210 protein-coding genes, 2 tRNA genes and 1 riboswitch (2 of these 213 running past the window's edge) are annotated in these 230,686 nt (G+C 43.1%); of the genes, 193 read left to right on the plus strand and 19 right to left on the minus strand.

Annotated features, from left to right (window positions below; translation table 11 throughout):
* A protein-coding gene (gene ylbJ, locus MAHAU_RS04980; protein WP_013780629.1) for a sporulation integral membrane protein YlbJ crosses the window boundary here: on the minus strand, positions 1-576 show its 5' portion. The gene continues 585 nt to the left of window position 1, outside the view; the window shows 576 of its 1,161 coding nt (coding positions 1-576); the start codon lies at positions 574-576; the stop codon falls past the left edge of the window.
* Between the two features lie 194 nt (positions 577-770).
* Positions 771-1,997, minus strand: a complete 1,227-nt coding sequence (locus MAHAU_RS04985) for a nucleotidyltransferase (protein WP_013780630.1) — start codon at positions 1,995-1,997, stop codon at positions 771-773.
* Between the two features lie 61 nt (positions 1,998-2,058).
* On the opposite strand from MAHAU_RS04985, the gene MAHAU_RS04990 reads away from it, so the two are divergent.
* The 3 genes from MAHAU_RS04990 to MAHAU_RS05000 are packed head-to-tail and all read left to right on the plus strand — an operon-like array spanning position 2,059 to position 5,518.
* Positions 2,059-3,054 (plus strand): AAA family ATPase, encoded by a 996-nt coding sequence (locus MAHAU_RS04990; protein WP_171804963.1) that lies wholly within the window; start codon positions 2,059-2,061, stop codon positions 3,052-3,054.
* Between the two features lie 14 nt (positions 3,055-3,068).
* The gene (locus MAHAU_RS04995; RefSeq protein WP_013780632.1) at positions 3,069-4,196 is read left to right on the plus strand and encodes a DUF58 domain-containing protein; all 1,128 of its coding nucleotides are present in this window, start codon (positions 3,069-3,071) and stop codon (positions 4,194-4,196) included.
* Complete coding sequence (locus MAHAU_RS05000) at positions 4,193-5,518, plus strand: DUF4129 domain-containing protein (RefSeq protein ID WP_013780633.1); 1,326 nt, start codon at positions 4,193-4,195, stop codon at positions 5,516-5,518. The genes MAHAU_RS04995 and MAHAU_RS05000 overlap by 4 nt, the downstream gene beginning before the upstream one ends.
* Here the strand turns inward: MAHAU_RS05000 and murC are convergent, their stop codons facing one another.
* Positions 5,519-6,928, minus strand: a complete 1,410-nt coding sequence (gene murC, locus MAHAU_RS05005) for a UDP-N-acetylmuramate--L-alanine ligase (RefSeq protein WP_013780634.1) — start codon at positions 6,926-6,928, stop codon at positions 5,519-5,521. It lies immediately after the preceding gene.
* A 243-nt stretch (positions 6,929-7,171) separates the two neighbouring features.
* Between murC and MAHAU_RS05010 the strand changes: the two genes are divergently transcribed.
* The 6 genes from MAHAU_RS05010 to MAHAU_RS05035 all read left to right on the plus strand — a co-directional run bounded on the left by MAHAU_RS05010 (position 7,172) and on the right by MAHAU_RS05035 (position 12,297).
* Positions 7,172-7,600: a C40 family peptidase gene (locus MAHAU_RS05010; RefSeq protein WP_013780635.1), complete on the plus strand. Its 429-nt coding sequence runs from the start codon at positions 7,172-7,174 to the stop codon at positions 7,598-7,600.
* Positions 7,601-7,980: 380 nt separating this feature from the next.
* On the plus strand, positions 7,981-8,790 hold the full coding sequence (purR, locus tag MAHAU_RS05015; protein ID WP_013780636.1) for a pur operon repressor: 810 nt from the start codon (positions 7,981-7,983) through the stop codon (positions 8,788-8,790).
* Positions 8,791-8,877: 87 nt separating this feature from the next.
* The gene (gene spoVG / locus MAHAU_RS05020; RefSeq protein WP_013780637.1) at positions 8,878-9,138 is read left to right on the plus strand and encodes a septation regulator SpoVG; all 261 of its coding nucleotides are present in this window, start codon (positions 8,878-8,880) and stop codon (positions 9,136-9,138) included.
* 139 nt (positions 9,139-9,277) lie between these two features.
* On the plus strand, positions 9,278-10,663 hold the full coding sequence (gene glmU, locus MAHAU_RS05025) for a bifunctional UDP-N-acetylglucosamine diphosphorylase/glucosamine-1-phosphate N-acetyltransferase GlmU (RefSeq protein ID WP_013780638.1): 1,386 nt from the start codon (positions 9,278-9,280) through the stop codon (positions 10,661-10,663).
* Entirely contained in the window at positions 10,663-11,613 is a 951-nt protein-coding gene (locus MAHAU_RS05030) for a ribose-phosphate pyrophosphokinase (RefSeq protein WP_148258467.1), read from the plus strand. Before glmU ends, MAHAU_RS05030 begins: the two co-directional genes overlap by 1 nt.
* Before the next feature lie 18 nt (positions 11,614-11,631).
* Positions 11,632-12,297 carry an MBL fold metallo-hydrolase gene (locus MAHAU_RS05035; protein WP_013780640.1) on the plus strand — a complete coding sequence of 222 codons (666 nt, stop codon included), beginning with the start codon at positions 11,632-11,634 and terminating at the stop codon, positions 12,295-12,297.
* 53 nt (positions 12,298-12,350) lie between these two features.
* Here the strand turns inward: MAHAU_RS05035 and MAHAU_RS05040 are convergent, their stop codons facing one another.
* Positions 12,351-12,683 carry a carbohydrate-binding protein gene (locus MAHAU_RS05040; RefSeq protein WP_013780641.1) on the minus strand — a complete coding sequence of 111 codons (333 nt, stop codon included), beginning with the start codon at positions 12,681-12,683 and terminating at the stop codon, positions 12,351-12,353.
* Positions 12,684-12,826: 143 nt separating this feature from the next.
* On the opposite strand from MAHAU_RS05040, the gene MAHAU_RS05045 reads away from it, so the two are divergent.
* From MAHAU_RS05045 to MAHAU_RS05085, 9 genes are all read left to right on the plus strand, one after another.
* Positions 12,827-12,914: transfer RNA gene (locus MAHAU_RS05045), tRNA-Leu, on the plus strand.
* Positions 12,915-12,984: 70 nt separating this feature from the next.
* Entirely contained in the window at positions 12,985-14,088 is a 1,104-nt protein-coding gene (gene rodA / locus MAHAU_RS05050; RefSeq protein ID WP_013780642.1) for a rod shape-determining protein RodA, read from the plus strand.
* 23 nt (positions 14,089-14,111) lie between these two features.
* Complete coding sequence (gene mgsA, locus MAHAU_RS05055) at positions 14,112-14,543, plus strand: methylglyoxal synthase (protein WP_013780643.1); 432 nt, start codon at positions 14,112-14,114, stop codon at positions 14,541-14,543.
* 58 nt (positions 14,544-14,601) lie between these two features.
* Positions 14,602-15,432: a M23 family metallopeptidase gene (locus MAHAU_RS14955; protein WP_013780644.1), complete on the plus strand. Its 831-nt coding sequence runs from the start codon at positions 14,602-14,604 to the stop codon at positions 15,430-15,432.
* Positions 15,433-15,449: 17 nt separating this feature from the next.
* The gene (locus MAHAU_RS05065; protein WP_013780645.1) at positions 15,450-16,319 is read left to right on the plus strand and encodes a site-2 protease family protein; all 870 of its coding nucleotides are present in this window, start codon (positions 15,450-15,452) and stop codon (positions 16,317-16,319) included.
* A gap of 14 nt (positions 16,320-16,333) precedes the next feature.
* Entirely contained in the window at positions 16,334-18,193 is a 1,860-nt protein-coding gene (locus MAHAU_RS05070; RefSeq protein ID WP_013780646.1) for a TIGR03960 family B12-binding radical SAM protein, read from the plus strand.
* Positions 18,171-18,860 (plus strand): TIGR03936 family radical SAM-associated protein, encoded by a 690-nt coding sequence (locus MAHAU_RS05075; protein ID WP_013780647.1) that lies wholly within the window; start codon positions 18,171-18,173, stop codon positions 18,858-18,860. The genes MAHAU_RS05070 and MAHAU_RS05075 overlap by 23 nt, the downstream gene beginning before the upstream one ends.
* Positions 18,861-18,995: 135 nt before the next feature.
* Positions 18,996-19,484 (plus strand): CarD family transcriptional regulator, encoded by a 489-nt coding sequence (locus MAHAU_RS05080; RefSeq protein WP_013780648.1) that lies wholly within the window; start codon positions 18,996-18,998, stop codon positions 19,482-19,484.
* Between the two features lie 100 nt (positions 19,485-19,584).
* Positions 19,585-20,679: a PIN/TRAM domain-containing protein gene (locus tag MAHAU_RS05085; RefSeq protein WP_013780649.1), complete on the plus strand. Its 1,095-nt coding sequence runs from the start codon at positions 19,585-19,587 to the stop codon at positions 20,677-20,679.
* On the opposite strand, the gene MAHAU_RS05090 is transcribed toward MAHAU_RS05085, so the two are convergent.
* The gene (locus tag MAHAU_RS05090; protein WP_083809842.1) at positions 20,680-22,002 is read right to left on the minus strand and encodes a D-alanyl-D-alanine carboxypeptidase family protein; all 1,323 of its coding nucleotides are present in this window, start codon (positions 22,000-22,002) and stop codon (positions 20,680-20,682) included. It abuts the gene before it with no gap.
* Between the two features lie 551 nt (positions 22,003-22,553).
* Between MAHAU_RS05090 and MAHAU_RS05095 the strand changes: the two genes are divergently transcribed.
* Genes MAHAU_RS05095 through MAHAU_RS05100 form a run of 3 tightly spaced genes read left to right on the plus strand, consistent with a single transcriptional unit; the run spans position 22,554 to position 24,170 of the window.
* Positions 22,554-22,793, plus strand: a complete 240-nt coding sequence (locus MAHAU_RS05095) for a hypothetical protein (protein WP_013780651.1) — start codon at positions 22,554-22,556, stop codon at positions 22,791-22,793.
* A complete protein-coding gene (locus tag MAHAU_RS15720) occupies positions 22,774-22,950 on the plus strand; it encodes a hypothetical protein (protein WP_171804964.1) in 177 nt (58 codons plus the stop codon). The genes MAHAU_RS05095 and MAHAU_RS15720 overlap by 20 nt, the downstream gene beginning before the upstream one ends.
* Complete coding sequence (locus MAHAU_RS05100; protein ID WP_013780653.1) at positions 22,947-24,170, plus strand: glycosyltransferase family 4 protein; 1,224 nt, start codon at positions 22,947-22,949, stop codon at positions 24,168-24,170. The genes MAHAU_RS15720 and MAHAU_RS05100 overlap by 4 nt, the downstream gene beginning before the upstream one ends.
* On the opposite strand, the gene nadE is transcribed toward MAHAU_RS05100, so the two are convergent.
* On the minus strand, positions 24,160-25,098 hold the full coding sequence (nadE, locus tag MAHAU_RS05105) for an NAD(+) synthase (RefSeq protein ID WP_013780654.1): 939 nt from the start codon (positions 25,096-25,098) through the stop codon (positions 24,160-24,162). The genes MAHAU_RS05100 and nadE overlap by 11 nt on opposite strands.
* A gap of 200 nt (positions 25,099-25,298) precedes the next feature.
* On the opposite strand from nadE, the gene MAHAU_RS05110 reads away from it, so the two are divergent.
* The 53 genes from MAHAU_RS05110 to MAHAU_RS05370 all read left to right on the plus strand — a co-directional run bounded on the left by MAHAU_RS05110 (position 25,299) and on the right by MAHAU_RS05370 (position 77,679).
* On the plus strand, positions 25,299-26,300 hold the full coding sequence (locus MAHAU_RS05110) for an LCP family protein (protein ID WP_013780655.1): 1,002 nt from the start codon (positions 25,299-25,301) through the stop codon (positions 26,298-26,300).
* A gap of 84 nt (positions 26,301-26,384) precedes the next feature.
* A complete protein-coding gene (locus tag MAHAU_RS05115) occupies positions 26,385-26,690 on the plus strand; it encodes a DUF5665 domain-containing protein (protein WP_013780656.1) in 306 nt (101 codons plus the stop codon).
* Between the two features lies 1 nt (position 26,691).
* Positions 26,692-27,348, plus strand: a complete 657-nt coding sequence (locus MAHAU_RS05120; protein WP_013780657.1) for a TraR/DksA C4-type zinc finger protein — start codon at positions 26,692-26,694, stop codon at positions 27,346-27,348.
* Positions 27,349-27,392: 44 nt separating this feature from the next.
* The gene (gene lspA / locus MAHAU_RS05125; RefSeq protein WP_013780658.1) at positions 27,393-27,857 is read left to right on the plus strand and encodes a signal peptidase II; all 465 of its coding nucleotides are present in this window, start codon (positions 27,393-27,395) and stop codon (positions 27,855-27,857) included.
* 7 nt (positions 27,858-27,864) lie between these two features.
* Positions 27,865-28,779 (plus strand): RluA family pseudouridine synthase, encoded by a 915-nt coding sequence (locus MAHAU_RS05130; protein ID WP_013780659.1) that lies wholly within the window; start codon positions 27,865-27,867, stop codon positions 28,777-28,779.
* 278 nt (positions 28,780-29,057) lie between these two features.
* Positions 29,058-29,480 (plus strand): ribosome maturation factor RimP, encoded by a 423-nt coding sequence (locus tag MAHAU_RS05135; RefSeq protein WP_049783388.1) that lies wholly within the window; start codon positions 29,058-29,060, stop codon positions 29,478-29,480.
* 25 nt (positions 29,481-29,505) lie between these two features.
* Entirely contained in the window at positions 29,506-30,555 is a 1,050-nt protein-coding gene (gene nusA, locus MAHAU_RS05140) for a transcription termination factor NusA (RefSeq protein ID WP_013780661.1), read from the plus strand.
* Positions 30,552-30,836: an RNase P modulator RnpM gene (gene rnpM, locus MAHAU_RS05145; protein WP_013780662.1), complete on the plus strand. Its 285-nt coding sequence runs from the start codon at positions 30,552-30,554 to the stop codon at positions 30,834-30,836. The genes nusA and rnpM overlap by 4 nt, the downstream gene beginning before the upstream one ends.
* Complete coding sequence (infB, locus tag MAHAU_RS05150; protein WP_013780663.1) at positions 30,823-33,186, plus strand: translation initiation factor IF-2; 2,364 nt, start codon at positions 30,823-30,825, stop codon at positions 33,184-33,186. The genes rnpM and infB overlap by 14 nt, the downstream gene beginning before the upstream one ends.
* Before the next feature lie 20 nt (positions 33,187-33,206).
* Complete coding sequence (gene rbfA / locus MAHAU_RS05155) at positions 33,207-33,575, plus strand: 30S ribosome-binding factor RbfA (protein WP_013780664.1); 369 nt, start codon at positions 33,207-33,209, stop codon at positions 33,573-33,575.
* Between the two features lie 2 nt (positions 33,576-33,577).
* The gene (locus MAHAU_RS05160; RefSeq protein WP_013780665.1) at positions 33,578-34,549 is read left to right on the plus strand and encodes a DHH family phosphoesterase; all 972 of its coding nucleotides are present in this window, start codon (positions 33,578-33,580) and stop codon (positions 34,547-34,549) included.
* A gap of 7 nt (positions 34,550-34,556) precedes the next feature.
* Entirely contained in the window at positions 34,557-35,459 is a 903-nt protein-coding gene (gene truB / locus MAHAU_RS05165) for a tRNA pseudouridine(55) synthase TruB (RefSeq protein ID WP_013780666.1), read from the plus strand.
* A 10-nt stretch (positions 35,460-35,469) separates the two neighbouring features.
* Positions 35,470-36,441: a bifunctional riboflavin kinase/FAD synthetase gene (locus MAHAU_RS05170; RefSeq protein WP_013780667.1), complete on the plus strand. Its 972-nt coding sequence runs from the start codon at positions 35,470-35,472 to the stop codon at positions 36,439-36,441.
* Between the two features lie 199 nt (positions 36,442-36,640).
* Complete coding sequence (rpsO, locus tag MAHAU_RS05175) at positions 36,641-36,904, plus strand: 30S ribosomal protein S15 (RefSeq protein ID WP_013780668.1); 264 nt, start codon at positions 36,641-36,643, stop codon at positions 36,902-36,904.
* Positions 36,905-36,997: 93 nt separating this feature from the next.
* Positions 36,998-39,106: a polyribonucleotide nucleotidyltransferase gene (locus MAHAU_RS05180; RefSeq protein ID WP_041643868.1), complete on the plus strand. Its 2,109-nt coding sequence runs from the start codon at positions 36,998-37,000 to the stop codon at positions 39,104-39,106.
* A gap of 95 nt (positions 39,107-39,201) precedes the next feature.
* Positions 39,202-39,918 (plus strand): polysaccharide deacetylase family protein, encoded by a 717-nt coding sequence (locus MAHAU_RS05185; protein WP_013780670.1) that lies wholly within the window; start codon positions 39,202-39,204, stop codon positions 39,916-39,918.
* Between the two features lie 94 nt (positions 39,919-40,012).
* A complete protein-coding gene (gene fapR / locus MAHAU_RS05190) occupies positions 40,013-40,576 on the plus strand; it encodes a transcription factor FapR (RefSeq protein ID WP_013780671.1) in 564 nt (187 codons plus the stop codon).
* Positions 40,577-40,589: 13 nt separating this feature from the next.
* Positions 40,590-41,609, plus strand: a complete 1,020-nt coding sequence (gene plsX, locus MAHAU_RS05195) for a phosphate acyltransferase PlsX (protein ID WP_013780672.1) — start codon at positions 40,590-40,592, stop codon at positions 41,607-41,609.
* A complete protein-coding gene (locus MAHAU_RS05200) occupies positions 41,599-42,594 on the plus strand; it encodes a beta-ketoacyl-ACP synthase III (protein ID WP_013780673.1) in 996 nt (331 codons plus the stop codon). The genes plsX and MAHAU_RS05200 overlap by 11 nt, the downstream gene beginning before the upstream one ends.
* An 18-nt stretch (positions 42,595-42,612) precedes the next feature.
* Complete coding sequence (fabK, locus tag MAHAU_RS05205; protein WP_013780674.1) at positions 42,613-43,560, plus strand: enoyl-[acyl-carrier-protein] reductase FabK; 948 nt, start codon at positions 42,613-42,615, stop codon at positions 43,558-43,560.
* Between the two features lie 26 nt (positions 43,561-43,586).
* Complete coding sequence (fabD, locus tag MAHAU_RS05210) at positions 43,587-44,522, plus strand: ACP S-malonyltransferase (RefSeq protein WP_013780675.1); 936 nt, start codon at positions 43,587-43,589, stop codon at positions 44,520-44,522.
* An 8-nt stretch (positions 44,523-44,530) separates the two neighbouring features.
* Positions 44,531-45,271 (plus strand): 3-oxoacyl-[acyl-carrier-protein] reductase, encoded by a 741-nt coding sequence (fabG, locus tag MAHAU_RS05215; protein WP_041644366.1) that lies wholly within the window; start codon positions 44,531-44,533, stop codon positions 45,269-45,271.
* Positions 45,272-45,323: 52 nt separating this feature from the next.
* Positions 45,324-45,554, plus strand: a complete 231-nt coding sequence (gene acpP / locus MAHAU_RS05220) for an acyl carrier protein (RefSeq protein WP_041643871.1) — start codon at positions 45,324-45,326, stop codon at positions 45,552-45,554.
* Between the two features lie 120 nt (positions 45,555-45,674).
* Complete coding sequence (fabF, locus tag MAHAU_RS05225; RefSeq protein ID WP_013780678.1) at positions 45,675-46,919, plus strand: beta-ketoacyl-ACP synthase II; 1,245 nt, start codon at positions 45,675-45,677, stop codon at positions 46,917-46,919.
* A gap of 73 nt (positions 46,920-46,992) precedes the next feature.
* Complete coding sequence (gene rnc, locus MAHAU_RS05230; RefSeq protein WP_216086257.1) at positions 46,993-47,658, plus strand: ribonuclease III; 666 nt, start codon at positions 46,993-46,995, stop codon at positions 47,656-47,658.
* A gap of 14 nt (positions 47,659-47,672) precedes the next feature.
* Positions 47,673-48,755 (plus strand): elongator complex protein 3, encoded by a 1,083-nt coding sequence (locus tag MAHAU_RS05235; protein ID WP_013780680.1) that lies wholly within the window; start codon positions 47,673-47,675, stop codon positions 48,753-48,755.
* A 5-nt stretch (positions 48,756-48,760) separates the two neighbouring features.
* Entirely contained in the window at positions 48,761-52,327 is a 3,567-nt protein-coding gene (gene smc / locus MAHAU_RS05240) for a chromosome segregation protein SMC (RefSeq protein WP_013780681.1), read from the plus strand.
* A 25-nt stretch (positions 52,328-52,352) separates the two neighbouring features.
* Complete coding sequence (ftsY, locus tag MAHAU_RS05245; protein ID WP_013780682.1) at positions 52,353-53,267, plus strand: signal recognition particle-docking protein FtsY; 915 nt, start codon at positions 52,353-52,355, stop codon at positions 53,265-53,267.
* Between the two features lie 69 nt (positions 53,268-53,336).
* The gene (gene ylxM / locus MAHAU_RS05250; protein WP_013780683.1) at positions 53,337-53,669 is read left to right on the plus strand and encodes a YlxM family DNA-binding protein; all 333 of its coding nucleotides are present in this window, start codon (positions 53,337-53,339) and stop codon (positions 53,667-53,669) included.
* Positions 53,670-53,688: 19 nt separating this feature from the next.
* The gene (gene ffh / locus MAHAU_RS05255; RefSeq protein WP_013780684.1) at positions 53,689-55,005 is read left to right on the plus strand and encodes a signal recognition particle protein; all 1,317 of its coding nucleotides are present in this window, start codon (positions 53,689-53,691) and stop codon (positions 55,003-55,005) included.
* Positions 55,006-55,029: 24 nt separating this feature from the next.
* Entirely contained in the window at positions 55,030-55,275 is a 246-nt protein-coding gene (gene rpsP, locus MAHAU_RS05260) for a 30S ribosomal protein S16 (RefSeq protein ID WP_013780685.1), read from the plus strand.
* A gap of 20 nt (positions 55,276-55,295) precedes the next feature.
* Complete coding sequence (locus MAHAU_RS05265) at positions 55,296-55,523, plus strand: KH domain-containing protein (RefSeq protein WP_013780686.1); 228 nt, start codon at positions 55,296-55,298, stop codon at positions 55,521-55,523.
* A 4-nt stretch (positions 55,524-55,527) separates the two neighbouring features.
* Positions 55,528-56,034: a ribosome maturation factor RimM gene (gene rimM, locus MAHAU_RS05270; RefSeq protein WP_013780687.1), complete on the plus strand. Its 507-nt coding sequence runs from the start codon at positions 55,528-55,530 to the stop codon at positions 56,032-56,034.
* 5 nt (positions 56,035-56,039) lie between these two features.
* Positions 56,040-56,741, plus strand: a complete 702-nt coding sequence (trmD, locus tag MAHAU_RS05275; RefSeq protein WP_013780688.1) for a tRNA (guanosine(37)-N1)-methyltransferase TrmD — start codon at positions 56,040-56,042, stop codon at positions 56,739-56,741.
* Positions 56,725-57,093, plus strand: a complete 369-nt coding sequence (rplS, locus tag MAHAU_RS05280; protein ID WP_171804965.1) for a 50S ribosomal protein L19 — start codon at positions 56,725-56,727, stop codon at positions 57,091-57,093. The genes trmD and rplS overlap by 17 nt, the downstream gene beginning before the upstream one ends.
* Positions 57,094-57,141: 48 nt before the next feature.
* On the plus strand, positions 57,142-57,726 hold the full coding sequence (lepB, locus tag MAHAU_RS05285) for a signal peptidase I (RefSeq protein WP_013780690.1): 585 nt from the start codon (positions 57,142-57,144) through the stop codon (positions 57,724-57,726).
* Positions 57,727-57,729: 3 nt separating this feature from the next.
* Complete coding sequence (gene ylqF / locus MAHAU_RS05290; RefSeq protein ID WP_013780691.1) at positions 57,730-58,563, plus strand: ribosome biogenesis GTPase YlqF; 834 nt, start codon at positions 57,730-57,732, stop codon at positions 58,561-58,563.
* Between the two features lie 4 nt (positions 58,564-58,567).
* Positions 58,568-59,143 carry a ribonuclease HII gene (locus MAHAU_RS05295; RefSeq protein ID WP_013780692.1) on the plus strand — a complete coding sequence of 192 codons (576 nt, stop codon included), beginning with the start codon at positions 58,568-58,570 and terminating at the stop codon, positions 59,141-59,143.
* On the plus strand, positions 59,140-59,523 hold the full coding sequence (locus MAHAU_RS05300; RefSeq protein WP_013780693.1) for a YraN family protein: 384 nt from the start codon (positions 59,140-59,142) through the stop codon (positions 59,521-59,523). Before MAHAU_RS05295 ends, MAHAU_RS05300 begins: the two co-directional genes overlap by 4 nt.
* 25 nt (positions 59,524-59,548) lie before the next feature.
* Complete coding sequence (locus MAHAU_RS05305) at positions 59,549-61,081, plus strand: YifB family Mg chelatase-like AAA ATPase (protein WP_013780694.1); 1,533 nt, start codon at positions 59,549-59,551, stop codon at positions 61,079-61,081.
* A 608-nt stretch (positions 61,082-61,689) separates the two neighbouring features.
* Positions 61,690-63,033: a sugar ABC transporter substrate-binding protein gene (locus MAHAU_RS05310; protein WP_013780695.1), complete on the plus strand. Its 1,344-nt coding sequence runs from the start codon at positions 61,690-61,692 to the stop codon at positions 63,031-63,033.
* A 91-nt stretch (positions 63,034-63,124) separates the two neighbouring features.
* Positions 63,125-64,009 (plus strand): carbohydrate ABC transporter permease, encoded by an 885-nt coding sequence (locus MAHAU_RS05315; RefSeq protein WP_013780696.1) that lies wholly within the window; start codon positions 63,125-63,127, stop codon positions 64,007-64,009.
* A gap of 35 nt (positions 64,010-64,044) precedes the next feature.
* Complete coding sequence (locus MAHAU_RS05320; RefSeq protein WP_148258469.1) at positions 64,045-64,887, plus strand: carbohydrate ABC transporter permease; 843 nt, start codon at positions 64,045-64,047, stop codon at positions 64,885-64,887.
* Positions 64,888-64,914: 27 nt separating this feature from the next.
* Positions 64,915-66,381 carry a glycoside hydrolase family 5 protein gene (locus MAHAU_RS05325; protein ID WP_013780698.1) on the plus strand — a complete coding sequence of 489 codons (1,467 nt, stop codon included), beginning with the start codon at positions 64,915-64,917 and terminating at the stop codon, positions 66,379-66,381.
* A 114-nt stretch (positions 66,382-66,495) separates the two neighbouring features.
* On the plus strand, positions 66,496-68,253 hold the full coding sequence (locus MAHAU_RS05330; RefSeq protein WP_013780699.1) for a sensor histidine kinase: 1,758 nt from the start codon (positions 66,496-66,498) through the stop codon (positions 68,251-68,253).
* Complete coding sequence (locus MAHAU_RS05335) at positions 68,246-69,850, plus strand: response regulator (protein WP_013780700.1); 1,605 nt, start codon at positions 68,246-68,248, stop codon at positions 69,848-69,850. Before MAHAU_RS05330 ends, MAHAU_RS05335 begins: the two co-directional genes overlap by 8 nt.
* Before the next feature lie 605 nt (positions 69,851-70,455).
* Positions 70,456-71,145: a ThuA domain-containing protein gene (locus MAHAU_RS05340; protein WP_013780701.1), complete on the plus strand. Its 690-nt coding sequence runs from the start codon at positions 70,456-70,458 to the stop codon at positions 71,143-71,145.
* Positions 71,145-72,230 carry a Gfo/Idh/MocA family protein gene (locus tag MAHAU_RS05345; RefSeq protein ID WP_013780702.1) on the plus strand — a complete coding sequence of 362 codons (1,086 nt, stop codon included), beginning with the start codon at positions 71,145-71,147 and terminating at the stop codon, positions 72,228-72,230. Before MAHAU_RS05340 ends, MAHAU_RS05345 begins: the two co-directional genes overlap by 1 nt.
* Positions 72,231-72,253: 23 nt before the next feature.
* Positions 72,254-73,387, plus strand: a complete 1,134-nt coding sequence (locus MAHAU_RS05350; protein WP_013780703.1) for a glycoside hydrolase family 27 protein — start codon at positions 72,254-72,256, stop codon at positions 73,385-73,387.
* A gap of 31 nt (positions 73,388-73,418) precedes the next feature.
* Positions 73,419-74,252 (plus strand): sugar phosphate isomerase/epimerase family protein, encoded by an 834-nt coding sequence (locus MAHAU_RS05355; protein WP_013780704.1) that lies wholly within the window; start codon positions 73,419-73,421, stop codon positions 74,250-74,252.
* A 250-nt stretch (positions 74,253-74,502) separates the two neighbouring features.
* A complete protein-coding gene (locus MAHAU_RS05360) occupies positions 74,503-74,802 on the plus strand; it encodes a TMEM165/GDT1 family protein (RefSeq protein WP_013780705.1) in 300 nt (99 codons plus the stop codon).
* A gap of 118 nt (positions 74,803-74,920) precedes the next feature.
* A complete protein-coding gene (locus tag MAHAU_RS05365; protein WP_041644368.1) occupies positions 74,921-76,996 on the plus strand; it encodes a ribonucleoside triphosphate reductase in 2,076 nt (691 codons plus the stop codon).
* Entirely contained in the window at positions 76,993-77,679 is a 687-nt protein-coding gene (locus tag MAHAU_RS05370) for an anaerobic ribonucleoside-triphosphate reductase activating protein (protein WP_013780707.1), read from the plus strand. The genes MAHAU_RS05365 and MAHAU_RS05370 overlap by 4 nt, the downstream gene beginning before the upstream one ends.
* A gap of 28 nt (positions 77,680-77,707) precedes the next feature.
* On the opposite strand, the gene cobT is transcribed toward MAHAU_RS05370, so the two are convergent.
* Positions 77,708-78,760, minus strand: a complete 1,053-nt coding sequence (gene cobT, locus MAHAU_RS05375; RefSeq protein WP_013780708.1) for a nicotinate-nucleotide--dimethylbenzimidazole phosphoribosyltransferase — start codon at positions 78,758-78,760, stop codon at positions 77,708-77,710.
* An 89-nt stretch (positions 78,761-78,849) separates the two neighbouring features.
* A riboswitch (cobalamin riboswitch) is annotated at positions 78,850-79,029 on the minus strand.
* Positions 79,030-79,859: 830 nt separating this feature from the next.
* Between cobT and MAHAU_RS05380 the strand changes: the two genes are divergently transcribed.
* From MAHAU_RS05380 to MAHAU_RS05480, 21 genes are all read left to right on the plus strand, one after another.
* Entirely contained in the window at positions 79,860-80,735 is an 876-nt protein-coding gene (locus tag MAHAU_RS05380) for a formate/nitrite transporter family protein (protein ID WP_013780709.1), read from the plus strand.
* A 19-nt stretch (positions 80,736-80,754) separates the two neighbouring features.
* Positions 80,755-82,059 carry a PocR ligand-binding domain-containing protein gene (locus MAHAU_RS05385; RefSeq protein ID WP_013780710.1) on the plus strand — a complete coding sequence of 435 codons (1,305 nt, stop codon included), beginning with the start codon at positions 80,755-80,757 and terminating at the stop codon, positions 82,057-82,059.
* A 125-nt stretch (positions 82,060-82,184) separates the two neighbouring features.
* On the plus strand, positions 82,185-82,985 hold the full coding sequence (locus MAHAU_RS05390; RefSeq protein WP_013780711.1) for a methyltetrahydrofolate cobalamin methyltransferase: 801 nt from the start codon (positions 82,185-82,187) through the stop codon (positions 82,983-82,985).
* Positions 82,986-83,023: 38 nt separating this feature from the next.
* A complete protein-coding gene (locus MAHAU_RS05395; RefSeq protein WP_013780712.1) occupies positions 83,024-83,659 on the plus strand; it encodes a corrinoid protein in 636 nt (211 codons plus the stop codon).
* Between the two features lie 67 nt (positions 83,660-83,726).
* A complete protein-coding gene (locus tag MAHAU_RS14960) occupies positions 83,727-84,410 on the plus strand; it encodes a vitamin B12 dependent-methionine synthase activation domain-containing protein (RefSeq protein ID WP_013780713.1) in 684 nt (227 codons plus the stop codon).
* 12 nt (positions 84,411-84,422) lie between these two features.
* The gene (locus tag MAHAU_RS05405; protein WP_245543960.1) at positions 84,423-86,231 is read left to right on the plus strand and encodes an ASKHA domain-containing protein; all 1,809 of its coding nucleotides are present in this window, start codon (positions 84,423-84,425) and stop codon (positions 86,229-86,231) included.
* Positions 86,232-86,316: 85 nt separating this feature from the next.
* The gene (locus tag MAHAU_RS14965) at positions 86,317-87,180 is read left to right on the plus strand and encodes an endonuclease/exonuclease/phosphatase family protein (protein ID WP_013780715.1); all 864 of its coding nucleotides are present in this window, start codon (positions 86,317-86,319) and stop codon (positions 87,178-87,180) included.
* 10 nt (positions 87,181-87,190) lie between these two features.
* Positions 87,191-88,489: an NfeD family protein gene (locus tag MAHAU_RS05415; protein WP_013780716.1), complete on the plus strand. Its 1,299-nt coding sequence runs from the start codon at positions 87,191-87,193 to the stop codon at positions 88,487-88,489.
* 26 nt (positions 88,490-88,515) lie between these two features.
* Positions 88,516-89,493, plus strand: a complete 978-nt coding sequence (gene floA, locus MAHAU_RS05420; protein ID WP_013780717.1) for a flotillin-like protein FloA — start codon at positions 88,516-88,518, stop codon at positions 89,491-89,493.
* 5 nt (positions 89,494-89,498) lie between these two features.
* Entirely contained in the window at positions 89,499-89,855 is a 357-nt protein-coding gene (locus MAHAU_RS05425; RefSeq protein WP_013780718.1) for a hypothetical protein, read from the plus strand.
* 82 nt (positions 89,856-89,937) lie between these two features.
* Entirely contained in the window at positions 89,938-90,216 is a 279-nt protein-coding gene (gene yqfC, locus MAHAU_RS05430) for a sporulation protein YqfC (protein WP_013780719.1), read from the plus strand.
* 24 nt (positions 90,217-90,240) lie between these two features.
* Complete coding sequence (gene yqfD, locus MAHAU_RS05435) at positions 90,241-91,467, plus strand: sporulation protein YqfD (protein WP_013780720.1); 1,227 nt, start codon at positions 90,241-90,243, stop codon at positions 91,465-91,467.
* A gap of 4 nt (positions 91,468-91,471) precedes the next feature.
* Positions 91,472-92,416 carry a PhoH family protein gene (locus MAHAU_RS05440; protein ID WP_041644371.1) on the plus strand — a complete coding sequence of 315 codons (945 nt, stop codon included), beginning with the start codon at positions 91,472-91,474 and terminating at the stop codon, positions 92,414-92,416.
* Between the two features lie 209 nt (positions 92,417-92,625).
* On the plus strand, positions 92,626-93,111 hold the full coding sequence (ybeY, locus tag MAHAU_RS05445) for an rRNA maturation RNase YbeY (protein WP_013780722.1): 486 nt from the start codon (positions 92,626-92,628) through the stop codon (positions 93,109-93,111).
* A 4-nt stretch (positions 93,112-93,115) separates the two neighbouring features.
* Positions 93,116-93,499, plus strand: a complete 384-nt coding sequence (cdd, locus tag MAHAU_RS05450; protein WP_013780723.1) for a cytidine deaminase — start codon at positions 93,116-93,118, stop codon at positions 93,497-93,499.
* Positions 93,500-93,568: 69 nt separating this feature from the next.
* Positions 93,569-94,792 carry an MFS transporter gene (locus tag MAHAU_RS05455; protein WP_013780724.1) on the plus strand — a complete coding sequence of 408 codons (1,224 nt, stop codon included), beginning with the start codon at positions 93,569-93,571 and terminating at the stop codon, positions 94,790-94,792.
* An 11-nt stretch (positions 94,793-94,803) separates the two neighbouring features.
* Positions 94,804-95,991 carry an MFS transporter gene (locus MAHAU_RS05460; protein ID WP_013780725.1) on the plus strand — a complete coding sequence of 396 codons (1,188 nt, stop codon included), beginning with the start codon at positions 94,804-94,806 and terminating at the stop codon, positions 95,989-95,991.
* A gap of 46 nt (positions 95,992-96,037) precedes the next feature.
* A complete protein-coding gene (locus MAHAU_RS05465; protein WP_013780726.1) occupies positions 96,038-96,265 on the plus strand; it encodes an FmdB family zinc ribbon protein in 228 nt (75 codons plus the stop codon).
* Between the two features lie 6 nt (positions 96,266-96,271).
* A complete protein-coding gene (gene cobU, locus MAHAU_RS05470) occupies positions 96,272-96,844 on the plus strand; it encodes a bifunctional adenosylcobinamide kinase/adenosylcobinamide-phosphate guanylyltransferase (protein ID WP_013780727.1) in 573 nt (190 codons plus the stop codon).
* Position 96,845: 1 nt separating this feature from the next.
* Positions 96,846-97,601 carry an adenosylcobinamide-GDP ribazoletransferase gene (gene cobS / locus MAHAU_RS05475; protein ID WP_013780728.1) on the plus strand — a complete coding sequence of 252 codons (756 nt, stop codon included), beginning with the start codon at positions 96,846-96,848 and terminating at the stop codon, positions 97,599-97,601.
* Between the two features lie 129 nt (positions 97,602-97,730).
* Positions 97,731-98,456 carry a ThuA domain-containing protein gene (locus tag MAHAU_RS05480; RefSeq protein ID WP_013780729.1) on the plus strand — a complete coding sequence of 242 codons (726 nt, stop codon included), beginning with the start codon at positions 97,731-97,733 and terminating at the stop codon, positions 98,454-98,456.
* Positions 98,457-98,505: 49 nt separating this feature from the next.
* Here MAHAU_RS05480 and MAHAU_RS05485 read toward each other — a convergent pair whose 3' ends face one another.
* On the minus strand, positions 98,506-99,168 hold the full coding sequence (locus MAHAU_RS05485; protein WP_013780730.1) for a hypothetical protein: 663 nt from the start codon (positions 99,166-99,168) through the stop codon (positions 98,506-98,508).
* Between the two features lie 151 nt (positions 99,169-99,319).
* On the opposite strand from MAHAU_RS05485, the gene MAHAU_RS05490 reads away from it, so the two are divergent.
* The 38 genes from MAHAU_RS05490 (at position 99,320) to MAHAU_RS05675 (ending at position 145,695) form a co-directional block, all read left to right on the plus strand.
* Positions 99,320-100,654, plus strand: coding sequence for a coiled-coil domain-containing protein (locus tag MAHAU_RS05490; protein WP_013780731.1), 1,335 nt, complete (start codon positions 99,320-99,322; stop codon positions 100,652-100,654).
* Between the two features lie 64 nt (positions 100,655-100,718).
* On the plus strand, positions 100,719-101,873 hold the full coding sequence (gene mltG, locus MAHAU_RS05495; protein ID WP_013780732.1) for an endolytic transglycosylase MltG: 1,155 nt from the start codon (positions 100,719-100,721) through the stop codon (positions 101,871-101,873).
* Positions 101,874-101,935: 62 nt separating this feature from the next.
* Complete coding sequence (locus MAHAU_RS05500) at positions 101,936-103,504, plus strand: peptidoglycan D,D-transpeptidase FtsI family protein (RefSeq protein ID WP_013780733.1); 1,569 nt, start codon at positions 101,936-101,938, stop codon at positions 103,502-103,504.
* A gap of 76 nt (positions 103,505-103,580) precedes the next feature.
* Positions 103,581-104,291, plus strand: coding sequence for an RNA polymerase sporulation sigma factor SigK (gene sigK / locus MAHAU_RS05505; RefSeq protein ID WP_013780734.1), 711 nt, complete (start codon positions 103,581-103,583; stop codon positions 104,289-104,291).
* 517 nt (positions 104,292-104,808) lie between these two features.
* The gene (locus MAHAU_RS05510) at positions 104,809-105,843 is read left to right on the plus strand and encodes a LacI family DNA-binding transcriptional regulator (protein ID WP_013780735.1); all 1,035 of its coding nucleotides are present in this window, start codon (positions 104,809-104,811) and stop codon (positions 105,841-105,843) included.
* 81 nt (positions 105,844-105,924) lie between these two features.
* Positions 105,925-106,155 carry a response regulator transcription factor gene (locus tag MAHAU_RS05515; protein ID WP_041643880.1) on the plus strand — a complete coding sequence of 77 codons (231 nt, stop codon included), beginning with the start codon at positions 105,925-105,927 and terminating at the stop codon, positions 106,153-106,155.
* Positions 106,156-106,302: 147 nt separating this feature from the next.
* A complete protein-coding gene (locus tag MAHAU_RS05520; protein WP_041643882.1) occupies positions 106,303-108,714 on the plus strand; it encodes a GH36-type glycosyl hydrolase domain-containing protein in 2,412 nt (803 codons plus the stop codon).
* Between the two features lie 675 nt (positions 108,715-109,389).
* On the plus strand, positions 109,390-111,930 hold the full coding sequence (locus tag MAHAU_RS05525; protein WP_013780737.1) for a glycoside hydrolase family 9 protein: 2,541 nt from the start codon (positions 109,390-109,392) through the stop codon (positions 111,928-111,930).
* Between the two features lie 138 nt (positions 111,931-112,068).
* Entirely contained in the window at positions 112,069-114,672 is a 2,604-nt protein-coding gene (locus MAHAU_RS05530; protein ID WP_013780738.1) for a glycoside hydrolase family 48 protein, read from the plus strand.
* A 237-nt stretch (positions 114,673-114,909) separates the two neighbouring features.
* Positions 114,910-116,448: a cellulase family glycosylhydrolase gene (locus MAHAU_RS15935; protein WP_013780739.1), complete on the plus strand. Its 1,539-nt coding sequence runs from the start codon at positions 114,910-114,912 to the stop codon at positions 116,446-116,448.
* A gap of 252 nt (positions 116,449-116,700) precedes the next feature.
* Positions 116,701-117,981 carry a cellulase family glycosylhydrolase gene (locus MAHAU_RS05540; protein ID WP_013780740.1) on the plus strand — a complete coding sequence of 427 codons (1,281 nt, stop codon included), beginning with the start codon at positions 116,701-116,703 and terminating at the stop codon, positions 117,979-117,981.
* A 124-nt stretch (positions 117,982-118,105) separates the two neighbouring features.
* On the plus strand, positions 118,106-120,403 hold the full coding sequence (locus MAHAU_RS05545) for a cellulase family glycosylhydrolase (protein ID WP_013780741.1): 2,298 nt from the start codon (positions 118,106-118,108) through the stop codon (positions 120,401-120,403).
* Positions 120,404-120,553: 150 nt separating this feature from the next.
* The gene (locus tag MAHAU_RS15350) at positions 120,554-122,110 is read left to right on the plus strand and encodes an endo-1,4-beta-xylanase (protein ID WP_013780742.1); all 1,557 of its coding nucleotides are present in this window, start codon (positions 120,554-120,556) and stop codon (positions 122,108-122,110) included.
* A gap of 238 nt (positions 122,111-122,348) precedes the next feature.
* Positions 122,349-124,109, plus strand: a complete 1,761-nt coding sequence (locus MAHAU_RS15840) for a cellulase family glycosylhydrolase (protein ID WP_013780743.1) — start codon at positions 122,349-122,351, stop codon at positions 124,107-124,109.
* A gap of 314 nt (positions 124,110-124,423) precedes the next feature.
* Positions 124,424-126,979, plus strand: a complete 2,556-nt coding sequence (locus MAHAU_RS05560) for a glycoside hydrolase family 9 protein (protein ID WP_013780744.1) — start codon at positions 124,424-124,426, stop codon at positions 126,977-126,979.
* A 337-nt stretch (positions 126,980-127,316) separates the two neighbouring features.
* Positions 127,317-128,708, plus strand: coding sequence for an ABC transporter substrate-binding protein (locus MAHAU_RS05565; RefSeq protein ID WP_013780745.1), 1,392 nt, complete (start codon positions 127,317-127,319; stop codon positions 128,706-128,708).
* A gap of 120 nt (positions 128,709-128,828) precedes the next feature.
* Positions 128,829-129,818, plus strand: coding sequence for a carbohydrate ABC transporter permease (locus MAHAU_RS05570; RefSeq protein WP_013780746.1), 990 nt, complete (start codon positions 128,829-128,831; stop codon positions 129,816-129,818).
* Between the two features lie 24 nt (positions 129,819-129,842).
* Positions 129,843-130,694 (plus strand): carbohydrate ABC transporter permease, encoded by an 852-nt coding sequence (locus tag MAHAU_RS05575; RefSeq protein ID WP_013780747.1) that lies wholly within the window; start codon positions 129,843-129,845, stop codon positions 130,692-130,694.
* 213 nt (positions 130,695-130,907) lie between these two features.
* A complete protein-coding gene (locus tag MAHAU_RS05580; RefSeq protein WP_013780748.1) occupies positions 130,908-131,417 on the plus strand; it encodes a YqeG family HAD IIIA-type phosphatase in 510 nt (169 codons plus the stop codon).
* The gene (aroE, locus tag MAHAU_RS05585) at positions 131,414-132,268 is read left to right on the plus strand and encodes a shikimate dehydrogenase (protein ID WP_013780749.1); all 855 of its coding nucleotides are present in this window, start codon (positions 131,414-131,416) and stop codon (positions 132,266-132,268) included. Before MAHAU_RS05580 ends, aroE begins: the two co-directional genes overlap by 4 nt.
* Positions 132,269-132,468: 200 nt before the next feature.
* Positions 132,469-132,861, plus strand: coding sequence for a type II secretion system protein (locus tag MAHAU_RS16030; RefSeq protein WP_041643885.1), 393 nt, complete (start codon positions 132,469-132,471; stop codon positions 132,859-132,861).
* Between the two features lie 108 nt (positions 132,862-132,969).
* A complete protein-coding gene (locus MAHAU_RS05595) occupies positions 132,970-134,520 on the plus strand; it encodes a DUF7305 domain-containing protein (protein WP_013780751.1) in 1,551 nt (516 codons plus the stop codon).
* Positions 134,517-134,852 carry a PulJ/GspJ family protein gene (locus tag MAHAU_RS05600; protein WP_013780752.1) on the plus strand — a complete coding sequence of 112 codons (336 nt, stop codon included), beginning with the start codon at positions 134,517-134,519 and terminating at the stop codon, positions 134,850-134,852. Before MAHAU_RS05595 ends, MAHAU_RS05600 begins: the two co-directional genes overlap by 4 nt.
* Positions 134,853-134,861: 9 nt before the next feature.
* Complete coding sequence (locus tag MAHAU_RS05605; RefSeq protein WP_013780753.1) at positions 134,862-135,356, plus strand: PulJ/GspJ family protein; 495 nt, start codon at positions 134,862-134,864, stop codon at positions 135,354-135,356.
* Positions 135,357-135,380: 24 nt separating this feature from the next.
* Positions 135,381-136,424 carry a type IV pilus assembly protein PilM gene (gene pilM / locus MAHAU_RS05610; RefSeq protein WP_013780754.1) on the plus strand — a complete coding sequence of 348 codons (1,044 nt, stop codon included), beginning with the start codon at positions 135,381-135,383 and terminating at the stop codon, positions 136,422-136,424.
* 3 nt (positions 136,425-136,427) lie between these two features.
* On the plus strand, positions 136,428-136,949 hold the full coding sequence (locus MAHAU_RS05615) for a PilN domain-containing protein (RefSeq protein WP_013780755.1): 522 nt from the start codon (positions 136,428-136,430) through the stop codon (positions 136,947-136,949).
* Between the two features lie 13 nt (positions 136,950-136,962).
* Complete coding sequence (locus MAHAU_RS05620) at positions 136,963-137,508, plus strand: hypothetical protein (protein ID WP_013780756.1); 546 nt, start codon at positions 136,963-136,965, stop codon at positions 137,506-137,508.
* Complete coding sequence (locus tag MAHAU_RS05625; protein ID WP_013780757.1) at positions 137,498-138,019, plus strand: shikimate kinase; 522 nt, start codon at positions 137,498-137,500, stop codon at positions 138,017-138,019. The genes MAHAU_RS05620 and MAHAU_RS05625 overlap by 11 nt, the downstream gene beginning before the upstream one ends.
* On the plus strand, positions 138,019-139,056 hold the full coding sequence (locus MAHAU_RS05630) for a type IV pilus twitching motility protein PilT (protein ID WP_148258470.1): 1,038 nt from the start codon (positions 138,019-138,021) through the stop codon (positions 139,054-139,056). The genes MAHAU_RS05625 and MAHAU_RS05630 overlap by 1 nt, the downstream gene beginning before the upstream one ends.
* Before the next feature lie 20 nt (positions 139,057-139,076).
* Positions 139,077-140,759, plus strand: coding sequence for a GspE/PulE family protein (locus MAHAU_RS05635; protein WP_013780759.1), 1,683 nt, complete (start codon positions 139,077-139,079; stop codon positions 140,757-140,759).
* Between the two features lie 17 nt (positions 140,760-140,776).
* Positions 140,777-141,994, plus strand: coding sequence for a type II secretion system F family protein (locus MAHAU_RS05640; protein ID WP_013780760.1), 1,218 nt, complete (start codon positions 140,777-140,779; stop codon positions 141,992-141,994).
* 4 nt (positions 141,995-141,998) lie between these two features.
* Positions 141,999-142,766 (plus strand): prepilin peptidase, encoded by a 768-nt coding sequence (locus MAHAU_RS05645; protein ID WP_013780761.1) that lies wholly within the window; start codon positions 141,999-142,001, stop codon positions 142,764-142,766.
* A gap of 17 nt (positions 142,767-142,783) precedes the next feature.
* A complete protein-coding gene (locus MAHAU_RS05650; RefSeq protein WP_013780762.1) occupies positions 142,784-143,236 on the plus strand; it encodes a GspH/FimT family pseudopilin in 453 nt (150 codons plus the stop codon).
* On the plus strand, positions 143,233-143,601 hold the full coding sequence (locus MAHAU_RS05655; RefSeq protein WP_013780763.1) for a prepilin-type N-terminal cleavage/methylation domain-containing protein: 369 nt from the start codon (positions 143,233-143,235) through the stop codon (positions 143,599-143,601). The genes MAHAU_RS05650 and MAHAU_RS05655 overlap by 4 nt, the downstream gene beginning before the upstream one ends.
* A 5-nt stretch (positions 143,602-143,606) precedes the next feature.
* Positions 143,607-144,044: a PilW family protein gene (locus MAHAU_RS05660; protein ID WP_281004402.1), complete on the plus strand. Its 438-nt coding sequence runs from the start codon at positions 143,607-143,609 to the stop codon at positions 144,042-144,044.
* A 5-nt stretch (positions 144,045-144,049) separates the two neighbouring features.
* Positions 144,050-144,550 (plus strand): hypothetical protein, encoded by a 501-nt coding sequence (locus MAHAU_RS05665; protein WP_013780765.1) that lies wholly within the window; start codon positions 144,050-144,052, stop codon positions 144,548-144,550.
* A 1-nt stretch (position 144,551) separates the two neighbouring features.
* Positions 144,552-144,833 carry a late competence development ComFB family protein gene (locus MAHAU_RS05670; RefSeq protein WP_013780766.1) on the plus strand — a complete coding sequence of 94 codons (282 nt, stop codon included), beginning with the start codon at positions 144,552-144,554 and terminating at the stop codon, positions 144,831-144,833.
* A gap of 4 nt (positions 144,834-144,837) precedes the next feature.
* Positions 144,838-145,695, plus strand: coding sequence for a TIM barrel protein (locus tag MAHAU_RS05675; RefSeq protein ID WP_013780767.1), 858 nt, complete (start codon positions 144,838-144,840; stop codon positions 145,693-145,695).
* A 53-nt stretch (positions 145,696-145,748) separates the two neighbouring features.
* On the opposite strand, the gene nadC is transcribed toward MAHAU_RS05675, so the two are convergent.
* Genes nadC through nadA form a run of 3 tightly spaced genes read right to left on the minus strand, consistent with a single transcriptional unit; the run spans position 145,749 to position 149,081 of the window.
* Complete coding sequence (gene nadC, locus MAHAU_RS05680) at positions 145,749-146,591, minus strand: carboxylating nicotinate-nucleotide diphosphorylase (RefSeq protein WP_013780768.1); 843 nt, start codon at positions 146,589-146,591, stop codon at positions 145,749-145,751.
* Positions 146,560-148,179: an L-aspartate oxidase gene (gene nadB / locus MAHAU_RS05685; RefSeq protein WP_013780769.1), complete on the minus strand. Its 1,620-nt coding sequence runs from the start codon at positions 148,177-148,179 to the stop codon at positions 146,560-146,562. The genes nadC and nadB overlap by 32 nt, the downstream gene beginning before the upstream one ends.
* Entirely contained in the window at positions 148,176-149,081 is a 906-nt protein-coding gene (gene nadA, locus MAHAU_RS05690; RefSeq protein WP_013780770.1) for a quinolinate synthase NadA, read from the minus strand. The genes nadB and nadA overlap by 4 nt, the downstream gene beginning before the upstream one ends.
* Before the next feature lie 298 nt (positions 149,082-149,379).
* Between nadA and MAHAU_RS05695 the strand changes: the two genes are divergently transcribed.
* From MAHAU_RS05695 to MAHAU_RS05705, 3 genes are read left to right on the plus strand one after another with little or no spacing between them, the layout of a single operon-like run.
* A complete protein-coding gene (locus MAHAU_RS05695; protein WP_013780771.1) occupies positions 149,380-150,144 on the plus strand; it encodes a hypothetical protein in 765 nt (254 codons plus the stop codon).
* 15 nt (positions 150,145-150,159) lie between these two features.
* Positions 150,160-150,804, plus strand: coding sequence for a bifunctional 2-keto-4-hydroxyglutarate aldolase/2-keto-3-deoxy-6-phosphogluconate aldolase (locus MAHAU_RS05700; protein ID WP_013780772.1), 645 nt, complete (start codon positions 150,160-150,162; stop codon positions 150,802-150,804).
* A 4-nt stretch (positions 150,805-150,808) separates the two neighbouring features.
* Positions 150,809-151,738, plus strand: a complete 930-nt coding sequence (locus MAHAU_RS05705; RefSeq protein ID WP_013780773.1) for an AEC family transporter — start codon at positions 150,809-150,811, stop codon at positions 151,736-151,738.
* Between the two features lie 6 nt (positions 151,739-151,744).
* On the opposite strand, the gene cphA is transcribed toward MAHAU_RS05705, so the two are convergent.
* The gene (gene cphA / locus MAHAU_RS05710) at positions 151,745-154,384 is read right to left on the minus strand and encodes a cyanophycin synthetase (RefSeq protein ID WP_013780774.1); all 2,640 of its coding nucleotides are present in this window, start codon (positions 154,382-154,384) and stop codon (positions 151,745-151,747) included.
* Positions 154,371-155,216: a cyanophycinase gene (locus MAHAU_RS05715; RefSeq protein ID WP_013780775.1), complete on the minus strand. Its 846-nt coding sequence runs from the start codon at positions 155,214-155,216 to the stop codon at positions 154,371-154,373. Before MAHAU_RS05715 ends, cphA begins: the two co-directional genes overlap by 14 nt.
* A gap of 139 nt (positions 155,217-155,355) precedes the next feature.
* Here MAHAU_RS05715 and MAHAU_RS05720 point away from each other — a divergent pair, with 139 nt between their 5' ends.
* The 16 genes from MAHAU_RS05720 to MAHAU_RS05795 all read left to right on the plus strand — a co-directional run bounded on the left by MAHAU_RS05720 (position 155,356) and on the right by MAHAU_RS05795 (position 168,375).
* Positions 155,356-156,366 carry a LacI family DNA-binding transcriptional regulator gene (locus MAHAU_RS05720; protein ID WP_013780776.1) on the plus strand — a complete coding sequence of 337 codons (1,011 nt, stop codon included), beginning with the start codon at positions 155,356-155,358 and terminating at the stop codon, positions 156,364-156,366.
* Positions 156,367-156,646: 280 nt separating this feature from the next.
* Positions 156,647-158,002, plus strand: a complete 1,356-nt coding sequence (locus tag MAHAU_RS05725) for an ABC transporter substrate-binding protein (protein ID WP_013780777.1) — start codon at positions 156,647-156,649, stop codon at positions 158,000-158,002.
* 86 nt (positions 158,003-158,088) lie between these two features.
* Positions 158,089-158,976, plus strand: coding sequence for a carbohydrate ABC transporter permease (locus MAHAU_RS05730; RefSeq protein ID WP_013780778.1), 888 nt, complete (start codon positions 158,089-158,091; stop codon positions 158,974-158,976).
* 14 nt (positions 158,977-158,990) lie between these two features.
* On the plus strand, positions 158,991-159,869 hold the full coding sequence (locus MAHAU_RS05735; RefSeq protein WP_013780779.1) for a carbohydrate ABC transporter permease: 879 nt from the start codon (positions 158,991-158,993) through the stop codon (positions 159,867-159,869).
* 177 nt (positions 159,870-160,046) lie between these two features.
* Positions 160,047-161,381, plus strand: a complete 1,335-nt coding sequence (rsxC, locus tag MAHAU_RS05740) for an electron transport complex subunit RsxC (RefSeq protein WP_041644386.1) — start codon at positions 160,047-160,049, stop codon at positions 161,379-161,381.
* Between the two features lie 15 nt (positions 161,382-161,396).
* The gene (locus tag MAHAU_RS05745) at positions 161,397-162,353 is read left to right on the plus strand and encodes an RnfABCDGE type electron transport complex subunit D (protein WP_013780781.1); all 957 of its coding nucleotides are present in this window, start codon (positions 161,397-161,399) and stop codon (positions 162,351-162,353) included.
* Positions 162,346-162,966 (plus strand): RnfABCDGE type electron transport complex subunit G, encoded by a 621-nt coding sequence (locus tag MAHAU_RS05750; RefSeq protein WP_013780782.1) that lies wholly within the window; start codon positions 162,346-162,348, stop codon positions 162,964-162,966. The genes MAHAU_RS05745 and MAHAU_RS05750 overlap by 8 nt, the downstream gene beginning before the upstream one ends.
* On the plus strand, positions 162,963-163,589 hold the full coding sequence (rsxE, locus tag MAHAU_RS05755; RefSeq protein WP_013780783.1) for an electron transport complex subunit RsxE: 627 nt from the start codon (positions 162,963-162,965) through the stop codon (positions 163,587-163,589). The genes MAHAU_RS05750 and rsxE overlap by 4 nt, the downstream gene beginning before the upstream one ends.
* Complete coding sequence (rsxA, locus tag MAHAU_RS05760; protein WP_013780784.1) at positions 163,589-164,173, plus strand: electron transport complex subunit RsxA; 585 nt, start codon at positions 163,589-163,591, stop codon at positions 164,171-164,173. Before rsxE ends, rsxA begins: the two co-directional genes overlap by 1 nt.
* Before the next feature lie 15 nt (positions 164,174-164,188).
* Entirely contained in the window at positions 164,189-165,019 is an 831-nt protein-coding gene (rnfB, locus tag MAHAU_RS05765; protein ID WP_013780785.1) for an RnfABCDGE type electron transport complex subunit B, read from the plus strand.
* A 162-nt stretch (positions 165,020-165,181) separates the two neighbouring features.
* Positions 165,182-165,742, plus strand: coding sequence for a GTP cyclohydrolase I FolE (folE, locus tag MAHAU_RS05770; protein WP_013780786.1), 561 nt, complete (start codon positions 165,182-165,184; stop codon positions 165,740-165,742).
* A 15-nt stretch (positions 165,743-165,757) separates the two neighbouring features.
* Entirely contained in the window at positions 165,758-166,237 is a 480-nt protein-coding gene (locus tag MAHAU_RS05775) for an HD domain-containing protein (RefSeq protein WP_013780787.1), read from the plus strand.
* Between the two features lie 12 nt (positions 166,238-166,249).
* The gene (gene folP, locus MAHAU_RS05780) at positions 166,250-167,065 is read left to right on the plus strand and encodes a dihydropteroate synthase (RefSeq protein WP_013780788.1); all 816 of its coding nucleotides are present in this window, start codon (positions 166,250-166,252) and stop codon (positions 167,063-167,065) included.
* The gene (gene folB, locus MAHAU_RS15845) at positions 167,066-167,446 is read left to right on the plus strand and encodes a dihydroneopterin aldolase (RefSeq protein WP_013780789.1); all 381 of its coding nucleotides are present in this window, start codon (positions 167,066-167,068) and stop codon (positions 167,444-167,446) included.
* Positions 167,430-167,927, plus strand: coding sequence for a 2-amino-4-hydroxy-6-hydroxymethyldihydropteridine diphosphokinase (gene folK, locus MAHAU_RS15850; RefSeq protein WP_013780790.1), 498 nt, complete (start codon positions 167,430-167,432; stop codon positions 167,925-167,927). The genes folB and folK overlap by 17 nt, the downstream gene beginning before the upstream one ends.
* Positions 167,920-168,375, plus strand: a complete 456-nt coding sequence (locus MAHAU_RS05795) for a hypothetical protein (protein ID WP_013780791.1) — start codon at positions 167,920-167,922, stop codon at positions 168,373-168,375. Before folK ends, MAHAU_RS05795 begins: the two co-directional genes overlap by 8 nt.
* 3 nt (positions 168,376-168,378) lie before the next feature.
* On the opposite strand, the gene yunB is transcribed toward MAHAU_RS05795, so the two are convergent.
* Both yunB and tyrS read right to left on the minus strand, forming a co-directional pair.
* Complete coding sequence (yunB, locus tag MAHAU_RS05800) at positions 168,379-169,068, minus strand: sporulation protein YunB (protein WP_013780792.1); 690 nt, start codon at positions 169,066-169,068, stop codon at positions 168,379-168,381.
* Positions 169,069-169,117: 49 nt separating this feature from the next.
* Positions 169,118-170,332, minus strand: a complete 1,215-nt coding sequence (gene tyrS / locus MAHAU_RS05805; protein WP_013780793.1) for a tyrosine--tRNA ligase — start codon at positions 170,330-170,332, stop codon at positions 169,118-169,120.
* A 475-nt stretch (positions 170,333-170,807) separates the two neighbouring features.
* On the opposite strand from tyrS, the gene MAHAU_RS05815 reads away from it, so the two are divergent.
* From MAHAU_RS05815 to spoVAE, 6 genes are all read left to right on the plus strand, one after another.
* The gene (locus MAHAU_RS05815) at positions 170,808-171,233 is read left to right on the plus strand and encodes an NUDIX hydrolase (protein WP_013780794.1); all 426 of its coding nucleotides are present in this window, start codon (positions 170,808-170,810) and stop codon (positions 171,231-171,233) included.
* Positions 171,234-171,236: 3 nt separating this feature from the next.
* Positions 171,237-171,866 (plus strand): YigZ family protein, encoded by a 630-nt coding sequence (locus MAHAU_RS05820; RefSeq protein ID WP_013780795.1) that lies wholly within the window; start codon positions 171,237-171,239, stop codon positions 171,864-171,866.
* A gap of 111 nt (positions 171,867-171,977) precedes the next feature.
* Positions 171,978-172,139 carry a hypothetical protein gene (locus MAHAU_RS15735; RefSeq protein ID WP_013780796.1) on the plus strand — a complete coding sequence of 54 codons (162 nt, stop codon included), beginning with the start codon at positions 171,978-171,980 and terminating at the stop codon, positions 172,137-172,139.
* Positions 172,140-172,264: 125 nt separating this feature from the next.
* Entirely contained in the window at positions 172,265-172,720 is a 456-nt protein-coding gene (spoVAC, locus tag MAHAU_RS05825; protein WP_013780798.1) for a stage V sporulation protein AC, read from the plus strand.
* Between the two features lie 12 nt (positions 172,721-172,732).
* Positions 172,733-173,746, plus strand: coding sequence for a stage V sporulation protein AD (gene spoVAD, locus MAHAU_RS05830; protein WP_041643890.1), 1,014 nt, complete (start codon positions 172,733-172,735; stop codon positions 173,744-173,746).
* A 12-nt stretch (positions 173,747-173,758) separates the two neighbouring features.
* Complete coding sequence (gene spoVAE / locus MAHAU_RS05835) at positions 173,759-174,115, plus strand: stage V sporulation protein AE (protein ID WP_013780800.1); 357 nt, start codon at positions 173,759-173,761, stop codon at positions 174,113-174,115.
* 32 nt (positions 174,116-174,147) lie between these two features.
* On the opposite strand, the gene MAHAU_RS05840 is transcribed toward spoVAE, so the two are convergent.
* Both MAHAU_RS05840 and MAHAU_RS05845 read right to left on the minus strand, forming a co-directional pair.
* Positions 174,148-176,874, minus strand: coding sequence for a transglycosylase domain-containing protein (locus MAHAU_RS05840; RefSeq protein WP_013780801.1), 2,727 nt, complete (start codon positions 176,872-176,874; stop codon positions 174,148-174,150).
* Positions 176,875-177,106: 232 nt separating this feature from the next.
* A tRNA-Leu gene (locus MAHAU_RS05845) sits at positions 177,107-177,195 on the minus strand.
* Between the two features lie 171 nt (positions 177,196-177,366).
* On the opposite strand from MAHAU_RS05845, the gene MAHAU_RS05850 reads away from it, so the two are divergent.
* The 13 genes from MAHAU_RS05850 to MAHAU_RS05910 all read left to right on the plus strand — a co-directional run bounded on the left by MAHAU_RS05850 (position 177,367) and on the right by MAHAU_RS05910 (position 192,695).
* Entirely contained in the window at positions 177,367-177,897 is a 531-nt protein-coding gene (locus tag MAHAU_RS05850; RefSeq protein ID WP_013780802.1) for an RNA polymerase sigma factor, read from the plus strand.
* A 23-nt stretch (positions 177,898-177,920) separates the two neighbouring features.
* Positions 177,921-179,195, plus strand: a complete 1,275-nt coding sequence (locus MAHAU_RS05855; RefSeq protein WP_013780803.1) for a DUF4349 domain-containing protein — start codon at positions 177,921-177,923, stop codon at positions 179,193-179,195.
* A 20-nt stretch (positions 179,196-179,215) separates the two neighbouring features.
* On the plus strand, positions 179,216-179,992 hold the full coding sequence (locus MAHAU_RS05860; RefSeq protein ID WP_013780804.1) for an SIMPL domain-containing protein: 777 nt from the start codon (positions 179,216-179,218) through the stop codon (positions 179,990-179,992).
* Between the two features lie 108 nt (positions 179,993-180,100).
* On the plus strand, positions 180,101-181,318 hold the full coding sequence (locus MAHAU_RS05865; protein ID WP_013780805.1) for an MFS transporter: 1,218 nt from the start codon (positions 180,101-180,103) through the stop codon (positions 181,316-181,318).
* Between the two features lie 12 nt (positions 181,319-181,330).
* Positions 181,331-183,883 carry a DNA polymerase I gene (gene polA, locus MAHAU_RS05870; RefSeq protein WP_013780806.1) on the plus strand — a complete coding sequence of 851 codons (2,553 nt, stop codon included), beginning with the start codon at positions 181,331-181,333 and terminating at the stop codon, positions 183,881-183,883.
* The gene (gene coaE, locus MAHAU_RS05875; RefSeq protein ID WP_049783342.1) at positions 183,873-184,481 is read left to right on the plus strand and encodes a dephospho-CoA kinase; all 609 of its coding nucleotides are present in this window, start codon (positions 183,873-183,875) and stop codon (positions 184,479-184,481) included. The genes polA and coaE overlap by 11 nt, the downstream gene beginning before the upstream one ends.
* Positions 184,478-185,029: a lytic transglycosylase domain-containing protein gene (locus MAHAU_RS05880; RefSeq protein ID WP_013780808.1), complete on the plus strand. Its 552-nt coding sequence runs from the start codon at positions 184,478-184,480 to the stop codon at positions 185,027-185,029. Before coaE ends, MAHAU_RS05880 begins: the two co-directional genes overlap by 4 nt.
* A 15-nt stretch (positions 185,030-185,044) precedes the next feature.
* Complete coding sequence (locus MAHAU_RS05885; protein WP_013780809.1) at positions 185,045-186,088, plus strand: NAD(P)-dependent alcohol dehydrogenase; 1,044 nt, start codon at positions 185,045-185,047, stop codon at positions 186,086-186,088.
* A 5-nt stretch (positions 186,089-186,093) separates the two neighbouring features.
* Entirely contained in the window at positions 186,094-187,857 is a 1,764-nt protein-coding gene (locus MAHAU_RS05890) for a sensor histidine kinase (RefSeq protein ID WP_013780810.1), read from the plus strand.
* Between the two features lies 1 nt (position 187,858).
* Positions 187,859-189,448: a response regulator gene (locus MAHAU_RS05895; RefSeq protein ID WP_013780811.1), complete on the plus strand. Its 1,590-nt coding sequence runs from the start codon at positions 187,859-187,861 to the stop codon at positions 189,446-189,448.
* Between the two features lie 112 nt (positions 189,449-189,560).
* Positions 189,561-190,877 carry an ABC transporter substrate-binding protein gene (locus MAHAU_RS05900; protein WP_013780812.1) on the plus strand — a complete coding sequence of 439 codons (1,317 nt, stop codon included), beginning with the start codon at positions 189,561-189,563 and terminating at the stop codon, positions 190,875-190,877.
* 68 nt (positions 190,878-190,945) lie between these two features.
* Positions 190,946-191,848: a carbohydrate ABC transporter permease gene (locus MAHAU_RS05905; protein WP_013780813.1), complete on the plus strand. Its 903-nt coding sequence runs from the start codon at positions 190,946-190,948 to the stop codon at positions 191,846-191,848.
* A 16-nt stretch (positions 191,849-191,864) separates the two neighbouring features.
* The gene (locus MAHAU_RS05910) at positions 191,865-192,695 is read left to right on the plus strand and encodes a carbohydrate ABC transporter permease (protein ID WP_013780814.1); all 831 of its coding nucleotides are present in this window, start codon (positions 191,865-191,867) and stop codon (positions 192,693-192,695) included.
* Positions 192,696-192,747: 52 nt separating this feature from the next.
* On the opposite strand, the gene rhaI is transcribed toward MAHAU_RS05910, so the two are convergent.
* Positions 192,748-193,962, minus strand: coding sequence for an L-rhamnose isomerase (gene rhaI, locus MAHAU_RS05915; RefSeq protein WP_013780815.1), 1,215 nt, complete (start codon positions 193,960-193,962; stop codon positions 192,748-192,750).
* 187 nt (positions 193,963-194,149) lie between these two features.
* On the opposite strand from rhaI, the gene MAHAU_RS05920 reads away from it, so the two are divergent.
* From MAHAU_RS05920 to MAHAU_RS06010, 19 genes are all read left to right on the plus strand, one after another.
* Positions 194,150-196,825 (plus strand): glycoside hydrolase family 78 protein, encoded by a 2,676-nt coding sequence (locus MAHAU_RS05920; RefSeq protein WP_013780816.1) that lies wholly within the window; start codon positions 194,150-194,152, stop codon positions 196,823-196,825.
* Positions 196,826-197,070: 245 nt separating this feature from the next.
* Positions 197,071-197,946: a sugar phosphate isomerase/epimerase family protein gene (locus MAHAU_RS05925; RefSeq protein ID WP_013780817.1), complete on the plus strand. Its 876-nt coding sequence runs from the start codon at positions 197,071-197,073 to the stop codon at positions 197,944-197,946.
* A gap of 79 nt (positions 197,947-198,025) precedes the next feature.
* Positions 198,026-198,682 carry a hypothetical protein gene (locus MAHAU_RS05930; RefSeq protein ID WP_148258391.1) on the plus strand — a complete coding sequence of 219 codons (657 nt, stop codon included), beginning with the start codon at positions 198,026-198,028 and terminating at the stop codon, positions 198,680-198,682.
* A 14-nt stretch (positions 198,683-198,696) separates the two neighbouring features.
* Positions 198,697-200,787, plus strand: coding sequence for a DUF6259 domain-containing protein (locus tag MAHAU_RS05935; RefSeq protein ID WP_013780818.1), 2,091 nt, complete (start codon positions 198,697-198,699; stop codon positions 200,785-200,787).
* A gap of 31 nt (positions 200,788-200,818) precedes the next feature.
* Positions 200,819-201,871, plus strand: a complete 1,053-nt coding sequence (locus MAHAU_RS05940; RefSeq protein ID WP_013780819.1) for a LacI family DNA-binding transcriptional regulator — start codon at positions 200,819-200,821, stop codon at positions 201,869-201,871.
* Between the two features lie 128 nt (positions 201,872-201,999).
* Positions 202,000-204,318: an alpha-L-rhamnosidase-related protein gene (locus tag MAHAU_RS05945; RefSeq protein WP_013780820.1), complete on the plus strand. Its 2,319-nt coding sequence runs from the start codon at positions 202,000-202,002 to the stop codon at positions 204,316-204,318.
* A 17-nt stretch (positions 204,319-204,335) separates the two neighbouring features.
* Positions 204,336-205,475 carry a glycoside hydrolase family 78 protein gene (locus tag MAHAU_RS05950; protein WP_013780821.1) on the plus strand — a complete coding sequence of 380 codons (1,140 nt, stop codon included), beginning with the start codon at positions 204,336-204,338 and terminating at the stop codon, positions 205,473-205,475.
* 98 nt (positions 205,476-205,573) lie between these two features.
* Entirely contained in the window at positions 205,574-207,469 is a 1,896-nt protein-coding gene (locus MAHAU_RS14975; RefSeq protein ID WP_083809849.1) for an ADP-ribosylglycohydrolase family protein, read from the plus strand.
* Positions 207,470-207,546: 77 nt separating this feature from the next.
* Positions 207,547-209,571, plus strand: a complete 2,025-nt coding sequence (locus tag MAHAU_RS14980) for an ABC transporter substrate-binding protein (RefSeq protein ID WP_013780823.1) — start codon at positions 207,547-207,549, stop codon at positions 209,569-209,571.
* A gap of 493 nt (positions 209,572-210,064) precedes the next feature.
* Positions 210,065-212,074, plus strand: coding sequence for an ABC transporter substrate-binding protein (locus MAHAU_RS05965; RefSeq protein ID WP_013780824.1), 2,010 nt, complete (start codon positions 210,065-210,067; stop codon positions 212,072-212,074).
* Positions 212,075-212,173: 99 nt separating this feature from the next.
* Positions 212,174-213,178, plus strand: a complete 1,005-nt coding sequence (locus tag MAHAU_RS05970; protein WP_013780825.1) for an ABC transporter permease — start codon at positions 212,174-212,176, stop codon at positions 213,176-213,178.
* Positions 213,179-213,212: 34 nt separating this feature from the next.
* On the plus strand, positions 213,213-214,364 hold the full coding sequence (locus MAHAU_RS05975) for an ABC transporter permease (protein WP_013780826.1): 1,152 nt from the start codon (positions 213,213-213,215) through the stop codon (positions 214,362-214,364).
* 16 nt (positions 214,365-214,380) lie between these two features.
* Positions 214,381-215,376 (plus strand): ABC transporter ATP-binding protein, encoded by a 996-nt coding sequence (locus MAHAU_RS05980; RefSeq protein WP_013780827.1) that lies wholly within the window; start codon positions 214,381-214,383, stop codon positions 215,374-215,376.
* A gap of 45 nt (positions 215,377-215,421) precedes the next feature.
* The gene (locus MAHAU_RS05985; RefSeq protein WP_013780828.1) at positions 215,422-216,432 is read left to right on the plus strand and encodes an ABC transporter ATP-binding protein; all 1,011 of its coding nucleotides are present in this window, start codon (positions 215,422-215,424) and stop codon (positions 216,430-216,432) included.
* Positions 216,432-216,836, plus strand: a complete 405-nt coding sequence (locus MAHAU_RS05990) for a hypothetical protein (protein WP_013780829.1) — start codon at positions 216,432-216,434, stop codon at positions 216,834-216,836. Before MAHAU_RS05985 ends, MAHAU_RS05990 begins: the two co-directional genes overlap by 1 nt.
* On the plus strand, positions 216,808-217,251 hold the full coding sequence (locus MAHAU_RS05995) for a hypothetical protein (protein WP_013780830.1): 444 nt from the start codon (positions 216,808-216,810) through the stop codon (positions 217,249-217,251). Before MAHAU_RS05990 ends, MAHAU_RS05995 begins: the two co-directional genes overlap by 29 nt.
* A 145-nt stretch (positions 217,252-217,396) precedes the next feature.
* Entirely contained in the window at positions 217,397-220,288 is a 2,892-nt protein-coding gene (locus tag MAHAU_RS06000) for an ABC transporter permease (RefSeq protein WP_013780831.1), read from the plus strand.
* An 18-nt stretch (positions 220,289-220,306) separates the two neighbouring features.
* Positions 220,307-223,162, plus strand: a complete 2,856-nt coding sequence (locus MAHAU_RS06005; protein WP_013780832.1) for a family 78 glycoside hydrolase catalytic domain — start codon at positions 220,307-220,309, stop codon at positions 223,160-223,162.
* Positions 223,163-223,228: 66 nt separating this feature from the next.
* Entirely contained in the window at positions 223,229-224,833 is a 1,605-nt protein-coding gene (locus tag MAHAU_RS06010; RefSeq protein WP_013780833.1) for an apiosidase-like domain-containing protein, read from the plus strand.
* 143 nt (positions 224,834-224,976) lie between these two features.
* Here MAHAU_RS06010 and MAHAU_RS06015 read toward each other — a convergent pair whose 3' ends face one another.
* Positions 224,977-226,116, minus strand: coding sequence for a uroporphyrinogen decarboxylase family protein (locus MAHAU_RS06015; RefSeq protein ID WP_013780834.1), 1,140 nt, complete (start codon positions 226,114-226,116; stop codon positions 224,977-224,979).
* Positions 226,117-226,416: 300 nt separating this feature from the next.
* Here MAHAU_RS06015 and MAHAU_RS06020 point away from each other — a divergent pair, with 300 nt between their 5' ends.
* The 3 genes from MAHAU_RS06020 to MAHAU_RS06030 form a co-directional block, all read left to right on the plus strand.
* Positions 226,417-227,508, plus strand: a complete 1,092-nt coding sequence (locus MAHAU_RS06020; protein ID WP_013780835.1) for a uroporphyrinogen decarboxylase family protein — start codon at positions 226,417-226,419, stop codon at positions 227,506-227,508.
* Between the two features lie 181 nt (positions 227,509-227,689).
* The gene (locus tag MAHAU_RS06025; RefSeq protein WP_013780836.1) at positions 227,690-229,669 is read left to right on the plus strand and encodes an ABC transporter substrate-binding protein; all 1,980 of its coding nucleotides are present in this window, start codon (positions 227,690-227,692) and stop codon (positions 229,667-229,669) included.
* 182 nt (positions 229,670-229,851) lie between these two features.
* On the plus strand, positions 229,852-230,686 hold the 5' portion of the coding sequence (locus MAHAU_RS06030; protein ID WP_171804968.1) for an alkaline phosphatase family protein. 722 nt of this gene lie beyond the right edge of the window; the window shows 835 of its 1,557 coding nt (coding positions 1-835); its start codon is at positions 229,852-229,854; its stop codon lies off the right edge, out of view.

The raw sequence follows: 230,686 nt of genomic DNA on the forward strand, positions 1-230,686 counted from the left end.
TAATTCGGATATTGCTCTTGACAATAGGTGCGATGGTTTATCATTTGTATTTATATATATTTCTTTGTGCTTATAAAAGCGGAATATAAGGCCGGCCGTTATGCTGGACAGATAATGCGATGACAATAGTATCCATCCGGCCGACGGGTAGCCCAACATTCCCACGGCTACGGCGCCGGATATGAAGAGTGGACCTGATGTGCTGCAAAATGCTAGCATTCTCTCGCCTTCTGTTTTGCTTACCATGCCTTGTTGCCTTAGCCTTGCAGTGATGCGCGCTCCGGTAGGATAACCGGACGTTATGCTCATAATATATGCAAAAGAACTGCATCCGGGTGTGTTAAAAAGGGGCCTCATAACGGGCTCCAAAATGACACCCACAAAATTGACGACGCCTATAGATATGAGTATTTCAGTGCCTATAAAAAAGGGCAGTAAGGATGGAAATACTATTTCAAACCATATGTGTACACCCTGCAGCGATGCTTCAAAGGATTGCTGTGGGAAAAGCAATATCATGAATATCAACGATGAGGCCGATATGGCCAGTATATATGCGCCAGCCGCTTTTTTCATACTTAACCTCACATCGTATAGATTATATAGCTTTGATTCGCAAGATAGCTAGACTTGGCAATTGTTAGTCTCCAGCTCATATGTTTCGGATGTAGTGTTTTGATATTTTGAGACTGATCATTGCCTTTGCCTGTATGTTGATCGCGTACACCTTGCGAATTTGCAATTATATAAATAATATATTGCGGTATTTACTAAATATGATATATATCCTGTACGAATTCATTACCGGCGCGGCGCAATGCTGGTTTCATATAAGCGAGCGAATAAAGATCGGTGGCCTCGATCTCCACTTCGAAAAGTTTGCGACCTAGAGGTGATAAAATGCTCTTATAATCGGCGGCTTTGGACAATAGCGGCAGCGAAGACTTGGAGTTTATAATCGGCAGCAGTTGTTTTCCTTTCTCTGAGAAACCGAGTATGCGTATATACTGAGGCCCCTCGTTAGAAGTCAACTCATCCATGAGATTATTGCTCATATCGAGCATGGCGTGGATAATGGTACGTTGTATACGCGTTTGCGTGTAGCGCTTGGTTTTTATAGAATTTATAAGGGTTTGTAGGTTGCCGGCCAACATAGCGGCTTTCTTTATTCGGTGTTCCAGCCCTTCAGATATGTCAATCATGTTTTCGAGGCACTGTTTTGGCATATTTCTTAAAGCATAAAGTATTATTAGCTCGATCGAGTCCAGCGATATAGGCCCATAACCTTTTGCAAAAGCGTCGGACAGTATAAAATACGCGAAATCTGGCATGGCGTTGCGTATACCATCATACTCTAGATCGTTTTCAAATATAGCACGGCGTATGGAAGTGGCGCTGGATATTCTGCCCTCCAGGGCGGCGCTGTTGTAGGCTGAGTGTAAACGCTGTATGGTAATGGGCTTTATTGAGCTGCCTAGCGCTTTTAAAGCCTTGAGATATTCTATGGCCAAAGTGTTGTTTGGTGTGAGTTCTATGCTTAAATGCGCGTATGACGATAACGCCTCCGATACGGCATGGGGATAGGATAGGCCATTAGCCAAATGCTGCTTTATGGCATGTTTTAGGGTGTCTGGCTCATCATACAACACATCCGCAGCGGCTGTCAGCGCCGATATGTCGCCCGATTCGCTGCCAAAACACAGGTAATCGACGACGCCGATGCTGTCCAGTAGTTTTATTGCGCCGAAAGCGAACTGTTCTGCGCTTTGAACGGCATATACCGTAGGCAGTTCTATTACAAGGTCTATGCCGGCTGCCAGTGCCATACGGCTGCGAAACCATTTGTTTGTAATGGCAGGCTCTCCGCGTTGGACAAAATTACCGCTCATTACGCATATAACATAATCGGCGCCAGACAATTGTCGCGTCATATTTATATGATAGAGATGGCCATTATGCAATGGGTTGTATTCGGCTACTATTCCGGCTACAGTCATATCAATCCTATCCTTTATTATTTTTTATAATTCTACCACATATCTGCGCAAATGTGTTAAAATGAATAAAACAAAAAAGATTTTGGAGGTCCTTTGTATGCAGCTAGAGGAGATAAAATCATTGGCGGACAGGATAAAAGCCAACATTTCCCGGGTTATAGTGGGTAAAAGCGATGTAATGGATTTAGTGCTGACAGCATTGATAGCAGGCGGGCATGTTCTGTTGGAAGACGTGCCTGGTATGGGTAAGACGATGTTGGCTAAAAGTCTGGCGCGGTCCATAGACGCGGAATTCAGACGGATACAATTTACGCCGGATTTACTGCCTTCGGACCTAACGGGCATAAATTTTTATAATCAAAAGCTTGGAGAATTCGTGTTTCGACCGGGTCCGATATTTTCTCAAATATTGCTAGCCGATGAGATAAACAGAGCCACGCCGAGAACGCAATCCAGCCTGCTGGAATGCATGGAGGAGAGACAAGTTACCATAGATGGAGAAACCCATCTTTTGAAGCAGCCGTTCTTCGTTATAGCGACGCAGAACCCCGTTGAAATACAAGGCACATTTCCGTTACCGGAAGCGCAATTGGATCGGTTTTTGATGAAGATAAAGCTAGGCTACCCGACGTTGGAAGAGGGTAAAGAGATATTAAGCCGTTTTAATGGCGATAATCCGCTGGATTATATGGAAGCTGTGGGCAATGCTTTGCAGATAGCCGATGCGCAGGCGAGTTTTAGCGCTGTATTTGTGAGCGATGTTATAAGGGAATATATATTGAGGATAGCTGAGGCCACGCGCCAACACCAAGGGGTGGCATTGGGTGTCAGTCCGAGAGGGTGCCTGGCTGTGATGAAATCGGCTCAAGTATGGGCTATATTAAAAGGCAGGGATTACGTGCTGCCCGATGATGTGCAGGACACCGCTGTTCCGGTACTGAGCCACCGTATCATTTTAAAGGGTAATGCCAGAGTAAGAGGAACGGCGGCCGAAGAGATAATACAGGGAATACTTGAGGAAGTACCAGCGCCTACAGAGGATCTTCAGGAAGTATAAGGGACGTGAATTATATGGAGTTTGTTTGGCTCATAATAGCATTGATTATTGTGGTTTATGCCGGCGATCGATTATTTTCATATTTTGCATTGAAACGCGTGGCTTACGTATGCCGATTTGAACGCGATGCTGCTTTCGAGGGTGAGAGCGTGAGGCTTATAGAACAACTTATAAACGACAAACCGCTGCCCATATTATGGTTAAAAGTTAGGCTGCAGATGCCGTTGGCTTTAAAATTTGAAAATACCGCTTTTGTGGATATAAGCGATAAACAGTATTATCAAAGGCTGTTCTCTATGCTTGGCTATCAACAAGTAACGTGCAGGCATGTATTGAATTGCGTTAAGCGAGGCTACTACGTCATAGACGATGTGGATATGATATCGGGGGATATATTGAGTGGACGGCGCTGCTATGAAAGAATACCGATGAATATGCATTTTTCAGTCTATCCGCGCTTTATAGATGTGGAGGACGTGCTCATACCGGCGAGACTTATAAATGGTGATATGATAGTTAAACGCTGGATAATAGAGGATCCGTTTCAGATAATCGGATTCAGGGATTATATGCCGACAGATAGCTTGAATAAGATCAATTGGCTGGCTACCGCTCGCCAGCAAAGGCTCCAGGTCATAAAACACGATTTTACGGCTTCTTCAAGTATGATTATAATGTTGAACGTAACCTATAAATCATCTTGGGTAAATTATAATGTGCTTGAGCAAAGCATAAGGTTGTGCGCTTCGCTGGCTCAGAAAGCGGTAGATAACGGTATACCTGTAGCGGTTATGAGCAATGGCCTGCTCAAGGGCTATGACGATACCATTCACATGGAAACACCTCTGGGGTGTAGCAATGAACATATGACAGGTATATTAGAAGATCTAGCCAGGTTGACCTTTGAATATGAGGATGATTTTTCCGTTTTTTTGAACGGCGAAATAGAACAAATACCATATAACGCAGATATTCTCATATTGACATCGTACATCGACGATGACCTGGCAGCTGCCATAGTTGATATCGACAAAAGTCGTATATCGGTGCGTGTGGGTTTTATGGAGGATGTCGATTGGGAACGCTATGAGTTGAACGATGTGGATGTATATACTATAACCGAGGAAGGGGCGATCAAATGACGGCGCTTTTAAAACGCAATGGATTCAAAATGCTAGAAGCAACAGCGGAATTTCTCATATATATGCCGTGGATGTTTTGCCTGTATTATGTTTTATTTGGCGATACTCGATTTTTTGATTTCCTTCCCCTTGAGATTTTATTCTTGATGATGGGTTTGTTTATAACCGATTACCTTATAGCAAAGCACAAAGCCATATACAAGATATGGGCCTATATGATAGGCGCAATACCGGTTGCCATAGCAGTGTTCTTGCTGAGTATATATGTTGATCCGTTTTTTGCTGCGATATACGCTCTGTATCTTATAATATGCTATATGCGCGGTCTAGCTTTTGCCACGCATGATATGAGGATTTCGTATAGCCAGAGCAAGTTCATGTTTGGCATAGGCGTACTTATGGCGGCCTTTGCTTTATCTATGTATCTTGGATATTTGAGATGGTTTAGCGGGTATATAATATGGTGTGCGGTGGTTTTCATTGCCATGTCCATTATAATACTAAATCAATTGCAGTTGCTTCGCATGCTGGACATGATGAATGTTGAAGCATACACCACACATCGGGATGTGAGATTTAGGAATTTTATATTTTCACTGATAATAATAGGGCTTATAGTATTCATATTCGAAATCAAAGCTATAGTACAATTTTTATCGTTATTGGTCACATATATAGGCGATGGCTTAAGGCATATGCTGCTCGTAGTGATACAGTGGCTTATAACATGGCTGAATGGTTTATTTGGACCTTCGGAAGAGCAGGGGGCCGCGCCTCCTGTAGATCTCAGCCAATTTGCCGACAGTACGACTTCTCCTATTGCGAACATTATAAGGGCCATTATGGAAGTAGTATTTTATGCTGTAGCTATAGCTATAACAGTTTTTTTGGTTTATCAATTGGTCAAGGCGCTGGCGAGATGGATTTCATCGATGATGGAAAGATATACGGCTGGGGATGAAGAAAGGAGCTTCATATTATCGTTGGACGATATAGTGGATCGGAGTTCATCGCTAGGGCAAGATATAAGACGACGTATGAGGCGCGTGCTGAGGCATTTTGAAACGCCTCAACAGCGCATACGTTTTTTATACGCCCAAACTATAAAACGCTTTACCGATAAAGGTTATGAAATAAAACCGCAGCAAACACCTGATGATATTCATTCAGCGATAAGCGGTCTACAGCCTGGCGCAGACCCTGAGCTTAAAGAGCTGACCGAGCTATACGATAAAGCCCGCTACAGCCATCACAATGTGAGCGATGAAGAAGCGGCGCATGCCAAACGATACAGGGATAGGCTATTCAGGATGAAACTGTAACTATATGACCTTGCCAATTATCATCGAATGCTCCAAAAGATCATCGCCTATTTTATATACATCGCCGGCGCCCATGGTTATTATTATATCTCCCGGTTGGCAGTTCTCAAGTATATAACGCTCGATAGAGCTGAAATCCTCCATATAGATCGCATTTTGACCGGCTTGATTTATCCTTAGGGCCAAATCTTTTGAATTTATAGATCCATCATCGACCTCTCTCGCAGCGTATATGTCTGTGATGATAAGATGGTCTATTCCGTAGAATGCCGACGCGAATTCGTCCAGTAAAAGTCTGGTACGTGTGTAGGTATGAGGTTGAAATACGCACCATATATGGTTATGAGGGTAATTCAATGCCGCTTGTATAGTGGCCTTTATTTCTGTAGGATGATGCGCATAATCGTCTATGACAGTGACGCCTTCCTCTAAACGTCCTTTCACTTCGAAACGCCTGTGTGCGCCCTTGTAAAGGCGTAAAGATTCTTTTATCATTTCAATATCTATACCGCATAAATCGGCTACCGCCACTGATGCCAAGGCGTTATAGATGTTATGCCGTCCGGGTATGCTGAGCGAAAAACGTCCCATATTTAGCCCGTCGCAGTATATATTAAACGACGGAAAGCCTTTTTTATCAAAAGCTATGTCATCGGCGGTCCAGTGTGCCGGTTTATCTATGCCATAGGATATTGCCTTGTCAGGCATATCGCTTAATAGTTGCTCTACAAGGGGGTCATCTATGCATCCTACCACATAGCCATCATCGGGCGTTAATTTGGCAAATGATAAGAATGCATTATATATATCATCCAAATCCTTAAAATAGTCCAAGTGGTCCCTCTCTATGTTTAAGATTACCGCTATATATGGATAAAACTTTAAAAAACTTTCTACATATTCGCATGCCTCGGTTACAAAATACTGACTTTCCCCTACGCGTACATTACCGCCTATAGCGTCCAGCTCACCGCCTACCAGTACAGTAGGGTCCAGACCGGCATTCTGTAAGATAATGGATATTATAGAGGTAGTAGTGGTTTTACCGTGTGTGCCGGCAACAGCTATGCCTTTGCCATAATTTTTCATAATTTGTCCTAAGAATGTGGCTCTGTCCACTGTTGGAATACCAAGCCCATTGGCCTCATTGAGCTCTGGATTATCGTTATGTATAGCCGCTGTGTAAACTACGAGATCAGCACCCTTTACATTATCTGCTTTATGTCCTATATATACAGTAGCGCCGGAATCAGACAGTTTCCGGGTTAAAGTCGAGGCCTTTACATCAGAACCCGTAACTATGCAACCCTGTCGAAGGAGTATTTGGGCCAGGCCGCTCATGCTTATTCCACCTATGCCAATGAAATGAATATGTTTGCCTTTTAGCTCTTCAATATTTATATAATTCATAATACAAAGGTTAAAAAACCTTCAGCACGTCCCTTCATGATGATTTTTTATATTATATTATTACCCATTTAATATAGTCAATACCGTGTTTTTCAGTCTACGAACATTATATGTATCACGTGCTTATTATACCACAAGACTGGATAATAAAACAGATACTATTGCTTAACATTTCACAGATTGGTATTTGGCGAATAAGATATTATTAAAAGATTAAAAATATATTGAATTGAGGTATTTCCAATGAACCAAAGCGTGTCGCGGGAGAATTTACTACAGGTTATAGAGAAATATAAACGTGTACCTTTTGTCCATAACGGGCGTTCCATGGATGGATTGGATTGCCTTGGGTTCGTGGTGCTGTTTTACAAAGAATTTGGCATATATATACCAGACGGCGACGGCACTCCTATAGGAGAGCAGTGGTTCCGCGACGATCCCGAACGGTATATACGCGGTATAAAGGCATTGGACGGTGAAGATTTGGGTATGGAGCAATTACAACCTTTAGACCTGGTGTACTTTACATTGCGCCGGCATATAATAAATCACACCGGTATTATGATAAGTAAGAGCGAGTTCGTACACATGTTTCCTAAAAAGGGGCTTATGATAAGCCAATTCGATCTCTTCTGGAAGATGCGCTTTAGAGGCGGCAAAAGGCTTATATAGGGCAACGAGCGGCCAAAGCTTTGTTCATAAGTATGCATAACAGATAGGTGTATATATAAGTGACTGTTCAGGTACCTCACAGGCTTGATAACTGATTAGCCTCCGGCCTCCATGCCTTCGGCCACGTCTGTTCAACGTTGCGCTTGCAGAGCGTACAGCGAAACGTTCTAAGGCCTGCTCCAGACATATACCAATACTTCTGCTATCTTTGCACGGAGCTAATCGTTACCGTCGCCTATACATAATAGTACCTGAACAGTCACCGTATAAGAAGTAAATGTATTAATAGAAATAAAATACCTCTGGAAAAAATACCGATTATGAATTAAAATATAAAATATACGAATAATGTTCGGAAAATGATTCTGGAGGTTTGAATTTTGCAAGAATTTAAAAGGAATGAGCGCATCAGTATTATAACAAAAATATTGATGGAGCATCCTAATCGCATATACGGTTTGGATTTTTTCGTGGATATGTTTAAAACCGCTAAATCCACTATAAGCGAGGATATAGCTATTATAAAAGATGCCATGATAAAATCTGGTATGGGCGATATACATGCGGTGTTGGGAGCGGGTGGCGGCATTCGATACGTTCCGGATATACCATATGAAGATAAACTCGTTTTTGCAAATAGGTTAGCCGAAATGATGTCTCAACCTGACCGCATAATACCAGGCGGATACATTTATATGAACGATATCATGTACAGGCCGGATTTAGCCGATACTATGGGGTTGATATTGGCGGGTTATTTTATGAAAGAGGATTTGGATTATGTAGTGACGGTGGAAACCAAGGGTATACCGCTCGCTATGGCAGTCGCACGCCAATTGGATAAGCCTTTGCTTATTGTAAGGAGAGAGAATCGTGTTACTGAAGGATCAGCTATAAGTATAAATTATGTATCGGGATCTTCGAGGCGTATACAAACTATGTCACTTTCAAGGCGTTCCTTATCTTCGGGTTCCCGAGTGGTATTCATAGATGACTTTATGAAGGCTGGAGGTACCGCCAAGGGCATATTAGATTTGATGAAAGAATTTGGGGCTGAAGTGGTGAATAATGGAGTATTGGTAGCTACATCTATACCTGTTGATAAATTAGTAGATAAATATATAGCATTATTTACATTATATGGCATTGATGAATTCACTGGGGAAATAGATATCCGCTCAAATTTATGAAAATTTTAAAATCATGCAGGAAAATATAAAGATATGGCGAATATGATAAAGAGAAGTATAAGCATCGATGTAGAGGAGTGAATTGATGTGAAGATAACGGATATACGTCTGCGGAAGATCGATAGCGATAGCAAGATGAAGGCTGTGGCGTCGGTAACCTTTGACGATGAATTCGTAGTCCACGATATAAAGGTCATCGAGGGGCAGAATGGCCTATTTATCGCTATGCCGAGCCGTAAGCTGTCGGACGGGGAATTCAGGGATATCGCTCATCCAATAAACTCACAGGCGCGCGAAGTGATTCAAGCTGCTATAATAGAGAAATATAAGCAGGTCATGGAGGCATAAAGGTTCTGAACTATTAGAGGGTCTATAATGTAGGCTCTCTTTTTATGTGAGTTGCTTGAATTCTCTGTAAACTTGCTCCTAAGACATATTAAATGTATAATAATAGAGGTTTTTATAATATCGAAAGGAGCGATTAGATTTGGATGACTGCATGGCACTGATATTGGCAGCAGGCCAGGGCGTGAGGATGCGTTCTGCCATACCTAAAGTACTTCATTCTTTATGCGGTAAACCTATTATAAGCTATATTATTTCAGCTGTAAAAGATGCTGGTGTAAAAAAATGCGTTGTTGTAACTGGGCCAGGCGGTGAAAGCATAAAAGATGTCTTGGGGGACGGTTTAGACTATGTATATCAAGCTGAGCGGTTAGGAACCGGGCATGCCGTTATGATGGCAAGGCATTATCTAACTAGCGATCACAAATACGCTTTGGTGTTGCCAGGCGATGTGCCTTTGATAAAAAATACCACATTGAGATGCTTATATGATACAACACGAGAAGGCGGATATGCGGCAGTGGTACTGACAGCCATAATGAATGATCCGAAAGGTTACGGCCGAATAATACGAGATAGCCAAGGCAATGTGACTGCTATAGTGGAGGATAAGGATGCCGACGAATCTCAAAAAGCCATAAAAGAGGTAAATTCTGCTATATATTGTTTTGATGCCAATGTCTTAAATGGCGCATTGGATATGATAGATAATAACAATGCTCAACATGAATATTACCTTACCGATGTTTTAGCAGCAATCGCTAACCAGGGGCTAAAGGTTGGAGCTGTAACAGTAGAGCAGCCTGAGGAAGTTATCGGTATTAACGATAGAGTGCAACTGGCACGGGCTGAAATGCTTTTGAGGAGGGAAATAGCTGTACGCTGGATGACTGAGGGGGTTACTATAATAGATCCAACATCGGTATACATCGATACCGATGTTGAGATAGGCCAGGATACAGTTATCTATCCAGGGAATGTATTGGAACATGGTACCAGAATAGGACGGCAATGTATTCTATATCCTAATAGCCGTTTATCTAATGCCATAATAGGTGATAGAGTTACGATCCAATCCTCTGTTATAATAGATAGTGAAGTAGGCGATGATACTACGGTAGGCCCATTTGCATATTTGCGGCCGGGAACGCGCATAGGTAAAGGCACGCGTATAGGTGATTTTGTAGAGATAAAAAATTCTATTATAGGCGATGGTACCAAAGTACCGCATTTATGCTATGTCGGCGATGCGGATGTGGGTAAGAAAGTGAATTTTGGTTGTGGGTCTGTAGTGGTAAACTATGATGGTGTGCGCAAATACAGGACAATTGTAAAAGATAATGCCTTTATAGGTTGTAACGCTAATCTGGTATCCCCTGTGGAAGTAGAAGAAAATGCATACATAGCGGCAGGATCTACTATCACTGATAAAGTACCGGCTGGAGCATTGGCTATAGCACGAGCAAAACAAGTGGTTAAAGAAGGTTGGGTGGCAAAAAAATTTAAGAAGGGAACGGAAGAAGAATGATGTCCAGGTCAACAAATATTAAGATTTTTACAGGTAATGCTAATCCTATATTGGCCAAAGAAATAGCGGATCATATAGGTGTACCCATGGGCGATTGTCTGGTCACCACGTTCAGCGATGGAGAGATATCAGTTAATTTTTTTGAAACGGTAAGAGGGTTTGATGTATTTATAATTCAGCCCACATGCGCACCGGTAAATAACAATTTGATGGAATTGCTCATAATGATCGATGCCTGTAAAAGGGCTTCAGCTGGTATGATAACCGCGGTAGTGCCGTATTATGGGTATGCCAGACAGGATAGAAAGGCTAAGGCCAGAGATCCCATCACGGCTAAACTTGTAGCCGATCTATTGAGTAAAGCTGGGGCCGATCGTGTGCTGACAATGGACTTGCATGCGGCTCAAATACAAGGGTTCTTTGACATACCAGTGGATCATTTGCTCGGCGTGCCTATTCTAGCTCAATATTTCTTGGAACGCGACTTTGCTGGAGATGATCTAGTGGTAGTATCACCCGACCTGGGCAGCGTAACACGTGCCAGAGGATTTGCGCATAAATTGGATGCCCCTTTGGCCATCATAGATAAGCGCCGACCTAAGGCCAACGTAGCTGAGGTAATGAATATAATAGGCGATGTCAAAGGTAAACGGACTATACTGATCGATGACCTCGTTGATACCGCTGGCACATTGGTGGAAGGTGCAGCAGCTTTGGTCAACAATGGTGCTAAGGAGGTTTATGCGTGCGCCACACATGGTGTGCTGTCAGGTCCTGCTATAGAGCGATTGCAAAATTCTGCCATAAAAGAGTTGGTTATCACCAATACTATTCCTTTGCTGCCCGAAAAACAATTGGATAAGATAAAGGTTTTATCTGTAGCGCCTTTATTTTCTGAGGCAATAGAGCGTATATATGAGCATTTGCCGGTAAGCGTGCTGTTCGATTAAGGAGGTATAAATGCTATTATGAAAATACGATATTTAGGGCACTCTTGTTTTCAGATAGAATCATCTGATGGTATAAAAATTGTTACCGATCCATACAGTCCTATGGGCATCAAAATGCCTAAAGTAGAGGCTGATATAGTTACATCCAGCCACAGCCATTATGATCATAACTATTTCGAGGGTGTAAGCGGGGATTTTGTAGTTGTGAACACTGCGGCTCCTATCCGGGTGAAAGGTATAAATATACGGGGATTTGAGGCCTTTCACGATGATGAGAATGGCAACAAGAGGGGTAGGAATATAATCTTCGTAATAGAAGTAGACGGCGTGAATGTATGCCATATGGGGGATTTGGGGCATAAATTAGCAAAAGAGCAGATCAATTCCTTAGGCAGCGTGGATGTACTACTTATACCGGTGGGAGGATTCTTTACTATAGGACCTGAAGATGCTGCAGATATTGTAAAAGCTATAGCGCCTAAAATAGCTATACCTATGCATTTTAAGCCTGATATACCTCAAAATGTAAAGTTTGAACTTCCAATAGTGGGAGCAGATGCCTTTCTATCGCTGCTAAATGGCACTAAATATGGCAGCGATACATTGAGTATAGATAAAGAACATCTGCCACCATCAACGCAGATTATACAGCTTGCTTCAGCCGCTGAATTACAAAAGATATAGAAGTTTAGGTATAAAACAGAGGGCAGCTTATTGTTCGCCCTCTGTCCGACAGTTTATCGACGGCTGCCATTGTGGATTTCATAACTCCAATTATGGCCGTAGTTGTTGTCCCAGCGGGAGTTATTATCCTTAAAGCATATATTGAATCGGCCGCCGTGCTTTATATCTACCGTTCCCTGCCAACCATTAAACGAGTTTTGTAATTTTACGTCTTGAACATCCTGCCAATTGTCGTTGGGGCCGTATCCTACATGTGCGTAGATATCCTGTGCTTGCTCATCGGATAAAAAGCCTTTATAACGTATGATTACACGCTCACCCGGTGTTATAGGCACAGGTTCCACAGCTATAGCGTCGGAAGTGCTTATATCATTATTCAATACCATGATTTAGCCTCCTCTATAAAAATTTTTGTAAGCATAAGTCTAAGCTACATATATAGTATTGCTTAACGAGGAGCATTTTAAAACATAGCGAAATTTTGCATATTGACAGCAAACGCCTGCTATCGTATAATATTTATTGTGAAGCCGAAGTGGTGGAATTGGCAGACACGCTACTTTGAGGGGGTAGTGAAGGATTTCTTCATGCGGGTTCGAGTCCCGCCTTCGGCACCACTTTAATGACATCGTTAAGAGAAATGAGCTGCTCTGTCAGCTCTTTTTTAATATTACGGGAGAAAATTTTATGGTAAACAAAAGGTTTATTAAATATATAGATTACAGCTTAATACTAGCTGTTACGGCTATAGTATTCGTAGGACTATTTGCTATAAGCAGCGCTACAGGGGCTTATTATAGCGGGGATTACAGCACGGCTCGTATGCAGCTCATGTGGTTTATAGCCGGCTTTATAGCTATGATAATAGTCATTAGCGTAGATTATAAAACCATAGGTAATATGGCTGTTTATATATATCTCTTTTGTTTACTGATGCTGGTGATCGTATTGCTTTTTGGCAAAGAAGTAAACGGTTCCAAAAGCTGGCTGGGCGTAGGAGGGTTAGGTGGTCAGCCGTCTGAATTTGCCAAATTAGGCGTTGTAATAATGGTGGCTAAAGTGATGTCATCGTATGAGGACGGTATAAAGAACTTGAAGCAGTTTATAACCGTACTTATATATATAGGGATTCCTTTGGTATTGATACTCAAACAGCCGGACCTCGGAACAGCTCTAGTATTTATTGCTATAGCTTTGGGTATGTTCATCATAGGTGGTATAGATTATAAATTCATGCTGACATTAATAGGAGCCGGAGCTGCTGCCGTACCGCTGGCATGGAAATATGTTTTGGAGGATTATCAAAAGGATCGTTTGCTGATATTTTTGGATCCATACAGCGATCCCATGGGAAACGGCTTCAATGTCATACAATCTATGATAGCCATAGGGTCCGGACAGATTACAGGTAGAGGACTGTATCACGGCAGTCAAAGCCAATTTAATTTCGTTCCTGAGCAGTATACCGATTTTATTTTCTCGGTGGTTGGCGAGGAATTGGGATTTATAGTGTGCGCCTCGCTGATAGCATTGTATGCGTATATTATATTTAAGAGCATAAGGATTTCTTTGCGTTCCAAAGATAAATTTGGGATGCTCATGGTTATAGGTATAATATCTATGCTGGGTTTCCAAATATTCGAAAATATAGGTATGACTATGGGTATAATGCCTATAACGGGCATACCGCTGCCGTTTATGAGCTATGGTGGCAGTTCATTGTTTACTAATATGATAGCTCTCGGGTTGATATTAAACGTTGGAATGAGGCAGCATAAAATAAAGTTTTAATGAGAGGGGCATCGTGAGCTTTTATGAACATCGCTTTGATAGCGCATGATAAGAAAAAAGACGATATGGTAAATTTTTGTATAGCATATAAGGATATATTGAAACATCATAATCTCTGTGCCACGGGCACTACCGGTGGGCTGGTTATACAGGCTACAGGGCTTAATGTTCATCGCTTTTTATCTGGACCGTTAGGTGGAGATCAGCAGATAGGTGCTAGGGTGGCATATAATAAGATCGACCTTGTTATATTCTTAAGAGATCCGCTTACGGCGCAACCGCATGAGCCTGACGTAAGCGCTTTGCTCAGACTATGTGATGTGCATAATATACCTCTGGCCACCAATATGGCCACGGCTGAAGCCTTGATAAAAGCCTTAGACAGGGGGGATCTTGACTGGCGTTTGGTAGTCAATCCACCCAGTAGAGATGATATATATTCCGAAGACATATAAGCGTTGTTATATTCCTTCCCCGCTGTAAATATAAATAGAATAGCGAGGAGGAATATATATGGATGGACAAAGCAATACAGCGCCGAGAAGCATAGAGGACATACTGGCCGATATGAATTCCGATCGGCACCGTTGGCATAACGATATTGCCAAGCCAGTTTCAACCTATGAAGACAAGGATGGACATTCTGATAAATGGCGTAAACTGCTTACTAAAATAGGCATATGCATAGTAATAGTGGCATCCATACTGTTGCTTAAAAGTATAAATGCCCCTTTTGCGAAGCAGGTTACCAGTTGGGTGACTGCGGCTTTCACTACTAACGTCGATATAAAAGATACGGTGGGACAGCTCAAGTTTGTTCAGAATATATTGCCGGAATTCCAACGACAGGTGGAGAGGGTTTTCAGCGATATAAGCGATGAAACGCCGGCTCAGCAAACCGATGCTGTAGTACCGCCGGTTATAGACGGCGAACAGCGCATAGATATGATAGCGCCTGTCAATGGGCAGGTGACGTCAAAATTCGGCAAGAGGGTCAATCCAATATTTCAGAAGGAGGAAATACATACCGGTATAGATATAGATAGTCAGGCCGACCAACCTGTGGTGGCAGTAGCCGACGGTACGGTGATCGAGGTAGGGGAAAATAGTACCGAAGGCCGTTATGTCCGCATAAAACATTCGGAGCAAGTGGAAACGCTTTACGCCCATGCTGCCGAAATTTTAGTAAAACAAGGCCAGCAGGTGTGCAAAGGCGATGTCATAGCTAAAATTGGAAACAGTGGCTTAGCCACAGGCACACATCTGCATTTTGAGGTGTGGTATAAAGGCCAGCCGGTAGATCCCTTGGAGTGGATAAATATCAAAAATCAGTCATCCATTTAAAGGGGGCCGTTATTCAGTTGAAAATAGGCAGTTTCTTAGGTATAGACTTAATATTGAATCGATGGCTGATATTACTGATGATTATAACGGCGCTTATGGGCTATGTATATCATGTAGCCGTATTGTTAGCCGTTATATTTATACATGAAATGAGCCACGCTGTCACAGCAAGGGCTTTTGGCTTATACGTTAGCGATGTTGAGCTTATGCCCTTTGGCGGTGTGGCACATGTGGAGGCGTTATTTGAAGGTGATGCTAAAACCGAGTTGGCGGTGGCTTTAGCCGGACCGGTGGCTAACCTTATAATAATCTCAATTATAACAGCGCTGAATTCGTACGGTATGCTGAATTCAGATAAATGGGCTTATTTTATAAGCTGCAACGTCATATTGGCTGTATTTAATCTTCTGCCAGGCCTTCCGTTAGATGGCGGCCGTATTTTAAGAGCGCTGTTGTCAATACCCTGGGGTATAAAAAAAGCTACGGCAGCGGCTGTAAATACCGGAAGGATCATAGCCGCGATTTTATGCGCGATAGGGGTTTATATATTGATTTCAGGCACCTTCAATCCTACCTTTTTGGTAATGGGTATTTTTATGTTTATATCCCTGCATCACGAGAAGCAAAAGGGGACATATATAGCATTGCGAGATATAACGCGCAAGAAAGAAACCATGATGCGCAGCGGTACCTTGCCCGTTGTGGAAATAGCATCTGTGCCTTCGGCGACAATAAAAGATGTGATGCGCCATTTTATATCCAATAAATATAATGTGGTGGTAGTGATAGATAAGGACGGCAGGATAAAAGGATACGTGGGAGAAATACAGATTGTAAATGCCCTTATGGATTATGGGCCTAATGTGATTATGAATAAACTGATATAAAAGAGGTAAAGATTTTGAGGAACAGAAGCATAGATAAGATACTATTATCGGTAGAAAAGCCTGCGAGATATATAGGAAATGAGTATAATGCGGTACACAAAAATCTGGCTTCAGTAGAGGTGAGATTTGCCTTTGCATTCCCTGATGTATACGATATAGGCATGTCCCATCTGGGTATACGCATACTTTACGACATATTGAATAAAAGAGATGATACGTTTTGCGAGCGAGTTTTTGCCCCATGGGTCGATATGGAACAGCAGATGCGTCAGCATGAAATACCTCTGTTCGCTCTGGAAAGTGGCGATAGCATAGCTGATTTCGATATGCTCGGTTTTACGTTGCAGTATGAGATGAGTTATACCAATGTATTGAATATGTTGGATTTAGCAGGTATACCGATATGGAGCAAAGAACGCACCAATCGCCATCCTTTTGTGCTGGCTGGCGGACCATGCGCCTATAATCCCGAACCTTTGGCCGACATAATAGATTTCTTTCTTATCGGAGACGGCGAGGAAGCCATAGATGAAATAGTGAATTGCTATAAGACGTGGAAGCATAGCGGCGATACCGATAGGCAAAACTTTTTGAAGCACGTAGCATCTATAGATGGAGTGTATGTGCCATCGCTCTACGAGATTTCATATAATGATGATGGGACTATAAATGCCATAGCACCCAAGATAGATAGCCTCCCCCATACCATAAGGAAGCGCGTAGTAACGAACTTGAACAGCGCCGCTTATCCCGAACGCCCTATAGTGCCCTATATAGATATAGTACATGATCGTGCGGTGCTGGAGATATTCAGGGGTTGCACAAGGGGATGCCGCTTTTGCCAGGCTGGCATGGTCTATAGGCCTATACGTGAGCGCTCGGCTGATAGGTTGGTTGAATTGGCGGACAAGCTCGTTAGAGCAACCGGATATAGCGAGATGTCGCTTTCTTCTCTAAGTACAGGGGATTACAGCCAGTTGGAACAGCTTGTAAAGATTTTACTAGAAAAATTTCAAGAGGATAAAGTGGCATTATCATTGCCATCATTACGGTTGGACAGCATAGATAAAAGCCTCCTGGAACGCATCCAAAGCGTAAAAAAGACCGGTTTAACCTTTGCGCCGGAGGCCGGTACCCAGCGCTTACGGGACGTGATAAATAAGGGTATCACCGATGACGATATATTGCGTACCGTGGAATATGCCTTTCAACAAGGGTGGCAGTCGGTCAAACTATATTTTATGATAGGATTGCCTACTGAAACTGATGACGATTTATATGGTATAGCCGAAATGGCTCGTCGCATATTAGACGTCTATTATTCCATACCTAAAGATCAGCGCGGCAGGCATATAGATATTACAGTTAGTACGTCGTCTTTTGTGCCTAAACCGTTTACGCCGTTTCAATGGGACCCACAGGATAAAATAGACCGCTTATCATATAAGCAGCACTTGCTACAACAGCAATTACGCATGAAACATGTAACGTATCATTGGAGCGATAACCGTTTGAGCTTCATAGAGGCAGTATTTGCACGCGGCGATCGCCGCTTGGGAAGGGTATTGGCCGCTGCGTTGGCCAATGGTTGCCGATTCGATGCCTGGACCGATTATTTTAATTATGACGGTTGGCTTAAAGCTTTTGAACAATGCAGTATAAATCCTGAATTTTATGCCAGTCGGGTCCGTTCTTATGATGAAGTGCTTCCATGGGATCATATAGACGCCGGTGTGTCAAAGGATTTTCTTATACGAGAGCGTGAGAGAGCGTTGAAAGGCAAGACCACTTTCGACTGCCGACGTGCGTGTATAAAATGCGGTATAGAGCGATGGGAGGGTGTATGTGACAATGCGAATGCTAGTACACTTTAGCAAGGAGAACGATTTAAGGTTTATATCGCATCTTGATATGGTACACGCTATGGAAAGAGCGTTGCGCAGGGCCGATATACCGATGGCTTACAGCAAAGGGTTCAGTCCCCATGCGAAGATAAGTTTCTCAGCGCCCACGCCGTTGGGTATACCTAGCTCAGCCGAGTATATGGACGTGCATTTGGTTAAACCATTATCCGCAAAAATCTTTGTTCAAAGGCTAAATGATGTTTTACCGAGTGATATGCATGTGCTCGAAGCTATGGAAATAGATGATGATGTGCCCGGTGTTCTTGGCAAAGCAGCCATAGGTTGCTATACTATACGACCATATGAAAGCGTTCAATGGATATCGCAGTCGCATATCAATGTGCTCATGAGCATGAATGATATTATTATGGAAAAGCGAACTAAAAAAGGTTTAAAAGAAATCAATATAAGGCCATGTATAAAAGAATTGATTTTGATGCGAGAAGGGCAATATATAACTACAAAGCTGTTATTGCCCAGCGTGGGCGGTATAAACCCTGATATTTTGCTAGAAGCGTTTAATATTTATACCGATGTCAGGACAGATGTTGGCGATATGGCGATTCATAAGGACGATATATTGTTAGAGGATGGACGTGTGCTCCTTACTGAACAATCATCATGGGTAAATTTGTAAATAATATTTTTTGCAAAAGCTATTGACTAAGGTTATATGTCGTGTTACAATATAAAGTTTATTTGACAATGGGATATTATGTGTGTTATAATTAAAAATAATGAATTATTTAATTATGACAAGAGGTGTATTGTTGTGCTTCAAATAGGCGATAAAGTCGTATATCCAATGCATGGTGCCGGTGTAGTAGAAGCTATAGAGGAAAAAGAAATATTAGGGGTTACACAAAAATACTATATATTGAAGTTGCCAGTATGTGATGTAAAGATAATGATACCACTATCCAGTGCGGATGATATTGGCATAAGGCATATAATAGATGAAGATGAGAGCAAAAGGGTTTTGGCTGCTTTGTCGCAGAACAATCAAGATGGTGATAACACCAATTGGAATCGGCGCTATAGGATTAATATGGATAAGATAAAGAGCGGGGATATATATGAAGTAGCGGACGTAGTTAGAAGCCTTATGATACGGGAAAAGCAAAAGGGCTTATCAGCCGGCGAACGCAAGATGCTCAACAGCGCCAAACAGATATTAGTAAGTGAGTTGGCATTAGCCAATAGCACTGGCACAGATGAAATAGAGAGGCTTATAGAAGAAAGAATATGGCAAGGCGTCTAATTAAGGACGCTTATTTTTTATCCAAAAATCTTCAAATTTTCTTATCTTTATGATAAAAATATGGTATAATGGGAATACTATAGGAGGAGGTGAATATTAAATGCTCATAACAGTGCTGAGAATAGTTTTTGGAATTATAGGTGCTATAATAGGAGCAGGTATATCATTATTGATATCTGATTCTTTGACGTTTAGTTTATCACTTTGGCAAAGCATCGCCCTATATGCTGTTTGTTCTATTGCAGGTGGCATCATATCGTTTTTATTATCCAACAAGTTTATACATTGGATGTCATCGCTTACCAATTGGATGGAACGAGAACTCCAGAAAGTGCCCTTGGTCGATGTTTTGCTGGGTGTAGTAGGTCTCATAATAAGCAGTGTAGTGGCTGGATTGCTGATCAAACCAATTATGCTTATTCCTGTTAAATGGTTTGCTACAGCTTTAGTTATATTAATCTATGTATTATTGTGCTATATAGGTGTGACTTTAGCTGTGAAGCGTAAAGACGACATAATTGGTCTCGCCAATATGTTTAAGAAAAATACTTCAAAAGATAAACAAGGCGCAAGCAATGCGGGCAATGTTATGCCAAAAATATTGGATACCAGTGTTATAATAGACGGCAGAATATTCGATATATGCCGTACCGGCTTTGTAGAGGGACCTCTTATAATACCTACTTTTGTACTTAAGGAACTGCGCCATATAGCCGATTCATCCGATGCGCTGAAACGCAATAGAGGCCGGCGTGGCCTGGATATATTGAACAGGATACAAAAAGAATTGGACATTGATGTACAGATAGTGGATGTAGATTTTGAAGATGCCGATGAAGTGGATATAAAGCTGCTCAGATTGTGCAAATTATATAATGGCAAGGTTATTACAAATGATTATAACCTCAACAAAGTGGCTGATTTTCAGGGCATTCAGGTATTGAACATAAATGAACTGGCAAATGCCGTAAAGCCCATGGTACTGCCCGGAGAAGAGATGCTGGTTCAAGTGGTTAAAGATGGCAAAGAGTCTGGGCAGGGCGTTGCTTATCTGGATGATGGTACTATGATAGTGGTAGATGGTGGTAAAAAGCACGTAGGCCATACCATAGGCGTTATGGTGACAAGTGTGCTTCAAACAGCGGCAGGGCGTATGATATTCGCTAAACCAAAGCAAATGGATAAGGCCGGATGATTAAAAGCGATAGGTGTCATTATCATGGGACTTTTTTAGCGAATACAGCATCCATAATGCGGCCACTATTATAAGTACAAGACTTATCTGCCACCATGCCGATGATGTGGTACTGTTACTGTTTGCTGTGACAAGCGGAGGAATTGCCTCCGCTTGTTTTATAGTTATGCTTTGTGGAGCTATCAAATTGGCCGAAGCTACCTTCTGTTTACCTATCATATAATCTACGCTACCCACTACATCGCCTTCTTTTATCGGTGCCGTTATGGAAGATGGAAGATGTACGGACGGTTGAATGATTTCACTGACCTTAGGTACCATAACATCTATATCTCGATCTAATACGGCTTCTATGCTTTCAGATGTTGATCCATTGGTGATATTTACTGTACCGAGCGGTGTCCCTTTAGTGGCTATTATCTTTCGAGCAAATGCATTAAAGCCATAGTCCATGAGCGCTGCAGCATCTTTCCAAGCAACTGGTTTGCTTGGTTCACCCATCAATACGGCTATGAGCTCCGTACCGTTGTGTTGCGCTGATGCTACCAACGTATGATGTGCCTGGTTGGTATATCCGGTTTTTATGCCGGTAGCCCCTTTGTAATAATATTTGCTGTTTGGCTGTACGAAAAAGTTTATATTATCCCAGCGACGCTGATCCCCTCTTAAGGTTTTCGGTATATCAAGGTACAATGTGGTTGATACTATATCGCGAAATTTAGGTATGGTCATGGCATGGCGTGCTATCATGGCCATATCGTAAGCAGTGGTATAGTGATTATCGTTGTGGAAACCGTGAGGATTAGCGAAATGGCTGTTTTTTGCTCCCCATTCTTTAGCCTTTTGATTCATCAAGTTTACAAATTCGTCTGTAGTACCCGATATATGTTTGGCTATAGCTACCGCGGCATCATTGCCGGATATAAGCATAAGGCCGTATAGAAGCTGTTCTAAAGTGAATTGCTCACCTTTGTCCATGACGATAGCGCTGCTACCGGCTGGTATACCCAAAGAAGCCTCTTCATCTATAGTTACCACGTCTTTGAGATTTCCTTGTTCCAACGCAATGGCGGCGGTCAATATCTTGGTTATGCTGGCAGGATAAGCCTTTTGATCCGGATTTATGCTGTATAGCGCATTGCCAGTCTTAGCGTCTATGAGAATGAGATTTTTAGCCGATACAGCAGGTGGCGACAAGACCGTGGCATCGTCAGCTAGTGTATCGTTCGACGTTGGCTCGGCATATGCGACCGGGATATATGCCGCAAGTGCGAGTATGTATAATATAAGCATGGGTATGACAAGCAGCTTTTTCTTCATCATGCTCCTCCGTTATTGCTATTATGGTGACTGTTCAGGTATCTCACAGGCTTGGTAACTAATTAGCCTCTGTCTCATGTATTCCGGATATCGGTGAAACTAGAGCATTGCATTGGTATATGTCTTTCGCAGTCTGAAGAATGTTTCGTGTATGCTTAACTGCTTGCTTCGTTCCGGCAGGCTAACGCCAGCAATTCGCGTCCATGCTCAGTGCTGGCTGGCCGGGCGTCCATGCCCGGCCTACGCCTGCCGTTCACTACGCTCGCAGAGCATACAGCGAAACGTTCTAAGGCCTGCTCCATACATATACCAATACGTCTGCTATCTTTGTATGAGGCTAATTGTTACCGTCGCCTACGTGCAACGGTACCTGAATAGTCATATTATACATAATAGTATAACAGAAATCGCATGATTTTTGGAGAGAAATTTTTACCTATCAATATTTTTTGTTATAAATGAACGTTAATGAAACAGTCGTATGGTCAGGATAAAATGCGTCGAAAGAAAGTATAATAAATATATGATATTTTGCGCACGCAGGGAGGAATAATATGGCAACAGTGCATCAATTATACGATAAACGCCTCTATAAGCTAAAAAAGGCCGAGAAAGTGGCCGCGCATATGATAGGCAAAAAGATAACCGATGTACGTTCTATAGGCAAAGAGGAATTCGCTATAGAATTGGATGATAGTAGCAACGTTATATTCGAAAGGGATGGTAAAGGCGATATAGAATGCCGTTGGCAACGCATTTTTAGAGAGGAAAACGATGATGGGTACAATGGATAATCAGAAACAATTGGAGGGGAAAACCATCGTAGGCGTGAAAATATTAAGTAAAGATGGAATCGTGCTTTTTTTCGATGATGAAAGCCGAGCACATATAGATATGGGAAACGGCGAGATCAAGTACATGTGCAAAGGCAGGGAGGAAGCGCGTCGATGAAGGTTCTTATGCTTGCCTGGGAATACCCGCCGCGCAGCGTGGGCGGTATATCAAGTCATGTTTATGATTTGTCCCACCATATGGCTAAGATGGGACATACGGTCTATGTGATAACTTGTAACGACAATACCCTTAAAGAGTTTGAAGAGGATAAGGGTGTATATGTATATCGCGTTTGCCCATATAATATAACCACCAACAACTTTATAGATTGGGTGTTTCATTTGAATATGGCAGCACTAGAGCGTGCTACGCAGCTTTTAAACGATGGGCTGGATATCGATATAATACATGTGCATGACTGGCTTATGGCATTCTGTGGTAGAGCGCTTAAACATGTATATGGCAAACCGCTGATAGTTACCATTCATGCCAGCGAATATGGGCGCAATAACGGCTTGCACAATGATATGCAACGCTATATAAGCAACGTGGAGTGGTGGTTGACTTATGAGGCGTGGCGTGTCATATGCTGCAGCAATTATATGAAAGATGAACTCAGGTTTGTGTTCCAACTGCCAGAGGATAAAATACGTATATTGCCCAATGGCGTAGACATAGAACAATTGTCTGTAGACGGCGATATAAGCGATTTTCGCTTGAGATACGCGGCACCCGACCAGCGCATAATATGCTTTGTGGGGCGATTGGTACGCGAGAAGGGCGTAGATACGCTCATAACAGCGGCTCCAGCAGTGCTGTCCAGGCATCCTGAGGTAAAGTTTGTTATAGCCGGAAATGGGCCTTATGAAGATGCGCTGAGGAGAATGACGTGGGACAGGGGCCTGTATGAGAAGGTCCAGTTTACCGGTTACGTGGACAAGCAGACGCGCAATAAATTATATAAGTCGTCTGATATAGCGGTTTTTCCGAGCCTCTATGAGCCTTTTGGTATAGTGGCGCTGGAGGCCATGGCTGCCCGCGTGCCAGTAGTGGTATCCGATGTCGGAGGATTATCCGAGATAGTAGTGGACGGAGTAGACGGTTATAAAGTGCCACCAGGCAATGCCGGAGCTTTGGCAGATAGCATATTGAGCCTGCTGGATAACCCGTCTATGGCATCGAGAATGTGCCAAAAGGCTTTTTATAAAGTTCAGGAGGCATATAATTGGGATATGATAGCTTCTGCTACCATAAAAGTGTATAAAGAGGTATTGCACGAGAATAAACGTACTTCGAAGAAAGCGCCTGTTTCTTCTTTACCGTATATTAGTATTTGATATCATCGGGCAGAGATGATATAAATGGCTGCGGTGGAAGATTGCGCATATGCTCCGATAGTTGCACAAGGCGCTTTATATAAGCTATAGTCGCAGGATCGACTTCAGCCTCTTGTGCTATATCCTGTTCATCCATGGATAATGCAATGCCCATAAGCACAATATCGAGTTTGTCATAGCTTATGCGCATAGCCTGTTCATCAGTGAGTCCGGGCATGAGATCCGGGGTGGGAGCTTTATCGATAATTCTATCAGGTATCAATAAGTATCGCGCCAATTGCTTCACTTGTGTCTTATATAGATCGGCTATAGGATCGATATCCGATGCGCTGTCGCCATATTTTACAAAGAAACCGGTCATCTTTTCGCTTTTGTTACAGGTGCCAAGTATGAGGAGGTTGTCCATCTCGCCATAAAAATAAAGCAGTACCATGCGTACTCTATGTTTTATGCGATAATAGGCTATGTGCTTTTGGAGCTCGGATTGGCCTACCCCGCCTTTTAGCGTCTTAAGAAATGTGGGTTCTTCTTCAGTGGAATATTGATGGTATTTTTGAGTAACGTAGTGTTCCTGTATAGGACGCGGTATAAACATCGGAGAGGGTTCCAGGCCGTATACTCCTATTTTTTTAAGCAGTGGCGTAAGGTTTATTTCCTTCATCGATAAGCCGAGTATCTCGGCTATGAGGCAGGCGTCATCGTAGCTTTGCTTGGAACTGTCTCTTTCGGGCATAAACAACGCTTGCACGTTTGCTTTGCCGATAGCCCTTACGGCAAGGTATGCCACCAGCGCTGAGTCCAATCCACCGCTTAGGCCTAATATGCAACCTTCTCTTTGCCAATCGGTCATAATATTTTTAATGAAGTCCTCTATTTGACAGCACACTTTTTCCTTATCGGCTATTTCTAATCTTTCTTTTATACCCATGGCAGCGTCATCCTTTCCAAGCCAATATCTGTTACAATAATATATCTATTTTCATTTTTTTGCAATTATAAAATATTAAGCGTGGCTATTCAGCTCGAAAAATGTAAATTTTTTATTTCTTCCATACAATATTCCACTGTTTCTATGTTATAATTTGAGTGAGTTATACAGTTTCATTTTGTGCGAAAGAGGGAGAGGATATGTCTAAGGATAAACAAAAGAAGAGAGGCTGCCTTAGTAAAGCGCTGCTTATATTGGGGATTGTAGTGCTGTTTATCGTCGGCGGGATTATAGGGTATAGCTATATGATGTTAAACAGTGTTGAACAGACAAAACTTGATGATAAAGATCTCGGCATTACAGAATATAAGCCGCCTGAGTCTTCTGATAATAATGTGGTTCAGCCAGCACCTGAATACAATGTAATCAATATAGCATTGTTTGGTATAGACAGCAGAGACCCAGATCAGACGGGTCGGTCGGATACCATGATGATAGCTTCTGTCGATAAGAAAAATAAAAAGGTAAAGTTGACGTCGCTTATGCGCGATATGTACGTAGATATACCAGGTCACGGAGGCGACAGGATGAATCATGCTTACGCTTATGGAGGTCCGGCGTTGGCCATAAAAACTATAAACACTAATTTTAAGATGGATATAAGCGATTATGTGACTGTGGATTTTTTTAATCTCCCCAAGATAATCGATGAACTCGGTGGGGTGGATATAGATGTTAAATCCAGTGAGATTAAGCTTTTAAACTCATATTTGGATGGAATAAATAAATTAAGTGGGGGCAAGCCGTCGCCCAATTTAACAAAACCCGGAATGCAGAGGCTGGATGGGCGCCAGGCCCTTGCGTATTCGCGCATACGCTATGTCGGTAACGGTGATTATGAGCGTACTGAAAGGCAAAGGCGTGTCATGGAGGCTTTATTCCAGAGGGTAAAGAAAGCAGGCCCGATTCAATTGCCGGGTATGGTAGCCAGTATATTACAGTATTGCGAAACCAGTTTATCAAAAGGCGAGATTTTGGAACTAGGCCTAGCCGTGCTAAGCTTTGGCGATGTATCCATGCAACAATATCGATTGCCGGTCGACGGCACATTTAAGAGCCAAAATATCCGAGGCATGGCCGTATTAGTGCCGGATATAGAGAAGAATACGCAACTCTTGCATGAGTTCATATACGAAAAATGACAAAAAGCGGAATCAATGATGTTCAGTTCTTTTGATTATAAAGTTAATGCTAAATGGGTAAATTAACTGAGCGGAGTTGATGTTATGGCCGATGAGGATAAAGATGCTATAAAAAAATTGGATGAGCGATTGACAGAGTTTATAAAACAGATGGAGTCTATGAAAGTGGCGGAATATATGGAATATCTAAATGACCGGCGGAAGATCTTTTGGTCAAATTTTATGGCTGGTCTCTGGCGCGGCTTGGGTATGGCCATAGGTTTTACCATTTTGGCAGCTGTAATATTATATATACTGCAAAAATTGGTTGTATTAAATCTGCCCTATATAGGCCAATTTATATCCGATATAGTTAGAATAGTACAACAGAACATGGAGGGACCGCGGTGATATGAGGAACAGAGGGTTACAGCATTTTAAGAGCCTATTGCTTAAGGAGCGCAGCAAGGCTATGGATACACTAGAACTTATGGATAAGAATAACTTTAATACTTCTTTGCGCGATAGCATAGAGGAATTGTCCACATACGATAATCATCCAGCCGATATAGCCACCGAAACCTTTCAAATGGAGGAGGCTATGGCATTAAAGCAGAACCAGCGTCTTGTGATACAGCGTATAGATGATGCGTTAAAACGCATAAACGACGGCACTTACGGAGTGTGTCAGCGATGTGGCAAAGCTATAGACAGTTCCAGGCTTGAGGTTTTGCCGTACGCCGAATTATGCATAAGTTGCCAGCAAAATGATCGTCCGGATATAGATGAACTGCATCATGATCGACCGGTGGAAGAGCAACTGCTAGGTTCATACTACGGTTATGGTGTGGCCGACAGAGATGACCGCATAGGCTTTGACGGCGAGGACTCATGGCAGGCGGTGGCCAGATATAATCAAGTACCCAATGATCCCAGTTATAGCACAGGTGACCAGCAAGGTGTATTTGATGAAAACGATAGAGGAATAGTACAGCGGGTAGATAAAACAATAAATGGGGATTATGAGGAACAATTGTCCGAGGAAGGCAACGATATTCCAGATAGATGAGCCATGTGGTATAATTATTAAAATGCTGTAGAGGGGGTATACCTTTGTTTCAATTGTTGATAGCTGCCGTTGTAGTGGTAGCCGATCAAATAACTAAGTACTTGATGACGTCTATATTGCTTCAGCGGCCGGGACATACCATTCCGTTAGTGGACGGTGTCCTTCATTTCACATATGCTGAAAATAAAGGTGCTGCTTTCAGTATACTGCAGAATCAGCGTTGGTTGTTTATATCGCTGACTGTCTTGGTATGCGCTGTTATCGTATATGCTGTACTTGCTCGTCCGAACATGCCTTTAATGCTTAAGATAAGTCTTGGGCTTATACTGGGCGGAGCGGTGGGCAATCTCATAGACCGTATACGGTTGGGTTATGTCGTAGATTTCATAGATTTTCGTATTATAAATTATCCGATATTCAATGTGGCTGATTCTGCAGTAGTAATAGGCACTATATTATTTGGATATTATGTAATTTTCGTAAGCGATGCTAAAAAGTCGATGGTGTAAAACGATTATGGATGAATATACGCTTTGCGTGACTTCAGATAAGGCTGACCAACGCTTAGATACATTCCTGGCTGAAAGTTTCGAACAATGGACACGATCGCATATACAAAACCTTATAAAAAACGGCAATATAACAGTAAACGGCCAGCATATAAAGAGCGGTTATAAACTAAAGGATGGCGATATCATAAAAGTAGAGGTTCCCGAGTTGCGGCCGATCGATATACAGCCTGAAGATATACCTTTGAATATATTATATGAGGATGAAGATATAATAGTCATAAATAAGCCTCAGGGTATGGTGGTCCATCCGGCTGCCGGAAATTACAGCGCTACACTGGTAAATGCGCTGCTTGCCCATTGTAAGGACCTTTCAGGCATAAACGGTGAAATACGTCCTGGTATAGTACATCGTATAGATAAGGATACATCAGGGGTGCTGGTCGTAGCCAAAAATGATATGGCTCATGTCGCTCTAGCTCAGCAGATAAAGGAAAAGACAGCGATAAGGAAATATGTAGCATTGCTCGAAGGAGATATAAAGGAAGACACGGGCGTTATAAATGCCCCTATAGCCCGCCATCCAACCGATAGGAAGAAGATGGCTGTTGTGAGTGGAGGGCGCAGTGCCGTAACGCATTTTAAGGTTTTAGAAAGATTCGGTCGTTATACGCTCATAGAGGCTCGCCTGGAGACCGGACGAACTCATCAGATACGCGTTCATATGGCCTATATAGGCCATCCTGTAGTAGGGGATCCAGTATACGGCTATAGAAAACAAGCCTTTGCGTTGAAGGGGCAGCTCTTGCATGCACAATACCTGGGCTTTGTTCATCCGAGAACGGGACGATATATGGAGTTTTGCGCGCCTCTGCCTGATTATTTTGTCGATATAATCGACAAATTGAGGCAAATGCAATAAATTTATGGAGGGTGAATCTTTTTATTGGGTCGGTGACATTAGAATCTATGGATGATTTGGAGGAGCAAATAAATGCTGTTATAGCTTCGGATGGCATATATAAAATTGTGTTTTGAACGGGCTTGCAAATAGTGCTAACTCGTGATATACTGATTTAAGAAAAACGTAAATAGATGGCTTGACTAGAAGAGTGGGGAAACCCACTCTTTAATATTGGCGATTTGGAGGTCGGTAAATTGGCTAAAGCTAAAGTTGCGGATACGGTCAGGCAGTTGGTTATGCCTATATTAGAGGATAATGGCTTTGAACTGGTGGATATAGAGTTTAAAAAAGAAGGCGCAGAACAATATCTGCGCATTTTTATAGATAAGCCAGACGGTATAACCATAGATGATTGCGAGCTTGTAAGCCGGCATCTCAGCGATAAATTAGACGAGATAGATCCAATACCGCAAGCATATATACTGGAGGTATCATCTCCAGGTATAGATAGGCCCCTTAAGACTCAACGCGATTTTGAGCGCAGTATGGGCAAACAGGTAGAGATAAAGCTCTATAAGCAGTCTATGGGGCATAAGACTTATAAAGGTACTTTGGTTGGTTTTGACGATGAAAGAGTAGAGATAGAAACCGTGGACAACCAACATTTATCGTTTGGCATTAAAGATATAGCCTTGATAAAGCCTATAATAGAATTCTGATCGAATTGGAGGGTTTAAGACTGTTATGAACGATGAATTTATGCAGGCGTTATATAAAATAGAAAAAGAAAAACATTTGCCTAAGGATGTGTTATTGCAGGCTATACAGTCGGCGCTTTTATCGGCTTATAAAAAGGATTACGGTACAGCTAATAATGTAAGCGTCGATATAAATGCCAATAGCGGGGATATAAAGGTCTATGCGGCTAAAAAAGTAGTGGAGGATGTAAAAAATTCTGCTGTTGAGATAGATTTGTATAAGGCCAGAGATATACGGCCTGATGTACAATTGGGTGATATAATAAATATTGAGGTTACGCCTAAGGATTTCAGGCGTATAGCAGCGAAAGCCGCTAGAGATATAGTATTACAAAAAATACACGAAGTGGAAAAAGACATAATATTGGATGAGTATTCCGAAAAAGAAGGCGAGATTTTGACGGCTACGGTGGCGCGCCTCGATAGAAAGAATGTATATTTGGATTTAGGTAAAATAGAAGGTATTATGCCCATGAATGAGACGGTGCCGAGTGAAATATATAAGGTAAACGACCGTTTGAAAGTATATATACTGGAAGCTAAAAAAGGTGGTAAATCTCCCAATGTGATAGTATCCCGCAGCCATCCAGGCTTAGTAAAGCGCTTGTTTGAATTGGAGATACCTGAGATTCATGATGGTATAGTGGATATACGCGCTATAGCGAGGGAGGCCGGACATAGGTCAAAGGTAGCAGTTTATTCCAAGTACGATAAAATAGATCCAATAGGTTCTTGCATAGGTCCAAAGGGCACTAGAATCCAGACTATAATGAACGAATTGAGAGGCGAACGCATAGATATAGTTGAATGGAGTCTTATGCCTGAGCGATTTATAGCCAACGCATTGAGTCCGGCTAAAGTATTAGAAGTAATATTAAATGAAAAAGAGAAATCTGCGCGGGTTATAGTACCTAAAAATCAGTTATCTTTAGCAATTGGCAAAGAAGGACAGAACGCAAGATTGGCTGCTAAACTGACTGGGTGGAAGATAGATATAAAAACGCCTGATCAACAAGAGGTGAATGAAACGAAATGATGAGAAAAATCCCGGAGAGGACTTGTGTGGTATGCAGGCAAGCTAAACCTAAAAAGGAGCTTATAAGGGTGGTAAGAAATAACGAAGGCAATGTTTGCATAGATCCGACCGGTAAAGCGGCCGGACGAGGCGCCTATATATGCGCCAATATCCAGTGCATATCAAAGGCTCACAAGAGCAGGGCTTTAGACAGAGCATTGAAAGTTAAAGTAGAGGATAGCGTTTATGAAGATTTGGAGAAATATTCTAATACGGAGGTAATTGCCGATGGCAAAAAGTAGCGTATACCAAGATGAAAGACGATTGAAGCACAATGTAGGAGTCTTGATGAAGATGGCGAATTCGCTGGAGAACGAGATAAAAGCATATGAGGCTGTATTAGCTCAAAAGCAGCAGGATATACAGCGTGAGGAACAAAAGCGCCTGGAAACGGCCAAAGCTTCGGAACAAGCCGCTAAATCCGAGCGTCCCAATAGGAATGAAACCCGACCGATACAGCAGGGCAGAATGGAACGCAATAAGCGGCAGCAACAGGCTTCACCTGCCAGGCGCGACAACAACTTGGATAAATCGCTTGAAAAATTGCGTAAAGAAACCCCTGAGTCAGAGGTACTGGAGGAAAAAGAAAAGGCTGCACGACGCAAAACCGCGCAGAAACCAAAACCTGCACCATCCCATAATGCCGGAGAAAAAGTAAAAGAACGGGTTAAAGTGGACGACGACAATATAATAGATGGCCGCAAGATAATTAAGGGTTATCAGGGTATCGAGCATGTTGAGGATGTCATCGATGAACCTATAATAAAGAAAACCAGGAAACCTGCTAAAAAGGGTGCTAAAAATAATGCGATGAAAGGTATGGATATACCTAAAAGCGATAAACCTATAATGATAGGTGCTTCTATAACTGTAAAAGATTTGTCGGAGAAAATTGGCAAACCAGCTGCTGGGATAATAAAGTCGCTTATGAAGTTAGGTATAATGGCTACTATAAACGATGAAATAGATTTTGATACAGCATCTCTCGTAGCTTCGGAATACGGCGTAGTATTGGAGCGCAAAGAGGAAAAGAGTAACGAAGAACTGTTGCTAGAGCTTGAAAAGACCGACGTGTCCGATCCAACAAAGCTTGTGCCAAGGCCACCGATAGTAACCGTTATGGGCCATGTTGATCACGGCAAAACCTCGCTCCTGGATGCTATACGTTCTACACGTGTTACTGAGCAGGAAGCCGGGGGCATAACTCAACATATAGGTGCTTATCAGGTGCAAATAAACAACAGATGGATTACATTTTTGGATACGCCTGGCCACGAGGCGTTTACAGCTATGAGGGCTAGAGGAGCGCAGGTAACCGATATAGCTATATTGGTAGTGGCGGCGGATGACGGTGTTATGCCTCAAACTGTAGAAGCTATAAATCATGCTAAGGCGGCTGGCGTGCCAATTATAGTAGCTATAAACAAGATAGATAAACCAGGAGCCAATCCTGATCGCATAAAACAACAATTAACCGAATATGATCTTATACCTGAGGACTGGGGTGGCGATACCATATGCGTCCCGGTATCAGCCAAGGCGAAAATAGGCATAGATACATTATTGGAAATGATATTGCTGGTGGCCGATATGCAGGAGCTTAGGGCTAATCCAGACCGTCCAGCATATGGAACAATAATAGAGGCGCAGTTGGATAAAGGCATGGGCCCGCTGGCTACGGCACTAATTCAAGACGGTACGCTGCATGTAGGTGATGTTATATTATCGGGTCTTACTTATGGCAAGGTTAAGGCTTTGATAAATGATAAAGGTCAACGGGTAAATCAAGCCGGACCGGCTATGCCTGTGCAGGTATTGGGGTTCTCGGACGTTCCGAGTGCCGGTGATAAATTTTATGTAGTAGAAGAAGCGCTGGCCAAAAAAATAGTGGAGGAACGCAAGAACACTATAAAAGAAGAGCAGGTCAAGCACAATCAACGTTTAACACTCGATGATCTATTCAATCAGATAAAAGAGGGCGAGATAAAAGACCTTAACATAATAGTCAAAGCCGATGTGCAGGGATCTGTAGAAGCTGTTAAACAGGCTTTAGAGCGTTTGAGCAATGATGAAGTGCGTGTCAACGTTATCCACGGTGGCGTAGGGGCTATAACCGAAAGCGATGTATTATTGGCTTCCGCGTCTAATGCCATTATAATAGGTTTTAATGTTAGACCGGAGCCTGGTGCTAAAACAGCTGCTGCTAGGGATAATATAGATATAAGATTGTACAGAATAATATACGATGCCATAGATGATATTAAGGCCGCTATGAAGGGTATGTTAGCAAAACGCTTTGAGGAAGTGGTGCTGGGTCATGCCGAGGTTAGAGAAACGTTCAAGATAAGTAATGTAGGCACTGTAGCAGGATGCTATGTAATCGACGGCAAGATTACCCGCAATGCCGATGCCCGTATAATCAGGGATGGTATAGTAGTATATGAGGGTAAAATATCTTCGCTCAAGCGGTTTAAGGATGATGCCAGAGAGGTTGCTGCCGGCTATGAATGCGGCATTACAATAGAACGGTTCAACGATATAAAAGAAAAAGATATAATAGAAGCATATACTCAACAAGAGGTTGAACCATAAAAACAGGGAGGTTGACTTATATGGAGTTTTCAAGGCTGGCCCGCATATCGGAAGAACTCAAGCGCGAGATCAGCGATATTATAAGAAATGAATTAAAAGATCCTCGTGTTCCTATGATGACAAGCGTCACAAAGGTTGAGATAACCAATGATCTTAAATATGCCAAGGTTTATGTGAGCGTATTAGGGGACGAGGATACCGTAAAAAATGCTTTTGATGGCTTAAATAGCGCGGCTGGTTTTGTACGCAAAGAAGTTGGTTCACGCATAAGGCTTAGGTATACACCGCAGATAATATTCGTTCGCGATACTTCCATTGAATACGGCGCGCATATATCCAAGCTGTTGCATGATATAAATACTAATAAGCCAGAGCATGAGGAGCAATAAATATGATAGCTTCCGATGTAGTAAGGTTACTGAAAACCAGCCATAAGATAGCTTTGATATCGCATATAATGCCGGACGGGGATACGCTGGGTTCATCGCTGGCCTTGGCATTAACATTGCGGCAGAAAGGCAAAGAAGTGGTGTGCCTTTGTTCTGATCCTATACCTAAATCTTACGCCTTCTTGCCGGGCGCTGATGTTATAAGACGTCCGATTCATTCGGACGCCGATATCACGACAGTGCTAGCTATAGATTGCAGTGATAGGGAGCGCCTGGGTGATTGTAATAATATATTTTCAAAAGCCACCTATACGGTCAACATAGACCATCACATAAGCAATACATCTTATGCCCATTATAACATGGTGGACACCACCGCCGCCGCAACTGCAGAGCTCATATATCAGCTTATAAGGCTTACAGGTGCGAACATAGAGAAACAAGTAGCCACATGCCTTTATACGGGCATTGTTACCGATACAGGACGCTTTTCTTATGATAACACAACGTCGGTGACACATGAAATAGCCGGTGATCTTATAAACTGCGGTGTGGATACTAATTGGCTTAATGATGAACTATTTAATAAACGCTCTTTACAGAGGACGCGTCTATTAGCTAAAGCTCTGGACACTATACAGGTTTGTGGAGGTGGCAGCATAGCTTTTATTAAAGTTGACATGGCCATGCTGCGTGCTGTCGGAGCCGACGATGCCGATTGCGATGGTTTGGTGAATTATGCAAGAGATATAGATACTGCAGAAGTAGGCCTGCTTTTTAAGGAGATGGATAATGGTCGCATAAAGGTAAGCCTTCGCTCTAAAAATCATGTCGATGTTAATGCCATAGCGGCAAAATTTAACGGTGGAGGTCATAAGAAGGCGTCGGGCTGTACTATCGCAGCATCTATGGATGAAGCTATTGAAATGGTGTTAAAAGAGCTTGAGTCGATTATGAAGGCTGCGGAGGTTTAAACGGGTCATGGATGGTATCATAAATATGTACAAGCCCGCTGGCATGACCTCTAATGACGTAGTAATGACATTGAGGCGTAGATTAAAACCGCTTAAGGTTGGCCATGCGGGTACTTTAGACCCCGATGCTTCGGGCGTATTGCCTATATGTTTGGGTAAAGCCACAAGGGTTGCGCAATACATAGTCGATGGTGAGAAGGTATATATAGCTGAAATGACGCTTGGCATAGTTACCGATACGCAGGATGCTTCAGGGCAGGTTATAGAACAACGACCCATAAATGTTGATGTCGACGATATATACGATGCTGCGTATTCTTTTAAGGGCAAACAACAGCAGGTGCCGCCAATGTATTCTGCAATAAAGCATGATGGTGTGCCTTTATATAAATTAGCTAGGCGAGGACAAAGCATTGTACGTACTCCGAGAGATATAGAGATATATGATATATCGATTTTAGATATACAATTTCCTGACCGAGTGCTTTTCAAGGTGAGGTGCTCGAAAGGTACCTATATACGCACTTTATGCCATGATATTGGCCAAAAACTGGGTTGTGGAGCGCATATGTCTTATCTTTTGCGTACGCAAGTAGCTAATTTTTACATAAAAGACTCTGTTGATCTTGATATGGTAGAGCAAATGTACCGGCAAGGCACTTTAGGAGATATTATAACACCTATAGATAAAGCACTTGCTGCGTTTGATTCTATATATGTCAACCGCGAAGGATATGAGCGGACATTGAATGGCAGCAGTCTTTATAAAATGCATGTAGAACATGTGCCGCAGGATTTGTCTATAGGAGATATAGTAAAAATATATTATAACGACGAATTTTTAGCATTGGGTCGATTGAGCGAGCAGGATACCGGCAAGTGTGTAAAACCCGTCAGAGTTTTTGTGTAAGAGGATAGAGATGGATATAATAGCATCAGGTAGCAATACCATCGAAGAACCCTTGGTCATGGCTATAGGTACGTTCGATGGTATACATTTGGGACATCAGCAGCTTATTAAAACATTGAAAGATAAAGCATCGTTATATAAATGCGCGTCGGCTATATATACCTTCGATCGACATCCGCTAAATGTATTATGTCCGGATAAAACGCCTGCCTTGCTGATGAATAATAAGCAGAAATTGAGTGTATTACGCCAATATGGCATAGACTATGTAATATTAAATGAATTCAATAAGGCTTTTGCCGATACACCGGCCGATAAATTTGTAAATAACATTTTATTTGGTCTATATGATGTAAAATCGGTGATAGTGGGTTTTGATTTTACGTTCGGCTATAAAGGGCAAGGCAATGCACAATTATTGAAAGACGAGGGACGAAAGCGCGGTATAGACGTCGTAATAGTGCCGCCGGTAAAAGTGAACGGCATAACGGTGAGCAGCAGCCTTATACGGCGTTTGGTCAGCGATGGCTGTGTGGAAGAGGCGGCGTGTTATTTGGGCAGGCCCTTTGCGCTGCTCGGGGAGGTTCATACAGGCCATAAGATAGGCCATAAGCTTGGATTTCCCACTGCTAATTTGACACCCGATCCCGAAGTGGTGGTACCTCGTCGCGGCGTTTATGCCACTGAAGTGGTTATAAGTGGTATGGAGGGCATATGGAAGGCTGTTACCAATATAGGGACAAGGCCTACATTCAATGATACACATATAAGCGTAGAAACCCATATATTGGATTATGGTGGTTGGCTTTATGGAAGAGAGCTGGAGATACGATTTATAAGCCGCTTACGCGATGAGATGTCATTTTCCAGTCCGAAGCAACTCGTCCGGCAAATACGCGAGGATATCGATAGGGCAAGGGAAGTGCTCGAAAATCTTGATAAAGCGTCCTCAGCTTCGCAGTCCTCCTCAGAATCACATTGAGGCTAATCAGTTACCAAGCCAGCTAAATAGTCACAACATATATATTAGTCCTGTATCGGTTCAAAAAAATATATTGTTAATTGATGAAAAATGATATATACTAATGTTAACCATGAGCTGGGGATATCGACTCCTCGACGTTATCCTCTGTTCAATGGAGATTATATGGCATGGGTGCCAAAAAAGAGGAGGTGTACACATGGATAAGGCCAAGAAACAGGAGATAATAAAGGCCTATGGCCTGCATGAGAATGATACTGGTTCACCAGAGGTGCAAATAGCCATCCTGACAGAGCGAATCAATCATTTGACGGAGCATTTGCAGGTTAATAAGCACGACAACCATTCCAGGAGAGGATTGCTCAAAATGGTCGGTCAGAGGCGTAGGTTTTTAAACTATCTCAAAGACAAAGATATTGAGCGTTATCGTTCCATAGTGGACCGTTTGGGACTCAGAAAATAATTATGGGCGGGGATTCCCCGCTCTGTTTATTAAAGACGGTCAAAGGACAGCTCGATATGGAAGGAGGAAATTTTTCTGTATAGACAATTTGAAATGGAACTTGCCGGGAGAAAGTTGAGAATAGAAACCGGCAAACTGGCTGAACAAGCCAACGGAGCTGTATTGGTCAGATACGGCGATACCACCGTATTTGTGGCGGTTACGGCATCTAAAGAACCGCGAGAGGGCATAGACTTTTTTCCGTTGAGCGTAGACTTTGAAGAAAAGTTATATGCTGTCGGTAAGATACCGGGTGGCTATATAAAGAGAGAGGGTAAACCCACAGAGAAAGCCATATTGACATCACGGTTGATAGACAGACCTATACGGCCATTATTTCCAAAGGGTTATAGGAATGACGTGCAGGTGGTTGCCATGCCGTTGTCTGTGGAACCAGATGTGCCGCCGGATGTAGTAGCTATGGTTGGTGCTTCGGCTGCTTTGAGCATATCCGATATACCCTTCGAAGGTCCTATAGGTGCAGTATTAGTAGGACTGGTGGATGGCGAACTGGTCATTAATCCTGACGCTGCGCAACGCGAAAGAAGCAGGCTTCACTTAACTGTAGCGGGAACAAAGGACGCCATAATGATGGTCGAAGCTGGCGCTAATGAAGTACCGGAAGATAAAATATTGGAAGCCATTATGTTCGGGCACGAGCATATAAAACAGTTGGTGGCATTTCAAGAGCAGATCGTGTCTGAAGTGGGTATTCCGAAGAATGTGCCTGAATTACATCATGTGGACCCCGAAATAGAAACAGCAGTGCGTGAATACGCTTTCGATATGATATCCGAGGCTGTGCGTTCCAATAATAAGCAAGGACGCGAGGACCAGATGGATAAAGTTAAAGAGGATATATTCGAGCATTTTGCGGAGGCATTTCCGGAACGTGAGGCTGAGATCGATGAAGCGGTCTACAATATAACAAAAGAGTGTGTTCGCAAGATGGTCCTTACCGAAGGGGCGCGACCTGACGGACGAAAATTAGACGAAATAAGGCCTATATCCTGCGAAGTCGGTCTTATACCAAGGGTCCATGGGTCTGGCTTATTTACCAGAGGCCAGACGCAAGTGTTGACGATAGCTACGTTGGGTGCACCTGGAGACGAACAGATGCTCGAGGATCTGAGCCTGGAAGAGAGCAAGCGCTATATACACCATTATAACATGCCGCCTTATAGCACAGGCGAGGCTAAAATGATGCGCGGACCAGGACGCAGAGAGATAGGTCACGGTGCGCTGGCTGAAAGGGCATTAGAGCCTATGATACCATCTCAGGAAGAATTCCCGTATACCATAAGGTTGGTTTCGGAAGTAATGAGCTCTAACGGTTCCACATCTCAAGCTAGCGTATGCGGCAGCACATTGGCCCTTATGGATGCCGGTGTCCCTATAAAAGCCCCAGTGGCCGGGGTGGCTATGGGTCTAATGAAGGATGAGCAATCCGACAAAGTGGCTATATTGACCGATATACAGGGCTTGGAGGATTTCTTTGGAGATATGGATTTTAAGGTGGCAGGTACGGCTGACGGTGTGACCGCCATACAGATGGATATAAAGGTAAAAGGTATAGACAGGTCCATATTGGAGGCCGCGCTGAAACAAGCATATGAAGGGCGCATGTTCATAATGAATAAGATGCTGGAGGTTATATCCGAGCCGCGCAAAGAGGTATCGCCATATGCGCCCAAAATTATGACCATGACCATAGATCCCGATAAAATACGCTCAGTTATAGGCAGCGGCGGTAAAGTCATAAATAAAATAATAGCCGATACGGGTACAAAAATAGACATAGAGGAAGACGGTACGATATATATAGCCGCGCCGGACAGCGAATCCGGTAAAAAAGCCATGCGCATAATAGAAGGCATCGTTAAAGATGTGGAGGCAGGCGACGTATACCTGGGTAAAGTGACTAGAATAATGCCTTTTGGTGCTTTTGTAGAAATATTGCCTGGGAAAGAGGGGCTGGTTCATATATCCAAACTGTCAAAGGAGCACGTTGCTAAGGTTGAAGATGTGGTCAAGGTCGGTGACGAAATATTAGTCAAAGTTACCGATATAGACAAACAAGGGCGGATAAACCTATCCCATAAAGCAGTGCTTAGTGAGGAAACCAACGATAATCCAAAAGATAGACGGAATAGAAATTCATAAAAACATAAACCTTTAAGGTTTATGTTTTTTGTTATAATCGCTCTGGCTGCTGAATATGGTAATACCATCATATAAATGGGGCAGGGTGATTAGAAGTGAAGGTCTGCAATTTTCACATAAAAGATAGCTTTTGGATAAATATCATAATAGTCGTGTTATTGATAGCTTTGCTGGCGATAGTAGTAAACCGTAAGCCCGAGGCTGTGTTCAATACTTACGTAAATACGCCGGTTTATAAAGGTGATGTATCGAAGCCGCTGATCGCTTTTGCATGCAGTGTGGCAGACGGCGCGGAATACATACCGCCTATGCTAAAAATACTTAAAGACAACGATATTAAAGTCACATTTTTTGTAACCGGTCACTGGGCTAAGCAACATCCGGATCTATTGATGCAGATGGTGTCTGAAGGCCATGAGATAGGTAATCATGGTTTTAATTATGATATGCCGACACAGCTTTCATCGGAGCAAAATAAAAAAGAAATTCTGGATACCGAGAGAATTATAGCAGATATAATCGGTATAAAGACAACGTTATTTTCTCCACCTTACGGCGATTATGACCGGCAAGTACTTAGGGTGGCTGAAAGCTTGGGTTATAAGACCGTGATATGTAGTATAGATACACTCGATTTAAAAGGCGACGGCTATCAGACGATAATAGAACGCGCATTGAAGAATCCAGGCAACGGAGATATAATATCGATATATCCTACCAGAGACACATTGGTTGCATTGCCTATAATGATACGGGAGCTTAAAAGCCGCGGTCTCAATATATGTTGTGTGGGCGATGTAATATCCGATTGACGCTTGCTATGCGTTAAGTATTATGCTATACTATTCTAGTATCAGGTATTAGAAGCAGCATATAAACCAAATATGCCAAAGCGGAGGTGGTAGGGTGAGCCGAGGGATTCCCAAACAAGAAAGGCAGGCAGCATTGCTGATGAAATTAAAACAGGACCCGTTCCTCACCGATGAGGAATTAAGTCGTGCTTTTTGTGTCAGCATACAAACCATACGTTTAGATAGGATGGAAATAGGCATACCGGAGCTTAGACAACGCATACGCGAGCTGGCCGCTGAAAGCTATGGTAAAGTAAAATCGATAAGCGGTAAAGAGATAGTGGGAGAATTGATAGACTTAGAGCTTGGCAAAAGCGGTATATCAGTACTTCAAACCGATAATCAGATGGCTTTTGAAAAAACCAGAGTGGTTAGAGGGCATTTTATATTTGCTCAAGCCGAATCATTGGCTATTGCCGTTATAGATGCTCCTGTAGCATTGACCGGTGTGGCCAATATTAAATATAAAATCCCTGTTCATGCAGGGGAGAAATTGGTAGCAAAAGCGGAGGTGGTAAGGGTAAGGGCTAATAAATACTTTGTATGGGTAAAAACGAAGGTAAGGGACAATGAGGCCTTTAGAGGGAAATTCATATTGGTCTCGTTGCAAAACGGTTGAAGGAGGACTCATCATGCGTATAGCCGTAGATGCTATGGGAGGCGATCATGCACCACATGAGATAGTAAAAGGATGCATAGAGGCCTTGGATGCTTATAAAACCCACGATATAGATATAGTGCTGGTGGGTCAACAACAAGCTATAGAAGATTTGCTGCAAGGACATGCTTATGATAAATCGCGGTTGAGCATAGAGAACGCGTTGCAGGTTATCGGTAATGACGAAAAACCCGTTAACGCTATAAAAAAGAAAAAGGATTCTTCCATGATGATAGGGCTTCAAATGCTTAAAGAAGGGAAGGCCGATGCTTTTATATCAGCCGGCAATACAGGTGCTTTGATGGCAGGTGCTTTATTGAAAGTGGGCCGCATAGAAGGGATAGACAGACCAGCGTTGGCTCCGGTTATCCCTACGGCACAAGGTGGAAGTTTGCTGGTGGATGCAGGAGCTAATATAGAATGCAAGCCTGAAAATCTCATGCAATTTGCAGTAATGGGCTCTGTATACATGGAAAAGGTTTTGAATGTTATATCACCTCGCATCGGTTTGGTGAACGTGGGCGAGGAGGAAACCAAGGGCAACGATGTTATACAGGAAGCTTACGGACTTATAAAATCCACTCATCTTAATTTTATAGGCAATATAGAGGCCAGGGATATCCCTGCCGGCAAGGCTGACGTCATAGTATGCGACGGTTTTGTAGGCAACGTTATATTAAAACTTCTGGAGGGCATAGCATCGTCGCTTTTTAATATACTTAAACAAAATATATTGAAAAGCTGGCGTGCTAAATTAGGCGCACTTTTATTGATGCCGACATTAAAAGGACTTATGAAAGAGTGGGATTATGCAGAATATGGAGGAGCGCTGCTGCTGGGCATAGACGGTTTGGTTATAAAAGCACATGGAAGCTCTGATGCATCCGCAATAAAAAATGCCATCAAACAAGCCGATATATTCGTTTCTAAGGGTGTTTTAACGCAAATCCGAAATGAAATAGTTATGATAGAGGATAGGAGTAATGAACAATAAGATTTCAGCTGGTATATTAGGTTTGGGCAGTTATATGCCTGAAAAGATACTGACCAATTTTGATTTAGAAAAAATGGTAGATACGTCAGACGAATGGATTCGCACTCGGACAGGTATAAGCGAACGCCGCATAGCCGATCCGAATGATGCGACGTCCGACATGGCTACAAGGGCGGCATTGAAGGCGTTGGATGATGCAGGGGTATCGGCTGCCGATATAGATATGATAATGGTGGCCACTATAACACCCGATATGATATTTCCTGCGACAGCATGCATCGTGCAGGATAATATAGGTGCTAAGAATGCAGCTGCTTTTGATTTGGAAGCCGCTTGTTCTGGTTTTATATATGGTTTGAGCATAGCCAAACAATTTATAGAAACGGGGACGTATAGATATGTATTGGTAATAGCTGCGGATGTACTCTCAAGGATTACAGATTGGCAGGACAGAAATACGTGCGTATTGTTCGGCGATGGTGCTGGAGCTGCAGTGGTAGGACCTGTGGAGGAAGGATATGGCATATTGTCTACATATCTTGGTTCGGATGGCTCGGGCGGAAAATATCTGCACATAAAGGCAGGTGGATCGCGTATGCCGGCTTCCCATGAAACTGTGGACAAAAGATTGCATTATATGTATATGGATGGCGGAGAGGTATTTAAGTTTGCGGTTAAAATAATGGATACTGCATCGATGGAAGCCATAGAGAGGGCTGGATTGAAGCCGGATGATATAGACTGGTTTGTGCCGCATCAGGCCAATATACGTATAATTGAATCGGCAAGGAAGCGGTTGGGGATATCGCCGGAAAGGGTGTGCCTTACCATACACAAATACGGCAATATGTCGGCGGCTACCATACCGGTTACTTTGGATGAGGCGGCGCATGAAGATAAATTTAAAAAAGGCGACAATATTGTTTTGGTAGGATTCGGAGGCGGTCTGACATGGGCCTCCTGTGTACTGAAATGGTCGAAATAATGACAGGATGGTGATAGAGTGCTTCATACGACCATATGTGATTTATTGAATATTCGGTACCCTATTATTCAAGGAGGGATGGCATGGGTAGCCACAGCCGAATTAGCTGCGGCTGTTTCCAACGGTGGCGGATTGGGTATCATAGGTGCTGGAAATGCTCCCAGCGAATTCGTCAGGCAACAGATACGCAAAGCCAAGGCATTGACCGACAAGCCCTTCGGCGTTAATATCATGCTTATGTCGCCCTATGCCGATGATGTTGTAAAAGTAATATGTGAGGAGAACGTTCCTGTTGTTACTACGGGAGCGGGCAATCCGGCTAAATATATATCGGATTTAAAAAGTATCGGCTGTAAAGTGATCCCTGTAATACCTTCGGTTGCTTTGGCCAAGCGCATGGAAAAGGTCGGAGCTGATGCGTTGGTGGCTGAAGGTCACGAATCTGGAGGTCATATAGGCGAACTTACCACCATGGTCTTGATACCTCAGGTGGTGGATGCAGTTAATATACCCGTTATAGGAGCCGGTGGCATAGCTGACGGAAGAGGCATGGCGGCGGCGATGGCATTAGGTGCTCAGGGGGTGCAGATGGGTACTCGCTTTGTATGCTCTACCGAATGCATCGCGCATGAACATTATAAAGAAGCCATAGTTAATGCCGGCGATAGGGATGCTGTCGTTACAGGTAGACCTACGGGGCATCCCGTAAGGGTGTTGAAGAACAAATTAACGGCCCAATACGATAAGCTGGAGCAGGAGCATGCTTCCACAGATGAATTGGAAGCATTGGGTACCGGCAGGCTTAAGGCGGCGGTAGTGGATGGGGATGCTGAATACGGTTCGATTATGGCCGGTCAGATAGCCGGTTTGATAAATGATATAAAGCCAGCAGCAGCTATAATACAGGATGTAATATCCCAAGCGGCTGATGTTATAAGTCGTATGCAGGGTTTATTAGATAAATAAAAGGACAGGGGAGGAAGGTATATACTATGGGAAAGATTGCTTTTATATTCCCGGGTCAAGGAGCTCAGTATGCCGGGATGGGACAACAATTGGCTCTTCGGTATGCCGAGGTTAGCGAGATTTTCAAAGCTGCTTCGGAAACGCTTGGTTATGACATGGCCAAACTGTGTTTTGAAGGACCAGATGAAGTGCTCAAACAGACCGAGATAACCCAGCCGTCTATATTCACTGTAAGCATGGCATGCGCCAAAGCATTGGAGATAAACGGTGTGGTGCCAGATATGGCGGCCGGGCTCAGTTTGGGTGAATACGGAGCGTTGACCGTAGCTAATGCTATTGATTTTGCTGATGCCGTTAAGCTTTTAAGGCAGCGTGGCAGATTTATGCAGGAGGCTGTTCCTATAGGGCAAGGAGCAATGGCTGCTATCATAGGGCTTGATAAAGAAACTGTAGAACAGGTTTGCAAAGAAGCATCGAAATATGGCGTAGTAGAACCGGCTAATTACAATTGTCCTGGGCAGATCGTCATATCAGGCCAAACTGTGGCTGTTCAGAAGGCTTCCGAGATGGCCAAAGAAAAAGGCGCCAAAAGGGCTATTATGTTAGAAGTCAGTGCTCCGTTTCATTGCAGCTTGCTGAAATCGGCTGGCGACAGACTCGCTGAAGTATTAGAGAGTGTAAGTATAAACAAACCTGCGATACCTGTCATAGCCAATGTTACGGCTGAAGAGGTATCCAGCCCTGAGGATATACGCCAGCTGCTCATAGAACAGGTAAGCAGTCCGGTGCGCTGGGAAGAGAGCGTGAGAAGGATGATGGCCATGGGGGCTGATACATTTATAGAAGTGGGGCCAGGTAAGGCGCTCAGCGGCTTTGTAAAAAAGATAAGCAAGGATGTAAAGGTGATGAATGTGGAAGATATTCAGTCCCTTGAGTCGGCGATTAGCCAATTGGAGGGATGATGAACGACATGCTTAAAGATAAGGTGGCCTTGATAACTGGTGCCTCACGAGGCATAGGAAGGGCTACAGCTATAAAACTAGGTTCAGAAGGTGCAAAAGTGGCCGTTAATTACTTGAAGAATGCTGATGCTGCGGCGAAAGTAGTGGATATAATAAACAGCAATGGTGGCGATGCCGTGGCTATTCAAGGCGATACCAGCGTGCGAGAGCATGCAGTCGATGTTGTAAATAGGACATTGGAGCACTATGGCACCATCGATATACTAGTGAATAATGCTGGTATAACGAGAGATAATTTGTTGATGAGAATGTCGCAGGATGATTGGCAGAAAGTCATAGATATTAATCTAGGCAGCGTATTTAACTGTACGCAGGCGGTTTGCCGCACCATGATAAAAAAACGCAGCGGGACTATAATAAACATTGCTTCAGTGGTCGGTTTGACGGGTAATGCAGGGCAGGCTAATTACGCTGCCGCCAAAGCAGGTATAATCGGTTTTACCAAAGCAGTGGCCAAAGAGTTGTCCAGCAGGGGTATAACCGTAAATGCAGTGGCACCCGGTTTTATAAAAACCGACATGACGGATACACTGGCTGATAGCGTAAAAGAGCAAGTGTTAAACAATATACCATTACACAGGTTCGGTGAACCGGAAGAAGTAGCTGAATTGATAGCGTTTTTAGCTGGCGAAGGGGCAAAATATATAACCGGTCAAGTAATTAATATTGACGGGGGCTTAGTTATGTAATATTATCTTATGGAGGAGCTTTGCTTTAAAGTTTGAAGGGAGGTGAAAGATGATGTTATTTGAGAAAATAAGAGATGTTATAGTGGACCAGTTGGGCGTTGAGCCCGATGAGGTTAAACTGGAGTCGTCTTTTATAGATGATTTAGGGGCTGATTCATTGGATATAGTGGAATTGATAATGGCATTAGAAGAGGAATTTGATATGGAGATTCCGGATGAAGAAGCTGAGAATTTGACTACAGTGAACGACGTGGTGGAATACATAAAGAGCCATCAAGCGTAATTTGCTGGATAGGTCCCGCAGCAGTTACTTACTGCGGGACTTTAAAAAATACGTATTCAAGCTAGTGCTTTTTATATATATTTTAACTTTTTAATTTTCTAACCAAAAATGGAGGTAGAAATGAGCAACCGAGTAGTGATAACAGGTATGGGAGCTGTCACGCCTTTGGGCATAGGCAAAGATATATTTTGGAACAATATAAAGAATGGCGTGTCTGGCATAGATAAAATACAGCGTTTCGACGCTTCGGCATTTACCACGCAGATAGCAGGCGAAGTGCTGGATTTTAAGCCTGAGGATTATATAGATCGAAAAGAAGCCAAGCACATGGATAGATTTACACAATTTGCCATGGCGTCGGCCGCTATGGCCGTGAATGATGCAAGCATAAACCTAGATGATATGGATAAAAACAGGCTTGGCGTCGTCATGGGCGTAGGCATAGGGGGTATAGCTACCTTTGAGGAGCAGCACACGCTACTCAATACTAAAGGGCCTGGCCGTATAAGCCCATTCTTCGTTCCCATGATCATAACCAATATAGCCGCTGGCCAAATAGCTATAGCATATGGTGCAAAAGGGTACAATACAACTATAGTAACGGCGTGTGCTTCGGCTACAAATGCCATAGGAGAAGCGTTCAGGGCTATAAGGGACGGCTATGCCGATGTTATGTTCACTGGTGGAGCAGAGGCAGCCGTTACACCGTTGGCCTTGGCAGGATTTTGCGCTATGAAAGCCTTATCCACGCGCAATGATGATCCGAAATCGGCTAGCAGCCCATTTGATGCCAAACGCGATGGTTTTGTCATGGGCGAGGGAGCGGGTGTTCTTATACTCGAAAGCCTGGATCATGCAGTTAAACGCGGTGCTCATATATACGCTGAAGTAGTAGGTTATGGAGCTACGTGCGATGCATACCATATCACTGCTCCTGCTCCGGAAGGCGAAGGTGGGGCAAGGGCTATGAGTAATGCGCTTGAGGATGCCGGTGTAAAACCCGACCAAGTGGATTATATAAATGCCCACGGCACATCAACGCCATATAACGATAAATTCGAAACAATGGCAATCAAAAGCGTTTTCGGACAGCATGCGTATGAGCTTGCCGTAAGCTCCACGAAATCTATGACAGGGCATCTTTTAGGTGCCACAGGAGCTATCGAGGCTATTGCCAGCGCCATGGCCATACAAGAAGGTTTTATTCCTCCTACTATAAATTACGAAGATCCCGATCCCGAATGCGATTTGGATTATGTGCCTAATAAAGGGCGCGCGGCCGATATAGAATATGCCATGTCCAATTCGTTCGGTTTTGGAGGACAAAATGCAGTGCTGTTATTTAGAAAATATATGACTGATTAATTAATATGGACATTGTGCGAAAGAGGGGGCGGACATAATAGATAAAAGCCGTTTGGAGCGGTTAAAAGAGCTCATGGATCTTTTGGGTTATAGATTTAATGATATCAATAAGCTGGATGAGGCCTTAACCCATAGCTCATATGCATACGAGCACGGCCTGGATTATTATAATGAGCGTTTGGAATTGTTGGGCGACTCGGTATTAAACATTATCATTACTGATTATCTATTTGTCACCTATCCTGAGCTCTCGGAAGGGAACTTATCTAAGCTGCGCTCCAATATAGTTTCCGAGAAACCCCTTTATAAAGTGGCTGCGGCAATGAATCTTGGCTCATATCTTTTATTGAGCCGTGGAGAGAAGCTGAGCCATGGCGATATGCGCCCATCGACATTAGCCGATACCGTGGAAGCTATAATAGGAGCGGTATACCTGGACGGTGGCTTCGATGCTGCCAAAGTATTTGTCTTATCCCTGCTCGCTCCTATAATAGAAGAAACAGCTGCTATATCGAATTTCAACGATTATAAGAGCGAGCTGCAGGAGCGGTTGCAGATCGATGGTTACTCTGATATAAAATATGAGATAATAAGGGAAGAGGGGCCAGACCACGATAAGATGTTTTTTGCAGAGGTAAAAGTGGACGGCAAGCCAGTTGGACGAGGCAGCGGCAGGAGCAAAAAGGATGCCGAGCAAAAAGCCGCGCAACAGGCTTTGAGTGAATTATTCGGCGCATAGAGGATGAGAACAGGATGAAAAAACGCAAGAGGTATATAATACCTGTTTTTATACCTCAGCAGGGTTGCCCGTTTCAATGTATATATTGCAATCAATATGCCATTACTGGTATGCGCCAGGATATATTAAGTCAAGCCGATAAGATATTGAGACAAGCCATTTTAACTGCTCCCTCAGGCACCGATATAGAAGTAGCCTTTTATGGTGGGACATTTACCGCTATGCCCCAAGATGTTCAGGAAAGCTTGTTAAAGCTTGCAGCTTCATATAGGCAATATATAAATATCACTGATATAAGGCTCTCCACGCGTCCGGACTATATAAACCCGCCTATATTGGATATGCTGTCGCACAACGGTGTTACTGTCATTGAGTTGGGGGCACAATCTATGGACGACGCAGTACTTCATGCCAGCGGTCGCGGGCATTCGTCAAAGGATGTAGAAGATGCGGCGTATTTGATTAAGGAGTATGATATTAAGCTGGGCATACAGCTTATGGTAGGCTTGCCCTCAGATGATGCGGGTAAAGATATGCGCAGTGTAATTAAAGCTATAGATATAGGTGCTGATTTTATAAGGATATACCCGACGTTGGTTATAAAAGATACACCTTTAGAGCGGCTTTACCTGAAAGGCAGGTATAAGCCGCTATCGCTGTATGATGCTGTGACTGTCAGTGCTGGTATGCTATGTGTTTGTATAGCCAACGATATACCTGTTATACGCATAGGGCTTCAGCCCAGTGATGGTATCCAATTGGGCAAAGATGTTGTGACCGGACCGTTTCATCCGGCTTTCGGGGAGCTGGTAAAAAGTCACCTTTATCTGGACGCTATAAAGGATTCGTTAAAAAGTGTCAGATACGGAGAAAGCGATGCTGTCATACTTCGAGCCCATCCATCTGAGCTTTCCATTGTATTAGGCCAAAAACGTTCCAATGTGCGGGGGCTTATGGATCTGGGATTAAAGAAAGTGGATGTAATCCCATCGTCGGATGTAGAAGCCGGTAATATACAATTGGAAATTGCTTCATGTGGGCTGTATAATATGAGTATAAAAGATTACTGTCGTCGGCGATGCGAAGGGAGGATATGAATGTTATGTATCTTAAGAGAATAGAGATTTACGGTTTTAAGTCCTTTGCTGACAAGATAGACATAGATCTCCTTCCGGGTATAACAGCCATAGTAGGGCCTAATGGGAGCGGTAAGAGCAATATAGCCGACGCCATAAGGTGGGTATTGGGTGAGCAGAGTCCTAAGGTTTTGCGAGGTAGCAGGATGGAGGATATCATATTCTCAGGCGCTGACAGCAGGAAACCTGTAGGCATGGCCGAGGTATCCATGATTTTAGATAATAGCGATCGGGCATTGGATATGGATTATTCAGAGATAAAAGTTACGCGCCGTATGTTTAAATCCGGTGAATCGGAATATTATCTAAATAAGACCCTTTGCCGCCTTAAAGATATACAGCAGCTATTTATGGATACGGGAGTGGGCAAAGAGGGTTATTCCATTATAGGGCAAGGGCGCATAGATCAACTGTTAAGCGATCGGCCCCAGGAGCGCAGAGGCATATTTGAAGAAGCTGCGGGCATAGTAAAATATAAATCCCGTAAAATAGATGCCGAAAAAAAACTGGAGCAAACCATACAAAATTTACAGCGTGTAGAGGATATTTTATCTGAACTCGAGTTGCAATTAGGCCCTTTGGAGCAGGAAAGTCGCAAGGCTCGGCATTATATACAGTTATTGGACAAGCTAAAATATATAGATATAAATTTGTTCTTATACAATTATCATCGGTTAAAAGAGCAGATAGCCAGGACAGAACAGGAAAGCGCCGATATTAAAGAAACGCTGCGCCAAAAGGAACAAAGTAAACAAGCTGATGAAGCGGCATTGGCACAACAGAAAGCGTTATTGGGGGTATATAAAGACAAAATAGAAGCGCTGCACGCCGATATTCTGAATAACAGAGAACAATCGGAGCGCTTGAATGGCCTCATAAACAGCGCCCGACAGCGGATAGAATATCTGGACAATGATTTAAGCCGACTGAAGAAGGAAATCAGCGATAAGCAGGATCAGCAGCAGCATTATGCTGAGATTATGGAAGGAGTAAAGGCCGAGCTTAAGAGCCTCGAGGATAAAAGGACCAACGTTTTAAAGGAGTTGGACCAATACAAAGGGCAATTGGCAGACGTAGACGCTACTCTTGATCGATATAAGGCCTTTGTTAAAAGCGGTGAAGATCAAATAATGGATATCATCGATCGGCAGTCTCAACTTAAAAGCAAGCTCAGCGTCCTGACTTCCGAGTTGCAGTCGGTAACAAGGCATATGGTCAGATTGGATGAGGAGCTGGAAAGCTTGTATGCCGATGAAAACCATTTAGTGTCGACCAAACTCAGAATAAAGAAGGATATGGACGACGCAAGGCTGAATCTGGAGCAACATGAATTGTTATTGAAATCCAGAACAGCCGACATATCGGATATCGAGGCTAAAATAAAGGAGATAGCCGAGCGCCGTACGGGCATTGACCGATCTATTCATTCGGATGCATCGCGGCTGAAGTTGCTTCAAGATATGGAGAACAATATGGAAGGATTTAATCGCAGCGTTAAGCTCATAATGGATCAGCGGCTGCGGGATGCTAAGATGAACAAGGGCATTTATGGGCCGGTAGGGCGTTTGATACAAGTAGATGCCGAATATGAGACCGCCTTTGAAGCTGCTTTGGGCAGTAGCATTCAATATCTTGTTACACGCAACGATGACGATGCGCGGTATGCTATAGATTTCTTGAAGGCTCGCCAAGGCGGGAGAGCCACATTTCTTCCTATAAGCGCTATAAAGCCTAGAAGGCTGAGCGAACGCGAGAGGGCTGCTTTGAAGCATGAGGGATGCATAGGTGTGGCTTGTGATATAGCTCAATTTAGTCCTGAATTTTCCGATGTCGTAGGCTATTTGCTGGGTCGCGTGCTTATATGCGACGATCTGGCACATGCGATAGACATAGCTCGAGCTTTCAAGTATTCATTTCAGATAGTGACGTTAGAGGGCGACGTGGTTGGCAGCGGAGGTTACATATCCGGCGGCAGCTTAAAGCGCCGTGAGAGCGATATATTGAGCAGGTCGGGACAGATACAGCGGTTGGAGCAAGCTATTGAGGAACATAGACACAGCTATGCAGCGATGAGCAAGCAAATAGATGTACTCAGCGATGTGCTTAACGAACAACGCAAACAGCGCAGCGATATAGAGGGGAAATTATCTCAGTTGCACATAGAATATGCACGTATGGAAGAGACTATAAAAAATCTCGAACAGCAGCAGGATGCTTTAACGCATAAAAGGGAGGCCGTGGAACAAGAGCGCTTGACGTTATCTGAGAACCAAACATCGCTTGAGCAGGAAATCGAACAATGCAAGGCCGAGATTGCGAAAGTGGAGCAACAGCGTCATTCCTTCGCTCAGGATGCGCAGGAAAACGATAAACGTATTCAAGATTTAACTCAGCAAAGAGAAGATATCATGGGTCGTCTCACTCAAATACAAGTAAGTGCGGCCAAGCTTGAGAGCGAATGCGCTTCATTGCGACACCGACTGGACGAGGCGGAAGCAAATATCGAAAGGGCTAAATCCGATATCGAGAACAAACTGGAACAGATAAAATGCAACGATGAAGAGAAAATAGCTATTCAAGAGGGTTTAGATAAACAATGCATGGAGCTGGAAGAACATCGTTCGCTGGATGATAAACTGCAGCAGGATATTAAACGCCTTGAAAGAGAACAAGAGGCTCTGTATCAGGAAATAGCAAAAAAAGAGGAAGATCTTCACGATTTGAATGAGGTTGTAGCTGATTTGAGCAACAAGCTGTATAAATGCGATGTCCAAAAGCAGCATTTAGAAGAGCAGTTACAATCTTTACAGGAGGAAATATGGGAATCGCATCAGCTTTCATATGCCAACGCACTGAAGTATAAAGATGACGGCTTTGAGTGGGCTAAGGCATCTAAAGACAGAACCGCGATAAAGGAAGAAATAGCTGCTATTGGGCCTGTAAACCCGGGGGCTATAGAAGAATACGAGCGAATGTACCGGCGAGTGGAATTTTTGAGGCAACAGCACGATGATTTGTCCAAGGCAATTCAGACATTGCAAGACCTTATAGCTGATTTGGAGGCTGATATGCGCCGGCAGTTTACCGGACAATTCTCTATTATAAATGATAACTTTCAGCGCATATTTCGAAGGTTATTCGGTGGAGGCAGTGCATCTCTTATACTGGAAGAGGGGGATGTGCTGGAAGCCGGCATAGATATAATAGCGCAACCGCCGGGTAAAAAACTGCAGAATATAATGCTGTTGTCAGGTGGCGAGCGCACTTTGACAGCTATAGCCATATTGTTTGCATTGTTGGAGATACGTCCGTCGCCTTTTTGCGTTTTGGACGAAATAGAGGCGGCTTTGGATGAGGTAAACGCTCAGAGATTTGCAAATTTTATTCAGGATTACAGCCAAAACATCCAATTTATAATCATAACGCACCGCCGGCCTACTATGGAAGTAGCCGGTGCTCTATATGGCGTATCTATGGTGGAGCGTGGCGTTTCCAAGCTAATATCTGTTCAATTGGATGAAAAAACTGGTTAAATCAAAAAAGCGGAGGTTTTAGTGAATGGGTATATTTGATAAACTAAAAAGCGGCCTGGCTAAAACAAGAGATAATTTCAGCAGCAGGGTAGACGGCTTGATAAATTCATCCAAAGTTATAGATGAGGAATTTTATGATCAATTGGAAGAGTTGCTTATATTGGCCGATGTAGGGGCTAAGGCTGCTGAATCGATAATAAATGATATAAAAAAACAGGTCAAGCAGCAGAAATTAAGAGATCCAGAGCAGGTAAGAGCACTGTTAAAAGATGAACTGAAACGAGTGTTGAGCAAAAATGCGGCATCGAAGGATATGGATTTATACCCCCGTATCATATTAGTAGTAGGCGTGAACGGTGTGGGCAAGACTACCACTATAGGTAAACTGGCCTATAAATTTAAACAGGACGGTAGAAAGGTTCTATTAGCGGCTGCCGATACATTCAGGGCTGCGGCTACTGAACAGTTGGAGATATGGAGTCAGCGTGCCGGCGTGGATATAGTGAAACATGAGGAGGGTTCCGATCCGGCGGCTGTAGTATTCGACGCTATACAATCAGCTAAAGCCAAGAAAGCCGATGTTATAATATGCGATACTGCCGGTCGCCTTCATAATAAGAAAAACCTTATGGAGGAATTGAAAAAGGTAAACCGCGTGGTAGAAAGGGAATATCCTGAAGCCTATAAAGAAGTACTGCTGGTACTGGATGCTACGACTGGCCAGAACGCTGTATCTCAGGCACGCGTATTCAAAGAGGCCGTGGATATAAACAGTATAGCACTCACCAAACTAGACGGTACCGCTAAAGGTGGCGTGATCATAGCCATAGCTGACGAACTTTCGGTTCCGGTCAAATATATCGGTGTCGGGGAAGGCATAGATGATTTGCAGGATTTTGAGCCTCAAAATTTTGTATCCGCGCTGCTAGATATTGATTGACAAAACTATGCGCACTATACTATAATAGTTGGTGACAAGCAAAAATACTTTACGGCAAGGTGGAGTGCATTGGATAGGATAGCCGAAGTAGGATTGTTGTTGGATCTGTACGGTTCCATATTGACCGATAAGGAACGCAATATGCTGGATTTGCACTATAATTACGACCTTTCGCTCGCGGAAATAGCCGAGCAAATGGGAGTAACGCGTCAGGCTGTGCACGATAATATAAAGCGCGGAGAGGCACAGCTTTACGAACTGGACAGCAAACTGCACCTGTTGGAGCAGCATATGAAACAGAAAAAATACTTAGACGATATATTAGCGCAGATGGATATCATGCAGTGCCGTTTGGATGATATGCGCGCGCTGATAAAAACTTTGTCTGACGAAAGGGGATGAGCATACGGCCTTTGAAGGATTGACCGAGAAGCTTCAGTCAGCTTTTAAAAAGCTTACCGGCAAGGGTAAATTGTCTGAAAGCGACGTAAAAGAGGCTATGCGCGATGTGCGTATGGCGTTGCTTGAAGCGGACGTCAACTATGCTGTCGTCAAAGAGTTTGTAAACAAGGTAACAGAAAAAGCAATAGGGCAGGGCGTGCTGGAAAGTTTAACGCCTGGCCAGCAGGTTATAAAGATAGTAAACGAGCAATTGATAGAGCTGATGGGCAGCAGCCAAAGCAAGATAAAATGGGCTTCCGCACCGCCTACGGTCATAATGATGGTGGGCCTCCAAGGCTCGGGCAAAACAACCACATCGGCCAAGTTAGCCGGATACTTGGCAAAGCAGGGTAAAAATCCGTTATTGGTTGCCTGCGACATATACCGGCCTGCTGCTGTTAAACAATTACAGATAGTAGGTCAGAAGGTTAATATACCGGTATTCTCATTAGAGGGAGCAAACCCTGTGGCTATAAGTCAGCAGGCATTGGAATATGCCAAAAAGCATTCCAACGATGTCGTGATATTGGATACGGCTGGCAGGTTGCATATAGATGATGAGATGATGCAGGAATTAGAGGATATCAAATCATCTGTACATCCCGATGAGATATTGCTTGTAGTGGATGCCATGACAGGGCAGGACGCTGTGAATGTAGCAAAAAATTTCAATGAACGGTTGGCTATAGACGGCGTGGTATTGACCAAACTCGATGGGGACACAAGGGGCGGTGCGGCGCTGTCGGTTAAAGCGGTAACTGGCAAGCCGATAAAGTTCGTCGGTATGGGTGAAAAGCTCGACGATTTGGAACCGTTTCATCCGGACAGGATTGCATCGCGTATACTCGGTATGGGAGATGTGCTCACTCTCATAGAAAAAGCCCAGGCCGCCGTAGACGAAAAAAAAGCCATGGAGCTGGAAAATAAGCTGCGTAACCAGCAGTTTACGCTGGAGGATTTCCTTGACCAACTCCATGAGATAAAAAAGATGGGGCCATTGAGTCAGATAATGGACATGTTGCCCGGCATTAATGCTAAGAAGATGGGTAAGATACAGGTTGATGACAAGGAATTAGGCCGTATAGAAGCTATAATAAATTCCATGACTAAGCAGGAACGCCGTGAACCGGCTATTATAAACGGCAGCCGGAGAAGGCGTATAGCAAAAGGAAGCGGGACTACCATACAAGAGGTCAATCGCTTATTAAAGCAATTTGAAGAAACCAAACGTTTGATGAGGCAATTTACCAGCATGGAAAAATCCGGTCGTCGAGGCATGCTGAAGCTGCCGTTTTAAAGCACTTGAAAGGAGGTGAAATTTGTGGCTGTACGTATGAGGCTAAAACGCATGGGTGCTAAAAAGGCCCCTTTTTATAGAATAGTTGTGGCGGATTCCAGATCGCCCAGGGATGGGAGATTTATAGAAGAGATAGGTTATTATAATCCAATGGTCCAGCCGGCAGTGGTTCAGATAGATAATGAGAAGGCATTGGAGTGGATCAAAAAGGGAGCTAAACCGTCGGACACCGTCAGGGCCCTGTTGAAACAGAGTGGCACTATTTCATAAAGAAATAGGAGGGATAAACTATGGGTGAATTGGTTAGATTTATAGCTCAGGCGCTGGTAAACCATCCGGATCAGGTTATGGTTACAGAGAAAGAGGATGAGGATTCCGTAATCATTGAATTAAGGGTTGCTCCTGATGATATGGGAAGAATTATCGGTAAGCAAGGACATATAGCCAAAGCCATAAGGACAGTGGTCAGATCAGCAGCCGGCAGGCAAAAAAAGCGCGTGACGGTGGATATAGTTTAACGATATGCAAGAGTACCTTATAATCGGCCGAATACTTAAACCGCACGGCGTCAGCGGTGAAATGAAGATACAACCGCTTACCGATGATATAAGGCGTTTCGATGATTTGAAATGCGCTTATATAAAAGATAAGGATGATATGTTTCCACATCGCGTGGAACGTGTGAAATATGGTAATGATGTCGTTTATATAAAGCTCGAAGGCATAGATGATATGAATGCTGCTCGAGAGCTAGTAAATAAACATCTGTGGGTAGATAGGCAGCATGCCGCACCATTGCCCGAAGGTTCATATTATGTAGGCGATATAATAGGCTGCAGAGTATACACGGTAGATGGTGTGTATCTGGGTGAAGTCAAAGAGGTTTTACCCACCGGCAGCAACGATGTGTATGATGTAGTGGATGGTCAAAAGCAGGTGCTTATACCCGCCATTAAGGATGTCATTAAAACCATAGATATCGAAGGAGAACGTATAGTTATAGAGCCGATGGAAGGTTTGTTGGATTGAGAAAGATGATCATAGATATATTAACGCTATTCCCTCAAATGTTTATGCCGGCGTTTACGCACAGCGTGCTTGGCAGGGCTATAGCAAACGGTATACTGACGGTGAATTTATATGATATAAGAGATTTTTCGCGGGATAAACATGGTAAAGTAGATGATTATCCTTATGGTGGAGGGGCAGGTATGATACTGACTCCGCAGCCCGTATTCGATGCTTTTGATTATATAAAACAGCGTTATCCCGACGATAAATTGCATAGAATATATATGTCGCCGCAGGGTAGGCGCTTTGATCAAGCCACGGCTCATCGATTATCCGGGCATTGTCATTTAGTAATATTATGCGGTCACTATGAAGGCATAGATCAGAGGATAATAGATGCGTTGATAGACGAGGAGATATCTATAGGGGATTATGTTTTGACAGGCGGTGAATTGCCGGCTATGGTAATAGTAGATGCGGTCAGCCGATTGGTACCCGGTGTTCTCCATAAAGATGAATCTTATATGGATGAGAGCTTCTCTTCGGGATTGCTGGAATATCCACAGTATACGCGTCCATACAATTACGAGGGCATGAGCGTTCCTGATGTTCTTTTATCGGGTGATCATGCTGCAGTGAAGGAGTGGCGCAATAAGATGGCATTAAAACGTACGGCTTGTCGCAGGCCGGATTTATTAAACGATATGGATGAAAGGAGGATATAAATTGGATATATTAAGGACATTAGAGGCAGAACAAATGAGAACCGATATACCGGAATTTAAGGTAGGAGATACGGTAAAGGTTTTTGTTAAAGTTATTGAAGGAAGCCGCGAAAGGCTGCAGGCATTTGAAGGCGTGGTTATTAAAAGGCAGCATGGCGGCATAAGGGAAAGCTTTACAGTGCGCCGTGTATCTTATGGTGTGGGTGTGGAAAGGACGTTTCCTTTACATTCTCCCAAAATAGACCATATAGAAGTATTAAGGCGTGGCAAGGTAAGAAGAGCCAAGCTTTATTATCTGCGCGGTTTGACCGGAAAAGCTGCTAAGATCAAAGAAGAAGGGATCAATAAGTAAAGGACTGTCTGGACAGTCCTTTACTTATTGCAAGGAGAATAGACAAATATGGATAGCGAGCGCAAGAGCAAGGGCGGCAATGAGGCTATGGAATGGATAGAGGCCATAGTTATAGCATTTGTGGCCGCATTTTTAATACGTTATTTTATATTCGAGCCAATAACGGTAGAAGGCAGTTCTATGGTTCCGACGCTAAATGACGGCGATATGCTTATCGTCGATAAAATAAGCTACAGATTTAATGAGCCTCAGCGCGGCGATATCGTTATATTTAAGTACCCGGGCGATATGAAGGAGAATTTCGTAAAGCGCATAATTGCGTTAGGCGGCGATGAGATAGAGGTTAAAAACGGCGATGTATATGTCAACGGCCAGCGTTTGTTAGAAGACTATATAGCTGATCAACCACGAGTTGGCTTTGAGGACAGCGTAGTGCCAGAAGGTACTATATTCGTGTTGGGCGATAATAGGAATGGCAGCAAGGACAGCAGAGACCCGCAGGTTGGATTTGTACCCGTAGATAACATAGTAGGCAAAGCAGTGCTGCGTATCTGGCCTGTAAACCGTATCGGGGCACTTGATACCACATACCGCTTTGCCAACGGTGCGGCCAGTGCTTCTGAGGGGGAATAAAGCGTGAATAAGTCATGGTATCCGGGGCATATGGCCAGAGCGCTAGAGGATATGAAGAAATTTATAAGGTTGGTTGATATAGTGATAGAGGTTGTGGACAGCCGGGCACCTATAAGCAGCCGCGATGCGGTGCTGGATAAAATGATAGGGCATAAAGCTAGAATAATAGTGCTTAATAAAGCTGATCTTGCCGATAAACGAGCGGTAGATACGTGGCTTAAATACTTAAAAAGCAAAGATGTAAAAGCTGTGGCCATAAATGCTAAATCAGGTGCAGATATAAGCAAGCTCAAAGATATAATGAGGAGCGTGGAAAACCAGCATAAAGATAGAAGGGTAAAGAATGCGATGATAGTGGGTATTCCCAATGTGGGAAAGTCTACTATATTAAATGCATTGGCTAAAAGTCGGCGGACGCAAGTGGGTGCACGTCCAGGTATAACGCGGCAGGTGGGCTGGTTCAAAGTGGATGAATTTCAGATAATGGATACGCCCGGCATATTAAAACCTAATCTTAAAAATGAAATCGTAAAGTTGCATTTGGCTTGTATAGGAGCAATAGATGATGCTGCCGTCGATATAGAGGAAATAGCCGTTAGCCTTTTGGATATATTGCAGTCGAGATATCTTGACAGACTTTCTCAAAGATATGGTGTCTCAATAACTGATAAGCGAGTGAACTCTTATGAGTTATTAAGTGCCATATGTATGAATAAGGGCTGGCTGAAAAGCGGCGGGGAAGCGGATATCCACCGCGGTGCCGCCGCCTTGATAGATGACTTTCGAAAAGGAGCCATAGGACCTATAACGTTGGAAATGCCACCTGCGGAGGGTTAAGATAATGCAAAAGCTTTATGTAGCAGGAGTAGATGAGGTAGGCAGAGGGCCGCTGGCAGGACCGGTCATGGCTGCAGCGGTCATATTGCCCGCCGGATTGCATATAGATGGGCTGAGAGATTCAAAAAAACTCACACCGAAACAACGCCAATATCTGCACGATATTATATTGGATAAAGCATTGGCGGTAGCGATAGCATCGGTTGATCATGAGCGTATAGATGAAATAAACATACGTATGGCAGCTTTAGAAGTCATGAAACAGGCGGTGTTGTCGCTGAGCATACAACCTGATAGGGTTATGGTGGATGGTAGGGATACGCTGGATATAACAATACCTCAACAAGCCGTGATAGGCGGCGATGACCTTGTAGCTTGTATATCGGCAGCATCTGTGGTAGCTAAAGTAACGCGGGACCGGCTTATGGTTCAATATCACGATAAATATCCCCAATATGATTTTATACATAATAAAGGCTATGGTACTCAAAAACACATAGAAGCCATAAGGGAATACGGCATATGCCCCATACATAGAATAACTTTTACAAAAAAGTTCATATCAGAGGCACGGCCGTGAGCAGCGGGCGTAGTCTAGGCAACGCGGGCGAAAACATGGCCGCAGCGTATCTCTTGGAACATGGCTATAAGATATCGGAACGCAATTACCGCTGCCCTATAGGAGAAATGGACATAGTGGCCTTTGACGGTGAAGAACTGGTATTTGTCGAGGTCAAAACGCGCACATCGTTGCGTTACGGTTATCCTTATCAGGCAGTGGACTATAGAAAGCAACAACGCTATTACAGGATATCAGCTTTTTATAGGGCAAGCCATCCACAATATGCCGATCTTAATTGCAGATTCGATGTCATCGAAGTCTATTTGCCGAATAATGATACACAAAATATAAATCACATAAAAAACGCCTTTGAAGTGGGAGACAACAGATATTATTAGAAGGTAAGAGCAGGAGGCCAAGGAATTGTTTTCTAAAGTGAAGAGCTGCGCGTTGATGGGCATAGACGGTTATGCCGTAGACATTGAAACCGATGTATCCAACGGATTACCCGTATTCGACATAGTCGGCTTACCGGATACGGCTGTCAAAGAATCCAAGGAGAGGGTGCGCACAGCCATAAAAAACAGCGGCATGGAGTTTCCGTTAAAACGCATAACCATAAACATGGCACCGGCTGATACGCGCAAGGAAGGTGCTTCATACGATCTGCCGATAGCTATCGGCATACTGGCTGCCACAGGCGCTATAGTACCGGAACTATTGGAGAATACCGTGTTTCTGGGAGAGATGTCGTTGGAGGGAGCCTTAAAACCTATAAAAGGCATATTGCCGATGATAATAGCCTCTAAGCAATTGGGTTTTGCGTCAGCAGTGGTGCCATATGAAAATGTCCAGGAGGCTGCCGTAGTAGACGGCATCGACATTTACGGTATATCATCCCTGGCCGATGTGGTTGCTTTCTTGAACGGCGAAATGCCTATATCGCCCTTTCGTTGCGATGTAGATGATATTTTCATGCGCCACCGTATAAATTATGATGTTGACTTTGTCGATGTAAAAGGCCAGCACAAAGCTAAACGTGCATTGGAGATCGCAGCAGCCGGCGGCCATAATGTTCTTCTTATAGGTCCGCCAGGGGCAGGCAAGACCATGCTTGCCAGGCGTTTGCCCACAATATTGCCTGACCTTACATTCGATGAAGCTATGGAAATTACCAAATTGCACAGTATAGCTGGTCTTATAGATGCCAAGAGCGGATTGGTCACAAATAGGCCATTCCGTTCCCCGCACCATACAGTATCGAATGCTGCCCTCATCGGGGGCGGTAGGATTCCAAAGCCAGGCGAGGTATCGCTTGCTCACTACGGTGTGCTATTTCTGGACGAACTGCCGGAATTCCGCAGGGATGCACTGGAGGCCCTACGCCAGCCTTTGGAAGATGAGAGGGTTACGGTATCGCGTGTAAGTGCCACCATAAGCTATCCAGCTAAATTTTTATTGATCGCCTCTATGAATCCATGCCCTTGCGGATTTTTCCCAGCTATTTCTAAATGCACGTGTACGCCGCTTCAGATAAAGAATTATCTGGGTAAGGTATCTGGGCCGCTTCTTGATCGCATAGACCTGCATGTGGAGTTACAGCCGGTCAGCTATGACGACCTCGATGATTCCACGCCAACAGAAGGTTCAGCTGATATAAAAAAGAGGGTAGAAGCAGCCAGAGTTGTACAACTGGAACGCTACAAGGGTAGCGGCATATACTTCAACTCGCAATTGTCCGGAGCGCATATCAGCCGGTATTGTCATCTCGGCATTAAAGAAAGAAAACTTATGAATCAGGCCTTTGAGAGGCTAAGCCTAAGCGCCAGGGCTTATAATCGCATATTGAAGGTAGCCAGGACCATAGCCGATCTGGATGGCTCGAGTAATATAACCGAAGCGCATATAGCCGAAGCCGTACAATATAGGAATCTCGACAGACAGTTTTGGGGATAAGGAGAAATAGGTTTTTAATGAGGCATTAAAAACCTATTTCATGCAGCTCTTTTTGATATAATGAGACAGTAAAAATAATTGTACCAGGGAGATATCGTATAAGATAACAAAAAGTAATACTTTTGGTAAATTTTTGTTATCTTATGATCGATTTTCTGATTTCTTTTTGCCTATTTTTCCATCTAAATAGGCTGCAGAATGTGCGATAACTTTCGACCATACTCAAGTATGTGCGGCTGGTTTTCTTATTTGTCGATGACTTTAGGAACATCGTAAATCTTCACATTCAATAATCGTTGCACCTATTATATAATATACCATTACAAAACCTCATAAGAGCTGTATGCGTGAAAACCGCACGTATGGTTCTGTGAAGGGCGGGCGGTGCAACTGCCGCTCCGTCTACTCTACCTATTTCGGACTGTCAAAGAAGTGACCCCCGATTCCTGCTCCAACCGCTTATTTTTACAAGCAAACATTATAAGACACAAAATGCAAGTAGTAAAAATATTCAAGAATATAGTAAAGAAATTATATTTATAGTAATGTTACAATAATCTATTATATATGCATAAGCAAAAATCATTTCAAGAAAGGAAGTATTGGCAATGGGAAGATTTAAAAAGTTATTGGTAATAGGCGTTGCGCTTCTGTTGGTATTGAGCATGGGTGCATGTAGTTCAAGCGGGACAAACCCGTCAAGCTCAAGCAGTTCAAATAACTCAAGTGCATCAAACAGCTCCGACAGCTCCGGTTCTGGTGAGAAAATAACACTCACATATTGGAATATTTATACAAGTGATCCCTTAAAGACAAAAGTTAAAGAGATGTTGGATAAATGGAATCAAGATAACCCGAATATACAAATCGAGCAAAGCATAACAGAAAATGACGCTTATAAAACAAAGATAAAAGCTGCCATAGCTGCTAATGAAGCTCCTGACATTATCCAGAGTTGGTGTGGTGGTTTTTCTAAACCATTCGTTGATGCTGGCAAGATATTGGCTCTTGATGATTATCTAAGCGATGGCACCAAGGATCAAGTATTGCCTGGAGCCTTTGATAATATAACATATAATGGCAAAATATACGGTTTGACCTATTCCGGACAAGCTAGTGTATTGTTTGTAAACAGAGATATATTCAGCAAATACAATGTACAAGTTCCCACTACCTTTAATGACCTTATAAATGTTATAAAGACATTTAAATCTAATGGAGTCACGCCTTTTGCTCTTGGTAATAAAGATGAATGGCCTGGCATGTGGTATTATGACTTACTCGCCGTAAGAGAAGGAGGGGTTCAGCTTTGCAGAGATGCTTTAAATAGCAAGGCATCATTTGAAGACCCTGCTTTTATAAGAGCTGCTCAAAAGCTTCAGGAAATGGTAGATGCTGGTGCCTTTGCCCCTGGTTTTATGGGCCTTAGTAGGGATGAGGCTACTGCACAATTCTGCCAAGGAAATGTTGCCATGTATTTCGGTGGTAACTTTGATGGTGCTGCATTTGAAAAAGAAGGCTCAGGTGTCAAAGGCAAAGTTGATGCTTACAGATTCCCGGTCATTGAAGATGGCAAAGGCGATCCAACCGAATATATAGGCGGCGGAGCTAACGCTTTATTAGTTAATGCAAATACCAAACATAAAGATGAAGCTGTTAAAGCAGCGAAATACCTTGCTAAGCAATTATCCAATGCTCAATATATAACTGCAGGAGGACTCCCTAGCTGGAAATATGATGATGTTGATCCGTCTCAGGTAGATCCTTTAGAGGTCCAGATTATGAAAAATATTGTTGAAGGCGCAAAAGACAGCGTAGCTGCTTGGGACCTTTACTTGGAAGGCAACGATGCACAAACTCACAAGGACTTGGTAGCACAACTATTTGCGAAACAAATAACACCCGAAGAATATGCCAAGCAAATGCAAGAAAAAATAAACGCGAGCAAATAATCTGATTAATCAACTATTACCTAGGGACTTCCTCTTCGATAATTCAAAGGGGAGTCCCTAAAAATACAAATGGAGTTAGGTGGTTTTTAAGATGGAAAAGATATTGAGGGATAAAAAAGCTATATTCCTTTTTGTATTTCCCGCTTTCTTTGTCTTTGTAGTTATTGTATTGCTTCCTATTTTTGTTTCCATTTATTATAGCTTATTGGACTGGGACGGCATAAGCAAAGGAGTATTTATCGGGTTTAAAAACTATAAAGATTTATTTGTACACAATACTGATGGTTTTATGCTGGCTGTAAGAAATTCATTCATATTGGCACTGCTCTCCGTTTTTATACAATTGCCTATTTCACTTTTCCTTGCGCTAGTGCTGTCCAGAGAAGTTAAGGGAGAAAAATTTTATAGAACAGTTTATTTTATCCCTGTTATTTTATCTACGGTAGTAATAGGCCAACTTTGGATGAAAATATATAATCCTGATTATGGCCTTTTAAATTTTCTTTTGACCAAAATCGGCTTACAATCATTAACAAACCAATGGCTAGGAAATCCAGAAACGGCTCTGATGGCAGTCTTTGTACCTATAGTTTGGCAATATATAGGTTATCATATGCTGCTTATGTATACCTCGGCAAAATCAATACCAACAGACATATATGAAGCTGCAAAAATTGATGGCGCCACAGAATCACAAATAGCCTTTAAAATAACTATACCGCTTATGAAACCAATGCTAAAGGTTTGTGTTACTTTCGCTGTTATAGGTTCTTTTAAGACGTTCGATTTGATTTATGTTTTAACAAACGGCGGGCCGCTACATGCAAGCGAAGTGCCATCCACCTTAATGTACAATATGATATTTTTCAGATACAGATACGGATATGGCAGTGCGATGGCCGTATTCATAGTAGTCGAAGCATTGATTGGAACGTTGATAATTCAAAAATTATTTGGCAATGACGACACTAATTAAAGGTGGTATGGAAAGTGAATAATGTAAATATTGAAATGCAAAATAAGAAGAGCTCAAAAGGCATAGGCTACTATATACTGGAATTATTCCTTATTATTTGGGCTGTGATTCAACTGTATCCTCTTTTTTGGTTGTTCTTATTTTCTGTAAAAGATAATAATGAAATTTTTGGCGGTAATATCATAGGCTTCCCTCATATTTGGCGATGGTCTAACTATGCAGTGGCTTTTTCCAGCGGAAATGTGGGAAGATATTTTTTAAACAGCGTTGTTGTAACAGGCTTAACAATAGCGATATCCAGTATATTGATAGCAGCCAGCGCATATGCCATCGTGAGAATGAAGTGGAAATACAGCAAGCTGATATTAACAATATTTTTAATGGGTTTGATGGTACCTATACACGCTACTTTGCTGCCACTGTTCATGATATTGCAGAAGCTGGGTTTACTCAACTCATATGCAGCTTTAATTATACCATATGTAGCATTCGCAATACCTATGGGGATATTCATATTAACCGGCTACTTGAATACAATTCCCATAGAACTTGAGGAGTCTGCATTTTTAGACGGCTGCAGCATATATAAATCTTTTTATTATATAATAATACCATTAATAATGCCGGCCTTGGCAACAATAGCTATATTCACCTACCTTTCAGCGTGGAATGAGCTAATGTTTGCTAACACGTTTGTAAATGATGATGCCATAAAAACGCTGACTGTTGGCATCATGTCATTAGCAGGCGAGTATCAAACCGATTGGGGGCCGATAGGCGCTGGACTTGTTATTGCTACAGTACCAACTGTTATAATATATATAATCTTTAGTGAACAGGTCCAGAAGAGCTTGGTAGTAGGCGCAGTAAAAGGTTAATATTAATATACTAAGGAGAATGATTAAATGAACTTATTGCATGTTAATGGCAAGGATATAGTAAATGAATCGGGCAAAAAGGTAATGTTGCGCGGCACATGCGTTGGCGGCTGGATGAATATGGAAAACTTTATCAATGGCTACCCCGGCACAGAAAGCAACCTGCGCAGCCTCATGAAAGAAAAAATAGGGGAAGAATTAGCCACATTTTTCTTCGATGAAATGGCCGACAACTTTCTGGCCGAAGATGATTTTAAGTTTATCGCGGAGAGTGGTGCAAATTGCGTCCGCCTGGCCATAAACTATCGCCACTTTGAGGACGACGAGAATCCTTTTGTCTACAAGGAATCGGGCTTCAAGCGCCTTGATAAAGCCCTCGATATGTGCAAAAAATATAATCTGTATGCCATAATAGACATGCATGCGGTGCAGGGATGGCAGAACTCGCATTGGCACAGCGACAATATATGGGGATTATCACTGCTTTGGCGCGATAAGCTCTACCAAGACCGCTTCTATGCTCTATGGCAGGAGATAGCACGGCGCTATGAGGATAGAAGCGAAGTAGCAGGCTATGAGCTTATGAACGAGCCCTCGTCTAATACTACAATAGGCGATTTCCCCTATAATTGCGATGAAAACTATAAATCGGACAGCATGCGCTTCAATAAAATAATAAAGACCGCCACAGAAAAAATAAGAGAGGTTGATAAGCGCCACATAATATTTGTTCAAGGCGATTATTACGGCCACATATTCAATATCATGGACGAGCCCTTCGACAGCAATACGGTCTATTCCTGCCATGATTATGTGGTATCCGGCTTCGGCCCCGGCAAGTACCCAGGCTTTTATGAGCAGCTGCGCAATGACAGAGTCGAGGAATCTGGAGAATGGAATTATGATAAACAAATCAGCCATATAATGGACAGCGATGCTTGGAAATTTGCGCAAAAATACAGTGTTCCCTTATGGATGGGCGAATTCGGTTCCCAATACAATACAGGCGAAGATGATATACCCTACCGCCTGGCATCCATGAACGACCAGCTAAAGGCTTTGAATGAGCTAGGCATACATTGGACAACATGGACTTACAAGGACTGCGGCGTAATGGGCTGGGTTACATTAGCGCCGGACAGCAAGTATATGAAGCTCATAGCCCCTGTGCAAAAGATGAAGGCCACATTGGGTGCTGAAAACTTCACGGGATGGAGGGCCGCTTCTACTGCCAAAGGAATGGTCGACGATCTCGCCAAATATATGGAAGAAGTGATCGGAAATCCTTCATTTAAGCATGACAGCAATACGAGATGCTTAAGCAATGCTGTATTGACAGGCTATGCCGCGTGTTTGCTCCAGTCTGAATACGTTAATTTGTTTGCAGGTTATAGCAAAGAAGGACTTAAAGGCATTCTCGATTCTTTCAGCTTCGATAAATGCGTTATAAACGATGGATATATAAAGATACTGAAAGAGAGAATCCGCGATTAACAACTGCGACTGTTAATAGCCCGCGCCGGTATTTGTACTGTAGCGGGCTTTATAGTATAATGATAAATATAAATAAGTTTATCGTTCAAGGAAAGGAATTGAGACCTTTTGGCCATGATAAAAACGGCTTTTGAAAGATTCAGAGATTTAAGCATATCCAAAAAGATCGTGCTATATTATCTTTTTGTATTCATATTATCAACCTCTTTCCTTTCCATTGTTTATAAAGAGGTAAATAACAGCATCACCAATAGCAAGGTTATGCAGATTTCTAACGAGATAACGTTAAACATAAATTCTAACATAACATCGCTGATAAATTTAGTGGACAATCAGTCCAAGATACTTATATCAAGCGAGCTCGTGCAGGATGCATTATCTAGCAGCAATAAAGGCAACAGCGCGGTTTATGTCCAGTCGCTCAGCAAATACCTTGCAAACTTCCTTAATTTCAACGATTTTATATCGTCGATATACATTTTTGATAATAACGGCAACAAATATTTTGTGGACAACGTTTATTTCAACAGCATAGATTTCAACAAAATAAAATCCATGAATTGGTATGAACAGTTGGTAGATTTAAAGGGCGGCTATATATTGAAGCTAGACGCCGGCAAGCTTTTAGAACCTAGCAATGATCAGCCAAACTATGTATCTTTCGTCCGGATAATAAACAATATCGATACGCAAGAGCCTTCGGGCATGATGATAATAAATATATCTAAAGCCTATCTGAGCAATTATGTAAATAGCGCTTTAAACGCATACACATCCAGCGTGCTTATAAAAGATGAAAACGGCGCGGATGTGATAAATTCAGCCAATATAGATGCGAACTTGAGTAAAACTATAACTAACTACATAAAGCCCAACAGCGCATCTATACAAAAGATAAATGGCCAAGTATATATAATATCCGACCTCAAGAACGATTATGGCTGGAATATAATAAGCGTAACGCCTTTTAATGAACTGAACAGCCAATTTTGGGTATACAACATGACGCTGCTTATCGTCATAATAATAAATGCTGTGCTCATAATCCTGGGCTTGCTGTTCATATCGCTTTATATAACGCAGCCTATAACAAAGCTGGCCCATTCCATGAGCAACATAAAAGATGGGCATTTTGAGGAAGTGAACGTCATTACGGGCAATGATGAGATAGGTATGCTAAAGGACGTTTACAACAAAATGATAATAGAGATACAAAATCTTATAGGCGACATCATAAACGAGCAAAAAATGAAAAGAAACCTTGAATTGGAGGTTATGCAAGCCCAGATAAAACCGCATTTTTTGTTCAACTCTTTTGACGCCATAAACTCGCTCATACTTATGGACGATACTGAAAATGCCAGCAAGATAGTAAGGGCTTTGGGGAAGTTTTATAAATCCTTTTTAATGAGCGGCGATGAGGAAATCACTATAAAAGAAGAACTTGATATGATAGACAACTACCTTACCATACAAAACATAAGGTTTGAAGATAAATTCGATGTCATCAAAAATATAGACGAGCAGACGCTCGACTATAAAATACCAAAACTAATCTTGCAACCGCTGGTTGAGAATGCCATTAATCATGGCATAAGGCCAAAGAGAGGCAAGGGCCTGTTGACCATAGAGGCAAAACTAGAGGGTGACCACGTAATTCTCGCTGTGGAGGATAACGGCAAGGGTATGAGCGATGCCAAAATCCGTGATATCGCGGAGGGAAAGTTCAGCGGTGTTGGCCTTAAGTCTACTATAGAGAGGCTAAGGCTTCACTATAATGCCGATAATATAGTAAAAATATATAGCAAACCCGGTAAAGGCACACGAATTGAAATAACCATACATATAATCGAGGAGAATCAAGATGTCTGACTGTAGAATAACGGTGCTCATTGTAGATGACGAGTATTTGGAAAGAAATTTAGTAAAGAGATGCATAGATTGGAACGCATTGAATTTGGAAATAATAGGAGAGGCTTCAAATGCCGATGACGCTTTGAAGCTCATAGAAAGCTTAAAGCCCGATATAATATTTACCGACATACGCATGCCCGGTATGGATGGCATAGAATTTAGCAAAATCGCACTACAAAAATGGCCGGATGCGAAAATCGTTATACTCACAGCATACAACGATTTCGATTATGCCCAAATGGCGCTAAAAATCGGTGTATCCGATTTCCTCCTCAAGCCCATAGACGACGAAGAGGTCTTAAGCACCGCAACCAAACTAAAAGCGCTCATCGAGACCGAGCGAAGCGAAAGGAACGAATTCGACGAACTGAAGAAACAAATACAGGATAACCTTCCTTATTTACGCGAGCGCTTCCTCAATGAGCTCATAAGTGGTTCCATAGAGGATAGCGCTATAGACGAAAAACTCACCTTTTTTGGCATAGCGTTTAACGATAGTGTATATCAAATAGCCGCGCTATCTGCCATAGGGCCAGTTGAAATAAAGGAGGAAAACCGGCTCATTCAAAATCTGCGCATGGTGAATTATGTGAGAAGCTATTTCAAAAAGCTGAATAAGGTTATAGTCTTTGTCGATACGTTTAATAGAATCATCATATTGAGCAACAATGAGAGCTTGGATTTATATAAAATATGTATTCGCTTAAAAAACAAAATAACAAAAGATATAGGTTATAATACAAACATAGGAATAGGCAATATAAAAAGTAGCGCATCTGCCATTAAAACATCTTACAAAGAAGCAATAGACGCCCTCAATTATTGTGCTGCCGCAGGTGTTGACAATATTGTTATGTGCTATAGGGACATACAGGCTACTAGCGAGGAAAGCAAAATCAATAACAGTCGGTTAAGATTTTGTTTAAAATCCGGCTTAGAAAACGAGACCATAGATATCATAAAAAAAGCATTTTCCGGCATAGATGCTGCGAACACTAACGCTATACCATCGGTGCGCATAACCGCTTTAGATATCATATCTATCTGTTGTTCAGTGATGCTAGAAGTCAAAGAGAATTTCGATGATTTATACCTACGCGAAATAGAGTCTTATAGAACAATAATAAATGCCGAATCAGTACAGGTCATAGTCGAACACGTGTTAGCGATAGCCAAAAGCGCTATAAGGGCTATAAGTAAAGAACAGGCCGATAATATGAACAATTTAATAAGCGATATAAAGCGGTTTATTAAGGAGAATATAAGCGACCCTAATTTATCGCTGTCATATGTCGCCAAACACTTTTATCTGAACCCTAGCTATTTAAGCAGAATGTTTAAGAAGGAAACAGGCATAACGTTCATAGAATACCTTATCAATAAGCGCATGGAAAAAGCGATAAGCCTTTTAAAGGAAAAAAATATGAAATCTTTTGAAATCGCAAACGCAGTCGGCATAAATGACCCGAATTATTTCTCCTCGTGCTTTAAGAAATATACCGGCTTGAACGTAAGCGAATACAAAAAATTAGCGCAGCGCGACGAACTTTCATAAGCTGACGTCCGTCTGCCGTATAACTGACGCGATCAGGGCAATATCAAACCTAGCCGTCATGCGAAGTATCGTGCTCTTGCCATCACCGTTGGACCATATAACAGCGGTCATTCCAGGGCCTAAATACGCAGTTACCTCTAAAGAATTATCTGGGGAAATATCAGCTATTTTTGGGCATGTGCGTGGGGTAAAATGTTTTTTATCGTGCCTGCAAACGTGCTATTTATCTATAGTTATGAACATCGCAATTAGCTCTATATACCTCAAAGTCCCGGCCTTGGCATAGAACTAAATCAAGATTTGATCGAAGAATTGGCTGTTCGCTGATAATAATGTTATATAAGCATTTTCTGCTATATTCTAACTACGGTTATCCCAGACCTTTTCTATGAGTATTTTTTAGAACAGGCTAATGAAAAGCATTGTAATGGATACCATTGTGTACCGATTATAAGAAAGGTTTTTCGTTATAAATTTGGTGGTCAATTGCAAAATAAAATACGCAGACATAAATAATTGCCAAATTGTTTGTAACATATAACGCTTGTATTTGTAGTATGCATATAGTAATCTATACGCATAAATTTGTATTTGGAGGTTTTGCTATGCCTAAAAAAGCATTGATTGTACGAGGTGGGTGGGAAGGACATCAACCAATTCAGGTAGCTGACGTATTCCATAAGATACTGGTAGACGAGGATTTTGAGGTGGAAGTATCGGATACTTTAGATGCGTTCCTGGACAAGAAAAAATTGATGGATTTGTCTTTAATAATACCTATATGGACTATGGGCAATATTACTCAGGAACAAGTCAATCCGGTATTAGAAGCTGTAGGAAATGGGGTTGGTCTTGCCGGTTGTCACGGTGGCATGTGTGATGCGTTTAGGGAATGCGTTGAGTGGCAGTTTATGACAGGCGGCAACTGGGTAGCACATCCCGGAAATGATGGTGTGGAATATACCGTTAATATCAAAAGAGGCTCCAGCATTATAGTTGAAGGGATAGACGATTTTGTAGTCAAATCCGAGCAATACTATCTGCATGTAGATCCGGCCGTTGAAGTGCTTGCTACCACTCGCTTTCCGGTAGTAGACGGTTACCATGCGGCTAATGGCCAAGTAGATGCTCCGGTAGTATGGACTAAACGGTGGGGAGCAGGAAGGGTATTTTATTGTTCTTTAGGTCATCACGCCGATATATTTGAAATGAGAGAGCCTCGTGAAATAATGAGGCGAGGTTTTTTATGGGCGGCTGAAGGCAGGGAAGTTGCGAGTCGGGAAGGGTTAAACTAATGAGCAAGGTTAAAGTGGGTATTATTGGTTGCGGAAATATTTCTGATATTTACATAAAAAATTTAACCACTGTATTTGATGTTACCGAGGTAGCAGCTTGTGCGGATATGATGCCTGAACGATCCTGTGGGAAAGCTCAAAAATTCGGCATCCCTAAATACTGTACGGTTGAAGAGCTATTGGCCGATCCTGATATACAGATTATCCTTAATCTTACCACCCCCGGTTCTCATGCTGAAGTAGCAATAAAAGCTTTAGAAGCAGGAAAGCACGTTTACAGTGAAAAGCCACTGGCTATTTCGCGTGAGGATGGTAAGAGGATCATCGATGTGGCAAAAAATAAAGGATTGCTTGTAGGCAATGCGCCCGATACGTTTCTCGGAGGCGGTATACAGACCTGTATCAAGCTCATCGATGATGGTTGGATAGGCAAACCGGTGGCTGCAACTGCTTTTATGCTCTGCCATGGTCATGAGAGCTGGCATCCTGATCCTGAATTCTATTATCAAGTCGGTGGAGGGCCTATGTTCGATATGGGCCCTTATTACCTTACCGCCCTTATAGCTATGCTGGGTCCTGTACGCAGGGTGACTGGCTCAGCTCGGATAACTTTCGTTGAAAGGGTTATCACCAGCCAACCTAAATACGGTAATAAAATAAATGTTGAAGTGCCGACTCATATAGCTGGTATATTGGACTTTGATTGCGGAGCAATAGCTACTATCGTGACAAGTTTTGATGTTTGGGCATCGCAAACGCCTAGAATGGAAATATACGGTAGCGAGGGTACGCTTATAGTGCCTGATCCTAATACCTTTGGAGGGCCTATACTGCTAAAAAGGAATGACACGAATGACTGGAAAGAGATACCGCTAGTTTATGGTTTTTCCGATAATAGCCGCGGTATCGGGGTAGCTGATATGGCTTACGCCATATTGGAGGATCGACCGCATAGGGCTAACGGTGAGATGGCATTTCATGTATTGGATATCATGCAAGGTATCCACGATGCTTCAAAAAATGGGACTCATTATTATCCCATAAGCAAATGTCAGCGCCCTGAACCGTTTGCGCGGGGGTTGTAAATAAATTATATGGAGGAGATAAAATGTTAGCACATACACCGCCTATGGGTTGGAATTCATGGAATACATTTGGAGAGAATATATCCGAGAAATTGATTAAGGAAATAGCAGATGATTGGATAGAACTAGGATTATTAGATGCAGGCTATCAATATCTTGTAATCGACGATTGCTGGGCAGAAAAAAAGAGAGGCAAAGATGGTTTATTGGTACCTGATCACAATAAATTTCCTAATGGTATGAAAGTAGTTAGTGATTATGTCCACTCTAAAGGATTAAAATTCGGTATGTATTCTTGTGTCGGTACCATGACTTGTGCGGGATATCCCGGCAGTTTGGAACATGAGTTTGTGGATGCAGAAACTTTTGCAATGTGGGGCGTGGATTATCTTAAGTATGATTATTGCTATAAACCTCATCATATTCCGGGACATATACTTTATAAAAGGATGGGGATGGCTTTAAAAAACTGTGGTAGGGATATACTTTTCAGTGCTTGTAACTGGGGTGCCGATGATGTATATGCGTGGATTCGCTCGACAGGTGCGCATATGTATCGTTCTACTGGTGATATTGAGGATAAGTGGGAGTCAATCAGAGATATTGCATTAAGTCAAATGGATAAGGATTGTTATAGCGCCTCTCATTGTTATAATGATATGGATATGCTGGTAGTTGGCATGTATGGTAAAGGAAATGTAGGCCGCGGCGGCTGCAGCGATGAGGAATACAGGACTCATTTCTCGCTTTGGTGCATGATGAATTCCCCATTGATGATAGGGTGTGATATACGCGCGATGAATCGAGAAACTGTAAATATTTTAACTAATAAAGAAATAATCGCCTTAAACCAAGATCCCGAAGGCCGTCAAGCTTATCTTATCGAACGTGGCAATATAGGTTATAATAACGTTAAAGTATTGGTTAAGCCTATTTCCGATGGCAGCTTTGGAATTGGTTTCTTCAATATGGGAGATACCGATGCCAGAGGCTCTTTACAATTTTGGGATATTGGTTTACCTTCTCTAACCGGCTATGGCTTTAAAATGAGAGATCTATGGGAACATGAAGATATCGGGGTTTATAAAGAAAATTACACATGTGATTTGAAACCACATCATTGTAAAGTATTTAGAGCAAAGCTGGTAAAAGACTAAAATAAGTATACTATACCGGGAGGAATTTATAATGCGTTTAGGTGGTCCTATATTTGATGATTATTGCGACCCTGAAACTTGGATACAAGCGCTGAAACGTCATGGGTATAGAGCTGCGATTTGGCCTCTTGCCGCCGATGCCGGAGGACATGAGTTGGAGGCTTATGTAGAAGCTGCAGCTAGTGCCGATGTAGTTATAGCCGAAGTAGGAGCATGGAGCAATCCATTGAGCGGAAATGAGACGGAACGTCGTGATGCTATAGCTTTATGCCAGCGACAACTGGATTTAGCCGACAAGGTAGGAGCGCGTTGTTGCGTGAATATTGCTGGTTCACGTGGCGAGCAATGGGATGGTCCTCATCCCGATAATTTGGCGCAAGAAACGTTCGATATGATAGTGGATACGGTCAGAGAAATAATAGATGCTGTAAAACCATCGCGTGCTTTTTATACGCTGGAGCCTATGCCCTGGATATATCCTGATTCGGCTGAAAGTTATTTAGATCTATTGCGTGCTATAGATCGACCTCAGTTTGCTGTGCATTTTGACCCTGTGAACCTTATAAACAGTCCCGCTCGTTATTATAATAATGGCACATTTATATGCGATTTTATAGACAAACTTGGACCGTATATAAAAAGTTGCCATGCCAAAGATACACTGCTTTCGGGTAAGCTTACGGTACATTTGGACGAGGTGCGCGCCGGCTTGGGATACTTGAATTATGCCGTTCTTTTACAACGTCTCGATGCGTTGGATAGCGATATGCCGCTAATCATAGAACATTTGTCATCTGATGATGAATGCGTACAGGCTGCCGATTACATTGGTGCGGTGGCTAAGAATATCGGTGTACGGCTATAAAGACATTAAGGGGCAAGGCAAACCAGCTTTGCTGGCCCTTGATGTCCACTTTGCTATTGCAATTATACGAATAATAATGTAAAATAAAATGCGTTAAGAGGGAGTAGTTGCCCTTAACAGGGCCGATGGAATCAACATGCTGGCTTATGCCTGGTTCCATCGATCGGTGTACCGAGAATGAGACTTTTAGCAGGATGAATAATTCTGCTAAAAGTCTTTTTGTTTACATAAACTTGAAAGGGTGATACATATGAATTGGAAATTGTTTCTTATAGCCTTTGGCATGTTGTTTTTGGCTGAAATGGGTGACAAAACACAATTAGCTGTATTTACGCTGGTGACACAGCATAAACAGCCTCTGCCCATATTTCTCGGCGCCTCTGCAGCGCTAGTAGTGGTGACCCTTATAGGAGCGCTGTTTGGAGACGTTGTGGCAAAATATGTACCTCAAGCCGTTTTGCAACTTATTGCCGGTGGCTTATTTGTAGCTATAGGTATATTCGTGTTATGGGGAGCGGTTCCGGAATTCATAAGAACATATCTGCATTGAAAAATTGTTCTTGCTAACCGCAGTATAAGGTGCTACAATAGAATATATAGTATAGTATATTATATAATATACTATATATAGTATGTATATGCTGGAGGTTGGACTTATGATAACATCTATGATAACATCTATAAAAAAGCGCGATGGCCGTATCGTGGAATTTCAACGCAGTAAGATAGAGGATGCTATATTCAAGGCTGCACAAGCGGTGGGCGGTAGCGATCGCAGTATAGCGGTACGCCTTACCGATAAAGTAGTGGATATGCTGCTTCAAAGATTTGACGGCGGCATGCCTTCGGTGGAAGATGTCCAGGATATAGTAGAAAAAGTCCTTATAGAAGAGGGTTATGCCAGAACGGCCAAAGCCTATATATTGTACCGCAAGCAGCATCAAGATATACGTGAGATAAAGAAAGCGTTGCTTGATGTGGAAGATTTGGTGGACCAATATATAGGCAAAATGGATTGGCGTATCAATGAGAACAGCAATATGGGCTATTCGCTCCAAGGATTAAATAACCATATATCCACTACTGTGACATCGTCCTATTGGCTTAACAAAATCTATCCGGTGGAGGTGCGCAATGCCCATGTCAATGGTGATTTGCACATACATGACCTCGGCTTGCTCTCAGCCTACTGTTGTGGCTGGGATCTTAAAGATTTATTAATAAGCGGTTTTACTGGTGTGGATGGAAAAGTAGCTAGCCGTCCGGCCAAGCATTTCAGGACGGCTTTAGGTCAGATAGTAAACTTTTTCTACACATTGCAGGGAGAGGCAGCCGGTGCTCAGGCATTCTCCAGCTTTGATACGTATTTAGCGCCGTTCGTACGTTATGACGGATTAAGTTATAACGAAGTAAAACAGGCGCTGCAAGAATTTATATTTAATATAAATGTTCCTACGCGTGTCGGATTTCAGACGCCGTTCACCAATATTACGATGGACCTAGTAGTGCCTAGTATATTGGCCGATGAACCCGTTATAATCGGCGGCAAGCTGATGGATAAAACATACAGAGAATTCCAGTGTGAAATGGATATGATAAACGCCGCTTTTGCTGAGGTTATGATGGAAGGCGATGCCAGTGGTCGCATATTTACATTCCCCATACCTACATATAATATTACCAAGGAATTTGACTGGGATAGTCCAGTAGTGGGAAAAATTATGGAAATGACAGCTAAGTATGGCCTTCCGTATTTCAGTAATTTCGTGAACAGCGATATGAAACCCGAGGACGTAAGAAGTATGTGTTGTCGTTTGCGCCTTAATAATCGTGTGTTACAAAAACGCGGCGGTGGTTTGTTCGGCGCTAATCCACTCACCGGTTCCATCGGTGTGGTTACGATAAACATGCCGCGCATAGGCTATATTTCCAAAAACGAAGACGAATTCATGGGCAGATTGGGCCGTATGATGGATATAGCTAAGACTAGTCTTGATATAAAACGCGAAGTGCTCGAAAAGATGACAGAAGAAGGCCTTTATCCATATGCACGTTTCTATTTGAGGGATGTATATGAAAGGTTTGGGTCATATTGGCAGAATCATTTTAATACAATAGGACTGATCGGGATGAATGAGGCGCTTCTCAATTTTATGGGTTGTGACATAACTTCGGAAGATGGCCGTCAATTCGCTTTGAAGGTATTGGATTTCATGAGCGAAAGAATGGAAGAATATCAACAGCAAACCGATATACTATACAATCTGGAAGCTTCGCCTGCTGAGGGTACATCCTATCGTCTGGCTAAAAAGGATAAAGCATTATATCCGGATATAATAACATGCGGCGACAAGGAACCGTACTATACAAATTCAACTCAGTTGCCGGTTGACTTCACCGATGACATATTCACCGCTTTGGATCTCCAGGAAGAATTGCAGTGCAAGTACACGGGCGGTACGGTATTGCACGGTTTTATAGGTGAAAGCATAAGCGATGTGGATTCGTGCAAAGCTCTAGTAAAGAAGATAGCTTATAATTACCGGATACCGTATTATACGATAACGCCGACATTTTCGATATGCCCTGACCATGGATATGTGTCGGGCGAGCACTTCACGTGCCCGCATTGCGGCGGAGAGTGCGAGGTATACAGCCGAGTGGTGGGTTACTACAGGCCGGTGCAATGCTGGAACAAGGGTAAACGCCAGGAATTCTCTGACCGCAAGGAATTTGTGGTATGATATACGACCTCATGCCGGTAACATTAGCCGATTACCCGGGAAAAGTAGCTGCTACTGTATTTGTAAGCGGCTGCAATTTTCGATGCCCATATTGCCATAACAGCTCGCTTATAAAAGTGCAACCACCTCTTAGGGCAGTCAATGATATTTTAGCCTATTTAAGTCATCGCCGTCATTTGCTGGATGGCATATGTATTACTGGGGGTGAGCCGACGCTGTGGGACAGTCTGGAGGGATTTGTAGTTTCTGTTAAAGATGAAGGGCTTGCAGTAAAGCTGGATACAAACGGTTCCAGGCCAGACGTATTGGCTGACTTGTTGAACAAAGGGTTTTTAGACTATATAGCCATGGACATAAAAGCGCCTTTGACCAAATATGGTGACTTTGTGGTGCGACAGGAGGATATATTCAATGTAAAAAGAAGCATCAATATAATTATGGAATCCGGTATAGAATATGAATTCCGCACCACTGTTAATCAAAACCTTATGGGCATGGAGGATTTTGTCGATATAGCAAATTGCATAGCTGGAGCGCATAAGTATGTGCTCCAGCCATACAAGTATAGCGATGGCGTGCTCAACGAACATATCTGCGGTACTAAGCCGTGCGATCCGGGTTTTTTAAAGCGGATTAAAGCTGATATAATCGATCTTTTGCCATCGATTGTTATAAGAGGGTAAATATTACGGAAGTCTTAGCAAAAGACCTTCAGAATGCGGTGGATACCCCGGCCGATTCGAAGGTGGCCATTTCGGCCTGTATGTGCGTGACAGCATCTATAATATGGAAAGCGAGCGCTGCACCTGTGCCTTCGCCCAGCCTCATCCTCATGTGGAGCATGGGATGCAATCCTAGCATATCCAACATTATGCTATGACCCGGTTCTTCGGATACATGGGAAGCTATCATGTATTGTACGGCTTTTGGCTCTAATTTACCGGCTATTAAAGCGGCGGCTGTGGATATGAAACCATCTATGACCACGGGCACTTTATGGGCAGCAGCGGCGAGAATAGTACCTGTTAGCCCGGCTATTTCCAATCCCCCGACTTTGTGTAACACATCTATGGGGTCAGCAGGGTCAGGTTTATTTATATCTATGGCTTTTTGTATCGCGATCTCCTTTGCCGATAGCCCACAAGGGCTTATACCAGTGCCGCGGCCTATAAGTTGGCGTAAAGGTAGATTGGAGAAAGCAGCTAATATGGCGCTGCTAGCGGTAGTATTGCCTATGCCCATCTCTCCTGTAGCCAATAACGTCGAGCCATTAGATATCTGAGCAGTGGCCACAGATATACCACCTTCTATAGCGGCTATGGCCTCATTGCGGCTCATGGCCGGGCCTTTAGCCATATTGTCGGTACCGTATTTTATCTTTTTTACTATAAGATTTGGATGGCTTATATCAGTAGCTATCCCGATATCGCAGCATGCTATATCAGCTCCGGCATGTCGTGCTAGCACATTTATGGCAGCGCCGCCGTTTAAGAAATTCATCACCATTTGTGGTGTGACCTCTTGCGGAAAAGCGCTGACGCCTTCTTCTACAACGCCGTGGTCGGCAGCCATTATGATTACGGTTTTTTTGCCGATTTTGGGTATGGCTTGACCGGTGATACCGGCCAATTGTTTTATTATATCTTCTAATATTCCGAGACTGCCGGGCGGCTTGGTAAGCGAATCCAGCCTTTGCTGGGCATGGGCTACGGCATCCTCGTTTATTGAAGATATAGAGGATAAGGTGTTTTGCAATAGTGTCATAAAAAGGCTCCTTTCATTTCTATAAGTTTATAAAATAAAAAGTTCTTGAACGCAGATCGACTGCATTCAAGAACTTTACCATCATCCCTGTGCTTTATCATAAACAGGCAGGTCTTCTGGCTCGCGGATCATCGCATTTCTCGCCTTCCCAGCACTATAGCCAGTGGCATTGTGAGAAACATTCCCCGCATACAGCGGCGGGACCGCCCGAGAATTACACACGGTTCCCTATTATCTCCTTTCGGAGCACCTGCTTATGCTAGTTATTTTATGTTTCCAGTATACCAATTTGCTTATAATATGTCAATGAATTATTTGTTCTTTTCCACAGCGTGAGGCTCATTTTGTGACTGTTCAGGTATCTCACAGGCTTGGTAACTGATTAGCCTCTGGCTCATGTGTTTCGGATATCGGTGAAACTAAAGCATTGCATTGGTATATGTCCTCTGTAGTCTGAAGAATGTTTCTTGTACGCTTAGCTGCTCGCTCCACTCGAACAGGCTAACGGCCGCAATTCGCATCCGTGCTCAGGCGGCCTGCATCCGGCCTCCGTGCCTTCGGCCACGCCTGTTCTTCGTTCCGCTTGCAGAGCGTACAGCGAAACGTTCTAAGGCCTGCTCCAGACATATACCAATGCTTCTGCTATTTCTGCCCGATTATTCGTAGAGGGCTTAAACATATATGCTGAGCGGGCTTTTGAAGCGTAGGACCACAGCAATCTTTGATTGCGTAGTGGTCCAGCTTCACAGCCGTAGCGAGGCATATATGTTTAAGCCGTGTCCTACACTTCGCTAAGTTTCACCAGATATCCTCCACAAAATCGCCTTGAGGCTAATCGGTACCTTCGCCCACGTGCAACGGTACCTGAATAATCACCTCATTTTTTTGCGTGTATAATAGCTTTTGCAGCGGCCGGGACGATCGCTAAGGATGTTGACCGATATGTTGATTAGAGTTGTTGAAACCATAATTTCACAGCAACCATTCAAAATTTTGCGATTATGAGTGATAAAATGCCGAATTTGTATCTTCCCATTGACGATAGAATTAAAGCTGTTATCATCAATAGTATACAAATATCGTTGAGGGGAGAATTTTTATGGATGATAATAAGATGAATGCGCCTGACGAGATAGCCGCTCATGTATCACAAACATCGGTACAGAAAGCTGAGAGGGATGCTATTAAAACGTTTGTATTAGCTGTACTGGCCGGCGTTTTTATAGCACTCGCGGCTCAGGCGTCTAACATGGCCATTCATACCATAACCAATTATGGCTTGAGCAAAGTTGTAGGCGGAGCGGTATTCTCCGCAGGTCTTATTATGGTGTTGCTGGCAGGGGCAGAGCTCTTTACGGGCAATAACCTTATGATAATTGGTGTACTGGATAAAAGAATTACGATGGGGCAGATGCTGCGCAACTGGATTATAGTATATATTGGCAACTTTGTAGGTGCTGTATTGATTGCTCTCCTTATAAACCACAGCAATCTTTTGAATTCCAGTAACGGTGCACTGGGGGGATTGACGGTTAAAATAGCCGTGTCCAAAGTAAATCTATCATTTGAGCAAGCCTTCATACTTGGAATCCTTTGCAATTGGTTGGTCTGTATAGCGGTATGGATGTCTTACGGGGCAAAAGATGCGATCGGTAAAGTAGCCGTTATATTCTTTCCCATATGGATTTTTGTGTTATCAGGTTTTGAGCACAGTGTGGCCAATATGTATTATATACCTGCCGGCATATTGGCCAAAAGCGATGATGCTTTCGTTCAGGCCAGCCATGTATCTTTGGATATGATAAATAAACTCAACTGGGGTTCGTTTATCATAAACAATTTACTACCAGTGACGTTGGGCAATATTGTTGGTGGAAGTTTGCTTGTAGGTATGATATACTGGTTTATATATAGTTACAAAAGAAATAATGGAGTTGTAAAAAGAGAAAAAGCAAGAAAGGGAATGAGCGCTTAACAAAGGAGGTTAGCTCGCTGTGGATACGTCAAAGGATGTAAGCATATTCGATGTGGTGGAACCGGATATGTTGAAGGACTTGTTGAATTCATTTGTGCTGGCTACTGGATTAGGAGCTATATTCATCGATCCTTCTGGGCAAAATTCCATAGTACCCAATGGGTATGATGAGGTATGCCCGTTTTGTAAGACGGTGCGTTCTTGCCCTATGGGTATAGAACGTTGCAAAGAATCTATGGTAAAAGGCGGAGAATTAGCTTCAAAGCTCGGTGAGCCGTATATATTTCGCTGTCATGCCGGCCTTATAGAGTTTTCGGCACCTATAATGTTCGAGGATATATACTTGGGCAGCATATCATGTGGGCCAGCGCTTATGTGGAATTGGGACGAAATTGCCATAAATGAGATCCAGGAAGCTACTAAGGACCTTCCTGTGAATAAGGAATCATTATTGGTGGCCAGCAGCAAAATAAAAATTCTGACCAGCAAAAGCGTACAAGCGTCGGCCGAGATGCTATTCGTAATGGCCAGCTATATAGCTGAGCGTGGCATAACGGAACTTCAACAGCGTAAAGAATTGAGCGAACAGCAAGCAAAGCTTGCCGAAGCTATTTTTGAGATGAAACGCGCGCAGGAGACGATAAGGTTGTTGGAGTCCAGAACGGAAGAAAACTGCTATCCTGTTGATAAGGAACGCGAATTAATAGGAAAGGTGCGCATAGGGGATAAAACTGGCGCAAAGAAGATTTTAAACGAAATATTGGGAGCCATATTTTTCCAAAATGCTGGGAATCTTGAAATTATGAAAGCGCGGCTGATGGAATTGGTAGTGCTTTTATCCAGAGCAGCGGTAGAAGGTGGAGGCAGTCTGGATAAGCTGTTGGGGTTAAATTACAGCTTTATTTCCGAGCTGTCCGCTATAAATAAATTTGAAGATTTATGCCGGTGGATAGTGAAGGTGCTGGATGCGTTTCTCGATTCGGTATACGAAACCAAAAATATCAAAAATGCCAAAATACTCAGTGAAGCCATGAATTATATACGCCGCAATTATAATAATGATCTATCGCTGGAAAAAGTAGCTCAAAGTATCTATATAAGCCCGTATTATTTAAGCCATTTGTTCAAAGAGGAACTTAATATCACGTTTGTGGAATATCTCACAATGGTAAGGGTGGAAGAAGCAAAAAAACTCTTGTCTAATCCATCGATGTCGATATTAGCCATAGCCTCTGAAGTCGGGTACGAAGATGCCAGCTATTTCAGCAAGGTATTTAAAAAGACTACCGGTCTTTCACCCAATCAATACAGGAATGTATGCTGATAAGCCAGAGCAAGATTATACCCGATTTGGCAAGAATGATAAAGACATAGCGGCATAATGCTGTTATAATATAAGTGAATTATGTCCGATGAAGATGTTTACACACTGGGGAGAGGAGTATATGCATGATAATTATAGGTGAAAAGATAAATACCAGTATCAAGGCTATACGGCCGGCAGTAGAGAATCAAGACGCCGGTGTTATACAGGAGGTGGCTTTGAAACAGGTAGAAGCTGGTGCGCATTATATAGATGTGAATTGCGGCACGTTTCCGACCAAAGAACCAGAATTATTGCAGTGGTTGGTAGAAACAGTGCAGCAGGTAACCGATAAGCCATTATGTATAGACAGTCCGAACCCGAATGCTTTAAAGAAGGCCCTGGCCGCCAATAAAAACGGTAAACCATTGGTTAATTCCATAACCGCCGAAAAGGAGCGCTATGATGCTATATTGCCGTTGATAGTAGAGTATGACACCTCTGTAGTGGCATTATGCATGGACGATAGCGGTATGCCCGAAACGGCTGATGAAAGGCTTGCCATAGCCGAACGCCTGGTTGAAAGCCTCAATAAAGAGGGTATTAAATTGGAGGATATCTATTTCGATCCTATGGTAAGGCCTGTGGGGACAGGTTCACATTATGGCGTAGTAGCATTGGATACCATATCGAGGATTATGAAAGAATTCCCCGGCGTGCACACTACATGTGGCTTGAGCAATATATCGTTCGGTTTGCCCGGACGCAAGCTTATAAATCAGGCTTTTTTAATACTGGCTATAGGAGCAGGATTGGACAGCGCCATACTGGATCCGTTGGATAAAAGGATTATGTCATTTGTATACGCTGCAGAGTTGTTGAAAGATAAGGACCCGTATTGTTTGAATTATATCACCGCTTTCCGCGAGGGGCGGTTGGATATATAAAATTTTAAAAGAAATAATTTATGAGGAGGAATATATCGATGGCAGATTTTCGGGCTATAGCGGATGCGCTTAAAGCTGGCAATGCGCCTAAGGTTAAAGAATTGGTGCAGGCGGCAGTGGATGAAGGCGTGGATCCGGCTGAAATAGTAAATAACGGCCTTATAGTAGGTATGAGTGAGATAGGCGAATTGTTCAAACGCAATGAGGTCTATGTACCCGAGGTGCTTATAGCAGCAAGGGCAATGCATGCCGGTATGGATATTGTAAAACCATTGTTGGCTGAAAAAGGCAACATAACTATAGGCAAGGTTATCATTGGTACTGTCAAAGGAGATCTTCATGATATAGGCAAGAACCTGGTGGCCATGATGTTGGAGGGCGCTGGTTTCGAAGTTATCGATCTTGGCGTCGATGTATCGCCGGAGAAGTTCGTCGAGGCTATAAGGGATCATCAACCTCAGGTAGTGGGTATGTCGGCGTTGCTGACCACAACTATGCCGTCAATGAGGGATACCATAGAGGCGATAAAAGCAGCTGGTCTGAGGGATAGCGTAAAGATAATGATAGGTGGTGCGCCTATAACGCAAAACTTTGCCGATGAAATAGGGGCTGACGGATATGCTCCTGATGCTGCATCCGCAGCCGATCTAGCCAAGGAACTTATAGGTAAATAACATTTATTTTACAAAAAGGCAGCTTTCGGCTGCTTTTTTGCTATTAAGGCTTAAGGAGATAGTGATTGTGGAGATATTGAAGAATTTCAAAATAAAGATTAATAAGGCAAATGTGCTTAAATATCTGGGTTACAAAAATCCTGAGGATGTATCGTCGGCTGTAGAGGCCGATGTCGATGCTCAGATAGAAGTAGCGCAAGGATTACTGGAACCTGCGCTGATATATGAAGAATATCCTATAAAAGTAGATGAGGATCGACAAAAGGTATATATCTCCGAAGATAAAGCGTGGGATAGCCGCTTTGTATCTACCTATATGAAGGGCTGTGATACGATGATAGTGCTAGTATCTACCATAGGGCCCAAGCTGCCGGAAGAGATAAACAAGGCCTTTGCCCAAGGGGATTATTTAAGAGCAATGGCATTGGACGCTATAGCCGATAACGCTATAGACAACATCAATAAGCAATTTTGGGTTAAGTTAGTGAATAGGGTAAAAAAGGAGAGTAAGGGTATAACCGGCATGCTTAGTCCGGGCCACAGCGATTGGAGTCTAGAACAACAGAAGCTGCTGTTTGAACTTTTGGATGCGTCGGCCATAGGCGTATCGTTGACCGATTCATGCCTTATGATGCCCATTAAGTCTACGTCGGGTATATATGGTATAGGCAAGGAAATACCGATATCAAAATCATCGCATAATTGCGATATGTGCCCGATAAAGGGCTGTTTTATGAGAGAGGTGGGCTAAGTTTTGTTTAACGTGGTTGTAAAAATGGATGACGATGACCTGCTATTGCAGGCGCAAGATGGGCAAAATCTGCTCAAATTACTAAGAGATAACGATGTACCTATACCTTCGGCATGTGGTGGACGGCAGTTTTGTGGTAAATGCAAGGTAGAGGTACTCAAAGGCGATAAAACATTAGGTTATTATACTGCAGGTGAAATGGATAGCCTTTCATATTTGGAACGGCAGATGGGTTATCATTTGGCTTGTGCTATAGCTGTATCCGAGGATATGGAGATAGCCATTGTGAATATGGAGGAAGAGGCTCGTATAATGACCGACAGCGCGTCGTCTACGTTTGCATTGGAGCCGGATATATACAAATATCACCTAGTGCTGCCTAAGCCGACTATATCAGATCAACGCAGTGATTTAAAGCGCATAGAGGACGCTGTGAATATAAGAGATGATGTGGACAGAAGCATATTGCGCCGTCTGCCTGATATATTGAGGAGCAATGATTTTAACGTTACAGCCGCTTTTGTAGGCTATGAATTGATCGATGTAGAGGGCGGGGATACAACGGCGCATAAATACGGTATGGCCATAGACATAGGTACTACGACGGTGGTCGGCTTTCTTATGGATATGAATACAGGGCTTCAGCTAGACGTTTATTCATTTTTAAATCCACAGAGGAGCCGTGGAGCAGATGTTATATCGCGTATAGATTATACTATAAACAATGAGCACGGCTTGGAAGAATTAAGCCGTATGATAACGGACGATATAAACGATATGATAGAAGCGTTTACCAATAAAAACAATATATCGCGCAATAATATATACGAGGTCGCTGTAGTGGGCAATACGGTGATGATGCATCTCTTATTTGAGCTACCCGTGAAATATATAGCCACGTCGCCTTTTATACCGGTTATAGCCAAACGTTATTTCGTCAAAGCAAAGGACGCGGGTATCAACATAAATCCCAACGGGTATGTCTATCAAATACCCAATGTAGCCGGTTATGTAGGTTCTGATACCGTTGCTGCCATATTGGCATGCGATATGGCGCAACAGGATTCGATAAGCCTGATGCTGGACATAGGAACTAACGGCGAGATAGCCTTGGGCAATAAGGATATGATCTATGCTTGTTCAACAGCAGCCGGTCCGGCATTTGAAGGAGCGCAGATACGCAATGGCATAGGTGGCGTCAAAGGGGCTATAAACAAGATAACGCTGGATGGCGGCGTGGACTTTACTACTATAGGTGGCGAGCAGCCGATAGGCATATGCGGATCGGGTATAGTGGATGCCATATCGGAGATGCTCAAAGCCGGCATAATAGATGAATACGGCCGCATAAGGACGCGCGACGAGCTCGCGGGTACGCCGTTTGCCGACAGAATAATCGAGATAGATAATAAGCCCGCGTTCCTTTTGACGTATGTGGATAATGGCGAGAGTATAGCCATATGCCAGAAAGATGTGCGCGAGCTGCAACTCGCTAAAGGCGCTATCGCTGCCGGCGTGCGCATACTCATGAAAGAGGCTGGCATAACGATGGATCAAATAGAGCATGTTTATCTGGCTGGCGGTTTCGGCAATTATATAGATTACAACAGTGCATGCAATATAGGCTTGTTGCCTATGGAACTGCGCGATAAGATTACTGGTATAGGCAACGGGGCGGGTGCCGGCGCTAAGATGTGCCTCATGTCGCAGCAGTATATGAAGAAGGCCGAGACTGTCAGGGATAAGATACATTATATAGAGTTATCCACGCGCCCCGACTTTCAGGATATTTTTATTGATTTGATGGGATTTTCAATATAGACAAAAGTTTCTTTATATGTTAAACTGATAGTGTAGATATCAATATTTTGTAAAGTGTAAATTCGATGTATAAGGGGGCGACGGCGTGAGTCTAGCCAAACGATTTGTCTTTATAGTATCGGTTGTATTATTGGCCGCATTTATCACGGCCGATGCCCCTTTCTATGCTCAAAATACGCATCATGCCCAAATTGGCAAACAGATGATGATGGCTTCCGCTTCAGCCACTCAGAATGGCATTACGGTCATGACTTACAATATACATCATGGCCGCGATATGAGCGGCCGTGATAATTTGGATAGTATAGTTCAAGAAATACGCTTATCAGGTGCGCAGATTATAGCGCTGCAGGAAGTGGACAGATATATGCCTCGTTCAGGGTTTAAGGATCAAGTTAAATATATAGCCGATCAATTATCCATGTATTATGCTTATGGAAAAACAATAGATATATTGAGTATAGAATACGGAAATGCCGTAATAAGCGCTTTCCCTATATTAAAACGGGAGAACATAATATTGCCCGGAAGCAGCATAGAGCCCAGGGCGTTGCTGAAGACCGAAATCGCTGTGGGAAATGATATTTATAATGTGTGGGCCACTCATCTGGGATTATTGCGTGAAGATAGATTTAAGCAAATAGATGCTATAAATGCCGCTTTGGCTCAAGAGAGCAAACCTACTATATTATTGGGTGATTTCAACAATATTTGTTCTTCGGATGAGATAAGTGACATATCCGATAGATTAAAAGACGTTGCCGCATTGCTTGGCAAGGGTGATGCAGGTACCTACGCTTATGGAGATAATGCGCCTAACGTGCGCATAGATTATATATGGGTAACCGACGATATATTGCCTGTTGAATATCATGTAAATTTATTGGGCTTATCCGATCATGCCAGTGTAGTGGCGAAGTTACTGTTGAATGGCAAAAAGAATTTTTAGGAGGACTTATATGAAAAAGCTGCTTATAATTACGGCATATATGGTTATTCTAAGTGCTGTGATATCAACGCCGTTATCGGCTTTAGCTGCCGATAATATCGTATATGTGATACCGGCTAAAGGCGAAGTGACGCCAGCTATGGCGGGATTCGTATCATCGTCCATAGAACAAGCAGGTAAGGAAGGTGCGTCTGCGATAATACTCGATATAGATACGCCGGGTGGATATGTCCAGTCGGCTATGGATATTAAGGATGCTATAATGGACTCTCCGGTTCCTGTAATATCATATGTGAATAAACGTGCGCTGTCTGCCGGTGTACTTATAGCCATAGCAGCGGATCATTTGGTCATGGCTCCAGCTAGCCATATGGGTGCTGCTGAGACCATACCCAATACCGAAAAAAATATAGCAGCTTGGTCAGGCGAGCTCATGGCCACCGCCGAGCAGCGCGGCAAGGACCCTCAGGTGGTGGCTGCTATGGTGGATAAAGATATAGAAATACCCGGCCTGGTAGAAAAAGGTAAACTACTGGATTTAACGGCCAATAAGGCATTGGAGATAGATTACGCTGAAGCGGTATTAACTGATATAAATGATGTTTTAGCGGAGTATGACATGAACGGATATGCTGTGAAAAATATAGAGCCAGATTGGCGCATGAGATGGGCGGCTTTTATAAGCAGTAGCGCAATTGCTCCTATATTGCTGGGTATAGGTATAGTGTCCTTGCTTATAGAGATATTCACGGTAGGATTCGGCATATTCGGAACTATAGGCATTATATCCTTGGCGCTGTATTTTGGAGGCAATATGTTGGCAGGCTATAGTGGATGGGAGGCTATATTGCTGTTTATAGCCGGTATAGTGCTGTTGCTTATAGAAGCTGCTGCGCCAGGGTTGGGTGCGGCAGGCATAGGAGGTATAATAGCTGTGATAGCCAGTATATTTTTTGCATCGCCATCGCCCACATCAGCCATTATATCTATAGTAGTGGCTATAGCCATATGTGCAGTGGGATTGCCGTTGGCGTTTAAGTATTTTACTAAAAGCCGTTTATTTGATCGCCTCATATTATCAACGGCTGAAAGGGGGGAGAGCGGGTTTATCGGCACTACTACATCTGCCGATTATATAGGTAAAACCGGTGTAACTGTCACACCGCTGCGCCCGGCCGGTACGGCTTTAATAGATGACAAACGCGTCGATGTAGTATCCGAAGGGGCTTTTATAGATAAAGGAGCAAGGGTGCGCGTAATTAAGGTGGAGGGTCCACGAGTGGTGGTAGAGGAAATAGTTGAGCGATAACCAAATAGAGATGGAGGAAATATTTTATGGAATGGTTGATAATACTCATAATTATAGTTATACTGGCAATAGTGGTTTTGAGTTTTGTGCCGTTGGGCTTATGGATATCGGCTTTGGCCGCGGGGGTACATATAGGCATAGTTACGCTTATAGGCATGCGCTTGAGGAGGGTTGTACCCGCCCGCATAGTGAATCCGCTCATTAAGGCTACTAAGGCGGGTATAGATGTCGATGTAAATAAGCTGGAGGCACATTATCTGGCTGGCGGTAATGTAGATAGAGTGGTCAATGCTTTGATAGCAGCACAAAGAGCGGCTATTCCGTTGCCGTTTGAGCGAGCAGCAGCTATAGACCTGGCAGGCCGGAATGTGTTGGAGGCCGTTCAGATGAGCGTTAATCCCAAAGTAATAGAAACACCTCAGGTATCAGCGGTTGCAAAAGACGGTATAGAGGTCATCGCCAAGGCGCGTGTAACCGTGCGCGCCAATATCGACCGCTTGGTAGGCGGCGCTGGAGAAGAGACCATCATAGCCCGTGTGGGAGAGGGCATAGTTACAACTGTAGGTTCGGCAGCAAATCATAAAGAAGTACTAGAAAATCCGGACTCGATATCTCAAACGGTGTTGGAAAAAGGTCTGGATGCAGGTACGGCTTTTGAGATACTTTCCATAGATATAGCCGATGTCGACGTTGGCAGAAATATAGGTGCGAGATTGCAGATGGATCAGGCTGAGGCCGATAAGAATATAGCGCAGGCCAGGGCCGAGGAGCGCCGTGCTATGGCAGTAGCTCAGGAGCAGGAGATGAGGGCGAGGGTTCAGGAGATGCGCGCTAAAGTCGTCGAAGCTGAGGCCGAGGTACCAAAGGCTATGGCGCAGGCTTTGCGCGAAGGCAAGCTCGGTGTTATGGATTACTACCATATGCAGAATATCCTATCTGATACGCAGATGCGCAATGCCATAGCTGAGGAAAATAAATCCGAAAAACCAGGGGATGAGAGGTAGAGATTATGGACGAATGGATTATACCTATTATCATATTGATAGGTATTATGATGTCCTTAATTGGTGATAGAAATACGAAAAAAAATAATGACAGTAAAAAGAAGCATGTTATGCCACCGCCGCCACCGCCTAAAAGTGCATTTAAGCCTGCGCCGGCATCTGCTGACAAAGCGACTGTTATAGCCGTTTCTGCTACCTCATTGCCTAAACAACCAGAGTCAGTGCCACGGCAAACAACCATATCTAATACCAGGTGCGATGGTGATGATTTCAAATTGCGTGTCAGAGGCGGGGAGTTGAAGCGCGCGATGGTGATGATGGAGGTATTAGGGCCTCCAAAATCGGAGAAGCATAGAAGATGATCCCGTAAGCCTGTCCATATGGATGGGCTTATTCTTTTTTAAAACGACAGCGCATACATTTATGGAGAAGGAGTTGAAGTGTATGCCTAAGCGTTCGTCCGAACAATTAAAATCATTTTTGTCCAGCATGCTGGATTTACCACAGGATGTGGTATTGGACCTACCAAGATTGATAGCACTGGGCAAGACGCAACTTTATATAGAGAATCATAAAGGGATTATAGAATATACGCCGGAGCGGATACGCGTAAATTCCGCTATAGGTGTTATAAGGCTGACCGGCAAGGGCATGTCCATAAAGACCATCGAAACGGAGGAGATACTTGTTAGCGGTCAGTTGACGTCTATAGAGTTTCTATGACAAATATAACCGCGGGGTGTAAATATGTTTGTATCTGCTATATGGCATTATATTTTTGGATATGTTATCATCAGAGTAGAAGGAATGTCGCTGGAGAAGTTTATAAATTTATGCCTTCAGCGTGGCATTCACCTATGGGATGTGAGGCGCCAATCCTATAGCGTACTTAAAGCGCGTATAAGCATAAAAGGGTTAAAACAGCTTATTTCAATATCGTATATAACGCATTGCCGCATAGAGGTATTGTCTAAACGTGGGTTACCTTTTTTATTTTCGCGCCTTAAGCGCCGATATATGTTTATAGCTGGATTTATATTATTTTTTGTTATAATATATATATTATCCTCATTTATATGGACGGTGGAAATAAGCGGCAATGCAAGGGTATCTGGGCAGCGCATTTTGGAAGAACTGGCGGATAGTGGTTTGAAGCCGGGTATACGCAGAGAGGGTTTATCTATAAATGATATTGAGAATGATATGCTTATTAAGATGCCCGAGTTATCGTGGATTGGAATAGAATTAAGGGGTACCAAGGCTATAGTGCGCATCGTGGAAGCTGTTATGCCGCCTGAACGCATCGATATAGATCAACCGTGCGATATAATAGCATCTAAGGACGGCGTTATAAGCAAAATTACAGTCATGCAGGGCCAGTCTGTGGTTAAGGTAGGTCAGACGGTTAAAAAAGGCCAACTCCTCATTACAGGGGTTATAGAAAAAGAAGGCATGGATACGCGCTATGTACATGCCATGGGTGAGGTATTGGCGCGTAGGTGGTATGAAGGGCATGCCAAAGCATCGATTGTATCGGTACGCAAGAAGCGTACCGGCAGCGTGATGAGCAAAAAATATATGATAATAGGGAAAAGAAAAATAAATATAAGCGATCCCGATATAACTTACTCCAGTTATGATAAAATAGAAGTAGTAAATATATCATTGGACAAAATAGGAATACCAATGAAAATGATTACCGAAAAATATTATGAAACTATAGAGGAAACGTCTACTCAAGACATAGAAGCTGTACAAAAGAAAGTACAACAATTGGCTATAGAAGACGCAAAGAAAAATCTGCCGCAAGAGGTAAAAGAAATAGCTGATGAAACTGTAACTTTCAGCATGGATGATGATGGTACAATACATGCCGATGCTTTATTAGAAGTAATAGAGCGCATCGATCAGGAGCAGGCAATAGAGATACCTATAGAGGAGGAAAACAATAGTGGTAATACAGCTAAACGTTGATAGCATGGAGGAGATAGCTGGTTTGTTTGGGACATTTGATGAAAATGCCAAGCTGATAGAAGAACAGACCGGGGCACGGATTGTGGCGCGTGGAACCGAACTTAGGATAGAGGGTACCGAAGAAGAGGTTATGTTAGCTCAAAAAGTGGTAAATGATTTGTTGGTCAAGATACAGCGCCGCGAGCCCATAGATAAAATAAGCATACAATATGCCATAGACTTGGCTAAAGAAGGAAATGAAACTTTTATAAAAGAAAAACTCAGCGATGTAGTATGTGTGACTCACAGAGGCAAACAAATAAAATGTAAAACTATAGGCCAGAAAGCCTACGTAGACGCCATTCGCAACAACGACCTGGTATTCGGCATAGGGCCGGCCGGTACAGGTAAAACTTACCTGGCAGTGGCTATGGCGGTGGTGGCTTTTAAGAACAAAGAGGTGGCACGCATCATATTAACCAGGCCGGCTGTGGAAGCGGGAGAGAAGCTTGGCTTTTTACCAGGTGACCTACAGGAAAAGGTTGATCCGTATCTGCGCCCGTTATATGATGCCATGTACGATATAATAGGTGTGGACAGCTTTCAGAAGATGATGGAACGGGGCGCTGTAGAAGTGGCACCGCTGGCCTATATGCGCGGTCGGACGCTAGACGATGCATTCATAATATTGGACGAAGCGCAAAATACGACGCCTGAACAAATGAAGATGTTTTTGACGCGTATGGGTTTCGGCTCTAAGATGGTGGTGACGGGTGATATAACGCAGATAGACCTTCCGCACGATAAGATATCAGGGCTTATGCATGCCGCTCGTGTGCTGCGCGATGTAAAGGGTGTAGAATTCGTTTATCTTACCGAAAAAGATGTGGTACGTCACGAGCTGGTGCAACGCGTGATAAAGGCATATGAAGCGTATGAAAAAAACAATGCTCCAGCTTCGCAGTCATAGCGAGGCGACCTTATATTGCGTGGGGCGTATAGCCATAATACGCATCTTCGATTCGTAATATGACAGATTCAGCGTGTGCAATGATATAAAAGCCTACGCCCGCTCAGCATATATGTCAAGCCTTATGCCACGTACACATATTACGAATTACAGATACGCATTAAATAAAGGTGAATAGTCACAAATAAACAGCGGATGGAGGGACTGAGATGAACATACTTATAGATGACCGACAGTCGGTTATGGAGATAAGGGATGATGTCTATGACTTGCTGGAACAGGTTGTGAAGCGTTCTATAGAGCTAGAGGGACTGGAACCGGACATAGAAGTCAGTATAATACTTATAGACAATGAACAGATAAAGGAATTGAACAGAGATTTCAGGGGCATCGACAGAGAAACCGATGTTTTGTCCTTTCCGGCCATCGATTATGAAAGCGATGAGGGTGAGCCTGTGGAGGATATAAATATGGATACCGGTGACCTTATATTGGGGGATATAGCGATATCGGTTGAGAAGGCTGCTCAACAAGCTGAGGAATACGGCCACTCTTTCTATCGTGAAATGGGTTTTTTGACCGTGCACGGTATGTTCCACCTTTTAGGCTATGACCATGAGGACGAAGAAGAAGCTACTATTATGCGTCAAAGAGAAGAAATGGTGTTATCATCCCTGGGACTAGAGAGGGAATGATGGTATGCTCGATGTGGACATGCTTATAACGAAGGTCAAAGAAGCGCGTGAGCGTGCTTATGCGCCTTATTCGCATTTTCGCGTAGGTGCGGCATTGCTGACGCAATCCGGCCGCATATATACCGGCTGCAATATAGAGAACGCTGCATATGGTGCGTCTAACTGCGCTGAGAGGACGGCTATATTTAAAGCTGTATCCGAGGGATATAGTAGTTTTAGCGCCATGGCCATTATTAGTGATGCCGAGGAATATATATTCCCATGCGGCATATGCCGTCAGGTTATATGGGAATTCAGCCACGATATAGATATATTCGTCTGTACCGCCGATGGCCGCTGGCAACGACATAATATAAAAGAGCTTTTACCGCATGGATTTCAGATGTGAATGCCTCTAGCATTTTCTTGGCTTATGATATATACTATTAGCGATATGCTTATGTAAAGGGGTGCTTGAGTGTTTAAACGCATACAGGGAAATGCCAGAGGATGTCTTATGTTTGAGCCGCTTTTTGTTATACCGTTTAATATGTACGCTACTTATGCATCGGTATATATGCTCGAGCTCGGTTTAAGTGAGACACAGATAGGCTTAGTGACATCTATATGTCTGGTGGTTCAAATATTTTCTTCGTTTATAAGTGGATATCTAACCGACAGGATGGGCCGTAGGTCTGCGTTATTGGTGTTTGACCTCATAAGTTGGGGTATACCAATTTTTATATGGGCTGTAGCGCAAAATTTCTGGTATTTTTTAGTAGCTGCTATAATAAACGGTTTCCAGAAGGTCCCGAATACGGCTTGGTATTGCTTGCTGGTAGAAGATACCGATCCGAAAGACCGCTCTTTTGTATTTACCGTGTTACAACTTATAGGCGTATTGGCTGGTTTTTTTGCTCCTTTGGGAGGTTTACTGGTTAGACATTATACGTTAATACCGGCTATGAGAATTATGTATGTGATAACAGGTATAAGTATGATTACCATGTTTTTAGGCCGGAATAAAGCCACTCATGAAACCGAGATAGGTATAAGAAAGCGTCAGGAAAGCAAGCAAGCAGGCCTGAAAAAAGGTTTAGCCGAGTACAGTTATGCCATAAAGCTGATGTTATCCAATAAGCCGCTTATGCTTATATTTGGCGTTTACATATTGAACAACTTTCAGATGACAATGCGTGGGACTTATTTATCCATATATTTAGTAGATGCATTGAAACTCAATGATGCCCTTATATCAGTATTTCCGGCTATATCTTCGATAGCTATGTTAGTTTTAATGTTTTTAGCTGTACCGAGGTTTAACGCTGAGAGATATGAAAGGTATATGATGCTCGGTTTTAGCATATCTATTGCGGCTAATATTATGCTGATATTAGCACCTATAGGCAATGTGTTATTGGTAATTATAAGCACCATATTAGCGGCAGCCGGTGCTATTATAGCCAATCCGTACCTGGAAGCGGCAGTGGCCAATGCCATAGATGATGAAAATAGGGCTAAGATATTTTCTATCCTTACGGTATTCATACTGATATGCATATCGCCAACAGGCGTTATAGGTGGCTGGACATACACTATAGATCCCCGCGTACCGTTTATACTGGTAACATTGGCGTTTATAGGAGGTATGGCGCTTATGGCAATATTTGTTAAGCAACAGAAATTGCATAAAGATGCTTGAGGGTGACGATTATGTTAAATGATGAAAATGCATCGGTCAAGCCTAAGGGTAGCTCCGTGGCCTTATTTTGTATAATAACGGCGCTTTACTGGTTTTCTCTATATGCATATATACCCATATTTACGCCATATGTAGAATCATTAGGCGCTGGGCATACCATGACTGGCCTTATAGTCGGATCTTACGGTCTTACGCAATTGTTATTGCGTATACCGTTGGGTATTGTATCGGATAGACTGCGGAAACGCAAGATATTTGTGTCGCTGGGGATGTTGTTATCTTTGGGCAGCAGCCTGGGCTTGTGGCTGGTGCCTGGCGTGTGGGGAGCGTTGATATTCAGGGGATTGGCGGGTGCGGCTGCCTCTACATGGGTGGCGTTTACAGTGCTATTCTCCAGCTATTTTAATGAGGGGCAGGCCCAAAAAGCTATAGGTACTATAAATGTCTTCAATTCTTTGGGCCAGATGCTGGCCACGTTTGCAGGGGGCTGGCTGGCGCAAAGTGTGGGGTGGCAATCCACCTTTATACTGGCCGCTATTGTAGGAGCTATAGGCTTGGTTGCCAGCCTGTTTGTGGCTGAGACTCGTGTTCCGACAAAACAACCGTTACAGGTGGAACAGCTTCTTAAGGTTGGCAAAAGCGTCAGCTTGCTTACAGTATCCGGGTTGGCCATATTATCGCAATTTGTCACATTTGCCACGGTATTTGGCTTTACTACGGTGCATGCACAATCTATAGGTGCCGGAGAATTCGAAATGGGTCTTTTAACGCTTATATCTACATTACCTTATATGCTGGCCTCTACTTTAGTAGGCTCGGTTTTTGCGACGCGTTTCGGTGAAAGGCGCACCGTGACAATTGGTTTCGCTATAGTGGCTGTATGTGCTGCTATAATACCGTTTACGCGTAGCATGTCTGGCTTATACATATCCCAGGCTATAGGAGGCTTTGGCCGCGGTATGGTCTTTCCCGTGCTTATGGGCTTGAGTATAAAGACAGTGGAGCCCGATAAAAGAGCCACTGCTATGGGTTTTTTTCAAGCTATTTACGCCGTTGGCATGTTCGTTGGGCCGTTTTTGGTAGGCCTTATAAGCGATGCTGTAGGCTTGACCGGCGGCTTTTTAGCTACGGCCGCGGTAGGTACTGTGGCAGCGTTTGTAGCCTGGGCCTCGCTTAAACCGTTGAGCCGGTCTATATAAAGTGTTATAATAGATACGGATTTCGAAAGGAGGACTTGAAATTACTATGCCGAGTTATGATATGAAATGTAAGCATTGTAATAATGAATTTACTACAATGGTAAGCATAAGAGCAAAAGAAGAAGGCGAAATAGCATGTCCGCACTGCGGCAGCCATGATGTAAATCAGATTTTTAAGAACGTCAACTTTATCAAAGGCGGCGCTTCTGCAGCTTCATCGAGCAATAGTTGCAGCACCGGTGGTTGTGGCTCTTGCCACGCCTGCAGCGCGTAAGGGGCTATGGGAAGGGTCACGTTTATAACCGGAGGAGCCAGGAGCGGTAAGAGCGCATTTGCTGAAAGATTGGCGCGGCAGTATGGCGACGATGTGGCTTATATAGCCACATCTATCGCTACCGACGCCGAAATGGAAGAGAGGATACGCTTGCATAGGCTGCGCCGGCCGGCCGGGTGGACTACATACGAATCATATAAAGGCATAGGAGATATAATAAATGGTACTGATAAAAGCGTAGTATTGTTGGATTGTATAACCATAATGGTTACCAACCTTATGTTAGAATATGATATAGATTGGGATCATTGTACCATCGAGCAAATCGATGCTGTCGAGCATGCTATAAGAGCCGAGATAAAGATAATGCTCGACGCAGCGAAAGGTGGTAAAGCCGATCTTATAGTCGTATCGAATGAGGTGGGCATGGGGTTGGTCCCCGATTATCCTCTGGGCCGTATATTCCGGGACATAGCAGGCAGAGTGAATCAACTCATTGCGGCGCAAGCCGATGAGGTGTACTTTATTATATCGGGCATACCGCTTAAGCTTAAGTCCGGTGGCACAGGTGGCTTATGATATGTGGCTTGTAAAATGGATCAAGAGGTTTATATTGGCCGTACAGTTTATGACCAAGATACCCATATCGGTACAATTGGATGTAGATGAGCGGGACTTTGCTCAGAGCATGCTATTCTACCCCATTGTAGGCCTTATCGTAGGGGCATTGATGGCAGGGGTATACTATATTTTCAGCCTAATAGCAAGCGGATTGTTGCCTCCTGTTGCGGCGGTTTTATCAGGAGTGGCTGTAACCGGTGCATTTCATCTCGATGGGTTGGCTGATGTATGCGATGCCCTCTTGAGCAATAAAGACAGAACGGGTATGCTGGCTGTTATGAAGGACAGCCGCATAGGTACCGGAGGCGCCGTGGCCATAGCCTCTATCCTTATACTTAAAATAGCGGTGCTGACTGAGATGAGCGGGAACATCGCATATGACGCATTGCTGTTGGCCCCTGTACTGGGCAGAACTGGCATAGTTACAGCCGCTGCGATATCACGATATGCGAGAGCTGAGGGCGGGCTGGGACAGCATTTTATAGATAAAACAGGCTGGTTGCAGATGCTCTGGACTGCGATTATAGCTTTGGCTATAGCTGCTTTGGCGATAGGATATGCAGCGTTAGTGCTTTTAGCAGCCGAGTTTTTAACGACGGTGTTGTTTGCGAAATATATGAAGTTTAAAATAGGTGGTATGACAGGGGATACTCTCGGCGCTACATGCGAAATCACAGAAGTAGTAGTACTGCTAATATTCTCCGTATATATGTGATAACCGCGATTCGTAATATGTAACTGAAACGGGTGGCATAAAGCGAATCGAAGATGTGATAAGCCGAAGCTTGCTGATTGAGGCTATAAGGGGTATAATTAATGCGTAAATTTATAGGAGGTGTTTTAAATGAGCGATTCCATAAAAGTAACGGTTTGGAATGAGTATCTTCATGAGAAAAAAGATGAAGAGGTAGCTCGCGTATATCCAAAGGGTATACATAATGCTATAGCGGAGTACTTAAATACACAGCCAGGTATACAGGCCAAAACCGCAACGCTGGATATGCCGGAACACGGTTTAACGGATGATGTCCTAAATGACACAGATGTGCTGATGTGGTGGGGGCATATAGCCCACGATCAGGTCAGCGATGAAGTGGTGGATAAGGTTTATAGCAGGATTATGGACGGTATGGGGCTCATAGTACTTCATTCCGCGCATTTTTCAAAGATATTCAAAAAGCTTATGGGTTCAACTTGCAATCTTAAATGGCGCGAAGCCGGAGAGAAAGAACGCTTGTGGGTGGTGGAGCCTGGTCATCCAATAGCAGAGGGATTGCCCGAGTACATAGAGATACCGCATACCGAAATGTACGGCGAGCGTTTTGACATACCGCAGCCTGATACATTGGTGTTTATAAGCTGGTTTGCTGGTGGAGAGGTATTCAGGAGCGGTTGCTGCTATAACAGAGGAAATGGCAAAATATTCTATTTCCGCCCTGGCCATGAAACTTTCCCTATATACTATCAGCCGGAGGTGCAAAAGGTGCTGAGCAATGCCGTGCGTTGGGCGGCACCAGCAGATGGTCCAAAGCCTAATTTCGGTAATGTTAAACCGTTAGAGAGTATATAATAGATAAAGCCGGAGGTATATATACCTTCGGCTTTAATAAAATGAGATGTTAATCCTCTAAGTCGAGCAACTGCGGAGGGTATAAAGGCAGTTTAAAAATCTCTTCACAAATATTTTCCGCGTATTCTTCTGCCGGCGGTATTTTGCAGAACCCGAAGGCCGGTATCAAGAGTTCTACTTCGGCTACTACTTTTAATATCACGGTTACGCATACAGATATGCTAAAGCGGAAATCTCCCATATAGCATCCGCTTACGCATACTGCGTTGACTATCGATTCTACTTGTGGCGGTATAACCGATGCGGGAGGCATGAAGAGTATTATATCCTTGTGAACAGTTATAGTTGCCAATCCACTACCTTGGGTGCCGTCAGCATCCGTGAAGATGACCTCTATCGGTATGTCTACATCCGTTCTGACCCTTGCAAAGTTGGGCCTGTTCTCTATGGGCGTTATGGTCAGATTCCTTATGGTGCCTTCTACTGACGTGGTTCGGCAGCTTACAAAGGTTAAAGGAGGTGTGAATGTTACCGCAGGTTTTACCTTGGTCAGCGTTATAACGACGTTATCCAGTTGTTCTTGCTGGAGACCGGCATCGTATACCTTTTTGACCTCGACGCATACCTTCTCCGCAATTCGTCCTATATTTCCGTCTTTGACAGGACATGGCATGTTCTCTATGCCTACATTTTTATCCGAATAAAATGACATTTATCAATTCACCCCTTATAATAGTTTCAATATATATCTCATATATCCTTTGTACAATATCATGATATGCTATAATAGCTGAAAGTGTCACTACATAATCACCGTCGAGCATAAATCGGAATATAGTGATTAATGTGGGGGATGATATTACATGGAATTTACAGGCAAACGGTATTTCATAGTGGATACCGATAAGGGCAAGATGCAGATCTATTTGGATGATAGAAAGCTTATGTGTCAAAACTCGTCCAGTCAGGACATGGTGGCTGAGAATATAAAGGATTTTGATATCGCTTGTGAGCCGGATGGGACAATACGCTTATTATGTTGTAGTTTCGATGGGCATATGCTCCTTTATAAGTATGACTGGCACTCATGGAGTGGTAAGGTTATATACGATTACAGCAAGGATGATGCTGGTATAAGCCAAATAAATATTTTAGCGTATAAATCGGAAATACATCTTGTATATCTATTATCGGAAAACAAACGATCGCAAGCTGTATTTCACCATCATTGGAATGGCCGCGAGTGGACCAATGCCGTCATAGCTACTCCGGAAGGGATGGCTATAGAGAACATTTATATGCTTTATGATGACAGCAATAATCCGCATATAATAATGATCGGACAAAGATCCCAATCGTATTGCATATTGCATACCTATCTTGATGGTGTACGATGGAAAAGTGTCGAAACGCTTTATTCAACACGAAAACACATCGATGATGTATCTATATGTGCGACGCATGATATAATGCATATGATATGGCATCAATATGGGGATCAAAACCATGAGGTAATGTATGGCAAGATTACAGGCAATCAATGGCAAAAGCCGACGATGCTGGCAGAATGTCAGAGCAAAGTCAATGGTACTGCTATATCCGTCGATAACGAGGAAATCATAGCGCAGTGGATGGCAGATGAGAATCTCCATCAGTGCACATCGAGTGACGGTATTGCATGGCAAGAAGATGAACTCATATGTGCAAAAGATGATATAATAAAATGTAAATATATTAAAGAAAAAGGAGTTTTAAGATGCAATAAGGTCGATGCATTTACAATTAGAGGCGAATGGTGTATTATAAGAGGTAAGAGGAGACGGTCAGATGCTATGCAACAGGATGATGCTCAGACGCTGGTTCAACAGATGGCGTTATTAGTGGATTTATATACAGACATAAAAGGTATATTGCTGCAGATGAATGCTGATAGTTATGCGGGACGCATAGCGTCGCTGCGGGATGCGCAGGCCAGACAAAAGCAGGTCGGACTGGATATTAATCAATTGCGCCAGATAAACGAAGATATAATGAAATCATCGATGCACCTGCAGGAGCGCAATCAATTGCTGGAACGCACTAATCAAACGCTTGAACAAAAAGTAGCCGAATACGAACGATTGCTCGATAGTCTCAAGGCCGAAAATATTGCGCTGAAAAAACAGATATTGGAGCAAATGAAACTTAAACAAGCTTAATTTAGCTCTATTGTGCGGCTTTGATATGATAAAACTATAAATTATGCGATAGAAGGGGATAATAATGCCCGAGATTATGACTGATGAAAAACAAATGAATAATTCGTTGCCCCAGCCCAGGCCGTGGTGGAAAAAAGCTTTGTCGCAGGTAACTATATTCTTAATAAGCCTGGCTATAGTACTGGGAGGCTTGACACTGGCCGGATGGAAGCTGTATCAGCATTACTTTGGGCCTATGGCTCCCGGCAGCGATGAAGTAATAGAGGTAGAAATACCATTAGGATCATCTACCACTAAGATAGCCAATATATTAGAAGAAAATAAATTGGTCCGCAGTGCCACTATATTCCGATATTATGTCGATTTTTCCGGTAATTCTGGTAAGCTAAAGGCTGGAATATACAAGCTTAAGCCGAGCATGACCATGAGCCAGATGTTGGAAGAAATGCTTACAGGTAAGGCCATGGCGGCTACCAAAACATTTACTGTAGTGCCGGGCTCTACGGTAGAGAGCATGGCTAATAGCCTTGTCAAGCAAGGCCTTATAAAAGATACCAAGCGCTTTTTGGAGCTGGCTAAAAGCGATGAATTCGATACCTATTGGTTTATAGCCGATATAGAAAATGCTGATAAACGCCGGTATAAACTTGAGGGTTACTTGTATCCCGACACATATCAGGTATATGCTAACGCCAATGAGGAACAGATAATAACAAAAATGCTGGATCAATTTGAAAAAGTATTTTCGGAGGAATACAAACAGCGTGCACAGGAGCTCAACATGACCGTGGACCAGGTGGTAACATTAGCCTCGGTTATAGAAAAAGAGGCCGGTGCAAAGGATTTTGCCAAGGTATCAGCGGTCTTTCACAATCGCATAAAAAAGGACATGCCCTTGCAATCGTGCGCCACGATAAGTTATATAAAGGGTCAGACGATATTGTTTGCTTCTGGTTCCGATATCAAGATAGAATCGCCTTATAATACGTATAAATACAAAGGCCTGCCTGCTGGTCCTATATCAAACCCAGGCAAGAATGCTATACAAGCTGCTCTATATCCTGAACAGTCGTTCCTTGACCAGTATTACTATTTCGCCGTGAGCGACCCTGATACCAAAGAGACGGTGTACAGTAAGACGCTGAAGGAGCATAATAAAGTGGTGGCTCAGTACAGAGATGTATGGTTGGAGTGGCAGAAGGAGCATTCAAGTAATTAGATCGGGAATATATAGCATCCCTTTAGGCCATAATATGGATATGGCGAAAGGGATGTTTTTTTATGGATGAAAAAAGCGTAAAGCGTATATATCGCATAGGTATGGGTATGTTGATATTATTTGCGCTGCTTATAGTAAGGTTGGGTTCAGCTCAGCTCATAGATGGCATGGCCTATGCCGAGAAGGCTGTAAAGCAGCGTACGGTGCGTATAGCTTTGTATAATAGCAGAGGGCGTATATTAGACCGCAGCGGCATACCATTTACTGACAGAGAAACAACTAAAAAGCTTATCGTATTTCCGGCCATGGTACAGGATGATAGCGTTTATGGATATATATATTCTGTTACAGGAAAAAAGCGCGATGATATAAAAAAAGCTGCCGATAACCGCTCTTATGTAGTGCTCGACGTATCGGATAATACAACAGCTATGCCGCGAAACGCTGGCGGTATATTGTTGGCGGAAGTCCCACGCCGTTATAGCCAGAGCATGCTCGCGTTGCATGTCATAGGATATACAGATAAGAGCAATAGAGGCGTTCAAGGCATAGAGAAAGCATACGACAGCTTGTTGAAAGGTACCGGTTCATACAGCATAAACGCTGTGGTAGATGCCAAGCACCGTATGGTACCTGGGATAGGCTATACCGTCATAGACGAACGCAGGGGTGCACAAGACGTAACTCTTACACTAGATTACCATATACAGGGGGTAACTGAACGAGCCATGGATAAGAATAAAAATACGGGAGCGGCGGTGGTGATGGATGTGCATACCGGCGATATACTGGCTATGGCCAGTCGACCGACATTCGATCCGTATAGTATAGCGAGGGCTGATGGCGATGCGCTTTTAAACAAAGCTTTGCTCGATGTATCTCCGGGATCGATCTTCAAGATCGTGGTAGCGGCGGCCGCGCTGGATACAGGCAAAGCTGATTTAGATACCGAGTTCAAGTGTGACGGTTATGTGGATGTAAGAGGACGCAGGTTTGGTTGCGATGTGCATAAAGATGGAGCGGGTTTTTTGGATATGAGACAGGCATTCGCAGTATCATGTAACTCATATTTCATTCAACTAGCACAACTGGTAGGAGGAGACAATATAGTACGTTATGCCGAAGCCTTTGGCCTTGGACATGCCATAGATGGTATACCCGATCAACAACCGGGGTTACTTCCTATTAAAGAAGAATATGCCGGACCGGGCATAGGTAATCTGGCCCTTGGTCAAGGCAAAGTAGAAGCCACACCGTTGCAGATAGCCACTATGGTGGCTGCTGTGGCCAATGGAGGTGTTAAGCCTGCTGTGTCACTTGTAGAGGGGCAGGGCAGCGACCAATCGGTGCGCGTAGTCTCTTCGTCCACGGCCTACAAACTCATGACATTGATGAGAGAGGTTACAATAAACGGTAGTGGCAAACGAGCCTATTCCGACATGGTAGGCGGTACCGCGGGGAAAACCGGTACGCCCGATATGGGGCCTTACGCATGGTTTGCCGGGTACTTTCCGGCCCATGCACCCGAGTATGCCATAGCCGTATTGACTTATAATGATGGATATGGAGGTCAGATGGCAGCGCCTATATTTAAGGATATCGCCGAAGGCATCTATAAAATTTACAAATAAAACGGTACATGCACATATCATAGGTATCGCTCATATACTTTAAAGTGACATATTTATCGGTGAGGAGTGCATTATCATGTTATTGAGCATTATAGGCGGCGTTATCCTATCGTTAAAAGAAATACTGTTGCTGACATCATATGTGTCGAATAATAATTCATTTCCACAACCGTTATCCTACGAAGAGGAACGACATTATCTCGAATTATACGAACAGGGCGATCAACAGGCTAAAAATATACTTATAGAGCATAACTTACGCCTGGTGGCTCATATAGTAAAAAAATACAACAATGCGGTCAAAGATCCGGAGGATTTGATTTCGATAGGCACTATAGGCCTTATAAAAGGTATAACCACATTTGACTCGAACAAAGGCACAAGGCTGGCTACTTATGCAGCCAGATGCATAGAAAATGAGATATTGATGTACGTCCGCGCATCCAAAAAAGAGAAAAAAGAGGTATTCCTGCAGGAACCCATAGGTACCGATAAAGAAGGCAACGAAGTGACGCTGATAGATATACTAGGTACCGATGAAGATACTATTACCGACCAGGTATCGGATAAAATGCAGATAGCCAAGCTCTATAAAAAAATGGGGTCGGTACTGAAAGACCGCGAGCGCCTTATACTGGAGCTGCGCTATGGTCTTATCAACGGCAATGACAAGACGCAGCGAGAGATAGCGCAGATGCTCGGCATATCGCGCTCATATGTTTCGCGTATAGAGAAAAAAGCCTTGAATAAGCTGAATAAAGAGTTGCAGACCGAGGGATGCCATTAAGCATCCTTTTTAATTTATATAATGCTTCAGAAAGCTTACTGTGGCATAGTGATTATTAGGCTTGCTAACTGATTAGTCTCCGGCTCATGTGTTCCGGATATCGGTGAAACTAAAGCTCGTTTCGGGAATTTCCAACCACCTGTTTAGAGAAGGCTTAATATATATGCTGAGCGGGCTTTTGAAGCGTAGGACCACAGCAATCTGTGATTGCGTAGTCGTCCAGCTTCACAGCCGTAGCGAGGCATATATATTAAGCCGTGTCCTACACTTCGCTAAGTTTCATCAGATATCCTCCACAAAATCGCCTTGAGTCTAATCGTTACCGTCGCCTATACATAATGGTACCTGAACAGTCACTAGCATATGATAAAGTGGCAAAAATATATCTAAAGATATATTGAAATAACTTGTTTAATAAGATAAAATAGAAGTAATTAGAGGAATATTCAAATATTGCTTATGTTTATCGTAAAGGATGAAATCTGTGGCGGTCTAAACACGTGTTTAGGAGGAAAGAATGGATAGTACAGATATAGCGAAAATAGCCGGAGTTTCGAGAAGCACGGTATCAAGGGTTATAAACAACTATGCTAATGTTCCTGAGCAGACCAGGGAAAAAGTTATGAAAGTGATAAAGGAATATAATTATGTGCCACATGCGTCTGCCAGATCTTTGGTTAAGAAAAAAAGCCAAACAATTGGCTTGTTTATAATAGATGTTCATGAAAAAATGCATCCAGGTATATATAACAATACGTATTTTTCGCCTTTTACTGCGTCTGTTATAGATTATGCCAATAGAAAGAATTATTTTGTTTTGACCTTCAGCGTTTATAGATATGATGAACTAAGAAAAGTTCTGGATATTTTCCGAGAGGGGAGAGTAGACGCGGGCATTTTTATAGGCGTAAAGAATGGTGAAGAATCCCTACAGAAGATTATAAATGAAGGATATAAAATAGCTATTGTAGATTATGAAATAACCGGTATAGAAACTGCAAAAAATGCCTTGGTTATAAATGCTGATAACGAAGGTGGTGCTTATAAAGCTACTACATATCTTATAAAAAATGGGCATAAATCAATAGCTCATATAGCGGGTGACTTGAAAAAACTATCTGGCATACAAAGAATCAATGGTTACAGGAGAGCTTTGCAGGAGGCTGGTTTGGAGTACAAAGATGAGTTGATTTTTTATGGGGATTTTGATGCTGAAAGCGGTTATAAAGCGGCAAAGGAGATAGCTAATATTTCTCCAATGCCTACTGCTGTTTTTGCTGCCAACGATTCCATGGCGATGGGTGCTATGGAAGCCTTTAAAGAAGATGGCATAAAAATACCGGATGATATTTCCATAGTAGGGTTTGATGATATAGAATTGGCTTCATATGTACATCCGCCATTAACCACTGTCCGCGTTTTTCTTCATAAAATGGCTATGCTTGCGACGAATCGCATTGTAGATTTGATAGATTCTGGTACCACGAATTGCCACCACGATATTGTTGCTGTGGAATTGGTCGAAAGAGCATCGGTGAGAGCACTTAGGTAAGATAAGACGAATGGACTGTGGATGTACTTTTTGATAGCAGTTGTGAACACGTGTTTATTACTTTGAAGGAGGAGAGTAGTTATGGGATGTTCGAAATACGATAGGGTTTCAGAGTTAACGAAGCGCGAGAAGGATATTGTAAAATGCATAGTTAAAGGAATGTCTAATGAGGAAATAGCGAATTTATTGAATATAAGCGTTGGCACAGTTAAAATACATGTACATAACATACTTCAAAAGAAAGAAATGAAGAGAAGGGTAGACGTTATTCTGGAAGCGCTTGCCAATGGGCGGACTAATCAAAGAGCCTGAAGATCTCGGACATTAATACGAGCGACGAATATTCGAAAGAAATTACTTGGGCCAATGTTCTCATTTCGGCCAATAGGGGATAGTTCTGTGGATATTTTGGGGGCAAAGGAGTTAGCCATGGACAGATATTCAAAGAAGGGAAGATGAATTGTGAGATATGGTTATTTTGATAATGCCAGTAAGGAATATATTATTACTGATCCAAAACTGCCGGTAAAGTGGATAAACTATGTGGGGGGATTGTATTTTGGTGGCTTTGTGGATCATACGGGAGGGTCGTTGATTTGCAAAGGAGATCCGGCTATTAATCGAATTGTAAAATACATACCGCAACTTCCGGATTCGGATTTTAAAGGCGAAACATTATATATCAGGATAAAAGAGAACGATGGATATAAATTTTTTTCGCCTTTCTATGTACCTACGCTGGACAATTATGACCTGTATGAATGTCATGTGGGCTTGGGTTATTCAAGGATTATTTCTGAATTTTATGGTATTAGGGCTGATATAACGATCTATGTTCCTCATAAAAGCGACAGAGTGATCCGGGATATAAAGATTAGAAATTTGCGGAATAAACCTGTTGATATAGATGTTATTCCAGTTGTCGAATATACCCATTTCGATGCCTTAAAACAGTTTGACAATAACGATTGGGTTCCGCAGACCATGCAATCAAAAGCGGTGTATGAAGAAAATGGACTTATAACAATCACTCAGTTTGCATTTATGAGGAAAAATTCCTCGGTTAATTATTTTACTTCAAACAATTCTGTATCCTCATTTGAAACCGACAGAAGGCTATTTTTAGGTAACAATGGTTATGGAACATGGGCATGCCCCATTAGTCTATATAATGATGAGTTAAGCTCTTATGAAGCTTTAAGAGGAGATAATATCTGTGCGTTAATGCACCATCTGGGGCAGATGGATCCAGGGGGGGAGAAAAGGGTTATTACACAATTGGGACAGTGTGAAAATGTCAAAGAGGAGAAGAAAATAATCGATTATTATAGAAATGAGGAAAATGTTGATAAGGCATTCAGCGATTTGAAGAGTTTTTGGGATAAGTATCTTTCTACCCTGCATGTTGAAACGCCTGATGAAGATTTTAATACGATGGTTAATATTCATAATCCCAGGCAATGTTATATTACCAAGAATTGGTCCAGGTATCTGTCCTTGTATCAGATGGGACTTGGATCTAGAGGGATGGGATTCAGAGATAGTTCTCAGGACGTGCTCGGAATACTCGGCAATATGCCCGAAGAAGGTTGTGAGCTTATAGAAAAACTTTTGCAGGTACAAAAAATCGACGGTAGTGCTATGCATCAGTTTAATCCTGTTACTATGATTGCAGATGAAGGGGATGCTAGAGAAAGACAAGATCGTCCTAAGTACTATGGAGATGATCATCTATGGATTGTTTTAGCTGTTTCCACTTATTTGAAGGAAACGGGCGACATAGATTTTTTAGATCTCAATATACCATTTTATGACAAAAATAAAGATGGCTTGCCTTTGGAAAACGGAACTGTCATGGAACATTTACAGAGAGCAATCGAGTTTACTCATGATAATATAGGTCAACACGGTCTAGCTTTATTGGGTTTTGCGGATTGGAATGACACAGTTAATCTTCCTGCTGGAGCAGAATCGGTATTCAATGCCAACCTTTACGGGTATGCACTTCTTGAGATGATGGATATAGCAAGATACTTAAATGAGGTTGAACTTGCAAGAAAATATCAAAACTATCATGAGACTATGAAAAACGCTTTTAACGACGCTTGTTGGGATGGTGAATGGTATATAAGATATTTTGATAAAGACGGTAATGCGTTAGGGTCCAAGAATAATGATAAGTGTAAGATTTATGTTAATGCTCAATCATGGCCGGTTATTTCCCGATTTGCGCCCGCTGATAGGGCAAAGAAATCTTTAGGGGCTGTGTATAAATATTTGAATACATCTAAGGGCATTAAACTCAGTGCGCCTGGATATAATGGATACAATCCGGATATCGGAGGTATAACGACCTATCCGCCCGGAGCAAAGGAGAATGGTGGTATATTTCTTCATGCTAATATCTGGGCTATTATTGCAGAAACCATTGTTGGTAATGGAGATAGAGCCTATGAATATTATAACCAAATAAACCCGGTTACAAAAAATAATAATATTGATGAATTTGAGTGTGAACCCTATGTATATCCTCAAAATATCTTGGGCGATGAGCATCCTCAATTCGGTCTTGCCCGAAACAGTTGGTTGTCTGGAACGGCTTCATGGGCATATCAGGCGGCAACGAGATATATACTTGGTATTCTGCCTTCGCTGGAAGGGCTGATACTGGATCCTTGCATACCTGCACAATGGAATGGTTTTAGAGTGACTAGAAAATTTAGAAATGCTATTTATATTATAGAAGTGGCGAATACAGCGCATATGTCAAAAGGAATAAAAACGTTGATAGTGGACGGAAAGAAAATTAGGGGGAATATCATTCCTATTTATGATGACGGGAATGAACATATAGTCAGAGCTATCATGTGATAATAATTTCGTCGTTTTCAATATAATCTAACTGTTGTTTTACATGCTTTTGCTTTGTAAGAGGTATATACCTTCGATTCGTAATATAACAAATTCAGCGATGCAAGGATATAAATCCTACGCCCGCTCATGAAATATTGCGTAGGCGTACTCAATGAGTGCAGCGCAGAGCAAACGTAGGTCGGGCATGGACGCCCGACCAGCCGGCATTGAGCATGGACGCGAATTGCCGGCGTTAGCTTGCTCAAGCGAAACGAATTGTAAGTACGCCTACGCAATATTTCATGAGCGGGCGTAGGATTTATATCATTTGCATCGCTTTGTATCACCCGTTTCAGTTATATATTACGAATCGAAGGTATATACATTGCCTTGTAGCCTTCCTTCTATCTTATAACACATAATTGGTGCAGTTTATAAAAATAGTAAAAATATATCTTTGGATATATTGCAAATATTTGTTTAAAAAGGTAAAATAAAAGTAATTAGTAGATGTGTTTCAGCACTGTCTATCGTAAGGAAGATTGGTAGCGGCTTTATTGAGTATAAGCATTTTTACAGTAAAAATGTGGGGGATGATCTTTATGGTCTAGATATTTGCAATAGCGAAATAGTTTCTGGATTTTTTGGTTATGGGAGAAAAGATACGATGTAAAAAACGATTGGAGGAAGAAAATGAGTAGGAGAAGAAGTATATTAGCTTTTGCAATTGCTATGGTATTGGTTTTGTCATCGTTATGTGTTCCGGTTGCTGTAGGTAATAAGGCTAAAGCTGCTCCCTCCTTCAATTATGGAGAAGCATTGCAGAAGTCTATCTATTTCTATATGCAGCAACGCACAGGGGATTTACCGGATAACAATCCAGTAATATGGCGTGCTGACTCGTGCTTAAAAGATGGTGCGGATGTTGGCAAAGATCTTTCAGGGGGATACCTGGATGCCGGAGATAATGTTAAATTTGGATTGCCTATGGCATCGACTGCGGCAACGCTGGGATGGGGATTATATGAGTACGAAGATGCTTTTGCAAGCTCTGGGCAACTGGATGAAGCCTTGGAGGCCATACGTTGGGCAACGGATTACTTTATTAAATGTCATACTGCACCGAACGAATTTTATTATCAAGTGGGTTCGGGCAGTAGCGATCATGCATGGTGGGGACCTGTGGAAATTGTAGAAGATGTAATGCAACGCCCGTCATATAAGATTACCACATCATCACCTGGTTCGTGTGTTGCAGGAGCTACGTCTGCTGCTTTAGCCATAGCTTCTATAGTATTTGAGGATAGTGATCCGTCATATGCATCGACATGCCTTACACATGCGAAACAATTGTTCGACTTTGGCTGGGCAACACAAAGCGATGCCGGCTATACCGCTGCCAATGGTTTTTATGACTCGTGGAGCGGATTTTGGGATGAACTTTCGGCTGCCGCTGCGTGGTTGTATATAAAAACTGGCGATGAGACATATTTAACTAAAGCTGAAACAGCGGCAAACAACTGGGGAGATGAAGGCCAAACAGGCTACTGGGGATATAAGTGGACACATTCATGGGACGATATGCATTATATGGCTCAAATGTTGTTGGCAGAGATTACAGGCAAACAAATATATATAGACTCTGTAGAACGCAATCTCGACTTTTGGATGCCAGGAGGCGGGATCACTTATACGCCTGGCGGGTTAGCATGGTTGGATCAATGGGGTTCATTGCGATATGCCGCCAATGCTTCCTTACTGGCTTTTATATGGTCAGATTCGCCGATAGGAACTGCATCAAAGAAAGCAGGGTATAGGCAATTTGCAGAGAAACAGATCAACTATATACTGGGGAGTAACCCCCGGAATGGGAGTTATATTATAGGATTTGGGAATAATTCACCGAAAAATCCTCATCACCGGACGGCACACGGATCATGGGCGAACAGCTTGAGCGAACCGCCTGAAACCAGACATACGCTCTATGGAGCACTAGTAGGAGGGCCCAATGCCAGTGATTCGTGGACGGACAGCAGAGGGGACTATGTAAGCAATGAAGTGGCGTGCGATTATAACGCTGCATTGGTCGGCTGCCTGGCGAAGATGTACTCGTCGTACGGTGGCGCACCTCTCTCGGATTTTCCACAAGCATATCTGACACAAGATAAAGCACAGGACAAATATGCCGAATACTATGCTAATGCAAGGGTAACATCGGAGCAAACCAACTTTACCGAAATAAGCGTGGATCTTACAAATCACTCGGCATGGCCTGCACGTTCTCTCGATAGGATGTCTTATAAATACTTTTTCGATATAACCGAAATAGTGAATGCTGGACATTCTGCCAGTGAAATTACTGTGGCTAAAAATTATAGCGAAGTACCTGTTACTGTATCAGGGCCGACTAAATGGAGTGGTAATATATACTACATTACTGTAGACTATAGTGGATCAAAGATTTTCCCTGGAGGACAATCAGAGAGTGCTCGAGAAACGCAGGTGCGTATAGGCGTACCGACTGGAGTCCCTTGGGATCCATCGAATGACTGGTCGCATAAAGGATTGACTAATACGGCCAGCAAGAGCGACTATATACCTGTGTATAATGCAGGTGTGCTTTTGGGTGGACAGGAACCCGGGGGGACACCACCGTCGGATACGACACCGCCTGCAGTGCCTACAGGATTGACGGCCACAGCAGTAAGTTCGAACAGCATAAGCCTCGATTGGGCTGATAATACGGACAGCGACTTGGCTGGATATAAAGTATACAGAAGCACGGTCAGCGGTTTTACCCCTGGTAGTGCCAACTTCGTAAAACAGGTAACAACCAGCGCTTACACCGATACGGGTTTGACTGCCGATACAACGTATTATTATAAAGTGACAGCGGTGGATACCAGCGGTAATGAATCACAGCCTTCGGCACAGGCCAGCGCTAAAACACAACAAGGTGGAGGTACAACACCGCCGGGAGAATACACAGAGATAAGCCTGCCGTTTACCCACGACGGAGCAGGGGAATATTACTGGAAGACAAATAAACTTTCCACTGACCCCAATGACTGGAGCCACTATATAAACTCGTGGAATCTCGATCTTCTTGAGATCAACGGGAAAGACTACACCAATGTATGGGTGGCACAGCACCAGATAGCCCCTTCGTCAGACGGCTATTGGTATATTCACTGCAAAGGGAGTTTCTCATATTCTCATGTAGAGATTAAATAGGTAATGCAAAAGAGGGAGGACTGTACGTTTTCCCTCTTTAATATTTAAAGGGGGTGGTTGCCATGAGCTAGAGCTAAGGAAACATATAAGTATATGGAAAGGTACTATTTTTAGATTGATGAACTGGAGGAAGAAAAAATGATCAAAAAGAAGATACTGGTTTTTGCGATTGTTGCGGTATTGGTTATGTCGTTATTATGTGGGTCGACTGGAAATCCGGGTAAGATTAAAGCAGCTTCTTTAGAATCATCTGAGGAATCCGTGTATTATAATCGGTTTATGGAACTCTTCAACGACATACAAACCAAAGGATACTTAAGCCCGGAAGGCGTACCGTATCACAGCGTGGAAACATTAATGGTGGAAGCGCCGGACTATGGACATTTGAGTACCAGTGAGGCGTTTAGCTTCTTAACATGGCTGTATGCGACATATGGCAAGCTTACAGGAGATTGGTCATATTATAAAAAAGCTTGGGATGTAACTGAAAAATATATAATACCGGATCCTGCAAAAGATCAACCTGGAGTAAATACTTACCCGGCGAATGATCCTGCGGACTATGCGCCAGAGGGCGATTTACCACAAGACTATCCGGTTGCTGGAGATACAAGTTTTCCTACCGGAGTTGATCCTATATCTGATGATTTGTACAGCACATATGGCAGCAAGGCTTATTATCAAATGCATTGGCTGTTGGATGTGGATAATTGGTACAAATACGGCAATCATGGAGATGGGACGAGCAGGTGTTCATATATAAACACTTATCAACGTGGACCACAAGAATCTGTATGGGAAACCGTTCCGCACCCTTCATGGGAGGACTTTACGTGGGGTGCTAAGAATAATGGCGGTTTCTTGCCTTTGTTTGGTAAATTCGGCACACCGGCAAAACAATGGCGGTATACGTCAGCCTCGGATGCCGATGCCAGGCAGGTACAAGCTTCGTATTGGGCATTACAGTGGGCTCGTGAACAAGGAGCAGAATCTCAGATAAGCAGCTATACAGCTAAAGCTGCTAAAATGGGGGATTGGTTGCGTTATACGATGTTTGATAAGTATTTTCGTCCGATAGGGGTACAGAACAGCAATGCAAAGGGTACCGGCTATGATAGCTGCCATTATTTATTGTCATGGTATACATCATGGGGTGGAGATACAGGAGGAGCATGGAGCTGGCGTATAGGTTGCTCACATGTGCACCAGGGATATCAAAATTTGATGGCGGCTTATGCTTTGTCTAAGGAACCAGCTATGAAGCCTCTATCCCAAAATGGGCAGAAGGATTGGGGTACGAGCTTAAATCGTGAAATAGAGTTGTATCAATATCTACAGAGTGCTGAAGGAGCCATAGCTGGTGGGGTTACCAATAGCCTGAATGGAAGATATGAACAGTACCCTTCGGGTGCAAGTACATTCTATGATATGGTTTATGATTGGCAGCCTGTGTATCATGATCCGCCAAGCAATAACTGGTTTGGATTCCAAGCATGGTCGATGGAAAGAGTAATAGAATACTATTATCTTACTGGTGATGCAAAAGTTAAGCCGCTAGTGGATAAATGGGTTGATTGGGCTATGAGTGAAACCCATCTTAAAGCCGATGGTACGTTCGAAATACCGTCTACTTTGAACTGGAGTGGCCAACCCGATAAATGGACAGGTACACCTACGGGTAATCCAAACCTTCATGTAACAGTGCAAGATTGGGGAACGGATGTAGGCGTAGCAGCATGTTTCTCTAAAGCACTGACATACTATGCGGCTGCATATGAGAAATGGCAAGGCAGTGCCGATGAAGATGCTAAACAAATGGCTAAAGAATTGTTAGACAGGATGTGGACATTATACAGGGATGATATCGGAGTGGCAGTACCGGAAGAAAGGGCTGATTATTCAAGATTCTTTGATGAAGTTTATATTCCGAATGACTACACTGGCGTAAATGCTCAAGGGGCTACATTGAAAAACGGAATGACATTCATAGATATGAGGCCTGCGTATAAAAATGATCCCGATTATCAGAAAGTATTAGATGCTCATAATCAAGGTAAAGCACCAGTTATGACATACCATCGTTTCTGGGCACAGGCAGATATAGCTATGGCAAATGCCATGTATTATGTTTTCTTCGATTCGGAGGGCCCGATAACACCTCCGCCGTCGGACACCACACCACCTGCAGTACCTACAGGATTGACGGCCACAGCAGTAAGTTCGAGCAGCATAAACCTTGATTGGGCTGATAATACGGACAGCGACCTGGCTGGATATAAAGTATACAGAAGCATGACGAGTGGATTTGCACCTGGCAGCTCCAACTTCGTGAAGCAAGTAACGACCAGCGCTTACACCGATACGGGTTTGACTGCCGATACAACGTATTACTATAAGGTGACTGCAGTAGATACCAGCGGTAATGAATCGCAACCTTCGGCACAGGCCAGCGCTAAAACACAACAAGGTGGCACAACACCGCCAGGAGAATATACTGAGATTACTTTACCGTTTACCCACGACGGAGCAGGGGAATATTACTGGAAGACAAATAAGCTTTCCACTGACCCCAATGACTGGAGCCACTATATAAACTCGTGGAATCTCGATCTTCTTGAGATCAACGGGAAAGACTACACCAATGTATGGGTGGCACAACACCAGATAGCACCATCGTCTGATGGTTACTGGTATATTCACTGCAAGGGGAGTTTCTCATACTCTCATGTAGAGATTAAGTAAACTGTTATCAGAGAGGGAAAACTGTATGTTTTCCCTCTCTGATATTTCTTCAATTGCGTTGTATATATAGCAAACCGTAAAGCAGGCATAGGGTTTATAAACATTGCAAATGCTGAATTTAGGTATCTTATGAATCGCAGTAGTATTAAAGGGGATGGTTTCTATAAGCCGGGTTTAAGTAGGTATGTAGGCATATAGAAAATATTATTTTAGAGCAGATAAATTGGAGGAAGAAAAATGAGCAAAAAGAAGATACTGGCTTTTGCGATTGTTATGATGTTGATTGTGTCATTATTATGTGGTACTGTGGTACACTTGAATGAAACTAAAGCGGCTCCTTCGATCGCATCTACAGGTATAGATGTGAGCAGTTTAAAAGGGGTTAATCATGCACATACCTGGTATCCAGATAGGCTGGTTCAAGCTCTGCAAGGCATTCAGTCATGGGGAGCCAATTCTGTGAGAGTTGTCTTAAGTAATGGATGCAAGTGGGCAAAAAATAGTGCTAGTGATGTAGCAAATGTGATATCTAAAGCTCAACAGCTCGGTTTTACAGCAGTTATATTGGAAGTGCACGATACTACAGGATATGGAGAAGACAGCTCAGCTTGTTCGCTTAATGATGCCGTAGCCTATTGGAAAGAAATTCAGAGCGTTCTTATAGGTAAAGAAGACTTCGTTATAATAAATATAGGTAATGAACCATATGGAAATAATAATTATCAAAACTGGACACAGGATACTATTGATGCTATCAATGCGTTAAGAGAAGCAGGATTTAATCATACTATCATGGTAGATGCACCGAACTGGGGACAGGATTGGTCATTTACAATGAGGGATAATGCTCCAAAGGTATATGCAGCGGATCCGAATAAAAACATGGTGTTTTCTATCCACATGTATGGGGTTTATAACACGGCTCAAAAAGTGCATGATTATTTCCAAGCATTCAAAGATATGAATTTACCTCTGGTAGTTGGTGAATTTGGAAACCAGCATTCCGACGGAGATCCTGATGAAGAAGCTATAGTGAGCTATGCAAAACAGTATGGTATTGGATACCTTGGTTGGTCATGGTGCGGTAATAGCGGTGGTGTGGAGTATCTCGATATGGTAAATAATTGGGATGCGAACAGCCCTACTTCTTGGGGAAACTGGTTTAAAACCAATGCTCTTGCAGAAATTACGCCGCCGTCGGACACCACACCACCTGCAGCACCTACAGGATTGACGGCCACAGCCGTAAGTTCGAGCAGCATAAACCTCGATTGGGCTGATAATACGGACAGCGACCTGGCCGGATATAAAGTATACAGAAGCACGTTCAGCGGTTTCACACCTAGTAGCGCCAACTTCGCGAAGCAGGTAACAAGCAGCGCTTACACCGATACGGGCTTGACTGCCGATACAACGTATTACTATAAGGTGACGGCAGTAGATACCAGCGGCAATGAATCACAACCATCGGCACAGGCCAGCGCTAAAACACAACAAGGTGGAGGTACAACACCGCCGGGAGAATATACTGAGATTACTTTACCGTTTACCCACGACGGAGCAGGGGAATATTACTGGAAGACAAATAAACTTTCCACTGATCCCAATGACTGGAGCCACTATATAAACTCGTGGAATCTCGATCTTCTTGAGATCAACGGAAAAAACTACACCAATGTATGGGTGGCACAACACCAGATAGCACCTTTGTCAGACGGTTACTGGTATATTCACTGCAAAGGGGGTTTCTCATACTCTCATGTAGAGATTAAGTAAACTGTTGCAAAAGGGTAGGCCATACGGATTTTTCTCTTTGGTTTGTACTTAGTGGTTTGCGGTGCTTTTTAATAGAGTTTGTGCAATTGTGATGGCATTAAAAACTATAGTTTTCTCAGCTTTATTAAGGGCATTGTAGCATAAAGAATTTCTATATCGGTGTGTAGCATATGAGGCGATCCTTGAAAGATCATTTAGTGTAGAGCATTTTGAGGTTAAGTAAAAGAATAAAGAATGATTGGAGAAAGAAAAATGAATAAGAGAAAAATGTTGGCTTTTATGATTGCTATAGTATTGATCCTGTCATCATTGATGACTTCGACCATCGTAGTGAGGAAAACCGAGGCGGCTGCTTCATCTATTGTTGCAAGTCACGGGATGCTAAAGGTTGTTGGTAATAAGGTATGTGATGCTTCGGGAAAGCCTATTCAGTTGAAAGGTATGAGTCTTTTTTGGAGTCAATGGTCTACTCCTTTTTGGAACGCAGATTTAGTGAATAACCTTGCATCTACCTGGAATGCTACGTTAATACGTGCTGCTATGGGAGTAGATGAGGGAGGTTATATATCAAATCCTCAGGTAGAGAAACAGAAAGTAATAACGGTAGTAGATGCGGCAATTAATGCCGGAATATATGTTATAATAGACTGGCATAGCCATGATATTCATACTTCTGAAGCTGTTGCATTTTTTGGCGAGATGGCACAAAGGTACAAGAACACACCCAATGTAATTTTTGAGATCTTTAATGAACCGGATTATGAATCGTGGGCACAGGTAAAAACTTATTCTACACAGGTTATAAACACAATACGTTCGACCGGAGCACAAAATCTTATTCTGGTAGGTTCTCCTACGTGGTCCCAGGATGTAGATGTAGCTGCCAATGATCCGATTACTGGGTTTAGTAACATTGCATACACCCTTCATTTCTATGCTGGAACGCATAAACAATACTTAAGAGATAAAGCAATTACTGCCATGTCAAAGGGGCTTGCCCTTTTTGTATCCGAATGGGGAACTTGCGATGCGTCAGGTAATGGTAATTTGGATCTTACGGAGTCGCAAAGATGGATAGATTTTATGAATCAATACCAGATAAGCTGGGCTAATTGGTCTATGAACGATAAAGCTGAAACAGCATCGGCTCTTGTTGTGGGCGCGAGTACTACAGGTCCATGGCCGGATTCTCAGCTTACTGAGTCGGGTAAATTCGTAAAAGCCAAAATAATGGAGAATACACCTGTGCCGCCATCGGGAGGTACAACACCGCCGGGAGAATATACTGGAATCGGTTTACCATTTACCCACGACGGAGCAGGGGAATATTACTGGAAGACAAATAAGCTTTCCACTGATCCCAATGACTGGAGCCACTATATAAATTCTTGGAATCTCGATCTTCTTGAGATCAACGGAAAAGACTACACCAATGTATGGGTGGCACAACACCAGATAGCACCTTCATCAGACGGTTACTGGTATATTCATTACAAAGGGAGTGCTTCCTCGGCTCATATGGAGATGAAATAGTTTTGTATTGGAGGGGAAAAGAGTGTACTTCTTTTCCCCTCCATCGAACCAGGCGAAAGGATGATGTTAATAGCTTTTGTCATGCTATTAAATGATCGATTTAATTAAAAAGGAGGAGCCCTATATGATAAAAGGAAATATAAAAAACAAATTTGTTCTTTGGTTAATAATACTTGTGATGATAGGCAATGTTGTTATTTCAACAATGTCAGTTAATGCAGCGGAAGGAACACCGGATATGCAGGCATATGTTGAAGCTATGCAGCCAGGTTGGAATTTGGGTAATACTTTCGATGCCACTGGCGATGAAACGTCATGGGGTAATCCGATTACTACAAAAGAATTGATAAATGCCGTGGCTGCTCAGGGCTTCAAAAGTATCCGTATTCCTGTAACATGGGATCAGCGCATAGGAAGTGCCCCGGAGTATACTATAAATCCTGAGTTTTTGACACGGCTTAAGGAGGTTATAGATTGGTCTTTAGACGCCGGTCTCTACGTTATGCTCGATATGCATCATGACTCGTGGCTATGGGTTATTAATATGAAATCGCAGCACGATGAAGTGCTAGCGAGATATAATGCGGTTTGGCGGCAAATTTCCGAATATTTTAAGAATTATCCTAATACCTTAATGTTTGAAAGTATTAACGAGCCGTCCTTTACTCAGGGGTGGAGTAGCACGGTGGATCCGACAGACTTAGCCTTGTTGGATGAGTTAAACACGTCATTTTATAATATAGTACGCAATTCGGGAGGCAATAATACTACTCGGCCGCTTGTTTTACCTACACTGGGATGCTCTCCGACCGAACCTCAAATTAGCAATCTTATTGGTACGATATCTAAGCTAAATGATAAAAATATAATTGCTACCGTTCATTATTATGGATATTGGCCGTTCAGTGCAAATGTTGCAGGTACGACGACGTTTGACGAAACGACAAAAAAAGATCTGGAAGACACTATAGATCGAGTTTATAATGCATTTATGAACCAAGGTATCCCGGTTATAATAGGAGAATATGGATTATTGGGGTTCGATAAATCGTTGGATACTATAGAGCATGGTGAAGTGTTAAAGTATTTTGAGTATTTGACATATTATGCAAATGCAAAAGATATCACGCTTATGTTATGGGATAATGGTCAGCATTTTAATAGATTTTCTTTTGCGTGGAGCGATCCAGATCTATACAATGTAATAATAGCGGGATTCAAGGAACGTTCTTCATATACCGAGAGAGACTTTATCTATCTAAAAAAAGGGTTACCAATCCAAGACGTTAATACTAAGATTTATCTTAACGGTAATTCTCTGCTATACATTAAAAATGGCGATGAAATTTTGAGTGACGGTGTAGATTATAGTATTACTCAAGACACCTTAACTTTCAAATCATCCTTGCTTCAAAGATTAGTGACGGGTCAATATGGAGTAAATAGCATTTTAACATGTCATTTTTCAAGAGGTGCTGATTGGAAAATTAAAATTATTTATTATGACATACCTGTATTAAAGGAATCTGCAGGCACAACTTCAGGATTTTTTATACCGACTGATTTTAACGGTGATAGTTTGGCAACGATGGAGGCAACTTATACTAGTGGAGGTAATGCTGGCCCTCAGGACTGGACGCCTTTTAAAGAATTTGGTTATGCATTTACTCCTTTATATGATTCAAATCAGATAAAATTAACCAAAGAGTTCTTCGATGAGACTAGAGATGGTGAAATATTGCTTAAAATGCATTTCTGGAGTGGAAATGTTATAGAGTATATAATTCAAAAAGCAGGGACAACGGTAACTGGGCATCCATTGACGCCAGTGACTCCGCCACCATCGGATACGATACCGCCTGCAGCGCCTACAGGATTGACGGCCACAGCAGTAAGTTCGAGCAGCATAAACCTTGATTGGGCGGATAATACGGACAGCGACCTGGCTGGATATAAAGTATACAGAAGCACGGTCAGCGGTTTTACACCTGGTAGCGTTAACTTCGTAAAACAGGTAACGACCAGCGCATACACCGATACGGGCTTGGCTGCCGATACAACGTATTACTATAAGGTGACGGCAGTAGATACCAGCGGCAATGAATCACAACCATCGGTACAGGCCAGTGCTAAAACACAACAAGGTGGAGGTACAACACCGCCGGGAGAATATACTGAGATCACTTTACCGTTTACCCACGACGGAGCAGGGGAATATTACTGGAAGACCGACGATTTTTCCACTGCCCCCAATGACTGGAGTCGCTATATAAACTCGTGGAATCTCGATCTTCTTGAGATCAACGGGAAAGACTACACCAATGTATGGGTGGCACAACATCAGATAGCCCCTTCGTCAGATGGTTACTGGTATATTCACTGCAAGGGGAGTTTTCCATACTCCCATGTAGAGATTAAATAGGTAATGTAAAAGAGGGAGAACTCTACGTTTTCCATCTTTAATACTTAAAGGGGGTGGTTGCCATGAGCTAGACTCAATAGCTGCTAAATTGTATTTGGTGATATGCTTGCATGAAAAACATAATATGCAAAAACGATTGGAGGAAGGAAAATGAGTAGGAAGAATGCATTGGCTTTTATAGTTGCGATAGTGATGGTTGTATCGTTACTATGTGGCCCGGCTATAAGTTCAAATGGAGCTAAGGCGGCTCCTGTCACTGGCGAGAAGTTTTTGGGTAATATCTTTAGCGGTAGTTCGGAACCACTAAAGTTCAAACAGTATTGGAACCAGATAACACCGGAGAACGCAGGTAAATGGGAATCTGTGGAGGGTTCTAGAGATAGTATGAATTGGGGTACTCTGGACGCCATATACAATTACGCAAAGAGCAATAACATGCCATTTAAATTTCATACTCTTGTTTGGGGAAATCAACAACCTTCATGGATAAGTTCACTTTCACAAACTGAGCAACGTGCGGAAGTGGAAGAGTGGTTTGCTGCTGTAGCAGGTCGTTACGATGATCTCGATTTTATAGACGTAGTGAATGAGCCTTTACATGCCCCACCTTCTTATAGGAATGCTTTAGGCGGGGACGGAAGTACTGGATGGGATTGGGTAATCACGGCCTTTCAATTAGCGCGTCAATATTTCCCGAACAGTAAACTGCTTATCAACGATTACGGTATTATTGCCGATCCCAGTGCTGCGCAGAGATATGTCAGCCTCATCAATTTGCTTAAGGCCAGAGGACTTGTCGATGGGATAGGTATTCAGTGCCATGCCTTTAATATGGATACGGTGAGTGTGTCTACTATGAATCAGGTGTTGACTATTCTTGACAGCACCGGACTTCCGATATATGTATCTGAACTGGATATGAATGGCGATGATCAGACGCAACTCCGACGCTATCAAGAAAAATTTCCTGTGCTATGGGAGCATTCATCAGTAAAGGGTATAACTGTCTGGGGATATATAGAAGGTCAGACCTGGCAGAGTGAAGCATACCTTCTACGTTCCAATGGCACAGAACGACCGGCGCTGACATGGCTAATGGGATATGTTGGAAGTGGTTCTCCGCCACCATCGGATACGATACCGCCTGCAGCGCCTACAGGATTGACGGCTACAGCAGTAAGTTCGAGCAGCATAAACCTTGATTGGGCGGATAATACGGACAGCGACCTGGCTGGATATAAAGTATACAGAAGCACGGTCAGCGGTTTTACACCTGGTAGCGCTAACTTCGTAAAACAGGTAACGACCAGCGCATACACCGATACGGGCTTGGCTGCCGATACAACGTATTACTATAAGGTGACTGCAGTAGATACCAGCGGTAATGAATCACAGCCTTCGGCACAGGCCAGCGCAAAAACACAACAAGGTGGAGGTACAACACCGCCGGGAGAATATACTGAGATCACTTTACCGTTTACCCACGACGGAGCGGGGGAATATTACTGGAAGACAAATAAGCTTTCCACTAATCCCAATGACTGGAGCCACTATATAAACTCGTGGAATCTCGATCTTCTTGAGATCAACGGGAAAGACTATACCAATGTATGGGTGGCACAACACCAGATAGCACCATCGTCTGATGGTTACTGGTATATTCACTGCAAGGGGAGTTTTTCATACTCTCATGTAGAGATTAGGTAAACTGTTATCAGAGAGGGAAAGCTGTATGTTTTCCCTCTCTGATATTTCTTCAATTGCGTTGTATATATAGCAAACCGTAAAGCGGGGATAGGGTTTATAAACATTGCAAATGCTGAATTTAGGCATCTTATGAATCGCAGTAGTATTAAAGGGGATGGTTTCTATAAGCCAGGTTTAAGTAGGTATGTAGGCATATAGAAAATATTATTTTAGAGCAGATAAATTGGAGGAAGAAAAAATGAGCAAAAAGAAGATACTGGCTTTTGCGATTGTTATGATGTTGATCGTGTCATTATTATGTGGTACTGTGGTACACTTGAATGAAACTAAAGCGGCTCCTTCGATTGCATCTACAGAGATGCCTGGCGGAAGATTAACGGGTGTTAATTGGTTTGGTTTTGAAACCAGCAATTATGTTGTTCATGGGCTATGGTCTCGGGATTATAAATCCATGTTGCAACAAATTTCAGATCTTGGTTTTAATTGTATACGTATTCCATGGTGCAATGAGATGATCGGTAAATATCCTAGCTCGATTCAAATAAATCCAGACGGAGTTGATGCATATACGGGAAAGAAAGGCTTGAATCTTGATTTGGCAGGATTATCCTCACTTGAAGTATTGGATAAAATTGTTGAAGAAGCTGGAAGGTTGAATCTTAAGATTATATTGGATAACCATTCCAGGGCTGCGGGCGGTTATATGAATGAGCAACTCTGGTATACCGATTCATACTCGGAGCAAAAATGGATAAGTGATTGGGTCATGTTGGCTGAACGATATAAAAATAATACAAATGTGGTTGGATTTGATTTAAATAATGAACCGCATGGCATTGCCACATGGGGTGAGGGAAACTCTTCTACCAATTGGAACGAAGCGGCTAGCAGGTGTGGGCAAGCTATACTGAAAGTAAATCCGAAAGCCCTTATTATGATAGAGGGCGTAGAAAAGTATAAAGGAGATTCTTATTGGTGGGGAGGTAATTTAAGTGGAGTAAAAGATTACCCTATAACAGGTATTCCTGCAGGAAATCTGGTATATTCGCCGCATGATTATGGACCAACTGTATTCAATCAAACATGGTTTACAGCACCTGATTTTCCTAATAATATGCCAAAAATATGGGATGACCATTTCTGGTTTATATATAAAAATGGTATAGCTCCTATTATGCTAGGTGAATTCGGTATAAAAGAAGAAGCTGCTGCAAATCCAGCATCTGGTGACTATAAATGGATTACCTCACTTATGGCTTACATTGGAGATAAAGCATCATGGACTTTTTGGTGCTGGAACCCTAATTCCGGAGATACAGGTGGAATATTGAAGGATGATTGGGTTAGTGTAAATCAGGCAAAATATAATATATTAAAGCCATATTTGGCTCCACAATTTGGAGGTAGTTCTCCGCCACCATCGGATACGATACCGCCTGCAGCGCCTACAGGATTGACGGCCACAGCAGTAAGTTCGAGCAGCATAAATCTTGATTGGGTGGATAATACGGACAGCGACCTGGCCGGATATAAAGTATACAGAAGCACGACCAGCGATTTTACACCAGGTAGTGCCAACTTCGTGAAGCAGGTAACGGCCAGCGCTTATACCGATACGGGCTTAACTGCCGATACAACGTATTACTATAAAGTAACAGCAGTGGATACCAGCGGTAATGAATCACAACCTTCGGCACAGGCCAGTGCAAAAACGCAGCAAGGTGGCACTACACCGCCATCTGGAGAATATACCGAGATAAGCCTACCGTTTACCCACGACGGAGCAGGGGAATATTACTGGAAGACAAATAAGCTTTCCACTGACCCCAATGATTGGAGCCACTATATAAATTCATGGAATGTCGATCTTCTTGAGATTAACGGAAAAGACTACGCCAATGCATGGGTAGCACAACATCAGATAGCCCCTTCATCAGACGGTTACTGGTATATTCATTACAAAGGGAATGTTTCTTCAGCGCATATAGAAATTAAATGATATTGTTGTAAAAGATGGAGGGTTTTACGTTTCCCCACTCTGGCATTTAAGTAACTATTTTTTATCTATAGGATCAGCCACTAGATATGTCTGTAAGGCAACTAAGATATAAAATAATTGAATAACTGCAGTTTGTAATATGAACTGAAATTATGAGATGCAAATGATATAAAGCCGGAATATCTTTCAAACCTAACAGATGTAGGTTTTATATCATTTGTATTTATAGAATTTACTATATTGTGAATTGCAATTGAATACTAATGCCGTGTAAAATGGGAATATTCGAAGACGAAGGATAGGAGGAAGAAAGAATGAGTAAGAAGAAAATTTTGGTTGTCGCTATTGCTACGGTATTGGTTATGGCATTATTGGGTAGTTTGACTGGAAATTCAAGTAATGTCCTAGCAGCTTCTAGTATTAAATATAATTATGCAGAGGCATTGCAAAAGGCCCTATATTTCTATGATGCAGAAAAATGCGGTCCTGGTGTCTCGAACGGTCGTCTCGAATGGCGAGGCGACTGCCACGTGAACGATCAGTTCTGGGGTGGCTTTCATGATGCTGGTGACCATGTTAAATTTGGATTACCACAATCGTATGCAGCATCTACAGTAGGATGGGCAGTATATGAGTTTAAAGATGCTTTTATGCAGATTGGTGAATACGATCATATTATAGAAATCCTTAGATGGTTTAATGATTATTTTATGCGATGCTGGGATGGTTCACGATTTGTTTATCAAGTTGGAGAAGGTTCGGTAGACCATAATTACTGGGGTCCCCCGGAATTACAGAAGGACTCTGAGTACCCGAGACCATACTATGCAACAGATACACATCCTGCTAGCGATCAAGAATCGCAAGCTGCCGCATCGCTGGCTATAATGTCTCTTATTTTAGAAGATGAGGATCCGACTTATTCAGCTGAATGCTTAAAGGTAGCTGAGGAATTATATGCTGATGCAAAAAATAACAGAGGACTCGGTTATAGTGGCGGTTTCTATAATTCTAGTTATGACGAGGATCAGATGAGCTGGGGGGCTATATGGCTTTATCTTGCAACTAAAAATTGGGATTATATAGATGACATCATTTCAGTGGATTCCTCGGGTAATTATACTGGCTATCTAAAGAAAATCGTTACTGGTCCCAACGGAGATTGGCAAAATATCTGGACACATTCATGGGATACGGTTTGGGGTGGAGTTTTTGCTAAATTAGCTCCTATTACTAATGACCCGCAACACTGGGAATTTTTTAGATGGAACCTCGAATATTGGTCTCATATTCCGCATGAGAATGCTGGTGATACTTCATTTATTTCGTGGTCACCGGCAGGATATGCATTCTTAGATGGTTGGGGTTCAGCACGATATAACACTACTGCACAGTTTCTATGCCTTGTTTATAGGAAGTACACTGGTGACGCAAGGTTTGCAGACTGGGCAATAGGACAAATGGATTATCTTCTCGGCGATAACCCGTTAGGGATATCATATGAAGTAGGTTATGGCCCTGAATATCCTAAGCATCCTCATCACCGTGCGGCACATGGTTCGTCTATCAATAGTCCAGACGATCCGCCAGAAAATAAGCATATTCTCTGGGGAGCACTTGTTGGTGGGCCGGATATAGAGGATAATTATAATGATGATATCTGGGATTATATTCATAATGAAGTAGCTATTGACTATAATGCAGGTTTTGTAGGAGCGCTTGCCGGATATGTATATTATTATGGGATGGATCAAGAACCACTGGATGATTTTCCGCCGCCAGAACCCCCGGTTGATGAATATCTTATAAGTGCAAAATTAGAGCAAGAAAATAATTCACGGACGCAGCTAACAGTGGCAATTGATGCCCAGACAGTTCATCCTCCGCGATATGAAACTGGTCTTTCATGCAGGTATTTTTTTGACATAACTGAAATGGTTGATGCAGGTCAAACTATTAATGATGTCTCTGTTGAGACTTATTATGATGAATGTTCTGTAATTGATAGAATTCCAGCATCAATTAAAGGGCCATATGTTTGGGATGAGAATAATAATATTTATTATGTTGAGGTTGACTGGTCTAACGTACCTATCTTTGGCGATCGTGAATATCAATTTGGGCTTGTTAGTGCTCAGGATCAAAATTATACTTATCACTGGGATCCAACAAATGATTATAGCAGAACTGACATTACAAGCACAATGGCTGTTACGCAGAAGGTACCCGTCTATGTTGATGGAAAACCTGTTTACGGTGTCGAGCCGACTGGCATACCATCTCCGCCGCCATCGGACACCACACCGCCTGCAGCACCTACAGGATTGACGGCTGCAGCAGTAAGTTCGAACAGCATAAATCTTGATTGGGCTGATAATACGGACAGCGACCTGGCTGGCTATAAAGTATACAGAAGCACGATGAGTGGATTTACACCTGGTAGCGCTAACTTCGTGAAACAGGTAACGGCCAGCGCTTACACCGATACAGGCTTGGCTGCCGATACAACGTATTACTATAAGGTGACTGCAGTAGATACCAGCGGTAATGAATCACAGCCTTCGGCACAGGCCAGCGCAAAAACACAACAAGGTGGAGGTACAACACCGCCAGGAGAATATACTGAGATCACTTTACCGTTTACCCACGACGGAGCGGGGGAATATTACTGGAAGACAAATAAGCTTTCCACTAATCCCAATGACTGGAGCCACTATATAAACTCGTGGAATCTCGATCTTCTTGAGATCAACGGAAAAGACTACACCAATGTATGGATGGCACAACATCAGATAGCCCCTTCATCAGACGGTTACTGGTATATTCATTACAAAGGGAATGTTTCTTCAGCGCATATAGAAATTAAATGATACTGTTCTAAAAGGGGATATATCTGCTAAGCCGTTGTTTCCGGAGCGATAACAGAAAACTCTATTGTGTAATTCAACGAGTATATATGCAACTATGATAAAAAAATTTAATCATTTAGATAAAAATATATCTTTAGGTAGATGTAAATACGTGTTTACAAGGTTATAATGACCTTAGTCAATATCAAATTTGTAACTACTCAGCTTAAACATATGCAGGCAAAGTCAGCGAGTGGTTTCACGAATATTTTTAGCACAGAAAGAGGGAACTGATCAGTTGTCAAGCTCATAGTCTAGGCGAGTGGTTACATAAAATTTTTAAGGGGGTAGAAATTTAATGGAGAAGATGAAGAAGCTGTTGGCCATGGTAATTGTGCTCTGCCTGGTAATGACTTTGGTTATCGGTTGCGGCACGGAAGAAACTGGAGATGCAAATGAGCCAGTTAAAACGGAGGAGCCGACTAGTACTTCTGACGCTGAAGAAACAACAGAAGAAGCTAAAATTGATGTGCCAGATGATGGAACCGAACTTGTGATTTATTCCTGGAATGAAGAATTCAAGGGTATGATGGAAAATTACTACTTGAAGGATCATCCGCTTCCGTCAGGAGTAAAAATAAGTTGGGTTATAAATCCCAGTGAGGGTGGTCAGTATCAGGAAAAACTTGATATGGCACTTGATGGTAAAGAGCCTATAGATATCTTTTTGCTTGAGGCTGATTATGCTAAAAAATATGTTAATACCGATAACACCATTCCACTTACAAAAGTCGGTATAAGCGAAGACATGATGAAAGACCAGTATCCATATACGATTGATGTGGTAAGAGATTCTAATGGGGTACCAAAAGGTTCATCATGGCAAGCTACGCCCGGTTTGTTCATGTATAGATATAGTTTGGCTGAAAAATATCTTGGAGTAAAAGAACCCGATGATGTACAGAATTTAGTGAAAGATTGGGATACTTTTGTCAATACGGCCAGAACCGTAAAAGAAAAATCGGGAGGTAAAACCAAATTTATACCTTCAGTAAACGACATATGGCAGGTTATAAGGACCGTGCGTAAGTCTCCATGGGTTGTCGACAATAAGCTGGTTATAGATGACCAGGTGGGATGGTTCATGGATCTTGCTAAGACGCTTACTCAGGAAGATCTGACAGCCAAGTATTTACCATGGAGTCAGGAATGGAATGCAGGCGTAGGTAATGATACCGTAATGGGTTATTTCTTCTCTACGTGGGGTATACAATGGACCATGATATCCAACTGTGGCGGTACAAAACCAGGGGAAGGCACGTATGGTGATTGGAGAGCTGTGAAAGGTCCACAACCTTATTATTGGGGTGGTACATGGCTGGCCGTGTCTCCTCAGTGCGACAACGGTAGCTTGGTAAACGATATAATCAAATACTTTACCATAAATAAAGACACCATGAAGAAATACTGTCTTGGCTCAAAGGATTACGTAAATAATCAGCCTGCGATACAGGAAATCATCGACAGCGGTTACTCCTTTGACTTTCTCGGAGGCCAGAACCATTACGCTTTATTCCAAGAGGTAGCACCGTTGATCGATACCTCGGCGATGTCCGGTTATGATCAAAAGATCAATGATTTGCTTATGGAACAAGTAACGAAGTATGCAGAAGGACAAATAAGCAAGGACCAGGCATTGGAAGATTTCAAGAAGGCAGTACTAAATGCTTTTCCTGAGCTTAACGAGTAATGACCAGGCATCTTATGACTTTGCGTTTTGATTAAGATAAAAAGAGATGTATTGAAAGATAGAGCAATGCCCCGTGCACTGCTCTATCTTACCTAAAAAGCATTTTAAAATGAGGAGTGAATGATATTGATAGAAACAAAACCAGAGAATATAAAAAGGAGGGTAAGTACAAGAAGAAATAAAATTAATTATGCTAGATACGGCTATTACTTTATCCTTCCTTTTTTTATAACATATGCGATATTTCAATTGTATCCGCTTTTATACACGATTTTCCTAAGTTTTACCAAATATATAAAACCAGCGGGTGGAGCAGCTATCGGACCAGAATTTATAGGATTAGGTAATTTTGTTGACATTTTTACAAACAATCGTGCGTTTGGAGAATTTACATTTGGGGCTTTTTCAAATACCATAACTATGTGGACTATAAATTTTATACCGCAAATACTCATATCATTATTGTTAGCAGCGTGGTTTACGGATAAGCGTTTAAATATACGAGCACAAGGAACTTATAAAATGCTCATTTATTTACCCAATATCATGACGGCTGCTAGTGTATCTTTATTGTTTTATACATTGTTTTCCTTCCCGCAGGGCCCGATTAATATACTTCTTCAAAAAGTAGGGCTTTTGGAGAAACCATTTGACTTTTTAAATGATGGCACCTCTACGAGACTCATAGTTGCGTTTATAAACTTTTGGATGTGGTATGGTAATACTACTATAATCCTTGTGGCAGGGATACTTGGCATAGATCCTGAATTGTTTGAAGTAGCGGAAATAGATGGTGCTACATCAGGGCAGATATTCCGTAAAATTACCCTTCCGCTTATTCAGCCTATTTTGTTGTACGTATTAGTTACATCATTGATAGGCGGCATGCAGATGTACGATGTTCCTAAGTTAATGACGAGGGCAGGTAGTCCTGCTACTAATGCGATAAGGACAGTAACGATGTATATACAGGAATTAGTCGGTACAGGTTCTAAGGATTATGGCCATGCGGCCGCTATTTCTGTTCTTTTATTTATTGTCACAGCTATCCTAAGCCTTACTTTATTTTGGCTCATGCGCGAAAAAGATACTGAGGGACAAAAGAGATAGAAAGGCATTGAGAGGTGAATTTATATGAATGAAAGATCTTATTCTCGATCATTAAAGATAAGCAGATTTTGGGTTAATTTTATATGTATTTTGCTCTGCATATTGAGCGTTATTCCATTTTGGATAATGTTTGTAAATGCGACTAGGGATTCTGCTTCCATACAGCAGTCCATTTCGCTCATACCATCAAAATACTTTTTCAAAAATGCTAAGACGCTTTTGGATAGAAGCTCTTTTAATTTGCCAAGAGGTCTGTGGAATAGCTTTAGCATTGCCGCTTCTTCTACCGCATTTGCGATTTATTTCTCTTGCCTTGCGGCATTTGGTTTGATAATGTACGATTTCAAACTGAAAAAAGCAGCTTTTACTTTTATATTAGCTGTGCTAATGATACCGGCACAGGTATCTGTGGTAGGGTTTATAGCATTTTTAATGCAAATAAATCTTATGGATAGCTATGTGCCGCTTATCGTTCCATCAATAGCTTCGCCTGCGGTGGTATTTTTCATGCATCAATATATGAAAGTAGCGTTGCCGGTTGACCTTGTTCAAGCCGCGCGTATTGAAGGCTGTGGGGAATTTAGAATATTTAACAGCATAGCTATACCGATTATGGTTCCAGCCATGGCTACACAGGCTATATTTTCATTCGTATTTAGCTGGAATAATTTGTTTATGCCTACTATGGTTATAAATTCACAGGAGAAGTTCACAATACCTATGATGGTGCAAATTTTGAAAAGCGACAGGTATCGAACAGATTTTGGTACTGTTTATCTTGGCATAACGCTTACTATATTGCCTATGATGATTATATATGCTTTCCTTTCAAAATATATTATACAGGGGATAGCTTTGGGGGGTGTTAAATATTAATGGACCATGACAATCTACGATTGCGCAGTGGTTCAGTTTTACAGCCGTAGCGAAAGTATATATGTCAAGCCTGCAGTGTCCTCTTCCAGCTTTATATCATTTTTATGCGCTGAATTTGCCATTTTACGAATCGAGAAGATAAAAATGAACTATTGAATGTGTAAAGAAGAGATGATAAAATTAGTTATATAAAGCGATGAGGAGTTATAAAGCTTGGCTAAATTACAACCTGATTTATATGTTAGATCTATATACGATATCGATCTCAATATGCTAAAGAAACGTTCAATATCATGCCTTATAATGGATATAGATAATACTTTGACACCTTGGAACAGCAGTGAGATAAGCGATAAGCTATGGAACTGGGTGCAAAAAGCTCATGGCGATGGCTTTAAAATATGCCTGCTGTCCAATAACGGACAAAAGCGTGTGAAGGAGCTCTCGGCTAAGTTGGGAGTGGCTTATATATACAATGCTGCAAAACCACGGCGTCGATCATATCAGAAGGCTCTGGATATTATGGATACTACTTACGAGCACGCAGCGGTGATAGGCGACCAACTGCTGACCGATATACTGGGCGGCAAGCGCATGGGCATGTTCACCATACTGGTCGATCCGATAGATGAAAGGGAATTTATAGGCACCAAGGTGATGCGCTGGATAGAAGGAGTGCTATTCAGGCGTCACCCGTTTAAAAAGGAGGAAACACGCTCTTGATAGATGCGTCTACGCGATTGATAGCATTGATAGGCCACCCGGTGGAGCACAGCTTATCGCCGCGCATGCACAACGTCATATACAGGCATATGGATATAAACGGCGTATATATGGCATTCGACGTTTTGCCCGAAAATGTGGGACAAGCAGTACATGGCTTCCGAGCGTTGCAGATAAGGGGCTTCAATGTGACGGTGCCGCATAAGCAGGCCGTCATGCCATACCTAGATGCCACAGACCGAACGGCGTCGGTGATAGGCGCCGTCAATACCGTGGTAAACGATAGCGGCGTGCTAACGGGCTACAACACAGACAGCTCGGGCTTTATGCGTTCATTAGAGTATCGCGGCATAGACGTACGAGGCAGGGACGTGTTGTTGCTCGGGGCCGGCGGCGCGGCTAGGGCGGTAGCGACAGCGCTGGCTATGCATGGAGCCGGTAGGGTGACGATAGCCAACCGTACGCCCGATAAAGCTGCCGCCTTGGCCGATGATATAAACAACTACGTCGGAGGCAGTGTATGCTCTGGCGCACCGCTAAGCGACATAGGCAGTATATCGTGTCCTTATATGCTGGTGAATGCCACATCGGCGGGTATGTGGCCGCATGTCGAATCATGTCCCCTGCCGGCTGATTATGACCTTTCAGGCGTAGCAGTGGCATATGATCTCATATACAACCCGGAGCGCACGCTGCTGCTCAAAAAAGCTGAGGAGCACGGTTGCATGCCTGTAAACGGTTTGGATATGCTTATATGGCAAGCCATAGAGGCCATAGGGATATGGTTTGATATAGAAGTAAAGTATGAGTTAGCATTAAAGGGAATTAAAAACATAGAAAATTTTTCATAAGAATATATTGTAATTTAATTTTCATTATGATATAATGACGGCAATAAGAGCACTACATTTTTAACAATTTCTGCTTCGTGTTGTAGCATGAATATAGGGCTTTTATACTACATAATGGTTTTGCATAGGGCTTGTGTGAATTGTAGGCGAGGGCAATAGGACAAACAATGGATCTAAAAAAAAGAAAGGGGATCTTGACGATGAACGATAAGAAAAACAGGAAGCGCAGAGGTTTTACGCTAATAGAACTCGTAGTGGTAATAGCCATACTGGGCATACTTGTAGCCATAGCGGTGCCAAAGCTGGGCGGTTCTAGAGAGAAAGCAGCGATAAGCGCGCATAACGCTAATGTGAGGACGCTGGAAAGTGCTGCTACGATGTATATAGCGGATAATGGTAATCCAACGAGTGAAAAAAGCGATTCAGGAACTGGCGATATAGCGGCTTACGTCCAAGAGTGGCCTAAACCACCCAAAGGTACAGGTGTTTCTGCTGTTGAGAGTGCTACTACTTATACGGTTAAGATTTCTACAGATGGTAAGGTAACAGTTATACCAGCTAAAATTGAGACACCAGAAGAAACTGCTCCTTAATTTATAATAAAACTTTAGTGTTCTACAAACCCTGTACAAATGATATAGCCGTGCCAATGTAGTTCACAAAGTAACAAGTACATATTGAAAATTGAAAGAAGGAGAGCAATGCGCAGGAGAGGGTCAAAAGGTTCAGCATTGATGCTGACGGTTATGATGTCGCTCATATTGCTTACACTTACAGCAGGCATGAGTTTTTATGCTGTTGCGGAGGTCAAGCAGACAGCGCTTCAGCAAAAAAAAATGCAGGCTCACTATATAGCGCGCTCGGGTGCCGAACTTGCCGTCAAATGGTTGACTTTTATGAGCAGCGACCAAGCATCTGACTTTGCAGACCTCTCCTTTCCTGTTTATTCTGCTGAAACGCCTTTCGGCGATGGCAGTTTCCTTATAACCATAGAAAATGATACCGATACGCTTACCGTCATATCCAGAGGCAGAGTACGGGATACTTCCGGCTTTGTCGAGGATACAGTGGTTGCAGTAGTAGAAAAAGTAGAAGCCAGCACCTCTGTTCCCATAGAATACGCTATATTTGGTAAAAATAAAATAACTGCTAGCGGAGGCGGTAATATAACTGGTGATATAGCGATTAACTCTGGCAAGAATGGCGCCATAAGCTTTAGCGGCAATCCGAGCTTGCAGAATTGTACGATTCACATACCTGAAGGAGCTAATCCTAATGTGGTTATTAATAAGCCGCACTGGTATATCTTGCCTCCTGTCAAATCGGATGTACCTCCGGATAAAATTTATCCGTTGCCGCAACCGCCGACTGCTCCGAGCTTTCCTATTTTTCCAACAGATTTGCCCGATAAAGGTGATATTGTATTATACTGGGCGCTAACTACACTTACCGTACAAGGGAATGCTTTATATAATAAAGTTGAGATACCTTATAACGGATGTGTACTAACTGTTAATGCACCATCTGATACTGTGATACATATACGAAAACTTAATATATCCAGCGATGGTAAGATACAGATAAATGGCAATGGTAAAGTAGCCCTGTATATAGACAATTATACAGGTAGCGGGGGCTTTTTTATAACAAGTCAGCATCCTGAGAATGTAACAGTATACTGGAAGTCGGATTTTAATCTGGCAGCAGCGGCAACCATAGGCGGTGATGTCCATGCGGAACGAAATATTAGCATATCTGGTGGTGCTTCTATAAATGGTGATATATATATGGGAGGCTCCAGTGTCAATATAAGCGGTAATGCTCATATAAGCGGAGCTATACACAGCGGCAATGCCTCTGTTGCTTTAAGTGGTGGAGCAGAAGTGGCAGGCGATATATATACCAGCGGGCCAAACGTCGACTTAAGCGGCGGTATAAAAATAGGTGGCTCTATATACGGTGGTAATACCGATATCATATTCAGCGGTAGTGCCACGGTAGAGAGGAATATAGTTACCGCAGGCGATACGGTTAATATGAGCGGTGGTACAGATATAGTTAATGGTGTTTTATATGCTCCCGCAGCTACTGTAGTCATGAGCGGCGGAGCTAATATAAATGGCGCTCTTATAGCGGATACTATAAATATGAGCGGTGGGCCTTCCATCACATATAACAAAGATGCCGTACAAGATGACCCAATAAATGTAGGGAACTCTACCGTAACATTTGAGATGGGGTATTGGAAATGATGCCGATTTACCGCAATAAAGGCATGACCTTTGTAGAGGTACTGATCTCGCTGGCTATATTGGGCATACTGCTGGTGATATTGACGGGCATACTTTCAGGCGGACTCTTTAACATAACCCATGCCGGCAAAAAGACGTCGGATGAATTTATAGCGCAGCAGCTAATGGATAAAGCCATAAACGATCCGTCTTTTTCAGATGCCAGGGTTACGGTGGAATCTGCCAATATGTCTGTTCCTATAGGTGGGGATAGCGCTTTGATTGCCGGCCGCAAGATAACCGTTAGAGTGGGCGATGTTAAGCTCACTACATTTGTGGCGGCTTCGGATTGAGGTGGCGCGATGAAACGCAAAGGTTTTACACTGATAGAGGTCCTAATGGCCGTAGTGCTTTTCAGTGTGCTGATTACAGTGGCATTTTCAATGTATTTTGTCGCTACGCAGACTTTCAGCATAGGTGTTGATCGGAGCTTTGCTCAGAAACAGGCAAGAACCGCCGCTGATTTCATAACAAAAGAATTGCGGACGGCTCAGACTGTATCTGTTAATCCGGGACCGTTCAGTGGCAAAGATCATTGTATACTGCAATTGAAAGATAAAGACGGTGAAAAGTATCTTGTAAAAACAACTTATAAACAAGGGGGGCAAACAAGCGATGCGTTTATTGTGCCTTTAAGCGAAATGAGATTTTCATCAAGCAATTCAAATATGTTGAACGTCTACGTAAAAGCCGGCGACATAAGGATATATGAAATAAATTTTGACGTAAGATTGGAAAATATCAGCGCTGTGTCTATTCAACAGGATAGTGCTGTGATATACTATAGCAAATATTAACTCAAATGCAAAGGGGAAAAGGCTTTGATAAATTTAGGACGCATTATAGCCGTCGATATGGGTACATCGTCGGCCAAAGTAGTAAGGGGGCGGAGGTCCGGTAATGCAATCGCCGTAGACAGGTATGCGAACATACCGCTGCCTGTCGGCTATAAGAGCTTTGATGCCATAAAGGACAAGGATGCGGTGGTGCGGGCTATGAAACCGGCATTGGCCGATGCCGGTATAAAACGCGGCAGGTGCATTTTATCTGTGTCCACATCGGATATCATAGCTCGGCCCATGGTTTTGCCTGATATGCCCGAGCCAAGCTTAAAAGAGAATATAATGTACGAATTAAACCAATACATGCCTGTGGATACTGAGAAATACGCGGTGGATTATAAAGCGGTAAGGGATACCGAAGATGATAGTTCGGCCGCGCGTATGTACATAATAGCGGCAGCCGTTTCGAGGACGCTTCTGAAAGATGCCGTAGAAATAATGCATGGGCTCGGCTTGGATGTATACGCCATAGATTTGGATTTCAATGCGCTGGCCAGGTTTTTTACATTTATTGATAATGTTGAACATACTGCGGATAAAGACGACAGCATGGTAATTGACATAGGTCATGAATTTGTTCAGGTCATCATATATAACGCCGATAAAATATACATAAACAGGATTATAAATAGTGGCAGCTACGATATTGATGTTATGGTTGCCAATACGTTGGACAGCAATCCCACCGATGTTTCCGATATGAAATATAGCCCTTCACCCGATGCCCAGCACGAGGTATATGATGCCGTTATAAATGTATTTGAAAGTATTGCTGCAGAGATTATACGCATAATGGATTATTTTAATGCAAGGTACAGGGGACATGCCATAGAGCGGATTTATTTAAGCGGCGGGGGAGCATATATAAACGGTATAGACGAATATATAGGGCAGGCTCTAGGCATACCAGTATCGGTACCAAAACCCGGACAGTGGCTTAAGTTGCGAAAACAGCAAGATGAGGATAATTTTGATATTCCGAATTTTGCCACAGCTTTGGGCCTACTGCTGAAGGGGGAGTGACATATGAAGGATTTCAATTTTATGCCTGTGCTTTCGATGAAACAAAACGCAATTATCAGCACAGGAACGGTTATGGCCATAATAGTAATGGTATTGGTATTGGCTGTGGCGATAATATATCCCTATTACCATACATCTGTTTTGGAGCAGCAACTCGCAGATATACAGCAGCAGATCGATAGTGCCGGTGCCTCAAATGCCGCTCAGAAAGTCTTGGCATCAAAACTGGAGAAGCAGATGGCTATAATTGATGATATAAATAAATCAAAGGTGCCCTATTCCGAGGCTGAGGCACGCATGATGTTGCTGGTACCGGACGGTATTGTTATCAGCGATATCAGCTATAGTGGCACCGATGTTAAATTTAGCGGTACGGCACCTGATGTTGCCAGCATAATATCCTTTATGGAGGCACTGGATACGTCGGGATATTATGTAAATAATACTTTCGACAACATCGATGGTGGACAACAGGCAGGCATATACAGCTTCGATATATCTACACATATAGAAAGTAAGGATTGAGGGGAAATGAAATATGCAGCTTAGTAAAAGGGAAAGAAACCTTATAGCAATTGCTGTAGCATTGCTTATATTCGCCATATATTATAATATCATCTTGATGCCGTCTATGGAGAACTGGCAATTGCTCGAACAGCAGATAGCGGATGCGACTAAGGAATTGGATGAAGTGGCAAAAGTGGCTGACATAGGCGCATATAAAAAGATACTGGTCAATAAAGGTGGAATAATGGGTACATATTTGGATAGCCCCGACATATTGAAGCATATATCCGCCATAGCTGCGGTACACGAAGCTGTTATAAATTCCATAGTACGTTCCGAAGCACAAGGCAGTGCAGACAGCGAATACAGCACTGTTTCTTTTAAGATGAACATTTCCATGCCGCGATTGGCAACGGTGGAGTTTTTACAAGACATAGAAAACAATATACCGTATGTACATATTGTGAAAGAGGTAAGTATAAATGCGGCTCAACAGCCTGAAAGCGGCTTATGCGATATGTCTTTGACCGTTGATATATACTATTCTACTAAATATGGGGTAAACGATGGGCAATAATATATACCTTACAGGTTTTATGGGTACGGGCAAGACAACTGTGGGACGACTGCTGGCTAAAGAGCTGAATATGAATTTTGTAGATACCGATGAATTCATAGAGCAGGGCATGGGAATGACGGTGCCCAGTATATTCGGCATATATGGCGAGGCTTTTTTTCGACAATTGGAACACAATGCATTGATATCTATAGCCTATAGACAGGGTGTGGTGGTATCCACCGGCGGTGGCATAGTGCTGCGCGATGACAATATAAATATTATGCGCCGCTCGGGCGTCATGATATGCCTCGATGCGTCGCCTGATACCGTTATGCGCAATGTCGGCAGCGGCAAAGGGCGTCCTGTGCTCGATGGCGGGGATCTGCGCCGAAATATAATTGAACTTATGGATAAACGGCGACAGTTCTACTGTCAGGCCGATATCATTGTGAATATAGATGATAAAACGCCTGAGACTATAAGCGATGAGATAATAGCTTTATTGAAACAAAGAGGATTTTTTGCATGATATTTATAAACGAATTATTAAAAGAAACCGTGGCGCGCAAAGCGTCCGACCTTCATATCACTGTCCGTATGCCGCCTGTTATAAGGGCTAACGGCGCTCTTACGCCGCTGCCCGGCGAAGCGTTATCGCCTGAGGATACCGAGAACCTGGTGCGTCAGATGATGGGGCAGAGGCAATTGGAACAACTTGCTGAAGAGGGCGAATGCGACTTTTCATTTTCGGTGGCAGGGTTGGGACGATTCCGAGTAAATGTTTATAGGCAAAGGGGTACGTACGGTGCGGCCATACGCGCGCTGCCGGCTCAGCCTCCAGCCATAGACAGCTTGGGTTTGCCCGATGTCGTAAGGCAACTGGCCGAGACAAATGTAGGCATAGTACTTGTTACCGGTCCTACTGGCAGCGGTAAGTCAACAACGCTAGCGGCAATGATAGACTATATAAACGAGCACAGAAGCTGCCATATACTTACGATGGAGGACCCTATAGAATATCTGCATAAGCATAAAAAGAGTATAGTGAATCAGCGAGAGATAGGCAGCGATACAAAAAGCTATGCTGCGGCTTTAAGGGCGGCCTTGAGGGAGGACCCGGATGTTATATTGGTAGGCGAGATGCGTGACCTTGAGGCCATATCTATTGCTATAACGGCGGCCGAGACCGGCCATCTCGTGCTCTCGACGTTGCACACCATAGGAGCGGCCAGGACCATAGACCGCATTGTAGACGTTTTTCCGCCTCATCAACAACAGCAGATAAGGGTGCAACTATCCATGGTCATACAGGGCGTGATATCCCAGCAGCTTATGCCAAGAGCCGACGGTACCGGCAGAGTGGTGGCTGCGGAGACTATGTTAGCCACGCCGGCTATACGCAATCTCATACGCGAAAATAAGACGTATCAGATAATAAGCGCCATGCAGACTGGAACCAGGCTCGGCATGAGGACTATGGACAGCGCTATACAGGAGCTTTACAGCAAGGGCATTATAACCAAGGAAACCGCAGCTATGCATTTTGTGGAAAAGAGCGTTATGTAAGGGATAAAGGAGGCGATGATATGCCTAGGACGCAGAAGAAAAGGCTTGGGGATTTGTTGCTCGAGTCCGGCCTGATAACCCAGGAGCAACTTAATACAGCTTTGGATATACAGCGCCGGACCGATGACAGGTTGGGCGATATATTGGTGCAGCAGGGTTTTATTACCGAACGCCAGATGTTTGAGGTACTGGAGTTTCAACTTGGTATACCTTACGTGGACCTGGACAGGACATTTTTAGACATAGGCGTTGTGCGCATGGTACCCATACAGGTAGCCCGCACGCATAATGCCATACCAGTAAGGATGGACGGCAATATGCTGTGGCTTGCTATGAGCGATCCATTGGACATCATAGCCATGGATGACATACACAGGATAACCGACAAGGATGTTGTACCCATGCTGGCCGATGCCAAGGCCATAGAGAGGGCTATAGAGCAATACTACGGCGACCCGCATGCCGAACAGGCCATAGAGGAGTACAAAAGGGAGATAGCGGCCACAGCCGAAGAGGTCATGAACGATATGGACACCGCAGAAGCCGAGACCGCTCCTATAATAAAGCTTATAAATTCTGTTATAGAGCAGGCGGTCAAGATAGGCGCTAGCGATATACATATAGAACCTATGGAAGATGAGGTGCGTATACGTTTGAGGATAGACGGGCGACTGCAGAACTATCTGACCGTGCCTCAGAGCTTTCATGCACCCGCCATAGCGCGTATAAAGATTATGGCCAATCTCAATATAGCCGAAAAACGCCTGCCGCAGGACGGTAGGATAAATATAAACGTGCTTTCGCGAGATATAGATCTGAGGGTATCCACAATACCCACCGTAAACGGTGAAAAAGCCGTGATGCGCGTGCTGGACAAGACCAATTTTCTAATACCGAAAGACCAATTGGGCTTTGACGAGAAGCATCTGTCCGAGTTCGATAAGATACTGCGTGCACCGAATGGAATGATACTGGTGACCGGCCCTACAGGCAGTGGTAAATCCACAACGTTGTATACCATGTTAAACGAGCTCAATGACCCGGCGTATAATATAATAACCATAGAAGACCCTGTGGAATATATGGTAGACGGCGTAAATCAGATACAGATAAATACAAAAGCAGGGCTTACGTTTGCCAGCGGCCTGCGATCCATACTGCGACAGGACCCCGATATAATAATGGTGGGCGAAATAAGGGATGGCGAAACGGCGGAGATAGCCGTCAGAGCCGCTATAACAGGTCATGTGGTGCTGTCGACACTGCATACCAACGATGCGCCAGGTACGGTCGTGCGACTGATAGATATGGGCATAGAGCCTTATCTCGTATCATCTTCGGTAGTGGCGGTGATAGCGCAGCGCCTGGTCAGGCGCATATGCCCGCAGTGCAAGGAAACCTATGAGCCGCCGATTTCTCAAAAAAGGATGCTGGGCATACCAGATGATGCTGAAGTATATCATGGTCGCGGTTGCCCTCTGTGCAATGGTACGGGCTATAAAGGAAGACAAGGCGTGTTTGAGATAATGCGTCTGACCAGAGCTCACAGAGATGCCATAACGCGGCGGGTTACGACGGACGAATTAAGGGAATTGGCTGTTGTCAACGGCATGTCCACGCTCAGGGACGAATGCGCAAAACTCGTGCTAAAAGGTATTACCACCGCCGACGAGGCCATAGCCACGGCGTATGGCAATGATTAAAACGGAGGGAGACTACTATGCCTTTGTATGCTTATAAGGGTGTAAATATTGACGGAACAATGCAGGCGGGGCAGTATGAGGCTGTGGATAAGGATGCCGTCATGGCTATGCTGAGGGAACGAGGCTATTATCCTGTGGAAGTAAAGCCTATAAGAGATAAGCGTTCAGGCGGTTGGCTGGCCACTCTGCAGCGCGTTCCTTTAAGAGATATATCGGTATTTTGCAGGCAGTTTTCTGCGGTTATAAAGGCGGGCATACCAATAGTACAGGCCCTGGATATAATGCGCGAACAGGTTGCCAATAAGAGTTTGAAAGAGGCTCTGGCCGAGATATATCAAAGCGTTCAGGTGGGTAAAGCGTTATCTGACAGCATGGAGGAGTATCCCCGCGTTTTTCCGGCTATGCTGGTCGAGATGGTAAGAGTAGGTGAGCTCAGCGGCACATTGGATATATCGTTGGAGCGTATGGCCGATACGTATGAGAAACAGTATAAACTGCAGCAGAAGGTGTCCAATGCCATGATATATCCTGTTGTGGTGTGCGCAGTGGCTATAGCCGTTGTTATATTCATGCTGATCTTCGTCGTTCCTACATTTGTAAGCATGTTTACCGATTCGGGTATGGAGTTGCCGCTGCCTACGCGTATACTTCTGGGCTTGAGCGGGTTTGTGCAGAACTATGCTGTTATTTTGTTGCTGCTAATAGCGGTGCTAGCATTGGTATTGTTTTATTATATATCCACTGATGCCGGACGGCGCTGGTTCGATGGCTTAAAACTTAAAGTGCCGGTTGTAAAGGACTTTATGATACGCTCGATAACGGCGAATTTTGCGCAGATATTGAGCACGCTTTTGGCCAGCGGCATAGATATAAACCAGGCTCTCGATATAGTAAAAGGCGTTATTAAAAATAAAGTAGTGGAGGGGCATATAGATGAGTTCATAGAGGATGTAGAGCAGGGCGTGACGCTGGCTGATACGATAGGCAAAGCGGAGCTTTTTCCCGTTATGCTGGTGCAGATGACGCGCATAGGCGAGGAAAGCGGTTCATTGGACGCCATGTTGGCCCAGACGGCGCAATTTTATGAAACGGAGGCTGAGAATGCTGCCACGCGGCTTACTTCGCTTATAGAGCCGGCTATAATCGTGGTGCTTGGACTCGCTATAGGGTTTATCGTCATATCAATAGCGCTGCCGATGTTTACTATGATAAGCACTGTGCCCGCCGGAGCATGATGATATGGAATATGTTCTCTTGATTTTCATATTTTTATTCGGCACGGTCATAGGCAGTTTCTTGAATGTATGCATACACCGTATACCGAAAGGATTGTCCATAGCTTATCCGCCCTCATATTGCCCGAAATGCGGCCAACGCATAAAGCCTTATGACCTCATACCTGTTGTGAGTTATGCGATATTGGGTGGCAAATGCCGGCATTGCAAAGAGCCGATATCAATAAGGTATCCTATTGTAGAAGCACTGACCGGCATTGCTTTTGTCGTATCAGCACTGACATACGGCTACAGCATAGAGCTCTTATATTCGCTGGCGCTGGTCTCATCGCTTATGATCATATCGTTTGTGGATATAGATGAGGGTATTATACTGGATGCGGCGCTTATACCCATAGTAGCTGTCGGAATAATAGCGGTTGCTGTGGACCCATCGGGAACATGGCAATACGCTGCTTTGGGCGCATTGGTCGGTGCCTGCATAATAGGTACGATCTACATTTTGTCGCTTATTATTTTGAAAAAGGAAGGCATGGGTATCGGCGATATCAAGCTTATGGCTGCGGTCGGCACCCTTTTAGGCTGGCAACGCACGCTGCTGGCCTTTTTTATAGGCGTATACATAGGGGCTATAGCAGGGATTATAATGATAGCCTTAAAGAAAAAGGATATGGCCAGTGAGATACCGTTCGGTCCATTTTTATCGATAGGTACAGCGATATCATGGTGGTTTGGATATGAATTCATAAACTGGTATCTTTTTTTGGCGTAATATGTTATAATTTGTACATGAGATGCGATAGAGGGTTTACATTTATAGAGATATTATGCATTTTAGCCATAATGGCTATAATATCGGGTATGGCTATGCCTGATATCAACAGTTGGCTGGACAGAGAAACTGTAGAATCTTCAGCAAGGCAGATTACCGTGGCTATACGAAAGACCAGGCAGATGGCTATGACTTGCGGTAAAGACATGAAACTGGAATTATACAGCGACGGCCGTTATAATATAAGGGAGTATAATATTACAAAGCCAAGCCTTGAAACAGATCGACTTAGCGGACGCTTGGATAGCATTGTATCGAATTTTAACGATGACCTTTATGGCATAGAAGTCGTAGGCTTTAATGCTTATGGCAGGCCTAGGCAAGGCGGTACAATAACGTTATGTGCCGGGGGAGAGCGTGTAGAGGTCAGGGTGCTGCCAGTAACCGGCAGGGTGAAGGTGTATCGATGAACGAATACAAAGGATTTACCCTGTTGGAGATTATTGTCGCTATGGCTATACTGGGCGTTATAGTTATTCCATTTTCAGGCATATTTGTTCAGAGCACGAAGGTTCAGGCTACAGCGGGCGATATATCCCGAGCCGGGTATGTAGCCCAAAACGTCATCGAGGATATAAGAGCCGGCTTAGTGGTGAATACCGGTCAGCGTGACGGCTATTATGTAAAAGTACAGATAGAAGATTATGTTAGTGATGGCAACGCCGTTGGTGATGAGGATAACGTGCTCAAGAGGGTCGATGTGAAGGCATTTGAATCGGAAAATGCAGATGAGCCTCTGGCTGTAAGGCAGACCATAGTGGCGCTACCAAGGTAAAGATGATGCGTAATAATAAAGATAGAGGATTTACGTTGGTAGAGGTTGTAATAGCAGTAGCCATAATGGCCATAGTGCTCGATGCAGCCTATATGTTGCTATTAAGCGGTCGTATATCATTTGAGCGCGTATCGGCATATACCGACGTCGAACAAAACGTGCGTTTTGCCATGGGGGATATAATGAGGGCATTGAGGGCAGCCGACGGGTCGCAAATAGTGGCTGATGTTTTAAAAGATCGCATAACGGTTGGCAAAGCTACTTTTTACAGATATGGGAGCTCGTTGTATGAAAAAATAGACGGAGTGTCCAACGAAATGGCATACTATATAAAAAGTTTCGATGTAAACCGAACGGGCAATACTATAAATATCGTTATATGCGGCGATGATGAAAAAGGCCATAGTTTTTCTATGAGCGGCTCATATACGATAAGGGAATAGATATCATGTGGCAGCATAAGGGTTCAGCTTATATAGTAGTGCTCCTGTTGGTATCGGTGCTGTCCGTTTTAGCCTTGAGCATCATATCGATTGCCATGTCGGATTACAGTATAGCTAAGTCGGATGACAGCAGCCATGATGTCTATTATATCGCCGATGGCGGAGCTACTGCGGCGCTATATGAGATTAAAGCCCAGGTCAAGGAGACGTATGACCGATTAAAACAAGAGGCCGAAACCCAAGAGGTTTTGCCTGTGGAGCAGTACATAGAACAGCATTTTTATGATGAAATCCTGGCATCATATAGCATGAGGATAGATTTTGACGATGGCGAGGATCGGTATAGCGACGTCAACGTTGTGTTCGGCAACAGCGATAATACATATACTATACAGTCTCGTGGCCATGTAAAAAATGCTGTGAGCATGGTGGAGGTCAAGGCCGAGGTGATTCTTGGGCAAACAGCAGTATTTGTGGAAGTGAATGAATGGAAAGAGGTGCGGTGATATGGCGCATGCTATGAGAAATTATATGGAGGATGTGGTGGAGCATACGTTAAAACTTATTTTACCGGATTTGGACGTGTGCAAGTGCGAGATATGCCAGATGGATATGATGGCATATGCATTAAACCATCTGCCGCCCAAGTACGTGGTGACACCTGAAGGCGAGCTGTATTCAAAGTTGGCCGAATTGGTGCAGCAGTCGGAGGTAGATGCAGAGGTAGCGCTTATAGAGGCTGCTAAAGTAGTCTCGAAAAATCCGAGGCATAACAGGAAGAAAGGATAATATCATGGCAGCAAAGTTTGGGCCAGCAGGCAATTCCAAGAGTTTTTACGATCAAGGCAATTCATCCAGCGTAGATATGCCGCGTTGGCTGGCCGATATGGGTTTGGATGCATACGAGTATCAATGCGGCCGCGGCGTCAATATAGGACAGACTACGGCTGCGGCACTGGGGCAACAGGCTGAGAGGTACGGAATAGTGCTTAGCATACATGCGCCGTATTATATCAACCTGGCATCGGACGATGCCGAAAGGATAGAAAAGTCCATAGGCCATATACTGAAGTCGGCCAGAGCAGCCAAATGGATGGGTGCGAGTCGCGTCGTTATTCACCCGGGCAATGTGGCCGACGGCCGCAAGCCATCGCTTGAACGGGCTAAGAAGGCGTTAGCCGGGGCGTGGCGTCGGTGCAAAGACGAGGGGTTGGATGACGTGCATTTATGCCCGGAAACCCTGGGCAAGAAGAACCAATTAGGGGACTTAGGGGAAATTATGGAGATGTGCAGGGTCGATGACAGCTTTATACCTACCGTAGACTTCGGCCATTTAAACGCGCGGGATATGGGGTGGATCAAAAGTATACAGGAATATGAGGACATATTGCGCGTCATAGAGGATAAACTTGGGCATGACAGATTGAATCATATGCATTGTCATTTCAGCCGCATAGAGTATACCGAAGGCGGAGAGAAAAGACACTGGACGCTGGATGATGCGCAGTATGGACCAGACTTCGAGCCGTTGGCCGAGGCATTGTGCCGTTGGGATATCTCTCCTATCATAATATGCGAATCCCGCGACGTAATGGCTGAAGATGCCAGAAAGATGAAGGACATATACATCAGCGCATGCAACAAGGCGTAAGAGACATTCTTCAGACTGCGAAGGTTTATGGTAGCGAGGCATATATGTATAGCCTATTCTATGCGCATGCTTATGTCCAGCGCGTTTACGGAATGCGTCAGCGCACCTGAGGATATTATATCGATGCCTGTAGCAGCTACATCTGCGATGTTAGACTCATCTATATTGCCCGATGCTTCGAGTATAGCCCTGCCGGCAGTTATCTCAACAGCCCGGCGCATCATATCTAAAGGCATATTATCCAACAGTATTATGTCAGCATGGCATTCTATCGCTTGCTGCAGTTGCTGCAAGCCTTCCACCTCTATCTCGATCTTCATGGTATGGGACAGGTTGCTTTGGACTTTGGACAACGCCGCTTTTACACCGCCGGCCAGCTTTATATGGTTGTCCTTTATCAATACGGCATCGGCCAGATTATAGCGGTGATTTATACCGCCTCCTACGGCCACGGCATAGCGGTCGAAATATCTTAATCCTGGGGCAGTCTTGCGCGTATCGGTCAACTCAGCTTTATAAGGCTTTATCATATCGCTCAGGCGACGCGTATATGTAGCTATACCGCTCATACGCTGAAGCAGATTCAAACATAACCGCTCGCCTTTTAAGATAGGGTTCATAGGCCCTTTTACCTCGGCTATTACTGTCTGCGTATCTATGAAAAAACCATCCTGTACTAATGGGATGAATTGTATTGCAGGGTCGAGAGTATTATATACCATCTCGGCAACGGGTAAGCCTGCTATCACACCGCTTTCTTTGGCCTTTATATAGGCATGAGCAGTTACCTTTAGGTCCACCAGCAAATCGGTGGTTATGTCGCCCCAACCCAAATCCTCCTCAAGATATCGTTCAATGTGTTTTTTAGCTATGAATCTGTCTATAATCGGTATCATACGCTATATTTTCTCCTTTGATTATTATATGATGCTTTAACATATCATTTTTGGCCGGATAATCGGTCCTGTAATGACTGCCACGGCTCTCGCAGCGGAAAAGAGCGGCGCGTGCCATAGCATAGCCCACAATTATCAAGCTTTGCAACTCATATATATCTGGCCTATCAGCCGATAAGCCCAATATCCATTCATACTGTTCAAGCCACCGTATAGCTTGGTTTAGTCCGGTTCCATCTCGTTCTATGCCGACGTATCGCTCCATTATGGCTTGGAGTTGGCGGCCGATTGCCGCTATTTCATCGGGCGTTAAAAACGTTTCAGGTAAGCGCTGATGCCACCACTTAAAGCGTCTATGTTCTGGCATAGTGTTTAATGATGAGGCGTGTTTTACCGCACGCGCTGCGAATACCAGACCTTCTAACAATGAATTGCTGGCCAAGCGATTGGCGCCGTGTACGCCGGTACATGCGCATTCCCCGCAGGCATAGAGCCTTTCTACATCCGTTTGCCCAAAGCTGTCGGTCTTTATGCCGCCCATTAGAAAATGAGCCGCCGGCGACACCGGTATATAGTCCTTGGATATATCTATGCCTATCTCGGTGCACTTAGCATATATAGTAGGGAAGCGGGCAGCGAAATATGCTTTGTCGATGCTTGTTACATCAAGATATACGTAAGGTGTATCATGTTTTTTCATCTCGGCGTATATAGCCCGCGCCACTATATCCCTGGGCGCTAACTCTTTAAGCGGATGATAACGCTCCATAAACCGTTCGCCGCATATATCGCGCAGTATGCCGCCTTCGCCTCTAACCGCTTCGGATATGAGAAAACGCTGGCCGTTTTGCTCGTATAAAGCGGTGGGATGAAATTGCATAAATTCCATATCGGTCAATGTGCAACCCTTTCTATAAGCCATGGCTATGGCGTCCCCTGTGATGAGCGGGCTGTTTGTGGTATTAATAAAAAGATTGCCAGCGCCACCGCCTGCCAGTATGATAGCTTTGGCCCATAGGATAAAGCGTTGCTCGCTTTGAATATTCATAATCAATACGCCATAGCACTTATTGTCGTCGACCAATAGGTCTAGTGCGAGATATTGGCTGTATAATGCCACGCCTTCTATTGCATTGGCTATATTGGTTACGATGGCCTTGCCCGTATAATCGCCGGCGTGCAGTATGCGTCGATGAGAATGAGCGCCTTCCATGCCAAGGGCATAGCCGTTTTCATCCGTATCGAAAGATACACCTAAATCTATCAGCCGTCGTATGTGCGTTGGAGCCTCGTTTATCATAATGGTTACATTTTCCTCATTGCATAAACCATCACCGGCTGTCAACGTGTCCGCTATATGTGAGGCGAAACTGTCATTGTCATTCCATACGCATGCTATGCCGCCCTGTGCCCTGTATGCGTCTGAACTGTCAAAATCGCCTTTATTTATAAGGGCGGTGCTGCCATGCTGCTTGGCCAGATGCGCGGCGTATAATCCGGCTATGCCACCGCCTATTATTACATAATCGTATCGTTGTTGAAGCAATGACTTGGAGTCGAAGTTTACGCAGTATGATGTCACGTTCATAAAGCCAGCATTCTTTCTATCGGCAATAAAGCGCGGGAGCGTATATAATCATTTACCGTTACACGCGGGCTCACGGTTTCCAGCGCTTTGAGCACATCGTCCAACGATGTCAGCTTCATGTTCGGGCACATTAGTTTTTGAGATGCCGGATAAAAGCTTTTATTCGAGCAAAGCTGCTTCATGCGGTGTATAACGCCGATCTCTGTGCCTATGATAAATTCGGTCGCATGGCTGTCGCGTACATGCATTACCATACCGCCGGTGCTGCCTACGAAATCAGCCATGTGCACTACGTCAGGGCGACACTCCGGGTGGGCAAGCACCTCAGCTTCGGGATGCAACCTTTTGGCTGCCAATAGCTCCTCTGCTGTAAGCCGATCGTGCGTATTGCAGTAACCGCTCCATAATATGAGATGGCGTCCGGTTTGCTCCATAATGTATTGGCCGAGGTTTTTATCGGGTATAAATATGATTTCCTTATTGGCTGGTATGGAATTGACCACTTTTACTGCGTTGGCCGATGTGCAGCATATATCGCTTATAGCTTTGACCTCGGCTGTGGTATTTACATAGCTGACCACCACTGCGTCCGGATGCTGCTCTTTCAGCGCGGCCACGTCGTCGGCGTCAGCCGTATCAGCCATAGGGCACCCGGCCTTTATCTGGGGCAGCAGCACGGACTTATCCGGGGACAAAATATATGCCGTTTGAGCCATAAAATGTACGCCGCAAAATACGATCACGTCGGCGTCGGTCACCGATGCTTTGCGAGCCAGCTCCAATGAATCGCCCACAAAATCGGCTATATCCTGTACCTCCGGACGCTGATAAAAATGCGCCAGTATAATGGCATTGCGCTCCTTTTTCAGTACGCTTATCCTGCGTGAGACGGTTTCATCCATTTACAATGCCTTCTTTACTTTAAAGTACTATTGGTTTTATTATATCATAACACGTTTGCATTTGTATGTCTACACAGATGACAAGACAACAATAATAAGTTTCAATTCGTAATATAGAACTGGAAACGCTGATATTGTGTCGAACCTATAGCAGGCATAGGATTTATATCATGCATGTGCTAAACTTGCTATATTACGAATCGCAGAATAAAAACATCTTGAGAAATCCACGGCATAATGTTAACATAGTATAAGCTGATAATAAATCGTTTAATCGTTTGAGAATGGAGGTAATTTTTTGATAAAATCATCTACATGGAAATTGAGCAGGAGTTTCCTGGTTACACATGCCGTGCTGGCTATAGCCTTTTTTGCTTTTTTGCCTGCGGTATTGGGGTTAGTTAACCTTTTGAGCGGTAATTTGGGTACAAGCACGCCGCCGACAAACGCATCGCAACAGCAGGGCGACGTAGATCAACAACCTGCTCAACAGCAACCGGGTACTGATGATAATACTGCTCAGCCGAATGCACCTGATGCACAGCAGCCTGTTGAAGAGCAGTCAGAGCCAGGTACCGACAACCCTGTTCAACCGGATAATGCTTTGCCAGATCAATCCGGAACCGCTCAGCCGGGAGAAGTACTGCCGGCCGAGCCTGAGCGGAATCTTACAGCCGAGTTTATAGCCGGCCTTATCACAGCTGCTTTATATCTTTTTATAATGGCTGCGGCAGCTCAGGGTTCAGGTTTTGCAGATAAGGAACGCATATTATATAACGGTTTTATAGCGGGTGCTATAGCCTCTATACCCGGTTTGGTATTAACTGTAATGTTGACATTAAGTGGCGGCGATGTGCTTTGGATAAAGGTGATGCATCGCATATGGATGAGCCCGTACATTGAGATATACAGCGTACATGAGGATATCATGATAGCGCTGGCGTATGTGACGCTGCCTCTAATGCCTATAGCGACCGGCGTAGGCTATTTGAGAGGGATAAAGAAAAAGGATGAGGTCGTAGCGAAATTAAAGGCTACGGCACCTAAGCCTGATAAAATATAGAAATGGGGTTATGTTATGCTGCAGAAACTTATGATAGAACAGCGCATTATAGATGCGGGTGTAGTCGCGGTTGTGCGTGCCGAAGGCGTACAGCAGGCTCTGAATATAGCCGATGCATGTATGCAGGGTGGCATATCGGCTATAGAGATCACTTTTACAGTACCCGGCGCAGTAGAGGTTATAAAAGAATTGAACTTCCATTATGGAGACAGGCTTGTGTTGGGCGCCGGTACGGTATTGGATGCCGAGACGGCTAGATTGGCAATAATAAACGGCGCTAACTATGTGGTGAGTCCATCGCTGAACATTGATACTGTTAAATTATGCAATAGATACCAAATACCATGCATGCCGGGCGCTATGACCGTAAAAGAGGCTGTTGAAGCCATGGAGGCAGGGGCTGATATTATAAAAATATTTCCCGGTGAATTATTTGGGCCGAATATTATAAAAGCTTTTAAAGGGCCATTGCCACAAGCATCGTTTATGCCCACCGGCGGTATAAGCCTGGATAACGCCGAGGAATGGATTACAGCAGGAGCGGTAGCGCTTGGTGTAGGAGGCGCTCTGACCGGCAGGGCTAAAGACGGGGATTACGCTGCTGTCACTGAGACGGCACGCAAGTTTATCGATATAGTGCATCGGGTGCGCAGTAGATAGGAATATGGCAGATTTTTCATCGGTGATAGATCAGATAATTATATTGATGATCTTATTGGCTATAAGCTATATAGCGGCTAAGGCCAAATTCATAAGCCCATCAGATAAAGACGGTGTATCGAACGTCATGATAAAGATAACACAGCCAGCGCTAATTATAACCACTTTAAGCGGTTATAATTTTTCTGCCCAGATACTCATAGATAGTTCCCTGATAGTGTTATTTGCTATAATTTCTTTAATTGTATCCTTTGCTATGGGATGGTTATTGTCCGATAAGCTGAATATACCTGAGGAACGGGCTGATGTATTGCGGTTTGAGCTGATGTTTGGCAATGTGGTATATCTCGGTTATCCTGTGTTATCAGCACTTATGGGCGACAAAGGTATATTCTACGGTAGCGTTTTTACTATAGCCAACGATACGGCTTTGTGGACGCTTGGATTATGGTTGTTGACGCGCAGACAGAATGATCATGCCAACGGTTGGAGAAATCTTTTTAATATGAATACTATATCGTTTTTTATAGGCCTGGTGATGTTCCTAACAGGTATAAAGTTGCCCCGCCTGGTATTTGCCGCATTAAATCCTTTGGGGAAAACCACTATATACCTCTCGATGATATTTATAGGAGCGGCGTTGGCTGAACTCGATATAAAAGAGGCCGTCACCAATGGCAGCACGTTCGTGCTTTCTATAGCCAAATTGGCTGTTATGCCGCTTTTGCTGTATGGATTGCTGACGTTATTGCATGTAAACGATCTGGTGAAGCTGGTGGTGGTCGTGCAAGTGGGTATGCCGGCCTCAGCGCTGGGACCGGCATTAGCCCGCCGCTATGGTGCAGATTATACCTATGGAGCGCAATGCGTGTTGATGTCTACATTGATAAGCCTGATAACATTGCCGGCGCTCATATGGTTGCTCAGTATATAAGCGAAATTATAGTAGCATATTTTGGGGTGGACTGAAAACATGCGGTTCAAGCGGCGATGCTTTCTTTATAGCGTCCAATATGGGCTCTAATCTTTCGTAGAATACTATTACTATATCGCCCGGTTGCGCCTGACCCATGGCGGCGCTTATGGCGTCAGTTTCCGATAATATGATATTCATGCTGCTTTTTGGCATGCCTGCTCTCAGCGCTCCTTGCTGAAGCAGGCGGCTTACTTCGCCCGTTTGCCTTCCTCGTAGCTCTATATCCTCTTTTATTATTATGCGATCGAATCCATAACCTGCTATGCGGCCCATCTCGATAATATCTTCATCCCTTCGGTCACCTGGTGCCCCTATGACGCCTATAAGCCTGGCGGGATTCATTTGTTTTAACGCGCTTATGACCGATTTGTAGCTTTCGACGTTGTGTGCGTAATCGACTATAACCCTGAAGTCGCGGACATTGAATATATTGAATCGCCCGGGGTTTTGCAGCGAGTCGCTGTAGAATGTCCGAAGAGCCTTTTCCATAACCGATACAGGTACTTTTATACCATAGCCAGCTGCTACGGCTGCCATGCTATTCTCAATATTGTAGGTGAGCTTTCCTTCCCATGTGGCGGGTATCTCATCAACGGCTATAACATTGTATATATTTTCACCGTCGAACAGTACTATATAATCGTCTTTTAGATATACCGCAGGCCGCCCGTTGTCTATCTGATGCTGTATCAGGATGTTATTTTGATTAAAGGAGAAGTAAATTAGGTTGCAGCGTACGCGCCTAGCTGCTTGTACCGATATAGCGTCATCAGCGTTGAGCACGGCATAGCCGTTATCCTTAACTGCTTCCACTATCAGGGATTTGACATGCAGCATATCCTCCAATGTGTGTATACCATCTATCCCCAGGTGATCGCCAGTTATATTGGTGATGACGCCTACATCGCTGAGATCATAACCTAGTCCCGAGCGTATTATGCCACCTCGTGCGGTTTCCAATACGGCAGCTTCCACCGATTTGTCGCTTAATATTATCTGTGCACTAGCCGGCCCTGTAGTGTCACCTTTCATTATGCACTCATCGTTGATATATATGCCTCCCGTTGTGGTCATACCAACATTGAGGCCCTGGGTGCGCAACATATGGGCGATTATGCGCACGGTGGTGGTTTTGCCATTGCTGCCTGTAACTGACACTATGGGTATTGACGAGCGTTGCCCTTGAGGATAAAGCATGTCTATTATGGCTTTGGCGGCATTTCTCGGTTTTCCTTTATAAGGATAGTGATGCATGCGTATGCCGGGTGCCGCATTGATCTCGATGATGGCACCGTTTACGCCGTCTAATGGAACATCTATATCCAAGGCCGTTATGTCTATACCAGCTACATCTAGGCCTATAATTCTGGCAGCGCGCAGTGCCAAATCTGCGTTGTAAGGATGAATTTTGTCTGTGCGATCAATTGCTATCCCGCCGGTACTGAGGTTGCCGTTTACCCTTAAATACACTTTTTGCCCGCTTTGAGGTATGGAGTCGATGTTTAAACCGTTTTTGTGCAGATAGGATGTTACCTGTTCGTCTATTTTGATCTTAGTGAGAGGACGTTCATGATCATCACCGCGCCTTTCGTCACTATTGATCATATTTACCAGTTCGACTATAGTGTGGTGGCCGTCACCTACGACGTAAGGCGGTATCTTCTCGGATACGGCTATTATCTTATCTCCTACTACCAGTACTCTATAATCGCGGCCCTTTATATATTTTTCTACTATTATCTCTTGGTCGAACAGGCTGGCGCTTTTGAATGCTTGCTTTACAGCCTCGGGGTTATTAAGTTCTAACCATACGCCTTTGCCCTGATTTCCGCCTTTAGGCTTTACTACCACGGGATAACCGATGCTTTCGGCTATCGATATCGCTTCGTCCGCTTCTGAGCAGCTTTGACCAATGGGAACGGGTATACCGATATCTGCTAATATGGATTTTGTAATCATTTTATCACAAGCTATATCCACCGCGATACAGCTTGTATTCTCGGTTATAGTGGCTTCTATTCGTTTTTGATATTTACCATAGCCTAATTGCAGTATACTGCCATCGCCTATACGCATTATCGGTATATCGCTTTCTCTGGCGGCATTTACTAGAGCTTGTGTACTGGGACCGAGCTGTGCGCCGGCGGCCTTGACTTTTAGCTTTTTTAACCTGTTATCGGTATCAATGCTTTGCTGATTTATCAATGCCTCCGTAATGTCTATTGCCAGCCGCGCAGCTTCTAAACCGACACATTCGACATCATATGCGAATACTATTAGATATTGAGAATTTCCATCTATGCAGCGGGCTTTGCCAAAGGATACATCGTAGCCCAGGCAATGTTGTATCTCCAATGATAGGTGTTCTATAACATGGGCCAGATAGGTTCCCTCATACAGACGTTCTACGAAACCCCCCTCGTATCCCGGCGAGCATCTATGTTGTCTCAAGCCGGGAAACATTTGAAGTAAACGTTGATTGAAATCTGTTATATCCTTGGTAGCAACATTATCGAAATTTTCGAGATCTATCACCAGCTTTATAACCGGTTTGTGGCTGAATATATTTCTGCCTTTGTATGCTTTGAGTTCACAGATGTGCAATGCTTGTCTCCTCCTGTTTTGTGTCATAAGTTAACAATGGTTGACGTATGTTCATATCAAACCCGTAGCTTGCTGGAAGGATATGCAATGTTATATTGGTTAGAGCCAATGGTTGATCGGGTTTTAGTTCCGATACATTGGTATAGTCGATATGTATACCATCCAATACCGTTACGGCTCCAGAACCTATGACGCGGAAACAGCCATTCGGCATAACATGTATGGCGGTATCTTCATCTATGCCTATGCCGAGCATATATGGATTTTGCGCTATAGCTGATAGTAATCTGCCTATCCTTCCCCGTTGTGCAAAGTGCTGGTCTATTACCGCACCTTTCAATAATCCAAGGCCAGGCGCCATTTTCAACGTACATTTTCGAGGCGAATCGTCATCTTCACCTGATACTATCATAGTTTGGCTCATCGCCGAAGCGCCGGCGCTGGTGCCTGCTATGAGCAGTCCATCTTCATAGGCCCGCAATAACGCCTCATCTGCCAACGTGCCGCCGAGTATACTGCTTATGCGAAGCTGATCGCCGCCTGTAAAAAAGACGCAGCTGGCATTGTATATTGCATCGGCATATTTTTGCTTATTAGCGTCCTGTCTGTCGTTTATATTCAACACTTTTACATCTTTTACTCCCAATTGATCGAATATATCTATATATTCATTGCCAACCTCTTTTTGATATTCGGTAGCGACCGTGATTATAAGTATAATGCTGTCGTTGCCACCGCTTAATAACACAGTTTCTTTTAATATTCTGCGGTCGCCGTATTTATCTTCGGCGCCACCTATAATGATCAAATTTCCTTTGACCTTATTATTCATAACCATCCTCCAATATATACCCTATATTTTTACTATTTTAGACTATGTTTATTCATTTTTAATTGCTACTGTATGAATGTATATGATATAATAAACATAAATCTATGCAACCGTTTGTCTTAACGAGAGGAGATGAATTATGGGCATTACCATTAAAGATGTTGCTAAAGCGGCTAACGTGTCGCCGTCTACGGTATCGCGCGTTGTGAAAGACAGCCCGCGCATAAGCCAAGAAACCAAAAAACGTGTCAGACAGGCAATGCGTGAACTTGGCTATCATCCGAATGCAATGGCTCAAAGCCTTACTAGCAAGAATACAGGTAATATAGGCATAATGTTGCCACGTCCAAATGACGAGGAATTCAATCATCCGTTTTTTCCTGAAGCATTGCGCGGCATAAGCGCAGTGTTGCGTATACACGATCGTGATATATTGCTCAGCCCTGCCGGTAATGAAGTGGAGGAACGTCGAGCGCTTCAACGCATGGTGCTAAGCGGCAAAGTAGATGGTGTTGTACTATTATCATCGCGTATTTCTGACGAATTGATAACGTGGCTGTATTCAATAAACTTCCCATTTGTGGTGATAGGCAATCCCAGGCCATTAGGTTTGGAAAGGGTATGCTGGGTGGATAATGATAATATAGAGATAGGCAGGATGATAACTCAATATCTAATAGATAAGGGCTATGAAGATATAGGTATTATAACCGGCGATCTAAGATTTATAGTGAATATAGATCGTTTAGAGGGGTATAAACAGGCTATGGAGGCTGCCGGCAAATCAACCAACAGGGCTTATATGGCAGAAGCCGATGTTTGGGAAGACGGAGGTTATAATGCTATGCTCAGAATACTGCGCAACGGCAAGCCATCGGCTGTCGTGACCGTGGATGATCTGTTTGCTATAGGAGCTATACGGGCTTGTAGGGATAGGGGGTACTCTATACCATATGATATAGGTGTAATAGGTGTTAATAATATAGGCGTAGATCAATATCTCATGCCACCGTTGACATCAGTCGAAATATATGCTTACGAACTTGGAAAATCAGCGGCTGAATTGCTGCTGAAAAGGATCGAAATCGGGCCTGAATACAATGATTGCGTTATTATTCACGGAAGGCTTGTAGAAAGAGTCTCTTGCTGACGGGTATGTATTATTGCACATTTGCGAAATCATTTGCCTTAAAAATTGAAATAAGTTGCGCATATTATGCTTTATAATTTCATAATATGTTACCTAATTTTTATAGAATATGTACAAAAAACTACTTGACAGTTATATAAAATGCGCATATAATAAAGATATGATGCAAAGCTGTGCGCAATCGATTTAATTATTGCAAATATGGTTTGCATAATTATGCTTAAGATTGCGCATGTGTGCAGTGCAGACGATATATAAGTAGCAAAGGAGAGGTTAAAGGATGTTTAACAAGAAACTGGTTGCTGCTATATTAGCAGCGGTATTGTTGCTGAGCGTTGTGCTCGTAGGATGCAGCGGTGGTTCTAAAGCGCCGTCTTCGTCAAATGGCCAGGGCCAGAACAATGGACAAACCGACAATAACAATGCTGCTTCCAGCGGCGAAAAAGTTACCATCACGTGGTCCACATGGGGTAATCCCGGGGAATTGCAGCGGTTCCAGGAGTTGAATGCCGAATATATGAAACTCCATCCTAATGTGACTATAAAATTTATGCCGGTGCCCAGCGGTTATGATGACAAGATATTGACACAGGTAGCTGGCGGTACTGCTCCGGATGCTTTTTATGCAAGTGAGACTCTTACCCGCAAGCTTATAAAGCAGGGTAAGATCGAAGAGCTTGATTCTTATCTTGATAATTCCAGTAAATTGAAAAAGGATGAATTTATACCTGTATTGCTGGAAATGGCTCAGAAGGATGGCAAGACTTATGGTTTGCCCGTGGATTGCAATCCGTGGGTTCTATATTACAATGCGGACCTTATAAAATCAGTAGGTATGAAGACGCCTCAGGAATATTATGATGAGGGTCAGTGGACATGGGATATCTTTAGCCAGATTACCTCGAAACTTGTTGCCGCCGGTAAGAAAGGCTATATTCTCGAAAATTCATGGGGGAATGTATACAGCTGGCTTGCCTCTAACGATGGCAAAGCAGAAATCTATAGCGAAGATGGTAAAAAGTATCTGTTAGATTCTCAAAAGAATATGGAAGGTTTAAAATTCTTGTCCGATAATATTAACAAAGGCAATATAACTTATGCGGGTTCATTGCCTCAAGGCCAGGGCCCTGATGCTATGTTTATGTCCGGCCAGGTTGGCTTTACATCTTTCGGTCGCTGGACGGTGCCTATATTTAAGAAGGTTAGCTTTAATTGGGACGTAATACCGTTCCCAACTAAAGATGGCAGCAAAGATCCTCAAAGCGGTATAGCCCAGGCGTTTATGGTGATAAATAGTAGTGCTAAAAATAAACAGGCTGCATGGGAGTTTGTGGAATATTTTAACGGCAAAGAAGGTCAGACCTTTAGGCTGAAGGGTAATGGTAATGCTGTACCCTCGATATTTGGGATAGACGAAGTGGTGACTAGCGATACCAAACCAGATCATAGCGAATATTTTATAAATCAACGCAATAACGGTTTCGCTCCTTTTGTACCTGAGATGGGCGTGCCTGAGGTACAGAAGGATATATGGGATAACTTAGACCTTGTATGGCTTAAGAAAGCGACTGTAGAGGATACAGTGCCTAAGATAGTAAAATCTGTAAACGATAAATTGGCTAATGCTGAGCCATAATAGATTAAGATGATCTGAATGACATAGGAGGGCATATGCATACCATATGCCCTCTTTGCACGATTCAAGAGTGAGGAGGTAAATAGATGGACGAGATTAAAAAATCCACTCATGATGGTGCCTGGGCAGCTTTGTTTTTAGCGCCGCAGGTCATAGGGCTTATAGTTTTTTCGATAGGCCCTATAATAGCTGCTATTGTATTGAGTCTTTTCCAATGGGATGCTGTAGGGACACCGCTTTTTATAGGATTTCAGAACTTCATAGATATATTCAGCAGCGGTTCGGATTTTTGGATAGCACTAAAAAATACTCTCTATTACAGCGTTTTAACCATACCAGTAGGAATAATACTGGCTTTAGTACTAGCAGTCATCTTAAACAATGTTAAAGGTAAAATGATATACAGGACTATATATTTTATGCCTCAGGTTACTAGTTCAGTGGCTATATGTATGGTATGGCTGTGGATGTATAATGGCGATTTCGGTCTCATAAATCAGCTTTTATCTTATGTAGGTATAAAAGGACCGCAGTGGTTAACCGATACGCGCTGGGTTATGCCTGCAATAGCTATATTATCAATATGGTGGGGATTGGGTTACAATATGACTATATTTCTTGCCGGACTGCAAGGTATACCTCGCAGCTATTATGAAGCCGCTACTATAGATGGTGCAAACGCTCTGCAGCAGTTCAGGCATATAACATTGCCGCTTATATCGCCGACCACATTCTTTCTGACTATAATGGCGGTTATCAGTTCATTCCAAGTGTTCGATCAGGCGTATATAATGACTGGTGGTGGGCCGGCTAAAGCCAGTACTACACTGGTCTATTTGGTATGGGATACGGCATTCCAAGAGTTTTATATGGGTAGAGCCAGTGCCATAGCTTTGATGCTGTTTGTAATGATATTGATAGTAACGTTGATCCAGTTTAAATTTTCCGATCGCTGGGTCAATTATGAGATATAAGGGGGGTGAATTCTATGGCGCAGAATGAAAACACGGCGTTGGAAGTAACAGCTCCACGATCAGTTAAGACCAGCCGTATTATATCGCAGATCATATTGCATACGATATTGATATTGGGGTCGGCTGCCATGATAATACCATTTTTATGGATGATATCGACATCGCTTAAAGATTTTGGGCAGGTATTTATCATACCTCCTAAATGGATACCGGATCCCATAATGTGGTCGAATTATCCTAATGCGTGGAATGCGCTGCCGTTTGGCAATGCTTATTTGAACAGCATAAAGATAGCGGTTATAGTTGTGGCTGTCCAGCTATTGACCGCTTCTATGGCCGCTTATGCTTTCTCTAAGTTAAAATTCAAGGGACGCGATGTATTGTTTACAATATTCCTGGCTACTATGATGATACCGGGCCAGGTTACAATGATACCAACTTTTATATTGATGAAGTATCTCGGATGGATAGATACTCATCTACCGCTCATAGTGCCAGGCGCATTATTCAGCGCTTTTGGTGTGTTTTTGCTCAGACAATTCATGATGAGCTTGCCGAAAGAATTAGATGAGGCGGCCATTATGGATGGAGCTAATCATTGGACGATTTATTGGAGGATATCCCTTCCTCTCATAGTGCCAGCTATGACGGCGTTGGGTATATTCACCTTTATGGGCACGTGGAATAACTTCATGGGGCCGTTGATATACCTCAACACCCCTGAGAAATTTACGGTGCCTATGCTGCTCAATCAATTCAAAGGCCAGTATATCACAGATTGGACACTTATGATGGCAGCGTCGGCTATAGCTATAGTGCCAGTACTCATAATATATCTTATAGGGCAAAGGTATATAATAGAAGGCATAGCTTTAACAGGAATGAAAGCATAAGATTATTTGGATTTATGGCGCCTCGAACGGGGCGCTTTTTTATATATTGTATTATGTTCAGATAATTCCGACATATTCTGTAACCCTTCACTTTAACGGTATTATGCGTTATAATAAGGAGGATTGTCATTTATCAAATGGGGAGATAAATTAAGAGGAAAGGATGATAGGGGGATTATGAACGTGAAGACCGTGACTTTTAAGGGCGGTATTCATCCAAGGTATAATAAAGAGTTTACGGCTTCCAAGCCCATACGACCAGCCGCGTTGCCGCGAATAGCGGTGATACCGCTGCAACAACATGTGGGTGCTCCGTGTAAACCGTTGGTTAAGGCGGGCAATGAAGTGAAAGTAGGCCAAAAAATAGGCGAAGCCGGCGGTTTTGTCAGCGTGCCGGTGCATGCCAGCGTATCGGGCAAGGTAGTGGCCGTAGAGCCTCGGTTACACCCTAGCGGTCAGCAGGTCATGTCCGTGGTGATAGAATCGGATGGACAGGATACGGTGGATGAAAATGTACAGCCTAAGGGTGATATCGATAAGCTATCGGATAAAGAAATAATAGATGTTATAAAAGAGGCCGGTATAGCGGGATTGGGAGGAGCCGCGTTTCCTACGCATGTCAAACTGTCACCGCCGCCCGACAAGAGGGTGGAGTTGGTTATAATAAATGGTGCCGAATGCGAGCCGTATCTCACATGTGATCATAGGCTTATGCTAGAGCAAACTGACGATGTGGTATATGGTACCAGAGCTATAATGAAGGCTTTGGGTGTGAGCAAGGGTATTATAGCCATAGAAAATAATAAGCCCGATGCTATAGCGGTTATGCTTAAAGCAGCGTCGGGTTATGCGAATAATATAGAAGTGGTGGCGTTGAAGACCAAGTACCCACAAGGTGCCGAAAAACAGCTTATAAAAGCTATTACGGGCAAAGAAGTACCGTCGGGCGGACTGCCGGCCGATGTAGGTACGGTGGTGGATAATGTGGGCACAGCGGCTGCTATAGCCAGGGCCATCAAGACAGGTATGCCGCTTATAGAGCGCGCGGTGACGGTTACAGGCAGGGGGATAAAGGAGCCGGCCAATCTCATGGTGCGCATAGGTACGCCTTTCTCGCAGCTCATAGATGAATGCGGCGGATTTGCAGACAAGCCCGGTAAGGTGATAATGGGAGGGCCGATGATGGGCATAGCTCAGTATTCGCTCGATGTGCCTGTTATAAAAGGTACATCTGGAATATTGGTATTGACAGAGGAAGAGGCTCAGGCACCGCAGGTTCAAGTATGCATACGATGCGCACGCTGTGTGGAGGCATGCCCAATGGGTTTACTGCCGTTGTATATAAGCCGGTATGCGCTGGCCGGTATGTATGACAAAGCCGAGCAATATAATGCTATGGACTGCATAGAATGCGGGTGCTGTTCATTTGAATGCCCAGCCAAGCGGCCGCTGGTGGAGTCTATAAGGTTGGCTAAGCGTGCTATAGCGGCTAATCGCCGTAAAGCCGGTTGATAGGGGGGCAGAATGATGGAGAATGAACAACTTGTTGTGTCGTCTTCGCCGCATGTAAGGTCGGAGAGTTCGGTTTCCGGCATCATGCTCGATGTGGTTATAGCGCTTGTGCCGACTATTATAGCTGCGGCCATATTCTTTGGCATGAGGGCATTGTTTATAATAGGAATATCGATAGCAACTGCGGTATTGACCGAGGCGTTGATACAATACCTTATGAAGAAACCGGTGACCATAAACGATTGGAGCGCTGTGGTAACGGGCCTTTTGCTGGCATTTAATCTGCCGCCTACGGCGCCGTGGTGGCTGGCCGTTATAGGTTCTGCGTTCGCCATAGCCATAGTAAAGCAATTGTTCGGTGGCTTAAGCTATAATTTTCTCAATCCGGCGTTGGCTGCTAGAGCCTTTCTCTTGGCTTCATGGCCGGTGAGAATGACGGCATGGGTGCAGCCCGGGGTCGATGCTGTGACTACAGCTACGCCGTTGGCCATATTGAAGGGTACGGAGGCTGCGGGGCAGTTGCCATCGCTTATGGATATGTTTGTAGGCAATATAGGCGGTACCATAGGCGAGACATCGGCCCTGGCGCTTTTGATAGGTGCAGCCTATCTGCTTTATAAGCGGGTCATAAATTGGAGGATACCTTTTGTATATATGGCTACGGTAGGTGTTTTAACATGGATACTGGGGCCGGATGGGGCATTTACGGGCCAACCGCTTTATCATGTTCTCGGCGGCGGCCTGATACTGGGAGCATTTTTCATGGCCACAGATTACGTTACATCACCAGTCACGCCGTTGGGACAGATCATCATGGGCCTGGGATGCGGCATAATAACGGTGGTTATAAGGCTATATGGCGGTTATCCCGAAGGCGTATCCTATTCTATATTGTTTATGAATGTGGCTACGCCGCTTATCGAACGTTATACTGTGCCAAAAAAATTCGGGGAGGTGAAAGGCCGTGCGTGATATATTGAATCTGGGCTTTAAACTCCTTCTTATAACGGCGGTAGCGGCATTGGCGTTGGGGGTAGTCAATGCCATAACCAGGGAACCTATAAAGGCTCAAATAGAGAAAATGGATGCCCAAGGCCGCATAGCCGTATTTTCTGAAGATACCGAATTTATAGAGCTCGATGCCGATAAAATAAAGGCGATGAGCCCGGATTATGCCATGGTAAGCCAGGCGTTCCAGGCTAAAGAAGGCGGACAAGTTGTAGGTTATGCTATAAAGACTATGCCCTCCGGTTATGGTGGCGCTATAGAACTGACGGTTGGCATATCTACCGACGGTACTTTGACGGGTATATACGTGGGCAATAATGCCGAGACGCCGGGGCTGGGGGCCAAAGCGAGCGAGCCTAAATTCAAGGATCAGTTCAAAGGGAAAAAGGTCGATACACCGCTTGAGGTAATAAAGAGCGGTCAGGCTAATGATAATCAGGTACAGGCCATATCTGGAGCTACTATCACATCCAAGGCTGTGACAGAGGGCGTCAATACGGCTATGAAGCTTTATAGCGAGGTATTGAGCAATGACAATGATGTGCAGCAGTTGCTTGTTCAGGAGGGGGGACAATGATGAAAGGCGTTATAAAGGATTTCGTTAATGGATTATGGAATGAAAATCCTACATTCAGGCTAGTGGTGGGCATGTGCCCGACATTGGCCGTTACCACAAATGCGACAAACGGCGTTGCTATGGGTTTAGCTGCCTCTTTCGTGCTGGTGGGCTCCAATGCTATGATATCGGCTATGAGAAACTTCATATCGCCAAAGATACGCATGCCGGCTTTTGTCGTGGTCATAGCCAGCTTTGTTACAATAGTAGGTATGGTAATGAAAGCCTTTTTGCCAGAGTTGGACAGGGCGCTGGGCATATTCATACCACTTATAGTGGTTAACTGCATCATAATGGCACGCGCTGAAGCATTTGCGTCCAAGCAACCGGTGGTAAACTCTATAGCCGATGGCCTGGGTATGGGATTAGGCTTTACGCTGGCATTGGTTATATTGGGTAGCATAAGGGAGATTTTGGGCAACGGCAGTATATTCGGCATAAATCTATTCGGAGCATCGTATGAGCCGGCTCTGCTACTTATCATGCCGCCAGGTGCTTTTATGGCATTGGGATTGCTGATAGGCCTTATAAACTATCTTACGCGTAAACCAAAGGATAATGCAGAGAAAGAGGGGAGCCATTGATGGACGCTGGGCGTTTGTTTTATATAGTGGTTAGCGGCATATTGGTAAATAATTTTATTATGTCGCGCTTTCTGGGTATATGCCCCTTTCTGGGAGTGTCCAAGCGTGTGGAAACGGCCCTGAGCATGGGCATAGCCGTCACATTTGTCATGGGCATGGCTTCGGTGGTGACTTATGTAGTACAATATGCGCTGCTTGAGCTATTGGGCCTGGAGTATCTTCAGACCATAGCTTATATATTGGTTATAGCGACGTTGGTTCAATTTGTGGAGATGGTTATACAAAAGACCAGTCCTACGCTTTATCAGGCGCTGGGCATATATCTTCCGCTTATAACCACCAACTGCGCTGTGCTTGGCGTTACCCTATTGAATATGCAATATCAGTATAATCTTTTGGAGAGCCTAGTCAACGGTATAGCCGGTGCTTTGGGCTTTACATTAGCCATAGTGCTTTTTGCGGCTATAAGGGAGCAAATGGATTTTGCGCCGATACCCGAGAGCATGAAAGGCTTTCCGATAGCGCTGGTATCTGCCGGCCTTATGTCGCTGGCGTTTTTGGGCTTCCAAGGACTGGTCAAATAAACGAGGTGGATATTTATGAATATAAATGATATATTGATCCCTGTGGTTACATTGGGTGGATTGGGATTGATTTTCGGAGCCATACTGGCTTTTGCTTCATCGCGCTTTGCGGTGGAAAAAGATCCGCGCGTCGATGAGGTGCGCGAGGCACTGCCGGGCGCCAATTGCGGCGCCTGCGGTTATCCGGGATGCGATGGGTTGGCCGCTGCTATAGTGGCTGGGAAGGCTCCTGTTAATGCTTGTACTGTCGGCGGGGCTGCCAGCGCCGAAAAGATAGGAGCCATCATGGGAGTGGAAGCGCAGGCTGGCGAGAAACAGGTGGCACGCGTGCTTTGCCAGGGTGACCTGGAGGCGGCCGCTCAAAAGTATAAATACGTGGGTATAGAAAGCTGTGCCGCGGCCAATGCATTAGGTGGCGGCAGCAAGGCCTGCGGATATGGTTGTTTGGGCTTTGGCGATTGCGTTAAGGCTTGTCCGTTCGACGCCATAGATATAGTTAACGGTGTGGCGATCGTCGATGAGAAAAGGTGTACAGGCTGTACCATATGCGTTGCGGCCTGCCCGAAGGGTATTATACAAATGGTGCCTCAGTCAAAGCGCGTTGTGATATTGTGCGCGTCTTTGGATAAAGGTAAGTTGGTGCGGGGTTATTGCAAAGTGGGTTGCATTGCATGCAATATATGCGTGCGCAAGTGCCCGGAAAACGCTATAGTGCTGGAGAATAATCTGGCGCATATAGTTTACGATAAATGCACCAATTGTGCCGAGTGCGTGGATAAATGCCCGGCAAGCACTATAAAAAACTATGATGGTGTTTGTGAAGAGAGAGAAACAGCAGCCTTATAAAATAGTGTAGCCTGCTTAACGGAAAGGGCCGGTATTATAGCCGGCCCTGTTTTTGTGAGCAAAAAGCAAGCCAATATACGAATTTTTCAAAAATTTATTATGAAATTTATCGCATAATGTAGTACAATATAAATAAGCTATTTTAATTTCAGGAGCGGTGGAATGGTAGATCAACAAAAGATTGAACAAGCTATGCGCATGATGATAGAAGCTATAGGCGAAGACCCTGAACGTGAGGGGCTTAAGGATACTCCCAAAAGAGTGGCCAGGATGTATGCCGAATTGTTCAGCGGTATCGAAGAAAATCCTCGAAAGTATCTCGAAGTATGGTTCAACGAGGATCACGAAGAAATGGTATTGGTAAAGGATATACCTTTTTATTCCATGTGCGAACATCATTTTTTGCCGTTTGTTGGCAAGGCGCATGTTGCTTATATACCGACAAAAGGTAAAGTAACGGGTTTGAGCAAACTGGCAAGGGTAGTGGAGTCGGTGGCTCGCAGGCCGCAGCTTCAGGAACGCCTTACAAGTCAGATAGCTGACATATTAATGGAGTGTCTGGATCCTCAAGGCGTAGTTGTCGTGATAGAAGCTGAGCATATGTGCATGAGTATGAGGGGCGTAAAGAAGCCGGGTACCACCACCGTAACCTCGGCGGTGAGAGGCATATTCAGGCGAGATGCCAAATCGAGAGCCGAGGCTTTTGCTTTGATCAAGGGATAGGAGGAAGTAGTAACATTGGAAAGGGTAGATAAAATCCTGCAACATCCAAAATACGTTGAATACATGCAGAGGATAGCAACTGATGAGAAGGATAGAATTTTTTGCCGCCACGATCTTCAACATGCTATAGATGTGGCGAGGATAGCCTATATATTGGTATTAGAAAATAAATTAATAATGAAGAAAGATATGATATATGCTACTGCTTTGCTGCATGACATAGGAAGATGGAAGGAATATGAGGAGGGTACCGAGCATACTGAGGCCAGTGCTGAATTGGCAGCCGATATATTGGTAGACTGCGGCTTTGATGCCGAAGAAAGGGAATTTATGCTTAAAGCTATCCGCGATCATAGAAAAAGTGGCACTCAGAGCACTTTCTTGAGCTCAATAATCTATAAAAGCGATAAAATGTCGCGATTATGCATTGATTGCAATGTGCGCGATCAATGTAAACGTTTTGCAAACGGCGGAAAGATAAATCTGTATTATTGAGGCGGTATATGTATGCATAAATCTATATTGATAAGCGATAAGGAATGGCAATGGGGTAAGCGCACTTATATAATGGGTATATTGAACGTTACTCCCGATTCGTTCTCTGATGGTGGCCATTTTTACGATATAGACAGCGCTGTAGCCCAGGCCAGGCAGATGGTGGAAGAAGGGGCAGATATAATAGATGTCGGTGGCGAATCCACGCGACCGGGTTTTAAACCTGTATCGACTGATGAGGAAATAAACCGTGTTGTACCGGTCATACAACGTTTAGCTCGGGAATTAGATATACCAATATCGATAGATACCTATAAGGCAAAGACCGCTATAGCTGCCATCGAAGCTGGCGCTGATATGATAAACGACATATGGGGATTTAAAGCCGATATGAATATGGCGGCTGTCGCAGCAAAATATAAGGTGCCGATCTGCTTGATGCACAATAAAAATGAAGCGGTTTATAATAATCTAATAGAAGATGTGCTGACGGAATTAAAACAGAGCATAGATATCGCTCTAAATGCCGGTGTTGATACAGGAAATATAATCGTAGACCCAGGCATAGGTTTTGGCAAGACGTGGGAGCATAATCTCGCTATTATGAGACATCTTGAGGAATTTAAACGATTGGATTATCCGATACTGCTTGGAACGTCGCGTAAATCGTTCATAGGTAAGGTGCTGGATTTGCCCGTTGACGACCGCCTGGAAGGCACGCTTGCCACAACGGTTGTAGGTATAGTAAAGGGCGTGGATGTCGTGCGCGTTCATGATGTCAGGCCCAATAAACGCGTAGCTGTTATGACCGATGCTATGGTGAGATGAATGGATAAGATAATCATAGAGGATTTGGAGGTTTACGCTTATCATGGTGTGGCCTCGGAAGAAAAAGCATTAGGGCAGATGTTTCTGATATCGGTCGAAATGGATATTGATCTTATTGCAGCCGGACACAGCGATAATATAAGCGATACGATTCATTATGGGCACGTATGCGGTGATATAGAAGACATAATTGCCAGCCATAGTTATAATCTTATAGAGGCTTTAGCGCAGGATATAGCCGATCGTTTGCTGCAACATTATCCGAAAATACAAAATATAAAAGTTGTAGTTAAAAAGCCGTGGGCACCTATCCGTAGCCATGTAAAATATGTAGCGGTGGAGATAGAAAGGATGCGATTGACAGATGAGCGCCAAGGTTAACAGGGTTTATCTGGCTCTTGGTTCTAATATCGGCGATAGGGATAGGTATATAAGAGAGGCTATAGATATGCTGAACGGGCATGAAGCTATAAAGATCGTCAAAGTATCGCCGACTTACAATACAGCCCCAGTGGGTTATACCGATCAAGCCGACTTTTTAAATGCGGCTGTAGCTATCGATACGACGCTTTCTCCGCGCGAATTGCTGGTTGTCTGCCTTGATATAGAAAAGCGATTGGGGCGTGTCCGCACTATACGCTGGGGGCCGCGTACAATAGATATAGATATAATATTTTACGATGACCTTATAATAAACGATGATTTACTGACAGTGCCTCATCCCCGTATGCACGAGAGAAGGTTTGTGTTGCAACCTTTATGCGATATAGCGCAGAATGCGGTGCATCCTATATATAAAAAAACTGTTGAACAGATGTATGATGAATGGAAAACGAAAGGGGATATAAATTTTAATGTATAGCCAGGAAGATCTTAAAAAACTCAGTGGGCGTGTAAAGACGATAGTTATTATTACGGCTGTTATATTTATAGGCTTTCTTATAGCGGCCATATATGTTGCTGTTAACAATGCTCAATGGATCGGACAGCTGATTCTTATAATAGGCGTTTGTATAGATATATTTATATGGGGAATAAAGGCGACGCCCACCTTATGCTACAGAGGATTTGTGAAGGAAATATTGACCGGCTTATCGCGCACTGAGCGAGGCCGTGTGATAAGCATAAGCGATGAACCGGTCTATAAGGATAACAGGCTTTTTTATTACGAGGTACTCATAATGCAGGATGATGGGACTCAGCGTATTCTATTATTGGATGTGTATAAAAATGCGCAAGACTTACGCGAAGGTGCAAAATACGATTTCAAGATACACGATAATTATATAATCGACTATGTTGAGGTTTAACAGTCAGTCGTTTAAGTCAGGCAACAGGTTCAAGGCATCGCTTTTGGCGTCTGGTTCCTGAAGATTTACGTAGCTTTGCGGTACATTGCCTACTATGACGGTCTCGGCTATGGGTACTTGGCTTACGACCTCGAGTTCCTGGCTGTTTAACGGTATTACCACCTTTATATGGGCTTTTACGCGCAAATATATCTTATGCCGGGTTTGATTAATGCCGGCATTTTCAAACTCGGTCACAAAGTCGTTTACTACAGAACCTACTGGAAGTATTTTAATATTTATGTACGGCCCTCTGCCAGCCAATATGTCCCCTCCCAATACCGAACCTATCGGTACCTTTACAATAGTGGATGATACCGATTTCATTTCATCCAACACGGCCAGAGCCGTTTCTGAGCTGAGCTTGTTCATACGCATAGTATTGGCTTGTAACATGGTAACACGCCCGTTGTCGTCGGTTATGGCTGTTATGAGCTGATCATAGGGTATGCCGTCGGCAAGTTTTTTGTTTACGGCAACGTTTATGGCTTGCGTGGCTATCACCCTGGCTTTGGCCGAGGATAATGCCAACACGGTAGGGGCTATACTGCGGTCTATCCATTCAAAAATCAATGCAAATATTACGACTGCAACGATCAATGCTATAAATAAATTCCACTTATGCCTCTTTTTAAAACTATAAAGCCTGTACATTATAACGCCTCCCTTCTCATTAATATATGAGATAGGAAGGCGCATAGTGCTAGTCCATGGGCAGTATTTTAGCAAACCGCCGCTTGCCTACCTGTATTATATCACCGGATTTGAGCCGTACATTTTCTTCGGAGGATTTTTGACCATTTATCTTTACAGCCCCCTGCTGTATGAGACGGCGGCCTTCGCTGGATGTGGGAGCTAATTTATGATCAGCTAAAAAGCGTGGCAACCATATGCTGTCCTTAAGCACATCAGCAGGCACCTTTATCTCTTCTATATCATCTGGTATATCGCCCTTTTGAAATATGCTCACGAATTGTTTTTCCGCGGCCTGAGCTGCTTGTGCACCATGGTACAGCGTAACTAGTTCCTTGGCCAGTGCCATTTTGACATCTCGTGGATTTAACAGGCTGCTTTCCATTTGCTCTTTGAGTTCGTTTAGTTTGTCTGGGTGTATGTCGGTCAGCAATTCATAATATCGTATGATGAGCTCATCTGGTATAGACATGGTTTTACCATATATTTCATCCGGGGATTCATTGATGCCTATGTAATTGCCAAGGCTCTTGCTCATCTTTTTAACGCCGTCGGTACCCTCTAATATAGGCATAAGCATAGCCACTTGCGGTTCTTGACCGTATTCCCTCTGAAGGGTGCGGCCCATGAGTATATTGAATTTTTGATCGGTGCCCCCTAATTCTACATCAGCGGCTAAAGCTATAGAGTCATATGCCTGCATGAGTGGATAGAAAAATTCATGTATTGATATAGGCTGTTGCGATTCCATGCGCTTTTTAAAATCCTCGCGTTCCAACATACGCGATACAGTATACTTGGAGCAAAGCACTATAACATCTTCAAAGCTTAATTTGGCCAGCCATTCACTGTTAAAGCGTATTATAGTTCTGTCAGGATCCAATATTTTATATATTTGTTTTTGATAGGTTTTAGCATTTTCTAATACTTGTTCTCTGGTAAGCTGTTTGCGTGTTTCGGACTTACCGGTAGGATCACCTATCATACCTGTAAAATCACCTATTATCAGGACTATTTGATGGCCGAGGTCCTGAAATTGTTTCAATTTCCGCAGCACTACGGTATGACCCATATGTATGTCGGGGGCGCTGGGATCCAACCCCAGTTTTATTGTCAATGGTTTATTTTCTTGATGAGACTTTTCTAACTTTTTCCTTAGATCTTCTTCGCTGATTATCTCAGCTACACCCTTTTTCAATATTTTCAGTTCTTCGTCGATGGTCATGGGTACATCCTTTCGTTTATTTTATAAACAAATTTATTTTATCATAATAAGTCGCCAAATTCAAAAAATATTGCAGGTTGGGGCGCATGTAATTTTATTGAAGCAAATTATGGTAAATATAATACAGCATGCACCGCGGAAACAACGGCATAAGCCAGGAGCAGGCCTTAGAACGTTTCGCTGTACGCTCTGCAAGCGAAACGAAGAACAGGCGTGGCCGGAGGCATGGAGGCCGAAGGCAGGCCGCTTGAGCATGGAGGCGAATTGCGGGCGTTAGCCTGTTCGAGTGGAGCGAGCAGCTAAGCGTACAAGAAACATTCTTCAGACTGCGATGGCTTCATGACATTGCGTAACGGATTGCTTCTGGAATATTGTGTATTAATAAAATTCCATGATGCCTATTGAAATTTCTTTGGATATGAGTTATTATTAAAGTAGGAACTAGAAAATATAATTCTAGGGGGAATGATAAAGAATGCTGATGAGAAACTGCGCTGGCGGTGTGGTCTTCAATGACGACAAAGTGTTTTTACTAAAGAATGATAAGGGCGAATGGGTATTGCCCAAGGGTGTGATTCGTAACGGGAATCTCGCTACAGAGGTGGCATTGCGCCGGGTGAAAGAAGAAGCCGGTATAGGTGCTGAGATAATCTCAACGGCGGGAGAAACCTGTTACGAATTTTTTTCTATATCTAGACAATGCCCTGTATGTAATCAGATAACATGGTATATAATGCGCGCATTGGATGATAAGTACCATGTAAACAAGGAAGAGGGATTTACTGATGGTGGCTATTTTCCTATCGATGAGGCTATAAGGAAGATAACGTATAGCCAGGACAAATCTCTGGTAAGCTTGTCGTATAAAAAGTATAAGGATTTGTTGCTTGCCGTTTCATAATATATGCAAAGCACGTATAGGACTGTAAAAGATTATGCCAGGGAACAGTATGTAGTAAAGCGTTCCAAGTTTATAGCATCAGTAAAGCCCGTTGTAAACGAGGACCAAGCCGTGGCGTTTTTAGTTGATGTGCGAAACGAGTTTTACGATGCCACCCATAATTGTTATGCTTATAATATATTGGTTGACGGTTCACCTTTATGGCGTTTCAGCGACGACGGTGAGCCAAGTGGGACAGCAGGTCTGCCGATATTAAACGTTATCGAACAGAGATCTCTTTCAAACGTTGCAATAGTGGTAACGCGTTACTTCGGCGGCATATTGCTTGGTGCAGGCGGATTGGTACGGGCTTACTCGCATGCTGCTGCTTTGGCTGTAAATGCGGCGGGTATAATGGAAATGCTGCCTGCTAAGACGATATGTGTGATAACGAGTTATAATCTTCTTAGCGGTATCCAAAAATTGGTTTCGGCTTTTGAGGCCCAAATCGGGGGAACAGACTATAAAGATAGAGTGAAAATGTCTATAATTGTTAAAACTGAGGTGATAGATAGGTTTATAAAATCTCTGCATGATATAAGCAAAGGCGATATAGATATACGCATAGAGAATGATACGTACATGCATAACTAGCGGTTGCTCATTTTGTTATGAGCAACCGCTTTTTTGTCGATTACATAAAAAGCGCGATAAGGTCAATAATAACGTATGTAGGAGTCAAATAGATAAAAAGAGGTGAATGCTATGATTAGAGTTGGCCGAAAAATTGCGCTTTTTATGATAGTGATGATTTTAATGGTGATAACTGTGCTTATAGCCATGGTACAGAATAATGTCGATGAGAAAACATATTATGGAGCAGAGTTTGTATATGAACAACAACAGAAAATATTGCATTTTACCTAGTTTGTGGTTGATAAATTCTAAAAACGTAGATGAAAAAGAAAGCGTTATATGCCAAAGAAAACTGCCGCGGTTAGCGCATAGCGATAAAACAGCAGACGATAAATAGAAGAAAGGATGTGGATTATATGGATGCTGTTAAGCAACACCAACAGGAGGAATATCAGCAATTTATAAAGGATAAGATTCCCAAACCGAATTTGCTGCGAAATGCTATAGCGGCTTTTGTGGTAGGAGGACTTATATGCGATGTTGGACAATTTATAAGCAATTTTGGACAAAGCTATTTTAACCTGAATAAAGACGATACATCGGCTTTTACGGCTATAGTGCTGGTGTTTTTAGGCGCTTTGCTTACGGGATTAGGTATATATGACCGAATAGGCAGGTTTGCAGGGGCAGGTTCTGTGGTTCCCATAACGGGTTTTGCTAATTCAATAGTATCGCCGGCTATGGAGTTCAAAAGGGAAGGCTATGTACTTGGTGTTGGAGCCAAGATGTTCATCATAGCTGGACCGGTGTTGGTATATGGTTTTTCCTCTTCGGTGGCGTTAGGTATATTGCATCTACTATTTTCGAGATAAGGGGTGAAGTTTTTGGCTGCAAATAGCGTGGGCAAACAGACAGTGAAGCTTAATAATGCGCCGTCAGTAATAGCTACGGCTAGTATCGTAGGCCCTAAAGAAGGCCAGGGACCATTGGGACAATATTTTGATAAGGTGTTGGATGATGATCTGTACGGCGAAAAGAGCTGGGAGAAAGCCGAAGCTAAGTTCTTTCAGGAGGCTGTGGAAAAGGTTATAATAAAAGGGCACAAAGATAAGCAGGAGATAAATTACCTGCTTGGAGGTGACCTACTCAACCAGCTTATATCGTCCGATTTCGCCGCCCGGCAGCTCGGCATACCGTTTTTCGGATTATATGGTGCATGTTCTACCATGTCAGAGGCCATGGCACTGGGGGCTATGCTGGTGGACGGTGGTTATGCGGATAATGTAGTATGTGCTGCATCGAGCCATTTTTCAACGGCAGAGAGGCAATACAGATTTCCGCTGGAATTAGGCGTCCAGCGGCCGCCTACGGCTCATTGGACGGTTACTGGTGCAGGCGCAGCTTTGGTTTCCAATCAAGGAGAGGGGCCTTATATAACAATGGTGACTGTCGGTAAGGTTGTGGACATGGGTATAAAGGACAGCAATGATATGGGATCGGCCATGGCGCCGGCGGCGGCTGATACCATAATTGCGCACTTTATTGATACCGGCCTTACGCCCAATGATTACGATTTGATTATTACTGGTGATTTGGGCAGATACGGAAAGGACATAGCTGATGAGCTTGTAAAAAAGGCTGGCTATGACATATCGGCTAAGCATTTTGACTGCGGTGTAGAGATATTCAGCCCGTCACAGGATCCTCATGCTGGGGGGAGTGGCTGCGGTTGCTCGGCGTGTGTATTGGCAGCTTACTTAATACCGCATATGTGGGATGGAACATATAACAGCATGCTATTTCTGGCTACCGGAGCACTCCTTAGTCCGACTAGTTCCCAGCAGGGCGAATCTATCCCGGGCATAGCTCACGCTGTGTCCATTCACAGGACGAAGTGAGGCGATAGAGTTATGGAATATGTCAGAGCTTTTATCGTAGGTGGGACTATATGTCTTATAGGGCAGGTATTGATGGACACCACTAAGCTGACAGCAGCTCGGATACTCGTATTATTCGTAACAGCGGGGGTCGTTATGGCTGGCTTGGGTATATATGAACCGATAGTAGAATGGGGTGGAGCAGGTGCTACCGTGCCGTTAACCGGATTTGGTTATTCGTTGGGCAAAGGGGCTATTGAAGAGGTAAAAAAAGCCGGATTATTAGGTGCTTTTACAGGAGGAATAAAAGCTACTGCCGGTGGTATAGCAGGAGCAGTGACTTTTGGATATATAATGGCAGTGCTTTTTAATCCTAAAACAAAGCCGTAAAACAAAGCCCGGAATCTCCGGGCTTTATTTTATCATTGGCCATTGTTTGTGCCTCGGCCGTTATCAGGGAAGAGTTTATCCAGCAGGCTTTGCTTTTGTGAAGAATTGTCCTTGTTTGGTCGATTATGCTCGCCTGGTGGATTACCCTCGTCTGGTGGGTTATCCTCGTCCGGAGGATTACTTTCATCCGGAGGATTGCCTTCGTCCGGTGGTGCATTGTCATCCGGAGGATTGCCCTCGTTCGGAGGCTGACCCTCTTCAGGCGGCGGGGGATTTATTATCTGTTGCTGCTGGTCATACCACTCTTTCGTGTGTATATTGCATTGATTAGCCGGATCTTGAGGATTTTTTAATTCGTATTTGCTATCTGTGACTTTAGCTCTCTGGCTGGCGCTCAACGCTGTATAATAAAGCGAATTATCCGGTCGCTTTACCATGGCTTTTGTTTCAACGCTTTCCTCCGGGCAGTACTGTGTTGCATATTTGCCGGATTCTTTGCATAGCTGTACGGCCACGTGCAGATCACATGTTTTAGTGGGCTGAGTTCCTCTGATAAAATATTCTGTTTTGACAGTAGAACCTCTGGGGTCATTGTAGCAGAGGTCGGTAGGCAGTTCACCTGATACCGTGCATACCTTGACCTGTATGATACCGCTTGGCGTTTTATCATATATAGGTTTATTTTTCAATTCATTGTGTATAGGCTGCATGAATGCCTTCCAGAGACCACCTGCATTTCCGCCCCCGGTTGTACCCTTACCCAAAGGTTTGTTGTCGTCGTGGCCCATCCATACAGAGGCTGAATAGTACGGTGTAAATCCTACGAACCATGCGTTGGTTAGATCATCAGTAGTACCAGTCTTACCAGCCGACTTCATCCCTCTTAATTTGGTAGGAGTACCGGTGCCACTTGATACTACGTCTTCCAACATATCGGTTAATATGAAGGAGGCCTGTTCGCTTAAGACTACATGCTTATCCCTGGATTTATCATCGAGCAATATATTGCCGTCTTTGTCCTCGACTTTTGTGAAAGCCAGCGGTTCTATATATACGCCGTGGTTGGCTATGGCACCATAGGCTGCGGCCATCTCAAGGGGTGATGCGCCTGCCGCACCCAGCGTGAGGCCGGCTGGTGTTTTCTCGCTTGGTAGAATGTCCAAACCGAACTTGGTTACATAATTATAGCCGTTTTCCACACCTACATCCTGCATAAAAGCCCTTGCTGCTACGATGTTTATAGAACGCTGTATGGCTTTTCTCATAGTAGTGAGACCCGTATACCCCCTCTCCCCATCGAAGTTGCCCGGATATCCGCGTTCTGACCGCCAGCCGGGTATAGGAGCAGGTATATTTTCATAAGTGGTAGCTGCTGTAGCAGTACGCATATCCAAAGCAGGACCGTATACGCCCAATGGTTTCATAGTGGAGCCTACAGGGCGTTTTGACTGATAGGCCCTGTTGAGAGCGAATCTTGTATTATCCGGGTAACTTCTGCCCCCAACAAGTGCCTTTATCTGTCCTGTATGATAGTCTATAATAACCGCTGCGGTTTGAGGTTGTATAGCTTTTGTTTCCTTACCCTCTTTGGATACACCTGACAATAGCTTAGGATAATTCTTATATGAAGCTACTGCATTTTCCAATGTTTGTTGCATTTTGGGATCGACGGTAGTATATATTTTAAGGCCGCCTGTTGCCATTACGCCATTTGCCTTTTCTTTGGCCTTGTCTTTACCTAGGCCTTCGCTGATGAATTTTTCGGCTAATTTTTGTTCGACGCTTACCAAGGCATAATCGACAAAGTAAGGCATGACCTGACTATCATATTTCTCCTTGCTTTCCTCTTTGGATATAGTCTTTATAGGCTCAGCCAAAGCTTTGTTATATTCGGTTTCATTTATATATCCTAATTCATACATTTTGTACAGGACAGTATCGCTGCGCTGCTTTACAATATCAGCCTTATCGGTACGCCAGGGGTTATATAACGATGGGTTTTTGGTAATGCCTGCGAGCGTGGCGATTTCACGCAAGCTGAGATCCTTCAACTCTTTACCGAAATAACCATTAGCAGCGGCTTTAACACCATAGAAAGAATTTCCGAGATCTATGGTATTTAGGTAAGCAGCTAGTATCTGATCTTTGCTATACTTTTTTTCAAGGTCCATAGCCAGGTAGGCTTCTTGTATTTTGCGCTTATATGTCTGTTCGGGAGATAACATCGTATTTTTTATGAGCTGTTGCGTTATGGTGCTGCCGCCCGATACGCTATCGCCGGTCAAATTTGATATAAACGCCCTCGCTATACCCTTTATATCTACTCCGTTGTGCTGACGAAAGCGTTCATCCTCTATAGCAATAAACGCATCCTGCATATCTTTGGGTATATCAGAAATATTGACCCATTCACGCCAAATAGCCCGGCCATCCTGGACGCCGTGGATTTTGGTTATCAGATTTCCATTGCTGTCATAAATAAATGATGCTTGGCTCTGTTCGCTTATTTTAGCTATGTCTAATGGCGGTGCGGCATCCACATAGGCTTTACCTATGCCTATTACAGCACCTATGCCGGCTATTATGCCTATAAGCACTATGACCATTAAGATCTTTAAGCTGGTCATAAATATCTTAAGAAACACATTCGGTTCTTTTTTTCTAGGCTCAAATGCATGATTCTTATTGGCGGACTGACCTTTATGTTTTTGTGACCTCGGCTTGAAGGATGTGTCAGTACCGTTGTTATTATAAGCCATCTTTTTACCTCCTGTTTTATAAACTTCAATACATATATTGGGCAGTAACAATGGCTGAATTTAAATCCCTTATATTATATCATATATGTCAATTCGCATAAATGAATTATAAATTACAAAAGTTTTAATTTTTATTAATTATATCCATGATTTGGTGCATTAATTCTTAAGTCCATTGTTATAACAAAAATAACGGTTCCCAATAAAATTAGAGAACCGCTATTTAGAGTCATGGTGCCGAAGGTGGGAGTCGAACCCACACCTGGGGTGAACCAGACCGGATTTTGAGTCCGGCGCGTCTGCCAATTCCACCACTTCGGCATTATATTGTCGCTGACGAAGTATATGATAGCATAATTGCGGTATAAATGCAAGATAAAAATTTTTGCTAATTGCTGGCTAATTATCAGGATACGATGTAAAATTATTTATATAAGGGAACTTTTTTATGATTTTATACGTCTAATCTAGAGACGAAAGGAGCTGAGGACTATGGGAGGGGACAGGATGGCGGATTTCGATGCTTTATTCGATGAGTATAACGATAAGGTATACGGGCTGGCCTATAGACTGATGGGTGACAGAGATGATGCTATGGACATATCCCAGGAAGTATTTGTAAAAATATTTCGCAATCTTAAGGCTTTTAAAGGGGAGTCTACCCTGGCCACATGGATATACCGCATAGTATATAATACATGTATGGACGAATTGCGCAGGCGCAAGATAAAGCAGGTGTCCATCGCTGATAAACCTGATTTAGTGGATGATAACATCTCTGTAGAAGAGATATACGAAGCCGATGAACGGAAAAAAGCGGTACATAATGCCCTATATAAACTGGATGATGACCAGCGTGCCGTTATAGTCATGCGCGATATACAAGGCTTATCATATGAAGAAATCGCCGACGTGCTGCAATGCCCTCTGGGCACGGTAAAATCGAGGTTAAGCAGGGCCCGCTTTAATCTCAAAGAAATTTTAAAAGATTATATGGAACTTTTTGATGAAGTCGACGTCTAAAGTTATAGAAAGAAGGTGAGTGAATGGATTGCGACAAAGTAAAGGAATTATTGCCATTATATATTGATGATGGGTTAAGCGATGATGAGATGAAAGCGGTAAGCGAGCATTTGGCTGACTGCTCACAGTGCATTGAGGAATACGAGCACTTAAAAAATATTGCTGCGGCATGCAAAGATTTAGGATTTCCGGCTCCGCCGCCTGATTATAAAGAACGCGTGGTAGCTGCTGTCGAAAGGGATAGCAAAAAACAGCGCAAGGGCATGTTCGGCGCCGCGGCAGCCGTTATAGCGGCAGCGTTGTTGGTATTTATAAGCATATCGTCGATAGGCGATGTAACCGGTATTAATGCGGTTGCCAACAGCTTGAGCGATATAGAACAGCAAGCACAGACAGCGCCATCACAAAACCAAGCGTTTACAGAGTCGGATTCTTTTATGGGGGATGAGTCGAGGGCTGTGTCTGAAGCTACTGGAAGTTCTCCCGGAGAAGAAGGCATGGCATCGATTACCGAAGCTCCTCAGAGTAACGACAAAGCTGATCAGGATACGTCTACCGAAGAAGCTCCAGATACAAGCAAGAGTGCTGAACAAAACCTGGCGATAGCGTCGGCCAATGCTGAGCAGAGAAAGATAATAAAATCAGCATACCTTTCGTTGGAAACCGACAAATTCGATAGTACGGTTAATTCCATAATAGGCAGGGCTACAGCGCTGGGTGGTTATGTATCGAATTCGGAGTACAATAACCGTAATGAAGGTAAAAGGACGGCCCATATAGAGATTAAGATACCTCAGCAATCCTTTGAACAGTACCTCAGCGATATGGGCGGATATGGCAAAGTAGTGGAGGATAGGAGGAGCGGTCAGGATGTGACAGCTCAATATATCGACACCGAAACGCGGCTCAAAATGCTCAAGATTAAAGAGGAAAGGCTGATGGAGCTACTGAGCAAAGCGGAAACGTTGCAGGATATGTTTACAATCCAGGACCAATTGACCAACACGCAGATAGAAATTGAGCGGCTGACAGGGGATCTTAAACGTTGGGATGATATGGTTAGCTATTCTACGGCTATTGTAGATATATATGAGGTTGCTAAGATAGAGCCCGAGCCGGAGGATAATCCTAATATGTGGCAGCGTATTGGCAAAGCGTTTATAGGCTCTATAAAGGCCATCGGCAGATTCTTTGAGGGCTTTGTGGTCTTTTTATTCGGTGCCGTACCATATATTGTGCTTATAGGAATATTGGCATGGGGCGTTGTGACGTTTCTAAAGAGCAAAAGAAATGTATAAAATTAGAAGGAGCGTAGATCATGAATAATAAATTTTTAGCAATAGCTACGGTAGCGGTAGCGGCGGTGGCTATAATTTTGGCCATAGGTATATTCGGCATAAGTGACGGGCAAGAAGCAGATAAAGCAAAGGTAATGTATGCGGCAGATGATGTCAAAATCGATAAATCTATACTCACCGCAGCAGGTGAGGGTAAAGTGATGGCTAAACCGGACAGAGCCACTATAAACATGGGCGTACAGATAGACGACAAAGATGCTAAGACGGCTCAGACACAAAATGCTCAAAAGATGGATGCTGTGGTGAAAAAGCTGAAGGCTTTAGGTATAAGCGATGAGGACATAAAGACCTCACAGTACAATGTATTTCCACAGTATGATTATAGTGAGGATAAATCCACGCTCAGAGGTTATCAAGTGGTAAATATGGTCAACGTTACTATAAAAGACACTGCTAAACTGGGTGATATAATCGATCAAGCAACACAGGCTGGCGCCAATCGGATGGATAGTATTGCCTTTACTATAAGCGAGCCGGATAAGTATTATAACGAGGCTATAGCCAAAGCCATAGAGCAGGCCAAGGAAAAAGCCAACGTCATGGCTAATACGGCAGGCGTGAAGATAAAGGCTACTATAAATGTAAGCGAAACTACGGCAGGATATCAGCCGGTATACGATATGGGGGGAATGGAATATGCTAAGGATCTAGCCACGACCGCTGCTGCTCCTACTCCCATAGCTTCAGGCCAGCTAGAAGTTAAAGCCAATGTAGTAGTGACATTTGAGATACAATGAGCCCTTCCAATTATAAAGGCAGGAATTACCTGCCTTTCTTTTTTGCTTGATTTTAAACCGTAGGTGTGGTATCTTTGGTATGAACAGGTGAAAGGAAGAGGAGCATATTTGCAGCGACGAAGGCATGTGTATTACGATCTCCGTCATAATGTGCGGATGAACCTATATAATGGTATAGCCAGTTCTATAGCTATGAATTTGGTAATACCGTTTGTAGGTATTTTTGCCATGAGGCTGGGAGCAAATAATTTCGAAGTATCGCTTTTGAGCTCATTGCCAGCATTGGTTGCTATTATAGTTACTGTGCCTGGTTCAGCTTTTATAGATAAGATAAATGATAAAAAACGTGCTATAGGTATACTGATCTTAAGTGGCAGATTCTTTTTTGTGCTTATGGCATTGGTGCCTTTTTTGCCGAAACATATAAGGCCCATGGCACTTGTAATCGTATACGCCTTGATGAATTTACCTATTTCGATAATGAGCGTGGCATGGCAATCATTTATAGCAGATATTATTCCTTTAAGGCAGCGTAGCAGTGTATTTGCCGTAAGAAATATATGGATAAGTATTGCCAGCGCTGTTGCGGTCATAGCGGGCGGGTGGCTGTTGGATGCCATACCGTTTCCGACTGGTTATCAAATAGTATTTGTTATAGCCTTTTTTGCAGCTTTATTTGAATGGCACTATTTTATTTCTATTAGAGAGAATAAAGTTACTCCTGCTGCAAAGGCATCTCAGCCGCAGGAGGATTCGTTATCTATAAGGGATATTTTGAATCAAGCGTTGCATGAGCCGACTTTTAGCCGTTTTTCTATTACAACGTTGCTTTATCATTTTAGTTGGATGATGGTTTGGCCGGTATTTACCGTATATAAAGTGGATGTGCTCGGTGCTAATAATACATGGATGAGCATATATACCTTAGCGGGTTCTATGGCGTCCGTTTTATTTTTCCGTTATTGGGGCAGGCTAGCTGATAAAAAGGGCAATAAACTGGTATTATCTTTAGCGGCTATGGGATTAGGTCTGACGCCTTTAGTTTGGCTTTTCATTCATAGCCTGGAGTTGGCTGCTTTAGCCGATTTCGTAGGTGGTATTTTTACCGCAGGTTTTAATTTGGTATTTTTTAACAGGGTATTAGAGATCGTGCCAGATAAGGGGCGTACCAGTTATATCGCATTTGTAACCACGTTGGTACAGGTAGCTGCTACGATATCGCCGCTGGTGGGTATATGGCTGTATGAGTCGTTGGGTTTTGCTGCTACTATGATTATAACAGCTATATTTAGAGTAATTGCAGGATGGTTATATTTCAGATTATAAAGGAGAAATACTATGAGCGACAAGATCATGCTGATAGACGGTAATAGTTTATTAAACAGGGCATTCTACGCTTTGCCGATGCTTACTAATGCTGAAGGACAATATACCAATGGTGTGTATGGCTTTTTAACAATGCTCTATAAAGTTATGGAACAGGAGAAGCCGACGCACATAGCTGTGGCGTTCGACCGAAAGGCTCCTACTTTCCGTCATGAGCAGTACGATGGTTATAAAGCCAAGAGAACCGGTATGCCAGATGAGATGGCTAGCCAACTGCCTGTTTTAAAAGAAGTATTGACAGCCATGAATATAAGAATATTTGAGATGGATGGTTATGAAGCCGATGACATACTTGGGACATTGGCAAATATGGCACATCAGAAAGGTATGGAAGTGGTGTTGGTAACAGGTGACAGAGATGCATTGCAGTTGGTCAAACCTGACGTAAAAGTTATTATAACCAAGAGAGGCATAACCGATGTAGAGGTTTGTGATGAACAAGCTATTACCCAAAGATACGGTATAAAACCAGAACAGCTTATCGATGTTAAGGGACTTATGGGGGATGCCTCGGACAATATACCTGGTGTGCCGGGCATAGGTGAAAAGACCGCTTTAAGGCTTATAAAACAATTCGGTAGCCTGGAGAGTGTATTAGAGCATATAGATGATGTGTCTGGGGATAAATTAAAAAAGCTGCTGACAGAATATAGGGAACAGGCCATCATGAGCAAGCAACTGGGTGCTATACAATGCTGCGTGCCTATAGATGATGATCTGGATAAATGCCGCTGCAAGGGCCCTGATGCAGTTAAGCTTAAAGAAATTTACCAAAGGCTGGATTTTAAGTCGTTATTGTCGAAGATACCTCAGAACAACGATGAAGAATTTGCAGATAAAGATCCCATTGGATCTGATGTATACAATGTGGGTGATGATGATATAGAACAGTTGGGCAAAGATTTAAGCAATGTAAATGAGTTATGCGTGTATTCCAACGACGTATTATCCTTATCCGAGGACGAGCTGAAAGTATATAATATTTCTGTTAAACAATCAGTGCCGGATATAGTAGCCGCTGTTTTATCTAATCCAAAAGTACATAAACACGTATACGATGCTAAAAGACTGATAGTCTCTATGAATAAATCCCATATAAATGTCAAAGGCATAGACTTTGATGCTATGATAGCTGCTTATTTATTAGATCCGTCACAGAGTAATTACGATATAAAGCGCCTTGTCAAACAATATCTCGAGATAGATGACGATGCCGCATCGCATGCGGGCTACTTGTGGCGTTTGATGAATATCATGCTACCGCAGATAAAGGAAAATGAAATGAATGCTCTTTTCTATGATATAGAAATGCCGTTGACGCGCGTACTGGCTGATATGGAGATAAATGGATTTACTGTAGATGTTCAAATGCTGAAAGAATTGGCCGATGATTTTGAAAGAATGATAGATGGATTGACTAAGGAAATATATGCGTTGGCTGGAGAAGAATTTAATATAAATTCGCCTAAACAATTGGGCGCTATACTATTTGAAAAGTTGAAACTCCCGGTGGGCAAAAAGACCAAAACCGGTTATTCCACCGATATAGAAGTACTGAAGCAATTGCAGCTCCAGCATGATATAGTTCCCAAAATAATAGATTATCGGCAATTGACCAAACTAAAGTCTACATATATAGACGGGCTGATGAATATGGCTGATCCCATAACGCATAAGATCCATTCAAAGTTTAATCAAACTGTTACGGTGACTGGTCGTATAAGCAGTACAGAACCCAATTTGCAGAATATACCGGTGAAAACCGAATTGGGCCATCAGATACGCAAGGCATTTGTCCCGAGTTCATCCGATTATCTGCTGCTCGATGCCGATTATTCTCAAATAGAACTGCGCGTATTGGCGCATATGTCGCAGGATCAAAACATGATAGATGCTTTCTTAAAAGGGCAGGATATTCATGCGCGCACCGCCTCGGAGGTATTTGGCATCCCGTTGGAACAGGTAACGCCGCTGATGAGGAGTAGGGCTAAAGCGGTCAATTTTGGTATAGTATATGGCATAAGCGATTTCGGTTTGGCCAGGAACATAGGTATTAGCCGCAGCGAGGCAAAACAATATATAGAGCAATATTTTGCCCGCTATAACGGTGTAAGGCGTTTTATGGATGAAACCATACAATTTGCAAAGAAACATGGTTATGTTACCACTATGTTTAAACGTCGCCGTTATTTGCCGGAATTAGCATCGTCTAACCGCACCGTTCGATCCTTTGGCGAACGGGCGGCTATGAATACACCTATACAAGGCACTGCTGCCGATATAATAAAGAAGGCCATGGTTGATATTTATAACGCTCTTAAAGAAAATGAATATCGTTCCAAACTGATACTCCAGGTGCACGACGAGCTTATAATAGAAGTGCATAGAGATGAGGTAGATGAAATAAGGGATTTGGTTAAAGATAAGATGGAGGGCGTGGTGAAGATGGATGTGCCGCTGGTCGCCGACATACATGTCGGAGAAAACTGGTACGATGCCAAATGATATGAAAATTATAGGCTTGACTGGCGGTATAGGCAGCGGTAAAAGCACTGTGGCAAGTATACTAGCTGATAATGGCGCCTATGTTATAGATGCTGATAAAGTGGGTCATAAGGTGTATTATAAAGGTGGGCCGGCATGGGATGCTGTCGTTAAGGCTTTTGGGACAGGCATATTAAATGAGAACGGTGATATCGACCGCAGGAAGCTGGCAGCTATAGTTTTTCATGATAACAAAAAGCTGAACATGTTGAATGCCATAGTGCATCCAATTATAGCGCGGGAGGTATCGCAGCGTATCGACAATGCCAGGGGTAAAGGTGTTGAATTGGTGGTTGTAGAAGCAGCTTTATTGATTGAGTCGGGATGGTATAAAATGGCGGACGAGGTTTGGCTGATTACTGCCGATCAAGAGATACGTTTGCATAGAATAATGCAGCGCGACGATATATCCATAGAGGAAGCGCGCCTGCGTATGCAAAGTCAGATGCCGGATGATGAGAAGGCCGAATATGCCGATATTATTATAGTAAATAATAATGGTATAGAAGATTTGAAACATAAGGTTAAAGAAGCATTGCAGCGAGAGGGAGGGCAATGAGGGGACGTATAATTGCTTTAGTTTTTGTAGGAATTATTATTGTTGGTATTCTGGTTTATCATTTGCCGTACTTCCAGCGTATAATCTATCCACTGGAATATGATGAGTATATATGGCCTACGGCATATGAACATGGTATAGACCCACGGTTGGTGGCTGCGGTTATATACGTGGAGAGTAGATTTCAACCTGAAGCTCGGTCTCATAAACATGCTATGGGCCTTATGCAGATAACACCGGATACCGGCCGATGGATAGCGCAGCGTCTCGGTATAAGCGGATACCATGAGAATATGTTAAATGACCCTAAAACGAATATAAGATTTGGCGTATGGTATATTGAAGATCTGAAACGGGAATTCGATGATGATATGGTGTTGGTATTGGCGGCATATAATGCAGGACGAGGCAATGTAAAGCAATGGCTGGAAAAAGGCTTGATCGAGCAAGGAAAAGGTACAGATGGCATACCGTTTGCTGAAACCAAGGAATATGTGGCTAAGGTTATGGATGCTTATGAGCATTATAAAGGATTATATAACGATTAAAGGAGAGGATGAAATATGATGGAGAAGATGAAGGTGGCTCGTATGGTGGGTATAAGGGATATGCGCATGGAGCAGGAAGATATACCGACTATAGAAGATGATGAAGTGCTCGTGAAGATCGAGTACGTAGGTATATGTGGTTCTGATGTGCACTATTATGAATATGGGCGTATAGGAGATCATGTGGTGAATAAACCGCTCATACTTGGCCATGAGTGCGCCGGTACAGTGGTAGAAGTGGGCAAGGATGTTGTTTCGCTTAAGGCCGGCGACAGGGTGGCATTGGAGCCGGGACGTACTTGCGGTAAATGTTGGTACTGCAAAACCGGCAGATATAATCTTTGCCGTGATGTGGTATTCATGGCTACACCCCCTGTGGATGGAGCTTTTGCGGAGTACGTGGCTTATCCTGCGGATATGGCGTTTAAGCTGCCGGATAATGTGAGCACTATGGAAGGTGCATTGGTGGAACCATTGGCTGTGGGTATACATGCTGCCAACCAGGCGGATGTGAGATTGGGACAATCTGTGGCCATACTGGGTGCCGGTTGCATAGGTTTGATGGCATTCAAGGCTGTTAAGGCTATGGGTGCCGGAGACGTTTATATAACCGATACGATAGATAGCCGCTTGCAGTTTGCTGCTAAATATGGAGCTAAGGTATTTAACCCTAGAAATGAAGACGTTGTAGCATCTATACAGGGGCTTACGAATGATGAGGGGTCGGACATAGTGATAGAAACGGCTGGTGCAATACCCAGTACAAGACAGACGATAGATATAGTAAGACGCGGTGGCACGATAGTGCTGGTAGGATTGGTTCCGGATGGAGAGGTTTCGCTAAATGTGGCACGTCTAATAGACAAGGAGGCCCAAATAAAGACGGTTTTCCGCTACAGGAATATTTACCCGAGCGCTATAAAAGCCATAGCGGATGGTAATATAGATGTTAAATCCATGGTAACGAATACTTTTGATTTCGATGATGTTAAACAAGCGTTTGACTATGTTGTAAGCAATAAAAGTGAAGTAATAAAAGCTGTTATAAAAATGGAGTAAAACATATGCTGATAAAGCGGCTAAATGATATGCCCCTTAGAGATAAGCTGATGGTGTCTTATTTTATAATATTGGCATTGGCCCTGTCAATATTTGGAGCTTTTGCTTTTGAAAGAGCATCCGCTGTTATAAAGCAGCAAGTACAGGCTTCCACTCAACAAACTGTTATTCAAGCGAAGAATAATTTGCAGTCTTATATGCGGGACGTGGAAAATGTTTTGATGAAAATCCATGTTGATTCAACTGTACAAAATGTATTGGGTAAGCCTCAGCCGAATAATGGTTTTCAGCTAAACAGAGATATCAAAAACTTGGAAAGTGCTATATTAGGAGCCGATATTTTCAGGAAAAAAACATCTTCTATTCAATTGTTTGCGTTTAATAAGGCTGACTATCCTTCTATAAATTTAGGTGATTCTATATTTTCCAGCAATGATGTAGAGCAGGAGGATTGGTTTAGACGTACGGTTGAAATGGGCGGAAAGATATATTGGTATATAAATGGGAGGCAGATATGCTCGGCGCGCCTTATAATAGACGTTAGCGATCCTCGACGCGTATTAGGAGTAGTAAATGCCAGTGTAGATATAACACAATTTCTTGGAGGAGTGGATAGGATAAGAATTGGTAAAACAGGCAAGGTATTCCTTGTAAACGATGATAGAATAATAGCCGGTACAGAAAGCGAATTGACGCGTATGCTAAGCAATGAACCGGGCTTTTTTTCTACGATATATGAAAATAAGCAAGGCAGTGTGTTCAAAGGATTAAACAAAAATGAATATTTAATAATATATGATGAACTGATCGGCCCAAAATTAAAAGTGGTAGGCACCGTACCTACTTCAGAACTTGTGGAAAATATAGGAATAATACGCAATGCTTTATTTTTAATAGCAGCTATAAGCCTTATTATCGCTTTTTTATCATCTATATTTATTTCGTATAAAATATCGGCGCCTATATATGCATTAGCTGATCGTATGAAGAGCTTTGACAGCGATCAATATACCAAGGTTCCCGTATATTCAAATGACGAGATAGGCGAGATCTATAATAGTTTTAACAAAATGCTGGAAAGAATCCAGCAGCTTATAGATGAGGTCAATGAACAAAGCCGCAGAGAGAAAGAGGCTGAAATGAAAGCTTTGCAGGCCCAGATAAATCCGCACTTTTTATATAACACCCTTGATTCTATAAATTGGCTGGCTATAAAAGCTGGGGCTGACGATATAAGCCTTATGGTCAATTCATTGGCCAATTTTCTTCGTTTTAGCCTGAATAAAGGCAGAGAATTTATCAGCATAGCTAATGAACTGGAACAGGTAAGAAGTTACATTATTATTCAAAAGTTCCGGTTTAAAAACAAATTCGATGTGATCTATCATATCCATGAAGAAGTATTATCGTATACCATAATAAAGCTCACACTTCAACCACTAGTAGAAAATGCTATAAACCATGGCTTTGATGGAATAGAGTATAAGGGATTGATTGAAATAAAAGCCTATAAAGATGAAAAGTATATTCATCTTCAAGTTAACGACAATGGCAAAGGCGCTGATATAGACAGCTTAAACAAAATGCTGCTTGAAGGCGGGGGAGAGTCGATGAATGAGATGGGGTATGGTATACGAAATGTCAATGAACGCCTTAAGCTTTATTTTGGAGAGGGCTGCGGTTTGTACTTTGAGGATAGCCAATATGGAGGAATAACAGCAAATATTAAGGTGCGCGCCGTACTATTCGGGCGGATGGAGGAAGGCTGATATGATTGGTCTGCTAATAGTAGATGATGAGGAGACTATAAGACAAGGACTTAGGGATTATATCCCGTGGAATGAGATGGGCATAAATATCCTGGGCACAGCAGAAGATGGTATAAACGCTTTAGAGAAAATAAAGGAACTAAAACCAGATATTGTAATGGCGGATATAAGGATGCCGCGTATGGACGGTTTGCAGCTAGCCCAACGGCTTAAAAATATAGCTCCGGAAATAAAGATGATATTTCTTACTGGCTATGATGATTTTTCCTATGCTAAACAAGCTGTAACCTTGAACGTAGAAGATTATATATTAAAGCCGGTTTCTCGCAACGACCTTATAGAATGTATACAAAGGGTCAAAAATAAGTTGCTCGATGAAGAAAAAGAGCGCGAGGAAAGAACGGCGTTGAGGAAACATATTGCGGAGAGCTTGCCTTTTCTAAAAGCATGGTTTTTTAGCGCTGTTGAACAGAAAGATGATATATGGCAAAGATTATCAGCCATAAATATAGATCTTGAAGAAGAGGCATTCATAGCCATGGTTGTAACCATAGACGATGTAAATATCCAAGATGCGGATGGCGACTATTATGCCTTGTTTAAATTGTATAATAGTATAAAACTCATACTCGATGAAACAGAGAATACGAAATCAGTGGCATTTTTCGAGGATCGTACTTTTACGATTATATTGAGTTTCCCTTGTAATATTACTCAGAATATTATGGGCGATATTGTACTCAATATAGCATATAAGATAAAAGACTTACTGGATTATGCCCTCGATGGCTCATATACTATAGGGGTAGGACAGTTGGTAAATGATATAAAATATATTGAAAGTAGTTATAAAGGTGCTCTGGAAGCCTGTGAACATAGATTCTATATGGGGGAAAAACAGATCATATATATAAGCGATGTAGAGCCTGCGATAAAAGAACAGCGGCATAAAATGCCTGAAGGTGAAGAATTTATGACTATTGTTAAGGTGGGCGATGAACAAAGGGCCAAAGCTTTTTTAAGAGATATGTTTGAAGATATGAGAGACCGACGCGAGGATATCGATATTGTAAAAAGAGCATGCCTGGAGCTTATTGTATATACGTCCAGGGCTATGTATGAGATAGGTGAACGTCCGGAAGTGCTCTTTAGCAAAACCGATCCATGGTATGAGATAAATAGGCGTTTTACAATAGATCAGCTATATGATTTTATGGCTGGTGTGATAGATGTTGTAATGGGACATTTATCCATACAAAGGAAATCCAGAAATCAAAAAATAGTAGACGAGGTAAAGAGTATAATAGCTACAGAATATGCCAAGGATATCTCGTTGGAAACAGTGGCGGGAAAGGTATATATATCACCGTGTTATTTAAGCTCTATTTTCAGTCAGGAGGCTGGGATAACATTTAAAGAATACCTTATAGAGGTGCGTATAGATAAGGCTAAAGAATTATTGAAAGAGCCATCTGTTAAAATATACGAAGTCGCGGAAAGCGTGGGCTATAACGATTCGCATTATTTTAGCCAGTTATTCAAAAAATATACAGGACTTACACCTGCTCAATATCGTGATTCTCAAATATAAAAAGAAAACAAACCAAATAAAAAGTTTACCATATTTATCATTTCTCCCTTTTGACTTAGTATATAAGTGTAACAATTTCATTGTTAAATAAATCAAAAGGGAGGCTTTTTCTATGAACAAAAGGTTATTGGCTTTAGTATTGGCTGCCGTAATGTTGGTATTTGTGCTTTCAGCGTGTGGCGGTTCGCAAACATCGGATAATGGAACAGGTGATAATGCCGCTGAAACACAGCCGGGCTCTGAAGGAACGGATAATTCAGCATCAGAGGAAGCAATTACTGTTACTTATGCTCGCGGCAAGGATACAACGACGGCTAATCAAAAGATGTTAGAAGCATTTGAAGCAAAATATCCAAACATAAAGATTAATTATCAAGAAATGCCGCCGCAAAGCGATCAGCAGCATAACGCATTTGTAACGGCCTTGAGTGCAGGTGATGATAGTGTGGATGTATATCGATTGGATATTATATGGCCAGCGGAATTTGCCGCAGCCGGATGGGTAGAGCCATTGGATGATTATTTCACGGAAGAGGAAAGGGCAAAATTCCTGCAAGGACCGATACAAGGGTGTACTTACAATGGCAGCATATATGCTGTGCCTCTTTACACTGATGCAGGCGTTCTATATTATCGTAAAGACCTAGTATCCACGCCTCCTGAAACATGGGATGAGCTTTACAATATAGGCAAACAACTCATGGATGAAGGCAAAGTCGATTATGGCTTTGTATTCCAAGCAAATCAATATGAGGGCCTTGTTTGCAATGTGTTGGAGTATATACACAGCAATGGCGGCAAGGTATTAGATGGTTCAAATGTGGTGTTAAACAGCGAAAATAGCATAGAGGCATTAAATATATTTAAGAAGATGCTGGATATCGCGCCCGAGGGAGTTACTACCTACATCGAGAATGATGGCGGAGCGATGTTCCAGGAGGGTAAAGCGGCTTTTATGAGAAATTGGCCTAACTGGTGGTCCAATTTAAACAAGGATGAATCTGCCGTCAAAGACAAAGTAGGTATAGCGCCTATCCCGAAAGGACCTAAAGGCGATGCTACGGGTAAGGCCACCCTTGGAGGATGGAATCTTTCTATAAATAAAAATTCAAAAAACAAAGATGCAGCATGGAAATTTATAGAATTTATGACCGGTGAAGAGGGGCAAAAAATACAATCGGTGGAAGGCGGTTACCTGCCTACACGGCAAAGCTTGTATAAAGATCCGGATGTTATAAAGGCCAATCCTCATTTTGAAAGCATGTATGACGTGCTGGTCAATGCTCTGCCGAGGCCGGTATCGCCCTTCTATCCCAAGATATCTGAGTCAATTCAGATAAATACTCATAAGTTCCTTATGGGAGAAATCGATGCAAAGACGGCTGTAGAAAATATGGCTAAAGAAATCCAAGATACCATGGCGCAATAAATAGGAGTTTAACTGGCAATCGGCCGAGTAATCGGCCGATTGCATTATAATTAAAGGAGGTTTACATTATGCAAAGACATCGTGGAATAAGAAGCACCGGTATACCGGAAGATGTTTTGGGCTATTTAATGGTAGCGCCGGCCCTTTTATGTATATTGATGATAGCGATATATCCGGTCTTCAGAACATTTTCGTTAAGCATGACCAATATGAAGATGCAGTTTCCCGATATGGCTAAATATATAGGATTGAATAACTATGCAAAGCTATTGCAGGATAGCAGATTCTGGAGCGCTACGTATAATACATTGTTCTTTACCGTCGTGTCAGTAGCGATGGAATTGGTTATAGGATTCGCAATGGCTTTGATTATGAATATGCCGTTTAAGGGAAGAGGGCTCGTGCGTGCAGCCGTATTGGTGCCTTGGGCTATACCTACAACAGTATCGGCCACTATGTGGAAATTTATGTATCATGACCAGTTTGGCGTTATAAATGATATATTATTAAGGATGGGGTTTATAGATCAATATAGATCGTGGCTTGGCAGCACATCGTCGGCTCTTTGGTGCGCTATAATAGCCGATGTATGGAAAACAGCACCATTTATGGGGCTTCTTTTATTGGCCGGTCTTCAAACCATACCAGGGGAATTATATGAAGCGGCCACCGTTGACGGTGCAACCCGGATAAAACAATTTTTTAGCGTAACTCTGCCGCTTATTATGCCAACTATGCTTGTAGCGCTTATATTCCGTACTTTAGATGCTTTCCGTGTATTCGACCTTATATTTGTATTGACCGGGGGAGGACCTGGTAATAGCACTGAGACGCTTTCAATGTATGCCTATACCACTCTGTTCAGAAATCTGGACTTTGGCCTTGGGTCCGCTATAGCGGTGCTGATATTCATATTTGTGTTCTTAATAAGTCTGGTGTATATCAACCTTTTGAGCAGGCAAAATGACTGAGAGGAGGGTAAGAAGCATGCATAAAAGCAAATTGTCTAATATAGTTTTTTATATATGTGTGGCAATATTTATGGTCATAATAGTGTTTCCATTTTACTGGCAAATAATAACGTCATTCAAACCACCCGAACAATTGTGGGATATACCGCCCGGATGGTGGCCGTCAAGGTTTTATTTAGGTTCATATATAGCAGCTTTTACTCAGCGACCGTTTTTGACTTATTTGAAAAACAGCGCTATAGTAGCGACATCTACTACAGCATTTGCGGTGTTTGTTACTTCTTTTGCCGGATATGCACTGGCAAGGCTGCATTTTAAAGGCAAAAATGCTATATTGGCTCTTGCATTATCGGTTTCTATGTTTCCAGGCATAGCCATAGTAAGTCCGCTGTTTTTGATGATGAAACAATGGAACCTCCTGAATTCGTATGTGGGCCTTATTTTAACATATACTACGATAACTATACCGCTTTCGATGTGGAACCTCACTACGTTTTTCAGGACAATACCTGCTGATATGGAAGAAGCAGCAAAAGTGGACGGAGCCTCGCCGTTCTATACCTTTATAAGAATAATATTGCCGTTGGCTGCGCCAGGCATATTTACAACGGCTATATTAGTGTTCATAGCAGCGTGGAATGAATTCTTATTTGCATTGACATTCAATACTAAAGATGCTTTGAGAACGGTACCTGTCGGTATAGCGATGTTCCCAGGAGAGTACACTTTACCATGGGGTGACATATCAGCCGCATCCGTAGTGGTGGTGCTGCCGCTTATCATTATGGTGCTTTTATTCCAGCAGCGGATAGTGTCCGGCCTTACTGCAGGTGCGGTGAAGGGCTAAAATATAAAGGGAGCGGCATGAGTTAATGGCTTATGCCGCTCTTATTACATCATCATTCCCAACCTTTGCCGCCTATGCCACGGGATAATATTTTTTCGCCATAACCGCTTTTTATATATGTTGCCATAGGATCCGGTTGAAGCCCCATTTCTTCCCTTACAGCTTCCAAAAGGGGTTGTACATCGGTTTCAAAAGCCTCTCTTACGATAGCCTCGGCTGCCATGACGTCATCGGCTTCTTGTGCTTGTTTAAGTTCATTGCGGTTTACGAGCAACGCCTTTGCATATGCGGTCTGTATATTTAGCACTGAGCGTATCATAGCAGGTATCTTGGGCTCTATGCAGTGGCTCTGGTCGATCATATATGCTATGTTTGCAGCCGTTTGAGCCGTACTTTCATCTAAACTGGCCGTTATAAGCTCATTGAATATCAGAAATAGCTCATAAGGATTTATGGAACCGACTATGAGGTCGTCGTCTGCATACTTGCGGTTATTGAAGTGGAAGCCGCCTATTTTACCTTCGTCTAACAAAAATGCTACTATGTGCTCGACATTGGTGCCCTGTAAGTGATGACCAAGATCTACCAATACCTGTGCCTTCGGCCCGAGCTTTGATGAAAATGTGTAAGACATACCCCAATCTGCTATATCAGTATGATAAAAAGCAGGTTCGAAGCACTTGTATTCTATCAACAGGCGCATGTTATCGCCGAGGGCATCGTATACCTCTTTAAGACATTGCTCCAGATAATGTTTGCGCATACGAAAATCGCCCTGGCCAGGATAATTTGTACCGTCGGCCAACCATAAGCTGATTATGTTGGAATCTACCTCTTTGGCAATATCTATGCATTCCAGCATATGTTCAGTGGCTTTACGACGTATGTCAGGCTTGACATTGGTTAAACTACCGAATTTATAATCATCATCTTGGAATAAATTCGGATTCACAGCCCCTATTTTTAAGCCCAGTTGAGCGGCATATTCTTTTACCTTGCCATAATCATCGACTTTATCCCATGGTATATGTATAGCTACGGTAGGGCACATGCCGGTATATTTGTTTACTTGAGCTGCATCTTCCAGCTTCTCAAATAAATTTCTCGGTACGCCGACCTGCTTGAATGTCTTAAAACGCGTGCCCGAATCGCCATAACCCCAAGAAGGCGTTTCCACCTTGAAAGACTTAAGGCGTTCCTTTACCCATCCTATGTTTACGCCTTTGTCTTGTTGTTTTTTCTCCCAAAGTTTATATTCATCTGACATTGATTTTTCTCCTCTCCATCTGATATTACCATTAGCAGTATTATAACAAATCTATAAACATTGAGCAACAAAAATAGTCAAAAAATTTTTTGAATTAAAAAAGGATTCTTTTGATTTATGTCGTATATATACTGTATAAACAAAAAATTATAGATAACTTTTGCTGAAGAAAAGGGGAAATGAGTGTATGATGAAGAATGCCAGTCCATATGCACCTGTTGAGTTAAGATGCGAGTATTTGGTCGATTTTTTAGGGATAGACAATCCCAAGCCAAGATTCTCTTGGTTGCTCGACCATGATGAGAAAGGCCAATACCAGACAGCATATCAGATTGTAGTGGCCGATAACACGCAAAGCGTGGGAAACGATGAAGGCAACGTATGGGATAGTGGACGCGTGGAGTCGGATAACTCTGCAGGTATGGTTTATCAAGGGCAGCAGCTTAAGCCATGCACGCGATATTTTTGGAAAGTGCGTTGGTGGGATAAAAATGGGCAAATTAGTCCGTACAGCCGTGTAGCTGTTTTTGAAACCGGCCTTATGGCTGATGACAATTGGCAGGCTAAATGGATAGGCGATAAGAGCCGCCAGGAAGTCGTTGTACCAGGTGGCGACGGATTGAATCAAGGCAAAGGCTTTACGCTATATATGGGAAGCCTGTTCAGGAAAGAGTTTGTTCTGAGCAAAAAACCGGTTCGGGCCAGAGCGTATGTATCCGGTATAGGATATTATGAAATGCGCATAAACGGCAAAAAAGTGGGTGACAGGGTACTTGAACCCGGTCAGACCGACTATAAGAAAACGGTGCTTTATTCTACATACGATATAATGCCATATCTTAATAATGATGCAAACGCTGTAGGCATTATGCTAGGCAACGGACGCTATGTTAAGGATTACGGTTATGATTTCCCGAGGCTTATAGCGCAGCTGCTTATAGAGTATGAAGATGGAAGCAGCGATGTAATAGTCACTGATCAAACATGGAGGACACATGCTGCGCCTATCCGCGAAAATGGCATATACTACGGCGAGACATACGATGCACGCATGGAGGTCAAAGGATGGGATGAGCCCGGCCTAAACGATGAAGGTTGGGAGGCTGCTGAAATAGTATCGGCTCCCGGGGGCAAGCTAATATCTCAGGCCATGCCGCCTATAAAGGTGACCAAATCCTTCCCGGCCGTTAGGCTTACCAATCCTATGCCCGGTGTATATATTTATGATTTCGGCCAAAACTTTACCGGTTGGGTTAGGCTGCAAGTCCAAGGCTCGGCCGGTACGACGGTTAAACTCAGGTTCTCGGAGCTGCTGTATGATGATGGCACGCTTAATGTCAACGTTAACCGAAACGCACAAGCTACCGATACCTATACATTAAAAGGTGAGGGAATAGAGGTTTACGAACCACGCTTTACTTACCACGGTTTCAGATATGTTGAAATGACAGGCTTTCCTGGTACACCGTCTTTGGACACGCTGGAGGGCAGGTTCTTGCATACAGCGGTAGAGCCCACGGGCGGCTTTGAGTGTTCCAACCAACTGTTGAATAATATACACCGCAATATAATTTATGGTCAACTCAGCAACCTCATGAGCGTACCCACCGATTGCCCGCAGCGTGACGAACGCATGGGATGGATGGGAGACGCGCAACTGGTGGCTGAGGAAGCAGGCTATAACTTCGACATGGCGGCTTTTTGGGGAAAATATCTGGACGATATAAAAGATTGCCAAAAAGAAGATGGCAGCGTTTCCGATGTGGTACCAGCATATTGGCCTATCTATCCGGCCGATCCGGCATGGGGTACAGCTTATATCTCCATAGCATGGGAGTTATATAGATTTTACGGCGATGTAACTGTGTTGGAGCGCCATTATGACAGCATGAAACGATGGGTGGATTTCCTCACCGCTCATACCGATGAAAGCGGATTGGTTAATTATTACCATTACGGCGAATGGTGTGCTCCGGGCAGCATACCACCAAAGAACATGCCTTGGGAGATAACGTCGGCCTTCTTCTATTATCACGATGCTTTGATGCTATCTCAGATAGCCAGGCTTCTCGGTAAAGATGAAGATGCCGAATCGTATAGGCAGCTATCAGGCAATATAAAGGACGCTTTTAATAATAAGTTCTTAAACGCCGAACACGGCTGCTACTCGTTCTCCAGTCAAACATGCAATGTGCTGGGCCTACAATTTGACATAGTACCCGAGGATAAAGAGAAGACGGTCGTAGACGTGTTGCTTAGGCAAGTGATAGAATCCTGGGATTATCATTTCGATACGGGCATAATAGGTACTAAATATATCCTGGATACGCTTGCAAAATATGGCTATAAGGATGTAGCCTATAAGATGATGACGCAGGAGGATTACCCCAGCTTTGGCTATATGATAAGAGAAGGCGCCACTACGGTATGGGAGCGATGGGAAAAGCTCACCAACAGGGGTATGAACTCGCATAATCATATAATGTTCGGCACGGTAGATGCTTGGTTTTATAAGGATCTAGCCGGTATAATACCAGAGCAACCGGGATTTAAGCGTGTGACTGTAAAACCGGTGGTGCCAAGTGGCCTGGACCATGCTTCGGCCAGTGTTAAAACTGTGCGCGGTATGGTCGGCTCACAGTGGAAACGTAACCAAGACTCGTTCCATCTCGAGGTTACCATACCTGTCAATGTTACAGCGCGGGTTATGGTACCTAAATTGGACTTTGACGATGTAATGGTAAAAGAAAATGATGTGAGCGTTGATAGCCAAAATCTTAGCACCTGTTGCGATAATGAGGAAGAGTATTTTGTATTCGATGTAGGTTCGGGCGTATATACCTTCGAAGTAGAGAGAGCATAAGATACAGGAATGACGAGTGGAGGCGGCTTACAATTGCCTCCACTTAATTTTTTGTTTTCCATATAGAAATTTTTTATAGAAAAGCGGATTTTTTAAACGAGTAGCGAATATACAATATGCAGAGAAACGTTTCTTTAAAAATAATGTTAATTTGTTCATATATACACAATAAAGCGCCTATAAAATGGTTAATACTTGCTATATAGCGAAACGTTTTTCAAGATAAGAATTGGAGGAATTGGTCAATGCCTAGGGAAATACCTATTTGCGTTAACAACTGGATATTTGGAAACGCTCCTTTGAGAGAGGTGGTGGAGAGGGCCACGAAAATGGGTTTCGATGGCATAGAACTGGTAGGAGAACCAGCGATATATAAACCTGCGGAGATTAACGGTTTAGTCGGAGCTTATGGCCTCAACGTATGTTCAATATGTGGAATGTACCCAGGCCCGGAAGAGGGCGATTTACGAGCCTTATGCCATCCCGACAGAATTGAAAGGGAGAAGGCCATAGATTATGTGAAAGCCTGCGTAGACCTGGCTAAAAAGATAAACGCCCGCAGTGTGCTGGTAGCACCCAGTCTGGTAGGACAGCCTGGGCTATTTGTCAGCAAAGCCGATGATATACAACGGGCTGTCGAATCTATACATAAGGCTGCTCAATACGCCGAGGACCAAGGCATAATGCTTACGATAGAGCCGATAAACCGTTATGAAGTCGGCTTGGTAAATAGTCTTGACGATACCGTAGCCATGGCTAAAGCTATAGGCAGCGATTTTGTAAGGATTATGGGCGATACATTCCATATGCAGATAGAGGAAGGCGATGGTATACCAAATGCCCTAAGACGAGCCGGTAGCTATTGGGTGCAGCATATACACGTGGCTGATAATACTCGAGAGGCACCGGGTATGGGTACCATGCCATGGCGTGAAATCATACGAGCATTACACGATATAGACTATGAAGGTGTCATATCCATGGAACCATTGCCCAAAGGTAAAGCGCCTTATGACGCGAGAAACGGCAATATACCTGCTGACAAGCTCGATATGGATCTCAAGTTCGGATTGGAGTTTTTAAAACGGGAACAGGATACGGTTATGAGGTATAAACCATGATATCATGGGAAACTTTTTGCTATTTCAGCGATAGGTTGTTCTATTATATACAGAAGCATGCAAGGGGGTAATGATAACATTGAGTAATTATGATGTTATTAAAGAAACGTTTGAGAAAGTTCAAGGGATCTTTAAGGCTGATACCGGCTGGTATACACCTCCGGGCGTACTTCATGCTCCAGGGTCGTATCTGACTTATGAGCCTCAGTGGAACAGCGATGTCAATGCTGTTTTTGAGAATATAACGGCAGGCGAGATATATCCTTATGAATTTTTGGTGGAAAATTGTCCTGAAGATAAAAAACACGATATGGAATATATCTTAAGCCTTATGGATTGGCAAAAGAATATTGATCCTCATTATAAGAAACATTATTTCCGCCCGCCTATCAAATGTCTTATTCAGGATGATGGTTATAATGAGAAGTGGATCGTGTATGCCAATGATTATATAGCAGCGAAGGAATTAACCGTTATGCCAGGCCGAACAGCTATAGTAAAAGATGATGCGGCCTACGGTTGTATCATCATGCAGGGCCATGGCTGCTTTGGCGTATACGACTGCGAGACGGCTATAATGCTTCGTTACGGGCAGTTGAGTGCTGATGAATATTTTGTAAGTGAGGCTGCTGCTCAAGAAGGTGTAAGAATAACTAATAAGAGCAAATGGGAGCCCATGGTTATGTTAAAACATTTCGGCCCAAATAATCCTGATGTACCAAAAACTGTACTATAGAAAGGAAAATATTTATGAATACGATAGTTTTAAAGAACGATAACTTGTACTTGGAATTTGAAGCGTCCAATGGAGCGTTGATCGGGCTGACTGCTGTAAATACTGGCTGGAAGATGCTAGACCGATCTCAGTTGGGGCTTTCATTCCGGTTGCTGATACCGCTGCCGGGCAGAAGGAACAATCCTGTGTATGGGGAGAAACAGAAAGTGTCCGATATACATGTAAGCCCCGACAATAGCAGTGCTGTTTTTGTTTGGAATGGCGTTGCTTCAGAGTATGGCGGCAGGCATGATATAAAGCTGACGATGGAAGTTAAGCTAAATGCCGAACAAGTAATATATGCAGTGCATATTGATAACAACTCGGAATATACAGTGGAGAACGTGTATTGCCCATACTTGGGTGACATACAGCATCCACCGGCCGATAAACAGTTCGAAGCGTTTATCTATAATTATGGTAGCGCTCAGCAATGGGCATTGTGGCCCATATACCAGAATACACGCGGCTATTACGGTGTGGATTATCCTATGCAGTTTGGGCCACCATCAGCCTGCGGTGCACCTACTGCGCCTTTCTGCCTATTGCATGGAGCTACTCAAGGTTTATATGTGGGTGTCTACGAGCCTAGTGCTGAATTGGTGGCATGGCATACCGAGCTTAGGCCGGGCTATGGTAGTTCCATAGATAGCCGTGTACCCGAGGAGTTTAACATCAGCGGCAAAGATGTGGCTACTCGCTTTGCCGCAGTACATGTACCCTATATACAACCAGGAGAATCACGCGATTTAACGCCCATTATGCTGCAGACCTTTGAAGGTGGATGGCAGAAGGGTGTGGATATATACAAGCAATGGCGCAATAGCTGGATGAAGACCTCAGAAGTCCCAACATGGGCTATGGAACCTCATGCCTGGCAACAAATTCACATCAATTCGTCCGAAGATGAACTACGCATCCCATTCCGCGATTTGGTGAAGATCGGCGAGGATTGTGCGAGGAACAAAGTTAAAGCTATTCAGTTGGTAGGCTGGAATGATGGCGGGCAGGACCAGGGCAATCCATCTCATGATCCTGATCCGCGTTTGGGTACCTTTGAGGAACTCAGAGAAGCTATAGCCAAGATACAATCTATGGGAGTTAAAGTAGTATTATTTTCGAAGTTTACATGGGCCGACAGAGCTACCGAACGATTCAGGAAGGACTTGATAAAGCTTGCCGTAAAAGACCCTTATGGTGATTATTATATGCATCAAGGTTATCAATATCAAACGGCTACCCAATTGTTAGATATAAACACAAAACGTTTAATACCGATGTGCTTTTTAAGTGAAGAGTATCTGAGAGTGTGCGAAGAAGAATTCAAGAAGGTGTTGGAGCTGGGCGCCGACGGTATACTGTTCGATGAATGTCTGCATCACGGACCGGCTTTGCTATGCTTCGATACCAGCCATGGTCATCGCTATGGTGCGCCGGTTTATGCCAATGACCGTAAGCTTATACAAAACTTTGCTCGTATGGTACAGGATAAGCCGGATTTTCTTTTTGCCGGTGAAGCATGCTACGATTGGGAATTTGAGGCCTATCATCTGTCGTATCATCGCAGCGAAAGCAAATATCACATACCCTTAATGCGTTATATGCTTCCTAATATGCCTATTATGACCGCTGTTACCGGTTTCAATGATCGCAATATGATCAACCAATGCTTGATGTACAGATATATAATAAGCTATGAACCATATAATTTCAAAGGGCGTTTAGGCGATTTTCCAGAAACCGTGGCTTATGGCAGGCAAATGGATGCTCTAAGGACAGAGTTGCGCGATTATTTCTGGGACGGAGAATTCCGACATGAATGCGGTGCAGCTGTATTTACTATGGATGGCCAACCCTATCGTCCATATGCAGTATTTATCAATGCAAAAAGCGGTCGCGCTGGGGTGGTTATAGCAAATTATGATGAATACGATGGCGTGACGGTTAAGGTTGAACTGGATAATGCCGACTCGTTAGAGCGTTATCGGTTGGTTGACGATGATCAGTGGAAGTCTGTCGAAGAGGGTATAAGCATACCGCCGTGCTCGGCAGTGGTGATTATATAAAATATTAAGTATGAGGAGATGAGCGGTACTAGTGGCAACTATAAAAGATGTGGCTAAGTTGGCAGGCGTGTCTATTTCCACCGTATCCAGCGTGATAAACAAGAACAAGAACGTCAGCGATGAATTGAGACAGGGGGTAGAGGCTGCCATTAAAGAATTGGGTTACCAAACCAATCCGGTAGCCCGTAGCCTCAAAAATCGCCGTACCGGTGCTGTAGGGGTTATTATACCTAATATAACCAGCATATTTTTTGCTCAAGTTTTAAAGGGCATGGAAGACAGTGCTTATCGGTTGGGATATAATCTGATATTATGTGATTCTAATCAGGATGTGGACAAAGAAAAACAATATATACGCCTGCTGGAAAATCGCTGGGTAGAAGGTATTATATTGGATTCCAGTGCTGATGCGAGGGAACATGGCGCCTATATAAATCATTTAATCCAGAGGGTAATAAAGGATAAGGGCATACCTATCGTTTCTTTGGAAAGGGGCTTAAAAGATACCGAATTCAGCGCTGTTGTAGTGGATAATGAGCAGGCCGGTTATGAGGCTACGAAACATCTCATAGAACTGGGGCATAAACATATAGCTCATATAGCCGGACACTATAAATTTCCAATGTCTCGTGATCGGCGAAGGGGTTATAAGCGGGCACTAGAGGAAAACGGCATTGTTTTTGATGATGGACTGGTAAAACAAGGCGATTTCTCACCTTTGAGCGGTTACAACGCTATGAAAGAATTGCTTATGGAAGGCAGGGATTTCACAGCGCTTTTCGCCGGCAACGATCAGATGGCTATAGGTGCCATGAAAGCTATAAAGGAATCTGGTTTGAGGATACCGGAAGATATGGCGGTGGTAGGCTTTGACAATATACCGGCAGCATCGTTGGTAGATCCACCCCTTAGCACTATCAATGTGCCTAAGTACCGGATGGGAGCCATAGCTATGGAAATGCTGGCTGAGCATATAAAAAATCCAAATACATCATCGCACATTGAAATATTGCCTAGTAACCTCATAGTTCGATCGTCATCCGATCCACATGCTAACGGTAGCTGGGACCTTTTTGGATGGTAGTCGGTAAATCGTAAAATAAAAGAAGGTTTTTTTCGGTTTTCTGCCGAATATTGCTTATATGATAATGCTATCGTTGTAATCTGGCTCTCAACCCAATAAGGTAGCTTAACAGAAGGAGGAAAACAGCATTGCCCTTTGAAGGAGAAGCTAAATGGATATGGTCAAAAGATGGCTTTTTCACCAATGTAAATACAAAGACCCCGTACAAAACTGCATATTTTAGACGCTCTTTTGATGTACCAGCTCATGGATTGCATTTGACAGTGCATGTTTCGGCCGATAGCAGATATATATTGTATCTTAACGGCCGTTTGGTAGCTAGAGGACCAGCCAAGGGCGACATAGCCCACCAATTTTATGATACCGTGGTATTAGATGGCTGGCTGCAGACCGGCCAAAATGTGCTGTCTGCAGTGGTTGTAAGTTTTGCCGATGCTTGGCCGACTTATGGGGGCTTTGGAGGACCCAATAGCGTTATGTCTGTCACATCGGCCTTTATATTAGATGGTTGTCTTGCGAATGGTGACGGTCGCATAATAGAGGAACTATATACCGACGAAAAATGGAAAGTTATGGATGATATAGCTTATGGACATCATCCTGACGGTACAATCACAGGTATGAGCGAGGATCTGGATGGATGTGTTTATCCGTGGGGTTGGCAGGCTGTGGATTTCGACGACAGGGCATGGCAACGGCCTTTTGTATTATCTCACGGAGTACGACCGGATACAGTAACCGATAATCCTTTGCCATATAGGTTAATACCGCGTATGATACCTATGATGGAGGAAAGCAAAGAATGGTTTTCAGCAATATATCAGAGACAAAGGATAGATTTTGATGACCGAGCATTTTTAACCGGTTTTGACCCGATGGTAATACCTGCGAATACTACAGTTAGCTTTGTACTGGATGCCGGTAGCCTCGCTACTGGTTTCCCGATAGTGGAGTTAGAGAAAGGAGCTGGCGCTACAGTACGCCTTACCTATTCTGAAGCATGGTACGAAAATGAGCGCAAGAGTCCATATCACATACCCGACAAAGGCTATATAGAAGGCGTGCATGATACGCTGCACTGTTCTGGGGATACAATCTCTTATGAACCAATGTTGTGGCGTACCTTCAGATACGTAAAAGTTGATATAGCGACAACCGATAAATCGCTTGTGCTTAAGAACATATGCTATCGCTTTATAGCATATCCATTTGAAGAATTAGCATATTTCGAGTCATCAGACCCTAGGCATAAAAAGATATGGGATATGTCGTTGCGTACCATACGCTTGTGCAGCCATGAAACATTTGAGGACTGTCCGTATTATGAACAGATGCAATATGCCAGTGATAGCCAGGTGGTCTCACTGATTGCGGGCTATGTATCTGGTGATTGGAGATTATCTAAACAAGCTATATTGCATTTCAATTGGTCGCGCAATTATGAGGGTATAACTATGAGTCGATACCCGAGCCGTGTGCCGCAGATAATACCGTCGTGGTCACTGTTATGGGTCATAATGGTGAGCGATTATTGGATGCATACCGGGGATGAGGATACTGTTGTGCAATGCCTGGACGGTGTGGCATCGGTGCTGCACTGGTTCGAAAGCTACTTAAACAGAGAATATCTTCTGGAGAAGCTGCCTTATTGGGAGGTAGTGGATTGGGTAAAGGAATGGGATTCGCCCAATGGCTGTCCTCCAGGAGCGCAAGGCGGTGTAACCGCTGTCATCAGCCTTCAATATGCCGCGGCTTTGCTCTCGGCAATTCGTATGATGGAGGCATTTGGCCGCCCACAAGATGCTCAGCAATTCACCGATACATATAACACTATCATAGAATCAGTGCAGCGTACATGTTGGAGCGAGCAGTACGGTTTATTCCGTGATCGGCCGGGCTATGATGAATTCAGCGAGCTGGGTAACGCATGGGCTATACTGGCCGGAGCTGCTTCGGATACCCAAGTTGAGCAGATGGCAAATAAACTGGGACGAGATAAACGCATGGCTAAAGCTACTTTATATGGTAGGTTTTATGTTTTCAGAGCGTTGAGCAAGGCCGGCGCTTATGATGTGGCGGGGCGGTTGTTGGATATTTGGTATGAGATGATGCAATCGGATCTTACCACATGGCCAGAAGAGCCATATCTTGCCCGTAGCTTTTGTCATGCATGGTCAACTGCACCAATATATGAGTTTTTGGCCGAGATATTGGGCGTAAAACCCCTGAAGCCGGGTTTTAAGGAAGTATTGGTTAGCCCGCATGTGTTGGATTTGGACTATGCACGAGGTGAAGTGCCTACCCCTTACGGTGTTGTTCATGTGGAGTGGGAGCGGCAAGATGATATATTACAGTGCTTCATACGACTGCCCAAAGGGGTAAATGGACGGTTTGTGCCGCCCGGCAATATGGAGTCCCATGTAAAATGGGAAGAATACATTAAATAGGAGATGGTATTGCTGCAATGGCTGCAAAAATCATGCCCGTTGATTTAAAGTGTGAATATGCGGTAAATCCGCTTGGAATTGATGTTTCGAGCCCTTGCCTTAGCTGGGTTTTGGAATCGCATGCTCGCAAACAAGCGCAGACCGCGTATCAGATACTGGTCGCCACTAATTTGGAATTGCTTGGCGAAGATATCGGTGACCTGTGGAATAGCGGTAAGATCGCTTCGGATGAATCCATTCATATAGCTTATGAAGGTAAGGCGCTGAAGTCTTATCAGCGCTGTTTCTGGAAAGTGCGCGTATGGGATTCTGATGGGAATTTATCAGAGTGGAGCGAGCCGGTATTTTGGGAGATGGGTATATTATACGCTCATGAATGGGCATCAAAATGGATTGCTGCCGATCTTTCTTTTAGTCAAACTGCGCCTCTTTTCAGGAAGAAGTTTCGATTGGATTATGATGTCAGTAAGGCGCGTGCGTATACATGTGGATTGGGTTATTATGGTTATGAGGAAGCGGTCGCAGCAAGCCTTGCGCGCGATGTATTGGACAAACACTCAGGACATCATTCTACCGGTATCACAGGCTCAAGGCATCTCTATTGGGCCCTTGGATTTTATGGTTATGGAGACATTGTGCAAACTATTCTTCATCAGACAACATACCCCAGTATCGGTCATCTTTTCTCGCTGGGTGCTACTACATTTTGGGAAACATGGGGTGAACATGATATTGACGAGAAATGGGGTCCTCGGTCGCTTAACCACCCTATGCAGGGTGGACTTGATGCTTGGTTTTATCAAGGCATAGCTGGGATTAATTCCATTGCCGAAGAGCCGGGCTTTAAGCATATCGTTTTGCGCCCTCAGCTCATAAGGGATCTTACCTTTGCAAAGGCGGAATATGAGTCTATCCGGGGTAAGATCGTAAGCGAATGGAGAAGAAGAAAGGATATTTTTGAATGGAAAGTAAGTATTCCTGCTAATACGACAGCAACAGTTTATATTCCGACTACAGATTTCGCCCATATAACAGAGAGCGGTATCCCCATAGAGCAGGCGGAAGGTGTTTTATCCCTCGAAACAGAAGATAAATATTCGCTATTGCGCATCGGTTCAGGAACGTATAATTTTGAGGTTTTGCTCGATACAATATGAAATAAGTACATATAATAAAACAAAAATTCGAGCATATTATTGTTGATATTTATATAGTTTGTGATATAATTGATTCATAATCTAAGGAAGAGGTGTATATGATGGGGGCTGTAAAATTAAGCTGGAAGGATTATTATGACAAGGTTTATGCCTGCTGGCTGGGCAAGAACTGCGGCGGGACATTAGGTACCCCGCTGGAGCGCGCTTATGGTCAGGAGGAGATGTTCGATGTGTGGTGGTATCCTCAGCTTCAAGAAGGTGGCATGCCGAACGATGATCTGGAGATACAGCTCATCTGGCTAAAGGCCTTGGAAGAGAGAGGCTTGGGAATAAAGGCTAGGGATTTAGCTGAATACTGGTTGGACTGCGTTCAGTATAATTTTGATGAATATGGCTTACATAAAACAAATCTTCGACAGGGACTGTTACCTCCTGTATCCGGTTTTTATAATAATTGGTTTAAGGATTGCATGGGCTGTCCTATACGCTCCGAAATATGGGCGTGCATAGCACCCGGACGTCCGGATATAGCAGTGCGATATGCTTATGAAGATGCTATAGTGGACCATGCCGGTGGAGAATCGGTATATGGTGAAATGTTCAATGCTGCCGTGGAGGCCGCCGCATTCGTAGTAAACGATCGCGATAAGCTATTGGATATAGGGCTATCGTATATACCGACAAGCTCGCAGACTGCTTTAGCTATACGCAGTGCCATAGAGGCCTATAAATCCGGCATGGATTGGAAAGAAGCCAGAAACTATGTACTACATAAGTGCTACAGTCCTATAGCACAATATTCGCCCGTCAATCTTGGCTTTCAGACCATAGGTTGGCTTTATGGAGAAGATTTTGCCGATGCCATATGCAAGGCCGTAAATTGCGGCTATGATACTGATTGTACCGGAGCCACCCTTGGTTCTATACTAGGTATAATGTACGGTACAAAGATTATACCGCAGGAATGGTCAGCGCCGCTTAGCGATACCATCACCACAAACGCCTCATGGGGTGGCATAATGAACCTTGAAGAGCCGAAAAACCTCGATGAACTGACAAAACGTACCTGCGATATAGGCAAAAAAGTGTTGGCCTATAATAAGACTGAGATTGAAGTTAACGAGAGCATTACCGATCTACAACATGTGGATACTGGAGCGCTTTATGCACCGGATGAAGTAAGAGAGCTGTGGTCGTTATCACCTATGCAGGTGGATTTTGATATTACAACTATTAAAGCATCCATCGATTATATCGATCAGCCTGTGATAAAAGCGGGGGAATCAAAAGGGATAAAGCTTACATTAGAGAATCCGCGGCCTATGGATCTGACGGCTGTCGTAACTATAAATATGCCAAAGGGGTGGGCTTGTGGTCCTGCTTGTACAAAGAGCGTAAATATACCGTCTAGAGGGAAAAGCGAGGCCATATGGCATATAACGGCGGACGATGTAAGGCTTATAGAACAATCCAATCGCGGCAGTATCCACATAGAGATAAACGGAAGGCCACAAGGAGAGGATATACCTGTGGTTTTGTTGGGGTGCAAACGTTGGTTGATATCGCCTGTAGATGCGGCTTTTAATCCGGATGGCGATGATGTAAAACAATGGCAGGTAGTCGATTTTATTGACAATGCTTTGGTTGTAGAGCCGTATTTTAACGGTAAGTCCGGCAGCATATATTTGTGCCATTATGTATACTCTCCTGATGATCGAACAGCACATGTCGGTGTGCCTTCGAACTGTCCTATGGAATTGTGGGCTAACGGTATAAAGGTACATGAAGTGGAACAAAAGCGGATACCCAGGCCTAATTATAGTGGCGATGGAGCCAGCTATGTCGATGTGTCGATTAAGCAAGGCTGGAATCAGTTCATTGTTAAGCTAACGCGGCAGAATGAACCTGTAGATGCTTATTTCACCTTGTCTACAGGTCATCCTTATTATCATGGCATGAGCGATGTGATCGAATGCCGTTTGCCTTGGGAATGAGCTTATACTAATGTTTCTATAATGACAGCAAGTGTAGATGCATAACGGGCTAAAAAACTAAAACAGGGGGATTTTAAATGAAGAAGTTGAGGTTATTCACAGTATGGATATTGGCTTTCGCTCTATTGCTGTCTATGGTATTGGTTGGTTGTGGTACTGCTACGACTGAAGACGAGAAGCAACCCGCCGAGACCGTTGAACAAACGACGGACCAAGGAGGAGAAGAGGCCGAAAATAAGTCCGAGCAAACCCAAGGTACTCCAACCGAGTTTAAGGAAGCGCCTATGTTGGCCAATATGGTTAAGGCAGGGAATTTACCATCGCTGAAAGAACGTTTGCCTAAGAACCCCAAGCTGACAAACGAGATGCCGGCTGATATGCTGGATTATGAAATAGGGCAATATGGTGGGGCACTTAGAACTGTGGCATATTCCCCCGATTGGGATGCCGATGTGTTTATAATGGACAACGAGCCTTTGATCAATACGCCCGGCATACTCGGCGACGAATTCACGCCCAATATTGTAGAAAGCTATGAAGTAAGCAGTGATCAAAAAGAATTCACATTTCACCTTCGCGAAGGATTAAAATGGTCTGATGGACAACCGGTTACTACTGACGATATAAAATTTGCATATGAAGATGTATTATTGAATGAAGAACTCACCCCTGCTTTTCCGGCATGGTTAAGGAGCGGCAATGAACCCAATGGTACTCCGATGAAATTGGATGTGTTGGATCAATATACTTTTAAGATTTCTTTTGATCAACCTTATGGAGGATTTTTAGCACAATTGGCCATAATAGGATGGAGAGGGTATACGGATCTTTTAAAGCCCAAGCATTATCTCCAGAAATTCCATCCCAAATACACATCTAAAGAAGAACTGGATAAGCTCGTAAAAGATGCTGGTTATGAAACGTGGATACAACTTTTCGGTTTCAAGGATATAACCAATTGGGAGTTGACCAGGAAAGAAGCTATAGGTTTTCCAGGACTCTATCCATGGTTGCTCGTTTCGGTGCAAAATCAGGTGTATACGTATGAAAGAAATCCATATTACTTTAAAGTGGATGCCGAGGGCAATCAGTTGCCGTATATAGATAAATTGGTAAGTACTCAGGTACAGGATGCAGAGATGAGTACTATGAAGCAGATAGCTGGTGAGGTTGATTTTGCGCGTGAGACTATGGCTATGACTAAGGTGCCGATGTATAAAGAGAATGAGAAAAACGGCTATAAGACTTATATGGCCAATATGCATGTTATACCAACCGAGGTCTTTCTAAACCAAACATATGATGATCCTATATGGCGCAAGGTCGTACGTGATAAAAGATTCAGGCAGGCTCTTAACTATGCTATAGATCGTAATGAGATAATAGATGCGGTTTATTATGGATTTGCCGAATTACCTACCCTCGTAGCCAGCGAATACGATCCAGAGAAAGCCAACCAATTGCTTGACGAAATGGGTATGAATAAGAAAGATTCAGAAGGTTTCCGTTTGGGACCAGACGGCAAACGTTTTACCATAAATTTTGAAGTGGCTAATCTAGCTCCCGACATTATACCAGCCACACAATTGGTGGTAGAATTTTGGAAGAATGTCGGCATATATAGTACTATGAAGACGATAGATAATACTTTATGGAGCCAGAGAAATGCTGCTAACGAACTTCAAGCATCGGTGATGTGGACATCTGCCTGTTTATGGTATAATGTAGTGGGATTTCCACAAGATTACGCTTTTTCAGGACGCTTGTGGTGGAATTGGTATAGTACAGGTGGTAAGCAAGATAAAGTCGATATAACTGATTCCAGTGGAAAAACAGTAAAAAGTATAACGCCTGAGGAGCCGCCGGAAGAAGTTAAAGCTATATACGATTCTATAGCTAAAATGGGTGTATTGCCGCCAGATGAAGCTAAAGCAGAATATGAAAACTTTAGAAAACTAATGTATAATAGCTTACTGAATCTGACTTTGGTTGAAAATGCTAAACAACCTTTTATAGCCAATGCCAAATTGGGCAATGTATCGGATAAAGGGTATGCTATCGCTGCGAATTACAGCGGTGAACAATTCTTTTATAAGAAATAATTCATGTTTGTATAATGTGGTTCAAGTGTAGCATAACATCCTATATTTGGACCACATTATCGGGAAAATCATTTGCTTCGAGAATGAATAGTGTTTATTTGTGTACAATTGTTGTTTTATGCAGTAGATAATAAGTGCAAGAATATTAGATTTGAACAAGTAATTAATGTATAAATGAACATGATTGTGCATATGTGGACGAGAAACGATGAAATATGAAGCTATGAAGAGCTATATAATTATAATAATAATATATGCTTAAAAATAAATAATTATGGCGATTGATGAAGGAATTATGTTGATATATAATTGATTTTATCGATGATTGTGTATAATATAAAGAGAGGGGGTTATCATGTTGTTAAAAATAGGCTGGCCATAAAATGATAACAGTGTACTTTAAGGCGAATTTTAGTTATATTTCTCATCTCTATTTTGACAGCAAGTATGCATGCATAACGAATTAAAAATTAAATTTGGGGGAGGATTTTAAATGAAAAAGTTAAGATTATTCGTAATATGGTTATTAGCTGTCGCTTTGTTGTTACCTACTGTTTTAGCTGGTTGCGGTACCTCGACTGAAGGCGAGAAACAGCCTGCTGAGACCGGTGAACAAACAACGGATCAAGAAGAACAAGTCGAAAATAAGCCCGAGCAAACCCAAGGTACTCCGACGGAGTTTAAGGAAGCACCCATACTGGCCGATATGGTCAAGGCAGGGAATTTACCATCGCTGAAAGAGCGTTTGCCTAAAAATCCTAAAGTAACGAACGAGATGCCAACCGATATGCTGGATTATGAAATAGGGCAATATGGCGGAACGCTTAGGACCGTAACGTATGCCCCCGATTGGGATGCCGATGTGTTCGTTATGTGCAATGAACCGCTGATCAATACGCCCGGTATACTCGGCGAGGAATTCACGCCCAATATTGTAGAAAGCTATGAAGTAAGCAGCGATCAAAAAGAATTCACATTTCACCTTCGCGAAGGATTAAAATGGTCTGATGGACAACCCGTTACAACAGATGATGTTAAATTCACATATGAAGATGTTCTACTGAATAAAGAACTCACACCTATATTTCCTAATTATTTAAGGGCTGGCAATAGCCCAGACGGTGCACCGGTAAAATTGGAGGTATTGGATCAATATACGTTTAAGTATATATTTGATAAACCATATGGTGGTTTGCTAGCTGTTATGGCTATACAGGGATGGCGTGGGTATACGGATTTCCTTAAACCCAAGCATTATTTACAAAAGTTTCATCCTAAATACACATCCAAAGAAGAATTGGATAAGCTCGTGAAAGAAGCAAAATATGAAACATGGGTACAACTATTTAGCTTCAAGGATATAACCAACTGGGAAGTGACCAGGAAAGAAGCCGTAGGTTTTCCTGGCCTTTATCCGTGGATATTGACATCCGTGCAGAATCAGGTATATACGTACGAAAGAAATCCATATTACTTTAAGGTGGATGCGGAAGGCAATCAATTGCCGTATATAGATAAAGTGGTAAGCACGCAGGTGCAGGATGCAGAGATGAGCACCATGAAGCAGATAGCCGGTGAGGTTGATTTTGCACGAGAGACCATGGCCATGACGAAGATATCAATGTATAAAGAGAACGAAAAGAACGGCTATAAGACTTATATGGCAAATATGCATGTTACCCCAACCGATATATGGCTCAATCAAACATATAATGATCCTACCTGGCGTAAGGTCGTGCAGGATAAAAGATTTAGGCAGGCTCTCAATTATGCTATAGATCGCAGTGAGGTAATAGATGCCATATATTATGGTTTTGCTGAACCATCTACAATAATACCCAGCGAATACAGCCCGGAGAAAGCCAATCAATTGCTCGATGAAATGGGCTTAAATAAGAAAGATTCGGAAGGTTTCCGTTTAGGACCAGATGGCAAACGCTTTACCATAAACTTTGAAGTACAAAATGCGGCACCTGATATAATACCGCTTACGCAGCTAGTTGTAGAATATTGGAAGAACGTTGGCATATATACTACGATGAAAACTATAGATTCCACTTTGTGGGGTCAAAGGAATGCTGCTAACGAGCTTCAAGCCAGCATGATATGGTCACATACCCCATTATGGTATATGGCTGATTGGCTGCAAGGTTATTGGGCGCCGTTATGGTGGAACTGGTGGGGTACACGTGGCCAACAGAAGAGGACTGAGGTTAAGGATGCCGAGGGCAAGGTGGTAAAGACTATAGCACCTGAAGAGCCGCCGGAGGATGTCAAAGCATTTTATTCAGAGATCGATAAAATATCCGTGGAGTCCCCTGAGGGAGCTCGTCAGGCTTATGAGAATATAAAGAAGATGATGAACGATAATATCTATTATTTCGTTCATATAGAAAAGGTTAAACAGCCGTTCCTGGCTAATGCCAACCTAGGTAACGTATCAGATAAAGGGTTTGCTATAGCCGCTAATTTCAGCGGCGAGCAGTTCTTCTATAAGAAGTAATGTGCAATTTATTCAATATGGTTCAAGCGCAGAATTAAGTTCTACGCTTGAACCACTTCTGGATGTACTAAAATATGTTAGAGAAGGGATGAACATGGGATGTTAAACTATGTGGGTCGTCGTGTCCTTCAATTGATACCGCTTCTGATCGCCATATCGATAATAATATTCGTTATAATACAACTCCCTCCCGGGGATTATTTAACCATGTATATACAGCAATTGGAGTTGGCCGGTACTGATGTGAGTGAGGCTCAAATTGAGCTGTTAAAAAGCCAATATCATTTGGATGAACCATTAGTTCAGCAATATTTTAGCTGGATAGGAAATATCGTTTTTCATGGAGACTTCGGTTTATCGCTTTTATGGAATCAGCCGGTTACCGAGGTTATTGGTGAGCGTATAACGTTGACGATAGTCGTATCGCTTATGACGTTGATTTTCACTTGGTTGATAGCCTTACCTATAGGCATATATTCTGCCACACATCAATACTCCATAGGCGATTATATCTTTACATTTATAGGGTTTATCGGCGTATCGGTACCAGGTTTTTTAATAGCTTTGGTTATTATATATGCAGTTTTTTCTCAGACGGGCGTAGCTATGACCGGCTTATTTTCGCCGGAATTCGTAACAGCACCATGGGGGTGGGCCAAGATTATAGATATGCTTAAACATATGTGGCTTCCCGTAATAATAATAGGTTTATCCGGAACAGCTGGTCTTATTCGAACCGTAAGGGGTATGCTGTTGGATGAATTAGGTAAACAGTATGTTATAACAGCACGTGCCAAAGGTGTGCCAGAGCGGCGTTTACTTTTCAAGTACCCCATTCGTGTTGCCATCAACCCAATAATAAGTACTATAGGTTGGACATTGCCGGGCATTATATCCGGTGAGGCTTTGGTATCTATAGTGTTAAATTTGCAGACGATGGGGCCGGTATTGATGAAAGCTTTACAAAGCCAGGATATGTATTTGGCAGGGAGTTTTTTATTGATAACTAGCACGTTAACTATTATAGGTACTCTCATATCTGATATATTGTTAGCTTGGTTGGATCCAAGAATAAGGTTCGGAGGAGTAACTGAAGAGGGATGATGTTTAATATAGAGCAGAGGGGGACGGTATTATCATGTCAGTAAACTTTCCTACAAATGAAAATGCAAAGCTCAACGATCATGGTAAACAGCAAAAAAAGGCAGAGAAAGAAGAAGCTTATTACGTTGCTTCACAATGGCAATTGATGTGGTGGAAGTTTAGAAAGCATAAATTAGCTATGATAGCAGCCCCGGTGCTTATAATACTTTACCTAGGGGCTATATTTGCTGATTTTCTGGTGCCAGCAGTACCCGAGCAACGTTTCCCGGATTATAAAAATGCGCCACCGCAGGTTATAAGATTTTATGAGGAAGGTGAAGGCTGGCAGAAACCTTTTGTATATGAAATAAAACGCCATACGGACCCTGAAACATTTCAAAGGGTATATACTATAGATAAGAGCAAAAAATATCCGGTTCACTTTTTTGGTAGAGGGGTTGAATATAAGCTATTTGGATTATTTAATACTAATATACATTTGATTACATCTGATGGGCCGTTGTTTCTGTTGGGTACGGACGCGCTCGGCAGGGATCTGTATACGCGCATACTATACGGTTCAAGGATATCTCTTTCTATCGGTTTGGTGGGTGTTGCAATAACTTTCGTTCTGGGTTTATTGCTTGGTGGCATATCGGGATATATAGGCGGTGTTACGGATACCATTATACAGAGAATTATAGATCTGATAATATGCATACCTACCATCCCGTTATGGATGGCATTAGCCGCGGCGCTGCCTAGGAATTGGTCGCCGGTTAAGATGTATTTGGCCATCGTTATGATTACATCTATTATAGGCTGGACAGGCTTGGCCAGGGTGGTTAGAGGTAAAGTGTTGTCATTGCGTGAAGAAGACTTTACGACAGCAGCAAGGTTAGCTGGAGCTGGAGACATGTACATTATAACCAGGCATATGATACCATCCTTTGCTAGTTATATAATAGTCTCACTGACGCTGTCGATACCTTCAACTATTTTAGGGGAAACCTCGCTGAGCTTCCTTGGATTAGGACTTCAGCCGCCGGCGGTTAGTTGGGGCGTGCTATTACAGGATGCGCAGAAGCTTGATACAATCGCTCATCAGCCGTGGCTTTTACTGCCTATAATATGGATAGTGGTAACAGTTTTAATGTTTAACTTCTTGGGTGATGGATTGCGTGATGCCGCGGATCCTTATAAATAAGGGGGAGATCTTGAATATGCTAGAGAATACTTTGCTGGAAGTAAAAGGCCTAAAAACATATTTTTATTTAGATGAGGGCGTCTTGAAGGCCGTAGACGGGATTGACTTCGCTATACAAAAGGGCAGAACATTGGGTTTGGTCGGCGAAAGCGGATGTGGCAAAAGTGTTACGTCTCAAGCGATCCTCAATATAGTACCTAAACCGGGCAAAATAGAAGGAGAAGTATTGCTTTATAAAGATGGCAGCGATAAGCCGCTTGATTTGGCCAAGCTCGATCCTTTTGGTCCTCAAATAAGAAGCATACGCGGTGCCGAAATAGCTATGATATTTCAGGAGCCTATGAAAGCATTTCATCCAATGTATACGATAGGTAATCAAATCATGGAGGCACTGCTCTTACACGTTACTGATAATGAAGCGGAAGCGAGAGATATTGCATTGGATATGCTGGGACGTGTTGGCATGCCCAATCCAAAACAACGAATAGATGAATACCCGCATCAGTTATCGGGAGGTATGCGGCAAAGGGCTATGATAGCTATGGCATTATGTTGCCGTCCGTCAATTCTGATAGCTGATGAACCAACCACAGCACTGGATGTGACTGTACAAGCGCAGGTTTTACAATTGATAAAAGAGTTACAAGATGAATTGGGCATGGCTGTAATATTTATCACTCACGACTTGGGTGTTATTGCAGAGATGGCCGATGAGGTAGCGGTTATGTATCTCGGAAAAATTGTAGAACAATGTGATATAAATACTATATTTGATGAACCGTTGCACCCATATACCAAAGCTTTATTAAGCTCTATACCAGAGATAGGCAGGCCTGCCAGGAGCAAATTGAATGTTATTGAGGGCACGGTACCAATACCCCTTAATATAGGTAAGGGCTGTGGATTTTATTCGCGCTGCAAAGATGCTAAGGAAGGGTTGTGCAATACCGAGGATCCGCCGATGACCGAGGTAAAACCCGGACACTATGTGAGATGTTTTCCGAATGAATGATACTTTATTGATTTAAACGTTGGATAAAGGAGGCTGGTTTTGTTTATGGATGATACAATTGTGGAAGTGAAATCACTGAAAAAGTACTTTCCAATAAGAAGCGGATTTTGGAAAAGAACTACCGGCTATGTAAAAGCTGTAGATGATGTAAATTTGTACGTGCGTCATGGGGAGACACTGGGTTTAGTGGGAGAGTCTGGCTGTGGTAAAACTACATTGGGTAGATGCATATTAAGGGCTATAGATCCAACTGATGGCTCTGTTGTCTTTAATGTCGATGGTGATAAAGCGGTTGATGTGGTTACTATGGAAGAAAGGGATATCAGGCCGTTTAGGAAAAATATGCAGATGATATTTCAAGATCCATATTCTTCATTGGATCCAAGGATGACTATATTGGATATAATAGGAGAGCCGCTGACCGTAAATAAGATGTTAACAAGAAGACAGTTAATAGACCGCGTAGAAGAGCTCATGGAGATCGTAGGTCTGGACAGGAAATATTTGCGGCGCTATCCGCATGCTTTCAGTGGTGGTCAAAGGCAAAGAATAGGCATTGCCAGAGCATTGGCTACTAATCCTAAATTTATTGTATGCGATGAGGCTGTTTCAGCGCTGGACGTTTCTGTACGTGCTCAAATATTAAACTTATTGTTGGATCTCCAAGAGAGATTTAAATTGAGTTATTTGTTTATCTCTCATGATTTAAGCGTGGTTCATCATGTGTCTCATCGCGTGTCGGTTATGTACGTAGGTAAAATCGTGGAAACCGCTAAAACCGATGAGCTTTATAGAAATCCTAAGCATCCCTATACAGAGGCATTGCTATCGGCTATTCCGAGGCCGAATCCGCATGTTAAGATGCAGCGGATAATCTTACCTGGGGAGGTAGCAAACCCTGCTGATCCTCCGCCTGGTTGTTATTTCCATCCGCGTTGTCGCTTTGCACAGGATATATGTTCCAAAGAGATACCGGAGTTTAGGGAGATAGAAAAAGACCATTATGTGGCGTGCCATTTGGCTGAACAGTTAATGCTTCAAGGAGTAGAGATATAATGTCGATCATCATTATCCTTTTGCTGACCGTTGTTATTTTAACATTGGTCATGCTGGCTAGCATATGGCAGATAAATGCAGCAGCCAAGTTGATGGTAGGTACTAAGCACCATGACATGGAATATATTATAAATACTGGCAAGGTGCCGCAAAGTTGGTCAAAGCCATTTGAAAAAAAGATTGCAAAATTAAAACGAAGAGCAAATAGTCAAATGGAAATTCTTGAGTTAAAAGAAAAAGCAAATGAGGATTATATGCATAAACTGAGTAAACTTATAGACTATGCAAAAACAACTAAACTGGTCGATAGTGAGGAAACGCGACAAATATTAGTAGAAAGTCTCGATGTTGTGTTTAATGAATGGAAGGAAAAGAATGAAAGAGGATGGTTGCTTGGAGAATAAAATAAGCCTGCAGGAGCATTTATTGGTATATGCATTGATTATTATCACAGGTGCGTTGGGGCTGCTGGATTGGTTCATGCTCAGGGATATGATATTGGCTCTTTTATCATCGAGTTCTCTTGACCCATGGAGCTGGGGAGCTATAGATAAAATCTGTTTTATTATTTTGGGAATAATGTGGCTAATACTTATATTTGTGAGTGCTCATTGTTATGAAAAAGGAGTTGTCAGAAAAAAACTTTGGCGCTATTTTTCTTTTATAACAGGGATAGAGCTAATAATATTATTTGTGACCCATGTTATACCGATTATAGTCGGTCAAGCTCATTATAGTGTTTTGCTTACAATATTAGAAGCAGTGGGTGGTACCGCATGTATAATTGGCTCGTTTTATATTAAGTCCCCTAGTTTTTAGTGTAGAATAGCTGTTGCGGCAATGCCGGGAGTTAGAACATTTAATGGTATCGCTCTAATTCCCTTTTTCCCTTTCATTGTTGATATGTGCTGTTATAGGAACATGTAGTAGCAGGTTGTGACGAAATAGCAAGGGGGCAGATTTGGTGACTGCGTTGGTTATGATTTTACGCAAGATGATCAACAACCGATATCTGGTTTTATGTTTGCTCGTCGGTCTAATAATATCTATTGCATTGGTTAGCAGTATACCTATGTATGGTGAGGGCGTATTGCAGAGAATGCTGACAAAAGACCTTGAGGAGTACCAGGTAACATCCGAAAGTTATCCAGGTGCCTATAAACTTAGCTTATATTTTAAGACCGAAACCCCTGCAAAAGATAAGGCTAATATTTATGAAAGGCTTAACCGGTATATAACTGAAGATGTACCGAACCGCTTAAATGTTCCGATAATTACAGCAGTTCAAAGTTTGGCTTTACAGCCTTATGAAATGAAGCCAGCTGATCTTACCAAGGCTGATCCCAATGTAAGTCGATTTGGTAAGATTCAGGCATTATCGGATTTCGATAGACATATCAAGCTTATAGATGGCCGAATGCCTAATAAACAACGTGTAAATGATGTTTTTGAAGTACTGGTAACCGAAACCGTTTTGGAAAAACTAGACACGGTTTTGGACACGGTATTTTTAATGAATATGCCTCAAGATACAGGACTGGGGCAGATAAAGATCAAACCGGTTGGCGTTTTTACAGCGAAAGATCCTAATGATCCTTATTGGCTAGGAACAGCCTCTATCAACGATCAAAGCCTTATAGTGGATATGGATCTCTTCAAAAGTTTTTTCGCAGAGCAAAAAAAGCCGTTGATTAAAACCAGCGATTGGTATTATGCTTTGGATTATAGAAAGATAATGGCTAAAGATATAAATGCGTTTTTGTCTCGTAATGATTCTATAATAAAGCATGCTAATAATATATATGACGGTTTAACAGTGAGTTCACCTATAAATGATATCTTGTTGAAATATCAAGAGCAGGAAAAGCAAGCTAATATATTGCTTTTAATACTGAACGTACCCGTGTTGCTGATGTTAATTTTTTACATATTTATGGTTGCATTTTTGATTATAGATGCGGACAGAGATGAGATAGCCGTGTTGCGCAGCCGCGGTGCCAGCAGAGGACATATATTGTTTCAATATCTATTTGAAGGAATTATATTAGCGGGAGTAGGCTTTGCTGTCGGGCCATTGTTGGGACTATTGTTGACCAAGCTTTTAGGTATATCCAATGGTTTTCTGGAATTTGTAAACCGCAAGGCTATACCGGCGATGTTGAGCCGCACCGCATATCAATATGCGCTGTTAGCCGCTGTAGGGTGTATTGTTATGTTTCTGGTACCGGCTTATTTTGTGGTACCGGCTTATTTTGCCACTAAAGATACTATAGTCAGCTATAAACAGCAAGAGGCGCGATATATAGGAAGCTCATGGTGGCAAAGCTCGTTTGTCGATATAATACTTATAGCAATAGGCATATTCGGCCTTTATTTATTTGACCAGTTTCAGCAAATACTGGCTGTTACCGGCGTGGACCCGACTGATATCCAAATAAACCCGCTGTTATTTTTTGCATCAACATTGTTCGGCTTGGGAACAGGATTGTTGTTTTTGCGTATATATCCTTGGCTTATAGAAGGCATATACAGGATTGGACGCCGTTTTTGGACACCATCGCTATATTATGTTCTTATAAAAGTTAGCCGTTCATTGCGGCAATATGAATTTCTTATGATCTTTCTAATAATGACTATAACTGTCGGACTATTTAGTGCTAATGCCGCAAGAACGTGGAACCGTAATATGGAGGACCGTATTCGTTATCAGATAGGAACGGATATAGTCATAACCACTGTATGGGAGGGCCAGTTTGTAACTGCAGGCAGTAATACTTCTTCCGGTACAGGTTCGTCCGCTGAACCGGAGAGGCTTCAATATACCGAACCACCTTTTTTAAGCTATCAACAATTACCGGGAGTGGAACATGCGGCTAAAGTATTTAAAAAACAAAGGGCAGATGTAGAAGCATCGGGGAAAATTATAAATGATGTGCAATTGATGGCTGTAGAACCTTATGAATTTGGCCAAACGATATGGTTTCGCTCGGATTTATTAAAACCCTATCATATAAATGATTACTTAAATTTACTTGCTTATGAACCGAGCGCGGTTCTTATATCCAGATCGCTCAGCGAGAAGTATAGCATTAACCCCGGGGATTATATCGATATAAGTTGGGCTGGGGCGGATGCGGCCAATTTTGTAGTATATGGTATAGTGAATTATTGGCCAACATGGAACCCTTTTGATCAATCTATGAAACGAGGGTCAGAATTAAGGGATAATCAGCCTATGTTGGTAGTTGCGAATTTGCCTTACGTGCAAAATAATATGGCATTGGAACCATATGAAATATGGCTGAAACTAAAGCCAGGCGCCAGTAGCGCTGAGCTATATAATGAAATAAGAGAAAGAAAGTTGCCTGTAATGGAGCTTAAGGATGCTGATCAGGAGATAATAAAGTTAAAAAATGAGCCGATGCAACTCGGCATGAACGGTACTATGACGTTAGGCTTTATTGTATCATTGATCATAACGTTTTTGGGCTTTTTATTGTATTGGATAATTTCTATGCATAAACGCACATTTGAATTTGGCGTATTGCGTGCTGTTGGCATTTCGCTATATCAGGTGGTAAGTATGCTGGTATGGGAACAAATTTTAACATCGGGTATAGCTGTTATATTTGGTATAATTGTAGGTGGGATTACGAGCAGATTGTTCGTTCCCATGCTACAAGTAGCTTATGATATAAATTCTCAGGTGCCGCCTTTTAGAGTTATAGCTCAGATAGAAGATAGAATGAAGATTTATATTATGATAGGAATAATGTTTGTGGTAGGACTTGTGGTGCTAGGTCGCATATTGGCCAGGATAAAGATAAGCCAGGCTATAAAATTAGGAGAAGAATAATGAAAGGTGGAATGTTGTATGGAATGGAAAGCGGAATGGATATGGGACGATAGCGGTTTACACCCAAGAAACTATTGGGTGTGTTTTAGGCGCTGTTTTGAAGCTCCGGTGGATATAGATGATGCTGTACTGCATATTACAGCGGATTCCAGGCATGTGGTCTATGTAAACGGCCAAAGGCTGGGTTTCGGTCCGGTACGCAGCTGGCCTTTCGAGCAATCCTTTGATTCATACTCCGTAAAGGATTATCTAAAACCGGGCGTCAATGTTATAGCTGTACTGGTCACTCATTACGGTGTGGGCACATTCCAGTACATAGAAGGCCGCGGTGGCCTTTTAGCCCAACTGGATTTTTGTAAAAATGGACAGTTGAGCGGCAGCATTTGTACCGATGATGAGTGGCGAACAGTACCTCATGCCGGCTATAAAAGGGAATCGGTGCGCATAAGCTGCCAGCAAGCATGGGCCGAGATATACGATGCCGGTAAGTTTGATAACGGCTGGGCATCGATGGATTTTGATGACAGCAATTGGAGCTATGCGAAATCAATAGGCCGGGTTGGCATGGAACCTTGGACCAAGTTGGTTGAAAGGGATATACCATATCTGACCGAAGAACCTGTGTATCCACGTCGCATCGCATCAATAAAAGGAGTCATGCCGGTTAAGCAGCATGTATCCATTGACCTGCGGCCCAGTCTTTTTCCAGAGGAATACGATGCCAACCCCAAAGCTCATCTGGGGTATCTGGCTACCGTAATATGGTCTCCCAAAGCTATGGAGGGGCGCATGATATTTCCATTTGGCAAATGGGTCAGCGTTTGCGGTGATTTCCGGATAAACGATGAAATATATCATTTAAATGAAACCGGCGAGGTTAATGTGCGTTTACAGGCCGGCGACAATCTCTTTATAATGAATACCAGCGGCGCATATCATGAGATGTTCGTACATATGGCCTTTGATTTCGAGGAAAATATAACATTCAGAGCTCCTTTGAATGGTGAGGGGGACGAATTTGCGACTATCGGCCCGTTTGATAACAAGACCGTATTGAAGATAGGTTATCCGCAAGATGATACCTTGAGCGAAACCCCGGAGTATCATGCGATATGGGAAATAAAAGACGAAAGTGCGCTGACGCCTTATAGTCGATGGATAAATCCTGTATTGTCTGAGCATATGTGCGTAGATAATGTATATACATTGTCCACTGTAAAGAATACCATAGCTGAATACGATGTACCTTACGAATATCACAACATGGTTATAGCCAATGATAACTGTACTATAATAAAACCGTTTGAAATCGGTGATACGGAATTGATTATAGATTTTGGCCGTGAGTTATCCGGTTTTATAGCTTTCGATATAGATGCTCCTGCTGGGGCAGTTCTGGATTTTTATATGTTCGAGAGTATGCACGATGGCATTATAGAGAATACTACAGGACTTAACAATACCATGCGCTATATAACTGCCGATGGCAGGCAACGATATAGATCCTTTGTGCGCCATGGCTTCAGATATATTATGCTAACAGTAAGGGACCTAAAGAGCCCTATTAAAATCTATGGTATAAAAACCTATTTAAGCACTTATCCTGTTGCAGAGGTTGGCCAATTTAGGAGCTCGGACTACTTGCTCAATCGAATATGGGAAATATCACGTGATACCACGCGTTTATGCATGGAAGATACATTTGTAGATTGCCCTGCTTACGAGCAAACCTTTTGGGTGGGCGATGCCCGCAATGAGGCTTTGATAAATTATTATACATTTGGAGTATACGACATAGTCAAGCGTTGTCTCAATCTGGTGCCGAAGTCCATGTACAGAACGGCATTGCCCGAATCGCAGATACCCAGTGGCTGGCAGAATGTTTTAACGGCATGGACGCTGTTTTGGATGAACGCCTGTCGCGAGTATTATGATTTTACGGGAGACAAAGCTTTTTTAGAAGGGATATATCCGTCACTGGTTGAAACAGTTAAGAACTTTACAAAGTTTATCAATAAAGACGGTTTACTGGAGATAACGGCGTGGAATATGCTGGACTGGGCTCCTATGGATACGGTGGATAGCGGCGTGGTTACGCATCAGAATGCATTACTGGTAAAAGCCTTGAAGGACACCGCTTATCTGGCAGATCAACTGGGTAAAGGAAATGACAGCGCTATGTTTGTGCGATTTGCAGACCACCTTAAGGATGCCATAAATCGATTCCTGTGGTCGGAAGACGAGAAGGCTTATATAGACAGCATCCATGCCGATGGACAGCGTTCCAAGGTGATAAGCCAGCAAACCAATGCCATAGTGTATCTATGCGACTGCGCCGAAGGTGATAGAAAACAGATAATAGAAAAATATATGTTCGACCCGCCGGAACATTTCGTCAAGATAGGCAGCGCTTTTATGTCATTCTTTTATTTCGAAGCTTTGCTCAAGCTGAATCGTATGGACGAGATTCTGGATAATATAAGGCAAAACTGGGGTACGATGCTCGATTACGGCGCCACTACATGCTGGGAAACTTTTATAGGGTGGTGGAAAGGCGGCCTTACGCGCAGCCATTGTCACGCATGGTCGGCGGCTCCGGGGTATTTTCTGGGCGCCTATGTATTGGGTGTGCGTCCCATAGAGCCAGGGTTTTCGAAAATCCTAATCGAGCCGCAGCTATGCGATCTCAAGTGGGCCGAGGGCTCTGTGCCCACTCCGAGGGGCAGAGTGGATGTAAGCTATAGAGATAGGGGCGATTACCTCGATATATCTGTCGAAATACCCGAAGGTAGTACCGCGCATATAGTATTTCCGGGAAATAAAAAAGTCAGATTCAACGGCAATTTCGTTGATGAAGATTTTATAGATATTTAAAATACAGCTTGTATGGATAAAGGATAATATTAAATTCATTTAAAGAGATTTGTAAAGGAGGTCTTCATGATGTCATATGCTGAACAAAATTGCATGGTCGAATGGTTTTATGTTTCAAATAAAAAATATAAGGATCCATTCAATGAAGTAGAGTTATCGGCAGTTGTAACCGATCCGGATGGACAAGAAAGGGTAATACCGGCTTTTTGGGCAGGTGGGCAGAAATGGTGTATACGCTATTCATCACCAAAAACAGGTCGTCACCATTTCTGTACCGTATGCTCGGATGTTTCTAACACAGATTTACATGGCAAAGAGGGTGATATTGAGATATCGGTTTATAGTGGGGATAATCCTTTGCTAAAGCATGGGCCTTTGCGTGTATCGGATGGCAAAAGGCATCTTGAGCATATTGATGGTATGCCTTTCTTCTGGTTGGCAGATACGTGGTGGATGGGATTGTGTAAAAGATTGAAATGGCCAAAAGATTTTCAGACACTAGCATTAGATAGGATAGATAAAGGTTTTTCTGTTATACAGATAGTTGCCGGCTTATACCCTGATATGAAACCATTTGATGAAAGAGGAGCTAATGAGGCTGGCTTTCCATGGGAAGAAGGATATGAACGTATTAATCCAGCGTATTTTGATAAAGCGGATGAAAGGATCAATTATCTTATAGATTTAGGATTGGTTCCATGTATTGTAGGTTGCTGGGGTTACTTTCTTAATTTTATGGGGATTGAAAAGATAAAAAAACACTGGAGAAATCTTGTGGCAAGATACGGTGCCTATCCTGTAGTATGGTGTTTGGCAGGTGAATATGATATGCCTTATTATCTGTCTACGGATCAAAAAAGAGATAGGGAAGCGCAGAGGCTGGGGTGGAAAGAGATAGGGACATATTTGCGAGAGGTAGACCCGTATCATAATCCTATAACAGTTCATCCGGGCAGCTATACCAGAGAGGTACCTGGTTTTGCCGATGTATTCGATTTTGATATGTTACAGACTGGTCATAGCGACGACTCCATAGGGAATACGGTATTCAGGATTCATCAGTCTTATCAAGCGGAACCGGTTATGCCTGTGATAGATGGAGAGGTTGCTTACGAAGGGATAGGTGGTCAGTGTAAAGAGCAAGTTCAAAGGTTGATGTTTTGGGCTTGTGTATTAAATGGTGCTGCCGGGCATACATATGGCGCGAACGGCATCTGGCAGGTAAATACCAAAGAGAAACCATTTGGTCCCAGTCCACATGGTATGAGCTGGGGAGATACTCCGTGGGAGGAGGCATATAAGCTGCCTGGTTCTTATCAATTGGCACTTTCAAAAAAACTTTTAGAGAGGTACAAATGGTGGTTATTTGAGCCACATCCCGAGTGGATAGAAGTCAATGTATCCGAAGAAAAACGAGAACATAATTATTATCCTTATATTGCAGGGATACCGCAAAAAGTTCGGATTATTTACTTACCTTTTTTCTATCCTGTGTTTAAGATAAAAAATTTAGAAAAAGGGGTTTCTTATAAAGTATTTCTTTTTAATCCTATAAGCGGCGATGAGATTGACTGTGGCATTGTTAGGCCAGAAGACGGAGAATGGTCTTTATCGCGTCTCCCGATCTTTCAAGATTGGGTGCTTGTTATGGAAAGCATAGATAACGCATAGGGAAAATTTCTTTAGAATTATGGTAGATGAGTTGTAATATTTAGCAGTCTCCATTAGCTGGAAACTGCTAAATATACTTTTATACGGCGTGTTAATTCCGGATAATCATAAAAGGTGTATAAATGGAGTACTGCCTTTTGTAATCAGAATTTTCCGGATAATAGATCCATTTTCCGTTTCATATAATACCTGAAGTTTTCTAATGATATATCAGGCGGGACTGTGTGATCGACTGTAGGTATGAATCCTCCTTCCTCTATTAACGGATATAGAGAGGCCAAGTGTTTATCTATGTTTTCTTTAGTTTTTGCCAATTCCCTCTTATCAACGCCGCCCCAAAGCCTTAAATCTTTGCCGAACTTCTTACGTAGCTTTATGGGATCCATATCGGCAGCTCTTTCCATAGGCCATATAGCATCCACGCCTGCCTCCATCAAAAGAGGAATCAAAGCCTCGCAGTTACCATCAGTATCCACACATACGTAACGAACACCATGGCTTTTAAAATAATCCACTAATCGGCACATACGGGGAAAGATGAACGTTTTATAGGTATCCGGACTTAACAAGGGGCCGTTTTTCATAGACATATCTTCATTGATAAATACGTAATCTACGTCGGTTTTTTCCAATATAGGGTGCGATACTTCGATGGTGAAATCTGCTATAAACTCCATCATCTCATGCATAAGCGCAGGTTGATCATACCATGCATAACACACGTTCTCGGTTCCCATCCATTCTCGGGCTCTCCAAAAGAAACCCAACGTGCTACAATTTCTGCCAAGTACCAGCACATGTTCTCTTTGACGCCATCTCGGTAGCATTATCTCCTGCCACTGTGGTGGATATCTACGGCCTAAGTTAGCTACATATCGTTTTTTGATCTCTCGGAAATCGTTGATGTTCTTGACCGGAAAGCTCAGAAATTGATCCATACTGGCTCTGGTCCCCCACGCCGTACCTTCGATCAAAGCCTTGCGTATGACGCCGTTTTCATCGCGTATGATCTCATATCGATCAGTTTTCTCAAGGGTTTCGGTTTCAAAAGGCGGTATCATCCCATAATTGACGTTTATATATTCTCTGGCATCCATATTGAAATATTCCTCGCCGGTAAACCAATCCCAATGTAGATCATACATATTTAATCCTTCTTCGTGCCATCGATCCATAGTTTGACCCCAAACGCCGACTTCGTGATTGGGTATTCTATCTACGGATTTATACTCCATGGTGTTGATAAATCTCTGACGACATGAAAGCGGTTCTTGAGTAAACATAAGATTCTCCTCTCACTATAATTCTGGGATCATTATAATACAATTTTCTATAAAGCTGTTAGCACAAAAAGATGATAATATAGGGCAATATGATTTTTAGCACAAAAGGCCAATCTTTTAGCATTGTTGGCTCATAAAGGGAAATAATCCGTATCAGTACGAAACGAACCAATAATAAAAGCGAAGAAAAGATATTTTATGCAAGAAGATATTTGTTTTGTATAAATATTGTACTGTTCTTTTGTGTTACAATTGAGATAATTACAGAAGCAATGAAAATGGTGAAGGGAGAATACAGTTGTGAGTTTGAACAGACATATGAACGACCGGGAACGGTTTTTGGCTGCTATGAGATATAAACCGGTAGATCGAGTCCCATACCGCGAATTCGGTGCTTGGCCTGAGACTATTGAACGCTGGCTTAGCGAAGGGTATGAACCGAACAATCCGCCGATTTCAACAGATTACTGGGATTGGCAAGGAGGATGGTTTTTTCCTAATCCGCCATTTGAGCATAAAGTCATCGAAGAAGATGAAAGAACGGTGCTTTATATAAACCATGAAGGTATATTGATACGCGAGCGTAAAGATAACCCTATGTCGTCAATGCCGCAGTTTGTAAGGTTTCCTGTGGAAACGCGAGAGGATTTCCGCACCTTCTGGAAGGAAAGGATGCAGCCGGATTTAGCCGCTCGTCTTGGCCCAAATTGGAAACAAAAGCTGGCTGCTTATCGTCAGCGTGATTATCCGCTTGTAGTCATTGCCGATCGTTGGGGTGGCTTCTTTGGGCCGTTGAGGAATCTATTGGGAGTAGAGAGATTGTGCATGCTTTTCTATGATGATCCGGCATTTCTGGAAGAGATGATGGAAGCAGAGGCTGACTTCATGATACGGATGATGGATCAAATCCTGGATTATACTGATGTTGATGTTTTCGGGTTCTGGGAAGATATGGCCTATAAGAATGGTCCGCTGGTTAGCCCTGAGTTGTTTCGCAAATTTGCTTTGCCAAGGTACAGGCGTGTGGTGGATTTCTTGCACTCAAGAGGGGTGGAGTTCATATCGCTGGACAGTGATGGCAATATAACAAAGCTTATTCCCATTTGGCTGGATGCGGGTATAAATGTCCTTTATCCATTTGAAGTGCAGTGTGGCATGGATGTACTCAAAGTTCGCAAAGAATACGGCCGCGACCTGCGCATGTGGTTTGGTATAGATAAACGAGCCGCGGCGCATGGGCCGGAGGCTATTGATGCAGAGCTGGCACGTGTTGCGCCGCTAATACATGATGGTGGCTATGTTCCCGGACCTGATCATTCTTTCCCGCCTGATGTTTCATTTGAAAACTACTGCTACTTTATGGAGAAACTGGCTGCTATTGCGCGAGCTTAAAGCGCTTAAATTAAAGCATTCGACATACAATCTCTGGAATTAAGAGGCCAAATCGAGCAAAAGGAGGGCTCATTATGCTGTTTAATGCAAGCTGGCCATAAGAAAATCGGTATAATTTCTATTTTGGCAGTAAAAGGGCATGTGTAACGTATCAAAAATTAAAATTAGGAGGCAATTTTAAATGAGAAAGTTAAAGCTGTTTACAGTATGGATGTTAACTATAGCTTTGTTGTTGCCCATTATAATAACGAGTTGTGGTACTTCTACAAATGAAGATGGGGAACAATCTACTGAACAAACTGGCGAAGAGACAAAGGATCGGGGAAAAGAACAAGTTATGAGTGAATTCGAACAAACCCAAGGTATTCCTACAGAACTTAAAGAGGCTCCTATACTAGCTGATAAAGTAAAAACAGGTGACTTACCACCGATAGAAAAACGGTTACCTAAGGAGCCCAAAATAGCCAATGATATGCCAGCTAGCCAGATCAAGTATGAGATTGGTACCTATGGGGGCGTCCTAAGAACAGTTACGCATGAACAAGGATTTGATTCCACAGTATTTTGCATATTGAATGAACCGTTGTTAAATTCACCTGGATTGTTAGGGGAAGAGATAACTGGTAATGTTGTAAAAAACTACGAGGCTAGTAGTGACCAAAAAGAATTTACTTTTCATATGAGAGAGGGCTTAAAATGGTCTGATGGTCAACCGGTAACGACAGAAGATGTAAGGTTTGCAGTAGAGGATGTGCTATTTAATGCCAAGCTGACACCGGTTTTCCCGGCATGGTTAAGATCAGGAGGTAAAGTAGATGGTACGCCAATGAAATTGGAAATTTTGGATGATTATACTTTTAAGATAATATTCGATCAGCCCTATGGGGGTTTCCCCTTGACATTGTCTATAGAAGGTTGGAGAGGTTATACTGATATTTTGAAGCCAAAACATTTTTTGCAAAAATATCATGTAAAATATACTCCATTAGAACAGCTTGAGCCGGAAATCGAAAAAGCTGGTTTCCAAAAAAGCGATTGGGTTAGTCTCTTCAACAAAAAAGACGTACTTAATTGGGAGTCGGTAACACCCGATGCCATAGGTTTTCCAGTACTTAGTCCATGGATGCAGATAAAGGCTACAACTAGCACAGTAGAATATGAACGAAATCCTTATTACTTTGAGATAGATGAGAAAGGCAATCAATTACCATATATAGATAAGCTTAATACCACCTATGTACAAGACCTTCAAATGGTTATTATGAAAACGCTGGGTGGTGAAGTCGATCACTCCGGTGAATTAATCTCTTTGAATGACTTGCCGCTTCTTAAGGAAAATGAGGCTAATGGCGGTTACAAGATCTATATGCCAAATATGCATAGAACGGGTGCTGACATTATACTTAATTTCAACTATGATGATCCAGTTTGGAGAAAGGTTATCTATGACATACGTTTTAGAAAGGCTTTAAATCTGGCATTAGATAAAGACGAAATAGTGGATACAGTTTACTATGGCATGGCAAAACCGGCTGAAATACAAGGTACAGAGTGTGATATTAAAGAGGCTAATAAATTATTGGATGAAATGGGCATGAAAAAAGGATCAGATGGTTTACGTTTAGGACCAGGTGGAGAGAAATTCTCTATACCGCTTGATGTCCAACCATGGAGGCCGGATACTGTGCCCTTAACACAGTTAGTTGTTGAACAGTGGCGCGAATTGGGACTAGATGTTAGCATGAAACAGATTGATGCTAGTTTATGGAACACACGTGTAGCTGCTAATGAAATTAAAGCTACTGTGATAGGTACGCATGGTCCGGTATTAGGAGCTGGAAATCCAGATTGGGCTCAAAGTTATTGGGCGCCACTATGGAATATGTGGTGGGTGAGTAATGGGCAAAAAGGTGAAGAACCACCTCAAGACGTAAAAGACTTTTATCAATTGATCGAAGATATGCGTGGTGCGCCAGTTGAACAATCTATACAGTATAATGAAAAAATAAGGGCTGATATGAGAGATAATCTATGGTATTTTGTAGTTGCAGATAATATAAAACAACCTGTCGCTATAAATGCTAAAATACACAATTATACTGATAATGGATTTAACATAGCGCAATTTTTTGGTGCTGAAAGGTTATTTTATGGGAAATGAATAATCTACCAACTATATAAACACTAATTTCCGGGTATTGTATTTACATTCATACCCGAACTTTTTGATGACATTTCAAGAGTATGAACGTAGAGAAATTGATGATTGTATATCCTTCTTAGGTACTCGCAAAAACCAATCGGACATATGAGCCAAGTTAACAAAGCTGAAGGAGGATGCATATGATGAATATATTGTTTATTATGGCGGATCAATGGAGAGCTGACTGTTTGAGTTGTGCCGGTCACCCCGTTGTTAAGACACCATCTCTGGACAAATTAGCGCAAAAGGGTGTGCGTTTTGAATCCACTTATGTGCAATGGCCAGTATGTGGCCCCAGCCGTACGTGCTTATATACCGGCCGCTATATGCATGCGCATCGGTCTACGTGGAACGGCGTGCCGCTGCCGGAGGACGAACGCAGTATAGGGCATTATTTTACAAGTAATGGCTATGATGCCGTATTGATAGGTAAGGGACATTACAGCGCAGACGATGAGAGACTGCCTCAACTCATTCGGTGTGGCTTCGACCCTGAAAGGGACCGCTTGAATGACGGCGGTATGGATGTATTGGCTACCGAGGGCTGGGATTATGGTAAGTTCTTGATGAGCAAGGGATACATATCCGATGATCCCATAGATGATTTTGCCATGACTGTAAAAACGCCTCAAGGAGAAAACATATCTGCTTGGGATTTCAAAGCCTGTCCATATCCGTTGAGGGTGAAAGCCGAAGACAGCCCGCCGGCTTATCTTACCGATAAGGCTATGGAATTTATGCGCAGTCATGAGCAACGGCCATGGATAATGCATCTATCTTACACATACCCTCATTGGCCAATAGCTGCTCCAGCGCCATATAACGCTTTATATGACCCTGCTCAGGTACCTCGGCCATGCCGAAACCAAGATGAATTAAAGCACCCTATCATGGAGCCTTTTAGGAAGGAGCGGCGCAGTTTACCTTTCGACAACCGCTGGGTATGGCAACATATGCGCGCGACCTATTATGGCA

The organism is Mahella australiensis 50-1 BON (assembly GCF_000213255.1).
GTDB lineage: Bacteria > Bacillota > Clostridia > Mahellales > Mahellaceae > Mahella > Mahella australiensis.

What these genes read in the sequence shown, in the direction of transcription:
- acpP (WP_041643871.1), top strand. Translation starts at nt 45,324, where the DNA reads ATGTTATTTGAGAAAATAAGAGATGTTATAGTGGACCAGTTGGGCGTT.
- MAHAU_RS05905 (WP_013780813.1), top strand. Translation starts at nt 190,946, where the DNA reads ATGCAAAGACATCGTGGAATAAGAAGCACCGGTATACCGGAAGATGTT.
- MAHAU_RS05360 (WP_013780705.1), top strand. Translation starts at nt 74,503, where the DNA reads ATGAATTGGAAATTGTTTCTTATAGCCTTTGGCATGTTGTTTTTGGCT.
- fabD (WP_013780675.1), top strand. Translation starts at nt 43,587, where the DNA reads ATGGGAAAGATTGCTTTTATATTCCCGGGTCAAGGAGCTCAGTATGCC.
- MAHAU_RS05885 (WP_013780809.1), top strand. Translation starts at nt 185,045, where the DNA reads ATGATGGAGAAGATGAAGGTGGCTCGTATGGTGGGTATAAGGGATATG.
- MAHAU_RS05860 (WP_013780804.1), top strand. Translation starts at nt 179,216, where the DNA reads ATGAATAATAAATTTTTAGCAATAGCTACGGTAGCGGTAGCGGCGGTG.
- MAHAU_RS05575 (WP_013780747.1), top strand. Translation starts at nt 129,843, where the DNA reads ATGAATGAAAGATCTTATTCTCGATCATTAAAGATAAGCAGATTTTGG.
- floA (WP_013780717.1), top strand. Translation starts at nt 88,516, where the DNA reads ATGGAATGGTTGATAATACTCATAATTATAGTTATACTGGCAATAGTG.
- MAHAU_RS05745 (WP_013780781.1), top strand. Translation starts at nt 161,397, where the DNA reads ATGGAGAATGAACAACTTGTTGTGTCGTCTTCGCCGCATGTAAGGTCG.
- rnpM (WP_013780662.1), top strand. Translation starts at nt 30,552, where the DNA reads ATGATGAGAAAAATCCCGGAGAGGACTTGTGTGGTATGCAGGCAAGCT.
- MAHAU_RS05200 (WP_013780673.1), top strand. Translation starts at nt 41,599, where the DNA reads ATGAACAATAAGATTTCAGCTGGTATATTAGGTTTGGGCAGTTATATG.
- MAHAU_RS05330 (WP_013780699.1), top strand. Translation starts at nt 66,496, where the DNA reads ATGATAAAAACGGCTTTTGAAAGATTCAGAGATTTAAGCATATCCAAA.
- MAHAU_RS05130 (WP_013780659.1), top strand. Translation starts at nt 27,865, where the DNA reads ATGGATGAATATACGCTTTGCGTGACTTCAGATAAGGCTGACCAACGC.
- rnc (WP_216086257.1), top strand. Translation starts at nt 46,993, where the DNA reads ATGGATCTTTTGGGTTATAGATTTAATGATATCAATAAGCTGGATGAG.
- MAHAU_RS05325 (WP_013780698.1), top strand. Translation starts at nt 64,915, where the DNA reads ATGAACTTATTGCATGTTAATGGCAAGGATATAGTAAATGAATCGGGC.
- MAHAU_RS05335 (WP_013780700.1), top strand. Translation starts at nt 68,246, where the DNA reads ATGTCTGACTGTAGAATAACGGTGCTCATTGTAGATGACGAGTATTTG.
- MAHAU_RS05120 (WP_013780657.1), top strand. Translation starts at nt 26,692, where the DNA reads ATGAGGAACAGAGGGTTACAGCATTTTAAGAGCCTATTGCTTAAGGAG.
- rsxC (WP_041644386.1), top strand. Translation starts at nt 160,047, where the DNA reads ATGAACGTGAAGACCGTGACTTTTAAGGGCGGTATTCATCCAAGGTAT.
- MAHAU_RS05840 (WP_013780801.1), bottom strand. Translation starts at nt 176,874, where the DNA reads ATGGCTTATAATAACAACGGTACTGACACATCCTTCAAGCCGAGGTCA.
- MAHAU_RS05135 (WP_049783388.1), top strand. Translation starts at nt 29,058, where the DNA reads ATGCCTATATTAGAGGATAATGGCTTTGAACTGGTGGATATAGAGTTT.
- MAHAU_RS05635 (WP_013780759.1), top strand. Translation starts at nt 139,077, where the DNA reads ATGCCTAGGACGCAGAAGAAAAGGCTTGGGGATTTGTTGCTCGAGTCC.
- MAHAU_RS15350 (WP_013780742.1), top strand. Translation starts at nt 120,554, where the DNA reads ATGAGTAGGAAGAATGCATTGGCTTTTATAGTTGCGATAGTGATGGTT.
- MAHAU_RS05820 (WP_013780795.1), top strand. Translation starts at nt 171,237, where the DNA reads ATGCAAAGCACGTATAGGACTGTAAAAGATTATGCCAGGGAACAGTAT.
- MAHAU_RS05595 (WP_013780751.1), top strand. Translation starts at nt 132,970, where the DNA reads ATGCGCAGGAGAGGGTCAAAAGGTTCAGCATTGATGCTGACGGTTATG.
- MAHAU_RS05170 (WP_013780667.1), top strand. Translation starts at nt 35,470, where the DNA reads ATGGATATAATAGCATCAGGTAGCAATACCATCGAAGAACCCTTGGTC.
- nadA (WP_013780770.1), bottom strand. Translation starts at nt 149,081, where the DNA reads ATGGATGAAACCGTCTCACGCAGGATAAGCGTACTGAAAAAGGAGCGC.
- MAHAU_RS15935 (WP_013780739.1), top strand. Translation starts at nt 114,910, where the DNA reads ATGAGCAAAAAGAAGATACTGGCTTTTGCGATTGTTATGATGTTGATT.
- MAHAU_RS05320 (WP_148258469.1), top strand. Translation starts at nt 64,045, where the DNA reads ATGCAAAATAAGAAGAGCTCAAAAGGCATAGGCTACTATATACTGGAA.
- MAHAU_RS05995 (WP_013780830.1), top strand. Translation starts at nt 216,808, where the DNA reads ATGAAAGAGGATGGTTGCTTGGAGAATAAAATAAGCCTGCAGGAGCAT.
- murC (WP_013780634.1), bottom strand. Translation starts at nt 6,928, where the DNA reads ATGAATTATATAAATATTGAAGAGCTAAAAGGCAAACATATTCATTTC.
- MAHAU_RS05625 (WP_013780757.1), top strand. Translation starts at nt 137,498, where the DNA reads ATGGGCAATAATATATACCTTACAGGTTTTATGGGTACGGGCAAGACA.
- MAHAU_RS05705 (WP_013780773.1), top strand. Translation starts at nt 150,809, where the DNA reads ATGGCAGATTTTTCATCGGTGATAGATCAGATAATTATATTGATGATC.
- cobU (WP_013780727.1), top strand. Translation starts at nt 96,272, where the DNA reads ATGGGAAGGGTCACGTTTATAACCGGAGGAGCCAGGAGCGGTAAGAGC.
- MAHAU_RS05100 (WP_013780653.1), top strand. Translation starts at nt 22,947, where the DNA reads ATGAAGGTTCTTATGCTTGCCTGGGAATACCCGCCGCGCAGCGTGGGC.
- mltG (WP_013780732.1), top strand. Translation starts at nt 100,719, where the DNA reads ATGCCCGAGATTATGACTGATGAAAAACAAATGAATAATTCGTTGCCC.
- nadC (WP_013780768.1), bottom strand. Translation starts at nt 146,591, where the DNA reads ATGATACCGATTATAGACAGATTCATAGCTAAAAAACACATTGAACGA.
- MAHAU_RS05490 (WP_013780731.1), top strand. Translation starts at nt 99,320, where the DNA reads ATGGAATTTACAGGCAAACGGTATTTCATAGTGGATACCGATAAGGGC.
- MAHAU_RS05985 (WP_013780828.1), top strand. Translation starts at nt 215,422, where the DNA reads ATGGATGATACAATTGTGGAAGTGAAATCACTGAAAAAGTACTTTCCA.
- polA (WP_013780806.1), top strand. Translation starts at nt 181,331, where the DNA reads ATGAGCGACAAGATCATGCTGATAGACGGTAATAGTTTATTAAACAGG.
- MAHAU_RS05180 (WP_041643868.1), top strand. Translation starts at nt 36,998, where the DNA reads ATGGAACTTGCCGGGAGAAAGTTGAGAATAGAAACCGGCAAACTGGCT.
- MAHAU_RS05000 (WP_013780633.1), top strand. Translation starts at nt 4,193, where the DNA reads ATGACGGCGCTTTTAAAACGCAATGGATTCAAAATGCTAGAAGCAACA.
- MAHAU_RS06025 (WP_013780836.1), top strand. Translation starts at nt 227,690, where the DNA reads ATGAGAAAGTTAAAGCTGTTTACAGTATGGATGTTAACTATAGCTTTG.
- MAHAU_RS04990 (WP_171804963.1), top strand. Translation starts at nt 2,059, where the DNA reads ATGAATAAAACAAAAAAGATTTTGGAGGTCCTTTGTATGCAGCTAGAG.
- MAHAU_RS15840 (WP_013780743.1), top strand. Translation starts at nt 122,349, where the DNA reads ATGAGCAAAAAGAAGATACTGGCTTTTGCGATTGTTATGATGTTGATC.
- MAHAU_RS05565 (WP_013780745.1), top strand. Translation starts at nt 127,317, where the DNA reads ATGGAGAAGATGAAGAAGCTGTTGGCCATGGTAATTGTGCTCTGCCTG.
- MAHAU_RS14975 (WP_083809849.1), top strand. Translation starts at nt 205,574, where the DNA reads ATGATGGGGGCTGTAAAATTAAGCTGGAAGGATTATTATGACAAGGTT.
- MAHAU_RS05465 (WP_013780726.1), top strand. Translation starts at nt 96,038, where the DNA reads ATGCCGAGTTATGATATGAAATGTAAGCATTGTAATAATGAATTTACT.
- MAHAU_RS05510 (WP_013780735.1), top strand. Translation starts at nt 104,809, where the DNA reads ATGGATAGTACAGATATAGCGAAAATAGCCGGAGTTTCGAGAAGCACG.
- MAHAU_RS05355 (WP_013780704.1), top strand. Translation starts at nt 73,419, where the DNA reads ATGCGTTTAGGTGGTCCTATATTTGATGATTATTGCGACCCTGAAACT.
- folK (WP_013780790.1), top strand. Translation starts at nt 167,430, where the DNA reads ATGAGCGCCAAGGTTAACAGGGTTTATCTGGCTCTTGGTTCTAATATC.
- rplS (WP_171804965.1), top strand. Translation starts at nt 56,725, where the DNA reads ATGAAAGGAGGATATAAATTGGATATATTAAGGACATTAGAGGCAGAA.
- tyrS (WP_013780793.1), bottom strand. Translation starts at nt 170,332, where the DNA reads ATGACCATCGACGAAGAACTGAAAATATTGAAAAAGGGTGTAGCTGAG.
- MAHAU_RS05950 (WP_013780821.1), top strand. Translation starts at nt 204,336, where the DNA reads ATGGCTGCAAAAATCATGCCCGTTGATTTAAAGTGTGAATATGCGGTA.
- ftsY (WP_013780682.1), top strand. Translation starts at nt 52,353, where the DNA reads ATGGGTATATTTGATAAACTAAAAAGCGGCCTGGCTAAAACAAGAGAT.
- coaE (WP_049783342.1), top strand. Translation starts at nt 183,873, where the DNA reads ATGCCAAATGATATGAAAATTATAGGCTTGACTGGCGGTATAGGCAGC.
- nadB (WP_013780769.1), bottom strand. Translation starts at nt 148,179, where the DNA reads ATGAACGTGACATCATACTGCGTAAACTTCGACTCCAAGTCATTGCTT.
- MAHAU_RS05390 (WP_013780711.1), top strand. Translation starts at nt 82,185, where the DNA reads ATGATAATTATAGGTGAAAAGATAAATACCAGTATCAAGGCTATACGG.
- MAHAU_RS05515 (WP_041643880.1), top strand. Translation starts at nt 105,925, where the DNA reads ATGGGATGTTCGAAATACGATAGGGTTTCAGAGTTAACGAAGCGCGAG.
- MAHAU_RS05620 (WP_013780756.1), top strand. Translation starts at nt 136,963, where the DNA reads ATGCAGCTTAGTAAAAGGGAAAGAAACCTTATAGCAATTGCTGTAGCA.
- MAHAU_RS05010 (WP_013780635.1), top strand. Translation starts at nt 7,172, where the DNA reads ATGAACCAAAGCGTGTCGCGGGAGAATTTACTACAGGTTATAGAGAAA.
- yqfD (WP_013780720.1), top strand. Translation starts at nt 90,241, where the DNA reads ATGTTTGTATCTGCTATATGGCATTATATTTTTGGATATGTTATCATC.
- MAHAU_RS05350 (WP_013780703.1), top strand. Translation starts at nt 72,254, where the DNA reads ATGTTAGCACATACACCGCCTATGGGTTGGAATTCATGGAATACATTT.
- MAHAU_RS05640 (WP_013780760.1), top strand. Translation starts at nt 140,777, where the DNA reads ATGCCTTTGTATGCTTATAAGGGTGTAAATATTGACGGAACAATGCAG.
- MAHAU_RS05910 (WP_013780814.1), top strand. Translation starts at nt 191,865, where the DNA reads ATGCATAAAAGCAAATTGTCTAATATAGTTTTTTATATATGTGTGGCA.
- MAHAU_RS05815 (WP_013780794.1), top strand. Translation starts at nt 170,808, where the DNA reads ATGCTGATGAGAAACTGCGCTGGCGGTGTGGTCTTCAATGACGACAAA.
- MAHAU_RS05545 (WP_013780741.1), top strand. Translation starts at nt 118,106, where the DNA reads ATGATAAAAGGAAATATAAAAAACAAATTTGTTCTTTGGTTAATAATA.
- nadE (WP_013780654.1), bottom strand. Translation starts at nt 25,098, where the DNA reads ATGGGTATAAAAGAAAGATTAGAAATAGCCGATAAGGAAAAAGTGTGC.
- yqfC (WP_013780719.1), top strand. Translation starts at nt 89,938, where the DNA reads ATGCCTAAGCGTTCGTCCGAACAATTAAAATCATTTTTGTCCAGCATG.
- MAHAU_RS05605 (WP_013780753.1), top strand. Translation starts at nt 134,862, where the DNA reads ATGAAACGCAAAGGTTTTACACTGATAGAGGTCCTAATGGCCGTAGTG.
- rodA (WP_013780642.1), top strand. Translation starts at nt 12,985, where the DNA reads ATGGTAAACAAAAGGTTTATTAAATATATAGATTACAGCTTAATACTA.
- ybeY (WP_013780722.1), top strand. Translation starts at nt 92,626, where the DNA reads ATGAACATACTTATAGATGACCGACAGTCGGTTATGGAGATAAGGGAT.
- MAHAU_RS05660 (WP_281004402.1), top strand. Translation starts at nt 143,607, where the DNA reads ATGCGTAATAATAAAGATAGAGGATTTACGTTGGTAGAGGTTGTAATA.
- MAHAU_RS05725 (WP_013780777.1), top strand. Translation starts at nt 156,647, where the DNA reads ATGTTTAACAAGAAACTGGTTGCTGCTATATTAGCAGCGGTATTGTTG.
- MAHAU_RS16030 (WP_041643885.1), top strand. Translation starts at nt 132,469, where the DNA reads ATGAACGATAAGAAAAACAGGAAGCGCAGAGGTTTTACGCTAATAGAA.
- MAHAU_RS05415 (WP_013780716.1), top strand. Translation starts at nt 87,191, where the DNA reads ATGAAAAAGCTGCTTATAATTACGGCATATATGGTTATTCTAAGTGCT.
- rimM (WP_013780687.1), top strand. Translation starts at nt 55,528, where the DNA reads ATGCAAGAGTACCTTATAATCGGCCGAATACTTAAACCGCACGGCGTC.
- MAHAU_RS05650 (WP_013780762.1), top strand. Translation starts at nt 142,784, where the DNA reads ATGAGATGCGATAGAGGGTTTACATTTATAGAGATATTATGCATTTTA.
- MAHAU_RS06005 (WP_013780832.1), top strand. Translation starts at nt 220,307, where the DNA reads ATGGAATGGAAAGCGGAATGGATATGGGACGATAGCGGTTTACACCCA.
- MAHAU_RS05530 (WP_013780738.1), top strand. Translation starts at nt 112,069, where the DNA reads ATGATCAAAAAGAAGATACTGGTTTTTGCGATTGTTGCGGTATTGGTT.
- MAHAU_RS05345 (WP_013780702.1), top strand. Translation starts at nt 71,145, where the DNA reads ATGAGCAAGGTTAAAGTGGGTATTATTGGTTGCGGAAATATTTCTGAT.
- smc (WP_013780681.1), top strand. Translation starts at nt 48,761, where the DNA reads ATGTATCTTAAGAGAATAGAGATTTACGGTTTTAAGTCCTTTGCTGAC.
- MAHAU_RS05850 (WP_013780802.1), top strand. Translation starts at nt 177,367, where the DNA reads ATGGGAGGGGACAGGATGGCGGATTTCGATGCTTTATTCGATGAGTAT.
- MAHAU_RS05480 (WP_013780729.1), top strand. Translation starts at nt 97,731, where the DNA reads ATGAGCGATTCCATAAAAGTAACGGTTTGGAATGAGTATCTTCATGAG.
- MAHAU_RS05095 (WP_013780651.1), top strand. Translation starts at nt 22,554, where the DNA reads ATGGCAACAGTGCATCAATTATACGATAAACGCCTCTATAAGCTAAAA.
- MAHAU_RS05500 (WP_013780733.1), top strand. Translation starts at nt 101,936, where the DNA reads ATGGATGAAAAAAGCGTAAAGCGTATATATCGCATAGGTATGGGTATG.
- nusA (WP_013780661.1), top strand. Translation starts at nt 29,506, where the DNA reads ATGAACGATGAATTTATGCAGGCGTTATATAAAATAGAAAAAGAAAAA.
- MAHAU_RS05980 (WP_013780827.1), top strand. Translation starts at nt 214,381, where the DNA reads ATGCTAGAGAATACTTTGCTGGAAGTAAAAGGCCTAAAAACATATTTT.
- MAHAU_RS05600 (WP_013780752.1), top strand. Translation starts at nt 134,517, where the DNA reads ATGATGCCGATTTACCGCAATAAAGGCATGACCTTTGTAGAGGTACTG.
- truB (WP_013780666.1), top strand. Translation starts at nt 34,557, where the DNA reads ATGGATGGTATCATAAATATGTACAAGCCCGCTGGCATGACCTCTAAT.
- MAHAU_RS04985 (WP_013780630.1), bottom strand. Translation starts at nt 1,997, where the DNA reads ATGACTGTAGCCGGAATAGTAGCCGAATACAACCCATTGCATAATGGC.
- MAHAU_RS05670 (WP_013780766.1), top strand. Translation starts at nt 144,552, where the DNA reads ATGGCGCATGCTATGAGAAATTATATGGAGGATGTGGTGGAGCATACG.
- MAHAU_RS05975 (WP_013780826.1), top strand. Translation starts at nt 213,213, where the DNA reads ATGTCAGTAAACTTTCCTACAAATGAAAATGCAAAGCTCAACGATCAT.
- MAHAU_RS05310 (WP_013780695.1), top strand. Translation starts at nt 61,690, where the DNA reads ATGGGAAGATTTAAAAAGTTATTGGTAATAGGCGTTGCGCTTCTGTTG.
- yunB (WP_013780792.1), bottom strand. Translation starts at nt 169,068, where the DNA reads ATGTACAGGCTTTATAGTTTTAAAAAGAGGCATAAGTGGAATTTATTT.
- MAHAU_RS05925 (WP_013780817.1), top strand. Translation starts at nt 197,071, where the DNA reads ATGCCTAGGGAAATACCTATTTGCGTTAACAACTGGATATTTGGAAAC.
- MAHAU_RS05900 (WP_013780812.1), top strand. Translation starts at nt 189,561, where the DNA reads ATGAACAAAAGGTTATTGGCTTTAGTATTGGCTGCCGTAATGTTGGTA.
- cdd (WP_013780723.1), top strand. Translation starts at nt 93,116, where the DNA reads ATGCTCGATGTGGACATGCTTATAACGAAGGTCAAAGAAGCGCGTGAG.
- plsX (WP_013780672.1), top strand. Translation starts at nt 40,590, where the DNA reads ATGCGTATAGCCGTAGATGCTATGGGAGGCGATCATGCACCACATGAG.
- MAHAU_RS15720 (WP_171804964.1), top strand. Translation starts at nt 22,774, where the DNA reads ATGATGGGTACAATGGATAATCAGAAACAATTGGAGGGGAAAACCATC.
- MAHAU_RS05460 (WP_013780725.1), top strand. Translation starts at nt 94,804, where the DNA reads ATGTTAAATGATGAAAATGCATCGGTCAAGCCTAAGGGTAGCTCCGTG.
- MAHAU_RS05890 (WP_013780810.1), top strand. Translation starts at nt 186,094, where the DNA reads ATGCTGATAAAGCGGCTAAATGATATGCCCCTTAGAGATAAGCTGATG.
- rnfB (WP_013780785.1), top strand. Translation starts at nt 164,189, where the DNA reads ATGAATATAAATGATATATTGATCCCTGTGGTTACATTGGGTGGATTG.
- MAHAU_RS14955 (WP_013780644.1), top strand. Translation starts at nt 14,602, where the DNA reads ATGGATGGACAAAGCAATACAGCGCCGAGAAGCATAGAGGACATACTG.
- MAHAU_RS05340 (WP_013780701.1), top strand. Translation starts at nt 70,456, where the DNA reads ATGCCTAAAAAAGCATTGATTGTACGAGGTGGGTGGGAAGGACATCAA.
- cobT (WP_013780708.1), bottom strand. Translation starts at nt 78,760, where the DNA reads ATGACACTATTGCAAAACACCTTATCCTCTATATCTTCAATAAACGAG.
- folP (WP_013780788.1), top strand. Translation starts at nt 166,250, where the DNA reads ATGCATAAATCTATATTGATAAGCGATAAGGAATGGCAATGGGGTAAG.
- rpsO (WP_013780668.1), top strand. Translation starts at nt 36,641, where the DNA reads ATGGATAAGGCCAAGAAACAGGAGATAATAAAGGCCTATGGCCTGCAT.
- MAHAU_RS05085 (WP_013780649.1), top strand. Translation starts at nt 19,585, where the DNA reads ATGCTCATAACAGTGCTGAGAATAGTTTTTGGAATTATAGGTGCTATA.
- trmD (WP_013780688.1), top strand. Translation starts at nt 56,040, where the DNA reads ATGATCATAGATATATTAACGCTATTCCCTCAAATGTTTATGCCGGCG.
- MAHAU_RS05115 (WP_013780656.1), top strand. Translation starts at nt 26,385, where the DNA reads ATGGCCGATGAGGATAAAGATGCTATAAAAAAATTGGATGAGCGATTG.
- fabF (WP_013780678.1), top strand. Translation starts at nt 45,675, where the DNA reads ATGAGCAACCGAGTAGTGATAACAGGTATGGGAGCTGTCACGCCTTTG.
- MAHAU_RS05880 (WP_013780808.1), top strand. Translation starts at nt 184,478, where the DNA reads ATGAGGGGACGTATAATTGCTTTAGTTTTTGTAGGAATTATTATTGTT.
- MAHAU_RS05735 (WP_013780779.1), top strand. Translation starts at nt 158,991, where the DNA reads ATGGCGCAGAATGAAAACACGGCGTTGGAAGTAACAGCTCCACGATCA.
- MAHAU_RS05540 (WP_013780740.1), top strand. Translation starts at nt 116,701, where the DNA reads ATGAATAAGAGAAAAATGTTGGCTTTTATGATTGCTATAGTATTGATC.
- sigK (WP_013780734.1), top strand. Translation starts at nt 103,581, where the DNA reads ATGTTATTGAGCATTATAGGCGGCGTTATCCTATCGTTAAAAGAAATA.
- MAHAU_RS05990 (WP_013780829.1), top strand. Translation starts at nt 216,432, where the DNA reads ATGTCGATCATCATTATCCTTTTGCTGACCGTTGTTATTTTAACATTG.
- MAHAU_RS05655 (WP_013780763.1), top strand. Translation starts at nt 143,233, where the DNA reads ATGAACGAATACAAAGGATTTACCCTGTTGGAGATTATTGTCGCTATG.
- MAHAU_RS05040 (WP_013780641.1), bottom strand. Translation starts at nt 12,683, where the DNA reads ATGGTATTGAATAATGATATAAGCACTTCCGACGCTATAGCTGTGGAA.
- MAHAU_RS05235 (WP_013780680.1), top strand. Translation starts at nt 47,673, where the DNA reads ATGAAAAAACGCAAGAGGTATATAATACCTGTTTTTATACCTCAGCAG.
- MAHAU_RS05160 (WP_013780665.1), top strand. Translation starts at nt 33,578, where the DNA reads ATGATAGCTTCCGATGTAGTAAGGTTACTGAAAACCAGCCATAAGATA.
- MAHAU_RS04995 (WP_013780632.1), top strand. Translation starts at nt 3,069, where the DNA reads ATGGAGTTTGTTTGGCTCATAATAGCATTGATTATTGTGGTTTATGCC.
- MAHAU_RS05795 (WP_013780791.1), top strand. Translation starts at nt 167,920, where the DNA reads ATGTATAGCCAGGAAGATCTTAAAAAACTCAGTGGGCGTGTAAAGACG.
- MAHAU_RS05965 (WP_013780824.1), top strand. Translation starts at nt 210,065, where the DNA reads ATGAAAAAGTTAAGATTATTCGTAATATGGTTATTAGCTGTCGCTTTG.
- MAHAU_RS05615 (WP_013780755.1), top strand. Translation starts at nt 136,428, where the DNA reads ATGAAGGATTTCAATTTTATGCCTGTGCTTTCGATGAAACAAAACGCA.
- MAHAU_RS05665 (WP_013780765.1), top strand. Translation starts at nt 144,050, where the DNA reads ATGTGGCAGCATAAGGGTTCAGCTTATATAGTAGTGCTCCTGTTGGTA.
- MAHAU_RS05855 (WP_013780803.1), top strand. Translation starts at nt 177,921, where the DNA reads ATGGATTGCGACAAAGTAAAGGAATTATTGCCATTATATATTGATGAT.
- MAHAU_RS05365 (WP_041644368.1), top strand. Translation starts at nt 74,921, where the DNA reads ATGATAACATCTATAAAAAAGCGCGATGGCCGTATCGTGGAATTTCAA.
- folB (WP_013780789.1), top strand. Translation starts at nt 167,066, where the DNA reads ATGGATAAGATAATCATAGAGGATTTGGAGGTTTACGCTTATCATGGT.
- mgsA (WP_013780643.1), top strand. Translation starts at nt 14,112, where the DNA reads ATGAACATCGCTTTGATAGCGCATGATAAGAAAAAAGACGATATGGTA.
- MAHAU_RS05485 (WP_013780730.1), bottom strand. Translation starts at nt 99,168, where the DNA reads ATGTCATTTTATTCGGATAAAAATGTAGGCATAGAGAACATGCCATGT.
- MAHAU_RS05110 (WP_013780655.1), top strand. Translation starts at nt 25,299, where the DNA reads ATGTCTAAGGATAAACAAAAGAAGAGAGGCTGCCTTAGTAAAGCGCTG.
- MAHAU_RS05395 (WP_013780712.1), top strand. Translation starts at nt 83,024, where the DNA reads ATGGCAGATTTTCGGGCTATAGCGGATGCGCTTAAAGCTGGCAATGCG.
- MAHAU_RS05265 (WP_013780686.1), top strand. Translation starts at nt 55,296, where the DNA reads ATGGGTGAATTGGTTAGATTTATAGCTCAGGCGCTGGTAAACCATCCG.
- infB (WP_013780663.1), top strand. Translation starts at nt 30,823, where the DNA reads ATGGCAAAAAGTAGCGTATACCAAGATGAAAGACGATTGAAGCACAAT.
- MAHAU_RS05380 (WP_013780709.1), top strand. Translation starts at nt 79,860, where the DNA reads ATGGATGATAATAAGATGAATGCGCCTGACGAGATAGCCGCTCATGTA.
- MAHAU_RS05075 (WP_013780647.1), top strand. Translation starts at nt 18,171, where the DNA reads ATGCGAATGCTAGTACACTTTAGCAAGGAGAACGATTTAAGGTTTATA.
- folE (WP_013780786.1), top strand. Translation starts at nt 165,182, where the DNA reads ATGGTAGATCAACAAAAGATTGAACAAGCTATGCGCATGATGATAGAA.
- MAHAU_RS05525 (WP_013780737.1), top strand. Translation starts at nt 109,390, where the DNA reads ATGAGTAGGAGAAGAAGTATATTAGCTTTTGCAATTGCTATGGTATTG.
- MAHAU_RS05030 (WP_148258467.1), top strand. Translation starts at nt 10,663, where the DNA reads ATGTCCAGGTCAACAAATATTAAGATTTTTACAGGTAATGCTAATCCT.
- MAHAU_RS05315 (WP_013780696.1), top strand. Translation starts at nt 63,125, where the DNA reads ATGGAAAAGATATTGAGGGATAAAAAAGCTATATTCCTTTTTGTATTT.
- spoVAC (WP_013780798.1), top strand. Translation starts at nt 172,265, where the DNA reads ATGGATGCTGTTAAGCAACACCAACAGGAGGAATATCAGCAATTTATA.
- MAHAU_RS05715 (WP_013780775.1), bottom strand. Translation starts at nt 155,216, where the DNA reads ATGAATAATAAGGTCAAAGGAAATTTGATCATTATAGGTGGCGCCGAA.
- MAHAU_RS05730 (WP_013780778.1), top strand. Translation starts at nt 158,089, where the DNA reads ATGGACGAGATTAAAAAATCCACTCATGATGGTGCCTGGGCAGCTTTG.
- cobS (WP_013780728.1), top strand. Translation starts at nt 96,846, where the DNA reads ATGTGGCTTGTAAAATGGATCAAGAGGTTTATATTGGCCGTACAGTTT.
- spoVAE (WP_013780800.1), top strand. Translation starts at nt 173,759, where the DNA reads ATGGAATATGTCAGAGCTTTTATCGTAGGTGGGACTATATGTCTTATA.
- MAHAU_RS05560 (WP_013780744.1), top strand. Translation starts at nt 124,424, where the DNA reads ATGAGTAAGAAGAAAATTTTGGTTGTCGCTATTGCTACGGTATTGGTT.
- MAHAU_RS05895 (WP_013780811.1), top strand. Translation starts at nt 187,859, where the DNA reads ATGATTGGTCTGCTAATAGTAGATGATGAGGAGACTATAAGACAAGGA.
- MAHAU_RS05425 (WP_013780718.1), top strand. Translation starts at nt 89,499, where the DNA reads ATGGACGAATGGATTATACCTATTATCATATTGATAGGTATTATGATG.
- MAHAU_RS06010 (WP_013780833.1), top strand. Translation starts at nt 223,229, where the DNA reads ATGATGTCATATGCTGAACAAAATTGCATGGTCGAATGGTTTTATGTT.
- MAHAU_RS06015 (WP_013780834.1), bottom strand. Translation starts at nt 226,116, where the DNA reads ATGTTTACTCAAGAACCGCTTTCATGTCGTCAGAGATTTATCAACACC.
- MAHAU_RS05370 (WP_013780707.1), top strand. Translation starts at nt 76,993, where the DNA reads ATGATATACGACCTCATGCCGGTAACATTAGCCGATTACCCGGGAAAA.
- MAHAU_RS05700 (WP_013780772.1), top strand. Translation starts at nt 150,160, where the DNA reads ATGCTGCAGAAACTTATGATAGAACAGCGCATTATAGATGCGGGTGTA.
- rsxE (WP_013780783.1), top strand. Translation starts at nt 162,963, where the DNA reads ATGATGAAAGGCGTTATAAAGGATTTCGTTAATGGATTATGGAATGAA.
- rhaI (WP_013780815.1), bottom strand. Translation starts at nt 193,962, where the DNA reads ATGTCAGATGAATATAAACTTTGGGAGAAAAAACAACAAGACAAAGGC.
- fabG (WP_041644366.1), top strand. Translation starts at nt 44,531, where the DNA reads ATGCTTAAAGATAAGGTGGCCTTGATAACTGGTGCCTCACGAGGCATA.
- MAHAU_RS05645 (WP_013780761.1), top strand. Translation starts at nt 141,999, where the DNA reads ATGGAATATGTTCTCTTGATTTTCATATTTTTATTCGGCACGGTCATA.
- MAHAU_RS05440 (WP_041644371.1), top strand. Translation starts at nt 91,472, where the DNA reads ATGGAGGAGATAGCTGGTTTGTTTGGGACATTTGATGAAAATGCCAAG.
- MAHAU_RS05935 (WP_013780818.1), top strand. Translation starts at nt 198,697, where the DNA reads ATGAATACGATAGTTTTAAAGAACGATAACTTGTACTTGGAATTTGAA.
- MAHAU_RS05720 (WP_013780776.1), top strand. Translation starts at nt 155,356, where the DNA reads ATGGGCATTACCATTAAAGATGTTGCTAAAGCGGCTAACGTGTCGCCG.
- MAHAU_RS05570 (WP_013780746.1), top strand. Translation starts at nt 128,829, where the DNA reads ATGATATTGATAGAAACAAAACCAGAGAATATAAAAAGGAGGGTAAGT.
- lepB (WP_013780690.1), top strand. Translation starts at nt 57,142, where the DNA reads ATGGATAGCGAGCGCAAGAGCAAGGGCGGCAATGAGGCTATGGAATGG.
- MAHAU_RS05295 (WP_013780692.1), top strand. Translation starts at nt 58,568, where the DNA reads ATGCAAAAGCTTTATGTAGCAGGAGTAGATGAGGTAGGCAGAGGGCCG.
- MAHAU_RS05970 (WP_013780825.1), top strand. Translation starts at nt 212,174, where the DNA reads ATGTTAAACTATGTGGGTCGTCGTGTCCTTCAATTGATACCGCTTCTG.
- MAHAU_RS05035 (WP_013780640.1), top strand. Translation starts at nt 11,632, where the DNA reads ATGAAAATACGATATTTAGGGCACTCTTGTTTTCAGATAGAATCATCT.
- MAHAU_RS15735 (WP_013780796.1), top strand. Translation starts at nt 171,978, where the DNA reads ATGATTAGAGTTGGCCGAAAAATTGCGCTTTTTATGATAGTGATGATT.
- MAHAU_RS05920 (WP_013780816.1), top strand. Translation starts at nt 194,150, where the DNA reads ATGATGAAGAATGCCAGTCCATATGCACCTGTTGAGTTAAGATGCGAG.
- MAHAU_RS14980 (WP_013780823.1), top strand. Translation starts at nt 207,547, where the DNA reads ATGAAGAAGTTGAGGTTATTCACAGTATGGATATTGGCTTTCGCTCTA.
- MAHAU_RS05675 (WP_013780767.1), top strand. Translation starts at nt 144,838, where the DNA reads ATGGCAGCAAAGTTTGGGCCAGCAGGCAATTCCAAGAGTTTTTACGAT.
- rsxA (WP_013780784.1), top strand. Translation starts at nt 163,589, where the DNA reads ATGGACGCTGGGCGTTTGTTTTATATAGTGGTTAGCGGCATATTGGTA.
- MAHAU_RS05090 (WP_083809842.1), bottom strand. Translation starts at nt 22,002, where the DNA reads ATGATGAAGAAAAAGCTGCTTGTCATACCCATGCTTATATTATACATA.
- rbfA (WP_013780664.1), top strand. Translation starts at nt 33,207, where the DNA reads ATGGAGTTTTCAAGGCTGGCCCGCATATCGGAAGAACTCAAGCGCGAG.